Source organism: Pseudalkalibacillus sp. A8 (assembly GCF_045920555.1).
GTDB lineage: Bacteria > Bacillota > Bacilli > Bacillales > Fictibacillaceae > Pseudalkalibacillus.
Map to the genome: position 1 here is coordinate 4,784,891 of NZ_CP174509.1, position 230,686 is coordinate 5,015,576.

Below are 230,686 nucleotides of genomic sequence, written 5' to 3' on the forward strand. Positions count from 1 at the left end.
TAAAAATCGTAATGCATTTTCACCAAGAATCATTTCCTTTTGTACTTCTGTCAGATCGGTCGCTTGATCAATTACTTTTCCAGGCGGGATTTCCCTTAACAAGAATGGATAATCCGAGCCCATCAAGACACGTTCATGACCAAAACGATCGATGAGATATTTTACATTCAAAGGATCATAATTTAATGAATCGAAATAAAAATTCTTCACATAATGGCTCGGTGGATTCGTCGTCAAACGCAGGTGCGGCCATACTTTCCATCCTTGGTCCAACCTTGGCAAGATATACGGGAATGATCCTCCACCATGCGCAAAACAAATCTTCAGCCCTGGGAACTTTTCGATCACGCCACTCCAGACAAGGCTTGCAGCAGCAAGGGCTGTCTCACTCGGCATCCCGACTGTGTACATGAAATTATGCCGCGGTGTACGATCCTTCGCGAGCGTCTCCCACGGGTGGATGAACAATGGAACATTCCATTCCTCTGCCATTCGGAAGAACTCAAGGAATTCTGGAGCATCTAGGTTTTCCCCATTCACGTTCGTCCCGATTTCGATTCCATATAAATTCAAATCCGTCATACAACGCTCCATTTCCTTGATGGCTGCTGCACAGTCCTGCATCGGAACCGTCCCCAGGCCGATGAAACGATCCGGTCTTTCTTTTACCGTTTCTGAAATGAAATCGTTCTGGATCCGTGCCATATCAAGTGCTGCCTCAACCGGTGCCCAATAGGAAAATGTCACCGGAATCGGGGAGAGCACCTGAATGTCGACCCCTTCCCGATCCATGTCCTGAATACGCTTTTCGGCGCTCCACACCTGGTCGGTCACTTCACGGAACATCTTTTCTCCCACCATGATGTTCGCTCCACAAGCACAAGTCTGATGAAGGATCGGCCAACGTTCTTGACCGTATTTTTCAGTAAAATCAGGCAGGTCATGCGGGATGATATGTGTATGGAAATCTACTCTCATTTCCACTCATCTGCTTCTTCAGGCATCATATAGCCGCAATTGTCACACTGCCTCAATTCAGGACTGCTGTTGAACTGTTCAATCGCACCTTTCACTTGAGTTTCGATATTCGTCAACTGGACCGTTACCCGGTGCATCTCATGGTCGCATTTATCGCAGAACCAGACAAAGTCTTCTAGTTCTCCTTCTCCTCGTTTCCGTTCAAGGACGATTCCGTAAGAGTTTGCTGTCCGGTGTGGTGAATGAGGAACCATCGCCGGGAGCATGAATATATCTCCCTCACCGACCGTTACCACTTCACGTTCTCCTTTACCGTTGATACATTCCACATAACAGTTTCCTTTCACCTGATAAAAGAACTCATCAGACGGATCAACATGGAAATCCCGGCGTTTGTTCGGCCCGCCGATCAACATCGCGATGAACTCAGAATCCTCCCAAAGGACTTTGTTATTGACTGGAGGCTTCAAAAGGTCCTTATTATCCTCAATGATTTTCATAAGATTTCCCACTCTATCATTCAACATGCTTGTTCCAGATTTAATAGCCATGGTATTCCTCCTCATATTTTTTTGCGAAATTCACTCCGTTTGTGAGGGCAATCCGCAAGCCTCTCATCGCTCGCTGCGGGATCTCGCCTGGCTTGCTGTTCCTACAGGAGTGTCATGAAATTCCGCTTCATTTCCTCGAAAAATCAACAATACTTATATTGCAAACCCAAGTGTAAGCGCTCTCACAAAACATTGATATAACCCAATTCATTGGAGATTGACTGTGCTGTACGGACGACGCTTTGGATGATCGTCCTGCTTTCGCTGCCCTGCATATAAGAAATCGGACCGACCATATTGAGCGCAGCCACTGTTTGGCCAGTATAAGTCTGTATTGGCGCCGCCACAGCGTACATCCCGTGTTCATTTTCATTATTGGAAATCGAATAACCCTGTTGGCGGATCTGCTTCAATTCCACCATGAGCTTATCAACACACGTGATCGTATTCGGAGCCCGTTGCATCAATCCTTTCGAAATCGTCGGTTGGATGAACGAAGGATTATATGCGAGCAATACCTTCCCCGTACTTGTACAATACGCCGGCTTTTTTGCCCCGACAAAGGTCGGAACCGATATTGAATCTTTGGCAGCGACTTTCAGCACGAACCGTACCTCACCAGCATCGAACATCCCTATATGGACCGTCCCCTGGTATTTTCTTATAAGACTTTCGACGATCGGGATCGCTTCGCTATAAATATCCTGTTGATACATGACATGATTGCTCCACTCTAACAACTTCCATCCGAGGCGGTACTTTTTCCGACTATCCTGAATGAGGATCCCTTCCTGGCACAATGTCCGGATGAGATGATGTGTTGTACTCGGATTCATCTCTAACTTCCGCGCAATTTCCAGATTGCCAAGAGCTGGTTCTTCATTCGTAAAACAATTTAGAATTTTCGTAATTTTATTGATAGACGAAATCACATGCCCACTCTCCTTTTAGCATCAAGCATAGGTATTCGAGCGAATGACCGATAAAATCACTCCAGATAGAATATTAGATAAGTGGAGGGTGTTTCCTTTATTTTTATATTGCTAGTTTTTAATGAGTTGTTTTTTATGCATATCAGATGCGCCGTCCAGTGCATCTTTTACCATCGCAAAATCATGCTTGCGCTTGAATCCGTCATAGAACCAGCCTAATCTTCTCAACGGATCTCCGGAATAATAGCGTTCATATTGAAGCAAGCGTTGGCCGAATGCTTCTCCAGATAGATCCCATGCCAGTTTGAACAAATGGACACGATCTTCAGAAGATACACCTTCACGTCCGACATAATACTTGTCGACGATCGGCTTCAGTTCCGGTGAGTCGAAATCAGCACCCATCGGAGACATCAACAGACCACCCGCGCCAATCGTTTGGATGATTTCGACAGCACGTGGATAAAGCTTCGGCAGCATTCCTCTGATCGTTTCAAGCGGAGCCGCTGCAGGTCGTATTTCTCCTTGTGTTGTCGTTTCATACTCATACTCGGAAACTCTCAAAAGGGCTCTTATCGCTTCGACCGATTGGATCAGCTCTCCCAATTGTGTTTTTACATTGAGATAGCCGTCGACACCGATGGAATCTGCAAGTTTACAAGCGACTTCCATCGCAAATGATAGTTTCACAAGACCTCTGACCCCTGATTGATGCGCTGGCTGGATCCCGATCCCCGTCTTCGGATATAAAAGATTCGCCGCTTCAACATTCTGATTGATGAACACCCGGTTCCACGGAACGAACACATCCTCAAACACAAGAAGTGCATCCATCTCTTCGAATCTCGAAGCAAGCGGATGATCGAACAACGAACGTTTGCCGTCTTGCGCTGGTTCACGGCACATGATTTTAAGACCAGGTGTGTCAATCGGTAACGCGAACGCAATTGCATGCTTTTCGTCTCCAGGCTTGAATCCAGGAAACGAATATATAATGACCTCATCTGTAATCGGTGCGAGCGTCGCAAGCATCTTCGCTCCTCTTACGACCAGTCCGTCCGGCTTCTCTTCCACGACCCCTAAATGAGTGAACGCATCTTCCTGCTCATGGGATGCCTTGCTTCTATCGTTTTGTGGATTGATGATCGCATGGGTCAAAAAGACATCATTGTCCCGGACATGCTTATAATAACTGATCATATTTTCGCCCCATTGAGGGTTATATTGATTCAAGAACCACGTGTTGCTTGCCATCGAGGTTATCGTCACGTTCAAGAAATCCGGTGTACGCCCCATCGTTCCAAACGTAGCTTTAGACCAGACTTCATACAAATCGCTTCTTGCTTTCAAATGCTCGAATGTTTTTGGTACAAGAAACGCATTGTTGACACGCTCGCCGGTTTCCTCACAAATATGGGTGATCCTATTCTGGTATGTAAGGTCATGCTGCATGTCATAAAGCTTCGCAATCTCGTGGATCGGTTGTCTGAATACATCTTCTTCATAGACGTCATCGATTTTACGACCGCCTAACCACACCTCAGGTTTTCTTGACCGCAATCCTTTGATATACTGCTCACCTGTTCTGATCCCCATCGAATCTCCTCCTTGTTTGTAATTACTTTTTTACATAGTTGCCGATTTCTTCATTATGAGAGAATTTCCCCTGATAAAAAGTCAGTGCATCTCCCTCCGTATAAGAGAAATCCTGTACTTTCCCCAAATATAAAACATGATCGCCGCCATCGTATTCTTTCCATGCTGAACATTCAATCGAGGCAAGTGTATCCTTGATTTTAGGTCCAATGAGCGTTTCTTCCCATTCGATCTCCAGTCCCTGCTGCTCCCTGCCTGCGAATTGCCAGGCGATCGCTTCTTGACCAGAACCAAGAATGTTGACGATAAAAGATTGATTCTTCAACCGTTCGCATGCCTTCGCTTTCTTGTCGATTGAGACGAGTACAAGCGGCGGATCCAATGAAACGGATGTAAAGGAATTGACCGTGATGCCGTGTTTCACTTTATCTTCCCCTGACCATGTCACGACTGTAACTCCAGTCGTAAACCTACCGAAACAATTCCGCAACTCACGAATATCCATTCAGTCACCTCCATAAAAAGTAAAATCTGTTATTACTATATTGTGAATGACATAATTGAACAATCGAGTTATTTCACATTATGAAATTCAAACCAGATTTTTTCGAAAAATCTGATTTATTCGTCCCGTAGTCGACAAATTTTGTTTTTCTCCGAAAAAAATAGCGTCTATCTCTTGATGAAATAGGCGCTAGCTCCACTTTTTATCCACTTTATTTCCGACACGGAATGAAAAAAATCCTCCGATCAGTGTCCCGATGATTCCCGTTACGACCGTCCAGTAAGATTCAAAATTCATAAACATGACGATCATGATCACAATACTCAGACCGATGGCTACCCATCGATTGTATGTAACCCGCACAAAAAAAGGTATAAGTATAATAGGCAAAATCAATGCCCCAAAAATTTCAATCATTATATAGAAAGACGCCCCCTCAAAACAGTGACTCAATAAAATTTGGAATTCATGATTGCAAGTCCATTATACGCCTTAAAATACTCCAAATTCAACGTGTAAAATATGGACCACAATCCTCTAATAAGACCCCAGGATTCTACGTCTTTATATAGACCGTTATCCGTTTTTTATCATCCCGATATCTGGATATAACGTATTCTATTAAATGTGAATAAAGAAGAACTTTTAAACGTTGTGTCTTTATATAGGGTATTAATCTTTTTTAAAAAGGAGTTTCACTAAAAAGCCTGAAATTCTGACTAAGTTTTGAATTTAATTGAAAGGAGTGTAATTATGAGATTAGATCATTTTTTCGTAATTCTCTGTTGTTTCCTCTTGTTATTCGCATTTTCTTTACCGAATTCTCCACCCCAGGCACTTGCAGATGAGACTGAAGAATGGAAAGAACTTGAAGTTATTAACGGTGATTTTGAAAAGCCTTACAACAATGGTCAAGTTCCAGAATGGAGTTTTTGGAGCGGGGGGATGCAAGAGGGTATGTCGATATCTGAAACAACCGTTTTTGAGGGCAGCCAGAGTCTTGAAGTGATCAATTCCGGGGTCACGGGATTGACTTCCAGGTCAATAGGTGTAAAGGAAGGAGTCCGCTATAGGGTAAACGCCCGATTATACCCTGAAGAATTGGAAGGGAATCCAGGCATCTGGTTACGGTGGTTAAATGAAAATAATGAAATCATAGGAAACTCCCCTAAATACTTTGAAAATTTAACATTGAATAAATGGAATCACGTTACCGTCGAAGATAATGCACCTGTAGGGGCTACATCTGTGACAATTTTTATATACCAGTCTTCGACTGCGCAGATGAAAGGCTTTTATGATGATATAAAAATTTTTAAGAAATTGGACTCAGATTCTATACAAATTGAGAATTCAAGTTTTGAGAAGCCTCTTCAAGCAGGGGAAATTCCTGACTGGGATACATATCCGACCACACTAAGACCAGATACATCGATCGAAATCGTAGATACAGAGTCAGCCGATGGAGAAAAGAGTGTCCGCATCGTAGATGAGACAAACAAAAGTTCAGTGGGATTATATAGTTCTTCCTTTCAGGTCGATTCAAAGAAAGTTTATGAAGTAAGCGGAAAAGCTAAGATCACTGCTGGAAATGCCAGTCTATATATAAAGTTTTATGATGACGGCGGTAATGAGATTGATAGCTTCAGAAGTGGATATGAAGCCCTTCAAGATCAATGGATTGATATCCTGGTCGAAGGAAAGGCGCCTAAAAACGCAAAGTCGGCGAAAATATTCTTATACTCGGGAGTTACTGGGAAAAGTAATGTCTCTTACGATGCATTCACTGCCGAAATAAAACAACAATTAGACCTTCCATTTGAATTTGGTGATCCAATCAATCTAGGACCTGCAGCATTGGCCTCCAAAGCTCAGGGTGTCGCAATTGGAAATGGTGAAATCTATTTTGCTACAAACGGATCTCCTTCCACGTTCTATGCTGTGGATGCCTTTACGGGCGAGGTAAAGTTTTCCCAATCCATTCCTGGGAATGACGTCGTGTGGGCGGTAGCTGTTGCTGCAGATGGTAATATCTACTTTTCTGGAACATATAATGGCATCCTTTACCGTTACTCTCCCGAACAAAAAGTGATTGAGAGCATGGGTACAAATCCATCAGATAATTGGGTTTGGGAACTTGAATCCTCATCAGATGGGAAGATTTACGGAGCGACCTATCCTAATTCGAAGGTTTTCGAATATGACACTGAATCTGGTCAATTCAGGGACATCGGTCAAATCAAAGAAGGAGAAAAATATGCCCGTGGGCTAGGTGTAACCGATGATGCCGTGTATGTTGGAATCGGGACAACGGCTTACCTCTATCGGATCGATCGGGAAACAGGTGAAAAGACTGAAATCGATCTACCGATTACCGGAGAACAAACCACCATCTCAAATATATGGGAATTCAATGGACAATTGTTTGTCGTTTATGGTACCTCCATGATCATTATGGATCTGGAAACATCAGAAATTTTGAAACAAATCGACTGGCAAGATGAACACACATTTGATGGAATGATATCGCCTCCTTCCCCTTATGATGAGAACATCGTCTATTATCGTGATAAACGTACAAGTGAATTATGGACCTATAATATGGAAACGTTCGAAACGAATCCCGTCGAACCAAGGGTCAAGCTTCCAGGTTCATCTGCAAAAGGATATGAGTGGATTACGAATGAGGATGGTACACAGGTATTGGCCATCTTGCATAACCAGATTGAGTATACTCGTTACAATCCAACAACGAATGAATTGGAAGTACTTTATCCTGAGGTTGATCTGCAAGGCCTAGCCATACAGAGTCTTGAAATCGGTGAAGATCAAAACATCTATATGGGGGGATATCAGGGTTCCTTTGGTATATACGATACATCTGAAGAAAAATACACCCTACATGAACGTGACCCCCATCAAATTGAGGGAATCGGTTTCCTGAATGACGATGTGTTTCTTGGTACCTATGGTGGAGCAAGAATATACAAATATGACCCAGAACAACCTTATCAATTTAATGAGGGTTCTGATGATAATCCTAAAATGGTCTATGACATACCAGATGCCCAGAGCCGCCCATTTACGTTCACATCAGGTGATGATAAATTGTTCACTGGAACGATTTCAGATTACGGAACCCTGGGTGGAGCTTTATCTATTTATGATAAGGCAACAGATGAATGGGGCACGATTCGAAATATCGTAGAAAACCAAAGTATCATAGGGTTAGCATTTAAAAACGGGAAAGTGTTCGGCGGTTCGACCATTGCTGGTGGTCTTGGCATAGATCCTGTGGCAAATGAAGCCAAAATGTTCGAGTATGATGTGGTTACAAAGCAAAGTGAAACTTTCGATTTGAATGTCGAAGGTCTCGAAACACCTGAAATGATTGGAGAATTATCTTTTGGACCAGACGGAAACCTTTGGGGGACAGCATACGGTTATAAGTCAGATGGAATTGGCACCTATGCCATATTTGCAATGGACCCGACTAATCGTGAGATCGCGAAAAGCATGCTGTTGTATGAAGGAGTTTCTAGGGGTAGTCAATGGAGACCGTTTTTCATGAGATGGGACAACAATGGTTACCTATATACAACCGCAGCTAGGAAATTGACGGTGATCGATCCTGAAACCATGCAGTGGAAACAATTACTTGGTGATACGATCAATCTGATGGATATTGACCAGGAAGGAAACATTTACTTTGCGGAAGGTGAAGACCTTATCAAACTTCCATTAACAATTGAATCAGTCAATTTGACCACAGCTCAGTTGACTGTTCTACAAGGAGAAGAAGTGCCGCTTGAACTCAGAATACTTTTAAGCAATGGAAATGAAGCTGATTTACATGGAGCTGAGATTGAATGGTCTGTTTCAGATACACATATTGCAGAAGTGGCCGATGGAAAACTTCAAGCTAAAAATGGTGGTTCGGTCAATATTTCTGCTACGGTGGCCTATAATGGTGAAACTGTCACGACAAACCAATTGACTCTTACAGTTCAAGTTACTCCCGGCTCTTTAGAAGTCCAGATAGAAGGCTTCGAAAGTGAAAGTAAATTTAGCCATGCAACTGCTATGAAATTGAAGAACCATTTAAGACAAGCCCAACATCATTACGACAAAGGGAACATCAAAGAAGCTCAGAAACACATAGAAAAATTCAAATGGAATCTAGAACGCAGTCATGCTTCTGAAGAAGTCAAAGTTACTCTCAAGAGCAATGTGGAACGGTTGTTTCAATAAGTATTATTCCTGCAGTGAGACAAATTGAAGGGAGCATTTGTTGTGGCTACTATAAAAAAAATCAAGAACATTGGTTTATGGTTTTGTCTTTCATTTATGACCTTGGGATTGTTTGTCGGAATACCTAGGCCTGCTTCAGCAGATATTGAAAAAACATTCAGCCAACCAGAAGATTTAGGACCTGTTGTCACTTCAGTGGCAGCTATGGATAGTACGTATGGTGTTGAAAATGGACATGATGTCATGTATACGACGGTGAAAGGAAATCCAGGGGTTTTCCAAGTAGTGGATTTAGACACCTATGAGTTACTTAGAACATACGAATTGGATGGTTTAGGAGGTTCGTGGACACACGCTGTAGATCATGATGGGAATGTGTATATAGGTGGATCAGGTAAACTTTTCAAATACTCCCCCTCTTCACAAACGATGACAGACTTAGGTACCGTCGTACCTGGAGCCCGTGAAGTATATGGACTATCAATTGATGAGGAAGGACATGTGTATGGTGGCACATATCCAGATGCACATGTATTCCGATATGATCCAGAAACCGATGAAATCCACGACTATGGATCAGTAAAACCAGATCAAGATTATGTAAGGTCGATGACTTATGCAAATGGTACTGTTTATGCCGGTATAGGAATTAAAGGGAGCATCGTAACCATTGATACGGCAACTGGTGAAACAGGCACTTTATCTCTACCTGATCGACCAGAATATTATGATGTCGATAATCTAAGCACCATTTGGGCTTTGGACATCGTCGATCACTACCTCTTTGTACATTTATCAGCTGGACCATTTCTCGTCTATGACCTTGAAGAAGGAGTATGGCTTCCTGAAACGATTACAGGGTCAAAAGGCCTTGCAATGACGCCTGAACACGATGGCAAAACCTATTTTGTTGCCAATAACAAAGTAATGTCTTTTGATTTAACAAATGAAACGATTGAAGATACTGGGTTGACCTATGGATCCTACATACGTAATGCAGGATGGGTTACACTAGACGACCCTGAATTCCCAGGTACAAGTTTAGTTACGATAAGTTTTAATGGTAGTGTTGTATTATTCAATTTTCAATCCGGGACAAGAAAAACACTACCACCAATTGTTGAAGGACAACCGACAACGATCCAAACTATGGAAAAAGGTCCAGATGGAAACATCTATTTTAGTGGATATATGGGTACTTTCGGTGCAAGATACAATACATCCAACGATAAGATTAAATTGTTCAACCTTGGACAAGCCGAGGGTATGACTTCATTAGGAGATAAAATGTATATGGGAACTTATCCCGGAGCAAATATCTTCGAGTATGATACCTCTTTGGAACCTGAAAAAGGAAGCAATCCACATGAAATTTTCAGTTTATCATCAGAAGGACAGGATCGGCCATTTGCAATGTCCTCAGGAGACGGGAAACTATTTATCGGTACAATCCCTACCTATGGACAGTTAGGAGGAGCATTAACAATATACGATCCAAATGACATGGGAAATGATCCTCAAACATATCGTCATGTTGTAGAGGACCAAAGTATCATTGGACTTGCTTATCGTGATGGAAAAATTTATGGTTCGACTTCTGTCTGGGGTGGTCTTGGCATCGATCCTACTGCTGAAGAAGCAAAAATGTTTGTTTGGGACGTGAACGCTGGTGAAAAGCTTACTGAGTTTACACCTGACCTCCCTGGTGAGGTAACTCCAAAAGCGATTGGAGGACTTTCCTTCGGTCCTGACGGTCTGCTTTGGGGCGCTTCATACGGAACGATTTTTGCGATGGATCCAGAAACATTGGAAATCGTCAAAAGCAAAGAAATCGTTCCAACCAATTGGAACTTTAACCACTATTGGCGTCCTGTCCATTTACGATGGGCTGATGATGGCTTACTCTATACAACCCTTGCAGGACAAATAACTGTCATTGATCCAGAATCATTGGAGTATGTTCAACTAGAAAGAAGTCCATTAATGACACTCGGTGACGACGGTAACATTTATTATGCCGATGCTGGAAACTTAAAGAAAATAACCGTCAGAGACGGCCTTCCTCCAGAAAAAATCGAAATCGATGTAGATTTGGAGAATGCCGGATTTGAATCCCCGCTTATGGAGGGTGTGATCCCAGGTTGGTCAGAAAATTGGTCATCAGAAAAAGCAATCTTCAATGTATCGGATGAACGAAGTTACTCAGGTGAATACAGTTTAAAGTTACAAGATACATCGACAACAGAAACGGTTGCTGTCCTATCTGATTCCATAGGTGTTATTCCTGGAAAGAAGTATACTGCTAGAAGCCAGGTTTATCTAGATGAAGGACGTACGTTATTCATGATGAGGTTCTTCGATTCAAACGGTAACGAACTTCATTCTGAAGCATCCTATATCACTTCAGGTCATGATCAATGGCAGGAAACAATAGTAAGTGAATATGCTCCTGATAATGCCGCATCAGTCAGAGTTTATGCATTCGTGACCCAGTATTGGATGGCAACTGCATACTACGATGACATCTCCCTTTCCTATGAAATTGATGAAACTGAGTTACCGGGTTTAGAACTGATCAGCCCTGAAAGCGGATGGATTACAAACGATATTACACCAGATGTAATCGTCCATACGAAGAACAATTCAAATGTAAGGATTATGGAAGGTGAACAAGTTATCGGTGAATCCAATGTTATTGCAGACGAGGAAACTACCATTACGTTGGATGGATTGTCTGATGGAACCCATGACCTAGTCGTTATTGCTGAAACTGAACAAGGCGTACCTGGGGACCCTGTTTCATTCACCATTCATGTTGATACCGTTTCGCCTGATACTCCAATCATTGTGTCACCTGAAAAACCGATGTCAACTAATGATCGTACACCTGAAGTGAAAATAAAAGCCGAAGCCGGTGCGACAATCCAGATTTTTGGCAAAGGTGAAATAGTCGGCACAGGCACTGGATCAGGGGATGAAGAGGTTACAATTGAATTGGATAAGCTGGACCAGGGAATCCACAAGTTAAAGGCTATAGCAATTGATGAAGCTGGCAACGAAAGCAATTCAGCTGACCTCCCGCACATTATCATTAACAATGCAAATGGTCACTAAAAAAGTCCATGAAAATGTCAGAGGGCTGATCCGTTATTGGATCAGCCCTCTTTTTTATACTGATGTCAGTTTAAGCCACTGAAGCTCGACTCCTTGTCGAGTAAGAAGTTCTTGAAAGCTTTGTAGGTATCCTTCATTATTTCTTACACTTGTGGGTTTCGTTCTCTTATCAATACAATAGGAAACTAAAAACCCTGCTGCCTCACCAATGCCCCACTCTACAGGGTGGAGTCGGTAGCATCCATTCGATAAATGGGTCGTTCCAATATTTTTGCTTGCTGGAATCAAGTTTTTCATCCTTACAGGGATCAAGCACCCCAATGGAATTTGAAATGGGTATGCATAATGATCAATGTAATTATCTCCACCTGTTGAAGGATGAAGGTCCAAACGATAACACCCTATCCCCACAGTGTCTTTGAAATCAGTCGACCATGATTTCCCTTCTATTTCTGCTGAAATATGCTGTTCTAATATCGTAAACTCTGCCTTAATACGCCTTGACTCTCGGATATAAGGATACATGGCTAATCCATCCGTAGTGCCAACAATATCCTTCCGCAACCGTAATCCGGGATAGCCATTTCCCCCATCTGGTCTAGGGGCTTCTGTCTGCATCCAATATAACAGTGAAAGGCTTAATTGTTTGGCATTCTCCAGATGTTTTCTCTTTTCATTTTCGTTCACGTCGATAATAGGTCCGATCCAGTAATCATTTGCCGGCCAATTGACTAAACTTATGTCACTTTTATAGAAACCTTCTTCAAATTGAGTATGGTCAATAAGCCTACGATACTTCCATAAGGAGAACGTCCCCTCTTGTTCAAATAAAGAGTAGGTTACAGGTTTCATGGTCGGCGGATGAATGCCACTCCAGCTCAATTGACGGTCTGGCCAAAAGTCAGCTTGATAGTTTTTCCAGAAATCGTATCGATCGGGTTTTTCAATGACATGGTTTTCACCTTCTAAATGATCCATCGCAAAACAATATGTAAAGGCTTGCATATTCATCGGCTGTGGAGGACCATCCACTGCATGCGGTTCTTCAGTCTCCATTTTGGATTCTGCTCCCGTTACATATTCAACATTAGCTAATGGCAACACATCACCTAATTCTGTCGCATCAATAAAATAGGAAGCTGTAAGAATCTGTGATTGATCAAGTAACGATTCAACAGTAACTGATATTACCCTATCCCCATCTGTTTCAGCTTCTACAATCTTATGTTTTGTTAATATGACAAGTCGTCTGCTATGAAGGTAAGGAGACAATAGTTCATTTAAGACATGTAATGCGACTTTCGGCTCATGGCTGATCCGACTCACAATGGCATTCCCTGGATTAAATTTATCTCCAAGTGGTTCTCGTAATGGGTAATTCCGGTAATAATAATCTCTTATTCTATTTCGAAGCTCTCGATAAGAAGAAGACGAACCGAATTTTTCAATCCAGGGATGCTCATCTGGCGGAACAGCTTGATTGGTTAGTTGACCTCCAATCCATGCTGTCTCTTCAGTCAAAATCACTTTCTTTCCAGTCTTCAATGCTGCTAAAGCTGCGGAGCATCCCCCTAAACTTCCACCAATAATAACGATATCAGCATGAAGGTTATGTTTGACCATATCTTGTCTAATCCTCCTTAAGAAATACATTTTTTCCGCCAATGAAAGTGGAATGTACGTTAAGATTTCTATCTAACAGGACCACATCCGCATCATATCCAACCCTGATTTCACCTTTATTGGATAGGTTGATTGACAGTGCAGGATTAGTACTTGCGCCATAAATTATGTTTTCCAGTTTGATATGCAGAGTTTTATTAAGAAAACGAACCGCATCCAAAAGGGTTATCGCACTTCCAGCGATTGTCTGCCCCTTTTCAAGTAATACCAAACGGTTCTTTTTGACTAATGATTTTCCACCAAGATAATAGGTACCGTCCTCCAATCCTGTTGCTGCACTTGAATCAGAGACAAGAATCAGTCTTTCTAACGGTTTTTGTTTTATCAACATTCGAATCATGAGGGGATGTACATGTATACCATCTGCGATTATTTCACAATAGATGTTATCATTTAACATGGCGGGGGCCATAATTCCTGGTAAGCGATGGTTTAAGCCTCGCATAGCATTAAAACTGTGGGTTACTCGGGTTATCCCTTGCTCATATGCTAGCTTAAACTCTTCGACTCCAGCATCTGTGTGTCCGGCAGATACTTGGACCCCTTTTTGCCGGAAAAAGCGAATGATTTTCTCCATTCCTTTTACTTCCGGTGCCAATGTAACCACTTTCAGCAGGTCTCCAGTAATCGCATAGATCGCCTTAGCATCCTCGAGTTTAGGAGCTTGTATGTGTTCAATCTTTTGAGCACCCCGATATTCGGGATTTAACCATGGACCTTCCAGATGGATACCGAGCATTTGAGCGGCAAGGTTATCCTCATGATTAACACTATGATATTCTACTAACTTTTTTAATACCGTTTTAATTAGATCCATGGATTCAGCTCTTGTAGTAGCTAAAAATCCGGTTACACCAAATTTGACGAGATTCCGTGCAATATGTTCATAGGAAGATAGATTTGCATCCATGAAATCCTTACCCTTTAATCCATGAATATGAGTATCTATCATTCCCGGAATAATTATATTCGTATCTTTCGCACCTTTTTGTTTACTAATGGATTGTATCCTTCCATGACTACATTGGATGGTAACGTCTCTTAATGATAAAAGATTACCTTGGATTTCCATAGGCTTTCTCACCGCTTAAACCATATTAATTACTGGTTGAATAAAGATTGACAGGCTGATGAGACATCCCGGATTCATACGCTGCAAGTGCCGCTTCCATAGCACGTAAACCATCTAATCCTGAGATAGAGGGCTCTCGATCATGCCTGATACACTCTATAAAATCCTCAATCAATGCTGAATCCATGTCTTTACCGAAAAGGATATGTCGATATGGTTTATTTTTTACCGAATAAAAATGTAAGTTCTCTCCAAAGGCATCAGCGTATGCACGGCCTTTGGAACCGACGATTTCAATTGTAGCATCGCCCCATGTAAGATAGGAAGAATTTCTAGACCAACTAGGATCATGACTTGCTATAATGCCGTTATCAAATTCGATAGATAACAATCCACAGTCATCAATATGGATATCTGTAAATAAGGTATCTACTTCGGCATAAATTTCTTTTATTTCACTTCTAATCATCCATCGCATGATATCAATCATATGCACAGTATGGTCCAGTATCGCTCCGCCACCCGAATCCTTTTCTTCAATAAACCAATTTCCAGGGTTTTGACCACGATTCGTCGTTCTGACCGACAAAATTTCTCCTAAACAGCCTTCTTCCACATAAGATTTCAGTCTTTGAATAGGAGCACTGTACCGAACAGGGAAAGCAGTCATCAATTTGACCCCTTCTTCATTACACGTTCGAATCATCTCCAACGCATCCTCTTTAGTAGTAGCAAGAGGTTTTTCACATAGGATGTGCTTCTTTGCCCTTGCTGCCTGAATGACCATTTCTTTATGACGGACATTCTCACTACATACAATCACAGCGACGATATCCGACTCCAATAATGCCTTATCACTTTGATAATAGATCGCTCCAAATCGGTCAGCAGCTTCTTTCCCACGCTTTTCATTTTTATCGGATATGCCTGTTAGATTGACCCCTCTCAAATTCACGAGGCCCTCTGCATAGCTATATGCATGCATGTGCGCAAAACTCATAATACCGATTTTCATCCGATCACCTCTGTTTGATGTGTCAATATTGAAGCATCTACAGATTTAACAGTATCTAAAGCTTTCTTTAATTCAAGGTAAGAGTAGCTTTTTGGAAATTCATCGAAAGCATCATATACAGGCTTCTTCTTACTCTCGAACTCGAATGTGGATAAACGTTCATTACGATAAAAGACAACACCTTCCTTATCAGCCGCTTCCACCTCGTAAACTTCTGTCAAATCTTCCCCAATCGCAACTTCTATTTGAGCTATGCTATTATTTTCGAACCGAATAGTCGAAAGTATCATTTCATAATATCCACCATGTTTGATCTTCCTGCCATGAACACGTGAAATATTGACAGGTAGACACGTGAGGATACCCAGCTCTTTTGCTAATAATTCTTTTAGAGTTGAAGAATTCGTATGCTTCAATCTGCGTAACAAACGAAACATGAAAGGCCCGCTTCCCATCTGTTCTTTCATCAGTTCAGCTATATGGAATGCTTCTGGACGGGCCTTCCATCCATCTCCCAAACGAAACGTCAACTCTTGTATTGAGGGATCAACAGAAGTGTTTATTATTTGAACAGCTTTTGAAAAAGCACACTCAACCTGTCTATTTGATTTAATGGTTTCAAGTAATTCTTCATAAGTCCAATCTTTTGTCATAAAGAACCCCTTTCTATACCTTTGTAAGGCCTATCAGCTTTTCAATGGATTTCTTGACACATTCTTTCGAATCATCAAACCCTTCATACTCAATAGAGTACCATCCATCGTAATTGACGCTTTTCAGTTCAGAAATAATTTCTTGAAGATGGACCATTCCTTCCCCAGCAACGGTTCCGACATATTTATCGCCATTCAACGCCCGAAAAGCTTGGCCTTGTTGATCATCACTTACTTTCAAGAAATCCTTGAAATGAACATGGACCACATCTTTTTTCAATAGTTTGGTCGACGTAAGAGGGTCTTCTTGGACTAACAGAAAATTCCCTGTATCCAGTGTGCACTTCAAATATAGTGAATCCACCTCATCGATTAACTCTTTGACTTGATGTGCTTTTCCGGCAAACAATCCATGATTTTCAATAGCTAGGTAGATTTGCTCTTTTTCTGCTGTCTTCAGGCATTCCTTGAATCCCTCAATAATCCAATCCCTGCCTTCTTCATAGCTGATCCCTGGTTTTATGCCCCCGCAAAATACCCTTAACACGTTCGTCCCTAGGTTTTTGGCTGTCTGAATTCCCTTCACCACTCGCTCTGTCTCGGTTTTCCTTTCATCAACCGAAGGCTTCACAAAATTATTGGAAACATCGTAAGCAGATACGGGTAATCCTTTCTGTTTCAAGTAATTTATGATTCGATCAATTTCTTCATCCTCATTGCTCCAATAAGCATCCAAGAGTTCGACACCATCTGCACCGATTTCCTTTGCATAATCAATAAAATCGTATATACCCCATCCATGATTGCGAATATATTGACTCAGGCTATACATACTGACACTTGTTTTCATATACTCCTCCTGTTTAAAGAAAGTTTGATAAAAAACTTAATTTCTTTTCTTCAAAATCCGGAATATGTTCATGTCCATGCTGCGGATAGACTTCTAATTGTCGTACTTCTGATTCAAGATGATTGTAGATGGCATAAATGGTAGATGGAGGTGTACAAGAGTCTTCTAACCCTGCCGATAAAAGGACGGGACAAGATATTAAAGGTGCAAAATTCATGACATCAATGTAGGACAACGTTATAAATATCTGATCCTTCAACGTATACTGGGGATCTTGGGTTTTGAAAAAGTTCACGATTTCCATATGTGGGCCACTCATCGCAATTTGAAAAGCTCTTTCAAAGTTAGCCAAAAATGGACATCCAGCAAGGATCACATCCACATGATCACATAAGGCTCCTGCTGCTAGAGCTAATCCTCCACCCTGGGAACTCCCTTCCACAATCATCAAGTCTGCATTAAATGATTCCTTTACCCAATTAAGTGCGACAATAAGATCTCGATATATATTCGTATAGTAATAAGAGTTAGGTTCTTCTATGCCCTTCAACATCCAGCCAGGAATTCGGTGACCGTTTGAATAGAGAGCATAATCAGGTGTAAAACCTTGTCCCCTCACATCAAAGCTGACGACTGTCATGCCTTGAAGAGCATATTTCAAATAGAAATGCGGGTAACCATAATCACCGGTGTAACCATGGAAACAAACCACCACTGTGCAACATCGTTGGTGAGTATTGGGCTCGATCACCATCATCCCGAGCGGCGTGGCATCCCAAGAAAGAAGCTTCCCTTTATAAAGGTTTATCCCTTTCACATCATAAGGCTGCTTCTCCAGGTCTACTTTAACTTTAGGCGACAATTGCTGTTTCATATCCTGCCAATACTGCAGAAAATCAGGTTGACGTGTCAAACAAGGTCGGTATTGAGTCAGCTCTTCCAGTTGATAATCACCGATTTGCCTTCCCATCACCTATCTCCTTCCCGAGGAATGCGATGGTTCTGAAAAGACGATTTCTCTCTTCTTATCAGCAGATTCATAAATACCACGGAGCATTTTCATAACTTCAATGCCGTCTTCAACTGGGCTAACAGGCTTCTCCAGTCCTTGACAGCTTCTAATGAAATGCTCGATTTCACGATGGAAGCCCTTCTCAAAATCAAATGTCAAGGAATCAATCTGGGGAGTTGCGTTCAATATGGTATTATGTTTTTCCGTTATGATATGAAGTTCAGGCTCTAATTCTGCTCCTCCTTTCGTTCCATATAATCTCGCACTTAAATCATTTCTTTTAGTATGAAGCGAAAAGCTCACATCAACAGCCAGCGAAGCCCCATTCTCAAATCGAATGAGTCCATTGGCCATATCCTCTACCGAATTAATATCTGGGTCGAAATCTGCAGCTTTATAGAAATCCAGATTTCTGATATGAGAGCGATTCCCTAACAGGTCATACGTATTGCCGACTACAGATTGCACTTTCGGTTTTCCCATCATGTACCAGCATAAATCTATCATATGAACACCGAGGTCGATCAACGGTCCTCCACCTGATCGTTTCTTATCCGCAAACCAGCCGCCGGGGTTACCAAGCCTGCGAATACAAGAAGTTTTTGCATAATAAATATCTCCGAGTTCCCCTTGATTGATGAACTCTTTGAGTACAGTCGCATTCGCACCATGACGGCGGACAAAGCCAACATGAAGTACTTTGTCGTTCCTTTTTACTGCATGTTGAATGTCCACTGCTTCTTCAACTGTCATGCATAGAGGCTTTTCAACCAAAACATGTTTCCCTGCGTCCAGTGCTTTAATCGCAAGATCTGCATGGGAATTATTCCAAGTGCAGATGCTGACCGCATCAATATCTTGTAATGCAAATAGGTCTTTATGATCGTCAAAAACATGTTTCACTCCAAATTTCACTGCTTTTTCATTCGCTCTTTCTAAGTTCAGGTCACATATTGCTGTTATGTCTACATCAGGAAGCAAATCGTATCCCTGTAAATGAAATTCAGAGATACTGCCTGCACCTATTACACCAACCTTCATAGTCGTCCTCCCCATTCAATTTTTTGATGAGCCAAAGTCGATGAACACCTTAAAAGACAAACGATTAAAACCTGATAAGCTTTGTAAGTGCAGGGGTCCTTTTGTCTTGAATTTCCCGATAAGCATCGGTAACATCAGCCAATTCAATGATATCTTTGGTATATGGACTCATTTGAATTTTACCGGTTCTTAATAATCGTATATATTCCATAATGTTTCTTCCTTCCGTCCACCTTACATAACCGTATGGATAATCTATCCCATCCCTTTCATAGACGGCATCGTAACGGCCAGGACCACCAGCTCTGGAAATGAATACTTCCGCCTCTTTTGCAAACAGTTTACTTCTTGAAAAATGCATTTCCAAATCACCGACAATATTAATTCGACCCCTATCACAAATCAAATCCAAGCTATCGTCAATCAGCGTCGAGTTCTTTCCGTTTGCGCAAAGTACGGCATGATCCACTCCTTTCTTTTGGGTAACCTGTTCGATGTATAAGCTTAATCCGTTCAAATCATGAAAGGAAGAGATATTCGTAAATTGCGCCAACGTTCGGCTTCGCTCTTCCAATAGGTCAAACCCGATAATCTGGTAAGCCGCCGCCTCACCGATTTGTGCGATGATTTGACCGAGGACACCCAATCCAGCGACCAGTACCGTTTCTCCGAACTTTATATCCGACTTACGTAATGCATGAATGGCAATAGCACCTAAACCGCATAATGCAGCTTCTTTACTATCCACACCATCAGGAACAGGTGCACAGAGATTTTTTGGAACCAGCAAATATTTGGCATGCTTGACGTATGGTGCTCCATAACATGCAACACGGTCCTCAAGTTGGAATGTGTCGATTTCATCACTTTTATCAATGATCTTACCAACAGCACTGTACCCTAAATGAAGTGATCGGTTTTCACTGCTCTCAATCGCCAGACACTCTGTCCCAGGGCTGATGGCTGAATATTCTGTTTCGATGAGAACATGCCCTTGGATCATTTTTGGAACTTCCAATTCAATTAATTGAACATGGAAATCCTTAGCTGTAACGACTTGATTCAACATATTCCACCCCCTCTCCTCGGCTAGCTCTCAATCCTTCCTGTATGCTTTGATGAAATTCATCGTCATTGATCAGACCGGACCAATATAGTCTCAATACGTTCTTGAACATACGCATCTCATCAAACGACAAACCTGACTCATTAAACAACCGAAAAGTAGGTATGACTTCCCTGAATAAATGATAGCGGTTCGGTCGTTGATGAGACTCCTCATCACTATCTCTTCGCGCCTCAGCTATCCTCTTCATTACAGGAATACTAAGGGTTTCAACATAGATACGTTTCTGAACTTCATCACTCTTCAGGTAGTCGATGAAAACTCTTGCAGCATGGCGATTCTTAGATTGCTTGTTTATGGCAAGGCCGATTATAAGGAGCATTGTTTTGGCGTTTTCCGAGTAAGGCAATGGAGCTATATCATAGTTCAATTGAGTCTCTTTGAATTGATTCAAACTGAAATACGTAGCCATGATCATAGCTACTTTCTGGTCCTTGAAAAGTTGTTCTGCATCGGAATCATTGTCAGATAACAGATTCATCCCTACTTTTCTTACGTTGAAGATATGTTTACCAACGCTCACTGCTTGTAATAACCTCTTTTTGTCAATGGAATCTGAATTCTTGTCAACTATGTTTTCTTGCATGAGAAAGATCGGCCAACGGTTTGCTGACATAGGATGAAAATAAAAACCGAATATGCGTCCTTCAGAGTTTACTTCCAATTCATCAGAAATGTCTGTTATCCGTTGCCAATTCCAACTACTATCAGGTTCCTCGATATTGTATTGTTCAAAAATATCACGATTGTAACAAAGAACGACAGGTGAAAAGGTTAGGGGCTGAACTAAAAGTTCCCCGTCTATACTGAATGGTTCTTTTAAAAATGAATAAATGCCCCCATCTCTTTCGATAGTCTCGAATTTTCCAGCATGTGGTTCCATCTCTACAAAATGTTGGTGGTTAATGGTAATGACATCAATCATGTTATTATCAAAATAATCCAAAACAATCTCTGAATATTTATCGTAAGGCAAAGCAACCAATTGAACTTCGATTGATGGGAATTTCTTTTTGAATGATTCAACCAAAGCAAATAATTGGACCTCTCTTACTAATGAGGGATAGTATCCCACCCTAAGTGTGGTGATGTCTTCAGTCCTGTTACTTACGACAAGATTACCGACTCGGGATTTCTTTAAGATCAAGCCTTCATCCACTAATAAATCCAACCCTTTACGGACAGAATTTTTACTTAACTGGAAGCGTTTTGCAATTGAAACCTCAGATGGTAAGTAATCACCTACATGATACTTGCCGGTTATGATTTCGCTCCGTAAAGTGACGACCATTTCATCCAGTCGCATTTTGAACGTATCTCTTCTCATTTTCTCTTCCATATCATTACCTCGAATCTTCTTCAAAATCATTTCATCCCTGTCAACGCAATGCCTTTTACAAAATATCGTTGGAAAAACAAGAAAATCAAAAAGGTTGGAATGAACGATACAACAGCTCCTGCCATTTCAATTCCGAAATGTCCTTCCCGATTCAACATGGAAGCTAATCCTACCGTAATTGGATACATTTCTGAGTCCGTCATGAAAATCAGAGGAGTAAAGAAATCATTCCAGTTCGAAATAAATGAAAATGTGCCGACAGTAGCAATAACTGGTTTGCATAAGGGGACCATTATTTTCCAAAAAATCGTAAAATCATTGGCTCCATCAATATATGCAGCTTCTTCCAGATCCTTAGGTAAGGTCATCATATACTGACGTACGAAAAATACACCCATGATTCCCCAAATTTCAGGTACAATCAGCGGCAAATATGTATTGATCCATTGAAACTCGCTGAACATGATATACCGTGGGATAATGAGAAGCTGACCTGGCATCATGACAACCGCCATCATGCCCCAAAACAGCACATTTTTAAATGGAAATTCTTTTTTTGCAAAAATGTAACCCAATACAGCACAAAAGAACATCTGGGAGAATACAGGGATGATTGTAATTACGATCGAATTAAATATCCATCTTGCAAAATCATTGTTTGTAAAAATATAAATGAAGTTTTGGAAGGTGAATTCAGAGTTCAGCCAGTCTGATGGACTGCCGATCGCTTGTTCAATATCTTGGAATGAGCCAAGTACCATTATGATGAAAGGTACAAGAAATATCAGACCTAACGTTACAAGGAACAGGTATAACGGCCATAACCTTAATACCACTAGAATCCCTCCTTTACTTATAACTGACTTCTTTTCCAAAATATTTACGTTGTAACAACGATAAACCGAAGACAATGAAGAATAGGATGTAAGCTAAAACACTTGCATATCCTAACCTTAACGAATTGAATCCTTCCTGATAGAGATAATACACAATTGTGGTCGTAGCGTAGTTTGGACCTCCTCCTGTCAATAGATACGCTGAATCGAATATCTGGAATGAGCCGATAGTGGTTATGATACCGACATAGAAATGGATTGGTAATAACAAAGGAAACGTGATTTTCCAGAACATCTTCCACTTGTTTGCTCCATCAATCTTCGCAGCTTCGTAATATTCATGAGGTATGGATTGCAAACCAGCAAAATAGTAAATCATCGTACTACCACATACTTTAAAGATACTAAGTCCCGCTAAGACCATTAGTGCCTGGCTTGAATTCGCTAAAAATAACTGCGGATCGATACCGATCATCTGCAATATGCCATTAACGAAACCTTCTTTGGTCCCTTTGAACAGCCAAGCCCATATACCAGATATTACGACGAAAGACGTAACCACCGGAAGGAAGAAGATTCCCTTGAATATGCCAGAAGCCTTACGACCACTGTCAATCAACAAAGCCAGGACCAATCCAAGAGCCATAGTCGGCAAAATGTACAGTATTGAAAACTTCACCGTTACCCAAATAGCTTTCCATGCAAGCTTGTCGTGAAAGAACTGCTTCCAATTTTCCAGACCGACAAAAGAGGGGGTCCCGATAACGGGCCAATCCATAAATGTCAAGACGAGACTGAATCCGATCGGAAACAGCTGAAAAATTGCAAAATGAATCAAAATCGGAATCAAGAACAAGTAGACAATTGTATTCTTTCTCATCTCAGTTTTTATTTTGGCAATTAATGTCGGCTTACTAGTTTTTTGGACTGTAGTCTTAATCGACAGATTTGGATTTTCCATAAAAATTCACCACCTTATGTAAACCTAGGATAGGCAAGCAGAAACACTCACCTATCCTTTTGGATCATACTAGTTCAACTTATCGACTTCTGCTTGGATCGCTTCTGCAGCAGCTTTTGCCGCCTCTTCGGGTGATTTGGTACCTTCCATCATAGCTTGAAGTTCTGCTTGAACTTTTGGAATGACGCTTCGGGACGCTGGATGCATGACACCAGGTCTTGCAAATTCAACATATTCTGTCAATTGCTTCATGTTTGAATTGTCATCATACATACTGGATGCAGATTTCCTAGGTGGAAGATATCCTGTCAATTCATTGAATTTAATCGTATTTTCTTTGTTTGTCATGTGTTTGATGAATGCTGCAGCTGTCGGTTTATTCTTGCTGTTTGAAGGCATAGTGAACATGCCGGTAACTCCGAATCCAGCCACCTCTTCCTCCTTCAGGGGTGGACCGACGACGAAATCTTCAAAACCTTCAGCTTTCATGGTTGTTTGCGCAGATTGTGCACTCCACACAGACATTGCTTTATTTTCAAGAAAGAGATTGAAATGAGTCAATGCATTAATAGAATCAGATGGTATATACTCTTCCTTATACCATTGGTTGATTTTTTCAAATGCTTCTATGCCTGCTTCTTCATCAATTTTCACATCACCATCAGGCGTAAGCACCTGACCTCCGGCTTGCCAGATCAATGGGTATAATGTTGCGTTTGGTGTGTTCGCACCTTCAAAATTCCGAGCATAATATCCGGCATCCACTGCTTTTTTCGCCCACTCATCATATTCCGCCCATGTTGTTGGAAGATCATTTTTATCCAGACCCAAGTCATTTAAGACATTCGTATTGTAATAATAGGTTTGTACCTCTCTAAGGATTGGAAGCGCATATAATTTGCCATCATATGTAGCAGCATCTAACGATGAGTCTGTAAAATCTTCTGTATCTCCATCTTCAAGATAGCTGGAGATCGGTTCTAATACTCCCTTGTCAGCAAACTGCGTCATCTGATCGGGAATGATATAAAACACATCAGGACCCGAATTCGCTGCAAGCGCTGTCAATATTTTTTGTTCACGGTTCGCCCAAGGTATTTCTTCAAATTTAACCTTTGTACCTGGATATTCCTTTTCAAATGATTTTTTGATATCATTCCACATCGACTTTTGTTCATTCTTAAGATCTTCCCCTACAAAAGGCATCGTCCATACTGTAATATCGCCTTCCACTTTTCCTTCCGCTTGCTTAGAAGTTTCTTCATCACTACACCCACTGACAATGACTGATACCAATAAGATGAAACTGATTAGAAGTGATACCTTCCGAATTCCTTTCATTACTTCCCCTCCCATTAAAAAATATCGACAAGTGTTCTGGTTCACATCTGGTTCTTAATTCTTAGAATAAGTAACAATATTTTATTCGTCAATTAAAGATTTTGAATTTTGCTACTTTTTAGAATTTTACTCTATTTAAAGACATACTTAAAAAATCCCGCTCTTTCTCTTTACTTATCAGGGATCAACAAATGATCCAGAAGTGAACCAGTAATGAGATGATAACGCAACGTAGCAGTATCCTACCCTATTTAAGGACAGTATAAAGACCTGTATTTCACCTAATCCACAAATTACAATCAATAGTAAAGAAAAAGATTGATCGTAAATAAAGGAGTGGTTGAATGGAAACGATTGAACAGTTGGAAACGGTGATGTCCTCACCGACGCAAGCATTAATTGAGGATTTAGAACAATTAGAAGGAGATATCATGATCTTAGGTGTCGGCGGAAAAATGGGACCCACCTTGGCTAAGTTAGCAAAAAGGGCGGTAGAGAAGGGGAAGGCTTCAAAAACAGTCTATGGCGTATCTCGTTTTTCCTCAGCTGGACTTAGAGAAGAACTAGAAGCAAATGGGATCAAAACGATTTCTGCAGATTTCCTAAACGAGAGTGATTTGGCCAATCTACCAGATGTGAAGAATGTAATCTATATGGCGGGGACCAAATTCGGCACGACTGGCAATGAAGCATTTACATGGGCGATGAATACCTATTTACCAGGTCGAGTGGCAGATCGGTTCAAGAATTCAAGAATGGTCATTTTCTCAACTGGTAACGTTTATCCTTTCTCAGAGGTAATGAAAACATATGCAGATGAACAAACACCTGTAAACCCTTTAGGTGAATATGCTCAGTCCTGTTTGGGAAGGGAACGTATCGCGACTTATTTTTCATTACAAAACCAAACACCTATACTGATCATTCGACTGAACTATGCAATCGACTTACGTTATGGTGTTCTTCATGAAATAGCAAAGCAGGTGAAATCCGGTCTTCCAATCGACTTAACCATGGGTCATGTGAATGTCATATGGCAAGGTGATGCCAATTCATATGCACTCAGATCTTTGCGTCATTGTCAAAGTCCGCCTCAGATTCTGAATGTAACAGGACCAGAGACAGTTTCAATAAGATGGATCGCAGAGGTATTTGGAGAAGAATTCGGCACCTCTCCTGTTTTCATTAACGAGGAAAAGCCTACCGCTCTATTAGCGAACGCATCCCAGTCACATAAACTATTCGGATATCCTAATGTAACACTAAGAGAAATGATTTCTTGGACAGCAAAATGGATCGACTCCGAAGGAGAATCCTTGGATAAACCTACTCATTTCCAAGAACGGAAAGGAGCATTTTGATTATGTTGAATCATGAAACATTGACATTGCTCCACAAAGGAACCGTCATACCAGCCCACCCGCTTGCACTTAATCAGGATCGTACACTAGATGTCGAAGGTCAAAAAGCCCTGACTCGCTATTATGTAGAATCCGGAGCTGGTGGTATTGCTGTCGGAGTCCATACCACACAGTTTGAAATCCGGGAGTTCGGATTATATGAGCGTGTACTTCAATTAGCAATTGGTGAAATCAACCAATACAAAACATCTGTACCGCACATAAAAATAGCTGGTGTGTGTGGCCCTACTGAACAAGCTGTTAAAGAAGCTAAAATCGCACAGGGGCTCGGATACGACCTTGCCTTGTTAAGCATGGGGGGGCTTAACGATCTAGATGAAAAACAATTGTTGGATCGAACCAGACAAGTCGCAGAAATCATACCTGTTTTTGGATTCTATTTACAGACAGCCGTAGGAGGCAGACCACTATCCTATGATTTCTGGCAAGAATTTTGTTTAATTGAAAATTTATATGCGATTAAAATCGCACCATTCAATCGTTATCAAACATTGGATGTCATCCGTGCAGTCTGCAACTCTCCTCGTAATGAAGAAATCGCCATCTATACAGGAAATGACGATAACATCGTGGTGGACCTTTTGACCACTTACAGAATACCTGTAAAAGATAAAATCGTTTCTAAGGAGATTGTGGGCGGACTTCTTGGTCACTGGGCGGTATGGACCAAAGAAGCTGTAGAGCTATTTACACGAATAAAAAATGCAAAAAAGGACGGCCTGATCGACAACCGATTGCTATCTACAGCTGCTGAAGTTACAGATATAAATTCGGCATTATTTGATACAAATAATCAATTTAAAGGGTGTATCGCGGGCATCAACTCCGTACTTTCTCAACAAGGGCTCCTGAAAGGACCCTGGTGCCTATTGGAGGAGGAAACCTTGAGTCCAGGGCAGTCAGATGAAATCGAACGTGTAAAGAAGCTCTATCCTCACCATTGCAACGATCAGTTCATAAAGGACAATGTTTCTAGATGGCGGCAGGAATTGAACGCTTTATAGAGAAAAATTTCTATTACGTTCTTTCTATCATTCAATAAATGAGGTGGAATTCTATGCCTTCTATATCAATCAACATTGGAATCATTGGTCCTGTCAACATTGTAGAGCAATTGAAACAGGCATTAAAGTATTTCCCGAATTTCAAACCAATTTTTAAAGTGTCTGATGATATATTTGATGCACCAAAATTTACAAAAGAACTTGAAGATAAGGTCGAAGTTCTTTTTTACTCCGGATATTTACCATATTCAATATCAAAACATATCATCCCTGGTCATTTACCCGCTCATTACATTCCATTGAAGGGCGCAAGCCTATATAGGGCATTGTATAATTTACAAAAGAAAACACCCCATATGAAGACAGTTTCCATAGATTCATTAACCTCTGATGATTTTAAGAGGGTATTGGATGAACTTGATGAATCGATTGAGCACGTTCCGTTTCAAATGAGAGCCACGCTGGATATATCAGAAAATATCATTGACTTTCATAAGATATTATTTGAGATGAATAAGACCAATGCAGTTCTGACAGGAATGAAAGTCATTTCCGATGCATTGACAGAGTCAAACATACCTAATGTATGGGTCACGCCAACTCAAGAAGATATGATAGTCGCATTAGAAAGAGCTTTACTTTCAACTCAATCAAGAAAAAATCGTGAATCTCAGATTGTAATTGGATCCCTCCATGTCCGACCAATAAATATTCCAAAGAATGAAGCGGGCCAATTACTAATAAGATTTCAACATCAAATTAACAGTTATATAGAACAATTAGATGGGCATTTAACACAAATAAACTTAAATGAATTTTCTTTCGTAACTACCAGAGGAGTATTCGAAAGGATTACAGAAGGGTACAAATTCATACCGATATTCCATGGAACGAAAGACCAACTCGAAATCAACATAGGCGTAGGTTTCGGTTTTTCAGCATTTGAAGCAGGCTCTCACGCCAGAATTGCTTTAATGCAATCTAAGAATTTTGAAGGAAGTACATGCTTCATTGTCAGAGAGGATAAGAGTGTAATTGGTCCACTAGAAATGGGACCACCCCTTACCTATCATCTTTCTGTCACTGATCAGAAATTGTTAGATAAAGCAAAAGAAATCGGTGCGTCACCCTCTTATTTGAACAAACTCATGGCCATAATACAAAGAAAAAAACTAAATGAATTCACGGCACACGAACTAGCGAAGATATTAAATATTACAACTCGTAGCACACATAGAATATTACTTCAATGGTTGGATGCTGAACTTATTGAAATTGTCGGTACTGAAAAAATAACAACTAGAGGAAGACCACGACAAATTTATCGTTTGAAGGAATTGAGTCTTACTTAGATAGGCAGGTGTTTATATGAAAGATGAAATAAATATTACCCTAATCGGATTGGATTCTTCCCATTGTCTTGCCTTCGCCGAATTGTTAAATGGTGAGAATGCAAGGATTTCAGGAGAAGGACCTTTGATTATAGGACTACAAGCTGCTTAACTAATCGTAGCTGTAATCTCTTTATTGAAACATCTTGAACAGCACACTGGTTTTCGTGTGCGATCGAAGCAGCTATACCTGCAGCCTGACCGGTTGCCATTGCACTAGGTGTCAACCTTGTAGTTGAAAAAGCTTCATGTGTTGTTGAAATACAACGACCAGCCACAAGCAAGTTACCGATTTCTCTAGAATACAAGCATCTATAAGGGATGTCGAAAATTCCGTCTCCACTTATAGCTGTTAGTTGGACATTCTTTTTAGTAGGATTATGTATATCAATAGGATATCCGCTTTTTGCTATTACATCTTCAAATTTGCGTGCATGAATGACATCCTCCTGTGTAAGGATATATTCTCCCTTTATCCTCCTTGTTTCACGAACACCCACTTGTGTTGCTATATTCGATACTTCAGATTGTTTAAAACCTGGAATTGATTTTTTAAGGAATTCAGCGACCATCAATGCCTGCTTCCGTCCTTCGTATTCAGCTACTGTTAAATCTTCTTGATTCGTACCGTCCAATCTCTGGATTCTTGTACAATTAATTAGCACTTCATCTTCAGCTGGTCCAGTGAAAAATAAAACGTGGTCCCGGTTAATTGGAAGGTCAGCTTCTTTCCATAGTGAATAAAAACCTTGTACTACTGTCAAGGGGAGCGTTCCTTGCTCCAGCTCTTCCATTTTTGTATTGTGATAAAACTCCTCTTTATGTTCAAACATATACTGTTTAACTTCCTCTAAATCACATCCTCTCATTCTGAATTTCATTGTAATCGGTTGGGTGAGATTATCACTGGTCCTTCCGGTTTGCATCGGTACTCCTGCTATATAAGCTATATCACCATCACCTGTACAATCAACAAATAGATCTGCTTCAATAGTCTTTCTTCCTGATTTACCAGTAACAGAAATACTAGTAATCGATGAACCTTCAGTTTGTACTCCATCAACGAAACTGTGTAACAGGATATCCACACCTGCCTCGTATAACATGTCCATAGCAATCACTTGATAAACCTCAGGACGGTAGGGTGTGACAGAATAAACAAAACCAATGCTATCTCTAAGATGACCAGGTGAACCGCCTGCTGCTATTAAACGATCTACAATCTCTTGGGCGATACCTTTAATAACCTGTGTACCATCCGATGAGTGGAATGTCATCCAAGGGTATACCAACGCTGATGTGGACATACCTCCAAGAAATCCATAACGTTCAATGATTAACGTTTTCATGCCACTCCGTCCTGCAGCAATTGCAGCATTTATACCTGCAGGTCCTCCCCCTATAACGATTAAGTCATATTTTATATGCATAGAATCCTCCGCAATGATTTACTTTTATGTATATTATAAAACGAAATGTAGTATCATTTCTTGTCTTTAACAAGAGAGAAATTCATTCAACTCTGATGGAAAGATTACAGTTGACAGGAAAAATAATAACTTCCTATAAAAATAAAAAGGTAAAATACTATTTTTAAAGAATTTGATTTTATTTTGAAAGAAGTTAAAAAGAGCGAACAGAGCCGCTCAAATTCGAAAAACTGAAAGTTTTGATCCGCCGATTACCTAAATCACACACTAAATATTCTACGGTAGAAAGGTACTGCTTTTGCTCCAAACCACTCTCTAAGAAGGAAAAACCGCCCATCCGGACGGTTTTGTTTCCATTCTCTTATGCGTCACCTATTGCAAGACCGGTAAACGTCACTGGACCGATCACCGACGCCTGGTTCAGGAGAGCATCCGGGTTTGTCAATTCCACTGTAAGGGAATATACTCGTTGCCCAGCCGGCACGTTGAAATCTATAGCATTGAATGCTACAGTCCTACTGGTTTCTACGGTTATATCAATTTGGGATGTTGTCGTAAAAATGATTTGTGTACCACGGAAGATTTTAAATAGAATGATAGGGGATCCTGCGGTCGTTTCCCATCCGACAGTTGCCGTCAATTCGACTTGTTGAGCTGTAGTCGGCAACGATAATCCGAATTCTGCTAGTTTTATAGTTGAAGGGGATGCGGGCACAATGCGGTTCAATGAACCATTACTTGTAGCTGGCGCACTTACGAAATAATCTAGTATTTGTTTAGCCACTTTTTCACCTCCCTTTTATAATTTATGCTTTGGAAGGTAAATAGTTTGGACAGGCGTGTAAATCTTTCGACATAAAGATAGATTACGAGAAGGATATGGAACTATTTTAGAGAAAATAGTTTCTATTATAAAAAGGAGTTGATTCAATGATCAAAAAAGAACGAACCGAGCCTGTGAAAATTCATAAATTGGAAACGCTATTACGCTGATTACCTCCCTCACATCCGGAGTACCCACTAATAGAAAAAGAGCTGGCTATGTGTAAAGCTGGTTATCGAGGTGAGCAAGCACTGGATTTTTATTTAGAGTATCTCCCCGAAAAAGACCACTACATTTTCCACGATTTAAGGCTCTTCGACACACCCTACTATTTTCAAATCGATACGTTGCTCGTCACACCCTATTTCATCCTCATCATTGAAGTGAAAAATATTGCAGGCAAAATCCGATTTGATGAAATCAACCAGATGGTCCGGACGAAGGATGAAATGGAGGAAGGTTTGCCGGATCCGTTTCTTCAACTCCAATGGCACCAGACAAAATTGAGCCATTGGCTTCATCTAAACAATTTCCCCACATACCGATCGATCATATCGTCGTCATCAGCCGACCATCAACCATTATTGAAACATCCGTATATACACCCGTAAAATTGACCCACAGCGCAAACCTCCCTTTTGAAATCGAAGCTCTAGAAAGAATGTTTCCAGAAGCCACCTACAACAAAAAACAACTCCGAAAACTCTCCACACTTTTGCTCAAAAAACATACTCCACATGACCCGAACATAATGAAACAATTCGGTATACAACCTGAAGAATTGTTGCCTGGCGTCTATTGCACAAAATGCAAAACATTGACGATGGAGCGTAAACACGGCCGATGGATATGTACCAACTGTTCATTTTTATCAAGAGATGCCCATTTTGAAGCGTTGAAAGACTATGCGATGTTGGTGAATACAATGATTAGTGTTAGAGAGTTCCAGGAATTCACCAAGTTACCATCGAGTTCTATAGCACATCGTCTGCTTAAGTCTTTTAATTTTGAGCCAGTCGGCCATACAAAAGGAAGAAGATATAAAATAAAAGATACCTACATTTTCGATATGTCAAAAAAATTTAAGATTTGTTAAAATAATTAGAAGTTTTGTCAAAATAATCCGATGTTTTGTTAAGAAAAAACTCATTTTCGTCAATATCACACGGAGTTTTGTCAAAATAGTAATAACCGCTCAAGAGCCAATAAGGTTACTGCTCTGCACCGCTCCATTATCAATCCAACTCCACGTTTTTGCTCCGTCCTCCTTTAACAAAAGAAAAAAACCGCCCACATGGACGGTTTTCATCGATTGTTATTCCCTATTAAAATAGACTTGTTTCGTGTCCATATAAAGGAAAAACGCTGCTTGTTTATCGTTCCTTCTTCTTTTCCTGACCAAGTCACTGCAATCCAACCAATTGATATGTTGCAATTTCAAACTCAACTCTGCATCTATTTCCTTTTCAATCTCTTTCATCAGTTGATCTGTTTCCCTGACAGAACGTCTGAAATACTTTGCTGCTTGACGAAGGGGAGAATGCTTTTTCAGTAAGGTCAAAAACTCATCAGTAGTATCAGACTGTTGAGCCAATGAATCTTCCAGTCCAATTATAAATTTATAGAGATCACGTTTATAACCAGGCAAAGCCTCAATGATATCCCTCGCCAACATTTCAGACAAATAATCGTTCATCTTAATCTCTCCTTGCTCTGATGATTTTTTATTTGCCTGCTTTCATGTTGTATTTTTTCAAGAAACGTTCTGCACGTCCACCGCGGTCTGAGAATTTCTGCCTTCCAGTATAAAAAGGATGGGTATCTGAGCTAACCTCCACCTTAATTAATGGATAGGTGTTCCCATCCTCCCACTCGATTGTTTCAGAGGAGGACATGGTGGAACCGGTCAGAAATTTAAACCCGCTGTTCGTATCCATAAAAACCACTCGTCGATATTCTGGATGTATTCCTTTTTTCATTCTAATCTCTCCTTGATTTTATTAATTAAATAGCTGCTAACCTTTCAGCAATTCTCCTTGCTCCTGAAATGTTTCTGGAGACTGGTCCTATTTCAAGTTCAGCTAAAGCTCCTGTTACATGTATTCCTTTACCCCATTCCAGTTCAGGTGAGACAATCGGGAAGCCGCATTTTGAACATTTGAGGCCATGTTTTTCGATTGTTTTGCCTAGCCACTCTTTACCAGGAAGTGTGCCTTCAACACCAGTGGCAAGAATGATATTGGAGGCTTTCAACTGATCCCCATTTTTAATTTGTAAAAGGAAACGGGAATGATCATCTATAGCACAGTTCATCACTTCTCCCGTGATAGTTTTCAATTGACCTCTACGTTCTAGATGTTTTTGCTTGTGAAATAAATGCTGTGTTATCGATCCTTTATGCCTAGCCTGTGTAATGATTTCTCTACGTTCGTCGAAATCCTTCACCATATAAAATTCCCGCATGTTTTTGGGCCCCATCCAGCCTGGATCACTATCGAATTCATGAACGCGATATGGATGCCGTTTAACCTGTATAACCGGGGCATCTTCACAAATTTTATTAGCTAAGTGAGCAGCAGTAATGCCTCCACCGATGATGACGACAGGTAAGGTTTCGTTTTCCATAGAAGGCAGCGGTTTGTCAAAGATATGAAAGACCTTTTCGGGAAAACGTTTATTCAGTTCTTTGGCCCATTCTGGATAAGAAGGCTGATCATTGACACCCATAGCTAAAACGATTTTCTTTGAGGAAACAGAATCACCATCGCTCGTTCGGACGGTCCAATGGTTATCCTTATATTCCAATCCATTGACATATCCGATCTTCCAGGTTTTACGCAATTGGATTTCATTAAAAACGTGGTGACAATGATGATTGAACAAAGCTAAATTAGGTTTTTGGTAGTATCCATAAAACGCATTGTTAAAGTTGAGACGTTTGGCGTATCGTTCAAGGCTGGATGGATGTGTATCGACATGGTGGACAACAGGTGATCGAAGGTAATCCATTCCGATCCTTGAAGTAAGCTGTCTCCACCTATTCATTGGGACAGGGGATGGATCAATGATCTGAAGTCTGTGAACATCTACCTTCCCGTTTTTCAGCAAAAACGTAGCAATGGTACAACCATGGATGCCCCCTCCGATAATCAGCCATTCCTTCATATATAGCCTCTCCTTAAGGGGTTTACCAGCTTGATTTTTTGACGCCTGGGATTTGGCCTTTATGCGCATACTCTCGAAAAGCAATCCGAGACATCTTGAATTTTCTTAAGTAGCCTTTTGGTCTCCCAGTTACTTCGCATCTATTGTTCAAGCGTGTTGGAGAAGAGTCTCGAGGCAGTTTTCTAAGTGCCTCGTAATCTCCTTCTTCCTTTAACTTTTTGCGGATTTCAGCATATTTCTCAACAAGTTCTTGTCTTTTTCTTTCCTTTGCGACTTTTGATTTTTTAGCCATATCGAATAGCTCCTTTCAAAAAATATCTATAATAGTAATCATTACGATTTAGAATCGATAGGTCTACCCTTCAATGTCGAAATCGTCCCATATGAAATTATTAAATTTAAGCATTAAATCGAAATGGTTACGATTTAATCCGTTCCACAATTATATCTGCTTCTTATTGTTTTGTAAACCTTTAAAGTATAGACTCCTCTCCTAAAACCAAAAAAGACGCCTCTTAGCTTAAGAAGGCGCCTGCTTTTTCATTCAATCACTACTTATCCTACTACTTTTTTCCGTTTGGCTTTTTCAGGTTGTGCGAATAAAAGGCCTAGCTCATGGTGCTCGTTCTGATACAAAGATCGCTGGACGAAACGGACTTCTCCGTTGAAGTTCAGGACTTCCAGTTTTACAAAGGCTGCGCTGCTCTGCACCGCCCCATAAAAATCTTCGACTCGCTCCATCCTTTTTCCGTTCACTTTGATGATACGCTCTCCTATCGAGACGTTCATTTTAGATGCAGGGGAACCTGGGATGATTCCTAACACCCGTAGCCCTTCATTCATTGCACTGAAGTATGGTGCACTCTTGACTTCCAGCTTTCTGTAATACAGGATCAATGCGTTTCGCCCTATTAGCGCAAGGCCGACAATGATAATACTGAGCATCTCCAAATCAAAAGTGATGAGTAGGATGGAACCGGCGAGCAATATGATTCCAAGCCATAAGAAACGGATTCCGATGCTTTTCACCACTGGTTCTGGCATTGATTGGGAGACGACATGGTGGAATCCGATCGCAAACGGGGCAAGCGCGATACCGACACTCGCTTCACCGATCTGCAGCAATGGGAACCAATTTGAAGTCGCAACAACAGACCCTGGGACGAGTATGAATAGAGGAATGAGCCAGATACGGCTGATGACATGGGCACCGATCCCTTTACCTCTTTTACCCCTTAACAGGATCGGGGATGTATTTTTCACGCCGATCGCCATGATAAGAATGCCTTCTGCCACAACCAATGCAGCGATCAACAGGGCAATCATACCGAGAGAGGCTCCTTGCAAATCGGTCAGCCAACTGTCTATAATCCGTACCCCTGTAGTGAATGACGGCATATAAGCAGCTGCAAGGTAAGTCAGCCCACCAGCAAACACCGGATTGAAATAATTTTTTCGCAATGTCAGCCCCAGCAATATGTAGAATACGGACATGACGGCGATGACCCCGAATGGCAGATACAACCCGGCGAACACACTAAATACGGAAAAAATCAATCCGATCAATAGTCCCGGTCCAATGCCCTTCACAAAGTCATCCATCGTATCATAGACCCGGACATGAAAATCACTCCGCTCTCTTTTAACACGGGTAACTGCATGGAATCCGATCAATAATAATATGACGTAAAAAAGAGGATTGAGAAAGAACCAACCCATTCCATCGAGTACACTCCACAATATATCTTGCATTTTCCAGCCTCCAACAATCTATCGTTTGTCTATTTTTTGTATAACGTGGTCAAGCTTTCGTTCAATTTCTTTAAGACGGTTTCGTTTATGCCTTATGTATGTAAAGGTAATAGCAATCAGTGAAATAATCCCCAACACGATAAAAAATGCAACCAATTGGAATAGAACATCACCCATAAACATTCCTATACCTTCCTCCTATATCATTCGAAAACCAACACAAAATAAAATCCGTAGAAGGTTCCCTTCTACGGATATATTCGACAGTCGGATGTTTCATCCTGCTATTACTTTCTGAATAAAACTTCGATTGCCGTCTGAAGCTGTTGGTCATTTTTTCCACTATCAATCTTCTCTAGAAGCTTCTGTTCCATTAATGAAGCGGTCTTTTCATCCACTTTACCAGTTGCCTTCACTTCATTGGCGTTCTGGAATGCCTTCACAGCTGTTTCAGTTTTATTATCGTAGTATCCATCATCTCTGCCAGGATTGAAGCCTAGACCCTTCAAGATTGTCTGGACATTTTTCACCTGTTCTCCTGTCATATCATATGTCAACGGTTTTTCGATCGTAATCGGGTTTGCTCGATAAAAGTCTGGTTGCTGTTGTTTCACTGTCGGCTCGACACCTTTTTTATGAATCCAATTGCCATCTGGTGTTAACCATTTGAACATCGTCAATTTGATGCTGCTGCCATCATCCATTTCGACCGCCTGTTGGACGGTTCCTTTACCGAAGGACTTTTCACCAACGACTTCGTATCCACCTGCTTCTTTTAAAGCTGCGGCCAAAATTTCAGAAGCGGAAGCACTTCCACGGTCGATCAAACCTACAATCGGATAATCCTTTTTCTTACTCGTGTCTGAGAAGAATCGCTGCTTTTCCCCAGCACGTGATTCAATCTGGACGATCGGCTCATCTTTTGTAATGAACAGCTGGGCGATATCTTGAACTGCTGTAAGGAAGCCGCCCGGATTACCACGAACATCGATGACCAGCCCGTCAATTCCTTTATCCTCAAGCTGTTTCAATTGTTCTTCAAAGTCAGGAGCCGTGTCTTCAGAGAAAGAAGTAATCTTCAAATGCCCAATTTTTTTACCTTCATTTTCTATCACATCGGAGTACACTGTCTCGATCGGAATTTCATCACGTTTCACATCGATCTTCAAAGTGTCACTGACACCTGCCCGCTTGATTTCAAGCTTCACTGTCGACCCTTTTTTACCGCGGATCTTCAACACCGCGTCGTATAACTCTAGTCCTTTCGTGCTTTCACCATCAATGGAAACGATCTGGTCATGCGGCTTCAAACCTGCTTTTTCAGCAGGAGAATCCTCAAATGGCGCCACGACTGTCACGTACCCATCCATCATCGTAACCTCTGCACCGATTCCTTCAAAAGAGGACTCAAGTGTGTCATTGAATTGCTCAGCTGTCTTGGCATCCATATAGACTGAATAAGGATCATCCAAAGTATTGATCATCCCCTGGATCGCGCCTTCGAGAAGCTTATCCTTGTCAACATCCTCTACATATTTTTCCGATATGAACTCATATGTCTGTTCGATCTTATCAAAATCTTCACCTGTACTTGAGCTCCCCATTTTGAGATCCGTGCCATTTTCAGCTGCTTTTTCTAAAAGCGATGAACTCTCTTCATCCGAGAAAAAAGTCATCCCGGCATATGTACCGCCGGCTCCGACAGCAAGTGAGCCCGCCACCAATAATGCCACAACTTTACCTTTCACATTCATTTCATCACCCCATCGTGTTTGCAGGAAAAGGCACCACACCTTCAAGATGCGATGCCTCTCACATGAGTAAGGTCCCCCCTAAGTCCGTGCCATTCACTTACTCGATATACTATATGAACAGCTTGTATACTTTATGTGTGGAAAGAACACAACATTGTGTTTGAAAAACGTATAAGCTAGCTTCATACTACTACACAAGTAAAAATCTAACAAGGAAATTGGTTTCATTCATAAAGAAAACCTGGTTGAACCATACCATGCTTAGGCTGAATTTTTATTTCCCCCATCCAACTCCAATTCCTTCTTTAATTGGGTCCGGACTTCACTTAATTGTTGTTCATCAAGCTCCAAGTAATAAGTGGATCCCGGTTGATAATCATGCCCTGACAATTGGAGTTTATTCACCTCTTTGATCTTCGTAATATAAGGAACGTAAGAAAGCACCTCGTTAAATGAAAGATTCAATGAGAAATTCCCTTCAAGGCTGTCCAATAATTCATCATATTTCGATACAGAGGAAAAAGATTTCATTTTACTGATGCTTGACTGGATGATTTCCATTTGCCGCTCGCCCCTCTTGAAATCGGAATCAGCTTTACGTGTACGAGCATAAGCTAAAGCCGCTTCACCATCTAAGGTTTGAGTGCCTGTATTCAATACCACTTTACCCTTTGTATCTTTGGCAATCTGGTCGACTACGTATTGGTCTTCAATGTTGATATCGACTCCACCGAGTTCATTTACCGCCGTTTTAAAGGCCTGGAAGTTTCCACGGACAACATAATCCAAAGGAATATCGAGGAGCTCTTCTGTCGTCTGGACAGTTAAATCCATCCCGCCCAATGCATGAGCGTGGGTAATTTTGTCCATCCCATGGCCTGGAATATTCACATAGGAATCCCTTGGTATGCTTAACAGGTTTAGGGTATCGTCGTTTTTGTTGAAAGTTGCTACGATCAAGGCGTCTGACAGGCCTCCTTCAGCCTCTCCATTCCGGGTGTCAATACCGACGAATAACATTGAAAAATTATCTTTCTCTGGGTCGACCGTTTCTTCCCTTTTATCTGATTTCTTTCCCCGGTCCAAGGAAACCTGGGCATCTTTCGTAATATCCGAGGCTTTCGTATATAAATAACCCGCATAAGAGATCGGTACGATCAGTAAAACAAGTAGGGTGATTAGGCTATATTTCAACCATCTTCGTTTTTTCTTCCTTCTGTCAAATCTAGATTCCATCTAAAACACCTTTCTTGTATTCTATTGAGAATTAAGTGTATAGAATTACTGCATTGATTTATGATCACGGAAAAAACAATCCCTTACCATTGTACATGAGAATGTTCTTTGACTTAAACCCTTTTCGAAATATTGTCACTTGCTGTACTATAACCGTCACGTTATACTGTACGTTTTTTCATTTTAAACAGTATAATAGACTTATGATACAAAAAAGGGGGAATTCCATTGGGAAGTTTTATCGGATAGGAGAATTAGCTAAGAAAACAGGGCTTTCAAAACGAACCATTGACTATTACACAAATTTAGGAATACTCCACCCTTTAAGGTCTGAATCGAATTACAGACTTTACCCTGAAGAAACGATCACACAAATAGAGTTGGTCCAACAATGTAAAGACAATAAAATGACGTTGAACGAAATAAAAACAACAATGGATATAGGTCAAAGTGCCGATATCATCTATCTTACAGAAGATCTTGTCAGTAACTTCAAACAAATTGAAACCGAAATCATAGAAATCAAAAACTACTATAACAATATGACCGCAGAACAACAAGATTGGTTGAAACAAAAAATCAATCATCAAACTGTTTCTTTATTACAGGCAATCACAATCTTACTCTCTTAGGAGGTGGAACCTTACACATATAGTGTAAGGCACATGGAAATATTCAATTTATTCATGGTAGTAATCTTAATAGTATTAACAGCATTTTTTGTCGGAGCGGAATTCGCGATTGTTAAAGTACGGAAAACGAAAATCGATTCGTTGGCAGAGGTAGGAAACAAAAAAGCGAGAGCCGTTCAGAAAGTTCTTGGGAACCTTGATGGCTACCTATCTGCATGCCAGCTTGGTATCACCATCACAGCCCTGGGCCTTGGTTGGTTAGGAGAACCGACTGTTGAATACCTACTTCATCCACTATTTGAAAATATGGAGATATCTAGTGCAATGGCGTCTACTTTATCGTTCGGAATCGCCTTTGCTTCAATTACATTCTTACATGTGGTACTCGGTGAATTGGCACCTAAATCAGTCGCTATCCAAAAAGCTGAAGCGCTTAGCTTGATGCTAGCAAAACCACTCATCTTCTTCAATATCATCATGTACCCATTCATCTGGACATTGAATGGAGCAGCTCGAGTTTTGGTAAGGATGTTCGGACTGCCTCCTGCAAATGAACACGAAACAGCCCATTCCGAGGAAGAATTGCGCCTCATCTTATCGGAAAGCTATAAAAGCGGTGAAATCAACAAAGCTGAGATGGAATTCGTCAACAATGTTTTCGATTTTGATGAAACGATGGCCAAAGAGATCATGGTCCCAAGAACCGAGATGATGTGTCTGTTTTTAGAAGACTCATTCGAGGAAAACTTGGAAATCATGAAATCTGAAAAATATACGAGATACCCAGTTGCTGAAGATGATAAAGATAAAATCATCGGGGTTGTCAATGTTAAAGAAATCTTTAATGATTATATCAGTGCCAAACAAAAAACACTTGAACAATATGTACGACCTGTCGCCCATGTCAGTGAGACAACCCAGATCAAAGAACTGCTGAAGAAAATGCAGAAATCAAGAAGCCACATGGCGATCGTCGTTGATGAGTATGGCGGTACCGCTGGCCTTGTTACAGCAGAGGATATCATTGAAGAGCTCGTGGGTGAAATCCAGGATGAGTTCGATATAGACGAAAAGCCGATGATCCAAAAAGTGGATGCAAATACTTTGATTGTAGATGGCAAGGTCCTTTTATCAGACCTGAACGAAGATCTCGGGACCGACATCGATAACTCCGAAATCGATACAATCGGTGGCTGGTTCCTATCGGAAGAGGTTGATGCTGAAAAAGGGACGACGATTGAAAAAGACGGTTACAAATTCATCGTCATGGAAAATGAGGGGCACCAGATCAAAGAGCTGAAAATCAAAAAAGATGAAACTCAAGAAAACAAAAAAGAATCAGTTAATTAAGGATGAGGTCACTCCTCATCCTTATTTGATATCTCCCAGCTTTGTTTATCATCAGATTCGATGATTCCAAGGGTGACATCATCTACATCTGGATCAGCTACCACTTGATCTCTTACCTGGAACTTGATATCATCAGCTTCTGCCAGAGTAAGACCTTTCTCAAGTTCAATATAGCTTTCAACATGATACTTCCTGCCCTCTTGCAAAATCCGCATCTTATTGATGTCAACCACATGCAGCTGTGACAAGATCAGGCCGGCAATCCGATCCTCAACCGTTTTAGGCGCTGCCACACCGATCAGGCCGATTGTGTTTTCATAACCAATTTTCAAAGCTATTCCGATTAATAATAACCCGATCAACAGTGTCCCGATCCCATCCAGTAAGTAGAAGCCTGTAGAGTGACTAAGCACAACCGTAATCAATGCAAGTAATGCCCCGAACGTGGCGATGATATCTTCGTAAAAAACGAGCCTCGTTGGCGGTGCTGCCAAGGAAACATTCTTCAGCACTGTTGAAACGAGACCGCCAGAGGTTGTCTCAGCCCTCGTCTCTTTAATGATTTCCTTCATCGCTTTAATTAAGACGAAACCGTCGATGATGACAGCAATGGCCAGGATGCTGATATTCAACCATAAATTTGTCGAGGCTTTAGGATGTTGGATCAGTTCCCAGCCCTTCAAAATTGTCTCATATGCCATAATGGAAACGACCACGACAGCGATCAATACGAATAGATTTACCACCCTGCCGAAGCCTGCAGGGAAACGTTTTGTCGGTTCTTTTTCAGCTAATGCACTCCCAAAAAACACAAAAGCTTGGTTGGTTGCATCGGCCACTGAATGAAGCGTCGTTGCCAGCATCGTACCGCTTCCACTGACAAATGCAGCTATTCCTTTGATAACTGCTAGAAAGGCATTTCCAGCAGCAGCAATCCCCGATGATTTGTTGCCCTTTTTTAATAGATCAATAAATGCCATTCATACACCTGCTCACGCTAAAGTTACTTTCATTATCAACCTTGGTGTAAGACTCTATTCAGATGTATTATTATTTTTACTTTACCATAGCTTCCAGTTGCTCCCGGACAATTGTAAGCAAGCGGCTATCGTCATGTAGATCGGCAACCATTTTGAATGTTTCGATGTAGCCATTCTCCCTGATAGAAGCCTGAAGATCCATCGCTTCTCCATCAGCCGGGTGATTGTAACATAAGGCAGCGGCAATGACTTTTCCTAAATGTACAGGATCTTCGCCGACGATATCAAGATAGGCAGAAGCAGGTCCGACCAGACGATCTTTTGCCCCCAACTTTCGTTTCGGAGCTCTAGCGACTCGTGTCACCTCGTCAGAAATATAAGGGTTCAGGAATCTGCTGATGATCTTTTCGATATAATTCTGGTGTTCTTCCACACTGAACGGATATTTTTTGACTAAAACCTCTCCTGATTCCTCGAGAGCGGAACGAACCTCATCTTGGATTGTTTTGTTTTCCATCGCTTCCTTTATCGTTTGATACCCTTTTTGATAACCCAAGTAGGCTGCAGCAGCATGACCCGTATTCACAGTAAACAATTTGCGTTCGATATAAGGAGTCAGGTCATCGACATAGGTAACCCCATTTACATCCGGCTTCGCGCCTTTCATTCCTTTCGTTTCCACTACCCACTCGTAATATGGCTCAACCTTTACACGCAGAGGGTCTTCATTGGATTGGAGAGGAACGATCCGATCGACAGCCGCATCAGGAAAACCGATCATTTCGTCAAATGAATCTTGCCTAGCCGGATCGATATTTTTATAGACATAGTCCTTCAAAAGGGTACTTCCGCCGATTATATTTTCACAGGCGATTACATTAAGCGGTCCACCGCCCTGAGTCAACCGTTTTTGCAATCCTTTTGCAAGCAATTCAGATATGACAGGCAGGATATTCGGCCCTACAGCTGTTGTGACGAGGTCAGCCTCAACGATTGAATCAATGACAGCCTCTGGTTCCTTCAAGCTGTTCAGACCGCTTATTTGGTTCACTTCAATGGTTTCATCACTTCCAACAAGTTCAATTGTGTAAGATCCTCGACGGTTTAATTCATCGGTCAATTGAGCATTTACATCCACAAAAACTGACTGGAAGCCTGATTTTCCTAACAAGGCACCGATGAATCCGCGTCCAATGTTACCTGCACCGAAATGGATCGCTAACATATCAGTTCACCTCATTGAAAATAGAAATGACTTCATCTGGTGTTCCAGCTTGAAGGATGTTATCGATATTCTCTTCTTCCGAGCAGACAATCGCAATTTTTGAGAGGATTTCCAAGTGCTCGTTTCCTTTTCCAGCAATACCGATAAGAAGTTTCACAGTATTCCCGTCACCGAAATCTACTCCATCAGGAACAGTTACAATACTAAGCCCTGTCTCCTTAACAGACTTTTTCGCGGCATCAGTCCCGTGTGGTATTGCCACAAAGTTCCCCATATAAGTAGATGTGATTTCTTCTCTCTTCAACATTTCATCAATATATCCACTTTCTACATATCCTTGTTCATAAAGGATTCCACCGACAAATCGAATGGCTTCTTCTTTGCTCGATAACTTCGTATCCAAAACGATATTATTAGCAGTTAAAATAGTATCAGACATTATTCATTTCCCCTTTTTTATAATTTTTCCTCTAAAAATCGATGCAGCTGATTCGCTACATAACGATCGATTTTTTCAACGTTTTTTGATTGAAGGATCTTAACACTTTCTGAACTCTCTACAATCAATGAACTAAGAAAACTTAATACTTCTAGTCCTTCCCTATGGATATCTACCGGTGCAAGCATGAGTAAAACCGTATGGACCTCCATAGGAATCTGGTCCATACCCTGGATTGTAATAGGCTCCGGCAGTATTTGAACCGTAAAGATCGGTTGTCTGATCTGCTCATGCCTTGCGTGAAATAATGCAAGATTGGTCCCAGTGATACCAAGACCACCTAATTTCTCACGTTTCAATAGAGCTTCCATGACAGAATGACTATCACCGATATATCCTTCCGCTTCAATAAGCTGACACGTCTTTTTCAAGACTTCTTCATAGGTTCCTCGGTTATGATGATCAACCTTCATGGCATTCAACAATTGATCGACCACTTCCGCATATTTATGGATCGCTTCAACAGAACCTCGGATCTCCTTTACTGATCTATCGGAAAACGGTTTCCTTATTTCTTGCTTATTTTTTATGTTGATCGAATCTGTAATCCGCTTCTTCCGCAGTACATGCTCTATTTTATGGACATCTGAAGTGGGAAGCATCGGGTTGACCTGGACATACTGATCGATGTCGGACAAAGCAATCGTGGAAATGATCAGGTCATACTGGGTTATATCCAACTCTTCCAGCTCGAATAAAGATCGATGCTCGATTTCCTCGATTTCTTTGAATTGTCGGATCAATTTTGCAGCTAATATTTTTGAAGTCCCTATCCCGCTTGAACAAACGACTAACACTTTCAGTCCTCGGAATCCTTCCATACTCAATAGAGCAGAGGCGAAATGCATGACAAGGAATGCTATTTCTGTCTTCGGAAAATGATATGGGAATACCTCATGGGCTGCTTCCTCTACAATTTGAAATAGATCTTGATAATCACGTTCCATTTGATCGGTTAACGGATTTTTGATCTCCTTGTTTTCCTGAAGCCGGTATATACTTGGTTTTAAATGACTGACCAGATCATTCAGAAGGTGATCTGACTGATGGAAGTCAACATTGATTCGCTCTGAAACAAGATCGATCAGCTGCTTTACTTTAAAGGCCAGCATCAAATCGGCCTCTTCTGAAAAATCCTCACCATTACGAACTTTCGCTCCTAACAGATGGGTTGTGATATACCCTGTTTCAGCCTCAGGAATCGTGATATCAAAAACATCCTCCAACTGCTCGATCAAATTTTGTGCAACACCGAATTCTTTCGTAGACTTGAGTTTTTCAAGCTGTTCAGCCGGCATACTGATCGTCTCTCCTTGTTTGATCCGTTCCAAGGCCAAGGAAAGATGGATGACTAGGGCAATATACGCACTATCGACTAATTGATTTTGTAAGGAATGACGGATAGTGTCGACACTTTGTTCAATGATCTTCAGCTTTTCTTTACTGATAAGGCCCAAAAGCTGTTCGGACAATGTATTGGCAGTTGACGGGGCCGGCTTTGCTATCTTTTCACGCAAAAGGGATAAAAGGTTCATTTCATCCGTATGCTGTAAGATCAGATGCCCGATCGCTTCCCTGATATGTGTTTCATCCCCTTGTATTTCGACGCCATATCCACGCCTTCGAACCAAAGATAACTGAAAACTCTCCAGGGAACTTTCAATCTTATCCAAATCATTACTGATCGTAGCAACCGTTACACCCAATTCATCAGCCAGAGCGAATAATTTTACAGGTTCATTCGATTCCAATAGCCTCAAAAGGATCAATGCCTGCCTCTCCCCAGGTGTATAATCAGCCTGAACTTGTTGATGGATGATAGATAGAAGCGAATTGCGATCCTTTACAGAAGCCATCAATTTCAACCCGCTTCCAGCCTTTTTATCAAGTAAGATCCCATGAGACTTCAAAACAGGTTCCAACCCTTTCAAGTCCCTGTGAATGGTTCTTGAACTGACACCAACCTGATTTGCAATCTCCTTTATTGGCATTTCATTCTTGGTCCGCAACAAAACATCCAATATTTTTCGTTCCCTTGCTGTAATGTACATCAGTCAATCACCTCCTCAAGTTGACATAATTTGAATTTTAAGACACTAGCTTAAATCAAATTTCACGCGGTAAACCCTTTATATATCAATAAAAACTAAATGTAATATCGTCTGTTCTAATGTTGACAAAATTTAATTATAGTAACCCTCTACGAATTGTTTGCTTAATAACGAAAAAGAGTCCATTCATACAGACCCTCTCCCGTTTTTCATTCAATCCTTTTTCAACTCCTCGACGAGTTCATCATACTTAGGACTGTTCAGGAAATTATCTACTGAGATATGGTGCGCCCCAGGGACTCTCCGGATCGCCCGTTCAGTCAGATCTTTGTGGGTTATGACAATGTCGACATCTAAAGGCAGATCATTAATCGCCATATTGGTGACATCGATCTCGATCGATGCTTTCTTGAATTTATTCTTCAATAATGAAGCCCCCATCGCACTGGAGCCCATCCCAGCATCACAAGCAAAGATGATTTTATCGATTTTGTCACGCTTGACGCTTGGGACTTCTTCGGTATTTCGATCAACAGATTCTTCTGCAGTCACTTCCTCTTCCTTCTGTGACGATAGTGCATTTGAAACTTGACTGTTCTTGCCTTTCATCGTTTCCATTTTCGCGGTCGCTTCCGTCAAGCCATCTTCCTCCTGCTTACCCATCTTCAAAATGATTGCCGTAACGATGAATGAAACTGCTGTTGCCACAAGAACACCTAAAACGACACCTGCGAAGTTTCCTTTCGGCGTCAAAGCAAGCAGAGCGAAAATACTGCCTGGAGAAGGTGTAGAAGTCAGTCCTGCTCCGAAAGCAGCAAATGTTGCTGTACCACTGACCCCTCCAGCCATGACCGCTAAAATAAGAGCGGGCTTTGATAGAATGTAAGGGAAATAGATTTCATGAATTCCTCCAAGGAAGTGGATGACCGCCGCACCAGGGGCAGTTTGCTTGGAAATTCCTTTACCGAATACCATGAAAGCGATAAGAACCCCTAAGCCTGGTCCTGGATTTGTTTCAAGCAAGAAAAGAATCGATTTTCCGACTTGCTGGGCCTGATCGACCGCAATCGGGCTCAAAATACCGTGGTTGATCGCGTTATTCAAGAACAAAATCTTCGCAGGTTCTATGAATAGATTGACCAAAGGCAATAGCCCGGCATTGATCATCGCCTCGACTCCTACTCCCAGTGCTTTCGTGATCCCACTTACGACTGGGCCGATACCAAGATAGGCAATGATTGTCAAAACGGCACCGGTAATACCTGCGGAGAAATTGTTTACGAGCATTTCAAACCCGGAGCGGATTCGGTTTTCAAACAACTTGTCGACTTGTTTGATCAAATATCCGCCAAGCGGTCCCATGATCATTGCACCCAGGAACATTGTTATGTCAGCACCGACAATGACACCCATCGTCGCGGTTGCCCCGACGACTCCTCCTCTCAGATCATAGATAATCCGTCCTCCACTGAATCCGATCAACAGTGGAAGCAAATAAGTGATCATCGGGCCGACCAGTTCTGCAAGATTTTCATTCGGCAGCCAGCCTGTTTCGATGAATAAAGCCGTTATGATACCCCAGGCGATGAACGCTGCAATATTAGGCATGATCATCCCGCTTAAGAAACTGCCGAAGCGTTGTACCCTAGCTCTTATACCTGATTGTTGATTTTTATTTTCAACCATTGTATATCCTCCTCTTTATCAACACGTTACGATTACTTTCATCATAAAGCGTTTACATGAAGGCTATCAATATAATCTAAATACATCTTTGGCAAAGGGGATGTTGACATTATTAAAGAAGATTATGTGAACATTCTTAACGCAAAAGATAAAGAAAACTTGGTACAGCCAAGCCTTTAGCGCAGGCTGAGCCTTAGTTACCCTTATATTGAAGAAAGTTTTTTATGCTTTCTTTAAATACAAAAAATCACACCCCAGTACCGTTCCTGAGGTGTGATTTAAATTCATATTTTAAAAGAATTGACGCGGATTGATGGCATTCGACTTGCTTTGTGTCCATTGTCCTTTGTGGATTTCAAAGTGCAAGTGCTGACCAGTCGATCTTCCTGTGTTCCCCATAATCCCAATCTGCTGTCCTTTCTTGACAGAAGCTCCATTACCGACGTTACGTGAACGTAAGTGAGCATAAACGCTTGTATAGGTTTGTCCATTGAGATAGTGGGCAACAAAGATTACATTACCATAGCTGCTAGAGTAGTATGATTTGATGACTGTACCAGATGCTGACGCTACGACAGGAACCGTTCCTCCCTGTGCGATATCAATACCAGCATGCATTGACCCCCAACGTTGACCGAACCCGGATGTAAATCTTCCTGCTGCCGGTTTCATGAACATCCCGCTAGTTACAGCTGGTGTGGATGCTGTGCTTCCACTGCTGCTTGATTTCTTAGCTGCTGCACGGGCTGCTTCTTCCTGACGACGCTTTTCAGCTTCAAATGCCGCTTGTTGCTTTCTTAAAAGATCCGCTTCATCTTCCAACTTTCCGACTTCTTCATGCATATGTTCTTCTTCCTTTTTCAGGTCGCTTAACAATGCATTCTTACGTTTCACTTGAGCATTTAAATCAGCTTCAAGACTTTGAAGCTCTTTCATTTGTTTTTCGAGATCAGCAAGCTGTTGTTCAATCTCCACTTTCATTTCCTCAAGAGCTTTTTTGTCTGCTTTATGTTCTTCGAGGATTTGTTTATCTTGCTTTGAAATTTCGTTCAAAGCAAAAACACGATCAAGGAAATCTCCAAAGCTTTGAGATCCGAGCAATACTTCTATGTATTGAACAGAACCACCGTTTTCATACATTGCTGTTACACGATCCTTCAGCATTTCGTCACGCTCAGCAATACGCTTTTTTGTTTCTTCGATCTCAGCTTTCAGTTTTTCAATTTCTTCTTTCGTCTTTGCGATTTCTTTTTCTTTTGTATCAATTTTGTTTTGTGTATCAGCGACTTGTTGGTCGAGCTTTTTGATTTCAGCATCTAAAAGATCTTGGTTATGCTTGATTTTCTCAATCTCTTCATTTGCTTTTTGTTGTTTAGACTTGTTTGCTTCACGCTTTTCTTTTACACTGTCGATCTTATCTTTCAGAGACTCGGCATGGGCCTCATTTCCCCCTACGAAATTGAATCCACCGAACAATAAACTGACCGAGGCTACGACGGCTATGAACTTCCTTTTCAATCTCTTATCCCCCATTCAAGTTTTATGTATGTAAGTAGTTGGAGTCCACCTGAGCGGTGGCTCCAACCTGTTTTTAAACTTTTTAATGTTGATTTCTAGAAATCAACATTACTATTCAACAAAGCTTAGACTTTCAAGAACTTACGGACAGAAGTTAAGCTCCCCCATACGCCTATGAATGCGCCAATCACTACAAGCAATCCAGCAAGCTGGAACATTAAAGGATAGACAGGGAGAAGCTGAATGAACACTGTTTTCAAATCCACGCTCACAGCTTCATATATGAACTGATAGGCTAGGATCAGCAATCCGATCGGAACGAGTGCTCCAAGAACCCCTAATAAGAATCCTTCTACAAAGAACGGCCATCGGATGAATCCATTCGTTGCTCCTACGAGTTTCATGATTTCAATCTCTTTTCCTCGTGAGACAATTGTGATTTTAATCGTATTGGCAATTAAGAACATTGCTGTGAAGAGCAACCCGACAATAAGAACCAAGCCAACGTTACGGGCAGTGTCAGTGACCTTGAAAAGTTTTTCGACTGTACCTTTACCGTATTCAACTTTGTCGACGTTTTCGATGCCCTCAATCTTTTTGGCCACAACAGGTGTATCCTGTGGATTTTCGGTTTTGACAGCAAAAGCATCAGGCAGAGGATTTTCATCTTCAAGAGAGGCGAAAACTTCACCCTCATCTCCTAAACTCTCAATCAATTCTTTCAAGCCTTCATCTTTCGGGACGAATCGTACATCATTGACTCGATCGATTCCCGTTAATTCTTTTTCAATTTGTTGCTGTTTTTTTTCATCTGTCGTTTTATCCAGGTAAACCCTGATTTCGACATCGTCTTCTATTTGAGAAGCAATTGCATTGATGTTAAGTAACAAAATTAGAAATACACCGACAAGCAAAAGGGTTACGGTAACTGCACTGATGGATGCAAATGACATCCAGCCGTTCCGTCCAAGGTTTTTAAACCCTTCTTTAACGTGACGAGACAGGGTCCGGAGTTTCCTCATAACCGTAAACACCCCTTTTCTCATCACGTACGATACGACCGCCGTCGATGGCAATTACCCGTTTTTTGATCGTGTTTACGATCTCTTTATTATGGGTAGCCATAACTACAGTGGTCCCTCTATTTGAAATCTCTTCAAATACGTCCATAATACCCCATGCTGTTTCTGGGTCCAAGTTTCCTGTTGGCTCGTCCGCAATCACAACATGCGGCTTATTGACGATGGATCTTGCAATCGACACACGCTGCTGTTCACCGCCAGAAAGCTCATCAGGCAAAAACCGCGCTTTGTTCTTGAGGCCTACGAGTTCAAGTGTTTCCATCACTTGTTTACGTATGACCTTAGGTGATTCCTCGATGACCTCGAGAGCAAACGCAACATTTTCATATACAGTCAATTTAGACAAGAGCTTGAAATCCTGGAACACGATCCCGATCTGACGTCTTAAGTATGGAATATGGCGCTCTTTTACCTTTGTCAAACTTCTCCCGTTGATTATTATATTGCCTTTGGTCGGTTTCTCCTGCCGGTACATTAATTTAATAAATGTTGACTTTCCGGCACCACTCGGACCAACGACGTAAACAAATTCTCCCTTATCTATATGGACATCTATCCCATTCAGTGCCATGACACCATTAGGGTAGGTTTTCCAAACATCGATCATTTCGATCAAATTACATCACACCCTGTTTTTTCTCTTGTTGTCAATTCTAATCGAATTAAATATCCTGTAGTCTTATATCAAGTATATTAATAGATTTAGTTAATCAGCACAATTTATTATAACATCTCAATTCGCCAAAATAACCCAAAATAGTATTACATTTGTGTTTCAATTCGTTTTAAAATGTGACGAAAACTAGGTATTATGCCACTTTTCGCCTTCGATAAGATTCGACAAGTTTTTACTTTTGCAAGTACCTTTTTACATTAACCTATAAATTCCTGCTAAGAAATAGTCTTTTAGTATAAAAATTCTAGTTTTAGGACCTAATTAGAAATTACTAGTGACTTTTATAGTTGACAAAGAAATCCAGTGAATTCACTTAGCTGAAAACCTCTTCTTTTTACTTATCGGTTGCTGTCTAAGAACATTGAATCGATTAGTAGTAATATACTTCGAACCCGATTTTATTCTGTGTCCTTCGAACGACACGAAAGGGGCTTGGTTTTGGACCAAGCCCCTTTATATGTGGTGTTTTAGAGTAGTTTCGTAGTTGTAGGGATTATTTTTCAATTAGAACAAAACACTCCCTACACTGACGCCTTTTACTTTACCTATCACCAACTACGATATATGTAGCTTTGATCGGACCGTGTACACCGACTACCAGATTCATTTCAATATCGGCACTATTGCTCGGTCCTGAAATAAAATTGATACAAGATGGGAACCTTTCCCCTCTTTCAACTTTCTGATGGATAAGACGTGTTGCCTGTGACATTCGTGGCACGATGGTACTCTTAGGAATGATAGCGATGTAGGCAGAGGGCAGAAGACTCACTGACCTTCCTTTTCCTTCATCACTGAATAACACTACTGTACCAGATTCTGCGAGTGTAACATCGCTGAAAGTAATGCCGACATCTGCTTTTTCAGCCAGCTCAATATTCCTGTGACCCCACTTCGAGTTCCATTCATGAAATTCTAATGGTTGATCTTCCCGTTTCAAGAACTCTTCTAACCCAAATTCCTTGAATCGGGGATCATTCCAGGTAATGACCGATCTACTGGCGTATTGCCGGATCACATCTTCTAACGCTACTGATAGATTCATAACATCTGTATCGACGATATCGGTGTGGATCTTTTCACACTGTATTTTCAAGATCTTTAGGAGTTCATCCTGGTCAAGGTTTTTCATGGCCTTCCACTGAGGTTGGTGCTGCCACTCAGGTTTTCGTACTTTTTCTTTGGTCCTTGTTCTTCCAAGATGTTGTGCAACGTTATTGAGAAAGGTCTCTCGATTTTGGATCGATCCCTTGGTCATGTGGCGCACCACCCTTTCCACGTTTTTTATACCAATCACGGAAACGTTCTTTTTTCAGGGCAGGAAAGTCCCTGCTATCCGTCCACCCTTTGATTGCTCCAGGCCCGGATTTGATTTTGCCATCGTTTACAAATGGTGTCATGATCAACGGCGCTGCTTTCGTCCCGATTTTATAGAGTAGAGATGAAGTCGTCCCTTTTTTGAAGAGTTTCATGGCCGCCCTTTCAGACCACGGAACTTCCGATTCCTCCTCTACGATGATCTGCCGATGCTTATTCAAGAGATCATGGAGAGGTATTTTCACAGGACATGCTTCTGTACAGGCAGCACAAAGGGTCGATGCGTAAGGCAATTCCTTGTGATTGTCATAGCCATCCAAAAGCGGTGTCAGGACAGCCCCGATCGGACCGGGATAGATGGAGCCATAAGAATGCCCGCCGATATGTCGGTAAACTGGACACACATTGATACATGCAGCGCAACGGATACAATGCAAAGCTTCCTGGAATTCAGTGCCCAGGATTTTCGAACGGCCGTTGTCGACGATGACAAGATGGAATTCCTCGGGTCCATCGACTTCATTCTCGCCTCTAACCCCCGTCAAACCGGTAACATAACTGGTCAGCTTCTGGCCAACAGCACTACGGCAAAGCAGACTGACGAGCACATCAAGCTCTTCCCATGTCGGCACGATCCTCTCCATCCCCATGACCGTGATCTGCGTTTTCGGAAGCGCAGAAACTAACCGCGCATTTCCTTCATTGGTCACAAGGCTAACTGATCCTGATTCGGCTACCGCAAAATTGCAGCCTGTAATACCGACATCCGCTGTCAGAAATTCCTTTCTTAATTGCTCACGTGCAAATAAAGCAAGCTCTTCTGGTTTTTCTGTATTCATGTAACCTTTACGATCACGGAACACATCTCGTATCTGTTCTTTGTTTTTATGAAGAGCAGGCGCAACGATATGGGACGGTGGATCCCAGTCATCCACCTGCAGGATATATTCACCGAGGTCCGATTCGACGACTTCACAGCCCACTTCCTCCAACGCCTGGTTCATTCCGATCTCTTCTGTGACCATCGATTTGGATTTGATCGCTTTTTTTGCGTCCTTCTTTTTGATCACTTCTTTTATATATCGATTCGCTTCCTCGGCAGTCTCGGCAAAATAGACATGCCCTCCCTTTTCTGCCACATTATCACTCAGTTGCTCTAAATAATAATCGAGGTTTTCGAGGGTATGTTTCCGGATCTCTTCACCTGAATTCCGCCAATCCTCCCAATCACCGAGCTCTTCCGCGGCGTTCAATCGACCATCACGCAGCCTGCCCTGGGCCGATTGGACTGCTCCCCGCATAAAAGCATTACCGAGACCTGTCTTCACACGTTCCGGAAATTTACTTTCACTTATACGGATACCCATCTGATTCACCCCGATCTACAGATTTGCCATTCAACACTTGTGCGATATGTAAAACTTTTACCGGTTTACCCTCTCTCGTCAGTCTTCCGTTGATATTCATCAAACAGCCGCAATCTGACCCGATCAGAAGGTCCGTTCCGCTTTTCATGATGTTTTGTACCTTGTCATCTACCATTTCTTTTGAGATTTCAGGCATTTTTACTGAAAACGTCCCACCGAATCCACAGCAATCATGGCAGTTCGGCAGAGGTTCCATTTCCAGACCTTCAACCTGGCTTAATAGTTTTCCAGGTGCTTCGGAAACCCCTAGCAATCTCGTCATATGACAAGAACGATGATAGGTTGCCCTGACAGGAAGTTTGACACCAATATCCTGCACATCCAGGACATCAACAAGAAATTGTGTCAGTTCATAGGTTTTATCCGCCAATTTCGAGGCTCTTGACGACCATTCGCCATCATCAAATAAATGAACATACTCTTTGAACATTGTGGCACATGAACCAGAAGGCGTTATAACATAGTTGGCATTTTCAAAAATGGTGATCATGTGCTTCGCAGCTTCTTTCGCTTCTTTATGATAACCGCTGTTGAATGCTGGCTGCCCACAGCATGTCTGCTTGTCCGGAAAATACACTTCACATCCGAACTTTTCCAGCAACTCGACGGTGTCCATGCCGACTTCCGGATAAAATAAATCTGCTAGACAGGTGATGAATAAGGAAACTTTCATTTGTGGCTCCCCTCCTCTATGACTCTATTGAATGAGAAAATAAAAGGACAAAAGCTAAGCCTTTAGCATAGGCTGCGGCTTAGTTGTCCTGATATTGACGAAAGTATTTTATACCTTTCTTTTAATGGAACAGAATATCAAATGACTTGGTTGTATTATAGTTGAAGCGCACTCCGACAACAAGCTTATCATTTGAATTTTCTGAAATATCGTTGTTGTACTGAAAAGGAGCTGCCCCAAAAGAAAGCCTCATACACCTCCGACACGACATTTAGTATAAACCGCGATTTTCCCTAAATATTGATAGAAACGGAGAGACTCAGACACTTACGGGACAGCCCCAATATATTTACTTCACAGACTTGATTGGTTTCTGTTTGTTGACCTGGACCAGGTCCATCTTACTCTTATTGGTTGTAATCGTATAGATGGCCAGGGCTGCAATGACGGTGATGATGACAGTACCAAGGTTCACAATCCCTTTTTCAGCCGTCCAGACGATTGAATACCCGAGTGCTCCTGCAGCAGTCGCATAATAGAAGAACGGGATGAGTGTTTTCCGGATGACGTCCCCTTCTTTACCAACCAATCCGACGACAGCGGAAGCCGCAACGACATTATGCACACAGATCATATTCCCGGCAGCCCCTCCGACCGCTTGCAAGGCCACGATCCAGGAAGCATCGACACCGATCTGGGACCCGACATCATACTGGAACAAGGAAAACATCATATTACTGACCGTATTGCTCCCTGCAATGAACGCACCGAGTCCGCCGATGAACGGCGAAAACATCGGCCAGATATCTCCGGTGAGTGAAGCTACACCATCGGCCAGTACAATCGGCATCCGCTCATAACCAGCAGCACCACCGCCGGAATTGAGGAAAACCTGAACCATCGGCACGGTAAAAACGAGTGCGGTCGAGGCTGCGATCATCGTCTTGCCCGAATGGGCCCATGCTCTGCGATAAGCACCAAAGTCCATCTGATGAAGGAAATAGGTGATCAGCGAAACGACCACAAAAATCGTACCCGGCAGATAGAGAGGCTGGAAGCTAGCTGTGATTTCGGTCCCGAACATATTCTCGAACGTAACCGTCCATGCCTGGAGCCACTCTAAAAATGGCAGCGCTTTCAATCTGGTCAATACGAGGAATACACCGATGAGTATGTACGGCATCCATGCACGGACCATCGACATTCTTCCGTTCCGGTGCTCGATGTCTCCTATTTCGATTTTACCGGTCCAGGAAGGATCCCACTTCGACTTTTCTTCAAAATCCCAGTGTTCTTCCTTCGGAGGCATGAGGAAACCTTTTTTAGCTGCAAAAACGACAATCGCAAGGCCGACAAGACCACCGATCAGGGATGGGAATTCAGGACCGAGCACATTGGCGACGATCACATAAGGGACAGTCATCGCAAAAGCGGCGAACAACGCAAATTTCCAAACCTTGATCCCCTCTCTGAACGATTTGTTTTTCCCGAAGAAGCGTGTCATAAGCGCGACGACGAATAATGGTACAAGTGTTCCGACAATCGCATGGACGATCGCCACCTTCCCACCGATCATCGTCACGAGGGCGAGGAAGTTATTCGTGATACTCGCATCTGCGACCAAACCTGATTGCACCCCGACAAGAATTGGAGTTCCCACTGCACCGAAAGAAACAGGGGTACTCTGGATGACCATCCCCGCAACGACCGCAGCCATGGCCGGAAACCCGAGTCCTACGAGGAGTGGAACAGCTACTGCAGCCGGAGTACCGAAACCAGCGGATCCTTCAATGAACGAACCGAAAAGCCAGGCGACGATGATGACCTGGATCCTCCTGTCCGGGGATATATCGATGAAACCTTCGCGGATGGTTTTGATCCCACCGCTTTCCTGTAATGTGTTCAATAATAGAATGGCTCCGAAAATAATGTAAAGTAGTGTGGCAGCAACGACTAATCCGTTGACAGAGGCAGCAGCGACTGTTGCACCGGGAATCTTCCATACGAATAAAGCCAAAACCACCGCCACTATGTAAGAAATGGGCATGGCTTTACTTGCCGGCCATCTGAGCCCTACGAGGAAGATACCAACAGCGGCAATCGGTAATAACGACAATAATGCCAAAGTACCAGTACTCATAATTACCTCCTATAACCCTATTATTTTGCAATCCTCTCCCTGTTCAACGGTCGCAATCAGGAATTGATCGGAACAGGGGCTTTCACGAACGTGTTCTTCAGTGATCCGATTTCATCAATTATACATTCGACGACATCACCATCCTTTACAAAATGGGCGCCTAATGGACTGCCTGTCAAAATGACATCACCCGGTTGGAGTGTCATGACCTTGGACAGATAGGCAATCATTTCTTTTAACGGCACAATCATAAGATTAGTCGGGCTGTTTTGTTTCCCCTCTCCATTCACCTCCGCTTTTACATAGACTTTATTTGGGTCAAGCTCCGTTTCAATGACTGGACCGATCGGCGTAAAGGTATCAAAGGCTTTCCCTAACGTCCAATGGCCGTTTTCATGGAAAAATTGGGGAGCCGTCACATCGTTTCCGATCGTATATCCGAAAATGTAGTCTAGGACCTCTTCTTTCGACACATTTTTCGTTTCTCTTCCGATTACAACCGCCAATTCCGACTCGAATTTGATTTCATCAAGAGTTTCAGGAACGATCACCTCAGTATCAGGACCTGTAACGGATGAATCCGGTTTGAAAAAGAAGACCGGCATTTCCGGCAGCGAGGATGGTAGCTCTTCCTTCTTACCAACAAAATTCGCCCCTATCCCGATGATTTTTTTCGGGACGATCGGTGCAAGGAGGTCAACCTCTCCCCTTGCCACTGTTTCTCCGGTATATTCCCAGCTTCCAAAAAGATCTCCCTCAATCAACTTGATTCTGTCCTCGATTACGACCCCAAAATATTCTTTATCGTTATAAATGAATCTAGCAAACTTCATTTTCTTCACTCCTATGATGTTTATTTTTTTATGGTCACAACTTCAATATAGATGCAGTCCTACATCACCTTTTTGACATCCATACATCGGCTTGGTGTCGGGAACAGCTTGCCTTTGTTCAACAAGCCATCCGGATTGAAGACGTCACGGACATTGGTCTGCGCCTCCAATTCTTCATCGGTGAAAATGAAACGCATCTCCTCGATCTTTTCGATTCCTACACCATGTTCGCCGGTAATGGAGCCCCCTGCATCAGCACATGCTTTCAAACAGTCGGATCCGGCTTTCAACGCTGTTTCCGTCTCTCCAGGTATTCTAGAATCGAATAGGATCAATGGATGGAGATTTCCATCGCCCGCATGGAAGATGTTAGCGATCCTCAGTCCTGATTCCTTGCTGATTTTCGTAATATTTCTTAGGACTTCCGGAAGCTTACTGCGCGGGATCACCCCATCCTGAACAAGATAATCAGGTGAGATCGCACCCATCGCTCCGAAACCTGTCTTCCGATTCGCCCACCATCTTCCTCTTTCCTCTTCACTTTCAGCGACCTTCACTTCTCGCACATTCCATCTCCTGCATACATTCATGATTTCTTCAATCTGTTCAGCGATTCCTGCGATGATGCCATCCACTTCGATAAGCAGCAACGCTTCAATATCATCCGGGTGACCAACTGGATAAGTCCCAGCCTCGACCCCTTCGATTGCAGTCTTATCCATCATTTCAAGTGCTGCCGGCACGATCCCCGCTGAGATGATATCGGACACAGCCTGACTGCCATCCTCGACATCATCAAAGTAAGCAAGTACCGTCTGCTTCCCTTCTGGATTCTTCAATATCCTGACGGTGATCTTAGTGACGATTCCAAGCGTGCCTTCAGAACCGGTAAGAAGCCCGAGCAAGTCGTACCCTGGCACATCCGGCAGGCCGTTTTCACTGATTTTGATTATTTCCCCATCAGGCAGGACCACTTCAAGGCCTAAGATGTGGTTCGTGGTCACACCATATTTCAAACAGTGTGCGCCACCTGCGTTTTCCGCAACATTTCCTCCGATCGTGCAAACATATTGGCTCGATGGATCAGGGGCATAGTAATACCCTTTATCCGCAATCGAATTCGTCAGTTTCAAATTGACGAAACCAGGCTGGACGACCGCTTGCCTGTTTTCAAAGTCGACACTTAACAGATTCTTCATTTTTACTAGACTGATGATGACTTCTCCGTTGAGTGGAATCGATCCCCCGCTTAAGCCAGTCCCTGCTCCCCGTGCGAGGAATGGCAGTTTATTAGCAGAGCAATATTTCACGACGGCAGCAACCTCGGCCGTATCCTTCGGGAACACGACCGCTTTCGGCATAGCCTTATGAATCGTAAATCCATCACAGTCATAGGATAGGAGGTCTTCTTTTTTATAGAGGATGGACTTCTCTCCGACAATGCCTGCGAGATTTTCAATGGCTGGATCTCTTGGTGTTTTCTTTTTCTTTTTAGCAAATAACATATCGATCACCCCTCCCTCGCAGCCACAGGTTGTTTACCATCCGATTGACCGATGCCATTCCTCTGGTCCTGTTGATAAGCCCAGTCGAGCAATTGGACGGTGTGGACGATTTCCGCCCTTCTGCCATATTTTTGTACACCAATCGCCATTTGCAGCATGCAGCCAGGGTTCCCCATTGAAATCATTTCGACATCCCGTGGAACATTCTCCATCTTCCGCTCCAGCACAGCACCAGCCATTTCCGGATTCGTGATGTTATAAATTCCGGCACTGCCACAGCAAGTATCAGCATTCGGCTGTTCGACATATTCTACGCCGTTGATATCATTAAGAAGCTGGCGGGGTTCATACCGGATCCCCTGACCATGAGCGAGATGACAGGCATCGTGATAAGTGATCCGCTTGTTCAATTCACTGTACGGTTTTTCATAGCCGGTATCATACAGATATTTTGAAATGTCCTCGACTTTATCAGCGAATTCTTCTGCCTTCTCTATCCATTCCGGGTCGTTCCGCAACAGCTCTGGGTATTCTTTTAAAGCACAACCGCACCCAGCGGCATTGACAATGACCTTTTCTGCATCCTCGAACGCCTCGATATTCTGCTTGGCGAGTTTCTTTCCGGTCTCGCGGTCCCCTGCATGGACATGAAGCGCTCCACAGCATGTCTGGTTTTTCGGTAAAACCACTTCATTGCCGTTATAGGTCAACACATTGATCGTCGACTGATTGATATCAGCGAACATGACATCCATGATGCACCCGGTTAACATTGCGACCGTTGCTTTCGGTTGACCGTTCGCAGGAATCACATCAACATCCTTGTATTTCTTTTGTACCGATTGTTGGATTGGTGGCATGATCGATTCCATCTCGACAAGATGCTTCGGCATGACCTTCAAGGCTCCTGATTTCCGTACGACCTGCTGAAGGCCGCTCTTTTGATAAAACTTCAATAGACCCCCGACGGCGTTCAAGCGATTTTTATATGGGAAAAGATCCTTTAGAAACAGGTGGCTGACCGCTCCTTTCCAACCTTTCAGCGGCATCGCCTGACGGACTTGCCCCCTCGCTTCTTCAATCAATCCACCGACATCGACATCTGCTGGACAAGCCGTCGTGCATGCACGGCAATCAAGGCACTGGAAAACCGGATCCATGAATTGTTCATTCACTTCAAGTTTTCCTTCAGCAACCGATTTGATCAGATGGACACGCCCGCGAGGAGAATGCTGTTCTTGCCCGGTTTCGAGGTAGGTCGGACAAGATTCGAGGCACATTCCGCAGTGGACACAATCCGCCCACTTCTCTTCATCCGGATGGTCTTCCCATAGGTAATTACTCAAACTATTAGTGCTGCAAGGCGGTTCCACTTTCGTGTTATGCTCCTTCACTTCTACAGCCATTTCATATCCCTCCTATAAAACGCTTATGATTCAAGGTGTTTTCGGGATCCATTTTTCTCTTAATGCCTTCGAACAAGAAAAAGTGCGAAGGCTTATCGTGCCAAGTGTCGATTTTTTTCCGAAGTTCAATCGGCAGATGTTTGACGACCGCATAACCTTGTTTCTTCCTGACGAAGTCACGAAGCTGAGTGATCACGGTTTGGATAGCGTTTTTTGAACCCGTCAGGATCAAAAAACTCAAGCCATGGCCAACTCCTCCATGCGCTTCCAGCTCGACTTCGTTATCCAGCTTCAACCTTCGGGCTTCCTGGAGAATGTCGAACACCTCCATGTTCTTGCTGCTGATTTTGACAGTTGCCCGGACTTGCTCAGCCGGCTCATCATCGTTGAGGGCGTTCGGCTGGATGACGGAAAACCTCTTCCAAAATTCTCTCGCTTCATCGGGAGACAAATTGGACTGGATTGCCGCTTCCGGTTTGTTCACCGCAACCCATTCCACTTGATAACGGACAGCTTTCTCTACATCTTCGAATGCGATCAAAAGGGTATATTCCTCCCGGTCGCTCAGCCTTTTCGATAAGACAGGATCCATCAGTTCAAGTGATACCGGTTCAATCATCGAATCCTGGAGTTTCACTGTAAACGTTTTCAATTCTTCCAACCGATCTTCCTCTACTGATAAAAGGACCAGGCTTTCATACTTCGGGAGCGGCCACAGTTTCATGGTTATTTCAGAAATGACACCTAAAGTCCCCATAGAGCCGATGAACAATTTGTTCATATCGTACCCCGCCACATTTTTAACGACTTTCCCGCCTGTCCGGATGATACTTCCATCAGCATAGACGACTCTTAACCCGATGACCAGATCTCTCGCCGACCCATACTTCAGCCTTTTCGGACCGCTTTCATTCGCCGCAACGACACCACCGATCGTCGCCTCTTCAGGCCAGCTTGGATCAATAGAAACCATCTGATCATGCTGTTTGAGGTATTCCTGAAGTTCAGCTATTGTCGTTCCAGGCCTTACCGTAACTGTCATATCACCGACGGTATGCTCTACAATCCCTTTATAATTCGCGAGTGAGAGAACGAGGTCATAGTCTTCCTTCAGCCCGCCATAGCCGCGCTTCGTCCCTCTCCCCATCACGGAAACTTTTTTCCCTTCCGTATTTACAGTACGGAGGATTTGCTGAATTTCTTCTTCACTTTTCGGAGTGACCATTGATAGCCCTGTATTTCCATATTTTTTCGATAAAACGTACTGGCCGCCGCTGACTTCTTTCAATTCCACAAAATCCACCCCTTTTAGAGTGCTGTCTTGTTTTTGAATTCTTATCCGTGAGTAAAAAGCGCAAATACCTGCTTATCTGCGATGTGATAGGAACATTGAGACCCTCATTTTCTGCTTTTTTAGTTTTCAGGGTCTAGTACACCCTTTTGAGGTCCTCATTTCCCGTTTTTTGCGTTTTCAGGGTCTCAAAACACCTTTTTGAGGTCCCCATTTTCTGTTTTTTGCGTTTTCAGGGTCTCAAAGAACCCTTATGAGTTCTCATTGACGATTGAGCTTGACACTTCACCGATGTTTTAAAGAAAAGACCACTAACTGCACGTGAGTTAATGGTCTTATGCTTTGAGACGCTTATTTCTGAGCCAGCATACGCTGTTTCGCTTCTATACGACAGCGATGGAGGATCGGCTCCGTGTAACCGCTCGGTTGTTCGTACCCTTTGAAGACAAGATCGCATGCTGCCTGGAACCCGACCGAATTGTCATAGTCCTCAGACATCGGCTTATAATCCGGATTACCAGCATTCTGTTTATCCACGACCTTGGCCATACGCTTTAACGTCTCCATTACCTGTTCTTCTGTACAGATGCCATGATGGAGCCAGTTCGCCATATGCTGGCTGGAAATCCGCAATGTCGCACGGTCTTCCATCAAGTCGACGTTGTTGATATCCGGTACCTTTGAACATCCGATGCCATACTCAACCCAGCGGACAACATACCCGAGGATCCCTTGCGCGTTGTTATCCAATTCTTCCTGAATTTCCTTTTCACTCCAATTAGGATTGGCGGCGACAGGGATCTGCAGGATGTCATCTTTATACTCGTCCGTTATTTCTATTAGATTATTTTGTACTTTTTTTACATCGATTTGGTGATAATGAAGCGCATGGAGCGTTGCGGCTGTTGGAGAAGGGACCCAGGCGGTATTCGCGCCAGCTTCGAGCTGACTACCCTTCTGTTCGAGCATATCGGCCATCAAATCAGGCATCGCCCACATTCCTTTACCAATCTGGGCTTTGCCCTGGAACCCGCTTGCCAACCCGACTTGAACGTTTGATTTTTCATAACCCTGCAGCCATTTTGATGATTTCATCTCATGTTTACGAATCATCGGCCCCGCTTCCATCGACGTATGCATTTCATCCCCGGTCCTATCTAGGAAACCTGTGTTGATGAAAACGATCCTCTCTTTCACCTTTTCGATACAAGCCTTCAAGTTCAATGTCGTGCGGCGTTCTTCGTCCATCACGCCGATCTTCAACGTATTTCTTTCAACACCGATCAGATCCTCTGTCCGATCAAAAAGTTCATTGGCAAAAGCCACTTCCTCTGAGCCATGCATTTTCGGCTTAACGATATAGATTGAACCCTTTTTCGAATTCTGATACTGTCCATTCCCTAGGAGATCATGCTTGGCGATGAGCCCGGAAACAACCGTATCGAGAATCCCTTCTGGAACTTCCTGTTCATCCCTATCCAATACCGCCTGGCTGGTCATCAAATGCCCCACATTCCTTGCGAACATTAGAGAGCGACCCGGCAATGTGAATGACTTTCCATCAGGTGACTTATATTCGCGGTCAGGATTAAGCGTCCGGTTGATCGTTTTCAGCCCTTTTGAAAACGAGCTGGATAGATCCCCTTTTATCAATCCCAAGTAATTTTGATAGACGAGAACCTTATCTTCAGCATCCACCGCAGTCACGGAGTCTTCGAAGTCCATGATCGTCGTCAGAGCCGATTCGATGAAAACATCCTTTACACCCGCTCTGTCCGTCTGACCGATTGCGTGATCACGATCGATTTGGATTTCGAAATGGATGCCGTTATTTTTCAATAGGACCGCTTCCGGTTCATTTTCATAGCCCTGGTAGCCGACAAACTGTGATTCGTCCTTCAAACCAGTCGTTTCACCATTGGATAGAGAAGCAGCCAGTTTACCGCCGACGATCGCGTAGCCTGTTACGCCCCTATACTTTCCTTTTGCTAAAGGGACGGTTTTGTCCAGAAAATCCTTCGCGTAAGAAATGACTTTTTCACCACGAACAGGATTGTAGGATCCTTTCTTTTCAGCACCGCCTTCCTCGCTGATCGCATCCGTTCCATACAGCGCGTCATATAGACTGCCCCACCGTGCGTTCGCGGCGTTAATCGCATAGCGGGCATTGTTAACGGGAACGACAAGCTGCGGGCCTGGCTGTATCGCGATTTCATCATCGACATTCTCGGTCGTAACCTTGAATTCCCCAGCTTCCGGCTCTAAATAATTCAACTCCTGCAAAAAGGATTTATAATCCTCAAGATCAAAGTTGGTGTTCGTTTTATGCCATTCATGGATTTTATTTTGCAGTTCATCCCGTTTCTTCAGTAATTCTTTATTTTTAGGAGCAAGCTCATCGACGATTTTTTCTAGGCCCGTCCAGAACGTTTCAGCAGAAACCTCACTGCCTGGTAAAGCTTCAGAATTGATAAAATCATATAAGACTTGGGCAACTTGAAGATTGCCGACTTTTACATAGTCCGACATATGAATTCCTCCCTATCAAGTATTGGTCATGATCTGGCTACGAATAAGCTAGCTATTTCCATCTTTGACCAGTTGTTCACGAACACATGTAAGCCTTTCCTTTTAATGTTCTGAATTTATAAACTATTTATACTACTATTTTATATTAAAATGATTCATATCCATAATATATATTTAGAATGTTGATTATGCGTTTTAGTTATAATAGACTTTCTATAAGGATAGAAGCCTAATAGACTACGTTTTTAAACTTTTAGCTCTGTTAATCTTAATCGTTGCAAAATTCACCACTTTTCCGCGGGCGATCTGTAAGCCTCCTCACTCACTTGCACAGGAGGTGCTGGCTTCGACGTTCACAACAAGACCACTGACTCATATTCCATCCTTGAAGTTTTGCGCCGAGTAACCGCAGGCGCAGGACGTACTTGTACAGGATGTACTGACTTCGACGTTCACCATAGGACGTGGTGGTATTTAGTCTTCATTATTTTAGTCGAAGATCCTTAAATCGCTGTGGGGTCTCGTCTGGCTCGCTTTTCCCGCAGGAGTGTCGTGTCTTCCAAAACCATACTTTTAAAATAGGAAAGGAATGATGTAATGGATATCCGTCATCTGGAATATTTTTCAGAGGTTGCTCGACATTTAAGCTTTACGAAGGCGGCTGCCACGTTACACGTATCACAACCATCCATCAGCAAAGCAATCAAGCATCTTGAAGAAGAATTAGGGGTGTCTTTGTTTTACCGGTCTAAGGAGTTGGAATTGACCGACGCCGGGAAAGCAGTGCTCATCAATGCGAAAAATGTCTTGCAAGCCTTCCATAGCCTGACCTCAGAACTGACAGACATCATGGAACTGAAAAAAGGGGAAATCAGGATCGGAATTCCGCCGATTATCGGTGCTGCCTTTTTTTCAAAACTGATCAGTCGATTTAAAGAAGCCTATCCTCATGTTGAAATATCGTTGGACGAGGTCGGATCGAAAAGCATCAAACAAGGGGTCGAAGAAGGTTCACTGGATATCGGGCTCGTTTGTAATCTGCCGGACAAGAAAGGGAACTTCGAAATGGTGAGGGTGATCAATGACCCGTTGATGCTGATCGTACATAAAGAAAGTCCATTGATCGCGAAAAACGAAGTCGAGCTGACAGCGCTTGAAAATGAGCCCTTCATCTTATACCGACAAGACTTCACCCTTCATGACCGGATTCTGGAGGAATGTTCAAAAAACGGATTCACTCCGAACATCGTATGCCAGAGCTCGCAAAAGGATTTCATGATCGAAATGGTCGAGGCGAAATTGGGGATAGCCTTGTTACCTAGTAAAATCGCAAACTCGATCACCAATCAACATATCAGGGCTCTACCGTTGACGAATTCCAGTATAAGCCTGGAACTAGGGTTGCTCTGGAAGAAAAATAAATACCAACCATTTGCAGTCAGGGAATTCATCGAAATGTCCAAGGGGTTCTTACCTTAGACTCTACTGATTTCATAGTCGATCTTCAAGAACGGTTTATTGAAAAGGCTCATATGATGCGAAGCTTTCAAAAGGTTTGCCTTTTCATCGAACCAGACGTTGAAATGTTCATTGATCGGAAGCTTGATTGTGAACCACCTGGTATGATAATAGATTCCTTCGTCTCCATTTGAACGTTTTGAAAAATTGGAAAGCTTCAAACCGCTTTCATCCTCTTGCATATGATCCATTTTCAATACGCCTGTCATGTTTCCCAATAAAAGAGGTAAAGCAATATTCATATACCTCTCCCCTTTATATTGGTGAGAAGAGTAAGCCGCCGCAAAAATCGACTCCCCATCGGCTGTCGTCCGGATCCAAGCCCGTACATCAGGCCTCCCATCCTCTTCTGAGTTTAGTGAAATGATTTTTGAAGTCATCTGGATATGATCCATTCCATTAAGCGGAAGATTGATCTGCCCGATCCTTTTGCTGATAGACTTATAGATTTTTGAAAAAGCGACGAACCCTGGCTGCCATTGTGTATGAGATTCGAGAGTATACTCAAGTGTATTCTCATAGAACGATACTACTTCAGGATGTAGATTGCGGGTGTTAAAGTCTATGCGATCATAATCTTCCATATTGTCGATCAAGCCATCATCATGCCGATCTTGTGCAACAAGATTTCTCCTATGGAAGAAATCTGATCCCGTAAAAAACCTGCTGAAAATCTTGCTGGCAGGAATTCCGTAATGACTGTATTCTGGTTTCGGATTGATGAGGAGCCAGCCGACAATCCCGCAAAACACCACAACAAACGCATTTCCGATCCCGTGAAAGACAACCATATTCGGAATAGAAATGATCAGCACGTTCAATGCTCTACTGAACCCGTAAGTGAAAGATAGCGCCAGCGTAACAATCAATGCGGAGTTTGATAAGGAAAGAAAGACGCGTGGCAGCCAACTGATTTTCGGCAAGACATTAGTGAAAATTTCAATACAATATAAAATGAGTGCGAGTACAAAAATACCGACTGAAAGAAACTCAAAAATCCGGGAATATGTAATACCAATCGCAATCAGGATCGGACCCGCAAGGATACCGAACGTAGCTAGTCTATAAGTTTTAGAGAACCGGCCGTTTTGGTGTAAAAGGAATCGGCCAATCATGCCGTTGAAAATCGGCAATACAAACGCTGAAAAATGAAAGTGAATCGCCGTCAGCTGGATGATCGCCGTGCTGAACTCCATGACAATCATTCCGAAACGACCAATCACAAACCACGCTCCCCCAAGTAGAAAGTAGATCAAACCGATATCGATCGAGAGCTCCTCTAGCGGTCTGATTCCTCTTGCACTGAATCTCACAAAACCGTAAAAAAAGACGAAAACGGAAAAAGCAAGCCAACCAAAAGAAAGATACCCCGCTAATAATCCAGGGGTTGTGATAAATGATAATCCTGCCATTACCGCCATAGGCAGGTGCAGATAGGACGCAGCTATATAAGTTTTGAAATACACCCCATTGCGTTTCACCGTCTCGCTCATATATAACGTTAAAGGTACCGTTACAAAAATTGCGAATAACAAAAGCTGTTCAATCATATTGAGGTTCACCATGAACAAAAATATGAGCCAAAGAACAAAGCCGATACTTGCATTCATCACAGCTGTCTTTTTCATTTCCTAACACCTACTCTCTTGCATCGAACTTTATCGGGAATGCATACGCTGGAATTTCTTCAGCCGGCATCGGAACAACCTCCATTCGGAAGTGACCTTTATACCGGAATATCGTCCCGAACACGGCATTCTTCACCGTGACATCGATTAAAAACCAATTCTTATTTTCATCAAACTCTTCTCGGACGGTTGCTTGTCCGACCATTTTGGATGGGAGTGACAACCTTCTCTTCCCAAGATGGAAGTGTTGTTGGGATGATTTCATCCGTATCCCACCAGTTTCTGTGACATCCAAATCGATCCCGACCGGTGAAGCCTGGCTATTCCCGAGATAATCCAGGATCCCCTTCCCTTTTTCGCTATAGACCATTGTTGCATCAAAGTGACGGTCCGCATTTTTAAAATGAAATGTACGGATCCAAGAAACGGTTTCCCGGCCAAAGGGATCGATGAATGCGTACTTTTCCAGCTTAAAAGGGATTCCATTGCCTCTTTCCGGGAATGTTACGTTTTTCTTGATCCCCATCTTGATGAATGGACGCATGAACCAACGTCCACCTGAAATCTCATCCATCGTACCCTTACAGATGAGAGCTTGATGATCTGCACTGAAAAGCTGAAATTTCTCTTGAATCATCGGATGAAGCTTTCGGAACTTGTCTCCTAACGCTTTTTCATAGATTGAACTCAAGAGTTTTCACCACGCATTTTCCGGTTGCAATGCCTAGCAGACGGCAATTCCTTGTAATTGATGATTCCCATGATCGATAACCCTGCCATGAGGATAGTCAACGTAATCGGATTGAATGGTTCAACCAATATGGTTGGATTACTGAGAATCGTCCCGACCAATAATCCGAGTAATAAGACAACATTTATGTAAAATAAAGCTTTCTTTTTTATGGGAAGGAAAAAGAAACCCCCGAAGGCAATTTCTAAAATGCCGATCAGAACGAGTACCGTTTCTTCAAATTCGGCCACTAAACCCGATTGTTGAAGGATGGCAAGTTCACCTGAGTCAGGAAAAAGCAGCTTCGGTAAAGACCCTGATAAATCCAGACGAGAGCCAGAAGAGAGCAGATGATCCAATGGATCCCACTCCGTAAAAAGGACATTTTCGGATGGATATTTTCTTCAAGCCAGAGCCTGAGGCAATCAAAACTCCAGGCTGTCGCCCATCCTATCAAGGGCCTGAATAGATAGCGATCCAACAGCTGGCTCGGAAAACCGAACCGAGTCGAGTAATCATACAATGTAACGAACTTTATCCCATCCCTGGTTGGTGTGTACTTCCAGTAGCCGCCGCCCTTTTTTATGAGGGAAATCGGCATGTCTGTCCAAAACTTCAACGATGAAGTCCGCTCTCCGTTTTCATCCTCTTTCGTCCCGATACTTTCTCCCTCACCTGCTATACTGAGTCCAAAGCCGATATTTGTTTTATATTCGAATCGTTGTGGTTCATCTTCATGTTTTTTTGGCAGATAAGTGACATTTGTGAAACGAAGATCCCATAGCTCATGCTGTTGAGGGTCTTGTGTCGCATCCCAGATCCGTTCCATATCCGTCTTTATGATCGACTCCACATAAATCGGTTTATTTTTGCTCAAATGATCACACCCTTACCCCTTGCTGTACTCTTAGTCAAGAAATCGACTTTTGATATCCGGGGTCGGCATCATACACGAGTCCCGCTTACCGAACCATTTGTATCGGTTACGCGCAATGAAATTATATACCACGTCTCTGATCGGTGTAGGAATGATTTTAAAAATCGTAAAAAGGTGCCAGCCTCCATTCAGGTGTCTCGCAACTTTTAGACCAGCGCTGGACTTTTGATAAGCCTTATCGTTTTCAATCAATACGAAACTATCAAACCGAGGCGGCAGATTATATTGTTTTAAAAGCTTTTGGCCTGTTTCACTTTGCAAAGCCGCGAATTTGAATTGAGCACTCGGGTCCCGTTTGATTACAAATTGGACAATTCCGTTGCACAAATTGCACTCGCCATCGAATAAGAGGATCTTGCTCATGAAAATCACCCTCCTTATAGGGTAATTATACCATTCTTTTAGGATTGAACGGATATGTGACATTTCGTTTCCTGATATATAATCCGATTATGAGCCGATTTTTGATTTTATAAGCCGAATTCTGAATTTATAAGCCGATTCGAGCAATAAATGCGTATTTGAGGAAAAAAGAAAGTTTGCCCCGATTAACGGAGCAAACTTTTCCGATTTAAGATTGCGTGAACCCTTCGCCCAGCACTTCATTCGCATTGACAATGATGACGAAGGCGGACGGATCCACTTTTTTCACATGTTGTTTCAATCGAGTCACTTCAAATTGTTGTACCACACACATGAGCATCGGCCGTTCTGAATCTGTGAAACCGCCAGTGGCAGCAATCCGGGTTACACCGCGGTCAATCTCTCTGAATATTTCATCCCGTACTTCATCTTCCTGCTCTGTGATGATGTAAGCCATTTTCGAATAACCGAGGCCCATTTGCACGACATCGATGGTTTTAGCTGTTAAAAACATTCCGATCATCGCATACAACGCTTGCTCAATGGAAAAGACAAGTGCCGACGACAAGACGATAGCCCCATCGATCGATAGTAAACAAAGTCCCAACGACAACCCGGTGTACTTATGGACGATCTGGGCTGCAAGATCGATTCCGCCTGTTGAAGCTTTACCTCGGAAAACGATTCCAAGTCCCAAACCTACACCAAGACCTCCAAAAAGAGCACCGAGTAACGGATCATTTGTAATTGGCTCTGCACCCTCGGACAAGTAAACTACGAACGGTAAAAATAAAGTCCCTACGAGGGTTTTCACACCGAAATTCTTCCCTAAAATAACGACCCCTGCGATAAACAATGGAATGTTCAATGACCACTGGACAATCGAAGGCATCCAGCCGAACAGACTTTTAAAAATCAAACTGATCCCGACCACACCGCCGGAAGCAATGTTATTCGGGGCTAAAAGCAAATTGAATGCTAGTGCCACAAAGGATGATCCAATTAAAACAAAAAGATAATCTAGCGCTATTAAAATTTTCGGATTGATTCGATTACGACGAATTGCCATCATCATTTCTATTCACTCACTTTTATCGATAAGAAGTAATTAGTAAGGTTAATAACCTAAAAAAGTATATCACTACCTTATGTTTTAGTAAATTTTCCGATAATTAAAACTAATGTGAGGAGTGAGGAGTTAGATACGGGTTTTTGGAAAGAATTTTGGGTCCAAAATAAAAAAGTTGATTTAGAGGGAACCGACATAATCTGTAAAGTTCTAAACAAACGTTTGATCGACACTGCAGGAGCACGGTATACCTCCTGCAAATACAATAGGGACGGCATTTTTCAGCCATCCCTGTTTTGATTGATTATTTGATTTTCGAACGCAGGTAAGCGTCGATGAAAGGATCGATTTCACCATCCATGACTGCCTGGATGTTTCCGATTTCTACATTCGTGCGATGATCTTTTGCCATACTATATGGATGGAAGACATACGAACGGATTTGGCTGCCCCATCCGATTTCCTTTTGTTCGCCTCGAATTTCATTGAGCTCCGCTTGCTGTTCTTCGATCCGTCTTTGGTAGAGCTTCGCTTTCAGCATTTTCATTGCACGTTCACGGTTCTTGATCTGGGAACGTTCCGTTTGGCACGAAACAACCGTATTTGTAGGGACGTGCGTGATACGGACAGCTGAATCCGTGGTATTGACGTGCTGACCGCCAGCCCCGCTTGCTCGGTACGTATCTACCTTGATTTCATCCGGTTTGATTTCAATTTCGATGTCATCACTCAGTTCCGGCATCACTTCACAAGAAACGAAGGAAGTATGACGGCGACCTGATGAATCGAACGGAGAGATACGGACTAGACGATGCACGCCTTTTTCCGCTTTTAAATAACCGTAAGCATTGTGTCCCTTGATGTTGAGCGTGACACTTTTCACCCCGGCTTCATCACCTGGAAGGTAATCGACTGTCTCGACCTTGAAGCCTTTGGCCTCGGCCCAACGGGTGTACATTCTGAGAAGCATGGACGCCCAGTCCTGAGATTCTGTTCCACCTGCTCCAGGATGCAATTCCAGTAATGCGTTATTTTTATCATGCGGTTCACTTAGAAGCAACGTCAATTCGAATTCGGAAAGCTGCTTGGAAAGCTCCTTCAGTTCTTGTTCCAACTCAGCACGAAGATCCTCATCCTCTTCTTCCTTCACGAGTTCATAGGAAACTTCTAAATTCTCATAGGTTTCATTAAGCTCATTGAACTCATTGACGACACTTTTCAAGCCGTTCACTTCATTGATGACCGCCTGCGCATTGTTCTGATCATCCCAGAAATCACCGGCTGTCATCTGTTCCTCAAGCTCAGCAATACGTGCCTCTTTCTGATCTAAGTCAAAGAGACCCCCTAAAGTCTTGAATTCGCTTCTCCATTGCTGACAACTCTTGTTTAATTTCAACTAATTCCATAACACATAATCTCCCTTATTCCAATAAGATAATAGACTTTTTTACTATAGCAGTGCCAGGCACCGAATCAGCCCCCCCCTGGCACCACTGCATTCCTGATCGGTTCCTGGCACCATTTTGAAAGCCTTGCTACGGCTGACTTCTTCGAGTGTACCTGGCACCGCCGAATAAGCAAAAGAAAACTTGGCTGTTGCCAAGCCTTCTTTTTGCTTATGGTTACGCACCGTGGCAGTGCTTGTATTTCTTGCCGCTTCCGCATGGACATGGCGCATTGCGGCCCACATCTGAGCTCTTGCGGATCGGCTTTTTCTTCTGTTGTTCTTGCGCTTTCGGGTCGACCGCTTTTCCTTCTGCGACCTTTTCACGTTGAAGGTTCTGCTCGACCTGTGCTTTCATGATATACGTCGATACTTCTTCTTCGATCTCTGCAACCATCGTTTCGAACATTTGGAATCCTTCAAATTGATACTCACGCAACGGATCGTTTTGTCCATATGCGCGTAAATGGATACCTTGACGCAATTGATCCATCGCATCGATGTGATCCATCCACTTACGGTCCACGGAACGCAGCACGATGACTTTTTCAAATTCACGCATTTGATCAGGCTCAAGCTGAGCCTCTTTACGATCGTACTCTTCTTTCACTTTTTCTAAGAACACATCAATGATTTCTTCGCGTTCTTTCCCTTTGATATCTTTTTCGGTTACGACACCTTCATGCATGAACGTACCGTTCGCATAGTCGATGATCGCCTTCAAATCCCAATCTTCAGGGACTTCCTCTTCTGGTGTATGCGCCTCAACAATACGCTCCACTGTCGCCTGGATCATTTTCTCCACGATTTCTCGGAGGTTTTCAGATTCAAGCACTTCTGCACGCTGCGCATAAATGATTTCACGCTGCTGCCTCATGACATCATCATATTGGAGCAATTGCTTACGAGCATCGAAGTTATGGCCTTCCACTCGTTTTTGCGCTGTCTCAACCGCTTTTGTGACCATCTTACTTTCTAAAGGCTGATCCTCTTCCATGCCTAGACGGTCCATCATCGCAAGCATGTTATCAGAAGCGAATCGACGCATCAATTCATCTTCCATTGAAATATAAAATTGAGAAGAACCTGGGTCACCTTGACGACCAGCACGACCACGCAACTGGTTATCGATACGCCGTGATTCATGACGCTCCGTACCGATGATGTGAAGCCCGCCAAGCTCTATGACGCCTTCGCCGAGCTTGATGTCTGTACCACGGCCGGCCATGTTCGTCGCGATCGTGACGGCACCTTTTTGACCAGCATCTTCAATGATCTGCGCCTCACGTCCGTGGTTTTTCGCATTCAACACGTTGTGCGGCACGCCTTTTTTCTTCAACGTTTGAGCGATCAACTCGGACGTTTCAACCGCGACCGTACCGACAAGGACAGGCTGGCCTTTTTTATGACGTTCCGCGATTTCGTTGATAACCGCCCGGAACTTCCCTTCTTGCGTTTTATAAATATAATCAGCGTTATCGATACGAGCAATCGGCCTGTTCGTCGGAATCACGACAACGTTCATATTATAGATGTTACGGAATTCCTCTTCTTCCGTCTTCGCTGTACCAGTCATACCTGCAAGCTTGTTGTACATACGGAAGTAGTTCTGGAACGTGATCGTTGCAAGCGTCATGGATTCACGCTGGATCTGAAGACCTTCCTTCGCTTCGATCGCTTGATGCAATCCATCGCTGTAACGACGGCCAGCCATCAGACGTCCTGTAAAAGGATCGACGATGACGACTTCCCCATCTTGCACGACATAGTCCGTATCGCGGTGCATGATGACATGCGCTTTCAACGCCTGGTTGATATGGTGGTTGATTGATACATTGGAGATATCGAACAAGTTTTCAACCCGGAAGAAGCTCTCTGCCTTGGACATCCCTTCTTCAGTCAGCTGGACGTTCTTCGTTTTGATATCCACCGTGAAATCTTCATCCTGTTTCAATTGATGGATGAATTGGTTAGCTATCCGATAAAGCTCAGTCGATTTCGCCGCATTCCCTGAAATGATCAGCGGTGTACGGGCTTCATCAATCAAAATCGAGTCAACCTCATCGACGATCGCAAAGTTCAATGGACGCTGAACCATTTCTTCCTTATATAAAACCATGTTGTCTCGAAGATAGTCGAATCCAAGTTCATTATTCGTCGCATACGTGATATCCGCGTTATAAGCTTCCTTCTTCTCATCCTTCGATAGGCCAGTAACATTGAGCCCTACGGAAAGACCGAGGTAGTTATAAAGCTGGCCCATTTCCTCCGCGTCACGTGCTGCCAGGTATTCGTTGACCGTGACAACGTGGACACCTTTACCGGTAAGTGCGTTCAGATAAACAGGCATCGTCGCAACGAGTGTTTTACCTTCACCGGTTTTCATCTCTGAAATATTGCCTTCATGCAGAGAAACCGCACCCATGATCTGTACTGGGTATGGGCGCAAACCGAGCACGCGAGTAGCTGCTTCACGAACGACAGCGAACGCTTCAATCAAGACATCATCTAGTGATTCGCCTTTTTCAAGACGAGATTTGAATTCATCGGTTTTTGCTTTCAACTGTTCATGCGATAGTTTTTCCATTTCTGGACCAAGCGTATCAACCTCGTCAGCATATTTTTGAAGACGGGCTATCTGACGCTCGTTTCCAGTAGAAAACATCTTTTTTAACAATCCCATCATGAAGTAAGCACCTCTATTTACACATCTATATTTGAAAAATCTTCTAACTATAGTCCATTCTTTATTTTAACAGTTTGAAGGAGGAAGGACAAGAATGCAAGGTATGTCCCTTGAAGGGTATGACAGGGTTGGCGCTGGTCCATCCGATAAAAAAGTAAGTCTGTCCGCTAGTATAAAGTAGATTAAAGACTTCATCTCCGTTCATCTTCCAACGCACAATTGACATAAACCAGGCGCATATATACTTTAGGCCGCTTTCAAATTCCACAAACCTTCTTGGGGATGTACCAGGCACCATTTTGAAACCCTTGGTACACAAGGATTCTGTTCGAGTGCCAGGCACCTTCTCACTTCCCTTGCGGCAGTTAGGCGAAATTATCGTGCCTGGTACAGCCAGCACTTTAAAAGACGTGGCTGGTTGGCCACGTCTCAGAATTGCAACTTAGTATTTATTCAATATCCGGGGCGATGAGCCCGTATTTTCCATCTTTCCGTTTATACACCACGTTTGTTTCTCCACTTTCAGCGTGTGAGAAGACGAAGAAGTTATGACCTAGCATATCCATTTGAAGAATCGCTTCCTGTGTATCCATCGGTTTCAGATCGAAACGCTTGTTACGGACAACCTGGAATTCGTCTTCATCCTCTTCTTCTTCAAGGAGTGTTGTCGTGGAAGGGGCTGCATTACCATTTCCATTGGCAAAGGCGAATTTGATCGGACCGCCCTGGCGGAATTTACGATTAACTTTTGTTTTATGCTTACGGATTTGCCTTTCCAATTTCTCAACTACTAAATCAATGGCAGCATACATGTCATCATGCGATTCTTCTGCCCGTAATAACAAACCTGGCATAGGAATCGTCACTTCAACAAGCTGCTCGTTATTGAACACCTTCAGGTTGATGTAAACATCTGAGTTTGGAGTTCCATCAAAATAACGCTCGAGCTTACTAACTTTCTTTTCCGAGTAGTTCCTCAATGCTGGTGTTACCTCAATATTATCTCCACGAATATTAAAGTTCATGAGAGACTCCTCCTTTCGGTGTTAATATATATTTCGCTATACCCCTTAACAATTCCTTCATAAACACGAAAAGATACTGAAAAAATATGACAATATTTTTAAAATTCAGTCTTTTGATGAGAAATTACTCAAAATAGCGAAATATAAAGGAGAACACGCGGTTAAATACCAAATCTTTTGGTATTACAGACAGGATTCGACATCCATTCTAAGGAAGTGTAGAGGTCTTTCGAATCAATATGTAAAGAAAATATTAAGAGGGTTAAAAGTTATTTAACCAGACGATCGATGTGATTTCAGCTCCAACAAAAAAATAAAAACCCGCTCCTCGGATTGGGAACGGGGGAATTGCTTTTAATTCAAACCCTAAAAAAGGAATGTGAATTAAAGCTTTGTTACGTTTGAAGCTTGAGGTCCACGGTTACCTTCAACTACTTCAAACTCAACGTCTTGACCTTCTTCAAGAGTTTTGAAGCCGTCAGAGTTGATTGCAGAGTAGTGTACAAATACGTCGTCTTGACCTTCAACTTCGATGAATCCGAAGCCCTTCTCTGCGTTGAACCATTTAACTTTTCCTTGCATGTAATTCACATTCCTTTCGTATTCAAAAAATCATGTGGAATTTCCACAATAAGAGTATACAACGTGACAACCTTTACAGTCAAGATTCCGAAAATGTTTAGTAAAAAATGACCAGTTATCAGACGACTATCCTTAGGACTCCTTTACTGCCATAAGGCTTTTGAAGGTTTCACTCCAGCTCTCCAATTGCAATTTCCACCGCTTTTCGGATCGTCTCCAACGGCCATCCCGGCAACCTGATATTCTCCACCGAAAGTTCGAATGATGCAGGTACATGGATGAAACCTGCAGGTATGGATTTCCCTTGTTTTTCTAAATAATGACGGACCGAATACATCACGTTGTTGCACAAATAGGTACCTGCCGTATTGGAGATCTCTGCCGGAATCCCTCTCTCCTTTAAAGTATTCACCATTTTACGGATCGGTAACGTCGAAAAATAAGCATCTGGACCATCCTCTACAATCGGTTCATCAACAGGGACTTGTCCTTTATTGTCACGTACACCGTCATTGACGTTGATCGCAACCCGTTCAGGTGTAATCTTATCCCTGCCCGCTGCGAGTCCAAGCGAGAATACCGCATCTGGCTCCAACTCCTGAACATATCCAAGCAGCACTTCAGCCGAACGGTCAAACTCAACAGGAAGGACCCGACCTATCACCTGATAACCCCCGATCGTCTTCCCATCAAGTTTCTTGACGATCAATTCCGTCGGATTGACTCCATGATCCAAAAAAGGCTCAAAACCCGTTAACAATAACTTTCTCATTGGTACCCACTTCCTATCCATTCTACTTATTTCTGTATAAAAGGCTTTGTTAAATAGTGATGTTGACTTTTTAGGATTTCTAAAGTGAAATTCACGACACTCCAGCGGTATAAGCAAGCCAGGCGAGACCCCGCAGGGATTTAAGGATCTTCGACTAAAATAATGAACTTTGACTAAATACCACCACGTCCTGCGCCTGCGGTTACTCGGCGCAAAACTATAAGGTTGGAATTTAAGTCTGTGGTCTTGTGGTGAACGTCGAAGCCAGCATAAGGAAAGCTTCTAAGAATTCTCATCGCAGACACGAAAATGATGAGATCCTGTGCAAGTGAGCGAGGAGGCTTGCGGATCGCCCGCGGAAAGTGAGTGATTTTTGCATATATCAATAATTATTTTATAAAAGCTAAATAAAAAAGAGCGCGGTCACTGAAAAGAGCGTCATTCCTGAACCAATCCCTAAGAACAGCATCTTCGCTTTCCTAAAAACGGATTGCTTCCAAGAAATCAATGATGGATCCTTTTTTAATTGCATATCGACTTTCTCTAAGGATCGTGATTTAGGGATCACCACAGCTCCTAACTTTTTAAACCCGTCAAAAAATAAATCAAGAAAACCGGTCTGCATGATATAAAAACAGGCACCCACAGTCAGGCTGACTAATCCCCAGAAAAAAGCAAAATCAACCACAAAGAACTTATCGGCATACGTCACTAGCTGTCCAACTGTCAGTGCCATTATAGATAATAATATAGATAGGATATAGCTAAACATTATTCCTCTTCCTTTCATTAAAGAGGGAAAATGGGAAGACTTGATCCAACACCAACCAAAGCCTCCCCATTATTCAGCCACTCCCTCATTCCCTAAAATTTTCTTCACTAAGCGGAATCGGCACCAAAATAGAATCCCGGAATTCCCTTTTAAAAAGAGCCAGCAAGCCCTCTCTAAATACTTGGATCAGTTCTGCATCTCCTCGATATTTGAATTGTGCCATGAATCCCTGTAAAAAAGGATTATACTGCAGCAACGAACGGTTTTTACTTATCGAACGGCCTTTCCTGCTCCACTCGACACAGTCCAGGCATAAATCTTTTTGACGATATTTCTCGGGAAATAGCGAAAATGGGCGACCGCACTGGAGACAAATCTCTCCTTCAATAAAAACGAACTCCATCCGACAATCTTCACACAACAAAGGCTCATTATCCAAACCTAATAAATCTCTCCAACCAAGCGATGAAACGAACTTACTTTTACAATAAAGGCATTTTATCTGTCGGTCTTTCTTGATGATCGATTGTTATGCTGCTCGATCGTCTTTTTCGCTGATGTCATCGCTTTTGTTTTCCCAAAATGAAAATAGGTGACTTCGCCATAAGGATCTTCAATACTTCGCCCCACTCTCCCACAAATCTGAACTAGTGCATTGGATGTGAATATGTCATGGTCGGTACCGAATACCGCAACATCGATTTCCGGAATAGTAACACCTCGTTCAAGTATAGTTGTTGTAATGAGCATAGTTATCTCTCCTTTTCGAAATCGATTTACTTTCTCTTTTCGCTCCGGATCCTCCGCATGAACATAATCAACGGCATCACTTTCCAAACAATCATATACCTCATTCATAATCTTCCACCGTCGGAACGAACAGAAAACATTGCAGCCGCTATCCAGTCTTCCTTTCACCCACTCCAATAAGACTTTTGGCAGGTATCCTTTCTTCAAGCTTTTCTTCCAGTTTCCACACCACGTAAACCTAGGTACTGGTAAAGGATAGCCATGGAACCTTTTGGATATATGGATGACATCTAAATCTTTCTGTCTGACACGGGTCAACATATCTTCGGAGGGGGTGGCTGATAAGTAAATACGAGCAGCGTCATCTTTACAAGCTTTTTCAACAGTAAACTGGAGCGTGTCATCGTACGAATACGGGAAAGCATCAACTTCATCAACGATCATGACATCAAAGGCTTTTTCAAAACGGAATAATTGGTGAGTTGTTGATAAGACAAGTGGAGAAGCTGCGTCAAAACTCGAGTGTCCGCCATAAAGGGCTTGGACCTTAACACTCGGAAAAGCTTGTTCAAACCTCGGGAAAAGTTCTATAAACACATCGGTCCGTGTTGTAGCTAAACATACGCGTAATCCCTCCCTCAAGGCTTTTTCAATGCCTATAAAAAGAATTTCAGTCTTACCCGCGCCGCAAACTGCCCACATCAAAAGCTCCTTAGAACTTCCGATCAACTCATACATTTTTTCAGAAGCTGACGATTGGAGCTCTGATAACTGCCCCTCCCATTGTAAAATCGGTTCATCCACTTGGAAAGCGGGCTCTGGACCGTTCCATCGTAAAAGGGGTGTACATTGACTGACAAGTCCCATCATGACGCAGTTCCGGCAATAGGTGCACTCCTCTTTACAGCGGTAACAGGGAAAAGCAGCAAATAACTCCTTGTCTTGTGTTGCCGCATCTTTGACAGGAGAACCCATGCTTATCTTTTGTTATTCCTTTTTCATAACGGATGAAACCATGTAAATAGTGATCTTGAATTTCGCGAAGGGGGAAAGGAATTTCATCTAACAGGAACAGCCGACTGGTTAAAAACGCTTGAAGATCATGGTCGAAGACAAAATCAAGTTGAAGTGGCGGATTGTGCATCTAATTTGCTGATTGGGAATAGTGAGGTATTTTGGGTTATTAGAGGCTCAGGACAGAGGATAGTACCTTGTTTGGTAGGAATGGTGGCAAAACGCATCAGTTCCGCCACCTGATTGAAATAGATAAGTGCATTATTCTTTAATCCATGTCAGCCCGATACTGCCTTCACCAAGGTGCGTTCCGATTACCGGACCAAAGTATGAGATGATGACTTCTGCATTCGGAAAATCACGACGTAATTCTTCCGCATAGCCCTTTGCCTCTTCCTCACGATTTGCGTGGATGACAGAGATTTGTGCTGTTTCGTCTTTTTCAAGATCCTCATGAATCAGTTCAAACAAACGCTTGATCGCTTTTTTACGGGTACGGATTTTTTCAAAAGGGACAATCTTTTTATCAACGAATTGCAAGACAGGCTTGACTTGAAGTAAATTCCCGACAAAAAACTGCGCGCTGTTCAAACGACCGCCTCGATGCAAGTGGCTCAGATCATCGACCATGAAGTAAGCTGGAATACCCTTCGCACGAATGACCTTCAGCCGAGAGAGGATGACTTTAGCAGCTTGTCCTTGCTCCGCCATCTTCGCTGCCTCTAGTGCAAAGAACCCTTGCGGCATACAGCTGATCTCTGAATCGAAAACTTCTACACTAATCGAGTCGACCATCGACTTTGCCGATTCTGCACTCTGGTAAGTGCCACTGATTTCACTTGAAAGTGTCACGACAATAGCATCGGTATACCCTTCCCCGGCAAGCTTTTCAAAAAGATCCGCGAACAATCCGACAGCTGGCTGTGAGGTTTTCGGCAGCTTTCCACCCTCTCGCACTTGATGGTAAAAATCTTCTGCTGTCAATTCTGTTTCTTCTTGATAGGATTCATTCTCAAAAATGACATTCAACGGTACCATCTTGATGTTGTATTGATCCCTCAAGTTCTTCGGCAGATAAGAAGTGCTATCTGTAATGATTGCGACTTTGTGCATACATATAATCCTTTCTATTTTTTTACCTACTTTATGTATTTGACTAAAATGTCGAATTACCTTCCTTATTTTAATGGAATAACATTAAAATGAACATGTAAAATCGAAAAACTGCCATAGTGACATACTATGACAGTTCTCCTGATGCTTATTGGACCGTACAGCTATTGACCACATCACCTGATTCAGGATGTTCTACAAACTGGTTTTCTGGCGGTTTTTCCTTACCCTCGACCCATTGTTCCATCAACTCGATCGATTCCCTGTAGCAAGGCAGGATTGGCCGGAGTTTATCTGGATGCTGGTCATAAAGGGAATCAGTATGAGTACCATCTTCTATCGTATAGTAACGATGTTTCTTGTTTCTTTCTCCGTTTTCCTTAATCATTTTCGTATAAACATCCGAGTCTGTTTTGATAGGAAGAAGTGTATCCAAGGTACCGTGAAGGGTGATCATCGGCTTTTTGATTTTTCCTGTCAGTGCAACTTTTGCAATCGCTTCTTGTACGATTTCCTTCCTTTCTTCATAGTTGTAATCAGCGTCACAATTTGGTGTCCCTTGTTGACAGAATGGGATACCTGCTTCTAGCTCACCGTCATAAGTAGGATCGAGCTCTTCCCTGTAAATTCGTTGCGTCAAATCCCAGTAGACACTGTAGTGATAGTCCCATAGGAACTCAGATCCTGGCTCAAAACCGGCTTGGATGATTTCTTTATGTGCTTCCTCACTACCTAGTTTGTATTCTGGAAAATACGTGAGGGCTGTCGGTAAATACTGCAGCAAATTGTGGTCTTCAGAAAAGAGCGTTCCTTCCCAATCTACTCCGCCGTCAAATAAATCTGGCGAATTTTCAATCGCATAACGAGTCAAGTAGCCACCATTGGAAATCCCAGTCATGTATATATATTTTGCCGGCGTTCCATAGTATTGTTTTATTGTTTTCTTTACAGCGACCGTCAACTCTCTTACTCGTTCGTGCCATTCTGCTATTGCATCCCCAGGCTCATCTCCATCCTTGTAAAATTGCAGTCCTGTATTGCCTTTGTCTGTCGAGGCAAAAGCATATCCCTTGGAAAGCACCCAATCGCTGATGATAAAGTCATTTGCATACTGTGCTCGATTTCCCGGCGCCCCTGTGATGATAAGTTTACCATTCCAGTTATCAGGCAAACGGATGACGAACTGGGAGTCATGGTTCCAGTTATTGTTCTTGTTTGTTGTGGATGTATCCGGGAAGTAGCCATCGATTTGGATGCCTGGTATCCCAATTGGGTTAGCCGTGCCTGCCGCGTGAAGTCCTGCCCAATCATTTGGGTTGGTATGTCCTGTCAGTACCAGACCTTCAGTAGATAGGTCATCAAGGCAAGCGATCTTTTGTTTTTCTGCACTTGGAACTGAAAGTCCATCTACATTTTCACATTCCTTTGAAACAGATTGATTTGACGCATTTACACCTTGTTGGAGTAGAAATGGAGTCGAAAATAAACAGATGATGATCATCAAACGTATAAACTTCATTCCAACATTCTCCCTTCACATTATTTACTTGAATCTTTTTACAAATGAGAGCTAGATTCCTGCACATCTTCTGGCCTATCTTTTTGAATATCTACATAAAAAAGAACCTTCTGGCACGCCAGAAGGTCCATCATAATCATTTAGTTCACTTTCACCCAGCCGTTTTTGATCGCTTCAACTACGGCCTGGGTGCGGTCGTTCACGTTCATTTTCTGCAGGATGTTACTCACATGGTTTTTGACAGTCTTTTCACTAATGTAAAGAGCCTCTCCAATCGATCGATTACTCTTCCCATCAGCTAGCATTTGTAAAACCTCACACTCACGCCGTGTCAAAATGTGAAGCGGTTTACGGTACTCGACCTCTTTAAAGCCGACTTCTCCGCCTGAATTCCGGCCGTGTGTTTTTATGCGACGGAATTCGCTTAATAAATTTACGGTTACCTTCGGGTGCAAATAAGCTCCGCCGTCGGCAACAACCTTGACAGCTTCGATCAATGCATCTGCATCCATTTCCTTCAATAAGTATCCGGATGCACCCGTTTGTACCGCATGCGTTACATAAGCTTCGTCATCATGGATGGATAGGATGACGACTTTGATGTCCGGAAACCTTTCAACCAAACGACGTGTCGCTTCCACACCATTGATATTCGGCATGTTGATATCCATCAGCACGACATCTGGAGAATGGGATTCAATTAGATCTACAGCATCCTGTCCATCGTCACCTTCAGCTACTACTTCGAAATTCTCTTCCATGTCTAGAATACGTTTTACACCTTCACGGAAAAGTTTATGATCGTCAATCAATACAATTTTCGTTTTCACGGCGTTTACTTGTGTCATTTCCATGCCTCCTGCTTACTTAGTGGTATTTGTATGAATATCATTGTTCCCTTTCCAGGGTTGCTCTCAATTTTTATCGTTCCATCCAATAGATCGACTCGTTCCTTCATCCCGATGATACCAAATGATTGGTCTTTTCTCTCTGTCTGATCGAATCCCACACCATTATCCCGTACAAGGATCGACAACTGCTCTTGGAATTCGACCTTCACTTGGATCTCATCTGCTTGAGCGTGCTTACAGGCATTTTGTACAGATTCCTGAATCAATCGATAGGTGGCAACCTCCATTTTTGATGGAAGCCGACGCTCATTTCCAAGACTTCTTAAATTGATTTTAACACCGGTAGAGTCTGAAACTGTACGTAAGTATTTTTCTAGTGTCGGGATGAGACCCAAGTCATCAAGTGCCATCGGCCTTAGATCATAAATGATCCTGCGGACTTCAATCAAGGCACTTTTGACCATTCGTCTCAAATCTTTTAATTCTATACGCGCCTCTTCGACACCTTTTTGCATATATGTTTTTTCTATCAATTCAGAACGTAATAGAACGTTCGCTAACATTTGAGCTGGACCGTCATGGATTTCCCTTGAAACTCGCCCTCTCTCTTCCTCCTGAGCATCGATGATCTGTAAGCCGAAGTCTTGCTTTTCCTTTGCATCCCGTACAATATCACCGACTTTTCGCAGGTCGCTGTCAAGGTAACTTAAAACGACGCTGATCTGATTGACCAATCGTTCTGCACGTTCAACTGTTTCTTCCAACGTAAGGAGCCTGCGCTCGATATCGTCTCTACGTTCACGTAAAGCCGCTTCCTTTTGGCGTGTTGAAATCAATTCCACTTGAAACTGGCTAGCCGATTCATAGGCTTGTTTGATTTCTTCTTCACCATACCGCTCGAAATGTTTACTGACTTCCGCAAGTTTCGACCGGGCAAGCCGTGACTTTGTTTCAAGCAAGTCCCCCCGTTGAATCGTTTCTAAAACAGCTTCACGGATGTCTTTCAATTCTTTTGATAAACGTTCGAATTCTTCTCTAGATTGTTCGCCGATTTTAAAGATTTGTTCTTTACTCTCAGTAACGGTGGCGATCGTTTTATCCAGTATTGCGTCGATACTGCTTGGATCAAACGTTTTTGTAGGATTCATATTCATCGGCCTCCAATTGCCTCCATACTTACTGTAACGAACAATCCCCTCTAGGCACTAGGTCCTTCTTACCCATTTAACCAAAAAGTCCTATATCCAAAATTTTCCCTTTGTATTATTACACATTTCGAAATAGTTTTGGAATTTATGACTTTCTTACTCAATTTTTTTCTTATATTTCTAGAATTTGATGGGAGATTAGTCCAGATATATAATTGATAAAGTAATCAACCGATCTGGAGGTTTTGTATGCTCTCATCATATTATACCGTAAAAGGTTACGGAGAACACGAAATAAACATTCAAAAATCAAGATTTATCGCCTATATACAAAGGGCTAAAACCGAACAGGACGCCCAGGATTTCATCCAAACGATCAAAAAGAAACATCATGATGCCACTCATAATTGTTCTGCATACCTTATAGGCGAAAATGACCAAATTCAAAAGGCGAATGATGACGGCGAGCCGAGCGGTACGGCAGGGGTTCCGATGTTAGAAGTCTTAAAAAAGAGAAAATTGAAAAATACAGTGGTAGTAATTACCCGTTACTTTGGGGGAATTAAACTCGGTGCAGGAGGGCTGATCCGAGCTTACGGGACTTCTACATCAGAAGGGCTGAATGCGACAGGAATCGTGGAGCGGAAGTTGATGAATATTGTAGCTTTTCGGGTGAATTATTCCCTATTAGGTAAATTTGAAAATGAAATAAGAAACTCGGACTATCCGCTAAAAGGTATCAACTACCTGGATGATGTGGAATTTCAAGTCTATGTGCCAGTAAATGAGAGGGACACACTAATTGAGTGGATCACTGATTTGTCCAGTGGGAATGTCAAGATTTCCGAGAACATTGAAACGGAATACTTGGAACAAGTGGTTACAACAAAATAATAGAGAAAACTCTTGGAGCGGTTGACTGCCGCTCCTTCATCAATCCCGGAAAATTTCAGGAACAGCTAGTATGAATACATTCAGCATAAGACCTACAATAACGCCGAATACCCCTCTCTTTACAGATCCACCATCAGACGTGTTCACAGACATTTCCTGATGGATTTCCGTTTCTCTCAAATTCAGTAATTCGTCAGTGAGCTTTGGTAAGGATTCTGCACCAGGATTATGTTCTTCCATGTCTTCAACTTGTTTTTTCAGCATTTTTTCCTTTTGTTCATAAACCGCTTCACTTTCACTTAAAAGAGAGTCTATGACCAGATTCAAGCGTTCCTCCGCTCTATTTTTGTCCTCATCAGTTAGTGAAAGTATGAGAATCTTCCCTTCTTTCAACTCGACGGACATGTTCGAAAAATCTTCTTCGGAGGACGTCAATTCCTGCAGATATTTCTCCGTCTTCAGTTTTTCTACCATCAGTTTATCATTTGTCAGAATACTATCCTGGAAGTTCCCCAGCATGATTTCTGCAGTTGCTGTACTGACAACCGGAGCTTGCGCTGCCATGTAGTAGGATATCGCTCCAGTCAACAGCGGGATCAAGATCAGTAGCCACAATAGTTTTTTTATCCTTACTCTAGTCCTATCTATTATTTTACGCATAGTCTTCTAATGCTCCCTCACGCAGTTTTCCCTTCATATACATGTAATTTAAAAAGCCTAAGCCGAATGCGAACAATAACCAGGTGTAACTCAACGTCATGATCGAGCTTGGGCTGACACTTGCGATGGAAAACACGACAAGCCCCAGTATCAGACTTTCACTGATCATCTTCACCTTCCATGAGCCGTAATTTCGATTGATTCTATACAGCTTGAAAATCATCCAGATGTACAACAGTATGTAGCACGTAAAGATGAAGACTCCATAGTTGACCATGATTTCCGCCCACCAGTTATGTAGATTCGTTTGGCCGAACGTCGGATAAATACTTTCATTCTTAATATAGTACTCCGCATTCCCTGCTCCTATACCGAGTCCATACGTATCCTGCAGAAAAGCCATACCGTTTCTCAATAGGTTTTTCCGGATGTCAACCGAACCTTCTTCAACTCCTGGGTCACCCACAACGCTTGAAATTTCGGCAACGATGCTTCCAACTGCAGAAGCAGCCCGTTCAAAAAACAAGAGCGTACCAGTGAAAACAGTCACTAGACTTATAACAACAGTCCTCACCTTTTGTTTAAGATTTGCTAAAAATAAAAACCAGAACCCGAAGCCAAGAAGAATTGCAATGATACTTGCCCTCGAAGTACTGACTAAGATCAGATACAGCCCAGATAAGGTGATGGATATTCCTAAAGCTTTCAACAGGATTCTTTTCGCGTGATTGAAAAGTGCGAATCCAAAAAAGATACCAATAACCATGAAGCTGGCAAAGTCATTTTCATTCGTAAAAACAGCTGACGGCCTTCCTCTGATGTAGTCTGGTGCAGTCGCAAGCCTCGATATAGGCAAATGCTGATGAGAAAGATGATTCCAAAATCCGAGTAAGATGAAAAGAAGGACAGCGCCTACCCAAATCGAAAAAAATACGACGTAATCCCGCTCTCGATAAAAGAAGTACACGACAAAGAAAATCGTCAACACCCCTGAGGCTAAAAAGATGAAATCCCTAAGCCCAAAGGATAATGACTTCACCCAAATTAACGACAAAAGTCCATAACCTAACCAATACATGAAAAAATAGAGAGCAGGCTTAACGTACAATGAGTCAATTGATAATTTATGCTTCTGTTTGACAAATTCGAATAAAAATAACATCCCCATCACCACCAGGAAGATGCGATATGGAAAGATACTGATCGGACCTACTGCTACATTGATGATTCCAGGTCCAATGAAGAAACTTCCAATTAAAAAGCAAAGCATCATTGAAGTGAAAGGGACATGATATTGGAAGATTTTCTTCACTAAATAAAGGAAGACGATAGAAGAAATAACCAGAATCCCCGGTAAAATAAGGTCATTCCATGAGTCCAGGATATACACATTTTGAATGGCCCAGCCGAGTATGAAGGAAAATAGGATCGCCATTATGATTTGGTTTACTTTGGTGTACGCTGCTTCTATATTCCTCATGGTAAACTCCTTCTGATTTTTCTTTCTTTGTAGTGCGAAAAAGGCGTCCACACGCCACCCTTCCCTTTATTGGTTTCGGAGCAATTGATTTTCTGGCACATCCCGTAGTTTCTTTGCAGGCGAACCAACAACCAGCTCTTCCTTTCCGACATCTTTCGTCACCACACTGGCAGCAGCCACTGTCCCATCTTCATGTATCGTTTTTCCAGGCAAGATGGTCGAATTCGCTCCCACCCGGCCACCATCCTTGATCGTAACGCCTTTAAACTTATCGTACCGCTCTTTTGAACGAGCCATATAATTATCATTCGTCGTGACCACATAAGGGGCAATGAAAACATAATCTCCTAATTCCGAATAAGCAGTGATATAGGAGTTGGTTTCGAGCTTGCACTTTGTACCGATCGCACAATCATTCTCTACCGCTACGCCTCTCCCGACAATCGTTTTAGCACCGATTCTCACCCTTTCGCGAATCGTAGCGAGGTCAGCGACAAAGACATCGTCAGCAAGTTCGGCATTGGCATAAATGATGGAGGATGTTCCGATGGTACACCCAGCACCGATTTTTACGGCAGGTAATTTCTTCACATCCGGCAGAATCGAATTTTTGGCACGTGTCGGCTGTTTCCCGATTACGACATTGTCTTGGATAAGGACGTTGTCTCCAATCTCAGATCCTTCATAAATGATGACATTGTTTCCGACTGTCACATTCTCACCGAATGAAACATCTTCTTTGATCACGACGTTTTCGCCTAGTGTTGGAGTGGACATATAATGACCTCACTTCTTTCGTTTCCTTTTTGACTAATTATGATGTTGAGAAATTTAGCGGACATCAGAGCCGTTATTTGTGACAAAAAGTCATTTTTCAGAATTTAACTGACATGAGAGCCCTTATGTGTGAACAATAGAGCCGATTTGCTATGAAATATACCCAAAATAAGGTCTTTAGTATTCATTAGTTTTTAAAAAATAAGGTCATATGGGAAAATTTGGTCTCTGGTGTTCGGTAATGGTTTTTCGTTCCGAGAAAAATCAATAATAACGTTCACTTATAAAATTTCTCTATCGTTTCCACGACATATTCCTGCTGTTCTTTCTTCAATTCCGGGAACATCGGCAGGGATAAAACTTCGTCGCAAGCCTTCTCTGTTTCCGGAAGATCGCCTTCTTTATATCCCAATTCCGAGAATACTGGTTGTAGATGGAGAGCTTTTGGATAATAGATCATGGACGCGACCCCGTTTTCTTTCAAAAACGCCTGAAGCTCATCACGTTTCTCAACCCGGATCGTGTATTGGTGGAAAATATGGTTATTGTGCTCCTCGATGTAAGGTGTAACAACCTTTTCTCCAACTTCCTCCTTCAATAATTTCGTGTACGTTTCTGCATGTTGCTTTCGTAGTGAACTCCATTCATCCAAGTGAGGGAATTTCACGTTGAGAATTGCTGCCTGAAGCTCATCAAGCCTGCTGTTGTAGCCAAGAATATGATGATAATATTTCGGTTTGCTGCCGTGGACACGGATTACCCTCATCGTTTCAGCAATTTCATCGTCACTACTTACAACCATCCCTGCATCCCCATAAGCACCGAGGTTTTTCGTCGGGAAGAAACTATAGCACGCAGTCGTTCCTAGCTCTCCTGGCTTCTTCCCTTTATATTCAGAACCGATCGCTTGAGCAGCATCCTCTACAATAGCTAGATTGTGTTTATCAGCGATTTGAACAATCTGATCCATGTCCGCCATTTGTCCATACAAGTGAACAGGAATGATCGCTTTTGTATTAGACGTTACCGCTTCTTCAATTTTTTCAGGATCGATGTTATACGTTTTTGGATCGATATCCACGAATACAGGTACTGCACCGATCCGAGCAATCGCACCTGCAGTCGCAAAAAACGTGAAGGCTGGACAAATCACTTCATCACCAGCTTCCACGCCACATCCTAATAAAGATATATGAAGTGCATCACTGCCATTAGCTACGCCTACACCATGCTTAACGTTACTATAACTTGCAATATCCGCTTCCAATTTCTTGACATTGTCCCCTAATATGAACCGGGAAGAAGACATCACTTCTTCGAGTGCTGCGTTAATGTCTTGTTTTAAATTGAAATATTGTTCACTCAAATCCAGCATAGGTACATTCATGTGCGAAAACCTCGTTTCCAAAATCAATTTAACTTGTTGTATACCTCAATCAATCTTTCACTTTCTTTATCCCAATTGTATTTGTCAGCAACGGCTTTTCGTCCGTTCTCCCCTAACCGTCTGCATCGTTCAGGATCATCAAGCAACTCAAGGATCGCTCTTGAGGTTTCAGCTTCATCCAATGGATCGACGCATATCCCGCATTCATTGTCTTCGACGATTTCTTTCCAAAGCGGAAAGTTCGAGGAGATTACGGGTAAGCCTGCTGACATATACTCGAACATTTTGATCGGCAAGGAAACGACAAAGCGTGGTTCCGGATGCAGCAGGACTAATCCAACTTGCGATTCACCCAGGGTCTGTTTCACTTCCTCACGTGATAAAAAGCCTCTGTAATCGACATACTTCCATCCTGATAGCTGCTTTACCTCGTCTTCCAGCGCAGGGGGGGCAAAAGTACCGCCTAGGACCAACTTAGCTGGACGGACCTGATTAACCCATTCCATGGAGTTGATCATCTCTACGATTCCCCTCAATCGGTATATACCTCCCAGGTAGACGACCTTGCCACTTGTCATACTAGACATGCCTCGTTCCGATCCGTCCTCATCCATCAATTCACTAAGAATCGGATAGTTATGGATCGTCACCGTGTTGGAGTTATAGGGATGAAACTTCTCCATGATATAGGGAGTGGCGGTTACGACTGCATCAAACTTGCTTGAAGCTTTTTTCTCATATCTTGCAAAAGCTTTCGACATCAGTTTCCGGACTCTTCTCGGAACCCACTGCTTTGATAAAATCTGTTCCGGCACATCCTCATGCACATCATAGATCACTTTCTTCCCTAGCTTCTTCAATTTCAATCCAATTGGGATCAGCTCAGGATCGTGAAAATGATAGATATCCGCATTCTCCGCTTTTGCAGCTTCGAATACCGATCGTGTCGTCTTCAAAATCCGTGCAACCGGATGTCTCGGGCTTGTTGACACGCCGACAATTTTCACACCATATTCGGTTCGGTTTTCCTCATTCGGAACAATGTAACATACGTCATGGCCACCCTTCGCAAGAGACTGGCATTCTTTGATGACAATCCGTGTATCCAGTCCCGAGTGGACAGATGTAATGTGACAAATTTTCATTGGATCAACAACTTTCAAATAGTTCAACTGTTTCTTCTTTAATATTTTCCTCCAGGTCATCGACAATACTTCTCCATGAATATTCCCGTTCTACAAATCGCCTTCCGTTCCAGGATAGTTCTTTATAGTCTTCCTCACTCATCCCGGCACATTCGATCACTCTTTCGGCAAGATCTTCAGGGTTCTCAGGTTCTGAGATGATGCCGCACTTATTATATGTGATGAGGTCCTCACTCTCGCCAACTCCTGAAAAGATCACTGGAACACCAGAGGATAACGCCGGGAATATTTTAGAAGGACGAGCACCCTTGAACAGATCGATATTTTTCAAAGTTACAAGGCTGAAATCGGTAATCGCATAGACATCAGGCATCTCACTGACCGGGACAGGATCATGGAACGTGACATTCCGCAAATCCATCTCTTTCGCCATATCAACAATTTTTTGTTTTTCCGGGCCATCGCCTATGAAAAGAAATCCGATATGATCCAGTTGCCGCTCCTGAATCAATTTTGCTGCCTTCAAAACCGAATCCAACGCCTGTGCATAGCCCATCCTTCCTGCAAAGGTGAAGACTTTTTTCCCAGTCAGATTCAACGACTCAAGCTTTTCAGCATTCTCCTTACCTGGGGTGAATTGGTCTGTATTTACACCATTAGGCAGCAAGAAGACATCCTTTTCGTTTTTCCCTTGCTTGAGCATGTACTCCTTGATCCCTTCTGTTGCAGTCGCGATCTTCCAGGCTTTTTTATATAAAAATTGTTCAAGCTTTTCCGCAAATCGGATACAGGTTCCGTTTTTTAAAATGCCCAGCTCTACAGCTGATTCCGGCCAGATATCCGCCACATTGAAAATGAACTTCGCCCGTTTCAATTTCGAAGCGATATACCCAGTGATCCCTAAAAACAGAGGAGGTGAGGTGCAGATAATGACATCAGCTTGCTTAGCCTTAAAAACAGAATAAAAGGCACTGAATGTAAATGAAAAATAAGATGCAAGCCTGCGTATGAAACTCCCCTTTGGAGAAGGATAGATCCACGTCCTGTGGACGGGAATCCCGTCATAGTGTTCAAATTGATAAAACTTGCCCTTATACTCTTCAGGAATTTCTCCATGCGGGTGATGAGGAAATGCTGTCAGTACTTCTACTTGATGTCCGCGTGCGATCAATTCTTTTCCTACCTCATATAGTCGGATCTGTGGTGCTCCAACTTCGGGTGGAAAGTTCTCACTTAATAGGATGATACGCATCTCAATCCCCTCACTTGTCGAGTGACTTTTAAAATAAATTCATGTCAGTTTTTCAACGATTTTTTTGGCTGCATCAGCTGTACCAAAATAAGGTTTATAGGATGGGGTTACGTCATTTAAAGCCGCTTGTACGATTTCGTCTGTATTCGTTCCTACCAGAATGTTTGCATCATCTTCTAACGTCTCGACCCACTCCGTCTGTTCCCGCATTGTCACACAAGGGACTTCCACGAAATAGGCTTCCTTCTGTACACCACCGGAGTCCGTTAAAATCTTTTTCGCATTCGATTCCAGCTTTAGCATATCCAGATAACCGACCGGCTCGATGATCTTCAAATTCGGGATTGAAGAAAGATCGAGACCGTAGTCTGCGATTTTATTTTTTGTTCGTGGATGGAGCGGCCATACCTTCATTTCTTCTATTTGCGTAAAAGCTTCTAAAATATTAGAAAGCTTGATTGGATCATCTGTATTCTCCGCCCGATGAACAGTGATCAAATGATAGGATCCACGTTCGATCTGTTGGCTTTCCAAAATATCAGACTGTGTTTCCGCAAGATCCCGGTTATACTCGACCGCATCATACATGACATCGCCGACATTGATGATCTTCGCGTTAACATTTTCGTTTTTCAGATTCTTGACTGCCGTCTCAGTCGGACAAAAAAGGTACTCAGAAACATGGTCAGTCATGATCCGGTTGATTTCTTCAGGCATTTCCTTATTGAAACTGCGCAGCCCAGCTTCCACATGTACGACCGGGATGTGCAGTTTACAAGCCGCAAGGGCTCCAGCTAATGTCGAATTCGTATCGCCATAGACCAGCACATATTCCGGTGTCTCTGCAAGGAGGATTTCCTCAATCTTTACCAGCATCCGACCCGTCTGTTTTCCGTGGGAAGAACTGCCGATCTCCAGATTGAAATCCGGCTTCGGGATATTCAATTCCTCAAAGAAAATATCTGACATGTTTTTATCATAGTGCTGGCCTGTATGGACGATGAGTTCAGTGTGATGCTTACGCAACTCTCTGGATACAGGCGCAGCTTTGATGAACTGTGGTCTTGCACCTAAGATCGTAATGAATTTCATGTCAAAACCCCTATTTTTACAACTTGTAGTACTTTTCCGGCTTCGTATATTCCTTCAATGCATTTCTTGTATCAAAAATGACCGGGCTTACCTCTCCAATCATTTCGTAATCGAATTGGCTATGATCCGTCGTCAATAGGACAAGGTCTGCATCCATCAGCACTTCTCTTGATAATGAAACAGGTTCGATGATCTTATCGCCCAGCTTGAACGATTTCACATGAGGATCGACAACGACGTAATCGGCGCCCTGTTCTTCCATTTTCTCTAGGATTTCAAGCACTGGTGATTCGCGTACATCATCGATATCTTTCTTGTACGAGACACCTAAGACGACGACTCTTGACCCGTTCAACGGCTTCTTCTCATGGTTCAGAATCTGCATCGAACGTTCAAGCACGAATTCAGGCATACTGTTGTTGATTTCGCCAGCAATCTCGATCAGACGGGTATGATAGTTATATTCACGTGCTTTCCAGGTCAGGTAGAATGGATCGATCGGGATACAATGACCACCAAGCCCCGGTCCAGGATAAAACGCCATGAAGCCATATGGTTTCGTGGCAGCCGCATTGATGACTTCCCACACATCGATTCCCATCTTATTGCAAAGGATCGCCATTTCATTTGCCAGTGCAATATTCAAGTGTCTGAATGTGTTCTCAAGAATCTTCTCCATTTCCGCTACTGATGGACTGGAAACCTCATGGACATCTCCTTCAAGTACATTACGATAAAGCGCAGCAGCTATTTTCGTACATGATGGTGTGATGCCCCCCACCACTTTCGGCGTATTTTTCGTGTTATAAACTTTGTTTCCAGGGTCGACACGTTCCGGCGAATAGGCGATGAAAATATGCTCCCCACAGACTAAGCCTGTACTTTCTAAAATCGGCTTCAAGACTTCTTCAGTGGTGCCCGGGTACGTCGTACTCTCAAGAACAATGAGCATTTCCGGATGTAAATGCTTCGCAATTTCTTTACCAGAGCTTTCTACATAGGAGGTATCTGGTTGTTGATAGATATCTAAAGGAGTTGGAACACAAATCGCTACTGCATCCACTTCCTTGATCATTGAATAATCTGTCGTCGCTTTGATCATTCCGTTTTGAGTATATTTGACTAATTCTTCATCAACGACATCACCGATATAGTTAACACCAAGGTTCACCATATCTGTACGTTTCTTTTGGATATCAAAACCGATGACGTTATACCCCGCCTTCGCTTTCTCTACCGCTAATGGAAGGCCTACATATCCAAGTCCAACGACGCCTATCGTAGCTTTTTTACTGAGGATTTTATCTAATAGAGAACTTGCGTTTTGATTTAATATTGCTTTTTCTGAAATAGCCATTGGGACAATCCCTCATTTCTTAAAGTTTGATTGGTCTATTGGTGTCAGCAGACGTATCAAGTAATTTGACTGGACGATTACTGTCTGCAGATTCATAAAGAGCAATGACTAATGCTAACGCGTTCTTTCCGTCTTTTCCTGTAACGATCGGTTCTCGTTCATTCTTGATGGCATCCACCATATCCTCAATGATCCATTGATGCCCTGGTTTTCCAAATGGGTCTGATTTGACGCGATCGATAAGCTCATTGGAGATTTGATCATCCATTTCTTCTATATTGATGTGCTCAATAAGATTGGCTGTCATCCCTCCAATTTTCAGTGTTCCGGTCTCCCCGAATATACTTAACGTCTCTTCAAGGTTCCTCGGGTAGATTGTTGTCGCTGCTTCGATGACGCCTAATGCACCATTCTTGAAGCGGACCACGCCGAGGGAAACATCCTCCGATTCTATATCACGGAGCCTTGTTGCTCCCATACTGAACACTTCATCTACTTCACCCATCAGCCATACGAGCAAGTCCAGGTTGTGTATCGCCTGATTCATCAGAACGCCGCCATCCAATGATTTCGTTCCTCGCCATGGCGCTTGGTCGTAATAAGCTTGGTTCCTGTTCCAACGGACTGTAGCGTTGGCATGGCTCAATTTTCCGAATTTGTTTTCATCCATCAGCTTCCTTGTTTCCATGATCGCTGGACGGAAACGGTTCGGATGGACAACGGATAACTTCACTCCATACTCTTTACTGGCGGATATGATCCTGTTTGCATCTTCAAGCGTCAACGCGATCGGTTTTTCAACTACAATGTGCTTTCCGGCTTGAGCTGCTTTTACCGCAATATCAGCATGGAATCCGCTCGGCGTACAAATGTTGATTACGTCAACATCCTCTTGTTCTAACAGCTCATCCAAACTCAGGAACCCCTTTACACCATACTCTTCAAAGAAAGGAACCATCTTTTCCTGGACCGTGTCGCAAACCGCAAGTAATGATGCCTCGTCACTGTTTTTAATAGCATCCGCATGTTTCTTGGCAATATGCCCGCATCCTACAATCGCGAAATTCATGATTCGTTAACTCCTTTACGCTCTAGTTCGTTGATCATGCAGTTGATACCAGCCTCCACGGAATAGGCAGGTACCCATCCTGAAGCTTCTATGAATTTAGAGTTATCGAGACAACTCCGATAAATGTCGCCTTTACGTGCCTCAATGTGTTCTGGCTTTACATCACTACCCATCGCTTCAATCATGTGTCTGCACAGTTCGTTAATCGTGATTTCAGTGTTTGTGCTCAAGTTATATGTTCCGCTTGGTGCGTCTAACGCATATAAATGGGCACGTGCAATATCTTCTACATAGATGAAGTCCCGTGTCTGATTGCCGTCCCCTTCGATTTTCGGAGTCTTCCCTTCAGCAAGAAGATCGTAAAAAATCTTGATTACGCCACCTTCACCTTTCGCAGTCTGTTTCGCACCAAATACGTTGGCATAACGTAAGACGATATATTCGATACCATTCATTTTACAAAGGGCCTCGACGTATTTTTCAGCAGCCATTTTCGATATGCCATAAGGAGACATTGGATCCATAACACTTTCTTCTTTGATTGGAAGCTGTTCATGATCACCGTAAACTGCTGCCGATGAAGCGAAGATCACCTTCTTAACCTTTACTTTTTTCGCGAATTCTACTACTTTAATGGTTCCGGCGATATTCTGCTCCATATCGAACCTTGGGTCTTGAACAGATACAGGGACCTGAATCTGAGCAGCTAGGTGGATGATGACATCGATATCGTCGACACCTTTTAGATCACAAAGGTTATGGATGTCACCTTTATAAAAAGTGTCATCTTGCTCAATGTTGTTCTCGTTGCCAGTAGACAAATTGTCCACAATCAATACCTGATGACCTTTTTCCTTCAAAAGATCTTTCGTGTATGTTCCTATGAAGCCTGCCCCGCCTGTTATTAAGACCTTCATTCAGAAAACCTCCGATTTATCTGTCAGCCATTTTTGTTTTCAATTGCTTGAACAAATTCGAATAAAGATATAGATCATCCCTTTGTATCAAAAGGAAACTTCTATAATTCGAACTTGTCACTTTTTTATATAGATAGATTTTGATAATGAGGCTTAAAATATAAGTTGCTGTTGTCGCAACCGCTGCCCCGACCACTCCATACAGAGGGATCAAATACATGTTCAACCCAACGTTGAACAATACATTGAAAAGGGAAACGTACATGTTCACTTCTGGTTTTCCCCGGCCGGCAATATCATTTGATAAAAGCCTGTCGATTGATAATGCCGCTACTCCAGGTATGAGCCATTTCAATAAGCTCGAACTCTTTTCATATTGAACCCCGAATAATAAATCGATCACCCAATCGGCAAAGAAAAAAACACCGATTGTCAACAGCAACACAAAGACTAAAAAGTTTCTTGTCAAGATCGATGTCACGCGATTACGGTCGACTTCATCATCAACCGAAGCGATTCTAGGAAGTAAGACCGTCGATAGCGATTGCGATAAAATCGATATCCGCTCTCCAATATTGACTGCTGTCACATAAATCCCTACTGCTGCCGGGTTCAGGAAATAACCCAATAAGAGGAGGTCGATTCGATAGTTCAAAAAAGACATCACGTTACTTATATGTGCTTTCAATCCAAACAAGACAGACTTTTTAAAATATGAAAGATTGAAAACTCCTCTTTTATACTTGAATCCGAATTTGGCATAGAGAATATATACAATAGAAATGGTCGTGATCAAGTGCCCTAATATGAAGGCTGCGACAGCTCCGGTGATTCCATATCCCAAAACGATGATGAATAGACAGACAAAGAATAAAGTACCTAATTGCGTAATGATCAGAATAGTGTTGAACACACCGAATTGCTGCAATCCTTGAAACACCGTCTGGAAATATATATTCAGAAACATGAACGGCAATGCAATCAAGCTCAATAACAAGAATGTTGTTGACGCTTCTTCAAAAAAACGATCTGAAAAGAAGAGTGCAATCACAGTTCCGATCAGTATCGCTACAAAACTTAAAAATACGCCAATATACAAATTGTTCTTAACAGCTGAATCAACCTCGATCTCTTCGCGGCTCACATAGTAGATCGTTGACGTATTGACCCCAAGATTCAGAAAAGTCATCAATAGCTGAGGCAATAAGATAACTAGAGTATATTGACCTTGTCCAGAGGGGCCAAGGAATCTTGCGAGTACGATCAGTAACAACATCCCAAGGAGGATACTGGTGAATTGTCGCGTAATCGTGATGAAACTGTTTTTCGCGAAGCTATTCCTAGCCTTCATGTTGTTGGTTTCCTCCTAACAGGACTAAATGCTTGGAAAATTCAGCGTAATTTTGATCTGCATTGAAATGTTCATTCCACATCTCATATGCATGGTTACTTGCTGAATCATATTCCTGGTCAGACATATCAGCAAATGCCTCAATCGCCTCCGAAATTTGGTCTGGCGCTGTATCCTTATCCAACAGTTTGCCGTTCTTTTCATTGACCAGCTCCGATGTGCCCCCGACATCTGTTGCGATAACGGGAATACCACAACTGAAAGCTTCCATAATGGAAACCGGGACTCCCTCGCTGGCACTTATATTCATGAAAAGATCAATCGGCGTCCGTTGGTAATACGCTCGGATTTGATCATTATTCATAAACCCAAGAAACTCCCACTCCACATTTGATGGAAGTTTTTCTGCGAGATCATTAAGTTTATCCCATAAAGGCCCATTTCCAATATGTGTCCACTTTACATTCAACTTGGTTCGAGTCAGGGCTTCTATGAGAAGATTGAGGCGTTTAACCTCGACCATATAAGAGCAAGTCACGATGTGCAGTTGCTCTTCCCTGTTCTGAGGATTGGTTTGCTCCACCCCGACTGTCCCTAGTCTACTAACCGAAAGTTTAGCTGGAATTAACTCAGGATATCTATTTTGTAAATAATTTTTCCCGTCGGACGAAATCGTGTAAAGCTTGTAAAGATTCGTAATAGTCTTTCCTTGTAATGGCAGGAATGGTGGCGTATGGCGATAAGCATATAGATCACCACCATGCGCTCTTGCCACACCTTTAATATCTTCCCCATATTTTTCCTTAAGCATTCCTACAGCAATGGCTGCTGGACTTAACCAATACGAGTAAAAAACATACTCTGAAAGGTTGGTGTTATTTTTCACATAATTCTCTTCAATTTGTTTGCGTATATTCACCGCCATGCTCAGCCAGTTGATCAGCTTCAATACTCCCTTTGAGCCGTATTTGCGAGCTGTTCCGAATTCTTCCTCGAACCATTTCCTAGCCTGCGGATCCTTCAATAATGTAAGCCTACGCATGTATGTAAGCACTTTGAAAGGTGTAAGGTTCCGGTCAAATGGCTTAACAAGGACGTTTTCAGGAACTTCCCTTTGCTCGTTTTTAGGTATGTGAGCCACGGGAGATAATATAATTTTATGAAAGTCTTTCTGCAGGTATTGTAGTTCCGTTTCAAAAAAATGCTCTCCAGGCATGTATGGAAAGTTTTGCGTTAATACGATCAACGTTGAATTCATATTAAATCCCTCATCTCTTCATTAGTTTAATTTTTAGCTTAGCGTTCAAGTTTTTATACCAAAAAGAAAAGCAATAAACTTTTCGCAGAATCAACAAAATGTTAGTCCACAAAATTCAGCGGACATGAGAGCAGTTTTTTGTAACAAAAAGCTATAATTCTTAATGCTAACGGACACCAGGGCCCTTATGTGTGGATAAAACAGCTGATTTTCAATGATATTCACGAAATAAAGTCTCTAGTGTCCGCTATTTTTAAAATAATAGTGATATGGGACAAATAAGGTCTCCTTTGTCCGTTAAGGGTTTCTTGATTGGCAGACCGTGAATTTCGCATAAATAAAAAAGGAGCTGACCCGAAGCCAGCAGCTTCAAAAATTGAAGCGTCTGGCTCTTTCGAGTCAACCCCTTATATAAACGTAATTATTGCCTGCTTTTAATAACTTTACGGTAAAACCTCAGGAACGGTTTGTATCGGTCACTAACAAGACCTACAGTTTCAGCAACTAACTGAAAGGCAACGAATAATGTGAATAAGATCAACAAAGACCCGATCAACGTCGTCTCTGTTACAATCACTGCACAAACACTGAATATGATTCCAAAGGCATAAATGACGAGCACAGTATTCCGATGCGATAGTCCAAGTGCTAAGATCCTGTGGTGCAAGTGAGACTTATCCGGTGCTGAAATCGGTTTTTTATTAACGATTCGTCGAATGATTGCAAATGACGTATCAAAGATCGGCACCCCAAGGATAAGGATCGGAACGATGAAGCTGAACAATGTCACACTTTTATATAATCCTAATAGGGATAGGATCGCAATCGCATACCCTAAGAACAGTGCTCCAGTATCCCCCATGAAAATCTTTGCTGGGTGGAAGTTGTAAAAAAGGAAACCAATTATACTTCCGATCAAGATCAATGCCAAGGTCATAATCAGTCCTTTACCTGCAGCTCCAGCCATAAAGGCAATCGTCGCAATTCCAATCAACGAAATTCCCGCTGCCAGGCCATCTAACCCATCGATCAAATTGATTGCATTCGTGATAGCGACAATCCACAGTACTGAAATCGGATAGGACCAGATGCCAAGTTCATAATTCTCAACAAGGAAAGGTACACTAAGCACATTTATCGTCAAACCGGTCGAAACGACAAGCGTAGCTGCGATTAGTTGACCCAAAAGCTTTACAATAGCTGATAATTCCAAAATATCGTCGAGGATTCCTAATACGATAATTAAAAACGCACCAATTAGTATGCCGGTCATTTGCTCTTTATAGAGTCCACCAGCAAAATACCCAGCAGTACATCCGATGAAAATCGCCAGACCACCTAACCGCGGCATTACTTTTTCATGTACTTTACGCTTATTTGGTTTATCTGTAGCCCCTACTTTGTGGGCAAGTTTTATTACAAGGGGAGTAATGACCAGTACAGTTATAAATGATGTGATCAGTGCAATGATCATGCTATTATCCATAAAGTGGATCTCCTTTGCTTAGACATTCTAGGTAAGCGTATCACATCTTAAACGAAAATCAATTCTTTATTCAGTAAAAATTGTAAAGATTACAATTCAAATTCTTAACACTAAATAAACATTTCGAAACAAATTAATACTTATTGACGATATTCCCTAAATTAACAATCTTATTGTTTGATAATTGAAACCGTTTGATGTGAGGAAATGCTCCATACTTACCAAGTAAAGATTGGTAATGGGTGAAGGCTTAAGAAAAGTGCAGAAAAACATTCTGTCTCCCTGCACTTTGATGATAATAGTAAAGTTAATGAGTGCTTGTTCCAATTTTTTCTTTGAACACTTTGAATAAAAACTTCGGTATTTCCAACATCCGTTTAAATCGCCACGGTTGAGTGACGAGTCTATACAGCCATTCAAGGTTGAGTTTCCTCCACAAACGTGGAGCTCTTTTTACTTCACCGGATAAAATATCAAAACTTCCACCCACTCCCATAAAGATACCCTTTTGGAAGTGCAAAAAGTTTTCGGAAATCCATTTTTCTTGACGAGGAGCTCCTAAACCTACAAAAACCATATCCGGCTGTAGCTGTTTAATTTCGTCACGGATATTTGTACTTTCATCACTCGAGAAATAGCCATCTCGATAACCCACTATACGTAAGCCAGGAAATCTGACATGTACGTTATCTACTACCTTTTTTAGTGTCGTGTCTTTCGCCCCTAAAAAATAAACAGAATGACCATTCTTTTCAGCTTTTTGAAGAAGAGCAATCATCGTTTCAATACCTGTTATCCTTTCAGGAATCGGTTTATTTAACATTTTGGCTGCCATTATAATTCCGATACCATCAGGAGTGACGTAAGAGCTCTTTTGAACAATCCGTTTAAATGATGGATCTTTATAAGTCTGCATCACAATCTCAGGATTGGCTGTAATGATGAACTTCTTTTCTTTCCTTTTGATATGTGTCAAAAGAGTATCGACGAATTGCTCTTTCGGGCTATTAACAAAAGGAACGTTAAGAATATCTACATTATTGCTATTTTCTATATTTGTTTTTCTTAAAGTACTGTCCATATGCGTATCACCACAACTTTTATCACTGAATTACACCCTTATGTAATTATCGACAATTATTGAGTATATGTAAAGGATTTCTAAAAAATTGTTACACAAAAAAATGGGCTGGCTCAAAGTTTCACACACTTAAGAGCCAACCCAGGTATTTTATCATTGTGTAGGTACATATTGGGCTTCAGGAACACGAATCGATTTTTTCCTTCTTTTTGTATTACCGACTATATATGATCCAAAAGGTAAAAGAGATACTGATTTTATAATCAACATTGATAATAGGAGGCTTACAATGAACAATCCGATGACACGTGTACTTGTATGCTCGAAAAAGTTAGCGGTATAAGGACCAATAAATCGTTGGACTTGCCAGTGCAATAAATAAATTCCAAATGAATAGTTACTAATCGTATTTATGATTTTCAAGTTCGGTACGTATTTTCCAAACGTGAGGATCGCCAAACTAGATAAGATTACAAATGGGAATAGATCGAACCTTTTAGAATTGACACTCGTAAAACCGAATTTATAATTCATTGCGACGAAATACAAGGATAGTACTACCCCTAACAACGTATACCATTTATATTTACCTAAGAACTGAATGATTGTTTTATAATGACGTCCAATTAGGTAACCTGTTGTAAAATAACCGAACCAGGCTGTAAACGGTATTTTCAGCAGATGTCTATTGTCTTGCACGAAGGCAAGGTCCGAGTAATTCAATAAATGAAGATGAATGATCATCACAACATAACTGATCGGCAACAGAACTTTCATTGAGATATTGAATTTGAGAACGATATAATGCAGGAGGTAAAACTGAAGGATGACGAGTACGAAGTATCCTTCAAATTCACCGAACAGAACATTATTCTTGATCTTATCGGTTACGCCTGCAAAACCGTTACCGCTCAAATGGAATGTTACCAATGCATCTAAGATGGCGAACGACACGAAGGGAAGATATATCCACTTCAACCGTTTAGTGAAAAAGCCTTCGCCTAAGCGATCCGTATATTTATTTGCTAGAATGATTTCAGATAACACGATAAAAGTCGGGGTCGCATAGCACAATAAAAGACGTGCAAGTTCGTAATATTCAGCTTGCGGAAAGCCTGCCACTAACCCTGTCTGGGTTGTACTATGAAGCAGAACGATGCTAAGGCAAGCTACAAAACGCAATAGATTCCATTCCTTGACCATTTTTATCCCCTGCTTTTAAGATAAATTTTGTCGAATTTTGTCGAATTTGACGACGGGAATACTATACCAAAATTATTCTAATATCGCAACACACTATTCGCTCCACAAAAAAGAACCTTGACTATGACGTCGAAACTAGTCAAGGTTCTCTATATTCAAATTGTAGCTGTCTTCAAGGCAGCGTTCTTTTTGATTGCATCTTCTCTATATTTTTTCTTTTCTTTTTTGGACATTTTTTTATATTTCTTTAAGAATTCTTCATATTTCGGTAAGACCTCATCCACTGTACCGAAGTCTTTGACGACACCGAATTCAAGCCAAAGGATTTTCTCACAGAATTTTTTCATCTGGCCAATTGAGTGGCTGACGAAAATCATCGTTTTCCCTTTAGCTTTGAATTCTTTCATCTTTTCCAGGGATTTTTCAGCAAACGCTTTATCTCCTACAGATAATGCCTCATCAATGATCAGGATGTCAGGGTCTATATTTACAGAAATCGCAAAACCTAAACGTGATTTCATTCCGCTTGAATAGGATTTTACTGGTTGATCAATAAATTTCTCTAATTCTGCAAACTCAATGATATCCTCTTCCATTTCTTGAATTTCTTTTTTTGAAAATCCAAGCATCAGACATTTGAGTTCAATATTTTCCCTGCCAGTTAAATCACCTTTCAAGCCTGAAGCAACCGCAATCAATGCTGCTTGTCCATTCAACGTCACAGAACCGGTTGTTTCCGGGACGATCCCCGCGATAATGTTTGACAATGTAGATTTCCCAGAACCGTTGATCCCGACAAACCCTACAACATCACCTTTATCAGCCTCAAAATCCACATGATTTAATGCGTAAAAATCTTCACCATAGCTTTTAGGTGTAAGCAAATCCAATATTTTCTCTGAAGACTTCTTATATAATTTGTATTTTTTCGAAACGTCTTTGACGCTAATCGCTTTTTCCATATTGATTCCTCTCATCTATAGAAAGTCGATGAAATGCCTTCTGAATTTCACATGTATTGTCGCACCAATGAAAAGGAGCAGACCAGTTATAGCCCAGAAATACAACGTGTATTCCCAGTTTTCAATAAAGTACCAGCCCAATCCGAAAAATCCGGCTCGATACCCTTCAATTAAATAATACAGCGGATTGATCTTCATAACCAACTGTATAAACTCATTGTCGATATTTGAAATCTGCCACAAAATCGGTGATAGATAGAGCAGCATACGTAGTGTTGCTTGTAAAAACATTTGCACATCTCGAATGATGGTTGCAAGTGTTGATGTCACTAATGCTAGTGCAAAGATAAACATGAACGTTGCAAAAATAAAGTAGATGAACTGTAAATAGTAAATATTTATCGGAAAACCTGAAAATTGCATGACTAAGATTGTAATGACACCTAAAGCAGCATGAATATAAAATTGTGAAAAAATAATATAGTTAGGAATGACACTCATTGGAAAGTTCATCTTTGAGAGCATTCTCAGCCTTGTATAAATCGATTTAGAACCTTTAATTGTGGACTGATAGAAAAAGAACCAGATAATGATTCCAGCAAGCATCCACTGTAGAAAAGGAACCTCCAACCCGTTTTCCAATTTAATATCGGCTCTTTGTCTTATACCATATCCAAATACAAACCAATAAATCGCTACTTGGATAAGCGGATTGATGAGTTCCCATGCCATACCTAAATAATTATTGCTATTTGAACTTTTCAATTCATATAAAGATAACCTTCTAACCAAATAGAAGTGTTGAATCTGTTCTTTAATCACAGTGATTACGGATTTCATACTTTAGTCCTTCCTGTGTATCTTTTGAATGATAAATACTTCTCAAATTATACTTTCATACTTTTTAAAACACAACAAATGATACATAATTGTAAATTTGACAACACTGCTTCCCGTGCCAATTAATAGTTCGTACATATTTATAGAAATTTAACCGCACCTTTACAGAAAAAATATAAATCTATGAAGGTTGGTAGTACGACTGACGAATAGTTAAGACTTAGGCACTGTTAAAATTCCAATGTAGACTAACTAGAAGATTGATCTAAGCGTAATTCACGACACTCCTGCGGGAACAGTGAGCCAGGCGAGACCCCACAGCGAGGTACGAGCGAGGAGGCTTGCGGATCGCCCGCGGAAAGGGAGTGAATGTCGCAGAAATCAATATTTAGGGTAATAAAACAGGCCATCGATAAAATTCGACAGCCAGACGAAAGACGTAAGATGTTATGATTTATTTCCCAAATACTTCATCTACAACTCTCTTCGAAGATTCCCCAGATTCTAAATAACAAAACTTCTTGTAAAATTCTTCAGTAGTTTCAGATGGTATGAACCCATTCTCCTCGATAAGTTTTATCTCTTTAATTATTTCTTCAGTGGTTCGTGTCAAAGGTCCGGGAGCTTTTTCTTCGAAGTCGAAATAGAATCCTCTTAAATTATCTCTATAATCATCTATATCATATACAAAGAATAACATCGGTCTTTTTAGGTTCGCATAATCGAAAAAGACAGATGAATAGTCGGTTATCAGAATGTCCGATATCAAGTACAATTCTCTGATGTCTTCATGAAAGGAGAAATCAAAAACAAAACCTTCATAACCGGACAAATCCAGGTTTTCAGCTACAAGATAATGCATCCTTAACAAAACAATGTAGTCTTCCCCAAGTACCTCTCTGATTTTATCCAAATCGAGCTGGAGATCGAACTTGTACTTCCCTTTGGCATAAAACTGATTATCCCGCCATGTAGGAGCATACAATATGATTTTTTTATCCTTAGGAAGGTTCATTCTTTCTTTCAATTGATTCATGTTTTCCAGATCATTGCAGTTTATTAGAAAATCATTCCGAGGATAACCCGATTCAATCATTGTTTTATCAAATGCAAATGCTCTTCTGAATATTTCACTGGAATAAGCGTTAGGCGACACTAAATAATCCCACTTTCTTGCTTCTCTCAAGAAATTTTCTTTATATTTTGTCGTATTAGTTCCTGGCATATGGACCTCATCCATATCAGCAGCAAGCCTTTTCAATGGTGTACCGTGCCATGTCTGCAGATAGATTGTATGCTTTGGTTTAGGAATCCACAGCGGTAATCTACTATTGGAGACCCAGTATTTAGCCCTCGTCATCAGTAATAACCAACTGACCGAAAACCTTCTTACATGTTTCACATCTTTGCCTGCAAAGAATTTCAAATGTCTTCTATCGACACTCCAATACATTTTATACTCAGGATGGTTTTCCAACATATATTCATAAATAGCTCTTGGGCTATCACTATATTGTTTTCCTAGAAAGCTTTCGAACATGACCAACTTCAGATCAGCCGGCATGATTCTTCCAAGAAGATAGAAGACAGTTTTGTACATTTTTTTCAAGTAGTCGCTTCTTCTAATTTTCACCCATTTTTTTTTAATATTAGCCAGTGTCTCTTTGACCATATTATAATCAACAACATTCACTGAAAAATACTTTGATTTCTTTGTAACGCCACAATATATTTTTTTCTTTTTACCATTCAACGTTAGGATAGATTTGTCTGGAAGCACGGTCTCATGTGATAATCGAACTCTTATGCTCCTGATTGTTTCAGTCCTGCCTTCATGTTCATACTCAAGTTCCAAGAAAAACTTGAAGCTTTTTTTATTGTTACCATTGATATATCTTTTGAAATCAAAAGATCCTTCAAAACCGATTTCTTTAAATGCAAGAGTGTTTGTATATTTCGAATAGAGATCTGCGCGGGCTACTCGTTTTACATCAATGAACTTTTCCTCTTCACCATTATTGTTGATTACCACCTTTAATCCTGTGATGTTATATCCTCCAACTAAATGGAGTGGTGGATAGTTGAAAAAGCCTGATACTGAAAGTTCTCCTGAGTTCGTCAATTGGATATCATCAAATATTGCAAATAGAGTATATTGATTAAATCTGAAGGAAAGATTCCCTTCTTTCGTAGTAAATGGGTAAAACATTTTTTTATTTTCCCTAGTGACAATAGCCAATATCCTCACATACTCAAAATTACTTTTAATTCTGCTTTTTTTCAATCCATTCTGGGTTTCGCGTATGATATATAAATCCCAAATATCATCTTCAGATGGTTTAAAAGCATCGAAAGGGATCTCGATTTCATATATGATAAATTCATTTAATGAATCTTTACTTGAAGAAGCCAAAACGATTTCCTCGTCATTTTGCCTATTTGACAGAATAAATTGCATTTGAGCTACATCAACCATGAAAGAATTCTTTACCGGTATGTCGATTTTATAGATTTTATCTTCTAAATCGAGATTCAAGATCTTAATATTTTCCAAATCATGTTGTCCCATATTTTTGCTTGTACCCCTCTCTCTTAACATTATACGATATTATATGCCGTAAACTTTTGATTTTCAAATGGAGATTTTCGCCAGTCATATACTGTTATTTAATGCGAAAACTTTAGGAAGATTAAATTCATCAACTCCGAAAAGGTAATCTTTTCCAATTCGAGTTAAAAATAGTGAAACCAATTCCTATTTAAATCGTCAACATAATACTGAGTCTATTCAGATTGAATTTTTATTGTATGGAGATTTGATTAGGCTCTTTTTTATGCCTTAAGTCCCGTGGAAATTATTCATACCATCAATTGACACATGTGGTAGAATCACATTATAATTGTTAGGTTAATTGGTAAATATTATTAATTGATCAATGTTGGTTGTAAATTTTCTCTAAAATGTTTTAACTATATATTTACGTGGTATAAATAATCCAAAGTATTGTTAATAGAATGTAAACATTATGTTACAGTCTCGCAAATTTGTTATATTAATATATACAATGTGAACGAAACAATAATTTAAGTCTTTATATCTAGTAAAATCTATGGGAGGACACTAAAATGAAAAAAGTTTTAACATACGGTACGTTTGACTTGCTCCATAATGGCCATATAAATTTACTTCGTCGCGCTAAAGAATTAGGGGATCATTTGACAGTAGCTGTCTCTACTGATGAATTCAATGCTCTTAAGGACAAAAAAGCATATCATAATTACGAAAATCGAAAAGTGATTCTTGAATCGATTCGTTATGTAGATAAAGTGATTCCTGAAAACCATTGGGACCAAAAAATTCAGGATGTCATTGACAATGATATTGATGTTTTCGTTATGGGAGATGATTGGGAAGGTAAGTTCGACTTCCTAAAAGAATATACTGAAGTAGTATACCTCCCTCGTACAGTCGGCATCTCAACAAGCAAAATTAAAAACGATCTGCTATTAGTCAATAATGGTTAGAGAACTATTAATCGGAACATATTTGATGATCTTCAAACTATTATTTAATATGTTCCAACTATTTCCCCAAAGGAAAAAGACAACATTTGTTGCTTCTTTTGGGGATAATATTTTTTATGTAGCCGACGAATTATCAAAAACACAAGATCATGAAATTATTATTCTAAAACAACCAAAATGCCCGATTAATTTCGACAATATAAATAACTCTAAAGTTTACTCTTTTGAATGTGTAAACCTATTTCATTGGGTCATTTCTATCTATCATCTAAGTACTTCTAAGATGGTGTTTGTAGATAATTATTACGGATTTTTATCTATTACCAGTTTCAAACCGAATGTAAAATGTGTTCAGCTCTGGCATGCAGCTGGTGCAATAAAGAAGTTTGGCCTTATGGATCCCTCGATGAAAAGCAGACCCGATTCGGCAAAGAAAAGAATCGAAACTGTCTATAAACGTCATACCCAAATAGCTGTTGGGTCTGATAAGATGGCAAATATCATACATCAAAGCTTCGGTGTAGATGATGAAGCTATCATGAGGACTGGTGTTCCTAGAACTGACTTTTTCTATGATAAGGAACAAAAGAATTCTGTAATAGAAAAATTAAAAATTGAATTTCCTATTATCAATTCAAAAAAAGTGATTTTATACGCACCCACTTTCAGAGATGGAGAATTTGATCTCTCAGAAATCCATTTGGACCTTCAATCCATGTATGATGAATTGAAAGATGATTATGTAGTGTTTTTACGTATACATCCTGCTGTGAATTTTAGTCTGGCTAATGATTTTTCGGGCTTTGTATATGATGTTTCCGATTATCATTCAGTCAATCATTTATTATTGATAACCGATTTTCTCATTACTGATTATTCATCCATTCCTTTTGAATTTTCATTACTCGGAAAGCCGATCATCTTTTTTATGTATGACTTAAAGGAATACAAAAGGGATCGAGGAATTTGGAAAGAATTCGAAAAAGATATACCTGGACCAATCGTTGAAGATACAGCTGAAATCATATCCATGATCAAAGAAAATAACTTTGATAGAAAATCCGTAAAAAAATTTGCTGAGGTATGGAATCAATACTCTAAAGGGAATTCAAGCGAATCCTTGATCAAAGAATTGTATCAATAAATTATGTTTAATTTAACAGTCTAATAATTGTTAAAACTATACGGAAAATTGTATTGATATATCATTTTTTATAGGATAAACTTTTTTAAAGTTGGTAGATTTTTTAGAGACCACCATTGAGGTCTCTTTTTATTATTCCACGCTTTCATTTTAATACCTACTGAGGAGCTAAAGCATGTATCGTACAGAATTACGAAAGAAGAAAAAACGCCGTCGCAGACGCCTGATATTAATTCCCATATTTTTAATAATCTTTTGCACGATCGGATATGGGGCCTACTTAACTTTCAAACTAGTTAATGCAACTGATAATTCAGTAGAAGAATTGCAACGAGGCGAAAAATCAGAACTTCGTACGGAAAAAATTGATGTCAACGAAGATAATTTTTCAGTATTATTCATCGGGGTTGATGCTCGTGAAGGTGAAAAGGTGAGCCGTTCTGATGCACTGATATTAGCCACTTTCAACAAAGAGGATAAATCTGTAAAAATGGTCAGTATTCCTCGGGATTCCTATGTAGAAATACCAGAAAGGGGTATGGACAAGATCAATCATGCTCATGCCTATGGCGGTGTAGACCTTGCAGTAAAAAGTGTGGAAAATTTATTTGATGTACCGGTCGATCACTATGTAAGAGTTGATTTTAAGGCATTTATTGATATAGTCGATGCACTCGGTGGTGTTAAGGTAGATGTTCCTAAAACGTTTGCTGTTCAGGATAGTAGAGACCGTCAGGATGCCATCACTCTTCATGAAGGAAACCAATTGTTAGATGGCGAAGAAGCCTTAGCCTTTGTCCGTATGCGAAAACAAGATCCTACAGGTGATATCGGCCGTGGAGAAAGACAGCGACAAGTTATAAAAGCTATTATTGAAAAAGGTTCCAAATTCAGTTCTATCACCAAATATGATGATGTCATCGATGGATTAGATGGAAATATACAGATGGATTTAAACTTCAAAGAAATTGTAGGGCTTCATGGCTATGCTGGTGAAATTAATAAAATAGACGCACTGGAATTGAAAGGCGAAAACTCCAATAACGGAGTCTTCTATTATATGTTGGATCAAACCAGCGTATATGAGATCTCTAACAGCTTGAAGGCACATTTAGACCTTGAAAACCATAACAATGAGGCCAGTTCCGAAGCAATCCAAGTAGACGATACAAGCTATTAAAATTAGTGCTCTGTTAAAGGACTTTATTACTTCTAAACGAAATTCGCGACACTCCTGCGGGAACAGCGAGCCAAGCGAGACTCCACAGTGAGGAACTCGCGAGGAGGCTCGAGGATCGCCGATCGCCCGCGGAAAGGGAGTGAATTTCGTAAAAATTAAAAATAAACACTATCAAAACTAAAACAAAAGAAAGCCCACTTGTAGGGCTTTCTTTTGTTTGTTTCGATCTAATTACTTACAGTATCTCCTCTCGGTGGAACTTGTGGTCAGTTAGCTTTCGATTTCAAAAAGCTTTTATTTGATGAACTAATGATCGAAATCGCTAAGTTCGCTGTCTCCTTAGCTGTCATTTTCATTTCCTCTGTGGTCCCTCTCATCAAATCCAATAGTTCTTCTCTGGATCGATAGTTCTTTAATAATACATTAGATAAATCATTCAAATCATCTTTTTCTACATGTCCTGCTACAGGTTGAAGTGTTAGATTCGAATAAGACTCTATTTTAGGATCATATGATAGAGCCAAAAATGGTGTTCCTACAACCCCAGCAAAAATCAAAGAATGCAATCTCATACCAAATAAGAATTCAGAATAGTTGATGATAGCGATTTTTTCTTCAATTGATGCATCATATGGAGCGATTTTAGAATGTTTTTGCATAAGTTCGGCAACTTGGAGTGAAGTCTCATAATCATGAGAGCCGTGCATCGGAAGAAAGGCGATTTCTACATCCTCTTCATCAACCAAAGTATCTAATGCTGCAGCAACTTTAATTTTAAAATCTTCAAGGCCTTTCCAATCCCTCACTGATACCGTTACGACAGGTTTCTCGAAATCTTGCTCCTTCATCCAATCACTGTTCAAATTTTCTGATGTGAATCCCATTACAGGATCTGGGACTATACTGATATTTTGTTTTATCTTTAATCTTTCTAATAATTGTTTAGATTCTTCATCTCTTACGGTTATCCGATTGATTTTATTCAACACTATTTTTACAATCCATTTATTTAGCAACCGATCTACCGGACCAACACCTTGCGCATACATATAAACTGGTTTCCCAAGTAATTTAGCCAAATACATTATTCCAGAATAATAGGGAACACTTTTCCAACCCGTTTGATCTTGCAACAGACTTCCCCCGCCACTGATCAGGCCATCACTTTCTTTTAAAGCTTTTATAATAGCTTTTAAATTCCAACGGTTTACAGCTTCCACACGGTAAGTGGACTTTGTAAATTCTGGGTTATTGGAAAGAACGACAATCTCTATGTCTGATTGAATTTCTCTTAATGATTGAATCATAGAGGCCAATATTGCTTCGTCCCCAATATTATTAAAGCCATAATAGCCTGAAATAACAAGCTTCATCTTACCACCTTGCTCTCAATTTTAAATAATATTTACGCCCTGCTTTATAGATAATGATGAAAACAACCCCCACAAGCAATCCAAATGACAAACTGTAGGCACTTCTTAAAACAGAAACGTATATAGGGATATGCAAGTGAGTAAATGTATTGACTAGAGAAAGCCAACCTATTATAGCAGGGATCAAACAAACATATGCTGTCTTCTTCATTTTTTTCATGAAGAAATACAAGGAAAGAATGTAGAATGGAAATCCAATCAGGAATTCTTTTGTTCTTGGCCTTACATACAGCAAGTCTTCCAACTTCTGTCTCATCATCAATTCATAAGATGACACCGAAGCGAAGTTCCCTGTACGATCTATATAATAAAAAACGATACCCGCCAAAATAAATAACAAAATAAGATGTCCATATTTGATTGGCATGGCTAACATTCTCTTTAACTGTTGAAAATCGAATTTCATATTATTATAAATATGGTATACAGCAAATAGTAGTGTGTATACGATTGGGAACACATAAAGTACTTTCACACCTCTAAAGCCTTGTCCGATGTGTAATGAATATTCTGTTCCATATAAGAGACTAATCCCAATCAAGATTCCAAGAAAACTGATGAATATAGCCCGACCATATTGAAATAATATGTCTCTATACCGTTCAATTGGTCTCATTTTTAAAGCAGCATATACAGGCGTTATAATTGCAACTGCCAATGCCATCAATTTCACCAATAAACCTGATCCTGAAACAATGTACCCTATTGCAATGAGTGACAGGGCTATACCTGAAACTACTGCTAACTTACGCTTTAAAAGACTTTCCACCGCCAAGGTTACAAACGTAATTCCACCTAATAAGGCTATCGCTACCATCCAAAGTGGCCTTGACAATTCACTGAATGCATCCGGCTTACCTAACTTGAATAGCTGGGGCATAGAACTATTCAAGCTTTTGAAGAACTTCATATTCTCCTTTAAATTCTCTTCTGGATCTCCCTCAGTTTTTATGTGAAAGTATAAAACCCGGATATTTCGTTCTTTTACAGCTCTAATCGCCTTATCCTGATTTACCATTGGAGAACCGATTTCCAAATCCAAACTTATCAACCGTTTCACATTAAACTCATTAGCTCTTGCAAGATTTTCAAAACCTTTTTGATCAAATTGTTCAATAGACAGCGTTGATATGCCCTTTTCTTTCAATCTATTTGCCCATTCCCGATGATTTGTCGGATATCCCAGGGCCTCATCACCTATAATTAACATCTGATCTGCATTTTCATCGATTGTCATCGCTTGTTCCCAAATGAACTCATTTTCTTCCGTAATATCTGAAACTGGAACATGCAAGATTCTTGAAAAGCCATAGCTTTCTACTAGCTTAAAAGTATCATCTGAATAGCCTAAATAGGTATTTTTAATCTTTTTCGGTTCACCTTCTATGTAAAGGAATTTTCTTTCGTTTATCTCAATATTCTTTACTTGATCTCCAAATACGTTTTCCAGCGACTCCACAACTGGAAAATTGCTTTTCAAAATACTGATGTACAAACCTTTTTTATCGGGAAACTCATCCAGTGGATAGCCCGAAAGTAAAGCAAAGCGAGTGAACTCATTTTGATCAAGAGATAGAATGTCGCCTTTATTCTCCAGTGATTTAATGGATTCTGGAGGAATACCCATAGCGCTTACTCCGGAAGATTTCAATCCATCAAAAACATCCTCTTCATTTGCACCTTGTCGAATTAAACTTTCCACTTCTTTAAAAGGGACAGCAACTTCATATATATTGTAGTTCCATTCTGCTTTCGCACGTTCATATAGACCGATAGATGTAACTGCTATTGATAATATGAGAACGCTCCACAGCCATTTCTTCAACAAAAACAACCCTTTCTGAGTAATTCATGATTGTACGGATTAACAAGAACAAGGGGCTGACCCATAAGTGTATGACACTTTTACTATTGGGTCATCCCCTTTGCGTATTCACCATTAGTGCTCATCTGTTAATATTACGAATGCTTCTTACATTACGGGTATTGGCTACTCTTTGGAAGAAGTTTAAGATCGGCCTGTAATTGGTATCAATCAATCCGACCACTTCCACAATCAACTCAATGAACACCAGTAATACCGTTACGATAAGAAAAGAACCCCATAATGTGGTTTGTTCGATAAGGACAGCAGCAATCCCAAAGATCGCACTCATCGCATATATGATCAGAACGGTTGTAGGATGGGAGAATCCCAATCTTTGTAGACAATGATGTAAATGTGATTTATCTGGTGAAGATAAAGGTTTTTTATTTACAAATCGACGAATGATCGCAAAGATTGTATCTGAAATTGGGACTCCAAGAATGATGATCGGGACTAATAAAGAGAACAACGTGATGTTTTTAAAACCTAATAAAGATGTTACAGCTATGATAAACCCTAAGTATAGGGATCCCGTGTCCCCCATGAATATTTTCGCAGGATGAAAATTATATACAAGGAACCCAAGTGTACTTCCTAATACTGCAAAACCAATAGCAACCACAAACATGTTACCATTGACAATCGCCATTGTAGATATCGTGATCAATACGATGGATGAAACTCCTGCAGCCAATCCATCTAGTCCATCAATCAGGTTTATTGCATTTGTGATACCGATTATCCATATTAAGGTAAGTGGAATGCTCCATATACCTAAATCCAAACGTACATCAAACGGCAGGTTGATAAAATTGACGACTATACCACCGTGTATGACGATACCAGCAGCAATGATTTGACCCAACAGTTTGACTTTTGGCGATATCTCAAAAATATCATCAAAAAAACCAGTTGCTATTATGATCAAGCTGGCTGCAAATAAAGGAATCATGTATTGTTTATCAGGAGAAAGTAAATAAAACCCAATAAGGGAACTTAAGTAGATAGCTAGACCACCAAGTCGCGGCATGACTTTGGTGTGTACCTTTCGTTTATCGGGTTGGTCCGTTGCTCCAATTTTTATCGCGAAATTCTTAACTATTGGTGTTAATAATACTGACGATAAGAAGCATATGAATAACGTTAGAAACAGCATATTTTAAAAACACTCTCCCTAAAAACTCTTACCTCTATACATGATGAACCCTGATTCTTCTAATAGAAGCATGAATTACATCATAATGAAAATTATATCATAATTTTTTCAATAAAATGAAAAACTTTATAGAAATCGTCGAAAAAACGTCTTATGTGTTACTTGTTAGGATGGTTCTGATTAAAACCAGCCTTTTTGATCAGTTTATTTACTCCAGGAATCCGGTTTAATTCTTCAGTTGAAACCCCTTTAAGTACAATAACTGCAAACAAATATACAACAGTCCCTATAATTACTCCTCCGAAACCATAAATAATTGCCTCGAGTCTTCCCCACGTTTGCAACCCTAGGAATAAGGTGGGCACACCAATAAGCGCTCCCATTAATATTGACGATCCAAACTGAACAAAAGTTTCTCTTGTAACAAATTTCACTTTTGTTTTTTTCCAAATAAAATAAGAATTTACAAACCAAAGCAGAATATAAATAAGCAAAGTCGCAATCGCAGCACCAACAAGCCCATAAAATTGAATGAAAACAAAATTGAATACAACCTTTATAAGTGCACCGAAAACAATGATCCATGCAGCCATCTTGGACTCTTCAAGCCCCTGTAAAATTCCCGTTCCAAGTACAGTCAATGATGTAAACACAGCGCTGAGTCCAATCAATGCAAGGACGAGACTTCCATTTAAATCAGTAAATAAACCTAGATTAAGGGGTAATGCCAATGCTAGAAGACCTATTGCTGCCGGCCACGAAAAAAGATGCGCCAAATTTTGTGATTTCACAATAACCTTGTTAGCATTCCTAAAATCATTTTGAGCTAAGTTCCGACTTATCAAAGGAATAAGAGGAAGTACAATGGAGGTGGAGAACACTGTAGCAATCTGCACCAATGATAGCCCACGGCCATATAAACCATATTGATAATTTATTTCCGCACTTTCCCCTCCGGCCATCTTCAAACTGAAAGGAATCGATAAGGAATCAACTACATTCAAGAGGGCCATTGTCAATGCACCCACACAAATCGGTAGGGAGACTTTTAAAATCCTTCGACTGGTTTTTTTAAAGTCTTTCAAACTATATTTTTCTTTCGAAATTGGTTTAAATGAAGACTTTATAAACAGATAACGAAGATATGCGAGAGATAGCAGGGTACCTATAGATGAGCCAATCATCACACCACCAGCTACAACCTCATTGCTGTAATCCATACTGACAGTGTAATAGGCAATTCCAATTATTAATGCTACACGAATGAATTGTTCGATTACTTGTGAATACGCTGTCGGTTTCATATTTTCATAGCCTTGAAAAAAGCCTCTGTAGACAGCCATATAAGGTGCAATCAACAACGTAATCGAGACAATGATAATGGACAATCTCGTCTTTTGTCCCCCTAATACTTGAGCTAATTGTTCAGATAACCCTGTGAGTAAACTGAAACTTACTAACCCAAATAGAACAGCTAAAATACTTGATGTAACGAAAATATTCTTGATTTCTCGTTGATCGTTTTCCACTCTAGCCTTTGAGATAAGCTGTGAAATAGCTAAAGGAATTCCTGCAACAGACAATATCAGTGCTGTCATATAAACTGGATAGACAAGGGTGAAAATCCCTAACACTTCATCTCCGGCAATGTTTTGCAATGGAATTCTGAAGACGCTTCCGAGTATCTTAGAAATCAATGTAGCAATCGTTAAAATCAGTGTGCTTTTTACAAATGTTCCGCTCATTTTCTTCCCTTTACTTTCTGTCCAATCACTTTGATCATGAATTTTGGCAATGCTAACATCCTTCTAGCCCTTGATGGTTGCTTCACCAATCTATAAAACCACTCTAAGTTTAAGTTTTGGTAGATTACAGGCGCTCGCTTCACAATTCCAGCAAACACATCAAAACTACCTCCCACTCCCATAAAAATACCTTTATCAAAATGATGGATATTCTCTGCAATCCAATTTTCTTGTCTTGGTAGACCAAGAGCCACAAAAACCATATCTGGTTTAAGCTGTTGGATTTCATTCACAATATTATTATCTTCCCAATCAAAATAGCCATTGTGCGAACCAACAATGTCTACGTTTGGATAAGTTGCTTGAATATTGGCCTCAGCAGATTGTAAAACCTCTTCTTTTGCACCTAGTAAATAAACTGAAAATCGATTCTCATTTGCAATCTGCAAGAGATTACACATTATATCAAATCCCGAAACCCTTTCTTTAATTGGGGTTCCAAGAATTCTTGCTGCTTTTACAATCCCGATCCCATCTGGGGTGACATAATCCGCATCATTCAAGACATTCTTATAACTAACATCTTCACTCGCATACATGACAATTTCAGGATTTGCCGTGATGACAAACGCTTTACTATCATTTACGATATGTGATTCATAAAGGTGTTTAATGAATGAATCCATTGAGGTATCGATAAACGGTACACCCATCACATCTATTTTGTTTAACTTCATAAATACTTCCCCTTAAAATCTATAATGTTACAAAACTAACATTACCATAACATAAGGGAATGCAACTAGAAATAGTCACATTCCCTAATTTTGATTATTATTTTGCTACATTGATCTTTTTCGCTAAAGTACCGTAATTCCCGTTTCCAAAAATATATGCTTTTAAATAAGACCTTTTTGGAACAATCTGATACCAGGTGCCGTCTGATTGTTTGGACTCGCCGAGGATAGCGACACTGGTCCCCGCTTTAGGGAATTTATAAATATCGTTACCGGAAACGACCTTAGGTTCACTACGTACATTCAAGGACGTAGTAATCGTCATACCTAATTGATAATTTCCTAAGTCTCCACCCTTCAGATATTGATCAGCTTTATACATATAGGCTGCTATTTTTTCACCCCAGTATGGGTCTGATGCATATTTAACATTCATCCCCATCGTCTTATTCCCTAAAAACGTACCATGATAGATATAATGTGTCTCGATAAAGTATTTTGGAATGATATGCTTTTCAGCAGCTTCTTCAATCCCCTCTTCTAAGGACTCGAAAGTGAAGGCATTTTCATAAGGATTGCTGTCAACCGCACCTAAGCCGAACAAATTGTTCTTATCCACTGCGATCTTACTTGTTCCCCATGCACTTTCATGGATTGCATGAGATAAGAAGTATAACGCGTTTACACCATATTTCTTTTCTACCATTTTGAATATTTCACCAGTACCTTCTAATGTTGACTTAGGATATTTACTTTTATAGGTATCTGGATAAGCATCTCTTATGAAAGAGTCTAGCTGCTCAGCTGTATACTTGGTTTTTGTATACGAAGGCAAGTACTGGTAATATTGGTACGCTTGCCCAACTTTATTGCCAGCAGAATTAAAGAACTCATTCCCATCCCAGCTATAATATTTAGTTCCTGTAGTCATGAATGAAGGAGCTTTTCCTATAACAATTCCGCTGTAACTGTCCAACGTAGAACTATAGATATAATGATAAAGATTTCCAGAGTATATAGAGTAATAGGATCTCCCGCTTGATAATTGAAAAGGTGTCAATGTGACATTATCCAATTTCACATAGCCCCGCGTATCCGCAACAGTAACTTCCACCCAATTTTCCCCTGCAGAATGATATTGCATTTCTGTTCCTGTCGTTACATATGTGTAGTTGGAAGAGAATTTCGTACTATCATAGATGATTGTGTAACCATTTGAAATTGTATAGCCGCTTTTCATCCATACAATCTTTTTCCCCTTCATGACAACTTGTGAAGCCGGGGTTTTCACTGCACTTTTTGCATCGCTGTATGTTTCATATTTTTTCACTTCTTCTAATTCTCCAGAAGAACTGATATTTGCAACACTGTACTCAAGGACTGGCGGCGGGGTGATTATGTTCAGCATTCGATAGATAACTAGCGCCGCATCAGCTCGTTTTGTATTGTCTTTTGGACGGTATGTATTATCCGGATAACCGGCGATCAGTTTAACAGAGGCAACCATAGAAACTTCATCCACAAAGTCCTTATGGATCGTGTCTTCATCTTTGAACGTTAAAGGAATTTCTTCCATCTCAATCCCCTTGTAGTGCAAGGCACGGTACATAATTACAGCCATTTCTTCCCTAGTGATTTTTTGATTTGGTTTGAAATCTCTATCAGGATATCCAGTAATGATGTTTGCTGCGACTGTTTGGTTTACGGCGTCGTAAAACCAATCATCAGGTTCGACATCATTAAAAGATTCTGTACTTGGATCAATCGGAAGGTCCAATTCTAACGCCCTTTTCACGAATGCTGAAAATTCTGCACGAGTTACAGCACGATCAGGTGAAAATGTCCCAGGACTATCTCCTTTCATGATTCCTTTTTCGTTTAGAGCCCTCATTTCTTTCTCAGCATAATGTCCTGTTATGTCATCCGCTGCCTTTACACCAGGCATAGCAACAAAAGACACCAACAAAACCAAGATTAATGCTGCTACAATTCTCTTCATATGCGATTGCATACTTCATCCCCCTTCTAAAGTACTATTCTATAACATTATCAAAGTGTCCGTGTAAATTCTATCAATTTTTTATCTATTTCTACATACTTTTCCTATTTATCACAATAATTCCGTCTATGATCAGCTAACGAATGACATTTGAATCCTCGATAATTGGTTAAATTTGTAGAAGTTTCTATGATATACTAGTTTCACGATTAAATAGGGAGAGACAAATATTATGCTTACTTACATAAAAAAATAGTAGATTCAGATAACAGAGCATTAAAAAAGTATTTCAAAATAGTGGATCGGATAAATGAAATTGAGCCTGAAATTGAAAAACTGACCGATGGCCAATTAAAAGACAAAACTGTCTACTTCAAAAGTGCGCTAATTAATGGCGGTACAATAATAACCCGTTCCGAAAAGAAAACAGCTTATCATGCTGATATTACATATGGTGTAGGAAATGAATTCGGTTTTGACTTCTTACGGGATAACCTGGTTTATAATCCACACTGAAAATCCAGCTTTTCCAATGATCTCAGTACTCAGCCACAATGGAATCCTCCAAGGATATAAGGATGGTACTTTCAAGCCTGAAAATTCACGAGATGGCAATCATCTTAGTAAATGCTCTTGGATTAAAAGGGGTCAAGTAATATGTCATTCACTGATGTACCAGAGGACCATTGGGCATATGACGCCATCAATACCCTTGCTGAACACGGAATCACCATAGGTGTCGGGAATAATAAATATGCTCCAAATAAACCGGTTGAACGAGAAGAATTTTCTACTTTCCTTGAAAGAGCTTTACATCAATAAAAATCATTAAACTGTTAGATGAGATGGTTCAAATCTTATCTAACAGTTTTTTAGTAGTGAAGAAAAGGCGTAACCAAATACCTAGGGATAAAGAACTGAGTTTACAGTCATTCCCCCTTTTCATTTTCCAATTTGGTAAAATAATGTTAGTTCACAACATTGGGGGAATCAAAATGAAAGAATGGAAAAAAATAATTGGAGTGATGTTGTTGGCTATCGCCCTGATCACAGGCTGCGGCACAACAACAGAAGAGACTGGGGATCAAACTTCTGGTGACAGTACAGAACAAACAACAAACGAAGATTCGACTGAACAAAATAATGAAGATACTAATGAAGAACCTGCAGAAGAGGATGATGCCACTACAGAACAAAAAACAGGCGAAGGTACCTATAACGGTCAAGCAGATGGCCATACAATCGAAATCATGATGGAAGATGGACCGCAAGCCTTTCAATTTGGTGAAGAACTGAAAGAAAAGGTAGAATCTCTTGAAGTTGATTCTAAAGTCAGTTTTACATATGAAGAAAAAGACGGTGCATTATACCTTACAGATATACAGAAAAAATAAGAATACACTATGAGGCTGACTCTGTATCGAAATAATGATATCTAGTCAGCCTCGTTTACTTTATAACCTATTTAACTGGACAGAGAGGTTGAAGTATTTCTGTGTGCGTCAGCTTTGTATTTACTCCTCGTTTCCATTGGAGGCATCTTACCGAATATGATCCAATATTGAGGAATGAGCTTATAAGTGACCCGTACAATTGCCCAGCTTAAAACAAAGATCACAATAAAGGTTATTAGTTGCCAACCGTGGAATACCAGCGGGGATCCACCTTGTACGAAATACCTCATGATCATAAGAAGCATAGGGTGAATCAAGTATATCCCAAAAGAGGTGGCTCCAATTTCCATAAACAATCTTTTTCTGCTTGGCTGAAAACTCTTCTCTGCCCAATGAGCGAGCAGGAATAATCCCAATCCAGCAAACAATGCATGTGTAGCCCACGTAAATTCAGCAAGATATTGGTTGACCAGATCAGGGAGATTATTTGCCAAGGTACCAGATGTCCCGATTCTTACCAAATACATATATCCAGTGTACAGAACCACTAGTGCACCATATGAGAAAAAGATGAACGATAAGGTTTTAAACCGAATGAGATGATCCTTCATTTTTTCACGTAAATCATGATAATAGATACCTAGATACGCTCCTACGAAATAAAAGGACATATAAGATAATGAAATGGATCCCTTCAACGTGATATGGAAATATTCCTTGTTTAGATATACCCATATCCATTGAATGGCTATACCCAGCCAGAAGGCGTGCTTTCTTAAAAGCTTGAACCTTTTAAACAACAACATAAAGAACGGGAATAATAAATACAATTGAACACTGATAAAGACAAAATATAAATGCGGATGTGCCTTACCTAGAGCAACTAGGTATAAAAATTTATTTACGGCAAACCCAAAACTCGGATAGTCATAATAAGCGAACCATTTGACCCCGAAATAAAGTGCGGAAAAAAGCAGATAAGGAATCAAAATATATTTTAATCGTTTAATATAAAAATTCTTAATCAAAGTTGCATCGGTTTTTCGAGGATAATAGTTATAAAAAAGGACAAAAGCACTCAACATGATAAATGTCGGTGTACCAAGTTTTCCAGCAACATTAAAAAAATTGTAGATTGGAAATAATAAAGAATCCGTCGGTACACTCGTAACACCAGTAGATGAGGAATGCACCAGCAATACTGCAATAATAGCAAACGCTCTTGCCAATTGGATTTCATCCAAGTTCAATCTCCGTTTTTCCACTCCCATAACTTCACCAACTCTACTAAACTATTGTTATATTCTTACAAAATACGACATGTTATTAATACTACCATGCCTTACCCATGAGTCAACAGGGATAAAACATTTTCACAAAACATTTAAAAAACTATGAAAGTATAGGCTTTGTTATACTTTATTGTTAATTTCCGCAAAATTCACTCCCTTTCCGCGGGCGATCCGCAAGCCCCCTCGCGAGTTACTCGCTGCAGGGTCTTGCCTGCATCGCTTATCCCGCAGGAGTGTCGCGAATTTAGGTAAAATCAAACTTAGTTAGAAATCAACAGTATTATTTAACAAAGCCAAAGTTAAAAAAGAGCAGCCCATAAGGACTGCCCTTCTGTACCTACATATTAATTCTTGAAACGATCGTCTTTCATTCTAATTAATAATGTAGCAAACTCTGCTCTTGTCAGCTTATTATTCGGTTTGAATGTGTTATCTGCATAACCAGCAACATAACCATTTGCGACCATTGTATTAATGTAGTCGACACTCCAGTGATCAACCGGGATGTCAGTAAATTTGTGCTCTGCAGACCCCTTCAAGTCATAAGCTTCCACTAGGATTTTCGTCATTTCTGCACGTGTAACCTTAGCGTTAGGGTTGAACTTGCCATTAAAGCCAATCATAATTCCCTCATCAGCAATAGCAGCAATCTCAGCATAACCATAGTCACCAGATTTTACATCCTTAAATCCAGGGTCTGGACGATCATCTGTGCTAAGACCAAGTTCACGTACAATCATTTGAGCTGCATGCACTCTAGAAACTTCATCGTTAACACCAAAGTTTCCATCTGTATAGCCATTGATAACCCCCATGACATTCAGTGTTTGAATAGCATCCTTAGCCCAGTGATTATCTTTTACATCTTTAAAATCTTTTGCTTTCTTATCTGTCTTGTAGATCATGATATTCTTCGTAGTTGTATTTCCAGCAAGATCAACTAATTTCAGTTCGATGCGATTTTCGCCATCTTTTAATGAAACTTCTTCCGTCAATTCTTTGGTGAAAGATCTCATTTCATATGGCTCTTTGAATTCTTTGTAATAAACCTCACTACCATCGATATAGAATCGTAGTTGATCATAGTTATCCGAGAGTTTGAAATCGAGCTCGACTTTATCTTTGTTTGTAAAATGTGGACCTTCGACGTCAAGTTTCGGTTTTGTCGAATCGATGACGACTGTGCGTTTGAATGAAATTTCATTTCCGCTAGCGTCGACACCAACAAAATGAATATCCTTGATTCCGTCGGTTTTGAATTCTACATTCGTATCAAAGGTATATCGCTTATTCGAGTCATCCCATGTCAACTTAGCTTGTTTACCATTGATAAGAAGCTTTTCAATATCGGAATCATCGTTTACATAACCTTGAACTTTAACTACTTTGTCAGCATACACACCAAGAGCTTCAGGAGTTACTGCTGTAACGAATGGAATTGTTTCATCAGCTTCGCCAGCTGTATCCATACCAGTGTTTCCTGCCCAGTCGTGAGCAACGACTTTCACAGTTTTCACATCACTTGTTTTTTCAAGAGTATATTCTGTTGCATTACCTGCTAGAGGTGTTTCAAGGACGCTCTTATTGTTGACCAATACATCAATGTAGGAAACGCCTACACCTTCATCATTAGCAGTCCAAGTGATCTTTCCAGACTCAGCATCGTATGATACATCAACGGATGGATCTTTAGTATCGATGTATACTGGGATTGTTGTCGATTGCCACTCAGCATCTGCATAATCCACTACAGATTCAATTTGATAATGGTATAATCCGTCTTTCAATACCTCACCTTTATGTTTTCCATTCCATGCTGCTGCATCAAAAATGGTGTACATTTCTCCTGCTCCACCATCGAAGTAATGCTTTCTGACATCATTTTCCGTACGTAGCGTTAACAATTCATTTTCATCTTCATCTAATACGGAAAACTTCACTTTCTTTGCATTTCTTAGGAATGATAGAACTGGTAACACAGTATCTTGTACACCATCACCATTTGGTGAGAAAGCCACTTTGTCACCATGTGCTTCATCAGATACAGCATTTGTACCCAAGAAACCATAATCGTTTCCAGCCGGGGAAACCAACCCAGTGATATCATAGAATGACCCATCTTCATAAATGGTCTTGTCTACGATAGGAGCTTGATCCCAATCACCATTAAATCCTACATAAGGGACATTCAATTCAGGGTTCGTATCATTAACATCTGTGAAAGATACAAATCCTTCTACAAAATGACCATTTTCAAATACTTCTGATAGCGGCCAGTTATTACCCCAATCAACTGCATCTGTTAAGTCGATTGACACTTCAACCTCGATTGAATCATTTGCAGGGACGAGTACATGATATTCATCATCAACTTCACTACCGTTAGCTGAAGTGATCTCGATCGGGAATTCACCAGTATATGGAGCATCCTCACTGATTGTCCCATCTTTGAAGATCCCTTGAGTTTCAACATAATTATATCCGTCGAAAACCAAATCAGTTTGTACAGTTCCTTTTGTCTTATAAACTGCACTTTGATCACTGAAGTTTTCCAGCTTGAGTGTAAATGAAGCTTGACCATCCATTTCTTTCAATGCTGCTTTACCTATCCCAGATTCAACTTCAGTAACTACTACAGGCGTACTCATCGCAGCATGAAGATCCATCAAACCAGAACCTTGTCTGCGAGGTGAGTAATTCAATCCTGGTTTGTAAAAATCGTTGTATAGACCTTTATCTATTTGTGGTTTTGACGTGTTCATTAATATGTTCTTCGCCATTTCCACACGATCTGAATTAGAAAGATCGAATTCTTCATCCACTCTTTGCATAACTAATGCAGATCCTCCAGCCACATGAGGTGCAGCCATAGACGTTCCACTCATCAATCCGTACTTGTTATCATTAAGAGTTGAAAGGATATTTCCACCTGGTGCAGTGATTTCAGGCTTGAAATCCAAGTTAGGTGTGGTACCCCAAGAAGTGAAGCTTGATAGCTTACCATTTTCAGGGTTTAATGCTGTAACTTTTTCACCCTTGAATGCTATTTCGACAGTCTTATCTGCATTCAATTCATCTCTCAGCTGGTCTCCCGGTTGCTTCAAGACGAATAATTGTGGAATAGTGATACTAGGATCAGTCGCCATACTTACATAGCCTGATGTATTGTTAAAGATGATGACACCGGCTGCACCATGCTCTTGCGCATTCAATGTTTTTGCAACGAATGTCGCTTCACCACGCTGGATAAGCGCAATCTTACCTTCGACGTCTACACCTTCGAAATCGTTTGCATCTGGATCAACTTCTGAATCACCAGGCATTCTTCCAAGACCTGCATATACGACTTCATAGTTTCCTTCTCCTAATGAAGATGGATCCACACTGCTAGCAGAAAGATAAGCTACAGGATCACGCTCTTCTCCATCAACTGTTACGTTGAATCCTGCTAAATCAAGATATTGGTTTTCAAAAGAAGCGACTTGTAAAGAATCAGTAGACAATCCTGGAGATCCAACTACCCCGATATCAGGGTTGCTAGCATATGGATTGTCGAAACCTTCTCCGAATCTAGCAGAGTTACCACCTGAAATTGCCATCATGACTCCGTTGTCAACTGCTCTTTCAATCGCTTTTTGTTCTGGGTCTTCTGGTCGCACAAATGCAGCAGTTGAACCCAAACTCATATTGATGACATCTGCTCCTAACATGATCGCATCATCAATCGCTTTTACATAAATGTCACTATAGGTGAACGGCATTCCAGGGTCATTTCCAAATACCTTCATTCCCAGGATTTGTGCTTCAGGTGCAACCCCTTTGATTCCACCGTTTTCTTCATCACCATTTGCCCCCACTGTACCGGACACGTGCATACCATGCATACTAGCACCAGGTCCTAGATCAAGGACTTCTTGATTTTCATCTGCATAGTTATATCCATAAGGAACTTTTTCAGTAAAGTACTTTCCGGCTAAACCTTCTTCAGCAATCATGTCTTTAACGGATTGTTCAGAAAGCTCAGGGTCTGTTTCTTCGCTCAAAACCATATCTCTATGGTCTGGATCGATACCAGTGTCGATGACTGCTACTGTCATTCCTTCACCCTTATAACCGAAATCTTCCCATGTTTGTTGAGCCTTTACCAGTTCCTTACTATAAATCATATCTGGTTCTTCGAGCTCAGGTCTCTCATACTTGTGGGCAATATGTACATTCTCTACATTAGCTTGTTTTTCAATCATCTCAATGAATTTGTATTGTACTTTACCACTGAATCCATTGACAATTGTTGTGAAATTTTGGTTGTATTCCATTGGAATTGAAGCTTTTTTGATACTGTCTTTCACTTTCTTTTGAGCATCAAGAGCATCATTTCTCAGCTTCTTTTTATCTGAAGCGGATAGTTTTTGGTAGCTCTTACCAGAACTCTGTGCCGAAAACATCGCCGGTTCGTCTTTCAACTCTACGATGATTCTTACTTCATCACTTGGCTTGTACTTCTGTTCAGAGTTTTGTTTCTCAATGGTCTTGACCAATTGACGATCTTGCTTTTGCACTTTTTCTAGTGAACTCTTAGATACTGGACTTGTTGCACCAAAAGCAACATTAGAGAATGCCAGTAAGAAGATTACTAGAAATAGAAAAGGCTTGCGCATTTTCATCCCTTACAATTCCCCCTTATAAGTTTTGGTGTAATCATCGAAAAAAAGAGAATTTTTCCGAAAATTACATAAATTTATTGTAATACAAAAGTCTTATATAAGTCAATTTCTGTTTATTGTGGAATGTTCTTCAAAATATAGCAAATTACCACTTATTATCTTAGATTTCGACATAAAAAGAGAAAACCCTGATTCATCAGAGTTTTCTAATATAAATTGTTATATTCTTTAAAAACTGTTCCATCAAGAGTTGTTCCAACAACACCTTTTTCCTTAATTAAATCTGTAAATGTATTCACCAATTGATATATTTGGGTCAAAGTTGAAACAGTTTTTCTCTTATCACTGTTTACCCATAAATCAGCAACAGCACTAGAAATTTGAGGAGTGCCAATTTGAATATTTAATTCCATTAGAAGGTTAAAAGTATGTTCTTTTTCTTCACACACTTTTAACTCGTTAATTTTATCTATAAGAAGCTGAAGTTGTTAAGATGACCTTCCCCTACTAGAAAATTCACATACTCTGCGTACCATGTGTCTGCTAGTACATCTGAAAAGCTTTCAGAAGCAGATCCAATAGTTGGAGCTACCACAGAAGCAGCCATAGCCGCTGTTAATGAAGTGGCCATGAATTTGCGGTAAGACTTAGGTTGGTAAGCCATAATTTGTATTTCCTCCCTTTGATATGTAAAAAATATATTTATTTGACTAGCCTCCAACACAACTATGTTATTTTTTGACGAAAAGCACCGTAATTCTCGTAACATTATCATGTTAGAAAACTAGTAAATAACACCTGTAAAAAACATAGATATTTAGCAACACACTCAACAGTGTATTATCCAATAATTACCTAGTCAACTACTTTTATATAATTTAGTAATTTATAGGATATAATGGATAATTTTGTTTATATTCAACTAATTACATAGAGTGATATCAAAATTTCGTGGTTTTTTCACAAAAATTACTATATCTATATCCTTCTTGTTTTCAACCACATTATTAATATCGGATTAACCCCTATAATGTTTATAGTGATATTTGAACTATTACAAACAAATTACTTTGAAACTATATTATTTGAAAATAACCCCTATTATTTTTATAAAAATATTGTAGAACTTTGTTAAACAACTGTAATCTTTTAGGTTATTTTTGTATGCTAAACTTTATTTTGTAAGAATAAATAGAAAATTGTATGAATAAGGGGGAGGTTTTCAGTGTTTCGTAAAATACTGAGTATACTTGCAGTGGTTTTGGTTGCAGCTACCCTAGTGACACCATCAGCCTATGCGAGCAGTAAAGGGGATCAAGTTGCCTCGATTGCAACAAAGTACATAGGAACACCTTACAAATACGGAGGAACGACACCGAGCGGATTCGATTGTTCCGGATTTCTCGTATACATATTCAATCAGATTGGAGTTTCAATTCCTCGAACTACCCTGTACCAATCCAAGACTGGTACAGCAGTTTCCAAGTCCAATCTTCAGCCAGGAGATATTGTTTACTTTTCGAATACCTATAAAGCAGGAGTTTCCCATACGGGTGTCTATGCCGGGAACGGAATGTTCATACACGCATCTTCTAGTGGGGTAACCAAAACATCCATCAACGATCCGTATTATTGGGGACCTAAATACACAGGGGCAAGAAGAGTCATAAAAGAGGAAGTAAAAGAAACAAAGCCTGAACCACTTCCGACACTCCCTAAAGGGGAATATCATGACGTTCCAAATGATTATTGGGCTTACGATTCTATTACATACTTATCTAAAAAAGATATCATAACAGGCTATGATCAGAGTCTATTCAAACCTACTAACTCGATTACGAGAGCCGAAGTTGCAACCATGCTCGCCAAAGCATTTGATCTTACAATAAAGGACGGAAAATCAAAAGCACCTGACGTTCCAGAAAATCATTGGGCAAAAGGAGCAATTAACGCTTCGTTGGAGGCTGGATACTTCAAGGGCTATCCAGATAACACATTCCGGCCTAATGAGGAAATTACACGAAGTGAAATTGCTTCACTCTTCACAGATGCTTTTAATCTAGCAAAAGTAGGTTCAGCAACTAACTTTAAGGATGTACCGGAATCGCATTGGGCTTACAACCCGATTCAAAACGTCTCTACCAACGGTATAGCCGCTGGATATACAGATAACACATATCGTCCTAAAAATAATGCAACAAGAGCTGAGTTTTCAGTATTTTTACATCGCGCAATGAATAAATAACAAAAAAGGTTTGACCCGAATTAAATCGGACCAAACCTTTTTCATTGTTTAAGTATGCGGCTGACAAATACGGCGAATTCTGCTCTACTGATCTCCTTAGTAGGTTTAAAGGTTCCATCAGGATAACCTATGGTCACTCCATTCGAATAGAGACCTTGAATAGGTTCATAAGTATAATGACCTTTATTCACATCAGTGATTTCCCTATAAGTATCAACCTTTAGATTGAACGCTCTTTTCAATAATACGGCAGCGTCACCGCGCGTCAATGAGTCATTAGGATAAAATCTACCATCTGGATAGCCCTTTGTAATGCTTCTTTCAGTTAGAATCTGAATGACACCAGATGCAAAATAAGACTTACTCACATCTTTATAAATTGTACCTGTCCTTGTTGTATCAAGCCCGAAATTATTTTTATATCTAATAATATGTCTTTACGACTTCCACAAAATTGAATATCCGGCACCAATCTAGTATTATAATTAAATTGGTTATAATTCTTTACTAAATTTATGAAATTGGTCCTTTATGGATTTTCACTCTTTAATAGTGGACGTGGAGTGTGAATGAATAAATGAAAAAAACTATTGTTACTTTTACTATCGTCATCTTATTACTGGAAGTTTACTTTTTAATAGTCTTCAATTCTAAACCACAGGTAATTGATGCCCTTGTAATCTATGAGGAAAAGTCAGAAAACTATATAGATACATACCAACACTTACGACAAACACTGGTAGCAAACACAAACGTCGAAACAATGCCAATCAGTGTCCTTAATTCTGTTGATCTTACAAATTATGAAGTCATTTATTTAGATCCAAGTATTATAGGAAATAAATTCTTCAACCGAAGCAAGGAATCGATACAGTATTTTGTCAAGGAAGGTGGCTATTTATTTCTTGAAAATGAGTTTTATAAAGAATTCCCCAAAGAATTTATTGGAGCTCAAGATTTCAAAAAAATAAAAGAGTTTCCGAAAAACCTTGCCTACCCAACTGATGACCGTGATGTCAGTGGAATTCAAAAATTAGTTGAGCAATTCAATCAGGATTGGGATTGGGGATCAACGAAGGACTTTATGGATTTAGAACTAGGAGTAGGAGTCATACCATCTACAGCCCGTTCCATTGTTTCTGATGGTGAGGTCTCCCTATATACATTGAATGATATCGGAGATGGAACTGTATTTTTTGCAAGTGAATTATTACCTAACGACCACTATGTGACAAGATACGATTTTCAAAAACAATATAAAGATCAGGAAGACTTTCATTATACTTTTACAACCGGAAACTTTTTATTTCGCAATGAATACATATCTTATGTAGCCAAAGACATGTACGGTTACGCTGTCTCAAAGGTTCTTGGTACACACGGACGTCCTGGTGTAGCAATTCAACATACGCTAAAGGAAAACAATGCTTTTTCAGAAGCTAAGATGGAGCCATTTTTAACAAAAATCGAAAAAGAAAACTTGATTCCTTCTCTTTCTCTTCCGCAATTCACATATTCACCAAATAAATGGAAGGAGGATATTTCTTATTTCTCTAATATCGGGAGTAAAGAACAGCCATCATTTAATAATAAGGCAGCACAAATGAACATAGCATCAGATACAGATTTAGCTTTACCTACATACCCTGAACCACTACCCCTGGACGCTGAAATCAAGCTTCCATATCGTGCTTATATCGACATCAAGGATATGATTGACGATGATATTCAGGATCTTATCGCAGGAAGTGCTGACGGAAAGATTTATTACTATGAAGGAACATTAGAGGATGAAGAATGGATCCTACAACCAAAAGGTCCATTGGAACTTGAGACTGGACAAACAATCGATCTTGGAAATTATTCAAGCCCACGTTTAGTTGACTATAACCAAGATGGGAATATTGATATCATTTCTGGAAATCAAAACGGACAAATTGTCGTATTACTCAGGAATGAAGATGATCAATATGCGGCACCAGAGGAACTCTTCAACAACAAAAAGAACTATGAATACGTAACGCCTGAAATAGGTGATATTGACGAGGATGGTATCGATGATCTTATATATGGCACAGGGTCAGGGGACGTCTATTTCCGTTCAGGTGAAAAAGTTGAAGACGGCGATAATAAATCTGAGAAAAGACCCTCTCTCCTTTTTTCAGATAAAGAACAACAATTAGTAAGCAATGAGGGGAATATCAGAGTAAGTAGTTTTGCTGCCCCAAAACTCATTGACTATGACAATAATGAACAACTCGATCTTCTCCTCGGTTCTGGAAGCGGGTTTGTTAAACGCTATGAAATGAACAAAGGGCAATTTATAGATAAGGGCTATGTCCTATCTTCAAAACTAAATCCTTTTGGTGATAACAGGTTATGGAACGGTAAGAACTCTGTTCCTGCAATGGCTGATGCAGATGATGATCAAAACATGGATTTGATCCTCGGACTGCTCACATACGGTAATAAATATTCTATTGATTCCTCTGATTATCCATATAAAGATGAACTTTCAAAAGTAGCAAGTAAAGTAATGCAAAACAAAGTGCGAGTTTACCCTCATCTGTTCATGAATTCATTGAAAGATAAAGAAACATATTTAAACGATTTCGAAAGATTAAAAGAATCATTTGAAATGCATAAACTTGATTGGAAGCCAAGTGGATTTACTTTTACATCAGATCCTTTCCGCTTTAGTGACGATCAGAATGCATCAAAGGTTCCAGAGATTGATGAGGTTTGGTGGTCTGCAAGGCTTGAAGGCACAAATTATGATAAAAACGACACCTGGACATTGCCTTTTGCAATAATGAGTGGTAAAACAATGGTTGATGAAGTTTATCACGAGCCAAATATCGGCAAGGAAAGTACTTTATCGAACTTTGACTTACCTTTTATAAAGGAAATTAAAAATATTGAGAAACTGGATTATTTAAGTAATCTTAAAAATTTAGTAACTGGGACGGATTATAATGTTATGACTACAGAACAACTTTATAAAAGCGTTTTAGCAACTCATCAAACGACTAGTTCATTAAACTACAACCCTATTGAAAAAGTCATCTCAGATTTTCAAAACCTGATACGAAGAAAATTACATCATACCGTTTACATTGAAGGTAACGATCAAGATATGAACCATGAATTGATAAACCCTTATGAGCAATCGATAGGCTACAAAGTTGAAATGGGTGAAAAATATAAGGGATTTGTATTTAACACTGATGCTCCAATTCATATGAATACCGGATCGACGTTATATTTTTCTGGCAAAGATAAAGTCAAACTAAAACTGATGACAAAATACGTAAATGAGCCTCACATAATGCGAAGTAATGTACCAATCAAGGTCAACCAACAAAATAAAAGTGTTACCGTCAACTTTCTAGAATCAGGAATGCAACAAATTAAAGTCTTTGCACCTGAAGGAATAAAAATGACAAGTAAAGAATGGGATATGCAGGAAAACGGAAGTACTTATATCTTAACCAGATACGGGGAAGAAACGTCCCTTAACTATTCTTATAAAGATTAAATCGGGAAATAGAAGCCTCTATTAAAGGGGGTTCTATTTCTTTTTACGGTATAAAAGTCACCACTCTAAAATGATAGATAGGTATTTCCTCACGCTGACACATAATTAGATAAATCTCACAATAGTTACGTAGTTTATTTTAAGGGGGTACAAATATGAGAAATTTTTCAGAAAGAAAAACTTACCATCATCAGTAAAATCGAGATAAAAGAACCGGTCACAAAACAGACCATTTAACAAAATCCGGACATACTAATATCCCCTATCAATTCCATTTTGTCACTTTTTAGTAAGTAGATTATATCATTAATCTTTATGTTCACAATATATATTTTGGTAATTAATGAGAGGAATTGTCTAATTAAAAAGAACCTTATCTATATATGTAAGCTCTTCAAGTATACTTTTTCCTATTTTTGATAGAAACCGTTGTATACATCATATATAATGAATTGGTATTCATTTCTAAAATTATATCAAGCTCAAACAAAACGGGCGTATTGCTTAACGTAATCTTGCAAACCAGACCATTTTGGGGAAATCTTCCGTGGTGGGGTTACCGGGACTCATTACTGGTTCACTACTCATTTTTCGTAGCAAGTTATAATGAGTGGCACAAACAAAAAACGTCTAAAGGCAAATCAACAATTTTAACGTTATTCAAGAGAAGGTCATCAAAAAAGATCGCACGTTGGGATTAATCAATTGTTAAAAGAAGGGCTCACACATTCAAATTGTGTCAGCCCTTTATTATTAATATTTTTTTATACTTGAAACTCATTTGGTCGTTCATTTCTTTTTTGGAAATGATACAGGATCGCTTCAACAATTCGACGCGATGCTTCTCCATCTCCATATGGATTCGAGGCTTTTGACATTTTTTCATAAGCCTCTGTTTCAGTTAAAAGTTCATTGGCAAGCTGATAAATATGGTCTTCTTCTATCCCTGCCAACTTGAGTGTACCAGCTTCAATTCCCTCAGGTCTTTCTGTTGTATCCCTCAATACAAGTACTGGAACCCCTAAAGAAGGTGCTTCCTCTTGTATTCCACCAGAATCTGTAAGAATGATGTGTGCTCTGGAAGCTAAATTATGAAAATCGATTACACCTAATGGTTCGATCAGATGAATCCGCTCGTGCCCGCCCAATTTATCCTGGGCGACCTCACGAACTGCCGGGTTAAGATGGACGGGATAAACCACCTGAGTATCCTTATGCTCATCCACTAATCGACGGATGGCTGAGAACATCTGGCGCATAGGCTCACCGAGATTTTCTCGACGATGAGCAGTCATCAATACAAGGCGATCGTCATTCAATTTTTCCAGCACGGAATGTTGATAATCCTCTTGTACAGTTGTTTTTAAAGCATCAATCGCTGTGTTACCTGTAATGTAAATATTCTCTTGTTTTTTGTTTTCCTTAAGAAGGTTGGCTGCTGAATTGTTTGTAGGTGCGAAGTGCAAGTCTGCAAGAACACCTGTCAATAACCGATTCATTTCTTCTGGGTAAGGGGAATATTTGTTACCCGTTCTTAATCCTGCCTCTACATGTCCAACAGTGATTTGATTGTAAAATGCAGCCAGGCTTGCCACAAAGGAGGTTGTCGTGTCTCCATGTACCAATACAATATCCGGCTGAGCTTCTTTTAGTACCCCATCAAGGCCTTCTAATGCGCGATTTGTTACTTCCATCAAATTTTGACGTTGTTTCATGATATTCAAATCATAATCCGGAGTTACTTCAAAGATCTCCAATACTTGATCGAGCATTTCTCTATGTTGTGCTGTCACCGTTACGATCGATTCAATTTCATCAGGATATTTTTCCAATTCAAGGACAAGCGGACACATCTTAATCGCTTCGGGTCTTGTCCCGAAGATCGTCATGACTTTAATCTTTCTATCCATACGATTTCCCCCTAACTTTATCTATGTTCAATGGTACTTTTTCACAATACCCAGGTCAATTTTTTTCTGAAGTGAGTTGTGTTTGATTCTGTTTTCGGACTTTCTTATATATAAGGTGGTGTGCTAGTAATACTCCTAAGATTGCTCCGAAACTATCCAAAATAACATCCTCGACATGAGGCGATCTTTGCACGGTGAACCCCTGGTGGATTTCATCTGAAGCAGCATAAATACTTGTCAGGAGCCATGAATAAAAAATGATTGGCTTTCTTGTTTTAATGGTGATTCTTAATGCCCTGTAGATGAGGAAGGCCAGAATCAAATACACTGTCACATGAGCCCCTTTTCGTATGAAAAACTCTATGTATCCCGCTTCACCTAACAATTTGACACTTACTTCTTCTCCAGCATAATTAAAAGCCAGTTCAGAAAAATAAGTTGTAACCCATCCTAGTTCCAAAGTATCAAGGAATAATGGTTTGATATCTTGATCACTGTATGGTTGGGAGGAAGAATAAAAGATCATTCCCATCCATATTAGTACTGGCCCCCAATAAAGTAATAGTTTCTTCATTTCCATCCCTCTGGATCTCATTCTAAAGCAATGTCGCTTTCTTCATCTTATCATAGTACCCGACCGTATTCATTTGACATTCATAATTTTCATAACAAATCTTTTTTTGCTATTTTAAAGAAAAAAGGAAAACCTTTTGATAAGTGAACCGTATATAGTTATGTAGAGGTTAATTTGTTAGAAAAAGGAGCGTAAAATATAATGAAAACATATAAAGTTCTTCAGTGGGTGACCGGAGGGTGTGAAGCTTTCCTTGCGATCCCGTTCATTGGGGGTACATTCGTCTTAGCGAATTGGTACATCCCTCTGTTTGTAATGTTAGGGCTTCATATTGTTACACTTGTATATGTTAATAAGGAAGCAAAAATTGGTTTTCAACGAGTTGGAAGCATTTTCGGGATCATTACTTCATGTATAGCCTGGTTCCCTGTTGTAGGCTGGTTGATGCACAGTATCACAGCCATCATCCTATTAATCAGCGCCGCACGAAAAGACAAAGATGAAGACGAAGTAGAAGTGATCGGATAACCGGTACCAGGCTCCTTTTAAGAACGCAGTCATATCAAGGGGTTTGAAACGGTGCCTGGCACCCATCAAGAACTCAGATATACCAAGGGTTGCAAATCGGTGCCTGGTACAACTGTTGACTATTTATAAAAAGGAGCGATTATTTTGGATTATAATAATGAATTATCCAAAGATGAGAAAAATTGGGGTATGTATGTCCATCTAGCTGCTTTTGCAGGTTATTTGACAGCAGCGCTCGGTTTCATAATAGGACCGCTTCTGCTCTGGTTACTTAAAAAAGATGAATACGCCTATGTGGATTATCACGGCAAAGAGGCATTGAACTTTCAGATCAGTTTCTTCATTTATGGACTTGTGGCTGGAGCGTTAATGATTATTCTCATAGGATTCGCGTTACTTCCGATTGTGGTGATCTTACATCTTGTTTTCATGATCATTGGAACAATCCGAGCAAGCGAAGGTAACTACTACCGCTTTCCATTAACGATTCGTTTCATTAAATAGTAATGTCAAAAAGCATGCGTTCAACTATGAGCGCATGCTTCTTTAATCTGGATAATTGTTAGATGTCCTTTATTCTTTTTTATAAACTCTTTCCCCATCAAACCATGTTTCCATCACTTGAATATCCTTTAATTTGTGCGGTTCGACTTCTGCTGGATCATCTGATAATAGGATGAGGTCTGCTACATAGCCCTCTTCCAGCTTCCCTTTCTTATCTTCTTGAAAATCGAGATAAGCTCCTGTTTCGGTGTATGATTTGTACATCTTGTCGAGTGGTAATTTCTCGTCTGGAATCCAACCACCTTCAGGATTTCCGTCTTTGTCAGTCCGGTTTACTCCAGCAAAAATGTTAACAAGAGGCGAAAGGTCACCGATCGGGCTGTCAGAACTGCCGGTATACGGAATTCCCAATTGATCAACAGTATCCCAGGGGTTGCAGTACTTTTCCCGCTCCCTTCCGACCCAATCACCTGTTTTATCATATTCATCCATCATAAAGCCAGGTTGGATTTCAAGAAAAGGTTTGATTTTCTGCAGCCTCTCCAATAGATCAGGCGCTAAAACTTGAGCATGAATGATTCGGTGGCGCATTTTCTCCGCCCCAACTTGCTCGATTGCATTAAGGGCTTGTTCAACGGCTCGATCTCCAATAGCATGCATGGCGACTTGCATGTTGTTTTCATCCGCAGCCTTAACCATTTCATTCAATTCTTCTTGAGTGTAAATCAACTCGCCTTCTGTTTCCGGTTGATCATGATAGGGTTCTCTTAACGCTGCTGTATGGAGTCTTTGTGTCCCATCTAAAAAGATCTTAAAAGCACCGACTGTCACCCGGTCTGTCCCATCACCGGTGCGTTTTTTATCGTTTACGATGAAGTTTTTCAAATCATCTACATGGTAAACATAATGATGAAGCTGGGCTTTGATTGGCAGTTTCCCATCTTTTTCAAGATCGGTATACGTCCGCCACACTTGATCATAGGATCCTGCAAAGTTGACATCATCCGTTTGAACAGAAGTAATTCCGTTCTCAAGTAAATGCGGAATGGCGTCTTCTATGGCTTCATATGTCTCCTCTTCAGTTTTATTGCGGAAATGGAACTTGATGAAATGGACTGCTGTATCTTTGAATCGACCGTTCCAATTACCTTCTTCATCTTTTTCAATGAACCGATCATGATTTTTTCCAAGCTCCGGCTCTTTCCTTAATATTTTCAGCGCTTCTTCATTCACGATGCATTCATGACCATCATCATGTAGAAAGAACATCGGTTTCTCGTACTCGAGCTCTTCTAACTCTTTCGCTGTCAGAGGATGATCGATGTCTTCGAATTGGTCGTCAATCACTCCCCGACCGATGACCCAATCGTGCTCTTCCATCATTTTTTCATTGTATTCATCGTGTACGATTTCTTTCATTTCACGCCAAGATCTCACCTTCCGAAGGTCGAGTTCCTTCTTCATTAAGCCATAGCGAAGCAGGTGCATATGTGTATCATTGAAGGATGCTGTTACTGTCGCACCATTCCCGTCGATAACATTCTCAGAACTTGTATCCGCCCTTCCCTTGTTGATCGCTTTGATTTTCCCATTTTCAATTTCTATATGATGGATTTGCTTGTCCTCTTTTATACCTGGTCGATAAATATATACATTGTTTATAATTGTCATGATCATTGCCTCCTAAACGATAAAATTACGGATAATCCCTTAACTCTTATTAATTCGACTACCCGTAATTTCTTAAAAATAATCTTCAAGAGGTCTACTTGGGAATTATTACCTGTTGACCTGGATAGGTCAAAGATGAACTCAATCCATTTTCTTTCATTAATTTCTCTACAGAAACACCATATTTTTGTCCAATGTCCCATAATGTATCGCCTTTTTGGATCGTGTACATGCTGTAGGAATGGACCACAACATCTTTCGACTTTTCCTCACTAGGTAAAAGGATCGTTTGGCCTGGATAGATCCAATGTGACCTGATATCATTTAATTTTTTCAAAGTCTGGACATTCGTCCCGTATCGTCGGCCAATATCCCATAGCGTATCGCCTTTTACAACGGTATGGAGGCGGACCGATTTAACGACTACTTTAACATCTTCAGTTTTCTCAGCCTTCCCTTTCCCCTTTACGACGGTTAACTTCGGTTCTTTATCAACCTTTACACTGTCTGATAATACTCTTCTTGCTGTCACATACCGGTCGCTCCAATAGTAGGGAGAAAACGGGTTGGCATATCCGACACCCTTGCTTTGGGCACCGATCATTCTCCCATTTCCTGCATATATCGCAACATGATTGATTTTCCCATTAAAATTCGTATCGAAAAACACAAGGTCACCCGGTTGCAAATCTCCGCTAAGTACAGGCTTTCCAACTCCTGCCTGAGCCATGCTCGTTCTTGGCAGCTTAACCCCATGTTGACGAAAAACCGTCGCTGCAAAAGATGAACAATCGAAACTGGAGGTATTCCCCACTGCCGAGCCGTACCTATACGGTGTTCCTAAGTACTTCTTCGCGCTTTCGATCACCTCTTCTCCGGAATGTGCATACGCCTCTGTCCCGACTGTCATCACAAAGCCAGCCGCTAGTGCCCCAGGCAAAACCTTTTTCATCCGAATCCCTCCCGTATTTTTTTAGCGATAGTTCGACTTGGACCCGGTTCCTTCATGCCTGTCTGTGTCGGAAAAGCCCTCTATTGCTCGGTCTAACTCACTTTATGCGAGGGACAAAACCGATATGCCCTGTAAAAAATCCTTTGTATTGGTAAAATTCAAGGTGTTTGTTATTATTAGTTAAATGATGGAAACAGGAACATATAGGGGGAGATATGTTGAAGAAAACCACTAAGAAAATTCTCATCCGCTTTTTAATTGGTTGTATAATCATCATTGCTGGTATTACTTGGTTTTTCCCATTTTCACAGTTTAGTATCTATAAATCTTTTTCTTATAATCCTGACCCTGTCGTTGTGGAACAGTATAACGATGATTTGGATCGCTTTAAGAAGGTCTACAATAAAGAGTCGCGGAACCAGCGGAACCAAAGGGACCTCACCAATAACAGGATCCAATACATAATCGAGATGTATGAAGAAGATAGCTTTTTAAGCGATAAACCGTCAAAAATTACGATACATAGTCTGCATAGCTTGTTGTATAACGTTGTAGAAACGAGAGAAACGTTGATTGAACTTTCATTCGAGGAGACTTATGAAAAAGACGCGAAAGACTTCCTTAGACTACATTTAGAAGGTGTACTTGCCTTAGAAGAGGATATAGAAAATATCATACAATCAACTAATAACTCAAGATTCACACTCCAACTGCAATACAGTAACCTTTATATGAGCTTTATAGGAAATTTGAATTTCTTAGAATCCTTTTATGATGAATACTCAAAAAACAGATAATGCAATAGACCTCCTTTCAAGAGGTCTATTTTATTGCATCCGTACCAGGCACCGTTTCAAACCCCTTGATACCACTGCCTTCCTAAACGGTGCCTGGTACAGAGATACAGTTTTACTACTTTTTATCTAGTATTCTACCTTGTAGGATTGGATAAGATGATAATGTTTAAGGGAGATTATTAGTAAAATATTCCTTTCCTTATTATTTCAAAAAAATATGGTTGAAACAGGCTATTGGACGGTGTAGGATTAGAAAGGTACGTAAATTCTTCAAATAATTTCCTTGAATATGTCAAATGTTACAGAAACTATTTTGGAGCTTATCCGTATTTTATGAATGGCAGATTCATAGCTTTATAATACATAGCTAACAGGAGGACAAAAATGGAATACAATCAAGGAAAAAATGAAACAGCTGCTTCAATCGAACCTTCACAGCAGACAAGCAGGAGCAAGAAACCGATCTTGATTTCGCTTGCAGTCATCGTTTTACTTGGAATCGGCACAACGGTCTATGCTATGTTTTTCAACCTATCTCCGAAAGAGACGTACTTTTTAGCTGAGAAGAACTCGATGGAACAAACGCAGGAATCATTCAATAAGACGTTTGCGGTCAATGAAGATGTAAACGAAAAAATGATGAAAGATCCTTCAAAATCAACACTTACATTAGGCCTTAAAAGCATTGAAGGACTCGGAGCGATCGACCCGAACATGGCGATGTTCGCATCTATGCTTAATGACGTGAAATTAAGTATGGCAGCACAACTCAACCCTGAGAAAAACGAAGGGCTTGCTGAATTGAAAGCCGGGATGGGCGGGACAGAATTCATCAAAGCAGAAGCTTATCAATCTGAGGATCTCACAGCCTTGAATGTTCCCCTTCTCTATAACAACTATCTTTATTTGAACAATGATCAATTTGGTGAAGTGATGAAGAAGATCGAACCAGCATACCAGGGACCCGAGCAAATCGATAACTTTGTAGAAATGCAGCTTGAAGCAATGAAGAATCAAGGAAAATATGAGGAACATGCTGAGGAGTACGGTAAATTCCTCCATGAAAAAATCAAGGACGAAAACGTTACAGAAAAAAGCGGTGTGGAATTCCAAGGTAACAAATACAATCAGCTTACACTCCAATTGTCTGAACAAGAAACGAAAGAAATCCTGAAAGCTTTAATCGATAAAGTTCAAAAAGACGATGAATTAATTGATCTCTTGATTGACACTAATGTAAATACTGCACTCAATACTCAAGGGATGGAAACAGCGGATCTGAAGGAAACATTCCAGACTGAATTGAAAAACGCTTCGGAGAACATCGACCAGATAAAAATTCCAGACGGATTCAAGAGCGTCATCCTCGTTGATAACAAAGATGTGATCGTAAAGCGGGATGTTGATTTCAAAATTGGTGCCGAATCAGAGCTTGTCGTCGTTGATTATTCCAGCCACGCCTTACGTTCAGACGATATCATCACGGACGGTAAATGGGAAATCAATATCTTCCCTGAAAACGGTGAAAAGCAAGATTATGTAAAAGTACTGCTCGAAATCAAAGGTAAAAAAGGAGAAGGTGAAAATGCAACACGTGATATCACTGGAGCATTCGCCTTTGCTGAAGCAGGTGAAGTCACAGGTGCGAACCTTAATGCTAAAATCACTGGGGCTCCTGAAGATATGAAAGCAGATTTTGAAGCATCCATCGAAGATCCGAACAATTCAGGCATTCCTCCACTGAAAGGGCATTTCACACGTAAAGTGACAGATGACCTGGACAATGGAACATATGCATCGAATGGTGAATTTGGCTTAGAAGTTGATGCTGGGCTTGGCGCTCCAATCAATGTAACGTTTGATTATGAGAATAAAACCGAATTTACGGATAACCTCAAATTCCCGAATGTTGCTGAGGACGGGGAAAATGTAGCCGAAATGAGCCCTGAAGAAATGCAAAACATCATGATGGACATTCAAACACGTATTCAAGGAATGATGAAGAACGGTCCACAAATGTTCAAGTAGAAATAAAGAAAACTTGGCAAAGCCAAGCCTTTGGTGCAGGCTGAGTCATAGTTGTACTTATATTGAAGAAAGTTATACTTTAAATGCGATGAAAGGCAAGTGTCTGAGACTACTCCACACTTGCCTTCTTTATACACTGATAATTAGGAGAGTAAGATGAGAGCATTCACACTTGCACAAACACAACTGAAAGAGATCTTCCGTAAGCCAATCGCGTGGGTGGTCCTTTTTTTAATGCCCTTCGCTCTCATCGGCTTTTTACTTTATGGTCTTGAAAATGTAATCAAGTCAGAGTCCTTGCTTCCGCCTTTTGAGGTGGCAGTTGTCGACAAAGATGACAGCCCTGAAACACGATTGTTGATTCAGCAATTCCAGGATGATGATGAATTACAAGCATTGATCACCTTTCGTAAAGTTAATGAAGAAAAAGCTCAAAGCTTATTGGCTGAGAATAAAATCGCCGCGATTTTGATAGTTCCCGAAGGTTTTACAAACGGGCTTCAATTTGGTGAAAACAAACCCGTCACCGTCATCGGAAATGAACAACGACCTTTCCAAACAGCCCTTTTTGTTGAAATGATGAATAGTGCAGCCAATCTGGTCAGCGCTGCCCAGAGCGGCGTCAATACGATCTATGATTATTTGAAAGATCAAAATCTTAGCCACTCTTATGTGATGGATGTTTCAGATCAAATGATTTTCGACTTCACGACCTTCGCATTCGGCCGTAAACAGATGTTCGAAAAAGAAAGCGTACAGTCGTTCCAGGGGGTTACACCGCTCAAGTATTACAGTGTGTCAGGCTTTATATTCCTTTTGCTGTTGACCGGCCTGCTGACGATGGGCTTGACTTCCTCAACGAATACCAGGATCGAAGAACGCTTGCGAACCTTTGGTGTGTCTTCGAGTGCTCACATTTTTAGTGGATTCGCTACTCAATTCGTGATTTTACTTATGCAGGCGGTTCTGATCATAGCCGCTTTATGGACTTTGACAGATCTGGAGGTTACTGGCCATTGGGGGTGGAGTTTACTAGTATTTGCGGCAACTATTTTGGTGATCAGTGCCTGGTACACATTTTTATCGAACCTGCCTTTAGCTGAAGGGATCCGATTTTTCCTCGGATTCATTGCAATCGTGCTTTTTTCCGCTGGGGGCAGCTTGATTTTCCCAGAATCCTACTATACTGGTTTCCTTGAATGGCTTAACCTTTCTACTTTGACTCATTGGCTTCATATAAGCCTCGTCCACTCCATTTTTATCCAAAACGAAGATGTACTTTTCCCTAGCCTTGGTGTGTTAAGCGGTATAACAGGGATCCTCCTCTTCTCTTCCTATGTATTAAGGCAGGTGAAACAATCATGAGAATGTTGCGTTTTATCCGGACAAGATGGAAGATCGCTTTAAGCAACGGCGGGCAATTCGTTTTGATGCTTCTCTTGCCTCTTCTAATCTTTTGGGGAGCCGAGCAACTGATGTCCAAGGGATCTGGACAGTTGAAAATCCCTGTCATCATCGTAAAAGAGGAAGAAAACGAAACGGTCAACACCATTATCAAACGTGTCAAAGATAACAGGACACTTCATATCATAGAAGAATCTAAGGATGAAGCGAGACGACTTTTAGAAACGAATCAAGCGGAAGCAACCGTTGTCTTCACAGAAGGTATGGAAGAAAAATTAAATCAAGGTGAAATCGATGACGTCATCCAACTGTGGGAAGCGCCCAATGCCATCTCAACAGGACTTATCGAGGAGTATTTCGCAAGTGAGGTCATCCGGTTTGCGAGTAATGGGAAAGCAGCGACATACCTGGCAAACGAATTTGATGGAGCTGAGGTGTATGAATACGCATGGCAATACAGCGATGATCAATGGGAACCTGAGCCGTTGATGACGGTTGAACTTGAAAATGCAGGTGATCCATCCCAGGCCCAGAATCCAGAAAAGAACGTCAAACCTTTGTTATTCGGGATGCTGAGCATCTATATCCTGCTCATCAGCTTTTATATGCAAACCTGGGTGATGACTGAGCGCTCTAATGGCCTTGCCTCAAGAATGAGTATGTTCGGTGTCAGCCGGCTAAACCGGTACCTTTCAAATCTGATCGGATCGATTACTGTGGTCAGTGTAACCCTTTTGCCTGTTTCCATTTATCTCTTATATGGAAACGGAGCTACGTTACAAAATGGCCTTATGTTAATTGCCTATATTTCAGCGTGTGCTGGCATCAGTTTTTTACTGGCGAACCTGATGAACAGTACCTTGATTTATCATTTAATAGCCTTAGCGATAACGATTGTAACCGGGATATTAGGCGGAAGCTTCTTTAAGTTAGAAGAGTTTTCTAAACGGCTTTCCACTACATCTCAATACACACCGCAACACTGGTTTTTAAATGGCATATCACATTCGAATACTACCACTGAACTAACAATCTTATTCGGTATCGGAGCCGGAACGATCATAATAGGGTTAGGGATAGGAGCTATGCGACATGATCGAGCTTAGAAATGTATACAAACGGTATAAAGGAACGGATGTTGTAAAAGGTGTCGATCTCTTGATTCCTCAAGGGGCTAGAGTTGGCCTTGTCGGCCCCAACGGAGCTGGAAAATCGACCTTGATGAAAATGGTTGCAACATTAGTCTCCCCGTCACAAGGCAAAATCATTGTCGGCGGGCAGTCTGTTAGGAGAAAGAAAAAGCAGCTCCGTCGCAGAATCGGTTACGTACCACAAGAAATAGCACTCCATACCAGCATATCTGTAAGAGAAAATCTGAAATTTTGGGCTGGTATGGCACCAGAAAACGTATCAGAGGCTTGGATGGTACAGCTCTTGGATATGGTAGGCTTGAGGGACAAAATTGACGAACGGGTCGATAAGCTATCGGGCGGAATGCAACGCAAACTCAACATCATTGTTGCCCTACTCCATAATCCTGAATTGCTGATCATGGATGAACCAACAGTCGGAATCGATATCCCTTCGAAAACCGACATCGTCGCCTTTTTAAAAGCCCTAGGCCCGGACAAGACGATCCTGTTTTCATCCCATGATTTACAGGAAATCGAGATGCTCTGCCATTATGTATTGGTACTGGAAGACGGCGTATTACGACACTTTAGCGCAATAAGTGACCTGCCACGTAAGCAAAACCCGACACAAGAGCTTCTCAAACACCTGCAGATCATCCGTACTTGAGCATTTAAATCTAACGTTTTAGCGTAAGGAAAGGTTGCTCATAGTATAAAAAATTCCTTTTAAGCAGTAGCTTGCTTAAAAGGAATTTCTCCTGAATTTAATTTGGAATTTTGAATGTTTGCCCTGGATAGATCCAATCTGATGATAAATTGTTTGCTTTCTTTAACTCACTAACAGTAGTACCATACTTCACACTGATTCCCCATAAAGTATCTCCGGATTTTACGGTATGATTTGTACTGCTTGAAGATGTTGATGCGCTAGCAGTACCAGAAACCTTTATTTTTTGACCAACATAAATGATATGTGACGAAATATTATTCAATGCTTTTAAATTGGATACTGAAGTATTGTATTTCAAACTAATACCCCAAAGAGTGTCTCCGCTTCTCACTGTATGCACAGAAGTATTTGATGAGCTAGATGAAGTATTTTTTGTTGTTTCAGTAGCAACCTTAGTATCAGATGATACAGAATTCAATACTCTTTGTGCCTTAACAAATCGAGATCCCCAGTAGTAAGGTGAAAATGCATCTGTAAAAGCTACGCCTGTTGAAGATTGTGCACCAAGCATTTTCCCATTACCAGCATAGATTGCTACATGGTTTATAGTGCCATTGAAATCAGTATCATAGAAAAGTAAATCTCCAATTTGAAGATTTGATTTTGAAACAGTTTTCCCCTCATTTGCTTGAGCACTGCTAGATCTTGGTAAAGTAATCCCATGCTTTTTAAACACTGTGACTGTAAAAGATGAACAATCAAACGAACTTGTCGTTCCTACTGGTGAGCCATAACGATAGGAAGCTCCTAAGTAATCGTCTCCAGTATCAATAATCTGACTCCCTGTAGCCCCAAATACTTGACCAGCTCCTGAGAACACAATCCCTGTTGCTAGTGCGATTGGTAATAACTTTTTCTTCATTACTTCTCCTCCAATTGGATTTTTTGTATTCTGGTTGTTAAACCAATTGGGAGTAAGTTAAAAAGTAGAGCTTCAAAAATATATGCTAAATATGAAATATATGTATTTTATTAATAAGTTTCTATTTATGTTTCTATGTATTTTTCTACTTTACTACTTATCCCCTAACCCATAGATATCTTATCATAATAATAGAGTTGGTAACTTTACAGGATTATTACAAATGAAGTAGAATTTCCTAATTTTTTGTATATTTTTGTAACTACTTTACCTCCATAGATATAATTAAGGAAGGCGATTACGGTTTTTAGCATAATGCAGCGAAATATGAAAAAAGCCTCTATTATTTAGAGACTAATAAAATCTATTTTCCTGTAAAATAGTTTATAAGATACTCTGCCCAAATCTTATTTCCACGATCATTAGGGCCTGAAAGATCTTCTTGTATAAAATCTTTTACATCTTCATCAGATACATCCGGCCAATCATCCCAATGATGGAGGTAAGTAATCCCTTCATCTTCTGCAAATTCCTTAATACCGTTTACTTGAATGGCATATACCTGAGGTTCAAATATAGGATGGGAGGGTTGCAACATGAATATTATATCTTCATTACTTTCGGTGAATCTACGTTCTAATATTTTAATAGCATCAATTGTATCGTTAACTCCTACTTCACCATTATCGTTCATAATGAATGGTTCAAGAAGGACAATATCAGGTTGAGATTCGATAATTTCTGTCATTTTTTCTAGTTTAATAACATTGATTGATGTCTCATCTCCAAAGTCATAAGAGTTTATATTAAATAAACCTTCACCATAGGCCTCATCCAGCCCTGATTGCAATAATACAGGCCATGGAGTCTCGCCCATTCCTTGAGCCTCAGAACCGACTACCGCTATATCGATGGCTTCACCTGATTCGATCGCATCACTAATTAGATCTTTAGTTTCTTCAGAAAGATTTTTGGTCAACTCCTTTATATCTGGTTTTGACTCATTGCTGCCTTTAACATCATTTGCTGGTTGATCCTTCTCAGATACCTGCTCTGCATTTTCTTTAGCATTTGCGATTGTATTATTAATTTTAGAGTTCCAGTGAAAATGTCCAAAAATGATTGTTGTTATCGATAAAATGATTGTCGTTATGTATAGTGATTTTTTCATATTTTGCCCCTTTCCTTCGACACCCAAAATTACATTTATCTATAAATAATAATGCTATATTTAGCATATCTTGTCAAAATATGATACGAGAATTGAAAGAATAAGATTCCGGAACAATTCACTTAGTAAAATAGTTTCATAATGCTGTTTATCAAAAATTCTAGTAAGGTCTAATTACCTGTGATTTTCGACATTACTTTCTTAAGATAGCATTTTACATGGGATTAGTTGTCTAGTATAATGGGTTTAATTATATATTTCATAGAAAAGGCGGGTCTTAGGTTGGATGAAAATAAAGTAATGGTTGTACTTGTAAAACCTGGACAACAACCGCAATCCACTTACATTCCGAATAACTTGGAATACTTCGAAGAACTCGTAGACGGGCCTGTAAGTGTAGAAAAATTCTGTATAAGTGGTTATAGATTGGTTTGCAGTGTTGATGAAGGTTACGGTTATGAAAACAGTTCGTTGCCAATAGGTACATACTTCATCGTTCGCTATCACACCTCATTTGACACAATGTCTACCGAGGAAGCAGAAGAAATCAAGAGACTTCTTAACGTACGATCCAAAAAGCGTAAAAAAAAGAAAAAAGGTTTATTATCTATATTCTCAAAGTAAAGCATATCTTTTAAACGACATAGTATAGGTCTTTTTAACTAGTTAGATAGTGGGGAAATTTTTAAAAGAAAATATTTCTTCTCTGTTGGTTATCCAAAGAAACCCCATGCTTCAGATGCATGGGGTTTTTGTTTTTATTCTTATTTCGGATAGCTGATCAAATTTGTAAAGATACGATATCCTCCAGGGACTTGGTTTTGGATTTGGCGGTACCAAACTAAATTGGTATATACGTAGCTTCCATCACCATAATCCGTATACAGGATCCCCCCATCAAAGGTATCTCCGTCCAAATCTGTCATGTTGACGAGTGTTTCGTAATGGTCGTCCCATTCCATCGGATAATATAATCCTCTTTCTTGTACCCAGCCTTCCCAATCTTCTTCTGTAATTTCGTTTGGATAGTTCAACAATGTGTGTTCCGGCTGTAAAATTTGATATTCTGAATTTTCATCGGTTACACGCCATTCAATCGAGGGTTCCCCAATCGTCAGCGGATATGGGGCAGTAGTATCAGGATTCCAATTATCCCATGGTTTATTGTATTGGACAACAAGATGACCACCCTCCTCCACATACTTCAATAACCGTTCATTGTTATTCAACAGATCTTCACGTGATAAATAGGCTCTAATCCCGGTAATAATGGTATCATATTGGGATAAATCTCCGTTTACCAGTTCATCCTCAGAGATTTTTGTGATGTCCATACCGGCATTGATCAGATGATCGGCTACCACATCAAAGCCTGATTCTATATAACCTATCTTCAAATCCTCTGGAAAATTCAATTCAAAGGCAACGCCATCAACTGCTGCTTCACTTAAATTATAAAACGTTCCGATATGATCATAAGCAATTTTTTGGACAGTAGTATTGAGTTGCTTACCTTCAACAGTCGCTACTGGATTGATTTCAAATTTTCCTTTTTCTATTCCCTCAGGAGGGGTAATTATGAAGGAAACTCTTTTCACTTTTTCATTTTCACCAAATTCAACCGATTGACTATCTAATGGTTCCCAACCCTCTGGGAGTGCCAATGCCACATCAGCAGTTACGGGTTCATTTGAATAATTCGTAACTGTCACTTCAATGGTTTCTTCCCTCATCTCTTTTGCTGTATTAACGATCAAGCTATCAGGATCAGCTTTCAGTCCAACCTCTGGAAGGACAGCGATCGTTTCTTCAGGTTCATATTGAAGTTGGACAGACTGGTTTCCAACTTTATAGCTTACTTCAGATGAAAGGACGCTATCTTCATAAGGTTGATAATACTCAGCATCTTCTGGAACTTGTACAGTTACTTCGAGATCCTTTTCTTCACCTGGACCTAGATTTTCAACCTCCATCCTTCCATCTGCTTCCCACTCTTCAGGTACCTTCAACTGAGCTTTGACGTTCTTTAGCTTTTCATCACCATTATTCTTTAGAGTAATTTTTACTGAAGAGCTTTCGCCTTGTGTTAAATTCGGTGCTTCGACACTTGTCGATACGTCTAATTGTGACGCTGCTTTACTGGCGTTTTCCAGCTGTTCTTCCTTCACATTCAATTTGTGTAATAAATCTTTTTTATCTACATTTTTAAAATTAAAGTGTGTCGCTAATCGTTTCGTTCTGCGTAATTGTTCTAAAGCATCATGGGTTTCTTTCAATACAACACTATGACTAGGATAAGCTTCTATCACTTCTTCAAGATCCTCTTGGAGCGCTTCCAAATGATGTTTTATTTTTCGATCACTTCTCTTTAATTCAGCAGCATATTCATTAAAATCATAGTGTAGGCCTTCGAATATTGTCTCTTCTTGTTCAGGAATTTCTCCAATTGCAGATTTGACCAAATCTAAATAAACCATTTCCGATCCAGGTTCGACCTCTCTACCCATTCCTTGGCTTTTATGAAGATATCGTGATTCTTCTCCAATTTGAGGATACGTTTGATCATACACGGGATCATAGTCTCCGACTTCGATGCCTACCGTTGCTGTTTCTTCTGATTCAGCTGGCAGGTATAACTTTTTGATTTGCCATGTATCCATGCCTTCTTTTTCAATTTGCTCTGGGAAAACAGAAGGGTCAGCTGCGTCCTCAAATGCTTTAAGGGATAAAATTGTGATTGCTCTGTGGTGGCCGTGCTGGGACTCAACATTGAGGAAGGATGGCATTAAGATGTCTGGTTTGTATGTGCGGATCAATCGAATAAAACGTTCGTATGTTTCCTCTTCTCCCCATTTTTGCAGTGTTTCTTCAGGGGATTTTGAGAAACCAAAATCATAGATTTCATCATCAGTGGTTTGGCTTAGATGGAAAACTTCTACTCCAGTAACCTTTGAGGCTTCGATCAATTCACGTGATCGAATGATACCAAGGCCATTTCCCAGTTCTTCACCAATCTCATTTTGACCGCCTTCACCCCGGTTGGCGATCAAGCTAGCAGTATGTACCCCTAGCCCTCGGGATAGATATGCTAAGAGATGGCTCCGTTCGTCATCTGGGTGTGCTCCTGTATTCAAGAAGCTGGTTATCGTATCAAGAGGCTTTACAGCACTCCAAAGATCTTCATCATGTTGCTCTTGGGGTGTTTGTCCGTTCGAAACAGCAGGGACTATTAGGGTCAATACCATTAGCAAACTTAAGGCAATCATCCATTTCCTTTGAAACATTCGTATTTCTCCTTTCGAAAAAGTATATTTCCAAAAAGACACATAACGTTTCCATTACTACTGTGCCCCACTACAAGCTTGTATGCTCACCTCCTTAATGTTTTTGTTATTTCAATATTTGGTTAGTTAACCTTACTAATCAACTAACTGGTAAGTGACAATTTATTTGGGTATTCCTCAATAACTCTAAATGACCTCCATTTTTTGACTAATCGCAACTATCGTCATCATATGATTGATAGACACAGGTAGAAAATAATAGTGAAAAAGAACGGGGGGAGCAAAATCGCTGATCCGCCCCTATTTAGATCACCAGAAAGATTTTCTTCTTTCAATCATATCCTTGACGATCATAGCATTCGTTCCGCCAGTAACTTTACGCCGAGCCACAAAATGTTTCGGACAAACGATTTCTTCCCAGTCTTCTTGTGTAATCTTTACATCGTCCATCCACTGATTGACTTCTTCAATCGCAATTTCATATAACTCTTTCTTTAAGCTATCAGCTTTCCTGGCAATTTGACTTGCAGTATGATGAGCTTCCCTGAATGGGATCTCATACTTTCGTGCCAATACATCTGCCAATTCCGTAATCGTGATCATGTTTTCTCTTGCTTGTTGAAAAGCTCGGTTTTGGTTAAAACTCATCGTTGAGACGACTGCTCTCATCAGCCTGAGCACCCGTAAGCATTTTTGAAATCCATTATATAAATGAGGCTGTAAATCGTCCTCCGTATCCACGATATCTCCATAAGGGGTGTTGTGGATCATTTGTATGGCTGTCATCCCTTCTCCTACAGCACTGCTTGCTAAAGCACGGCAATGTTCGATGGATACAGGATTCCTTTTTTGCGGCATGATACTGCTGATCTGTACATAGGCATCTGAAACCCTCAAAAGGCCGACCTCTTTGGAAGCCAATCTCAAGAACTCCTGGATCCAGCGTCCCATATTCGTCATTAAACTGATGATCACTTGACTGGCTTCGATCAGATAATCACCTGTTGCGATTGCATCGTATGAGTTCTCCACAATTCCGTCAAAATAGAGAAGTTCAGCTACACGTTCACGATTGATATTGAAGCCAGTCGTGGTGATCGCACAAGCCCCCATCGGTGATTGATTGACCACAGCGAAGGCGCTTTTCAACCGGTCATAATCCCTTGATAAGTTATCATAGATTCCCACCAGGTAATGCCCGAAAGTAGTTGGTTGGGCAGGTTGTGTATGGGTATGGGCAGGCATGATTGTGTCAATATGTTCCTCTGCCTGGGTCAGCAATGCTCGGCCGAGCTTCTTCACTTCATCCATTACCTCTCCCAAGTAGTCCCGGATCACCATCCGATACATCGTTTCTCCCATATCATTACGGCTCTTTGCGATATGCATTTTTCCAGCAAGTTCTGCCCCGATGATTTCAGAAATCTTGGACTCTATTAAAAAGAACAAGTCTTCATACTGCGCTGAATATTCGATGGTTTTCGTGTCCATGATCGAAACTTGATCAACAGCATATATAATTTTTTCAGCTTCTTGTTTAGAGATGATTTGTTGTTCTTGAAGCATGATCGTATGCGCTCGATGAACCCGCATCATACTCTCAAATAAATGAGCTCGCTGATCCTGGAATATAGGCATCAGTAAATCGTTCGCAAAGGTCTTTCCAGGAAAAGAAGCACCATCCTGTTCTTCAAACTTTTCCTTGTGTGTCTTCACGCTGCTCCCACCTCTTTTTTACATTGTATTTTCAGATTTCACACCCAGAAACTTATACGAGATGAACAATACGATCGCGATCAATCCTACCTGGATCATGCCATATGCTGCCGCCTGTCCAAGGTTGAACATCCGTAACTGGTTCATGATTTCAATCGAGATCGGACGATTACTCAGTGTATATAAAAGCACAGATGTCGGAAATTCCCCGACTGCCTGGACAAATGCAAGCAATGTCCCGCTTAATACACCAGGCATGATGATCGGAAGGACGATTTTACGGAATGTATAAAACCACTTTGCGCCAAGATTTTGTGCGGCTTCTTCAATGGAATCATCCAATTGTTCCAATACAGCCGTAGTCGACCTTACCACTAAAGGAATGAACCGGACAAAGTACGCTAAAGGTAATATCCAAAAGGTACCTACCAATGTCTGGCCAAAAGAAAAAGGTGTCGGTTTATTGAAGGCTAAAATCAGATTCATCCCCACAACAGTTGCAGGTAAAGCCCACGGTATCATGACAAGGATGTCCAATAAATTCTTTCCTATGAACTTCCTTTTGACGAGCGCATAAGAAGTGATGATTCCGAATGCAAAACACCCCAGGGATGCAAAAAACGCCATAAACAAACTATTCCGGACAGGATCCCATATCGACGTATCTTTAAACAAGAGAATGTAGTTTTCTAGATTGAAAGTCGTCGGATAGATCTGCCACGTCCAGGTTCCTTCTGGTACCAGCGATAAAATCAATAGGGTTGCATGCGGCAACAGTAATATAATCATTGCAACTATTCCAAGGAACACCATGATCCACTTCAAGAAAGGATTACTTACTTCACTTCTATGAGCGCCGATGCCTTTACTGGCCATCCTGTAATCACGGCGGTTCTGGAACCATCTCATAAATAATAGGAACGAGATCGAAACAACCGATAGAATGACTGACTGGGTCGCCGCCATTTCCAAATTGCCATTTATCTTGGAAAAATAGATTTGCAAGCTGAGCACCCTGAAGCCTCCCGCTAACAGGAACGGGGCACTGAAGGATGCCATCGAAACCATGAATACGAGTAACGACGCCGCTACCAGAGCTGGTGTCAGCAATGGAAAAGTAACCTTCCAGAAAACAGTCCAACGGTTAGAACCAAGATTATAGGCTGCATCTTCAAGGGAAGGGTCGATATTGTTTATTGCTGAAGAACAAGTCATATAAAAATAGGGATACATCGTATAGGCATGTACCAATAGAATTCCAGAGACGCCCCCGATACTGAATGGCACCTTCGAGAGATTGAACAAGTCTTTGATCGCATTTGGCACAAGACCAGCTTCTCCATAAAGGAACATGAATGACATGACTCCAACTAAAGATGGCAGGACAATCGGCATGATCGCTGCCCCAGAAAAGAACTTCCGACCCGGAAAATCATAGCGGTTGAATATGAACGCCAGCGGGACACCAATCAGGGCACTGAACAATACAGATAAGATTGAGATGTAGACAGAATTCCAGAGTGCTTCAAGATTTGAAGATGCCTTGGAACCGAAAAAGTCAGCATAATTTTTAAGGGTCGCAGCACCTTCCTGCTTGAAACTCTCAATTGTGGTTTCGATCGATGGATACAAGACGTACCCAGCCAAAACTAATATGATCGGGATCAACAATAATGCAGTCTTCCGTTTTTCCGCATTTAACATTATGCTCTCTCCCTCATTGATGGAACCACTCTGATTTTTTCAGGCGGCAGTTGAAGAACAACCTCAACACCCTCCTGTAAATATGTAAAGGAACCCTCGTTTAAAGTGGTGACTTTCAGTTGCACCCCTTCTGACAATTCAATCAACGTGTGGACTGCAGCACCCGTAAATTGAACAATTTTCACTTTTCCTTTCAAAACATTCGGCCCTGTGATCTCTTCATTACTCACTTTTATCGCTTCTGGTCTTATTGAAATTTTAAGTTCCCTGCCCTCAAGGCGTTCATCCAATGGTTTTTCAACTTGAATCTCCATCCCAAGGTCATCGCAATGAAATTTATTGTTATCATAAACGACATTGTAAAGATTCGTTTCTCCAATGAATTCCGCCACAAAGTCATTGACCGGATCATTGTAGATTTCGGTCGGTGTGCCAATTTGCTGACAAACACCTTCACTAAAAACAGCAATTCGATCACTCATGGATAATGCTTCTACCTGGTCATGAGTGACATAGATGGTGGTGATGCCATAGTCCCTTTGCAATCGTAAAATTTCTGTCCTCATTTCATCTCTCAATCTAGCATCGAGGTTACTCAAAGGCTCGTCCAGCAATAGAATATCAGGCTCGATCACCAAAGCTCTCGCCAAAGCCACTCGTTGTTGTTGACCGCCACTCAATTGACTGACTTGACGTTCGATGAATTTTTCCAACCGGACTTTCCCCAGAACTTCTTTTACTTTTTCTCTGATTTTCGAGTGCTCCATCTTACGTACTTTCAAACCAAATGCAACATTTTCAGCTACGGTCATATGTGGGAAAAGGGCATAATTTTGAAAAACCATGCCCGTATTCCGCTTCTCAGGTGGAACTGTCGTCATATCACGATCATTGAACTTCACTTTTCCTTCAGTAGGATAATAGAAACCCGCAATCATCCTGAGAGTTGTTGTTTTACCGCAACCACTGGGACCGAGGAATGTAAAGAACTCCCCTTCTTCAATTTTCAAATCAAGTTCTTTAACGGCTGTCACATCTCCGAACTTTTTCGTGATGTTGGATAGATTCACTGCTGACATTGACAACAACTCCCCTTTTCACTTTCTGTAAGGTGGACAAAGAAAGGTTATTCGCTCTTGTCCTTATCTGTACTTTTGATATTTTCATCCCAATGATCCATCCACTCTGCTTCCTTCTCCTGGAACACTGTCCAATCGATGTCCATCGGTTTGATTTCCGTGTTTTCAATCCAATCCGGAAGATCGTCTATATCATTTCGTGTCGGAATCCGGTAGTATTTTTCTGCCAAAAGCTTAGCCGCTTCCTTCGTATTTACGAACTCATAAAATGCTTTCGCTGCTTCTAAATGAGGCGCATCCTTCACAATTGCTATACCTTCTGTCAAGACAGGGGTGCCGCTTTCTGGGATCACATAACTGAACGGATAGCCTTTTTCTTCAGCAAGCATGACTGTGTCAGGCATATTCCATACAGAAATCGTACCGACACCCTTTGCTACCTGGTTATACATGACTTCTGGATTAGCACTGTACTCTTTCGTATTTTGGTCTAGTTTTTGAAGCCACTCAAAACCTTCTTGAGGATCCTGGCTATCTTTATACGACCGGTAAATCATCGCTGAATAGATCGTACGCATCGTCCCTGAAGCCAATGGGTAACGGATGATGATTTCATCCTCCCATTTAGGGTCGAGAAGGTCGTCCCAATCTTTAGGTGCCTCTTCTTCAGAAACCTCTTTATTGTTGTACAGAATGACTTCTGGTGTTTGTGAAGTACCTGTCCAAGACCAATCTTCATCATGGTACATGTCGTCTAGTGAGTCAGCATATGTAGGTTTATATTCCATCAGCAGATCTTCAGACTTTGCTTCATCAAACATGACTTGAGGGGCTCCCCACCATATGTCGGCTTGTGGGTTGTTCTTCTCAGAGCGAACTCGGTCGAGAACCTCTTGTGAACCCATATCAAGAAATTCCATATCTACGTCGTACTCAGCTTCGAATTGTTTTTCGAATTCGCTTAATATATCTTTACCATGGGGAGAATAAACGACAACTTTATCTTCTAGATTTCCGCTATCTTTATCCTCTGAAGAACCTTCTTCCGAGCCATTATCACCTGCCATACAACCAGCCAAAATCAAACTAAACACTAATAAAGAAAGAAATGACCGATAGGTGTTTTTATTAACAAATTTCAATTCGAAAACCTCCCTCTCATATTTTAAAAATAGAATCATATTCTTTGAGGAACAATGCACTTGCTCCAATCACCCCCGCTTCTTTACCAAAGCGGGTAGGAATGACCTCACACTTTCCAGGGGTGAATTTCTGAATGATTTCATGAAGCTGTTCTTTGAAACTTTCATACGATCCGCTAATACCACCTCCTAATATGATAATTTCAGGGTCTAATAAGGAGATATAATTCGATATTCCGATGCCTAGATTTTCTATCGCAAAGTCAATTACTTCCTTTGCATCTTCATCTCCCTTATCTGCCAATTCAAAAGCTTCTTTTGCAGTGACTTTTTTATTTAATCTTCCTGATAGCTGTTCTCCTATCGAAAATCCGCCTGCCATACTTTCAAGGAAACCGAATCCTTTAAGCAAAGGGTTGAAATCCCGCGCCATTTGCCTGTCGGTTACTTGATAACCGATTTCACCAGCACTATAGTTGCTTCCACGATACAAATTCCCATTCAGTATGATTCCGCTTCCGATTCCAGTCCCTATCGAGATATATATGATGTTTGATTTATCTACGCCTGCTCCAATCCAATGTTCACCTAACACACTTATATTTACATCATTGTCCACAAAAATCGGTAAATCATAGTAGTCTTCCAGCTTTTCTCTGATAGAGAATTGCTTCCACTCCAAAGCAGGAGCTTCCATGACCATGCCTTTTTTTACGTCTGTTACACCAGCTACACCGACCCCGATTCCAAGGACGTCACTAGTAGTCAATTCAAGTTCATTCAGCATGCCTTGGACATCTTCTTGTAAGCGTCTAAACAAATCCTTATGTAAAAATTCTTGGGTAGGAAATTCACGATAGGATTGTACTTTACCCTTGAGGTCTGTTATACCTGAAGCAACCTTCGACCCCCCGATATCAATCCCGATAATATAAGCATTTTGTGCGTTGAAACAGAGTTGAACAGGTTTTCTCCCTCCTGTAGCTGTAGAATTTCCCATACCAACCTCATAAACAAAACCTTCCTCCACCAAATGATTGACAAGTTGCGACACAGTCGGTTTACTGATCTTTACTCTCTTCGATATTTCGGCTCTTGAGATCGGTTCATGCTCGATGATGCAATCCAATACGATTTTTGTATTCATATTTTTGATGTAGGCCGCATTCCCCTTTTGCATTCCTTTAACTCCTTACGGTCACCATTTAGTTTGTTAAGTTAACTTATTAACCTAGTGTAAAGAAATAAATGGTTTATTGTAAAACCTTGTATTTAACCTTTATCGCTTAATAGCAGGTGATTTCCTCTTATTAATTCGTTATAACTCATTATTTCTAATTTTTAAAATATTTTATCAATTATTTACGATCGGCTTATATATTTCAGATCCAGCTTATAAATTTGTGAATCCGCTCATAATCTGAAATTTGGCTTAAAAAAAACACCCTCGAATCAACGAGAGTGTTTCATGATCAATCAAACTCCTGAATATGCCATGAAACCGCCGTCGACTGGCACGGTGATTCCTGTTACAAAGCTGGAATAGGATTCATCTGCAAGCCATAACATCGTCCCAAGCAGATCTTCGGGTTTTCCGAACCGTTTCATCGGTGTACTTGTGATGATTTTTTCTGACCTTGCCGTATGACTGCCATCTTCATTCAGCAGCAGATTTTTGTTTTGAGTCGTCAGGAAAAAGCCTGGTGCGATCGCGTTTACTCGTAACCCCGCTTCCGCAAAATGCACGGCCATCCACATGGTAAAGTTGTTGATGGAAGCTTTTGCTGCGCTGTAAGCAGGAACTTTCGTCATTGGGGAGTAGGCGCTCATCGAAGAGATGTTCAGAATTGCAGGAGCTTCTGCCTTCAAAAGTGCCTTGCCGAATATCTGGCTTGCTAGGAACGATCCAGTGAAATTGCTGTCAAAAACACTTTTGAATCCGTTCTCGTCCAGATCGAAAAATGATTTTTCCTCTTCATCATTCTCGTATTTTTCTGAATCTGTGATGGCGTCCGGATGGTTACCGCCTGCCCCATTGATCAATAGATCGATCCGGCCGAAGGTCTTGATGATTTCCTCTCTTGCGCTCTCCAGCGACGACCGATCCAATACATCTGTTGCGATTGAAATGGCAGTCCCTCCAGACTGACGGATTTCATCTGCTACCTTTTGCCCTTTTTCAGCTGTCCGATTCAGGATGGCTACTTTTACACCGTGGCGAGAAAGTTCTTTAGCCATTCTGGAGCAAAGGACACCACTTCCACCAGTGATGACAGCTACCCTATCTTGCAAGTTTTGATGTTTGGGAATCAATCTTCTCACCCTTTCTTTCTGATTCGTAAGCGTCCCACAATCCGAGCAAATACATGATCCCTAAAGCGCGGTCATAGAGCCCGTAACCTGGCCTGCATTTCTCTCCCCATATATGGCGGCCGTGATCCGGTCTGACGTAGCCATCATAATTTTGCTTGCTTAATTCTTCTACGACGCCTCTGATGTCAATCGAGCCGTCCTGAGTGTAATGGGAAGTTTCTGTGAAATCCCCGTTTTCAAAGATTTTCACATTGCGAATGTGTGAAAAAGGTGCACGTTCGGCATATTTTTTCGCCACTTGAACCATGTCATTTGAAGGATTCGCACCCATTGAACCCGTACACATGGTAAACCCGTTGGAAGGTGAATCTGAGATTTCCAAGAGTCTTTCATAGCTCGCTTCACCTGTGATGATCCGAGGCAATCCGAAAATGGACCAGGGCGGATCATCCGGATGAATCGCCATTTTTATGCCATTCGCCTCTGCTACAGGCAAGATTTCCTTGAGAAAATGCTCCAGGTTCCTCCAAAGCTGTTCTTCATCCACACCTTTATAAGCATCGAACAATTCAGAAATACGTTCCATTTTTTCAGGTTCCCATCCAGGCAAAGTCAAGTCGGATGCTTCAGAGACGGTTTTTAATAGATCATTCGGATCCAGATCCTCTACTTTCGCCTTTTCATAAAATAACGCTGTCGAACCGTCTTCCAATGGATGGAACATTTCTGTACGTGTCCAATCAAAGATCGGCATAAAATTGTAGCAGATGACTTTTACCCCCGCTTCAGCAAGATTGCGGATCGTTTCTTTATAATTTTCAATGTACCTGGTACGGTCCTTGTCACCTAGTTTGATCGATTCATGGACGTTTACACTTTCCACGACCTCAGCATGAAATCCGAATGACTGGATATATTCCGTTTCAGCAAGGATATCTTCCTTTTTCCATACTTCCCCTGCAGGAGTTTTATGCAATGCCCAAACGATTCCTTTCACTCCTGGAATCTGTTTGACCTGTTCCAGTGTGACAGTATCATTGTCCCGGCCATACCAGCGAAATGTGATGTTCATGACAAGCCTCCTCCGTCTTTAGCATTTGTTTCCGTATTGTTTACTTAGCTTCACGACAGCTTCAAAGCCGCCTTGTTGATAAGCTTTATTCAAATCACTGCCAATCCCACATGCGACAGCTCCCGCTTCGAGCCAATCCTCCATATTATCCAGATTGATTCCTCCTGTAGGCATCAGACGTACATGAGGCAGCGGCCCGTTGACCGACCGGATGAATGAAGGATCGAATTGGTTCGCAGGGAAGAGTTTGAGTACATCACAACCCGCTTCTAACGCTTCGATCATTTCGCGGATAGTCATACATCCTGGCATGTACGGTATACCATGTCTGTTGCATAAGGTGGCAATTTGTTTATTGAAATGCGGACTGACGATAAACTGGGCACCCAATAAAATAGCATTGAGGGCTGTTTCAGGATCTAGAACCGATCCAGCTCCTAAAAGGACATCTTCATTGTGCAGTTGGCGGAAGACATCGTCAACCTGAGGTGTGGTATATGTCAACTCGATCGTCCGGATTCCGCCTTCTATTGCCCCTTTCGATAATTGAACCGCTTCCTCCGGATTTCGACCACGAATGACAGCGACAACTTTCGAATCCGTAATCTTGGCCAAAGTAGAATGTTTCATAGACAAAGCAAAACCTCCTTAAATGATCCTTTACAATTAAATCCGTGCCAGGTACCGTTTGAGAACCGTTGCAGCTCTAAGGTTGGCGTTTGATGCCAGGCACCATTTTGAATCCCTTCTCCTGCAAGGCTTCCTGAATGGTGCCTGGCACCGAAGCTCGGCACCGAAGCTTCCTAAAGCTGGATGACGACTTTTCGGACTGAGGATGGTGGGGATTCCATCAATTTGAATGCTTTTTGGGTATCTTCTATTGGGAATTCATGACTGACTAGATCTTTAACATCAAACTTCATAGTATTGAAGAGATCGACGACGATAGGGAAGCGATCCGTCTGTAAACGTGAACCGCAAATCGTCAATTCTTTTTTCGTGATGTCCACTTGTGAAATCTGTGACGGTGAGCTATGAAATCCAAGTAATACCACTCTTGCAGCTACAGAAGTTACATCGATCGCCTGTTCAACCGTTTGTGGAAGCCCGACGGCATCGATGACGACATTGGCTCCCATGCCTTCTGTCCATTCCATGATTTGCTCTTTAACATCGCCGTCACTTGGATTGACGGTGAAATCTGCTCCCCACTTTTCAGCAAAGGCCAATCTTTCTTCATTGAAATCAGAGATCGCTACCTTCGCCCCAGCTTCCTTTGCGACTTTCAAGCAGCATAAACCGATCGGTCCGGCCCCTATGATAAAGACCATATCGCCTTCTTTGACATCGCCACGGTAAACCGACTGTGCTCCTATCGTAAAAGGCTCAATCAGCGCGATTTCGGACCAATCCAGTCTGTCATCGACCTTATGGACAAGGTTCTCAGAGATGACCATGACTTCCCTACCGCCGCCTTCCCGATGGACACCGTAAACTTCCACATTTTCGCATACATTCGGTCTGCCTTGTCTGCAGGCATAACATGCCCCGCATGAGGTCATCGGTTCGACCACGACTTTATCGCCGACCGCAACTCTCGATACAGAATCACCAACCTCCATCACTTCTCCGGCTACTTCATGCCCGATAATACGAGGATAAGTGGCAAATGGATTTTCGCCATGTAGGATATGCATATCTGAACCACAAATACCCATTGCCCTCATCCGTATTTTCACCTGATTTGAATCTTCCAGTTTAGATTCTTCGACTTCTACTACACTGATATCTCCTGGTTCTGAAACCTGGATAGCTTTCATGATCTCTCCCCCTGTTTTTTCTAATCAAATAGACTTGGTAGATACATCGTTAATTGAGGAACGAAACTGACGAGCAATAGGACCACAAGGCTTACACCTAAAAAAGGTAACAAGGCGACGGATGCCCTTCCGATCGATACTTTTCCGATGCTGGATGCGACAAACAAGCAGACCCCGACTGGCGGTGTTGATAGACCGATCATCAAATTCAATACCATCATGACACCGAAATGGACTGGATCCATACCGACCTGGGCAGCAACCGGCATCAATACAGGGAATAAAATCACCAGCGCAGCAATCGTCTCCATGAACGTGCCTACGAACAGAAGCAGTAGGTTCAACAGTAAAATGACCACGATTGGATTTTCAGAGATTGATAGAATCGTATCCGCAACCAATTGAGGAATCTGTTCACTGACAAGCACCCACCCGAAAAGATTGGCGAATCCGACAAGGACCATGATCCCCGCCGTACTTACCATCGAATCAAGGAGGATTTTAGGCAGCTGATGGACCTTCAAATCCCTATAAATGAACATTCCGACAAGCAAAGCGTAAACAACAGCGACAATGGAAGCCTCCGTAGGTGTAAAATAACCACTCAGGATCCCGAAAAGAATGACCACCGTCATCATCAAGGCCCAGAATGCGCCCCAGAACGACTTTACGATCGTAGGCAGTTTTTGACGCTCTCCTTTTGGATATTTTCGTTTTACCGAAATGATATAAGTGACGATCATCAGCCCGATTCCTAATAGAATGCCAGGAATGGTCCCCGCCAAAAACAGATCTCCGATTGAAACGGTAGCTAAAGTACCGACGATGATCATCGGCAAGGAAGGCGGGATGATCGGCCCTATAGTCGAAGAGGATGACGTTACTGCAACCGAGAATGGAGCATCATATCCCTCTTTTTTCATTGCAGGAATAAGGACGGACCCTATACTAGCCGTATCCGCTAGTGCAGTTCCGGAAATTCCGGCAAATCCCATCGAAGAACCGACATTCGCTAGTCCAAGTCCGCCACGGATATGTCCGATAAGATTATTGGTAAAGGCGATGATCCTTTCGGTAATCCCTCCAGCATTCATCAAGTTACCTGCCAAAATGAAGCCTGGAATACATAACAAGACGAATGAATTGATGCCCTCGAACATCTTCTGAGGGATGATGTTAAGCGGGATATCGACCATCAGGATATAGATCAGCGATGAGATCCCCAGACTGAATGCGATGGGTACACCAAGGAATATAAGGATTAAAAAAGATATAAAAAGGATCAGTGCCATCATTGTTCTACACCCTCTTCGTTATTCTGAGTAATGACATGATAGATGTTCAAGAGACTGTACAAAGCTAAAAACGCAAATGTAATCGTCATGCTTGAATAAATGTAAAACATCTTGACTGTCAATGTTGCAGATGATTGGTTCTGCCCGATCAATGAAAATTGATACGCATAATTGATCAGTGATGCCGAAAAGATTCCTAGCACCAGATAGATCAAGGCGTCATAATACTTCCTGATTTTTTCCGGTAAAATGCTTATTAGCAGGTCGACCCTCACGTACTCGCGTTTTTCCATTGCGACTGGTGCTGCAAATGCAATCGAATAGATAAATAGAAAACGAGAGAGCTCTTCTGTCCAGACGAAAGTTACTGGGGTATACCTCCCAATCACTTGCATCAACACAACCACGATAAGGGCAGAAAATGAAAGTATAGTCAATAGTTTCAGGATTCGACTCATAATCTTAACGCCTAGCATACAGCTCTCTCCTTTTCTAATTATTGAATATGGCTGGCTCATTGCCTCACGTCCAGCCCCTGCTTCTTATTTTTGGCTGTTTTCATATAGAATGTTGTTTTTTACAAATTGGAAATATACTCGCTATCCGCGGACAATCTGCAAGCCTCCTCAGCTCGTTCCTCGCTTGCGGGGTCTCGCTTAGCTTGCTTTCCCGCAGGAGTCTCGCATATTTCCACTGCTATAGGTTTTCAATCCTCTTCTATCAGCATTCAATTAGCAACAAACTTTTAGAAAACAGCCTATTTATTAAAAAACAGGGACAAGACACAGATGAGCCAACCTTATGATGATCATTCAGCCGATTCTAAGATTTTTTCGTATAGTTCGAGCTGTTCTTCAGACAAACTCTTTTCGACGGCAGGTTTCATTGCATCAGCAAACGCTTCCTTGTCTACTTCTACAAATTCCATGCCTTCGTCTTGCAATGCTTTTTCATATTCAGTAGTTTCTTTTTCAAACAATTCCTGTCCGTAAGCTTGAGCTTCCTCAGCCGCTTCTTTCACCGCATTTTGTGTCTCTTCATCCAATGCTTCAAACTGTTTGTTTCCTACTACGACATAGATCCAAGAATAAACGTGCTCCGTTTTGTTCACGTATTTTTGAACTTCATTAAATCCTGCACTATGGATCAGATCGACCGGGTTTTCTTGTCCATCGATTACATTTTGCTGTAAAGCTGTAAACACTTCACTGAAGTCCATCACTTGAGGTCGTGCACCTGCTTCTTTCCATGCATCCATGAATAATGGAACGTTCGGTACACGCATTTTGAATCCATTCAGATCCTCAGGTGTTTCGATTGGCTTGTTAGACGTCAAGTTTCGAGGTGCACGCATGTGATAATAAAGCGGTGTAACGCCCACTTTCTCTGTGATTGCACTTTCAATCTCGCCACCAATCTCACCTTCAACCACTTTTTTCATATGATCTTGACCTTGGAATGCATACGGTACTGCCATCAGTGCGGCTTCTGGAGCCCAGTTCTGCATCGTTTCACCAGAAATCGTCATATCGACTGTCCCAGCTTCAATACTGTTCAAAACTTCAGTTTCCCCGCCTAATTGTTCATTAGGGAAGATTTTGATTTCCAATTTACCGTCTGTCTTTTCAGCAACCAGCTCAGCGAATTTTTCGGCCGTTTTATGCCAAACGTGATCTTCATTACCGAGATGCGCTAATTTCCAAGTCGTCGTATCTCCTGAACCCCCGGACTCATTCGCTCCGCTGCAGGCAGCCAAAGCGAAAACCATCATTGAAGCTAACATTAAACTAAACCACTTTTTCATTTTGTAAATCCCCCTGACATTATTTTTTAGGATTTTAAATAATCGTAAATACTGCGAGATAGCGGTATACCCTCGGTAGACCTCAGTTCTTCTTTCAATTGTTCTGGCTCACCTGGAACCAGGACAGATGAGAAACCCTCAGCATGCTGTACTTCGTGGAGCTCATTGATCATTTGATCGATATTGGATAAGAATTGGTCCTTTCCTATGAAAAGCCCCGGATCAATCGTGATGATGACATGTGCGAGATGACGGTTTTTCCCATAGTCCCCATACATCGTGGTGATGCTCGGACCGAAAGCGGAACCTGTCAAAACCCCTGTCATCACATCTACTGTCAATGCGAGGCCATACCCTTTCGGACCTCCTACCGGAAGTAAGTGTTTGACGAGATTCGGGTCAGTGACCGGATTCCCATTGCCATCGACTCCCCAGTTATCTGGAATCGATGTTCCTTGTTCCCTGGCATGGAGGATCTTTCCTAATGCGACATTGCTCGTCGCCATATCGAGAATAATCGGTTTTTGTTCTTTTGCAGGAAAACCGTAGGCGATCGGATTCGTTCCGAAATAGGGTTCCGAACCGCCGAACGGGACGACCGCGCTGTCTGTATGTGTCATGATCATGCTGATCGTCTCTTCTGCTGCCGCTTGCTCGGCAAAATAAGATAAAGCGCCGCAATGGCTGCTGTTCACGATACCAACGATTCCGATCCCGTTTTCCTTTGATAGTTTTATAGCATGATCCATCGCTTCCTTCGCGATGACATGGCCCATTCCGTTGTCGCCATCGAAAAGCGCTGCTGACCTGCCTTTTTGTTCAACGGCGAACTTGGGATTCGGGTTCATGCCGCCTTCCTTCAAGCGTTTTACATAGTGTTCAGTCCGTAATACACCATGTGAGTGGACACCTCTAAGATCTGCGTGGACCAGGACGTCCGCTACTACTCTTGCATGGTCCTCACTGACATCAGCTTCCGTTAACTTTTGAACGACTAGAGTTTTCAATTCTTCCTTTTTTACAATGACTTCAGACATAAGAACATTCCTCTCACTCAAGGTTGGCATGTTGTTGTTTCATCACTTCATTCAGGTTTTCTGTTTCCTTGGTCAGTGCAATGACGATTGCATCAAGCAACAAATGTACACTTTGATCAAACTGATTCCCCATTGGTTGAATGGTGGAAAAGGCTCTAGAATGATCATGTTTAGTTGCCGCTTTTATGATGATATTTCGATCTGCGAATCTTCCAATCTCTGAATCTTGGTTGGTTGAAACCAGTAAAACCAAAGCGCCGGTGCTTTTTGCTTGTTCGGCAACCATTTTCACAGATTTCGTATTCCCTGATCCGCTGATCGAGACAAGCACGTCCCCTTCCTTGATGCTCGGTGTGATCGTTTCACCTGTTACGAAGACAGTGTAGCCAGCATGCATCAGCCGCATCGCAAAAGCCTTTCCCATCAAACCGGAACGGCCTTCACCGCTTACGAAAATACGATCAGCTTTACGCAATTCCTCTATAAAAGGCTTGATCTGTTCATCATCCAACCCCTCTGCGACTTGTTGCAACTCATTAAGAATTTGAAGGTGTATTTCTTTCAATAGATTGGATCACCTCCTTAATGGTCTTGGCTGCACTCGATGGACTTTCTGCAGCCGTAATGTAGCTTCCAAAGATATAAACAGCAGGATTCAGTTGATGGAATTTTTCAATTCGATCAGGATCGATCCCCCCGGCGACAAAAACATCGAAATCGTTCGATAGATCCATAAAAGGTTCAAGTGAATCCACGGTGCTAGCCTGCTGCATGTCTTTTCCGATATGGACGGAGACCAGTTCGACCCCTAAAGCTTTCAACTCTTGCAATCGTTTTCTAGAATTGACTCCAAGCAGATCGACCAATACTTTTTTTCCAAGTTCTCTTGCAACTTCCAGCGAGTCTACTATCGTCTGATCCGCTGAAAAGCCCATCACCGTCGTGATATCTGCACCTGATTCCAAAGCTTGTCTCGTTTCGTGTTTTCCAGCATCACACGTTTTCATGTCTGCTACGATGATCTTATCGGGGTTGCGCTCCTTCATTTCACAGACAAAGTCCATTCCGTATTCCTTGATCACACCCGTTCCGATTTCTACATAATCGACATAGGGTGATGCTTGGTCAGCGATTTGTCGGCATTCACTCTTCGTCAATCGATCGAGTGCAAGTTGTATCATGGACCCTCACCTTTCAATGAGTTTCTCCCCTTCTAATTTCATCAGGACATCTTCCAAATATGGCAAGCCTTCGTTATCCCCCTTCACACTGACCACCATTGAACCGATGATGTTTGCAAACTTCAGTATCTTCGGCAGTTCCCAGTCATTCAGGAGACCATAAAGCACACCTGCGTCAAATCCATCCCCTGCCCCTACCGTATCCACTACTTTTGGGACGATTTGGGGAGGTTCTTCAATAAAACCTTTTTGCGTCCAAACAGCCGACCCTTTATCACCAAGCTTAAGAAACAGGTGTGAAATGCTGTATTGTTTGGCGTGTTCGATTATTTCTGGAATTTGATCTGTTCCGAAGAGGATTTCCGCTTCGTCTATTCCTGTCAAAAGATAATCGACATCCGGCAACCATTGAAGCAATGTTTTGCGGGCTTCTTCTTTGCTCCAAAGCTTCAGTCTGATGTTTGGATCCATCGAAATTTTCAAATCATACTTTTTCGCCAAATCGACGGCACGATCGATTATAGCCCTGTTCTGTTCATGTACTGCAGGAAAAACCCCTGTAATATGAAGAAGTTTCGCTTTTTTAAAATAAGATTCATCTAGTGATTCCGGTTTCAAAGTAAGGGTCGGCGATTGTTGCCGATAATAGAATGTTTTACCTGAACCATCTTCGAGAATTTCCTTGAAGTTCAATGATGTCGGATATCCTTCCATCAAGTGGACTTCAGAAACATCAATCCCTTCACCTCTCGTGAAATTGTAAATGTATCGGCCGAATTCATCGTTCCCCAATCGGCTGATCCAACCGGTCTTCAAGCCAAGCCTTGCACACCCGATTGCGACGTTAAGCTCCGCTCCTCCGACTTTGCGTTTATACGTATCTACAAATCGGAGTGGACCAGTTGTCGCTGGGTCCATCGTTATCATCGCATCCCCGATTGTAATCACATCATTCATTTTGTATCCCCCTCCTTCTCAGCTGATTTCCTGACGATTAATAATGGCGTATACCGGAATACATCTGGTTCTGTTTCATCGGTTTTCTTTATTTTTTTGAGTAATAGATTGACTGCCTTCGTCCCCATTTCAAATGTCGGTTGCGCAACTGTTGTCAATGGTGGGGAGTGGATCGTTGAGAATGAAACTTCATCGATCGTAACCAAGCCGACATCCCTTCCAATTTTAATCTCTTTTTCAGTCACATAGCTCAAGAACTCCATCAAGGTCAAATCGTTTCCGGTTATGATCGCTTGCGGCGGTTCCTCTAATGAAAACAGTTCCTCAATCCCCTGTTTCAATTCTTGAATTTCCATTGCTTGGATGTATTCTTTCCGATTAGGTAATCCATGGGACTCGAGTGCTTTCCTGTAGCCTTTGATCCGTTCGATACGCGGTGTGATATTCTCGATTATTGACGCTGTAATGATTGCGATACGTTCGTATCCGTTTTGAACGAGATGATCTACAGCCATCCGGGAAGCCTTTTCATTGTCGAGCATTACTGTATCCACCGTTATGCCTTCAACGAGGCGGTCCATGAATACGATCGGAAATTTCGCATCGATCAGACGCTGGTAAATTTCCATATTCCCACTCGTCGGAAATACGATCAAACCGTCCACTTGCTTAGCGAGTAACGTCTCGATGTACTTCTTTTCTTTCTGCGGATCATCATCTGCGTTACACACAATTGTGGAGACATCCTCATCACTGCAGACATCTTCTATCGACCGGATCACTTGTGTAGAAAAAGTGTGAAGGATGTTTGCCACAATGACTCCGATCGTGGACGTATTCTTCTTCTTCAAACTCCTTGCAACTACATTCGGTTGATAATTCAGTTCTGAAATCGCTTTCTTTATTCTCGAACGTGTATCCTCACCCATGTAGTCAAAACGCTCATTAAGATACTGGGAGACAGTACTTTTGGAAACACCCGCTCGTTTGGCGACATCGCCTATCGTAACCTTATTGATTGGCATAATAATCTTCATTCCCTAAATGATTCATTGTTTTTGATAACTAAACCGGTTTAGTAAATCGGTTTAGTGGAAGTATAAAACAAATGAAAGCGCTTTTCAATAGAAATTTCAGAATTTTTTTAGTTAAAACAAAAAACACCCTCGAATCAATCAACGAGAGTGTTTCTTTATGATTTTCTACTTTACCTTTGCTTCAGTTTTAAACTGGTAATCAAAACATATTTGGTAGAGTTCTTCTAGTTCATTTTGGGTTGGGACTCGAGGATTGTTGACTGGGCTGCCGCTGTCGATCGCATCAGTTGCCATTTTTTGAATCACTTGATCAAAGGCTCCTTTATCAATCCCCCAGTTCCTAAGGTTCGGGATATTCAGCTGCGAGCAAAGCTCCTTCACAGATTCGACTGCAATGTCAGCAGCTTCTTCATTTGATAGCAATTGGCCAGGCTTGAAGATCCGGCCTAACTCCGCCAACCTATCAGTACACATCTCCTTGCTGAATTCCAGAGCTGCAGGCAGCAACATTGCATTTGAATAGCCGTGCGGAACATGGAAGAGCGCTCCGATCGGTCTAGACATTCCATGTACAAGACAGACAGAAGCATTGGTAAAAGCGATCCCTGCTTGCAGGGCACCGAGAGACATCGCTTCCCTGGCGTCGATGTTGCCCCCATCCTTGTAAGCGGTCATAAGATTTTCGACGATCAGTTTCATGGCTGATAACGCGAATGTATCGGTCATTGGATGAGAAAGCTTGGAAAGATACGCCTCGATGGCATGGCTGAGCGCATCGACACCAGTAGCTGCCGTAATAGATTGCGGAGAAGATACCGTCAACAATGGGTCGACGATCGCTACCTCTGGCATGAACGCAGGCTGTTTGATCATCATTTTGATATCGTCTCTCGTATTCGTAATCACCGTCACATCGGTTGCTTCCGAACCTGTCCCGCCAGTCGTCGGGATCGCGATATGCGGTAGCGGTTTGTTCTTCACTTTTTCACACCCGGGTCTATAATCGCCTATGTAACCTTCATTTTTCGCCAGGACAGCAATCGCTTTCGCCGTGTCGATACAGCTTCCTCCGCCGATAGAGACGACAAGATCACATTGCTCAATTTTTAAAAGTTCTAATCCCTTGCTTACATACCGATCTGTCGGCTCAGATTCAATACCTTGGTAAACCCTGCTTTCGACTCCTTCAATTTTCAAGTGATCCTGACAAAGCGAGACATAGCCAAGTCCATCCATCACCTTATCGCTGACGATGAGTGCCTTCTTCCCTCTTGCCACAGCTTCCAATCCAACATTATCAAGAGCTCCACGCCCATAATAAATCTCATGAGGGGTACGGAGTATTGCAAACTTCTCCACTTGATCCTCTCCTTTTTATATTTTATCAAAGTACCAAATAAGCGATCGGTGTCACGATGATGAGTGTCAAAATTGTACGCTCAATCCAAATGAGGAGCATTTTCCATATGCTGATCGGAATTTCAGTCGAAAGAATACAAGGTATCAATGCTGAGAAAAACATGATGGCAGATACGGATAAAACCCCGATGACAAAGCGAGTGATCAAAGGTGCGTCAACGACCAGCAATGCTGGCAAGAACATCTCGGCAATTTCGATGGCTGCTGCTTTTGCAGCAAGCAATGGCTCTGGGATTTGCAATAAAGCTGTAAATGGATAAAAAATATAGCCTAGAATATCGAAAAACGGAGTGAATTCAGCAAGTATGAGACTGAGTAATCCAACCGACATGATCGAAGGCAGAATCGCCATCGTCATGATGAATCCGTCCTTCAGATTATCCCAGGCATTTTTCCCAAAAGTAGGCGCACCCTTTGCTGCATCCATTGCCTGGTTCCACGCACCTTGCACCCTGTTCCCGGTAGGTTTCGTTTCCGGCGTACCTTCTCTTCCTTGAAAATAGTCATCACTCATACTTTTTAATGGGTAGATGCGGACGGTAATCGCCGTAACCAGAAACGTCACAAGCAAGGTAACCCAGAAGTATGTGTTCCAGATCTCCATCAATCCAAGGGTATTCGCCACGACAATCATGAACGTCGCCGAAACGGTCGAGAATCCAGTTGCGATGATTGCCGCTTCCTTTATGGTGTACTTCCCTTCTTTAAAAACACGGTTCGTGATCAGCAGGCCGATCGAATAGCTTCCGACGAATGAAGCAACAGCATCAATCGCTGAACGTCCTGGCGTCTTCCAGATAGGACGCATGATTGGTTGAACCATTACACCGATGAACTCAAGCAATCCATAACCGACAAGCAATGCTAAAAATACTGCCCCGATAGGGACAAGCAGTCCGACGGGAATGACAAGCTTTTCAAAAAGGAACGGTCCCATGTTCGGCGCCATTATCCACGCTGGTCCAATCTTGAACATGATGAGTATCGAAGCGAAAAGACCGAGTACTTTGAGAACGGAAAAGACAAGCGTTACGATGTCCTTCCTCCACGTTTTTGAATAAAAAGGAAAAGCAGCCCCGAGCATGATGACGAGCAATGCATAATAAGGGATCATAGAAGGAAAAGTCGTTTGAAACCAAGTGACAAGATGATCGAGCGGTATTGAGGATTTCTCATTGATGGTAATCGGGATGAAAAACATGAAAATCCCGATTGCACTGAAAAAAATGAACTTCCCAACCGCCGTACCATGTGACTGAGTTGGTACATTTGGATTCAAGCCAGGATTAGATTGCGCCATCTGAAAACCTCCTCGTTTACACAATATTCAGTTAATTATATGTATTGATATCTTCCCTATCTCTTCTGAATCTCCTTCATTAATTTATAAATACATCAGGCTTGGAAACGTGGATCGGCGCATAAAATTATAATTTGGCGCATAAATCTAAAATCGGCTCATTTAAAAGTTCCCAATAGAAAACCTTCTAAGAAACTTTCACTTAGAAGGGTCTTTTAAGTATTTTTCACTTCAACGCTACCAGCAAATCGGTTTCAACAGCTGCATTTCCTGGCAGGGCGGAAACGCCAACTGCACATCTGGCATGCTTTCCATTTTCACCGAACACTTGCATCAAAAGTTCAGATGAGCCGTTGATCACGCCCGGCACCTCTGCAAACCCTTGTCCACAGTTGACGTATCCCGTTACTTTCACGATACGATCCACTAGACGAAAACATCCGACGACTTCCTTTATGATGGCGAGATGGTTCAATGTCGTAATTTTTGCTGCTTCATATCCCTCTTCAATGGAGAGATCCGTTCCTACCTGACCTTTGTATGGAAGCTCGCCATTCCATTTACAGGTCACTCCACTTATGAATAGAAACTGGCCGCTTCTAACTGATCCGAGATAATGTCCGGAAGGTTTTGGCGCCTCAGGTAATTCTAAACCAAGAGATTGAAGCTGTTCATCCACTTTTTCACAATTCATTTTCAGCTTCCCTTCTGTATCTTTTTTAAATCAAAAGGTCCCAGTCATGAAGCTTTTTTCATCTGGCTCTCCAAACTGTTCCCTGATTTTAAATTTACAAGTGTTATGTGTATAGTAGATTTTCAAGCTTGCGTTCCGATTGCATAATAAACATTTGGTTCCGTCTGGTGCTTTACAAATATGAGGAACATTCAACAGGTTGATCGCTTTTTTGAAGTGATGTTTGCAGAGCCACATATTTTCCACCTCGTTACCTTCTATCAATTGAAACTGAAGCCAGTTTTACGTTTTATTTTTCAACTGCTACTTTCTCTTTCTTGATTTTATCCGGCTTTCTCTTTTTGACTGTTTTCGTTACTTCTTCATCCCACGACACTGTCACATCGCCATTTGTTACGAACGACTGGCATCCAAGCCGGTACCCTTTGTCCAACCATTCATCACCTAACTTCCGGCGTTCCTGGACTTTCACCTTATCAAGAAATTCAGCGCCTTCTTCTATTTTACAAACGCATGTCCCACAAATTCCGCCACCACATTTATTGGGGAGATCACCATCATATCTTAGAGACATCCTTAGAATATTCGAGTTTTCCGGAACTTCAATCACTTTACCGCTCGTCAAGTAATTAATATTCGGCATAGTTTAGTCCTCCCTGTTATGTTCTTGGTATACAATATACCATATTAAAAATATTCTGACAACTGAATTTTCGAAAAACTTCACTTTTTGTCTAGGAATGTGGGGAATTCATTTTGATAGAGTTAACGAATGGTATACCGAGGTGGTGTCCTTGAGGGATGAGTCGTATTAATGAAAATAAAAAAGCCGGGCCATTGATCGCCCGTGCCTTCTTATTGGCTTGTTTTCCGCTTTTCTTTTTGTTGTTCGAGGAAATTGATATAAGCTTTTTTAGAGTTTTCAATATGGATCTTAGTCTGGTATTCAGCCATTTCGACTTCTTTATCGCGAAGAGCCTTCATGATCTGAATGTGCTCTCTTAACGATTCCTTTCGTCGTCCAGGTGTTTCATATCCCATGTTTGCGGACATTTGGATATAATCCGTCAGACCTGAAAGAATTTCGTACAGCTTTGGACTTTTAGAAGCTTTATAAAGAAGAAGGTTCATATTGATATGCTCATTATCGAAGTCTTCGTGGTCATTTTTCTCGAGCTCTTCTAATTCTTTGATCTTCTTATCAAATTCTTTTTGGGTTGCTTCATCCATCTTTTGTGCAGCAAGTTTTGCAGCAAGCACCTCAAGTGAAGAAAGAATCGTAAATACTTCGATGACTTCCTCTTCAGAAATGTTGGAAACAATGACTCCCTTTCGAGGAACCGTTTTAACGAAGCCCTGGGATTCAAGGCGGAATAACGCTTCTCGGATCGGAGTCCGGCTTATGTTCAATTTCGTTGCCAGTTCGCGCTCGATCAGACGGTCTCCAGGCTTGAATTCGCCTTCTAAAATCAGATCCTTCAAATATCTGTATGCACGTTCACGAATGGATAACAGTTCATCTTCTGCCCATCTCATATTAAAAGTCACCTACTTAGCTTTTCCCTATAAATCGTTACCCCGGCTCGATAATGATTTATAGTAATATTTGACTGCGACGGTTACATCCTTTTTTCCCTATTTTAGCAGATTCTTTACTATAATTTCATTTTTCATTCATTTTATTTGCGAAATCTCATGATTTGATCGTGCAACTTTAAAGGGGAATCGAGCCTTTCAGAGTTAGTCGAGCAACTTTAGGAATTCATCGAGCAACTTTTAGGAGTCGTTGCGCAACTTAGTAAGATGGTACCACTTTAAATGCCCTGGTGGAACTTCTTATGTAAAATGGAAATAGAGATGACCCGTAAAACCATGAGCCATCTCCTTTAATGAGATTTTCCATTTAGGAAAGAAATATGCCACCGTAACCTAGTGCGCAAAGAATGATGAGTGCTGGATGGATCTTGATTTTGTACAACAAAAGCCAGCCAGCTGCCGTCAAAATCAACAAATGTACCATCCCGCTCGTTTCAAACGCAGTGATGAAAAACTGGTATGCCAAAACTCCGAGTAAAATTGCAATCACTGGCTGGACGGATCCAGTCAACAACTTCACATGTGGAGAATCTTTAAATAAATTCACAAACTTGAACAAGATGATGACTGCTATTGCAGATGGCAATATCGTAGCTGCAAGCGCAATCAACATACCTGGAATTCCGCCCACTTGGTAACCGATAAAGCCGCCCATTTTGGTCGCAATCGGGCCTGGCAGAACATTTGCGATCGCTAAAAGATCTCCGAATTCACGTATAGTCATCCATTCATAACGGTTCACGACCTCATTTTGAACCAGGGGTATTGTAGAAGGTCCTCCCCCATAACCGAGCAAATTGGAAATGAAGAATGCCCAGAAAATATCCCAATAGATCATACGCTCTCTTCCTTTCGCTCGACAGGGATTTCCTCAGAGTCAGAAGAAGCCTTCAGTCTATTCCTGTAGGTGGCAACAGTGAAAGCCCCCACCAAACAGGCCCCGATCATGACTCCAGGATGGACGTTCAATAATTGGAGGACGACAAGCGATATACCAGACAATGCGAGCATGATCGGAAACCCTAGACCTTTACGAGCTTTGTCCGCAAATTTATACGCCATTTCGAGCAGCATGATCCCGATGATCGGGGTAACGCCTGCCACCATCCCACTTACGAATGGGGAACTTCGATATTTGTATAAAATACCAAGCATGCCGATCATTCCGATCAGCGACGGTAAAATATGTGCAAGAATCGCAATCACTGCCCCTAAGCTTCCTTTGACCTTATAGCCGATATAGGCTGCCATTTTCGTAGCGATCGGCCCCGGAAGTGTATTCGCAAGGGCTAAAGTCTGCCCGAATTCATCTTCTGTCATCCATTTATATTTCTTCACTGTTTCATATTCGATCAGTGGAATCGTCGAAGGGCCGCCCCCATAACCAGTCACACCGGTCCTTGCGAAACCGATCGTAAGGTCCAAGAATGGTTTCAATTCAATCTCCTTCTTTCTTTAACACCGCGATTATTTCTTAATATCTGCTTCCGTCACAACTTCATGTCCTGCAGACTTCAGATGCTCCTGTAATGCTCTGAGTGCAGCCGTTCCGACAGCCGTATCCTGTTCACCATTCCCGCCGCTTACACCGATTCCGCCGATCACTTCTCCATCAACCACGATCGGAAACCCACCGACGAATACAGCGAATTTACCCGGTAGCATCTGTTGGATGCCAAATGCTTCATTTCCTGGCAGTACCGGCCCATTGGGTTCTTTATTGAATAGATGGGTGGATCGTTTATGCCCTGCTGCTGTGAAAGCTTTCGCAATCGCAATCTCTGGTCCCGTAATACGTGCGCCGTTCATTCGCTCGAGGGCAATCAAGTTCCCACCGTCATCGACGACGGCGATCGTTTCCAGGACGTTGATTTCTTCTGATTTATTCTTTGCTTCTTCTATGATCAACTTCGCTTCTTCCAATTCGAGTTTCAACATTGTTTTCATGGTCTGTTTCCTCCTAATTAATAGCCGACATACACGGTTTTGATCTGTGTGAAAAACTCCAGTCCTGCTCTTCCTGACTCCCTGAAAGTGGATGTACTTGATTTTTTCAGGCCGCCAAATGGCGCATTGATCAAGTTACCGGTCGTCGTACGATTCACTTTTACAGTTCCTGCTTTGATTTCCTTTGTGAATCGCTGGGCCGTTTTCAAGTTGTTTGTGACGATTGAGGCTGCAAGTCCGTATTTCACGTCATTTGCAACCGATATCGCTTCCTCATAATTTTCAACTTCAATGACGGAAATGACCGGTCCAAAGATTTCTTCCTGTGCGATCGTCATTTCAGGTGTCACATCTGTAAATATGGTCGGTTGTACGTAAAACCCTTTTGCAAGGTCACCGTCGGTCAGATGTTCACCACCATAAACAAGCTTTGCGCCTTCTTCTTTTCCGATTCCGATATATTTCAAGACATTTTTCAATTGTTTTTCACTCGCAAGCGGGCAAATCGTAACCCCTTGTTCAAACCCATTGCCGATTTTCAATGCCTCGGTTTTTTCAACCAGGGCGTCCAAGTACTTTTCTTTCACTTCCTTCATGACGATGACACGGCTTGTCCCTGTGCATGCTTGGCCAGTCAATGAATAGCCGCCATTTACCGTCAACTGTGCCGCCAGTTCAACATCTGCGTCATCCATGACAATGATCGGGTTTTTTCCGCCAAGTTCCATTTGCGTACGGGTTTCAAGCGAGACATTGCGGTGAATGTGTTCTCCAGCTCCCGTAGAGCCAGTGAACGTGACTGCTTTGACCTCTGGATGGGCCACTAGACTGTCCCCGATATCCTTTGAGCTTCCGGTTATAAAATTGAGGACTCCATCCGGTAAGCCTGCCTTGTGAAGAGCTTCGACAAGACGGTAAGCGATCAAAGGTGTCTCCGAAGACGGCTTAAACACCACCGTATTCCCTGTAATCAAAGCCGGGGCGATTTTCCGTGCTGGAATCGAAATCGGAAAGTTCCATGGTGTGATCACTGTCACGACGCCAAGTGGCTCCAATTCAGTCGAAACTTTCATATTCGGGTCATCTTGCGGGAACGTTTCACCCGTGAAGCTCTGCCCCTCAACCGCATAATAGCGCAATGTTTGGGCTGATCTGAGCACTTCTTTTCGGGATGCCCCGAGCGGTTTCCCTTCTTCCCAAGTCAGTTCATCAGCAAGCTTTTCAACTTGTTCTTCCAATAGGTCTGCCGCTTTATTTAAAATTGCCGCTTTTTTCGAGGGAGCAGTGTTTGCCCACTCTGGAAACGCGTCGGCTGCAGATTGGATCGCTTTATTTACATCTTCCTCTGTAGAGGCCTGGAATTCCCCTACTACCTCTTCTTTATTTGCAGGATTGGTACTTTGGAAGGTCTTCTCACTCGTTGCAGACGTCCATTCTCCAGCAATCAAGTTTTTATATCGTTCCGCTTTAGCTATCAGCACATTACTCATCCTTTCTAGTAATCCTATGAATTAAAGTGGCAGCTCCCCTCTTCAGGAAACTGCCAAAGTATTATATTTTGCTAGTTTTTAAGTATTTTAAGCTTCGACAAGAGCACCCAGATCTTGTTCGAGGTATTCTCTCCAGAGGCCGTCCATGTACATGCGGCGCATCTTAGCACCAACTCGGACGATCTCCAGACACTTCTGCTGTAACTCAGGTGTATCCGCATGTTCGAGGACGATTTTATATCCGCGCTCTCCATGGATTTCATCCGATACGATGTGTAAGTCGAAGAATTCGATTTCTTCATCATCGAAACCATATTTCTCACGGAGGATCGGTGTTTGTTTACGGTAAATATCCGGGACTTGAGATTCCAATCCAACAACTAACGCCGCTGTGGCAACGACGAAGTTTTCTCTAGCCGCCACCGAATAGCACCAGCTTTGCAAACCTAGAGTCGTAGGCGCCATGTTCTTAGGGTCCTGGACACGATCTCTTGTTGTACCGCAAGATTCTGCAAAACGGATCAGCAAGTCTGTATGACGGTCTGCCGCAATTTCTTCTTCATACATGTTTTGAAGTGTAAAGTCTTTCGCATCTTCATATTCAGGTAGATCCGGAGTGTTATGGTAAATGTAAGAAAGGTAGTTAGCAAAAGGGCCTACGTAATGGTAATGGTTTTCAGCCCATCTCGCAAAATGGTGTCTTTCAAGTTTTCCTTCAGCCCACGCAACAGTGAAAGGAGCTTTCTGACTATGGTTTCCTTTGATCGCCTCTTCTAATTCTTTACGAAACTCATCTTTTGACAATAGTTTTGCCATTTCCATTCTCCTCCTTGAAGGTCATACACTTTAATTTAGTGTACAGTATTTTGTATACCAACTAACGTAAATAATATAACTATACTTCATGAACCCTTGACAACAACTGGATAAGTTAGAAATATAGTTTCGAGTGATAGATTATGATGGATCCATTTGGTATACCATTGATTAAATGGTACCTTATCTTTTTTTATTTGTAAACGGTATTTTCAGAATTTTTTATATTTTTGTTCTTTTAGGTCGATTATCACATGAATAGGACGGCGCATAGCGTGGCGACAAACAACCCTGCAATGACCGGAATGAAGTTTTTCCTGGCTAATTCCAGTACAGAGACCCCGCAAAAACCGGCAACAGCAACGAGCGAAGACCAGGCGATCAATGTTCCGCCGCCAGTCCAGATCGAGCCCATTTGCCCGATAGCAGCTAAAGTGCTTGGATCCAAACCAGTTGTGCTTTCCATCGCACCCGATAGTGCACCGACGAGCGGCAATCCGGAGAATCCAGAACCATCAAGACCTGTTATGATTCCGACAATCAAGATTCCGAACGCAGAGAAAAAGGTGTTTTCAGGGATCGCTGATTGTGCGGATTGGACAAGATCAAAGAGAAAGGCTGGCTTAGTCGCATCTTCCCCTAAAGAGAGGATCGATCCTGTAAAATCCGAGCTACCCATGAAGAAAAATCCTGCAATCGGGATGACTGGCCCCATTGCCCTGAAGGCGAAAACAAACCCATCCGTAATGTGATCACTGATTTTATCAAGGGCTTGGATGCGACGAAATGCAACAGAGGCAAGAATGAGTAGAACCGCGGCCACTCCACCGATGAAGGCTGCACCATCACCGCCTTCAAATCCTCCAGCTTTGGCATCACCTATTTTCGTCGAAAACATGAAAACCATGACACCTAGCAAAGAGAGCGGAACGAGGACCGCAAAAAGCTTCCCCCATAATTCACGTCTATTTTCATAAATCTCATCTTCTGTCGTAGCTGACATTTCAGCTTCCACTTGAGGTGTTGTTGTTAATGCCTTGAGAGCTTCAAGTGAAGATTCGGACTCTTCACTATTCGGTTTTGCAATTGATTTGCGTACACTAAGATAAGCCAACGGGACAGCCACCCCTCCTGTGACGAGTGAGAGGATTATCGCTTTATCAGCAACCTGGGCTGTACTGATTCCAGCCGCACTCGCACTCAGCATAGGAGCGATCTGCATGATGTAATCGGATGACAACGCCATACCTTGACCGGCAATCGCTACAGTGACAGCAGCTCCCATCGCTGGAAGTCCTGCACGGATCGCTGCGGGAACCAGTAACGTACAGATCAGCGGTACAGCAGGTGTCGGCCAGAAAAATAAGGAAATCACATATGTTACCCCGATCAAGACGAAGAATGCAATGTGTCCATTGACCATCACCTTTTGAATCGGAGCGATCATTTTTTCATCCGCACCGATATCTTTCAATGAATTCAGCAAGGCGACCATAAGCGTAATGATCAGGAAAATACTGAATAACTCTTGCGCAGCAACCAAGTTGGCATTAAATACTGCCTGAAAGCCGCCCACGAACGATCCCTTATAAATCCATGCTACTAAAAAGGTCCCAACAATCGTCGGCAGAACAACTCCCCGGCGGAACAGCATAGTAAGGATGACAAGCAACGTGACAATAGCGTACAACCAATGAGCAGCAGACAACTCCAAAATTCCTTCACCCCTTTAGATTCTTTAAAACTTAAAGGCTTTCAATGAACTGACTCTGGCTTGAGCTCCAACAGCTCCCTTAATGCAGCCGATAGGTTTTCCAGTGCTTCCTCTACGATTTGTTCACCTATATCCCTGGATGCTTTTGTGGCATCACCAATGCATCCATTTCGAGTCATATCTTCATAGAAATAAAACCCTTGGATCGGCTTGCCAGGTCTTAATTGTTTGTATCTCCCCCCTTCGTTGAGGTCTCCTTTATTCAGTTTTTCAGTCCGGATAAGCTGGGGAGCCAGGTAGAGGGCTTCTGAAACTTCCCGTTCGCAGCTATGACCGAAAATAGGGGATTTTACATTATCAGAGATTGCTTGTTTTGCTGATGCAGTCGTTTTGGCGAAGTAGATTTCGACATTTTCTTCTGTTCCGAGGGTCGTACTGGCTACACTCAGCGTCGATTGATTTCCACCATGTGCATTCAAAAAAAGGAATTTTTCTACACCATGCCGCTTCAAAGATCGAACCATATCACGTAAAATAGCGATAAGCGTATCTGGATTGAGTGAAATTGTCCCTGGGAAGTTAAGATGATGCGGGGAAACCCCCATGTTGACCGTCGGAGTCACCATTACATACGGAAACATCTTTTCAGCCAGACGATTCGCCATCTCAGTTGCAAGCACCGCATCACAGCTTTCTACCATATGCGGTCCGTGCTGTTCATGAGCCCCAATGGGGATTATTGCCATTTTTACTGTTTCAAGAGCCTCACTGACCTCTTCCCAAGTCATTTCTGTTAACTTATAAGCTTTCAAAACGATATCACTTCCCATTTAATGGAATTTTGTATACCTTTTAAGATAAAAATTAAATCAACCCGTTGTGCTTTCCTGAATCAGCTTCTTTTTCTTCTTAAGCTTGATATCCTCTTGTGTGATCTCTAGATCGTCCTTTACAGTCAACTGGCATGTAAGCCTGTAACCCTCGTCCAAATTTTCACCCAACATTTTCTGTTCCTTCCAATTCGGGGGATCCAATTGATCTGCACCTTCTATTACCCTGCAAGTGCATTTCGTACATTTTCCCATCCCGCATCCGTACTTCAGTTTGGGGAATTGCTTGATCCCAGCAAGAACAACTAGATTTGCATGGTCTTTAACATCTTGTTGCACCACTTCACCGTCGATATGTAATGTCACCTTTGGCATACCAAAACACCCCTTCACAGTAAAATTTTATCGAAATTTTTTGAATTTTAAAATAAGTATACCTGTATTTAACACATCATGTAAACCCTATCCCCCACATTTCTTAATCCCTATTTCAGTTAAAACCTTGATATAACTAGGTTATTCGTTTTTAAAATAAAATTAATAAAAAATTCTGAAAATATTATTGAACTCCATCGACTCTTGTTATAGACTAATAGATAAATGAGTTTGGTATACAAAATACTATAATTGTTTAGTGGATGGCGTATCGATCAAGTAAAGTAGAGAGTTAAAAGAAAACTGAGGAGGAATGTTGTGATGAAGAAGTATATTGTTTTGACCAACAAAGATACATTTCAAACGATTTTGGAGAATGATGGGCTGGAACCTGTGGAGTCTTACAAGTTTTATTTTTTTGATAAGCTGAAATCAACCTACACGATCGCTAAAGTTCTTGATGACAACGCCAAGATCCAATTATATGAAAACTATGAAGGTAAAGAATATGTCAATCATATCAGGGTGAAGTTTTTTGAGACCTTTGAAAACATCGAGGATGCAAGAGAGGAATTATACGAAATCGTAAAAGCTTCTGGCAACAGCGATGATTCCAAATACTCCAGGCTTGTGAAGTCAGAAACTGCCCAAGTTGACTGATAATTAAGCCCATATAAAAAACCTTGCCGTTTAGGTAAGGTTTTTAGTCGTGTATGAAAAAAATGAGGGGCTTACCTATAAAAAAGGGAACCTCCTCACTATACGATGAACTCCAAGAGGATGAGATACACCATACTGCAGCATAAAAATAGTGCGGTGAACGAGATGTTCCAGTTGGATACTTTGAAGGAATTCGTATTGACGATGCTGGACATCAACCCTATCGTAGCGTTGTAAGGTCCCATTAGAAATGCTGAAACTGCTCCTGCCAGCATAGAAACCGTCAGAATGTACGGTGAGACTCCTATGTTTTGCGGATCGAGTGCTTCTGCAAGAAGCGCTAAACCAACTGCGGGATGCAGTCCGGTAAACGCAAGAGCCAACGGTATGAAAGGCAATAGAATGATGAATACCTCAATTCCAATCATATCTTTGACTGCACCGATACCAGTATTCAGCAATATATTCGTATCAGAAAACTGGATAGCTGAAATAAAGAATCCTGCAGCGAGAAAAATGAAAAATTGTTCTTTCATTTTAATCAGGTGTGTTTGGAAATGCTCCCTCAATCCACTTTTGAATTCCTTCGTTTTCTTTAAAAGTATGGACCACCCCATAGCAAACGGAATCACCAATAACGAAACGAGTATGATGAATGAAAAGGTCAATGTCTGCTCCAAAACGGATATCAGCAAGTTGAAGATAATGATCGCAATGAAAATATTTGAGATTTTACCGGAATTACGATGATCTTCCCCTTCTATTTCAATAGAGGCTGCGGTTTCATTCACTCCAAATTCAGCCTTTAAATGCTTCTTCTTCCTTGCAGTGACTCTTCCCATATACCAATCCAGAAGAAGTCCTATCACGCTTAAAGGTAATACATAAGGAAGCATCGATGCCCAGCTCACCCCCGTCATTTCAACGACAATTCCTACAATCGGTGTCACTGGTGCCCACATGAGGGGCATCGCAAATCCGTGTGTGATGGCCCGGCTCATGAATCGTTCCTTATTTTGCAAAGGATACATGTTGGCTGCCGGCCGCATCGAATAATAGGTCATTGGCAATGTAGCGAGATTCATGAATATGCTAAAAAAATAGGAAATCCCTGAAGTCATCGAGTACAGTTGTCCTGATGTTTTGACATTCCTCTTAATGAATTTCTGGATCCCCTTCGCATAGTTTCCCAGTTTGATAGGCAATGCCAGGATCGGAACCATAGCGAACAAAGTAAGCAAATTCAACATCGTACCGAATGATAACAGTACATCTTTCCATCCTGCCCCACTCTTTATCAACATGAACAAACCAGTTGTGAGGAAGATCCCACCAAGTATTTTTACAAATCGAGGGACGATGAAAAGAGTCATCACCACAATCAATAAGCTGACTGAAGAAATCAGAAATGTCACATCAACCTTTGGAAAAACTTCTGATAGAATATATAAGAAGATTGCAATTGCATATAAAAATTTAAGCATACCATCACCTGATTCCTGAAGTACCTATCATTTTATACTATTGGATAAGTAAAATCTATCAAATGGTATACATTTTTAGCAAAATCAATACTATTTTCTCAGAGTTGATAACAAAAAGAATATATGGAGATATGTAGCTTTTATCCCTTTAAACCTTGATATATAAAGGTCTTACAGATATATACCTAATTAGAGCGATACATTTTGGTATACCAAAATGTATTTAATAGACCGATATCCCGCTATCAAATAAGTTTAATTTGGTATTTGGTATACAATTTTATTGACAGTATTAATGCACCCGCCTATCATATAAGTAAGAAAACTTCATATTCATTTGCAGGAGGGAAAAAACATGTTCAATTTTTTCTTTGGTTCAAAGAAAGCTCTAGACAAAGCAAACCGTAAGCTTGCGAGATTAAAAAAAACGTTGAGGTTTTAATAGAAAACCCCGTTTGTTGAAAAACAAGCGGGGCTTTTGTCATATACTTTCCTTTGTTCTATTTATTTTGAAATTGGCTTAATATATTTCAATGGAAAACATTTCAGATGAGTTTCTTCTGTAGATGAACGGGACGATATCCCCTCTTTTTTAAATTATGCCCTGTATTCTAAGGATTACTTCTGCAATGATAGCTGAACCAATGAACGTTCCAAAAAGGACAAAACATGCAACAACGATGCTTCTCCAACCTAGTTTCACAAAATCTGTCCAGGATCTGCCTATTGCGATACCTGCATATGCTAATATGGGTGTGGCTAATGCCAGAAGATTAACTTCATTTGTCCATTGTACTATTTTTTCCGAGCCAGGCATCCACGGCATTGATAGAAGAACACCGATAAGAGCGATATAAGCAACACTCGGTATATTGACAGGTAATAGTTTTTGGATGATCAAACCAGCAAGACATATTAGAATCAGAACTACCATCCCCGGGATAGCACCTACCGGCAAAACATCAAATCCAATCCAATTTCCGAGGAGTGCTACGATACCAAAGATAATCAACAATAACGTCCATTCTTGAATGTTTTTCAGCATAATTACGCCCCCATCTTTGTATTCGGATCTATCTTTTTATTTTTTCGTTTATTTAAGACTTCATAAAATTTCTCCGTTAATGGGAGACCAATGAAGATACTCATATATAAACCGGTTGATAAAGATAACAAATTACTTGCACCAGCAAATGCTAATATATTGTTTTCCATTTCAGGAAATGCTGCAACGAGTGACCCGCTTGCTGCTGCCATCATACTTCCACTTCCGATTCCTGAAGCCATGGCGAAAGAATACGGATGCAAGGGAGTCAAAGTTGCTAAAAAGCCTGATATGAGCCCCATGAACACAGCACCAAACACTGTCCCAAAGATATATATAGCCATTACGCCTCGACCTTCTGGTGAATTGAATCCGAATTTATCCATGATCAGTCCAACGTTTGGTTCACGTGCAACCGAATGTGTCATCCCAATGCTTTCCCTTTTAATCCCGAGGGCAACAGCGAGAGGAAGAGCCAAAATGATCGTCCCTAAATTCCCGAACTCTTGAAGCAGTAGAGCAGGTCCTGCTTCTATAATTTGAGGGAGTGACGGACCAATGATAACCCCGATCTTCGCAATCAACAAAGTTACCCCGAGAACAATCAATGGTTCTGCATTTTTTGATTGTTTTTCTTTAATAATGGGAGTGAAATACAAAGCTAATCCTATAAGAATGGCATACAGCATCGGCAATAATAAAATGACTCCTGGTCCAACAGAAAATTGGTGAATTCCAATCCATTCAGTCAACAAAACAATGACAAAAACGATGGCATGAAGGCGCCAATCTTTCCAAATGTTTTTTTGTACATCAGTCATAAAGCTCTCCCCCTAATTTTCAACAGATTTCAATGCGATTCCAGGTTCGATAATTCTTCTAAAACTTGACTAACAGCAGAAGAATCCAGTTGTCCTTTTCCTTTATGATCGGCTATTTCATACAACTGGTTAATCGTAGAACCTAAAAAGGTAGGTATCTGCCCATCGGATGCAAGTTCCATATACAAATGAATATCTTTCAACATATGGCTTAGCAGAAACTTGACGTTTTCATGAGTTCCATCGATTAAATTAGGACCAAAAACGGATAGAACCCGATTTTGAGCTGATCCTTCCTGCATCACTTCTGCTATTTTACTAGCTGGTACACCTGCTTTGACACCTGTTAAGAAAGCTTCACTCAACAAAACAATGAGTCCTGAAACGACAATGTTATGACATAATTTAACAACTTGACCCGATCCAATTTTTCCAATATATTTAACTTCTTTCCCAATAGCTTGTAAAACTGGTTCAACCTGATGAAACTCCCCTTGGTCACCGCCGACCATAACTGTCAAAATCCCATTTTCAGCTCCTTCTGGTCCACCACTTACGGGACAATCAAAAAAGGAAACACCTTTTTGATAAGCTCTTTCATGGATTTTTCTTGTACTATTTACATCCGTTGTGCTCATGTCCAGAATAAAGGACCCTTCTTTCATGACCTTAAGAGCCCCTTCTTCACCAATAATCGCATCTTCTACTAATATCGTCGTTGGGAGAGACAACAAGAGATAGGTAGATTCCTCGGCGACAGCCTGTACAGAAGACATTGGAATCGCACCAAGCTTCTCAACTGAAGCAACTGCTTCAGGATTTACATCGAAGACAAGTACTTGATGACCATCCAAGATTAAATTCTTAATCATCCCTCGTCCCATCGCACCACATCCAATTACGCCCACAACATTCATATCACCCAACCCCTTTATTTTTATGGATTCATATAAACCGTTTTTATATCAGTCCAAAATTCAAGTGATGTACTTCCTTGTTCACGGGGGCCAATACTTGATGTTTTCTTCCCGCCAAAAGGATACTGGTTTTCAAAATAAGTTGATGGAAGGTTTACATGTGTGACACCTGATTGGATATTCCTAACAAAGTGAAATGCTTTCTTCAGATCATTCGTGTAAATGGTTGAGGATAAACCGAACTCTATATTATTTGCAATTTCAATGGCTTCCTCATACGATTCCACCTCAATGATTCCAATGACAGGTGCGAATATTTCTTCCTGTGCAATTGACATGTCTGATGTAACGTTGCTGAATACGGTTGGCGATACAAAATAACCTTTTGCTTTGTATCCTTCTGTGAGCCGCTTACCTCCGAATTCTAATATAGCCCCTTCTTTGATCGCCTTCTGACAGGAATCCAAATAGAGATTTAATTGAGATTTATCAATTACCGGACCATTATCCACGCCACGTTGAAAACCATCTCCGATAACGAATTTCTTAGCACGTTCTACGAGTTTTTCTTTCACTAGATTTGCAATCGACTTTGGAACAATTACTCGGCTTGTCCCTGTACACCGTTGACCATTATCCAGAAATCCGCTTACTACAATACTGTCAACTGCCTTATCAATATCTGCATCCTCTAGAATGATGGCAGGGTTTTTACCACCCATTTCTGCCTGCATTCGTCCTCCTCTTGCTGTAACGAGGTTTCCTAGCTGAACCCCTACATCAGTCGAACCAGTAAAAGAAACCGCCTTTATGTCAGGATTTGTTCCAAATTCTTTACCGATCACAGATCCCGGACCAGTAACCATATTTACGACACCTTTGGGCACTCCAGAACTTTCAAGCAACTCCAACACTTTAACACTAATCAGAGAAGTGTTACTTGCAGGTTTGAAAACTACCGTATTTCCTGCAACAATGGCCGGTATGATCTTCCAGAGTCCAATTCCTAATGGGAAATTATAAGGGGCGATTACACCAACTACACCTAAAGGCTCCCGAACTGTGTATCCAAAAATATTCGAATCATAGGAAGGAACAGTTTCTCCTTTCAACCTTGTTGCTTCCCCACTAAATTGCTTCATTGCTTGAATAGTTTTGGCAACTTCCCCTTTCGCTTCTCGTAATGATTTTCCAACTTCCTTTGTGATCAGCTCAGCTAATTCTTCCTTTCCATTCTCAAGGTGAGTGATTAATTGGAATACAACTTCTCCCCGTTCTGGTGCTTGTAACATTGACCACGTCGGAAATGCTTGCCTGGCAGCGTCGATTGCGTTCTTCACATCACCAACAGTGGATTTTTGAAAGTATCCCAATACCTCATCTGTGTTAGCAGGATTAAGACTTGGATAGGTCTCCCCGGATTCTGAAGGTTTCCATTCCCCATTTAAATAGTTATTATAAGTGGTTACCATTATGAACCTCCTGATTGTTGTATTATCGAATATAAAAATCGATAGCTTTTAGTAAAGTTCTTGCTCCTCCTTTCTAGAAACTTTTATATTGATAATTATAATATTCTGAAAAATAAAAATAAATGTGGCAAGCCACACAATATTCAATCATACAGTGTGTCTCGCCACATGGATTTGATATGCAATGACTACATTAATCCAATCATTTTCCTGATCAAGTGAAATATTCATAGTCCGTTCAATTTTTTTGATTCTTCGGTATAACGTGTTCGGATGGATATACAATTGTTCCGCTGTCAGTTTATGATTTTTATTAGTTTCAATAAGCTTTCCAAGCGTATCAACATATTCCTGTTCCATTGAAAGCAAAGGTCCAAGTTTATCAGATACATAGTATTCCAATGTTGTCTCATCAATCTTTTGCAATAGCCGTTCGATTCCCAGTTTAGAGTAATCGATGAACTTTTCATTTTGGTTGATCTTTCCATAACGCACAGCATCCAAAGCTTCACGGTAAGAATCTTGAATATATTGGATCGGGACCTCACGCCCTATTCCATATACTATTTCTTTTGTTTCCGAACATATCTCTTCAATCTTATTCACTATTTTTTCTACATTTTCTTTTATATCAACCGGAATGATAAGGATTGTCTGGAAAGCCTTTGTAAAAACGAAATTGGATTTGCAGACATTGTAGCAGATTTTTTCTACTAATCTTATAAACCGTTCCTTTTCAAGAGTTACACTTGGTTTCCAAAGTAGATCATGCTTCCCTTCCAATATCATGCAAACAAATTCACCTTGGGAATTATACTGTAAAGCGTTTGTAAAACGTTTTACTTCCGAAACAGGAGTTCCATCCATCAATTGTTGAAATAGTTCCTCTCGGAAATGCAATTCTTTTTCGTACTGTGCGTTTTGTCTTACTAATTCCAAAGTTAGGGCTGTTGCAGCATGTTCAACTGCTACTAGATTAATTGATGATAATGACGAGAGCTTTTTATCTAATAGGAAGTATCCTAACACTTCTTTTCCATGAACAATTGAATATAAATTTGAATCGTCATCAATACTTTTTTGTTCAACGTATGTTACCTTTGTTGAAATAATACGTGACAATAAAGACAAAATCGTTTCAATTCCTCCCCCATCTAAAATAACCTTAGTGAACTTTTCATGTATATCCAATGAATGTTCAAGTTGTTCATTCTTACTTTTTATATCCTGAAATAAATTAGAATTAACAATGGCAATAGCACTCTGGTCAGCGATAACTTTAATCACTTCCATATCCTCTTCCGTGAAAACTCCATCATTTTCAAAATTGTCCACTACTAGGACACCAAGACATTGATCTTGGTGAATGAGTGGAACACAAAATGCACTTTTTATCTTCCGTTCATATACACCTTTATAATAATAATGATAATTATTTTCCGTCATAGAGGTCATGTGTTCTTCAATCTCGTCTTTGTACGCAAACAAATGGGATTGGCGTGATGTAAAGGTCATCCCAGTCAGAGATTCTCCTGGTGAAAAAGATATATTCTTCATCACTTTAATATCAATTCCAACACCTTCTGCCACTTTTAAAACATTTTCATCTGGCTCATATAAATAAAGTATAATCGTATCCGATACTTCAATTAATTCCTTAGCAGCTTCCACTAATGTTCTTAGTATGGTATTTATATCCAGCGATTTTGTAAGAATCTTATTAATTGAAAAGAGTTTAGAGACTTTTTTATTGTTATTAAACAAGTTAGAAGCCATTACTCTCCCACCCACTTTGTTACTGATAAACTTAGATTTCTATTTACACCTGCCATTACCTTTTTGAAAATATTACCAAAAACAGCGCACCGTCAATTAAAAGGCGCGCTGCATTGGTTGTATAAGCTTCTACATCTTCACTTCCATCTTCTCATCCGGCTGTGCTTTTACCGCGTATGTCCCTTTGTTCATTTGATAGAAGTAATAGGCACCGATCAAGAACCATACAGCTACCATGATCCATTCGGAAGGCCATACGAGAGCTGCTGGCATTCCCGGCATGTAAAGACTGATGAACCCGATACTTAACACGAGCGCAATCCATCCAACAGCGGCCCCATTTCCTGCTCTGAATGGTCTTGCCATTGTTGGTTCTTTTTTACGTAAAACAAGGAATGCCAGTGCAACCATGAAGTAGGCGATCACGATGCCAAGCCCGCCTGCATCGACGATCCAAACAAGCGCAGGCCGACCAAGTAAAGGAGCGAGAACAGCTAGTCCTCCGATTGCAACAATTGCATTGGATGGTGTCTTGTATTTCGGATGTAAGTAGCCGAACCATTTTGGCAGCATTCCGGATTTCGCCATCGCAAATACCACACGGCTTCCACCGATAATAAAGGCATTCCAGCTTGTAATGATCCCCGCTACTCCACCTAAAATGAGAATGTTTCCGAAAGTTTGCGAACCGAAAGCCGCAGCCATCGCATCGGCTGTTGCAAGCTCAGTGTTCGCTAGTGCTGTTTTGTCAAGCGCCAATCCAACACCTAAGGCGATCAGCATGTAAAATACGACTGCACATACAACTGAAAAGATGAGTACTTTTCCGATCTGCTTGAATGGAAGGTTCACTTCCTCAGCAACTTGAGGAATGACATCGAATCCGACAAATAAAAAAGGAACCATGATGAGGACAGTCATGACGCCACCTGCTCCTCCAAGAAAATATGGATCCAGGTTTGCGGAACTACCGCCGACTGCTGAACCGAAAATCAACATGACACCAATCAAAACGATAAGGATTGTCAGGACCATTTGCACAAGAACAGCCGGTTTTACACCGAAATAGTTGATGAGTGTGATGAAGATCGATCCGCCCATTCCGATCAGCACCCATGTCAAGTAGACATCCCAGCCCGCAATCGTCCATAAATAGACAGCCTGGTAATCTGGCAGAATGTAATCCACAACCGTCGGGAGAGCTACAGCTTCGAATGTGACGACAGAGACATAGCCTAATGTGATAGCCCAGGAGGCAATAAACGACGCTTTCTTACCCAACGCCCTGTACACATAAGCATGCTCTCCACCGACTTCCGGCATGGCAGATGCTAATTCTGAATAGGTGAGTCCGACAAAAATGACCAACAGGCCGCCGATAGCGAAAGCAAGTACTGCGCCAATCGATCCTGCTGATGTGATCCAAGTCCCTGATAGAACTACCCAGCCCCATCCAAGCATCGCACCGATTGCAAGCACAAGAACATCAAACTGGGAAAGCACCCTCTTCATGCTGTTTTTTCCATCCATTCCAATCTCACTCCTTCGAATAGGTTCCGGATTTTGTCCCACATTTAAAAAGCCCAAAATTATTGTTTTCAATTATATCAAAATATTATAAAAATTCGGAGTTTTTAAACCAAAAAAAGTAGAAGAATGGCTAATTTGTATAAGAATGCGCGGAAATGAGGCAAAAACCATAGCCATCAAGGAACAAACTTCGGGTGGAAAGCGACTATAGTGCGCTTTCTTTTTTCGACAGCATGCCCTTATTATTGATCGGCGCATAAATATGGAGATTCGGCTTATAAAATTGGAATTCGGCTTATAAATCTCAAAATCGGCTTAATTTCTTCTCCTTAAAAAACAGAATTGGTCGCCTTATTCTAGTTTTCCATATTTTTTTAATCGCCTTGACCATACAGTGGTCAACAAGATATAAGCTTATCAGATTAATGGTTATCGATATCCTAGTATCAATGGTGTTGATATCATGATTAACAGCTAAGTAGAACACTTATCAAAACATGGAGCATTGGTAAATCCTGAAAAACAAGCAGAAGTATAAATAACGTTTTCAATCATTGCTGCCGAAATTTTTGGCAGCTTTTTTTATAAAATTTTCTGATTGTCTCCCCTTTCATCTACTTCATTTAGCCCCTCTGCCTGATTTTGTAGTTAGTTACTGTCATTACAAAAAGTGATCGCAAAAATTTACATTGTTGAAAATATTTTGACAATTAAACTTTCTATATGTTATTCTAAACCAAATAAACGATTAGTTATTAGTGTTAACTTGTTGTTTATGGTTATCTTACAACTTGCATAAACTTACTTAACAGGAGGTTTTTTAAAGTGGCTACATACCCTGTAACAATTATCGGAGCTGGACCAGTCGGCCTGACTGCAGCGGAAATCTTGTCTTATCATAAGATCCCTGTAAGGGTTCTTGAAAAAAATGATAGTCCCAGCAAAGAGTGGAGAGCATCTACTTTTCATGCAGGTACGTTAGAATTACTGGAGGAAACAGGGATAACGGATGCCCTGATCTCGATGGGGATTACTGCTGATAAAGTCCAATATCGAGACCGAAAAAAAGGGCTTTATGCAGAATTTGATTTCAATCTGTTGAAGGACGAAACTAAGTATCCATTCCGATTGCAATGTCCTCAATCTACATATGTCGAATTACTACATAAACGTCTGAAAGACAATAAGTATGTAGATATACAATTTAATACTGAATTAGTAGAAATTCAGTACAACGATGAGATGGTAACCATTGTTACCAATACACCTGACGGTCAAAATGAATACAATTGCTCTTATGTTCTGGGGGCAGATGGTGCCCGGAGCAGAGTCAGAAAATCGCTCGGGCTTGATTTTGATGGTTATACATTGGAACAAAGGTTCCTTCTTGTCGGCACACCAAAGCCATTCAATGAATACCTGCCGGATATCTCTTATGTCAATTATATCTCAGATCCTGAAGAATTTTTATTCATACTGAAGGTTCCAGAGGCGTGGAGGCTCTTATACCCTATCAATCCAGATATACCAGATGAAGTAGCACTTGATAAAGATAATATCCAAAAAAGCCTGCAACGAGCATTAAAAACAAAAGATATTTTCCCAATTGTAGAAAGGATGATCTACCGGGTCCATCAGAGGGTAGCAAATATTTTCTATAAAAACAGAGTTGTTTTGTTAGGAGATGCTGCTCATGTTAACAGTCCGATGGGGGGACTCGGCTTAAACAACGGGATTCATGACGCTGTTGATCTAAGTATACGTTTAGTCAGAATCATCAATGAAGATTCTGATAGAGAAAGAGAGTTAGAGACTTATAATGCTGCAAGACGGAAAGTAGCGATCGATTATATCCGGCAAATCAGTGAAAGAAACACGAAAGTAATGAGTGAACAAGATGAAGAGTTGCGGATACAGCTTCAGCAAGAGTTAGCTAAAGAAGCTAATGACAAAGCGAAAGCCAAAGAGTGGCTGTTACGTTCTTCTATGATTGCCAGTATTAGAGATCAGGGAATCGGCAAGCTACCCGAATCGATAGTCTAGATTCTTTCTTTTTTCCATTTATCAGACTAAGGAGTTGATACATGTCAAGATTCCTTCATTTCCTACGAGTATTTTGTAAGCGCTTAGATTCGATCACAATACCAATAAAGGAGCGATAATAAATGGGGGTAATAAAAAATATGAAAAAAGCATTCAGTTTATTGACTATCATAATGATAATGATCTTCGTCACAGCATGCAGCGGAGCTGGAACCGAAGGGACGTCAAGTGCTGATGGTGGCGACTCATCTAAGGAAGGTGTAATCAGTATAGGGACTACTCCAGTAGGAGTATCTTACAATGCTATCGGTAACGGGTTGGCTAAAGTAATCAGTACCAATTCATCATTGAAGATATCTGTTAAGCCCACAAATGGGATCAGTGCATGGGGACCACAGTTAGACAAAGGTGAAATACAATTGGGGGTTGGTTCAGGTCCAGACCTAGCATGGGCATTCAATGGAGAAAATGGATATAAGGCAGTGAAAAACATGCGTTTGCTCGTACGCGGTAACTACCTAAGTGTAACTGGAGCAGCTGTACCCAAAGACTCTGATATTAATAGTATTGCAGATTTAAAAGGTAAAAGGGTGTCAGCAGACTATCCAGGATCAGCTATCGCGAAAATGATCTTGACCGCTGCTCTGAACGCTAATGACTTGACATGGGATGATGTGAAAAAAGTACCGATTCCTAATACAGCTGCAGGAATCGAAGCACTACAGGACAATCGAGTCGACGCTGCTTTCGCTTTGACTCCAACAACTCCGATCATGCAGGAAGCTCATAATTCAGTCGGATTGAAATCACTCAACTTCCTTGATGACGTATCTCCGGATGAAATAGATGAAGTTCCTCAAGATGTCATCGATGAAATTACATCCATAGTGCCTGGAGTCCAATTAACAAAGATCCCGGCGAATGGTTACATTGCTGAAGAAGCAGTTGGAGTCAAATATCCGGCACAAATGGTCGCCTCCACTCACCTATCAGAAGATGCCGTATATGAGATCATGGAAACCCTTTGGGAAAATTATGAAGATTTAGCACCTATCCATGCATGGTTGAAAACTTGGACTCCTGAAAGCTTCTTTGATCCGGACCCTACACTTCCGTATCATCCAGGAGCTGTCAAGTTTTATAGGGATAAAGGCCTTTGGAATGATGAGGTAGAAAAAGTACATCAAGATTTATTGAAGCAAGCAGAATAAACATGAATGACTTTCTGTTAAGCATTCTTCAAAGATAGAAAAAACTATTGATTGTCGACCTTTCCGAAGGTCGACAATTGGTAGTTACCCCAAGGTGAAGGAGTTGTTAATTGTGGATGACAACAAAAGGAAAGATCTATTAGAAGAATCACAGAATCCTGATATCGACTTTCAAAAATATCGTAATTTCAAGAGTTTTCCTGTCAAAGTATTGTGGTCTATCATTTTAGGCACGATCACGGTCGTCGGTCTATTGTATATATTAGGTATCCACCAAAAAATCGGTATCAGTCTCTACGCAGAACAGTACATTGGTTTATTCCTTGGATTATTCCTGAGCGCGATCTATATCAGTGTACCAGCTTTCAAAAGATCACCTAGACATCGGGTGCCATGGTATGATTGGATATTGGCTGCTCTTGGTTTAAGTGCAGGATTATATTTACTAATTTTCTACCCCCAAATTGTAATCAACATGGGGACTGTAACAAACGAACGTCTCACAATGAGTGTTATTGCGATCCTATTGATCCTAGAAGGAATTAGAAGGGTGCTTGGGAAAGGCTTGCTTATCGTAGTCCTAGTCTTCCTGGCATATGGGTTCTTCGCTCCATATTTTCCTGGGATTTTCAGAGGGACAGCCACTCCTGTTGACCAGTTGTTTAATTATATGTATCTAGATTCCAATAGTCTGCTTAGTTTGTTAAATATTGCAGCAACCATCGCCTTAAGTTTCATCTTTTTCGGCCAAATCCTATTATTATTCGGTGGAGCGGAAATCCTCAATAATTTAGCAATCTCTGCATTCGGCAGATATCGGGGTGGACCTGCGAAAGCCTCCATACTAGGCTCTAGTCTAGTTGGAACGATTACAGGAGGACCAGTAGCTAATGTAATTTTAACAGGTAACGTTACGATTCCTTTGATGAAGAAAAATGGGTATAGCTCTTCAGAGGCTGGAGCAGTGGAGTCCGTATCCTCCACTGGTGGACAAATCATGCCACCTGTCATGGGTATTGCAGCATTCATCATTGCAGAAACCCTTGGAGTTCCTTATGCGGATATAGCTTTGGCGGCACTTGTACCTGCCTTGATGTTTTATATCTGTCTTTTCTTCCAGGTTGATTTTATCGCAGGTAGAAAAGGTGTTAAACGTTTGAGGAAAGAAAATCTCCCGGTATTCAAGGAAGTGATGAAAAAAGGATGGATGATCATCCCCATTATGGGCTCTTTGATCTATTTCCTTTTCTTCGTTGGGTTTTCACCAGCCATTTCCGGTCTATATGCTTCTGTTGTTGCCGTCTTTTTCTTATCGTTGGACAGACTTGTCCGGAAGAAAATATTCAAACTGATCCCTCGTATCCTTGTTGATACTGGAAAAGTAATGCTGGAGATCGGAATTGTCCTTGCTGCGGCAGGTTTGGTTGTTGGTATTACTGGGATTACGGGGCTTGGATTTAACTTAGGAATTATGTTGACAAGCTTAGCTGAATATGGCTTATTCGTCTTGCTAGTGATAAGTGCGATCGTTTCAATCATTTTAGGAATGGGAATGCCTTCAGTCGCAGCCTATGCATTGGTGTCAGTATTGGTAGCACCAACGATTGTGGATCTGGGTGTTGACCCGATTTCGGCCCACTTATTCGTCTTTTATTTTTCAATTGTATCTAACTTTACTCCTCCTGTAGCTATGGCATGCTTTACAGCGGCACCGATCGCAAAGGAAAATCCGAATAAAATCGCTTCACAAGCGATTCGGCTGGGAATCATCGGCTACTTGGTACCGTTCCTGTTCGTTTATGCTCCAGAATTATTGATTCGAACCGAACCGATTGTCCCATGGACTGAAACACTGATGACGATCCTGACGACTATTTTTGCATGTTACTTGCTGGCAATGGCACTGGAAGGGTTCTTGTTCCAACGGTTAAGTTCAATCAAAAGAGTCATCGTCACTGCATTAGCAATTGGTTTGTTCCTTCCTTATTCCATTTGGGAATATAGTTGGATCATCAACAACCTTTCATTACTGGTTTCAGTACTCTTTTTGTTTTTTGAATGGCGAAATCGTAACAAAAAGGATGACTCGATCCCGATCCAAAATGTCGTATAACTACTACTAGAAGAGTTTGATGATGACATAGTTAAGCCACAATAAAATTATATCTGGGAAGGATGTATTGGCTTGAGGATAAATTTGTTCATTGATAACACGGATGTTGAAACCGATGAATACACGGAAGTCCGGGATCCTGGACGTTTAGATGTTGTAGTAGGGCATGTTGCCAAAGGTACAGTTCAAGATGTTGACAGGGCTGTCAAAGCCGCCCATCAAGCCTTCCAATCATGGAGGAAGACCCCTTTGGACAAACGTATTTCCATTCTATTAAAAGTTGCTGACCGATTGGAGTCAGAAGCGTCATCAATAGCGGAGGTAGTTTCAAAGGAGAACGGAATGCTATTGAACGCCACGAAAGCTGAACTTTCCATGGCCATCACAGCAATCAGGAATCTGGCAGATCTTGCAGGTGATTCTTTCGAACCGAGGGTGCTGGAAGACGAAACCGGCTGGATCAGTGTTGAGAAGAAGCCGATGGGAGTGATCGCAGCCATCGTCCCATGGAATGCCCCTATGGTATTGACGATGCAAAAGCTGGCTCCTGCGGTTGTGACGGGTAATACATTAGTCTTCAAACCCTCCCCTTTTGCCCCTATGGGAGTTACAGTAGCTTTGAAAAAAGTCGCCGAATATTTTCCATCTGGGGTAGTCAATGTCATTCATGGAGATGGAGAGGTCGGGGCTGCATTGACGACACATCCACTTGTACGGAAAATATCGTTTACAGGTGGAGGGGCTACTGCAAAACACGTTATGAAAGCCGCAGCTGATTCACTTAAGGGCATTCATTTCGAATTAGGAGGCAACGACCCAGCAGTCATTCTGGATGATGCAAATCTAAATGTCGTCTTACCGAAAATCGTTACCGGCGCATTCCGCCGAACAGGCCAATTCTGTTATGCAATAAAGAGAGTCTACATTCCACAAAGGATGTATGAGGATGCTTTTGAAAAAGTGTGTGAACTTGTCAATAATTATAAAATCGGACACCAGCTGGATGAAAACGCGACAATGGGCCCTTTGAACAATCGGCAACAATACGAAAACATCAAAGAATTGAAAGAAAGAATCAGAAACAGTTCTGCAAAAATGGTTGAGTTAGGAGAAAAGCTTGATCCTGCAGGCTGGGAGGATGGGTACTACCTTCAACCTGCTGTTGTCCGGGATGTCGAGCCTGATCATGAAATTGTAACCTGTGAACAATTCGGTCCAGTGCTTCCTTTAATTCCATATAGGACAGAAGAAGAAGTGATCCAAATGGTCAATGATAGTGAATATGGATTAGGCTCCTCTATTTGGTCATCTGATTTTGATAGAGCTGTACAGCTTGCCAGACAGGTTGAATCAGGTATGACCTTCATCAATGGTGCTGGCCAAACACCATTAGGGTATAAATATATACCGTTCGGTGGTGTGAAGCAAAGTGGGATCGGCAGGGAAAATTCCGAGATGATTTTTGATGAATACACTGAAACCCACGGAATCAATTATCATAAAACTACAGAATAGGAGAGGAAGAAATGGATCAAAAACTAACACGCTATACAACTGCGGATGCAATGTTAGAAGCGCTTCAAGAGACAGGAATCTCCTATCTTTTCAGCAACCTGGGGAGCGACCATCCAAGTGTGATAGAAGGATTAGCAAAAGCAAAGGCTCAAGATCAACCGCTTCCTAAAGTAATTATTTGTCCGCATGAATATGTTGCCTTAAGCGCCGCAATCGGTCATTACCTTTTAAGCGGAGAAGCTCAAGGGGTATTTGTCCATACGGATGTCGGCACACAAAATTTAGGTGGAAGTCTCCATAATGCCACGCGCTCACGTGCACCGGTCTTCATTTTTTCAGGAGAAACCCCTTCTACTATGGAGGGAGAGTTGCCGGGAAGCCGCAATTCTCATATAAACTACTTGCAAAATGTCTATGATCAACGAGGGATTGTAAGATCCTATGTAAAATGGGAGTATGACATCCGCACAGGAAGAAATGTAAAACAATTAGTCTACCGTGCTATGCAGCTTGCAAACAGTGAACCGAAAGGACCTGTTTATTTAACTGGAGCTAGAGAGGTATTAGAAGAAGAAGTGACACCATCTGAAAATAAGGCGGATAAATGGAACCCTACAAAACCTCTACCTCTATCTTCGGACGGTGTAGAACAGATCGCTTCTGCTTTAGCGAACGCGGATAATCCTGTAATCATTACATCCTATCTCGGCAGAAGATATGAAAGTGTCGATTTACTCGTTCAATTATGTGAAAAACTTGCCGTACCAGTTGTTGAATCAAATGCAAGTCACATGAACTTCCCTACGGACCACCCTTTACATATGGGCTTTCAGGCAGGAGAACTTTTGGCAGATGCAGACGTTGTTCTTGTGATCGATTCCGATGTGCCGTGGATCCCATCGATGAGCAGACCAGAGGAAGATTGTAGATTATTTTACGTCGATACTGACCCGCTTAAGGAAGACATACCTCTCGCGTATACGCCTGCTGAAGCGTTGTACCAAGCTGACTCTCATGAAGCCCTGGTACAACTGAACGAGTATATGGAACGAGTTGACTTGGATGAGGGCCGTCTCACTGAGCGATTTGGACGAATAGAAAAAATGCATGAAAAGCAGCGTAATGAATGGAAACACAATGAAAAATGCCCGGATGATAAGGTCATTACACCAGAGTGGCTCTCTGTCTGTCTAAGGAATACCATAGATGATGATACCATAATCCTTGATGAAACGATCACCAACTCGATGTCGGTTTCTAAACATATACCTCGTAGTAAACCAGGCACCAGATTTGTCAATGGAGGCTCATCTCTTGGTTGGAACGGTGGTGCAGCCCTAGGTGCCAAGCTGGCAAAGCCCGAAAAAACGATTGTTAGTCTTACAGGAGATGGTTCTTATTTATTCAGTGTTCCATCATCCGTACATTGGATGTCCAGGAGGTATCAAGCTCCATTTTTGACGGTCATCTATAATAATCAGGGTTGGAACGCAACTAAAAATAACCTTTTGAAGCTATACCCGGATGGAATCGCTCAACAAAACGATAGCTATTGGGTCAACTTCGATCAGCCTGCAGACTTGTCGAAGGTTGCCGAGGCTGCCGGAGGCGCACTGGCCGTATCGGTATCTGACCCTGAGAAGCTGGAGGATACTTTAAGACGATGCCTTGATGCAGTGAATTCAGGTCAATCAGCTGTCATTGATGTCAAAATCGCGCAAATTTCCAACCAGAAGGATTAGCCACAGATAACGAAGGTATGCACTATGAGTGAAAATAACCCTAGAGAAACAAGTCTATGGACAAATGATTTCATTCTGACTTCGTTGTCCAACCTATTTTTGTTCTTCAGCTACCATATGTTGACTCCAACGTTACCTGTATATGTTGTCAAAATGGGCGGTGACAAATTTGAGGCTGGATTGGTCATCGGTCTTTTCACTATCACTGCTTTGCTCATCCGACCATTTGCGGGGCAAGCACTGAATGTATTGGACTGAAAAAAAATCCTTCTGCTCGGGCTTTTCATATTTACTATTTCAGCAATAAGCTATGATTGGATGGATTCGGTGCTCTACTATTAGGATTTGTTGCGATGTGGATAGGTTATGCAGATTTACAAGTTTTCCGTGATTTTTGTAATCATCAACTGCATTTCATACACTACATTCCTGCTCAAAAAAAGAAAGCATAATTCCTCACCACCTCATCATACTGATAAGGTGGTCTAAAAATACAAGGATCACCTAAGAAGCCGGTCCTCTAATACAAATGGAACCGTACTGTCAGAGGGTATGGTATCACTGAATATTATTTGAATAAATGGGGCTGACAAATTAGAATGTCAGCCCCATCTTTACTTCTATTCAAAGATTATCGTAAACCCATCTTTTTAGAAATGTTTGTTGAGGTTTCTAAGATTAACTTTTTGACAGATTCCATTTGATTTTCCATTTGAAACAAAGGACCAATGACCCCAATTGCTGCAACTACTTGTTTATTCGCCCCAAAGATAGGGACACCGACACCTGTTACCCCTAAGTTCGTTTCGTTTGACTCAATATACATTCCTTCCTTTTTGATCTTCTTAAGACGTTCATATATGTTGGAAATTGAAATAGAACTATTATGGACATCTGAATGTCGGATGATCTGTTCACTTCTTTTATCAGGAAGGTATGCCAACAGGACAGGTCCCAGCACTCCATAAAGATATGGCCTTCTTTGTCCGACTACTGAAGAGAATTTCAAGCCTTCATAATTTTCTTTTTTATAGACGTATATGATTCGATCGCCATCCTCAAGAGCCATAAGTACTGTTTGATTTGTTTTTGAATGGAGCTCAATGAGATATTCTTCAGCTTCTTGTGTCACATCCGTTACGGAAGATAAATGGTAGCTGAACTCCATCAATCGGACACCTAACCTATATGTAGATGTTTTTTCCGAAAATCGCACATACCCCCGCCTTTCCAAGGTATAAAGGATACGATAGACAGTGGAATGAGGGATGTTTGTTTTCTCTGATATCTCCTCAACCGTCAGTGTAGGCTCCTCTATTGAAAATGATTGTAGAACATCAATCGACCGATCCACAGAACGAATCGATTGCATATTTACGTTACGCATGCTTGTCCCCCTTAAAATAAATCTCCTAATTCACTGCATGAAGTGAATATATCATAAAATAAATTATCTGAACATTGACAATAATTTATTTTTTTGTTAGTTTATATTTATAAAATGAATTAATCAACTCATTGTATGAGTAAGGATGGTGTTAACAAAATGAAAATTGCAATGTTTAATGATTTCAATCCTGGAATAGTAAGAGACGATCGTATATATGACATCGTTGAGTCTGTACCTTGGAATTCAGAAAAACCACAAGAATCCTTATTACATATCATTGAAAACTTCGATGAATTGAAACCGAAAATCGAAGAGTCTTTATCCTATTCGAAATCGTATTCTCTGAGTGAAGTAAGGTTGGACCCGCCTGTACCTCAACCAGGAAAAATCGTCGCTGCTCCAGTGAATTATTATTTACATCAGGATGAGATGAATGAACAATTCAATAATGCAGAATACACCATTGAAAACCTGGGGTTCTTCTTGAAAGCCCCTTCGTCAATCATTGGTCCGAGCGATACGATTGAGCTTCCGTTTAAAAATAGACGAACGGATCATGAAGCTGAACTAGCATTCGTGGTCGGAAAAAAAGCGAAAGATGTCCCTGCCTCTGAGGCTTCCGACTATATTTTCGGGTACTTTGCTCTCATGGATATAACAGTGAGAGGAAAAGAAGACCGTCCATGGCGAAAATCCTTCGATACATTTACACCTATTGGTCCTTGGATCGTAACTTCAGATGAAATTGGAAATCCTAACGAGCTCGGTTTCAAATTATGGGTGAACGAAGAATTACGCCAATCAGCCAATACAAAGGACTTGATTTATGATTGCTATGAATTCTTCGAGGCCGCTTCCAAGGTGATGACTCTTGAGCCTGGTGACATCGTTACAACTGGTACTCCAGAGGGCGTCGGCCCAATTACAAAGGATGACCAGGTTCGAATCCAAATTGATAGAGTAGGAGAATTCTCAGTATCTGTAGATTATAAAAAGGAGGCGATCAAGGCATGAAAATTTCAAGTGGTCTTCAAGAATTCCATGAGAAACTGGAAAGTGAAAACCTTGGTCCTTTATGGTCATCCATCCATAAACTGAATACAATCGAGCCCGAAGCCAAGCCTGTTCCATATTTGTGGAAAAAAGAACTGATCGAACGGAATCTGGAGGAAGCTGAAGAATTGCTTGAAGTAGGAAATGGCGCAGACCGCCGCGCCCTCTTCTTGATCAATCCGGGAATGAAGGACCTCAAACCAGTCGGCTGGGGAGGCGCAACACAAACGCTTTATGCTGCAGTCCAAGCAGTAAAACCAGGTGAAGTTGCTCCAGCTCATCGTCACACAACAACTGCCCTACGATTTATTATGAAAGGAAAAGGTGCTGTAGGACGGGTTAATGGGGAAAAGATAACATTTGAGCCAGGAGACTACCTGACAACTCCTACCTGGGCATGGCATGATCATGCGAATGAAGGAGATGAGACAGTTTACTGGATGGACTGTCTGGATGCACCATTCACAAAATATATGAACGTATGCTTTACAGAATTTTATCCAGAAAAGCAACAGGAATTATCAGTCCCGGACGATTATAGCTCCAAACGCTATCAGGGTGGGATGGTACGTCCTATATCTGACAGAAAACCTAGCATTGCTCCATTAGGACGTTATAAATGGGAACAGACAAAACAAGGAATTGAGGGATTACGTGAATTTGACCCGGATCCATTTGATGGGCTTGCTGTTGAATACATTAATCCTTCAAATGGAAAAGATGCAAACAATCGAATCGGAGCAAGAATGCAGATGCTCCCTGCTGGATTCAAGGGAAAAGCCCATCGTCACGTTCACAGCAATGTATATCATGTTTTTAAAGGGAAAGGTCACACTGTCATGAACGGAATAAAATTTGAATGGTCTGAAGGCGATTTTTTTGTAATTCCGTCCTGGGTATGGCACGAGCATGTGAATGAATCAGAAACAGAAGATGCCTGCCTATTCTCCACCAATGATTTGCCGATAATGGAGGCTTTTGATTTTGAAAGGGTTGAAGAATTGAAAAGTAATGACGGCCATCAGGATGTAAAAGAGATATTCCAGCCAGTATATTGAGATCAATCCATCTACGCTTCTGGAAAATAAAAACCGCCGCTGTCCAGCGGCAGTTTCCGTATTCCTGAAAAATCCGATCAAAATATGCCAGGCGTAGACTCCACATAGCCAAGATTTTCAGATATGTTACGAGCAGCTTGTTTCAATTCTTTCACCACAAGAGAATCATCAGAAACATCAAGAGTTCCTTGTACCCCTATTACACTGATTGCACCTGCAAGCCGTTTATTGGCAAAAAAAACTGGTGCACTGATGGCAGTGATCCCTTGAAGTAAGCTGCTTTCTGTGATTGATAAATGCTTCCTTTGGACTTTTTCGACTTCAGAAGCATATTTCTTTTGATCGACGTTCCATTTCTCTACCTCTTTCTCATAGAGAGGATCTGTGACATCATTAGGTAAGAAAGCCCGAAAAACCTTACCGGTAGCAGTGAACAACGGTACATAGGAACCTGTATCCAATCCAATATTTATAAGTCTGTTACTCTTTTCCCACTTAACAAAGAATGGTCCATTTTCTCTCCAGATGCTGAATGCGACGGTTTCATTCAGTTTGGTACGCAGGCTTGTAATGTATGGTCTTGCTGCCTTGGTGACATCAATCGATTCAAACGCAGCTTCACCTAATACGATCAGTTCAGGTCCTAGTGCCCATTTAGGGAATGCTCCCTCATCAATACGATTTAATGCCCCGAGCTCGACGAAAGTATTCAAATAACGGAATAATTGACTCTTATGTAATCCTGTCTCTTTTGATATTGCACTCAGGGTCATCGGTTCCTTCTCTTTCACAAATGACTTCAGGATTTGAAAACCGTATTCAACACTTTTGATTTTTGCCGAATTATTAGTTGCCATCATATTCTTCCTTTTCATTGAGTACTTTTGCTAACCCATTTGTTATCGTCAGCAAATTGAAACGGTACTTTTATCATAGCCTCTCTTAGCTAGTAAATAATATTTTCTGACAAAACTATTCAATCAACTATATAATAAATTGTTTACCTGTTATATTTACGTATATCCAACACAGTTCACTAACATAACGTTAACAATATTCACTATAAGTTCATTCAGATTAACATAACCATTTTATACCGTCAATCTCCATTTTAAATAAATGTAACCCTCATTAGATGAATTTAAATTACGATAATAGAGATATTTTGCATATATTATTAATGAAGAAACTCGGTTTGAATATTCTACCCATTAATTGAAGTAAACTTTACAAGCAGAAAAAATGATGACGTTTACTGAAAGAAACCGTCATCATCTGTGGCAATAATTTATTTCAGTTGATAATAAATTTGATGTCTGTCTTCGAATGCATCTATTTTAGATGTATATTCAAGAGTTGCCTCAATTTCATCCATACCTTCCATAAGCATCCTGCATCGATAATCATCAATTTCAAATCCATCCTGAAAACCATAAGAATCTTTTATCCTTTTGTTTGGAAGATCAATAAAAAGCTTGTATCGATTGTAGGATCCAATGTTTTTTAATAGCTTTTTGACAATTGATTCTGTTAATGAAATTGGTAAAATACCATACTTAAAACAGTTATTGTAGAAAATATCAGCAAAGGAACGTGCAATGATCACTCTGAAGCCATAGTCGGAAAGTGCCCTGTTGCTATCGTACGGTCTGGTCTTCCAACTTTTCTCCCGGCGTTACGTAATCCTTCAAATGCCTGAGGTGAGGTCACTTCATGGATCAGATGAAGGTCGATATACATTATGCTCGGTTCACCCTTTGCTTCATGTACAATGTGGTTGTGCCAAATCTTTTCATAAAGTGTGTATCCATTCCAATCAACCTGTTTATATATTGAATCATGTCATAAATAGTTTAGTAATTCGAAAAAAGCAAATACCGCTTCGCCTTAGAAAGGTAGCTAAGATAAAAGCAGTATGTATTCCATGCAGTTTTCACACCAGGATAGGTTCGAATTCACTTACAATTTCTTGTTTCCCATCATTGGTCGCCAGTTGTTCTTCACGTTGTAAGCCTAACCTTTCCATTATTGGAAGATCACTTGTTGAGAACAGATATGCATCCCCGGATGAGGTACAGACATGTTCATGCCATGCCCAGTTTGGAACGACAAAGTAGTCCCCTTTGGACCATCCAAACTTTTCGCCATTGATCACCGTATATCCTGTACCTTTGTGTACATGGTATATCACTGCATTTGTGTGCCGATGTGCTTTTCCATTAAAGCCTGTTGGCAGTTTTTGAAGCCATGCTGCAATATTAGGGTTTGCCGTTTCCCCATTTGAAGGATTAATGTATTCGACAGCATATCCATCATAAGGATCAGGGTCATACTTGCTTAACCCATCGATTGTCGTCTTTGTTTTATCCCATTTAAAAGAACTTAGCGGGGCAACTTTTGGCTTTCGATCTGAAACAGGGCGTACCATCCCACCACCATAACGGTCACTCTTCACATTATCAGGTTCAGTAGGTTCTTGGATTTTCTCAGGATAAGGTTCAAAAAATGTCCCACCCGTACTATAGATGAACGGTATATCAAGACAGTCCATCCAGAACATAGGCTCATCACCTTCATGACCATGTCCATGCCATAATCCTTTAGGAGTGACCAAGAAGTCCCCTTCTTCCATGAAGACACGCTCACCATCGACAATGCTGTACGCACCCTCACCTTCCATCACGAACCGAAGCGCGCTTTGAGTATGTCTGTGTGATGGCGCCGTTTCACCAGGAAGTATGAGTTGAACAGCAGCATACAAGGTTTGTGTTGTAGAGCCCCAACCCCAAGGCTGTCGGTTTTTTAAACCTGGGTTTTGCAGATAGATGGCCCTCCGTTCACCTCCACGATCCGGAGTGAAAATTTCTCTGGCCTCCATAAGCTTCTTATAGATCGTTTCCCACTTCCACAAATAAGGAACCGCTTGTGGCTGTGGTTCTTTATGCATTAATTCCGGAATCGCATTCCATAATGGACCCAGGTTATACTGCTCGATTTCTCGATTGAATTCTTTGACTTCCTGACTTTCAAAAAATGAGTTTTTTTCTCCCATTGGTTTCACATCCTTTACTGGTAGGTCGGTTCTTTTTGATATTTTTTGAGATTGCGATTCACTTGTTCGATATGCTTTTCTAAATGTTCTACCATAAAATGGTCAAGCAAAAAGGATAGCTTTCGGATACCGAACTTTGGATTTCGATGTTCTGCTTCAATCATCAGCTCACGATCATCAAGATTAAGCAATCTTTCATGTATGACTGTTTTAAATTCGTTGATTTCATCTATGACTTTCTTTCTATCACGGTGACCAGCTGTAGATACAGCATTCAATCGCTCTGGGTCATTCAGTCCTCTTCCCCATTTCATTTCGGGGTTTCTTACAATTCGCTCTAATTCTTGCAGCCAGTATCGATTCACTTCTTCAACGTGGCATAAGACTTCCTTGATCGACCACTCCTCATCTGATGGCTTCCAGTTGATTGTTTTCTCGTCTTGCTTTTGAATGAGAGACAAGAATTCATCAATACGTGAACTGATAATATGGACATACTTTTTGACTTCCTCTTTTTTCACTTCTTTGACGGTGTTTTCAAGTGTTCCAATACCATCAATTGTTATTTGTACGATATCGCCATCTTTCAGGAAGACCTGGGGATCCCTTGCAAAGCCTACTCCGCCAGGGGTACCTGTACATATGACGTCCCCTGGTTCAAGCGTCATGATACTTGATAGATATTCGACAAGGAATTCAACATTGAAAACGAGTTGGTTTGTATTTGAGCGTTGACGTTCTTCACCGTTTACTTTTAATATCACTTCTAGTTCACCTGCAGAAGTAAGTTCATCCTTTGTTACTAGCCATGGACCCATTGGTGCACTTCCATCAAGACTCTTACCTTGAAGCCATTGCAACGTTCTTTTTTGCAGATCTCGTGCAGAAACATCATTCACGATCGTATAGCCTGCAACATATTCCAATGCTTGTTCTTTTGGCACATCCTTTGCTTTTTTCCCGATCACAACAGCAAACTCTGCTTCATAATCCAATTTTTCTGTGACAGGTGATAGAGGAATCATATCCTCTGGACCTACAACAGTATTACCGAATTTCGCAAACAATACAGGGTGTGTTGGGATTTCCCTTCCCATTTCAAGAATATGTTCCCTATAGTTATGGCCAACACATATGATTTTCCCTGGATTCGGAACAGGAGCACCTACATAAACATCATCCTTTTTCATAACAATGGCTGCATTTGGTCTAGTATTAATAAAATCTATGGCTTCCCTTGCTGCTATTAAACTCTTTCTCCCACCTTGTAAAAAGGCTTTCGGATCATTTGGAATCAATACCGAAGCGAGAGCCGAAGCTTGAGTTGCACCCTCTGTCTCCAGCTTTTGTTGATATGCCTTATTCAAATCAACAACCTTTTCCTCTTTAATTACAGCACCTAACCGTAATCCTTCTCCTGCATCAAACGTGACAAGTTTCATTTTTAGAGAACTCCTTTCTGAAAAGAAATTTATCGTTATAAAAAACTATAACCAATATATATCAGGCCGATTTCCGCCTAAAACACAGCCATATGTAAGCTGTTAAACTTTATTAAGAGCTTTGTTTATTTCCTCAGGAGGCTTTCCGATGCCTTGCTCGCGAACACTTGATAATAATGAAGAACGTCTTAACCACTTGCGAGCAAGTTCATCGTCGTTTGCCTCTGCTGCTAAATCCTTTTGCATTTGTAATCGGAATTCAGGATCCTTTTCTTTCATGATCCGTGTATTTTTCTCACTGATCAATCGTACATAGTCCAAGGCCACCTTTTGACGAACTTGAGAATACGTCTTCAATTCTTCCTCCATATTTTTCTCCTCATTGTTCATGATTCTGATCAGACGCCTGCTCAAATCAACCGAATCATGGACTCCGCTATTCAAACCAAGTCCACCCATTGGACTATTTATATGAGCAGCATCGCCCATCAATATGACACGACCCTTATAGAATGTATCCGCTACCCTTTGATGCACTCGGTAGATCATTCGTTCGATAATCGGGAAGTGCTGATCCGTTTTGAAAACAGATTGAAGCTGCCTTTGGACATTTTCATCATTCATTGCTTCTTCATCTGAAGTCCCAGGTGAAACCGGATACAATAATCTCCATGCTTCTGGAACCCTTAGGATGAATAGGAATTGATCGGGGTCTGAGATATAGTTTACGTAAGCAATGTCTGGGATGAATTGATCGAATGCGATCGGGGTTCCAACAAGTAAAAATCGTTCTTCGAGAGTATAACCTTCAAATGGAATATCAAGAAGTTTTCTAGTTGTACTTCTTGCTCCATCTGCTCCGAGTAAGAATGGAGTTCGAACAACTTCTTCCCCATCAGGTGTTTGAAATGTAACGTTAACACCATCAGCATCCTGCTTAAAATCAGTTACTTCTGTATTAAAGTGAATATCCGCAAGAGAATCCCGTTTCAAATTATCATAAAGTACCTTTACGTACGTGGATTGTGGACATTGAAGTCTAAATGGATATTTCGTTTCATCTTTCAATAAATTGAAATCGAATTCTGCAAATAGACCTTTGTTCCGATCTCGATATTGAACTTTATCAGCAATCAGTCCTTTTGACATAAGTTCACCAGTCAGACCGGTTTCTTCAAGCAATTCAAGCGTACCAGCATGAAATGTCGATGCCCTCCACTCTTTACTAGGTCCATCACTTTTTTCAATTACTTTGACCGGGATGCCTTGTCCTGTTAATAATTTTGCTGCAGTTAACCCTACGGGTCCTGCACCAACAATGATAATTGGTTGTTGTCCCATTTGATTCACCTCTGAATTTGTTTATTTGTTCTTTGGTATCCAAGCTTCTCTGAAATAAAATAGGTGATTTCTTTTAATGCTCGTGCATTGGTAGAATCAGGTGAAACATCCAATACACCTTGAACACCTACGATACTTAATGCTCCAGCTAATTCATTTGAAGAAGAGAAGATCGGAGCACTTATTGCTGAAATTCCACTGAGTAAACTGCTTTCTGTAATGGATATACCATTTTGTTTTATTTGTTTAATATCTTGTAGATAAGTATCAGGCTCTATATTTCCATCATTCACCTCCTGTTTATATAGGTGGGCTGTCTTTTCTTCTGGAAGGAACGCGCGAAATATTTTCCCTGTCGCACTATATAGAGAAATATAAGAACCTGTATCAAGACCGATATTGACCAATTTGTTGCTTTTTTCCCATCTCAGAAAGAATGGCCCTTTATCTCTCCAAATACTTAAAGCCACTGTTTCATTCAACCTATTTCTTAGTTTGATCAATTCTGGCTTTGCCTCAATGGCTACGTTTAAAGAAGTGAAGGCAGCCTCTCCCAATGCGATCAACTCTGGACCTAATGACCATCTTGGAATGTCCCCATCATTTCTGACAATGACTCCAAGTTTTTTTACAAAGGAATTAAGATATCGATAGAGTTGACTTTTGTATAAACCCGTGGCCTGTGAAAGGTGGCTCAAACTCAAAGGTTCTCTTTCATTTACAAAAGCCCTCAGGATCAAAAATCCAATTTCTATGCTTTTAATCGAACTCTTAGGGTTTCTTATATCTATTACCCCCTTTCCTACCAATATGCAACATAACGTTAATATCATTAACCATAAGTTTATGATGGTATAAATGCTACCATAAAAAATTGGAAATAGTCAATGTTTTCTGTAAATTTAAGCGAAAAAAATTAAATTCTCCTATTAAATCAATCTCTAATTTGAGCTTTATAATTGACGGATAGTTGTTGTAATGATAAGCTTTCAAAAAAATACCTCGTTAATGCGATTAACCAATTGTTAACGTGTTGCTTTTTTTATAGTATCTCAACTTTGGCAAGAGTAATTTTATTGAAAAGGGTGGTTGGAAAATGGCTGTTAAACCATTGATGGAAAAGGTTGATGGAATATTTATTGAGGGTCAGGAAATAGAAGCTTCCGAAACGAAAAGCTTATATAATCCTGCTAAGGTAGATGAACAAGTTGGTGAAATCACGGTTGGAGATGCTTCTCATGTCAAACAGGCTGTTGAAGCAGCAGAACGGAGTTGGAAGGATTGGCGTAATAAACCTATAGAAGACCGGGCTCGTCATCTAGTTGAAATTTCAGATTACATAGAAGCTAATTTGAATGAACTTTGTCATCTTCTCGTGCTGGAGCATGGAAAGACTCTGGAAGAAGCAGCTATCGATTTAAAGGCCGCAGTTGGAACATTACGATATTATGCAGGGTTAACGAATGTCATGGATGAGAAAACGGTGGAAAATCATCAGGGAACGATGGTATTGACCCGTCACTCATTAGGGGTTGTGTCCATCATCGTTCCCTGGAATTTTCCAATCATACTTGCCTTTTTGATGTTGGCTCCTTCATTACTGGCAGGAAACACCGTAGTGATCAAGCCACCTTCTTTTGTACCTTTGACACTTACAAAAATTTTAAAACATTTCGCTAGACAACTTCCAGAAGGTGTATTGAATATCGTCACTGGATCTGGTTCAACAGTCGGTAAGGAAATGGTTGAACATCCGAAGGTCCGTAAGGTTGCGTTCACAGGAAGCACAGATACTGGACGTACGATCATGGCAGGGGCTTCTAAAACCATCAAGAAGCTCAGCATGGAGCTTGGTGGAAACGATGCAGCAATCTTTTTGAAGGATAAGCCGATCACGGAGGATCTTATTCAAAACGCTATCCTATCTACCTTTACTGCTTGCGGACAAATTTGTTATTCGATTAAGCGGATCTATGTTCATCGTGATAACTATGAGACCTTTGTTAAGAAGTATACAGAGGCCGCCAGCAAACTTGTCGTCGGATCTGGCTTGGATAGTAAAGTAGATATGGGACCGATCAATAATAAACCGCAATACGAAAGTGTGCAGGACCTGATCGAAAGAACAAAACAGACAGAAGCTGTGATCAAAGAGGTCGGTACATTTGCAGAAGGAGTAGGAAAGGCTGATGGGTATTTCATTTTGCCGACCATAGTTACAAATGTAAATAATTCTGATCCAATCGTACAGGAGGAACAGTTTGGACCCGTGATCCCTATTATGCCTTTTGATTCGGAAGAGGAAGTAGTCGAGTTGGTGAATGATTCCGAATTTGGGTTAGCTAATTCAGTATGGACTTCAGACGAGGACCATGGCTTCGAATTGGGAAGAAAGCTGGAGTCTGGCAGTGTATTCATCAATACCCATCGTTTAGGTGCTTCAGCTGCGAACATGCCTTTTGGTGGTTTCAAGCAAAGTGGAATCGGAAGAGGACATGGAGTCGAAGCCGTCCATGAACATACTGAATTACAGGCTCGTATTCTCAGAAAAGATATGTAACCCTCATCATTTAACTAAGGGGCTGACTCTGTCCGGACTGAATAATGTTAAGAACAATCGTGATTTTCAACATAATATTCCCTTTGAGTCAACCCCGTCTGTTTGTTTCTCATTACGATAGAAGGTTACAGTAACATGTAAGTTCTTTATAACTTATATGTATGCTATTATTTGTTCCAAGCTTTTACAATGGGGTTATAACCTATAAATATTAAAAAAATAATAAAGCACATTCCCAAAACTGAAATGTGCTTTTTTGCTGATGATCAACCTATCAAAATACCGATACGACTTGACGTTATTCCAATAATTCCTGCTGAATCTTTTCTACCTTATCATTCCAGAGACCCTTATCCTTATAGAATTGAATTGCTCCAGGGTGATAAGGAATCGTCGGTTCTGGATCGAACATCGCCTCTGGAGTCCATTGTTTGAACCATACATGAATCGGATGTAATTCTTCGTATTTTTCCCATAATGTTTCCATTATTTCATACACTGTCTCTTCTGATAAGTGAGTGGTTCCCACCAATTGTAGCGCATACTGGACTCCGGTCGTTTCTTTACTGATGTAACCGCTAGGTTCGATTACGGTCACTTTTGCTCCTGGAAGGTGGGAAGAAAGCTGCTCCTTCACATCTTCCGAAACCTGATCGATTTGGTCAGGAGATACACCTTCTAGAAAGTTTAATGGTTTCAGCCCAACTGCATTGTGAACTTCTGCAATTACTGGGGTTGAAGGCACCAATGCATAAGCCGCATCTAGATTATTATCCTGTAACGCTTTGATTGCATCGACAGTAGATGCTGCCGGAACCTTTTTCACATCTTCCCATGATAGACCATTAATAGCCAACCCTGCATCTAATAGAGCAACTACCGATGCCGATCCAGGATACTCTGCTGCAACCCTTTTTCCCTTCAAGTCAGAAATGGTTTCAATTTCCGATTCTTTTCGAACTACAAATCCAGGCGTTTTCAAATTGTTACCTGACACAAGAAGCCGTATATTCTTCATTTCTTCAAAACCTTTGTCCCCTCTATACCCCCATGCCAATTCTGGTTGTGTCGCAATACCTAATTGAATTTCCCCTCTATTCAGCATTGGACCCCATGCAGATAATCCATTGAAAGGTTTGACAGATGCTTTGACATCAGAATTTGAACTGATCACTTTGGCCAGACCATTCCCGACAGCATTTATCGAGCCCCCAACTGGTGTAGTACCAAACGTAATCACACCGTCATCCTTCGAAGAACTGCCTTCACCTTTGCTATTATCGCCATTTGCTGAATTACAAGCTGTTAAGAGTACAATCAGTAATAGGACTATGAGAACCTGTGAGATCTTCCTTTCAGATAGCTTATACATTCGTTGGATTCCCCCTTATAAATTTGTATTGACGGAAAACAATCAAAGCAATGTTCCTCCTGCAACTCCTTGTCACCATGTTTCCGCTTTTGGTATAAGTAATAAACGATCGTATTCAATGAGCATTTTTTCAACTAACCGGTCCTCCATCCATTCACTAGACCTGCCTATCATTGACTAATCGATATAAAAGCGTTCTGTGATTTTGAATTTTAACTAGACTTTCCGACTTTAACGTGTCCCTTCAACAGGTTATAGGCAATCGTCCGACGTAAAATTTCATCCGTCCCTTCAAAAACCCGAAATTTCCTTATCGTACGGTACCAGCGTTCGATTGGGAATTCTTTCGTAATTCCCATGCCTCCATGAATCTGTAAGACACGGTCCACTACCCTTTGGACCATGTTCGTACTGTATAGCTTGGAAATGGAAGCATGATGTCTTCTTGCGTCACGTTCAATCTCAGCAAGATATGCCGAGTGGAGCACTAAACCTTTTGCAGCTTCAATTTCTACGGCTGAATCCGCGATCATCCATTGTATAGCTTGATAATCTGCTATCGGCTTACCGAATGTCATCCTTGAATTGGCCTGTTCGACTCCCATCTGAAGGAGCCTTTCCGCAATACCTATGGACCAGGCCCCAATTTTTACGCGGCCTAAAGTAATCCATTTCATGGCTAATTCGAATCCCTTTCCTAATTCACCAAGGATATTCTCTTCAGGAACTTTTACCTTGTCAAATATGAGAGAATTCACCTGCCAATCATCCATTGTCGGTATAGGCTCATGACGCCATCCCATTTCCCGATCCACTAAAAAACACGTTACACCGCCGCGTCCGCCCTTTTCCTTATCTGTTACGGCAAAAACCATTGCAAAGTCTGCTTTATGTGCCCGGGTAATGAATATTTTCTCACCATTGAGAATCCAATGATTCCCTTCTTTGACAGCACTCATTTTTATATTCCTCGCATCTGACCCTGCCCCAGGTTCCGTCAGTGCAAAACAGCAATTCCGCTCTCCATTGATTACAGGGAACAGGTATTTTTCCTTCTGTTTTTCATCACAGTTGAATAGTATATTGTCGGCATCACCGGCAAATGTAAAAGGAATGAATGTTTTTCCTAACTCCATGTTGATCAAAGTCGTCATAAAAGGACCGAGATCGCTTCCTCCATACTCTTCAGGTGTATTGATCCCCCAAAAACCGTGATCCTTCGCTTTCATTTGTAGTTCCATAATTTTATCGTCGGAAATTCCCGGGCGACCTTCCCGTTCATTTCTCATAAAATCCTGTTCAAGTGGAAAAAGTTCCTTCTGCACAAATTCTCTGACGGTCTCCTGCACCATCTTTTGTTCTTCCGTTAAATTGAAATCCAAACCTTCTCCTCCTCTATGACAATTGATTGGACTTGAATAATCACTATCGTATACTTAATTCCTTAGTAGAATCCCCACTTGTTATGATTAATGCATCAAAAGCCATAACACCTTGTCCTTCCGGATACACAACTAACGGGTTAATATCGATCTCTTCAATAGCTGGTGATGACAACATGATTTCTCCGACAAGCTTAATAACCTTTGCTAGTGCCTTAACATCAGCCGGCTTGGTTCCTCGAAAACCACGTACAAGTGGACCTGCCTTCAATTGAAGGATTTCTTCGACAATCTCTTCCTCTGTGAGTTTTGGAGAAATAAAACGGGCATCCTTGAATAACTCAATCCAGACACCGCCAGATCCAACCATGACAACCGGCCCCCAATCAGGATCCCTTTTAGCCCCGACTACCATTTCAATCCCTTGTTCGCCCATTTTCTCTACTAAAACACCCTCCAAAGCAAGATCCGGCAAAGATAAATATAAATTGTTCGATAGGCGGTCCCATGCGTCGTCTAGCTCTTTTTCATTATTGATACCGATAATGACGCCGCCAATATCGCTTTTATGCTTCAATTTGCTTGATATCGCCTTGATGACGACTGGATAACCTAACCGTTCAGCAAGTATGAATGCCTCATCTTTATTTTGTACCAGATCTCCCTTAGGAGTAATGACTCCAGCTTTTTCAAAAAAGAGTTTCGCTGTGTATTCATTAAAGGGGTCCTTAAACAATCCAGTGTCGGGAATGCTGTAGTTCTGCGGCTTTCTATCTTTGATCCTTCTCAACATCTGTCCATGTTCAGTGATACGAGCAAGTGCTCTTATTGCACGTTCTGGTGAACGGAATAGCGGGATGTTATGTCCCTTCATTTCTTGTACCAATTCCTCGGCCAATTCTGATCCTTCCCCCATCAGGACAAGGGCAGTTGGTTTATCAGAATTCCTAACTGCTTTTAGTACTGATCTGCCTTTAACAAGACCAATTTCTGGAGTACCAGGAAGTACGGATATGATCAAACTGCCTATTTCCTGATCATTCAAAAATGCATTTGCATTATTCGAGTAAAGAGAACTGTCCATAAGAGCTTGAGCTGTAACATCGAGAGGATTTGTAATTGAAGCGAATTCCGGAAACTTTTCACTTACTGTTTGATATGTAGACTCCGACATTTCAGGCAAATCTAAACCAACTTCTTCACAAAAGTCGAGTGCGAAGCCCTTGAAAGCACCTGAGTCTGTCAATATTGCAGCACCCTTTTCCGGGGCTTTGTCAAATGAAGTTAATAGCCATGCACAGTCAACCAGCTCTTCCATAGTGTCTACCAATAACACACCCTCAGTTTGAGCAAAGTCTCTATCACTGTATAATCACCAGCTAAAGAGCCAGTATGTGATTGTGCTGCTTCTCGTGAAGCATTGCTTTTTCCTGGATGGAGGAGTATGATCGGTTTGTTTTCTTTTCTTGCCTTTTTTGCAAGACTAAGAAATAATTGAGGCCGTCTGATATGTTCAACATACATAGCTATGGATTTCGTGTTTTGGTCTTCGATTAGATAGTCCAGGTAATCCTCTACCCCGACCACGACTTCTTTTCCTGTAGAAATTGCATAAGTTAAAGGAATGCCTCGTGCCTGACTTGTTTCTCTTATACTCGACATCATCCCGCCGCTTTGGGTTAAAATACCTAAGCCCGGGGCACTTACTGGAGGCATTTTAAGACCAGGAGCAAAAGTGAGGGGCACTGGGGACACAAAATTCGTCAGTCCCATACAGTTTGGACCTCCCACGAACACTCCGGTTTCATGGTATATTTCTCTAAGTTTTTGTTGGGCTAAGATGCCCTCATCACCTGCTTCAGCAAATCCCGCTGCAAAAACCATTACAGACTTAGCGTCTCTACGAGCACAAGCTTCAACAGATTCTACTACAGCTGATTGAGGAACACACAGTACAACAGTGTCAATACCCTTGGGCAATTCATCAATTGACTTCAGACAGGATATTCCTTCAATATCATCCTGACTTCTGCTTACTATGTGGACATTTCCCTCGTATTGGAAGTTTTTCAAATAATTCAATACCCTTAATCCTGCGGATCCTTTCTTCGTTGAAACGCCTACAATCCCTATTGATTTTGGTTTAAGCAGATACTCGACGGGAACAATATATCCGTTGTTGGACTGATTTGTGAATTTATGACTCACGCTTATATCCCTCCAGCCCTGGGCGATATGTCTTATCATCCAGAAATTGCTTCAACCCTTTTTGACGTCCTCCTTCAGGGTCAAGAGATATTTGTTGTTCCTGCTTAGCGAATAAGTATTCTTCAGCAGTTTCCCAATCCAAATCCCTTGAGTATTTATAAGCATTTTTTGCGGCTTGGAGGACAGTCGGATTTTTACTTAACAACACCTTTGCAAGCTGCCTGGTACGTTCTCTCAATTGATCCCTTGGAACGGATTCATTAACGAGTCCTGTCTCCGCAGCTTTTTTACCATCGAAGGGCTCTCCCGTCATTATGTAATATAGTGCGTCCCTTTGATTCATCACTGCAGCAACAGCACGTGTCACATTTCCAGCAGGAATGATACCCCAGTTTATTTCTGACAAGCCGAATTTGGCCTCATCTGCTGCAATTGCTAAATCGCATGAAATCATCGGTGTAAAGCCACCGCCAAAACACCATCCATTAACCATCGCAATGGTTGGTTTGGAGTAATTTTTCAGTTTTCTCCACTGCCAATTCGTTGCAGTCTTTCGTACTTTCGCAATTTCAACAGGGGTCATATCCGTGTTTTCAACATCTCTGAAATATTCCTTCAAATCCATTCCTGCTGTAAATGAGTCCCCTGCACCTGTCAAGACAATGACCCCGCAGCGCTTATCTATTTCCAGTTGATCTAATACTTCATTCATTTCTGTATTCAATTCAGGATTCATTGCATTCCGTTTTTCTGGACGGTTTAAAGTCACCCAGGCGATACCTTCTTCAAATTCAACCAATACATTCTTTCCACCAGGTATCGGTTTTTCATTCACTTGTTGACTTCTAAGTTCATTAGCCATCTCTCATTCCCCATTTCCTATTTTTAGTATGAAAAACTACGCCTTCTTAAAAATGAGTTGTTCAACTCACTATTGTCCTTGCGTAAAAATTTATCAAATATTCGGACTATTGTTAATATTGTTTTTTATTTTCAGTCCTGCTTGTATTATTAATGGAGAATCCATATAATCAATTAATGAAGCCACTATTAATTGATTTTCAGAATAAAAGATAGCCCGTTATTAAAGAGAGATTCATGTTTTTAGGGGGAAGTATATGAGAAAAGTAAATATGAAACCGATCCTTTCGGTAGAACGAGCAGTTGATATTTTATTTGCATTTTCATCTCAAAAAAAAGAAATGACTGTTGAAGAGATTTCTAACATAACCCAGATACCGAACTCGACCGTTTATCGGATATTATGCACACTAGAAAGCAAAAAAATGGTTCAATTTGATGAAAAAACATTGGGATACAAACCGGGGTTGAAACTTTTCGAGCTAGGTTCTTTTCTACCTAATGTACTGGATGTAAGGGAAGAAGCAAAGGAACTATTGGACAAGCTTCATTATGAAACAGGACAAACTGTCGTTATGGCTGTACGTGACGATGATCAAATTCTATATATTTATAAAAAGGAAAAAGAAGGTGAAGGTCTAAAATATGTGTCGGTTGTCGGTCAGCGCCGACATTTTCTATATGGAGTCGTCGGTCCTGCAATACTTGCCTTCATGCCGGAAAAGACTGTGGAACAAGTTATGAATAGACCCATACCCCAAAACTCTCCTTATCCTCTTAATGAGAAAGAGAACGTTTTGAAGCAGCTGCAACAAATAAGAGAACAAAAACTCTATGTGGACCATAATAAACATTCTAAAGGTGTAACAGGTATCAGTGCTCCCATCTTCAATATGTACGGTGAGGCAATTGCCGCCTTTGCAGTGATTGGACCCACGATTCAATTTGATCATGTACTGCAAAGATTCGAAAAACTAGTCTATGAAACATCCAAAAAAATTTCATCTAAGATGGGTTATCGATATTGAAAGATTGCATCCTTCCTATCGCCCCAATGATGCAGAATAATACTTGAACCAATAACAAGGACTGACTCATGCTCTTTGAGTCAGTCCATTATATTTAATCATACGTTATCTATTTTTCTTTCATAATAGGCTATTTGACTACTAGAACTGTACAGGTTGCCTTCGATACAACCTTTCGACTGACACTGCTTGAAAATAGCCTTTTCCAGCCACCAAGCCCACGGCTTCCCATGACGATCATATCTATTTCATTTTTCTTCGCATATCGGCAGATTGTTGCAGCTGGATCTCCCGCTAATAATTCCATTCTGGGGAGCGGATCATAGCCTTGTTCAGAGGCTCCTTCTCTGCTTTCCAAGAAGGGCATCGCTTGAAATGAACCTGTGCTAAATAGGTCCTCCTCCATCCGATATGGAAGGACTGCAGTCTCCTCCATAACATATACAAGGGTCAATTCTCCATTATGTTTTTTTGCCAACTCAACACCAAATTCTATAGCTTGCTTACTTGAATTGGATTCATTGGTGGCGACTAGAATGTTTTTATATATCATGGTTCCCCCCTTTTCTTATGCTGACTTATGGTTGAAAGCTCCTATTTGCATTGTCTCTTTTTTTACGATTAATTGATTTATTATCATTATAAATCTTCACTTACCTATTCACAATATTCCAAATTTTCAAGTTAAATCACATTAGAAACGGTAAATAGAAAGGAATTTCCAAAAAGCCGGGGAGATGACTCCCATGACATTCATATAAATCCATTTCATGTTACATAGTTGGATAGTAAATCTGCTGATCCCTCAAACGTAATCATCTGAAAGATGCCTTCTCGACCTAGAATTTTTTAAATATGAACTTTTTCTTCAAGTATCCTTCTGGAATGGAGAACAGGGTCATTTATTCCAAATAACTTCAAGGCATTCTCACCAAGTATCTTACGTTTGGCCTTTTCAGATAAAAATGGTATATCATAAATTGAACTCGGTGTATCAAAATCCTGATGTGGGTAATCAGAGGCATATAACAGTTGATTCTCTGCATCAAATATATTAAATAACATTTCCATTTCTTTCATATCTTCATAATGTTCCAACGGCTGACTGGTAAAGTAGAAGTTTTTAATGTAGTCACTTGGTTTTTTCTTTAATAAAGGAGCCTCAGAAGATCTTAACAAATAATCCGCATCCAAACGTCTCATTATGAACGGGATCCAGGAAACACCCGCCTCTATCATAATGAACTTCAAATCAGGAAATCGTTCAGGAATTCCGTTGATTACTAGATTTGTCAATTGAATCATATTATATAAAGGGAAACCTAAAGCATGGGCAGAAAGAAAATTATTGAACTGCCTAAACGGACCCTCTTGCCAGTGGGAGGCAGTATGAAATCCTAAAGGCAACCCTTTTTCTTCCAATAATTTATACATAGGCATATAGGCATTATGATGAACGGGGTTATATCGGACACTTGTGACCAGGAAACCTACCACTCCTGGTTTATCTCCAAATTGTTTAACTAGATCTATACAAGCCTCCGGAGATGAAAATGGCAGGTATAACATCGTTTTCAGAGAGTCATCATATGGAAGGATTTTTTCAGTCATCCACCGGGCATATCCATATGCAATAGCGACTTCCATCTCTGACTGTGGATGTAGCCCAAAATTCAATAAATCTGTAGGGAAAACTATACTGTAATCGATCCCCATCTGCTGCTGGCTTTTAAGTAATGGATAAATGACACTTGGTAGGGGTTCTCCCTCTGGCTTTATAGCCGACTTTCGATAAAATTCACGAACCTTTGTCCTTCCCCCGGAGGTACGGTCGCCAAGATCAGTTGGCATAGTTGTTAAATTCGCCCCCATTGAAGCGTATTGAAACCGATGGCGCCACGGTTCCTCTACAAGCTCAGCAATTTCATCTAAAGGCGTAGAAATATAATGACAGTCGGCATCAAAGATCGGGAAATCATAAAATCCTTTCTTCACAGCTTGCTGTTGAGCATTATCCAAAAAATTATCTTCCAACGTTAATTTTGTCAATGTCAATTCCTCCTTATCCTATCTTTTTATCCAATGCTGCGAAACATTTGGACTTCGAAAAGTTCAATGTCTTTTTGCTTTAAAAGTTGATCCACAAAAATTACCGTATCTGTTTGTGACAATTTATTATCATTTGTTAAGGGCTTTACTATTCCTTCTCCCTCATGATTGACTAAATTCTGATCGGAAACCTGAACCTTCTGAGCATATATCTTTAACAATAGCTCAATTAGAGACTGCAATTTTCCATCCTCGATTTGTTCCAAGGCGAGATAATCCATTGAATCTCGTATACTAGTCAACTTATCGATCGTTTCAGCCAACTCTACATTTACATCTACTTTCATTTCGTTATTTATAAACATCTTTCTCACCTCTTATAATTAGATTTTCACAAACACATGTTCATCTTTAATATAGGCATCATATTTTTGAAGTTTCAGTTTACTATCCACTACACATTCACCTGTCCGAAGATCATATTCGAATGCATGCCACGGACACACTAATCGTAGATCTTCGTCGGATACAGTTTCTCTTAATGCCATCTTAGTTTCATCCAACTCAAGATTGATCTTTCCGAAAACACCTCCGAGACATACTGGACCACCAAAATGCGGGCAATTATTTTCATACGCATACACATAATTGTGATCACGAATAATCCCAATGGTTTTCCCTTCCAACTCAAGGGTCAGTGATTTCCTCTGCTCAAGCTCTGATTGATGACATGCTTTGATTTCCATTTTTTAAAACCTCCATTTCTATTATTTGTCAATCAAATGAATATTGAATGACGTTGTGTTTGAATTATTACTTTTATTGTAGTCAAGTACTTTGGGTTGCAAAATTAGATGTCCCGCTATGCGATACAAATGCTCAATAATAATAAAAATAGTGCAAATGTTTTAAATATTTTTGTTACAATTGTATAAAACTATTAGTTTGTTTGTTGTTAATGGGGGACAACGATTATGAAAAGAAGTACAGATACTTTGTCATCAGTTCGAAATACAGTCAAGATATTAAAAGAATATACAAAAGATGATGCTGAATTGGGGATCACTGAATTAAGCAAAAGGACAGGTCTGACTAAAAGCTCTGTAAACCGCATCATTCAAACCTTATATGACGAAGATGTATTATACAAAAATCCGCGTACGCACAAATACAGACTAGGAATAACCATATTTGAATTAGGTTCTGTCGTATATAATGAATTATCCATCGGACAAATAGCGATCCCAATTTTTGAAAAAATAAAAGATAAGGTGAGAGGAGACATTCATGTAGTCACATACGACAAAGGTGATATCGTTTATTTGCAAAGGATACCTGAAAGGTTAAGGGCATTGATTCATATTGGTGGCAGAATACGGTCACATGGAACTGCAGCTGGCAAGCTACTTTTAGCCTATCAGGAGGCTGAAGAAATAGACAGAGTACTACAAAACGAATTGGTAGCCTATACCAACCGAACTATTACTTCATCCAAAGAGCTGAAAAGTGAACTTGATCGAATTAAGTCAAATGGTTATTCGGTTTCTATAGGAGAATTTATTGAGGGAATTTGTTCGATAGCAGTACCAATTTATAATGATTCAAAAAAAGTTATCGCTGCAATCAGTCTAACTCGAGAAAATATGACACCTACAAATGCCAAAATAACTGAATTAGTGAATCAATTAAAAATGTGTAGTAGATTGATTACTGAAAATATGGTCATTAATGACTATAATAATTCAATTGATCTTTAATTCTAGAAATCCATTAATAGAGAACCTATGGATAGGGTTATGACACCAACTAAGGAACAAGGAAATCCCACTAACTTAAAAGTGTTCCATTTTGGCGGATTCTATGATAAAGACCTGGAAAATCTTCATATATCGCACAATATCAATAAGAAACGGATAAAACCAATATCCTTGAATTGACACTTTTCGGGTGGAAAGCGACTATAGGACGCTTTCTTTTTTCGACAGCATGCCTTTATGATGATCGGCGCATAAATATGGTGATTCAGCTTATAAATCTCAAAAAAGACGCATAAATCTCAAAAAAGACGCATAAAATCGGAATTCGGCGCATATCTTTCCTCAAAAAACAGAATGGATCGGCTCCATTCTGTTTTTCCCCCATATATCCATTTCTTAAATCGCTTTGACCATGCCTCCGTCGACAAGTAAAGAGCTTCCGGTTACATACGTATTTGCCCCGGATACGAGGAAAGTGACTACTTTCGCGAATTCTTCAGGGTCACCATATCTTCCTAAAGGAATGTTTTTCTTGGATGCTTCCTCTATGTCCTCCCGAGTGACGCCTTTTTGTTCCGCTTTCATATTATCAAGGAATGCGGTCCGATCTGTTGCAATTCGACCTGGTGCTACTGTATTGACAAGAATATTATAAGGTGCCAGCTCTTCTGCTAAACTTTTAGACAATCCGACGATTCCCAAACGGAACGTATTCGAGAGGATCAGACCGGGGATTGGCTGTTTAATAGAGGATGAGGCGACATTGATGATCCTGCCGCCTTCCTTTTTCAGATCTGGAAGTACTTCTCTTATGATACGTATATAGCTTAATAGATTCAGCTCAAATGCTTTTTCCCAATCCGTGTCCTCAAACTTTTCGAAGTTACCTCCTGGTGGTCCGCCGGCATTGTTGATCAAAATATCGATCTTTCCGAATTCATCTCTCGTTTTTTGAACAAGAGAGTTGATCTCTTCCCGATTTGTGATATCACATGGAAAATAGGAAACTTTTCCTTTTCCCGACTGTTCCATTTCATCTTTTGCGGTTTGGAGCTTCACTTCACTCCGGCTTGTAAGCATGACATTGGCGCCTTCTTCTACAAGCTTGGTAGCAATCACTTTACCGAGACCCTGACTTGAAGCCACGACCAGTGCTGTTTTACCATTCAAATCCATTTCCATTAAAATTCTCTCCTTTAAAGAACGCTTTCTAGTAGTCTTGTACTGTCAAGAGAAGGATTGTCTAGATGACGGTGGACTCATCGAATCTAGCTTTTTTGATCGTATTCATGACGAACTGAGGGGGCTCGCCTTCATCAACCCTTTTTATATTTTGAAACGCCATATGCAATACCCGGTTTAACGTATCCCTTGTCCCAGCGCCGATATGCGGGGAAGCAATAAGGTTCTCCAAGGCCAGCAGGGGATTTTCGGGATTGATCGGTTCATTTTCCCATACATCCAATGCCGCTCCTGCAATCCGGCGCTCAACCAGTGCCGCGTAAAGCGCATCCTCCTGCACGATCCCCCCCCTTGCTACATTGATCAAAACCGCATTGTCCTTCATCATCTTCAATTCCGTTTCACCGATCAACCCTTTTGTTTCCGGAAGAAAGGGTATGTGCAGGCTGATGATATCCGATTGTTTCAGCACTTCCTCTACAGATGCGTATGTTGCCCCCAATTGTTGTTCTTGTTCCAGGGTTGCACGGAATTTGTCATAATAAAGGATGTTCGTCCCAAAAGCTTTCGACCTTTTCGCAGCTTCCCGTCCTATATTTCCAAAGCCGATGAATCCATGTGTCTTTCCTTCCATTTCATAAGAAGATGGACGAAGCTCCCACATCAGCCAGTTACCATTCTTGGTCTCCTTATTGATGAGTGGGAGTTTCCTATATAAAGCTAAGATGAGTAAGATCGTCAATTCTGCTACCCCGGTAGCATTCGCCCCAGGGGTATTGCATGCAGGGAGTTTGTGTTGATCTGCTACAAGCAAGTCTATATTATCCATCCCTACACCTGTCTTTTGGATGAATTTCGCTTTCTTCGCTTTTACAAGAAGCTCTTCTCCGATTTTCTTCGTAGCGACAAGCAGATAATCTGACTGCTGGAGTTGTTCCTCACGTTCCTGTCCAGTCAACTCTTCCCAAAAGATCAGATCGAAACCAGGCGGCGTGTGGGCAAGCAATATATCTTTGAACTCATCAAACGTATCATCAAAATAAAGGATCTTTTTCATTTGAATTCCCCCGATTTTTTATAAACATGTTTACATCCTGGCCTAATATGGATCTACATTTTTTCTTCCTTTGTATGGTCCGCCATTGCTGGTTTACCTGCTTCCTTTTTCTCCCACCATTTCATGAATAAAGGTGTGAACAGGGAGATGATCGTAAGAATGATCAAGACGACACAGATCGGACGACCGAGGTAATAACTTAATAAATCTCCTTTTGCCATCAGCATGGATTGTCTCATCCCATTTTCAGCAATCGGGCCGAGGATCATCCCTAAAATGACTGGTGCTGGATGAAAACCTGTTTTCCGCATAAAATATCCGATAACGCCGAAAATCACCATGATCCATACATCAAACAGATTATTGTTTATAGCATACGAACCGACCACACATAAACCGATAATGATCGGTGCAAGGAGGCTTTCTGAGACTCCCGAGATCTTGACGAACCACCTGGCTCCTGCAAGTCCAATTACACCTAAAAGGATACTTGCAATAATGAACCCGATGATGACCGAATAGGTGATATTCGCATTCGTCGTAAATAGTTCATGACCAGGAACCAGTCCTTGAATCATCAATCCGCCAAGAAGGACCGCTGTCGTCGAACTGCCTGGAATCCCCAGCGTCAATAGCGGAATAAGTGCCCCACCGGTTACAGCGTTATTGGCCGATTCAGGTGCTGCAACCCCTTCAATGCATCCTGTTCCAAATTTCTCTTTATTTTTGGAGAAACGTTTTGCCTCATTATAGCCGACCCAGGAACCGATATCCCCACCGGCTCCAGGGAGCATTCCGACGAAAGTTCCGATTCCGGAGGATCGTAATATGGTCACCCAGATACTCTTGAATTCTTTCATTGTCGGCAATACTTTACCAGACATTTTATCCTTTGATATCTTTTGTTGTTTTGGTTTTCCTCGGTTTTCGGCTTGGATCATGACTTGGGATAAAGAAAACAGGCCGATCATCGCTGGTACGAGTGACACCCCTGATTCCAGGGAGATGCTTCCGAACGTAAAACGCGGGTAGCCTGTAAGGATATCGACACCCACAGCTCCGATCAAGAGGCCGACAACACCTGCCGTCAGCCCTTTTGCCACTGACTTGGAAGCAAGGCTTCCGATGATGGTCAACCCGAAAACAGCAATCAAAAAATACTCTGGCGCACTGAAGGCCAGTGAGATTTTTGAAAGGGGAGGTGCAAGAAATAACAATGCAAGGGCACTGATGGTTCCTCCGATCATCGAGGAAACAGTTGCGACCCCGATCGCTTTTGCACCCTGGCCTTTCAACGTCATCTGATAGCCATCCAGACTTGTTGCAGCAGAAGCAGGCGTACCAGGAGTATGGATCAATATCGCAGAAATCGATCCACCATATAAGGCAGAAGTATAGATCGCTGTAAGCATCGTCAACCCAGCGACGGGCTCCATTCCGAATGTGACTGGAATCAATAAAGCAACTGCCATGGTAGCACTAAGACCAGGCAAAGAACCAACAATGATCCCACCTATGACTCCAAGGAAAATTGCAACGATTGTTTGTAAGGATAGTAAATTATGTATGACCTCATTAAATAGATCCGCACTCATATTTTTCGCACCTCCTATTCAAAGAAAATCCCTTTCGGTAGTTGGACATTCAATTGCAATACAAAAACGAGATAAATAAATAGATTCAGGCCACCGATGGTAAAAAGATAAGCCTTCCAATCTCTGACTTTCATGAATCCTAAAAAGACTGCCATAAATAAGATCGTTGCAGGGAAAAATCCGATTATACTTAATAAAAGGACATAGACCACGACAATCCCGAGCGTGACCAATGGGGATTTCAACATATTGAAATTCAATGGCTGTTCATCTCCGCTGTACTCGATAGGCTCTTCATTCCTAAGTGTCCTAGTCTTCTTCAAGCCTCCTAACAAGATGACGATCCCAAAACCAATGAACAAACCGAGTAAGATGCGAGGATAATTGGCAGCTGCTTCAATTAGATTGAATGTTTTGATGTAAAGAAAGATAGAAATGGCAATAATAATCAAACCGACATATATATCCTGATGAATTTTTCTGGTCACAGCAACTTTCCCCTTTCTTTGTGATTGGAGCTGACTTCGAGGTGTCAAGCTCCATCCTGCATTTATCCGTAAATACGGGAAGCCTGACACCCAACCTTAAGCCAGCTCTTTGTATTACCAACCCATCAGGTCGCTCAAGTCTTTTACAGCTTTCTCATCATCTTTCAACAGTTGCTTGTATTCCTCACCATCCAAATAGTCAACCTGTAATCCCATATCGCCCATCTTTTTCTTTTGTTCTTCATTTTTGATCCCTTTTTCAAAGGCAGCGCGAAGGATTTCAAGTTTTTCCGGATCGATGCCTGCTGGAGCTGCCAATCCCCGTGCTGACCATGAATAGACATCTTCAAATCCGCTCTCTTCCAATGTAGGAACGTCTTCCAAGAAAGGCGATCTCTCTTTGCTCATCACTGCGATGATCTTGATGTCACCTTCCTTTTGAAGGGATGCCAATTCCCCGACATTTGCAAACAAGACATCGACGTGTCCGCCAAGGACAGATGCTTTACTATCTGCAGCCCCTTTGTTATGGACAGGTTTGAATTTGGTTCCGAACTTATCATTTAACTTCAAGGATGCATAATGATCGTCGCTGCCAACCCCTGTAGAAGTTGCGGTCAATTCATTTTCTTTTGCATATTCCATCAATTCTTCAATATTGGTGAAACGATCTTCATCGGCACGGATCGCAATCGCCCCTGGATCGGTGACATGATTGGCGATCGGTTCAAAGCTCTCAAGGTTCTGTTTACGGTTGAATTTAGGATCAAGATATCCTGTCATCAAGTTCGGTGTATTGATGTAACCGATCGTATACCCATCCGGATCCGCATTGGCAAGTTCTGTCCAGCCGACCCAACCGCCACCGCCAGGTTTGTTGATCACATTCACAGTCACACCTAACTCTTCCTCTACATATGGCAATAAAATACGAGCTCCAGTGTCTGTCCCTCCGCCAGCTTCATAGGAAACAATCACGTTGATCGGTTTATCCGGGAAATCACCGGCACCTTCCCCGCCAGCAGATCCACTTGTCTCTTGACCACAAGCAGCCATTGTAAAAGTAAGCAATACTGTGATAACAAGCATAAATACCTTCTTCATTCTACTTCCCCCTTGATTTAATGATTTTTAATAAACGAGCAGCTTGAAATCCTGCTCTGAAAACCAACGATTCAGATGGTCTACTGATAAAAATCGTTCGTAACTCTATGGAAGTCGAGTTATACAAAATTGTTCATCATGGCCCAATATTTCTGCTTTTACCTGCTTTCCTGACGCCACCTCCAAGATCTCCTGGTAGATTTCTTCTCCCATTTGTTCCAACGTTTTCTTACCTTCCAATACTTCGCCAGCGTTAAGATCGATGTTCTCCCTCATTTTTTGATACGTATTGTTGTTGCCTGTGATTTTTATGACCGGAACACCTGGAAAACCGGTCGGAGTCCCTCTTCCAGTCGGGAACAAGATCATTTGAGCTCCGGCAGCCACCTGGCCAGTGGAGACTTCACCGTCATGTCCAGGTGAATCCAAAAGATACAACCCTTTACGCTCCGGCTGATGGCCATATCGGATGACACCGCTGAATGGTGCATTTCCGGATTTTTTCATGCTCCCAAGTGATTTTTCTACAACACTGGAGAGACCGCCATCATAGTTCCCTTTTGATATAAGGTGTGTCCGCTCTTTGTTGCTGGAATTTCGAGTCTGCCTTTGCAGCTTCTCCTCCGTCAGATGGATCGTTTCCCGAATTGAATCAGCCACTTTCTCATCAATCGCTCTTCTTGCCAGAATTTCTTCTGTACCGATCAACTCAGTTATTTCACTCAAGATCGATGAACCATCTTGTCCTACAAGCTTATCGGAGGCATATCCGAGTGCAGGATTTGCGATCAGTCCCGAGGTCATATCAGATCCCCCACAGTTCAAGCCGATCATCAGCTCGCTGACAGGAAATTCTTCCCTCCCTTGTCTGGAAGCGATCTGCTGCATTTCACGCGCGATTTTGCTTCCTTTTTGGATGGCTGCCAAAGAATCTCCTTCTTTCTGGATCACCACGGTTTCAAGCATCTTTTGGGAAGGAGCGATACCTTCCGCCAGTTCGTATGGTGAAAATCGTTCACAGCCAAGTCCTACAACCACCACACCAGCAAAGTTGGGGTTATTTCCAATCGCGATCAATGTTTTTGCTGTGACTTCCAGGTCCTCCCCTACCTGACTGCATCCAACCGGGTGCCTGAAATAGACGCTCCCAGGAACTTGATAGGCGATTCGTTCAGCTACTTTCGCTGAACAGAATACAGAAGGAATAATCGCAATTTGGTTCCGGACCCCGACCTGTCCGTCTTTCCGTGAATAACCCATAAATGTGTCAACCATTACTTCTTCCCCCTTTCGCAGTACATGTTATGAGTGTGAACCCACCCCCCTTTCTGAACAGGGCTGCTCATTTTTCCGATTTCTTCTCCATATTTTAAAACGCTTTCATTTTCTCCAATGATTGATAAAGCGAATTTATGGCCAAAGTTGATGTCTTCAAGGATTGTGATGATGTATTCATCCTCCCCTGATCGGACGGCGCATGGATCGCTTTTTTTCAAATCTGTAAGAGCCACAGCTACATTATCAGAAGGATGGATCACTAGTGCTGATTTCACCTTTTGCGTAGTCGCTTCCACGTCGAGTTCCTCCTTTCCTTAAGAAAAAACAGTAAGTTTTCTTGTCATTCCTTCCATCTCGTCATAAGTGAGCGCATACTTGCCTACCACCTTGATCTCTTTCCCTTGTGCCTGCAGTTCTTCCAGCACTGGTTTTGAAACGGAGACCCGTTTTAAATGAAGTGTATTTGCGATCTGGACCATTTTCAGCTTGTCTCGTTCAAAATCGGGACCCAGGCTTTGAATTGCGGTTTCAATCGCCTTTTTCTCGGACGGATAAATCAAAGGAATCATGGCCCGTTGAAGGTATGTACTTGTCAATGCATTCGTATAAGTCGATTTCCGGTCAATCTTGTCGACCAGGCGCTGGGTTGTGAAATCCGCCAATCCAATCCCTTGTGCATTCCCAAATGACTTATCAGCAAGATCTAGAACGACAATCTTACTGATGTTGGGACTTTTCGGCTCTGGTACACCTTCGATCCTCCACCTTCCGATGATATTCGGATCCATCCCTGTGCCACTGAAACACTTGCCGATTTCCTCGATGACCAATAGATCGATATCCTCGATCGGAAGGCTTGGCATCATGCTTTTCGACCAATCAAGCAACTCAGCTTCCCTCTCGTGCCAGCCCGCTTTGTCAACGCCGACGATATCTGCTGTCTCGTCATAACCATTTTCAATGATCGCCAGCCCCATCAGGATCGGGCTATTATCGATCGCACACCTGGAAACGCTTTCAATATTTTCAGCCATTTGCAACGCACCATTGCTATGGACGAATGTAGCTCCTCTGATTTTCCCTAGGCCGATGGTCACCATTTTACTTAAGCCACTCTCTACTTTTCCTCGAAAAGCAGTATGGGCTTTGACACGATTGACGACGATGATGCCATCTGCATGGTAGGCGTTTTCATCCATGTAAACTGGTGTTCCGTTCGGTGTGTGACTGATTAATTCTACATCCATCGAAGAGCGGATCGGTACCCCCATCGATTCCTCTGTTATCCCTAAATGCCTGAGAACTTCCAGTTGCCCCTCAGCAGTCGCGCCTCCATGACTCCCCATGGCTGGCACCAAAAATGGTTTGAATCCCATTTCTTTTACGGTTATCACAACTGACTGGAGAATTTTCACGATATTCGTAATCCCTCTGCTTCCAGCTGTTATGGCAATTTCAGCATTTGGCGGCAAACGATCTGAGGACACGTATCTTATAATTTCTGTACGGATTTTTTTATGTAATTCATGAAGTTGAGCATCCGGAAAACATTGTTCGATTTCGATCATTTCAATCATATTTTCAACTCCATATAAAAGTAAGTCCCAAGACGGGGAAGTTTAGTTATTATATTATTATGGTCTGACCAATAATAATATAATAAGCAGTATTTATCTTTGAATTTATTGTTATTTTATTATATTTCTGAAAATTTTGTCAACCTTGTTTTTAAATTTAAACAAATTCACCTATTTTGTGCTTGTTAACTACAGATCGAGAGCAAAACATTTATAATTTTCTGCAAATTAATGTGGTCTGTGCTATGATAATCGTAAGATCGGTCCTTTTAGTGTATTAATGGTCATACCATATTATTAAGTTAACAATACGAAAGGGGTTTTTTCATTGACAAGCCAAAAAGATTCAAAGAAGCTTACATCTTATGGTGATTCTGGATTCAGTAAATTCATCCGACAAGCCTTCAATCGTCACCTCGGTTTTGAACCTGAAGATTACGATAAACCTGTGATCGGAATCTGTAACACGAAGAGCGAAATCAATAGATGTCATACACATGTTGGGCCTATTGTTGACGCGGTTAAGAAAGGTGTTTTAATGGCTGGCGGCATACCTCTTGAATTTCCGACTATTTCATTAGGAGAGATAAACACGAGCCCCACTACTATGCTCTATCGAAACCTTGCCGCGATGGATACAGAAGAAATGATACGGGCACAACCGATTGACGGGGTAGTGCTGATCGGTGGTTGTGACAAGGTCACTCCTTCCCAATTGATGGGTGCTGCAAGCGCTGATATCCCTTCGATCCTCATTACAGGCGGTCCGATGAATAACGGCGAATATCAAGGCAGGACATTAGGTGCATGCTCAGATTGTCGTTTCTTTTGGCAGGAATATCGCGGTGGACAGATTGACGAAAAGAGCCTCGGCGAAATCAATGCTTCATTAGCACCGACAGCAGGCCATTGCATGGTGATGGGCAGTGCAAGTACGATGGCCGTTTGTGCTGAAGCTTTGGGAATGATGCTTCCGGAAGGTGCTGCGATTCCAGCCACCGACAACCGTCGGATGAAACATGCAGTCGATACAGGGAAAAAAATCGTAGAATTGGTAGAGAAGGAAATCACCCCTTCGAAAATCATGACAGAAAAAGCCTTTGAAAATGCCATTCGAGCCCTTATGGCTGTCGGGGGCTCGACCAATGCTGTGATCCATCTCATTGCGATAGCAGGTCGGCTTGGTATTAAGCTGCCTCTCGGGCGTTTTGATGAACTAAGCAGGACGACGCCATTGATCGCCAATCTGAGACCTGCGGGAGAATACCAGATGGAAGACTTCTTCAAAGCTGGAGGAACCCCTGCCGTTTTGAAAGAAGTAAAGTCTTCCCTCCACATTGATGAGCTTACCGTAACTGGCAATACACTCCGGGAAACGATTGATGCAGTTGAATTTTCTGAAGTGTACCGGCCGATCATATCATCTTTCGACCAACCATTACATAAAGAAGGCGGTATTGCAGTATTAAAAGGAAACCTTGCTCCTAACGGGGCTGTCATCAAGCCGAAGGCAGCTTCGCCCGAACTATTGAAACACCGCGGGAGAGCTGTCGTTTTCAGTTCGACAGTTGATCTCGAAAAACGAATTGATGATCCTGATCTAGATATACAACCTGATGACATCATGGTCCTGCAAAATACTGGACCAGTCGGCGCTCCCGGGATGCCTGAAGCAGGGATGCTGCCGATCCCGCCAAAACTGCTAAAACAAGGGGTCCGTGATATGGTGAGGATTTCCGATGCGAGGATGAGCGGGACAGCTTTTGGTACTGTCATCCTTCACGTAGCGCCTGAAGCGGCGGCAGGTGGTGCGATTGGATTGGTCAAAACGGGAGATATCATTGAATTGGATGTTGAAAGCAGGAAATTAGAGCTTCTCGTGTCAGATGAAGAATTGGACAGACGAAGAGATGAATGGGTGGCTCCGGTTCTTG

The 230,686-nt window shown here is 41.2% G+C and carries 196 protein-coding genes and 5 pseudogenes (2 of these 201 cut by a window edge); 40 read left to right on the forward strand and 161 right to left on the reverse strand.

Annotation, left to right across the window (positions count from 1 at the left end; all coding sequences use genetic code 11):
- The 6 genes from ACJROX_RS24345 to ACJROX_RS24370 form a co-directional block, all read right to left on the reverse strand.
- On the reverse strand, window positions 1-978 hold the 5' portion of the coding sequence (locus tag ACJROX_RS24345) for an amidohydrolase family protein (RefSeq protein WP_408007801.1). It extends 84 nt beyond the left edge of the window; only the first 978 of its 1,062 coding nucleotides appear in the window; it begins with the start codon at window positions 976-978; its stop codon lies beyond the left edge, outside the window.
- Complete coding sequence (locus ACJROX_RS24350) at window positions 975-1,505, reverse strand: 3-hydroxyanthranilate 3,4-dioxygenase (protein WP_408011760.1); 531 nt, start codon at window positions 1,503-1,505, stop codon at window positions 975-977. Before ACJROX_RS24350 ends, ACJROX_RS24345 begins: the two co-directional genes overlap by 4 nt.
- A 206-nt stretch (window positions 1,506-1,711) precedes the next feature.
- Window positions 1,712-2,461 (reverse strand): IclR family transcriptional regulator, encoded by a 750-nt coding sequence (locus tag ACJROX_RS24355; RefSeq protein WP_408007802.1) that lies wholly within the window; start codon window positions 2,459-2,461, stop codon window positions 1,712-1,714.
- Window positions 2,462-2,572: 111 nt separating this feature from the next.
- Window positions 2,573-4,057: a 4-hydroxyphenylacetate 3-hydroxylase family protein gene (locus ACJROX_RS24360; RefSeq protein ID WP_408007803.1), complete on the reverse strand. Its 1,485-nt coding sequence runs from the start codon at window positions 4,055-4,057 to the stop codon at window positions 2,573-2,575.
- Between the two features lie 22 nt (window positions 4,058-4,079).
- Entirely contained in the window at window positions 4,080-4,562 is a 483-nt protein-coding gene (locus ACJROX_RS24365; protein WP_408007804.1) for a flavin reductase family protein, read from the reverse strand.
- Between the two features lie 189 nt (window positions 4,563-4,751).
- A complete protein-coding gene (locus tag ACJROX_RS24370; protein ID WP_408007805.1) occupies window positions 4,752-4,979 on the reverse strand; it encodes a DUF2198 family protein in 228 nt (75 codons plus the stop codon).
- A gap of 336 nt (window positions 4,980-5,315) precedes the next feature.
- Between ACJROX_RS24370 and ACJROX_RS24375 the strand changes: the two genes are divergently transcribed.
- A complete protein-coding gene (locus tag ACJROX_RS24375) occupies window positions 5,316-8,813 on the forward strand; it encodes an FIMAH domain-containing protein (RefSeq protein WP_408007806.1) in 3,498 nt (1,165 codons plus the stop codon).
- Window positions 8,814-8,855: 42 nt separating this feature from the next.
- Window positions 8,856-11,927, forward strand: a complete 3,072-nt coding sequence (locus ACJROX_RS24380) for an Ig-like domain-containing protein (protein WP_408007807.1) — start codon at window positions 8,856-8,858, stop codon at window positions 11,925-11,927.
- A 54-nt stretch (window positions 11,928-11,981) separates the two neighbouring features.
- Here ACJROX_RS24380 and ACJROX_RS24385 read toward each other — a convergent pair whose 3' ends face one another.
- The 12 genes from ACJROX_RS24385 to ACJROX_RS24440 form a co-directional block, all read right to left on the reverse strand.
- Window positions 11,982-13,550 carry an FAD-dependent oxidoreductase gene (locus ACJROX_RS24385; RefSeq protein WP_408007808.1) on the reverse strand — a complete coding sequence of 523 codons (1,569 nt, stop codon included), beginning with the start codon at window positions 13,548-13,550 and terminating at the stop codon, window positions 11,982-11,984.
- A gap of 7 nt (window positions 13,551-13,557) precedes the next feature.
- Window positions 13,558-14,682 (reverse strand): N-acetylglucosamine-6-phosphate deacetylase, encoded by a 1,125-nt coding sequence (nagA, locus tag ACJROX_RS24390; RefSeq protein WP_408007809.1) that lies wholly within the window; start codon window positions 14,680-14,682, stop codon window positions 13,558-13,560.
- 25 nt (window positions 14,683-14,707) lie between these two features.
- Entirely contained in the window at window positions 14,708-15,697 is a 990-nt protein-coding gene (locus ACJROX_RS24395) for a Gfo/Idh/MocA family protein (protein WP_408007811.1), read from the reverse strand.
- The gene (locus ACJROX_RS24400) at window positions 15,694-16,350 is read right to left on the reverse strand and encodes a hypothetical protein (RefSeq protein ID WP_408007812.1); all 657 of its coding nucleotides are present in this window, start codon (window positions 16,348-16,350) and stop codon (window positions 15,694-15,696) included. Before ACJROX_RS24400 ends, ACJROX_RS24395 begins: the two co-directional genes overlap by 4 nt.
- 13 nt (window positions 16,351-16,363) lie before the next feature.
- The gene (locus ACJROX_RS24405; protein ID WP_408007813.1) at window positions 16,364-17,200 is read right to left on the reverse strand and encodes a sugar phosphate isomerase/epimerase family protein; all 837 of its coding nucleotides are present in this window, start codon (window positions 17,198-17,200) and stop codon (window positions 16,364-16,366) included.
- Between the two features lie 13 nt (window positions 17,201-17,213).
- Window positions 17,214-18,170, reverse strand: coding sequence for an acetylxylan esterase (locus ACJROX_RS24410; RefSeq protein WP_408007814.1), 957 nt, complete (start codon window positions 18,168-18,170; stop codon window positions 17,214-17,216).
- Between the two features lie 3 nt (window positions 18,171-18,173).
- Window positions 18,174-19,253 (reverse strand): Gfo/Idh/MocA family protein, encoded by a 1,080-nt coding sequence (locus tag ACJROX_RS24415; RefSeq protein WP_408007815.1) that lies wholly within the window; start codon window positions 19,251-19,253, stop codon window positions 18,174-18,176.
- Between the two features lie 64 nt (window positions 19,254-19,317).
- Complete coding sequence (locus tag ACJROX_RS24420; RefSeq protein ID WP_408007816.1) at window positions 19,318-20,322, reverse strand: zinc-dependent alcohol dehydrogenase; 1,005 nt, start codon at window positions 20,320-20,322, stop codon at window positions 19,318-19,320.
- The gene (locus tag ACJROX_RS24425; RefSeq protein ID WP_408007817.1) at window positions 20,297-21,742 is read right to left on the reverse strand and encodes an extracellular solute-binding protein; all 1,446 of its coding nucleotides are present in this window, start codon (window positions 21,740-21,742) and stop codon (window positions 20,297-20,299) included. Before ACJROX_RS24425 ends, ACJROX_RS24420 begins: the two co-directional genes overlap by 26 nt.
- A 2-nt stretch (window positions 21,743-21,744) precedes the next feature.
- Complete coding sequence (locus ACJROX_RS24430) at window positions 21,745-22,560, reverse strand: carbohydrate ABC transporter permease (protein WP_408011761.1); 816 nt, start codon at window positions 22,558-22,560, stop codon at window positions 21,745-21,747.
- Window positions 22,561-22,567: 7 nt separating this feature from the next.
- Complete coding sequence (locus ACJROX_RS24435; RefSeq protein ID WP_408011762.1) at window positions 22,568-23,434, reverse strand: carbohydrate ABC transporter permease; 867 nt, start codon at window positions 23,432-23,434, stop codon at window positions 22,568-22,570.
- A gap of 150 nt (window positions 23,435-23,584) precedes the next feature.
- The gene (locus tag ACJROX_RS24440) at window positions 23,585-24,856 is read right to left on the reverse strand and encodes an extracellular solute-binding protein (protein ID WP_408007818.1); all 1,272 of its coding nucleotides are present in this window, start codon (window positions 24,854-24,856) and stop codon (window positions 23,585-23,587) included.
- A 344-nt stretch (window positions 24,857-25,200) separates the two neighbouring features.
- On the opposite strand from ACJROX_RS24440, the gene ACJROX_RS24445 reads away from it, so the two are divergent.
- The 3 genes from ACJROX_RS24445 to ACJROX_RS24455 are packed head-to-tail and all read left to right on the forward strand — an operon-like array spanning window position 25,201 to window position 28,633.
- Window positions 25,201-26,217: an NAD-dependent epimerase/dehydratase family protein gene (locus tag ACJROX_RS24445; protein ID WP_408007819.1), complete on the forward strand. Its 1,017-nt coding sequence runs from the start codon at window positions 25,201-25,203 to the stop codon at window positions 26,215-26,217.
- A 2-nt stretch (window positions 26,218-26,219) separates the two neighbouring features.
- Window positions 26,220-27,281, forward strand: coding sequence for a dihydrodipicolinate synthase family protein (locus ACJROX_RS24450; protein ID WP_408007820.1), 1,062 nt, complete (start codon window positions 26,220-26,222; stop codon window positions 27,279-27,281).
- A gap of 53 nt (window positions 27,282-27,334) precedes the next feature.
- Entirely contained in the window at window positions 27,335-28,633 is a 1,299-nt protein-coding gene (locus tag ACJROX_RS24455) for a hypothetical protein (protein ID WP_408007821.1), read from the forward strand.
- A gap of 128 nt (window positions 28,634-28,761) precedes the next feature.
- On the opposite strand, the gene ACJROX_RS24460 is transcribed toward ACJROX_RS24455, so the two are convergent.
- Complete coding sequence (locus ACJROX_RS24460) at window positions 28,762-30,102, reverse strand: FAD-dependent oxidoreductase (RefSeq protein ID WP_408007822.1); 1,341 nt, start codon at window positions 30,100-30,102, stop codon at window positions 28,762-28,764.
- Window positions 30,103-30,463: 361 nt separating this feature from the next.
- On the reverse strand, window positions 30,464-30,886 hold the full coding sequence (locus ACJROX_RS24465) for an exosporium protein C (protein ID WP_408007823.1): 423 nt from the start codon (window positions 30,884-30,886) through the stop codon (window positions 30,464-30,466).
- A gap of 257 nt (window positions 30,887-31,143) precedes the next feature.
- Between ACJROX_RS24465 and ACJROX_RS24470 the strand changes: the two are divergent.
- Window positions 31,144-31,398: pseudogene (locus ACJROX_RS24470) on the forward strand (nuclease-related domain-containing protein); the annotation flags it as partial.
- A gap of 14 nt (window positions 31,399-31,412) precedes the next feature.
- On the forward strand, window positions 31,413-32,021 hold the full coding sequence (locus ACJROX_RS24475; protein ID WP_408007824.1) for a hypothetical protein: 609 nt from the start codon (window positions 31,413-31,415) through the stop codon (window positions 32,019-32,021).
- Between the two features lie 219 nt (window positions 32,022-32,240).
- Here the strand turns inward: ACJROX_RS24475 and ACJROX_RS24480 are convergent, their stop codons facing one another.
- From ACJROX_RS24480 to ACJROX_RS24510, 7 genes are all read right to left on the reverse strand, one after another.
- Window positions 32,241-32,621, reverse strand: a complete 381-nt coding sequence (locus tag ACJROX_RS24480) for a hypothetical protein (RefSeq protein WP_408007825.1) — start codon at window positions 32,619-32,621, stop codon at window positions 32,241-32,243.
- Between the two features lie 28 nt (window positions 32,622-32,649).
- On the reverse strand, window positions 32,650-32,904 hold the full coding sequence (locus ACJROX_RS24485) for a type B 50S ribosomal protein L31 (protein ID WP_408007826.1): 255 nt from the start codon (window positions 32,902-32,904) through the stop codon (window positions 32,650-32,652).
- A gap of 25 nt (window positions 32,905-32,929) precedes the next feature.
- Entirely contained in the window at window positions 32,930-34,090 is a 1,161-nt protein-coding gene (locus ACJROX_RS24490; protein WP_408007827.1) for an FAD/NAD(P)-binding protein, read from the reverse strand.
- Window positions 34,091-34,112: 22 nt separating this feature from the next.
- Complete coding sequence (rpsN, locus tag ACJROX_RS24495) at window positions 34,113-34,382, reverse strand: 30S ribosomal protein S14 (protein WP_408007828.1); 270 nt, start codon at window positions 34,380-34,382, stop codon at window positions 34,113-34,115.
- A gap of 263 nt (window positions 34,383-34,645) precedes the next feature.
- A complete protein-coding gene (locus ACJROX_RS24500) occupies window positions 34,646-35,842 on the reverse strand; it encodes a PDZ domain-containing protein (RefSeq protein ID WP_408007829.1) in 1,197 nt (398 codons plus the stop codon).
- Window positions 35,843-36,129: 287 nt separating this feature from the next.
- Window positions 36,130-37,590, reverse strand: coding sequence for a S41 family peptidase (locus ACJROX_RS24505; protein ID WP_408011763.1), 1,461 nt, complete (start codon window positions 37,588-37,590; stop codon window positions 36,130-36,132).
- Window positions 37,591-37,857: 267 nt separating this feature from the next.
- Window positions 37,858-38,832, reverse strand: a complete 975-nt coding sequence (locus ACJROX_RS24510; RefSeq protein ID WP_408007830.1) for an LCP family protein — start codon at window positions 38,830-38,832, stop codon at window positions 37,858-37,860.
- A gap of 203 nt (window positions 38,833-39,035) precedes the next feature.
- Between ACJROX_RS24510 and ACJROX_RS24515 the strand changes: the two genes are divergently transcribed.
- On the forward strand, window positions 39,036-39,464 hold the full coding sequence (locus tag ACJROX_RS24515; RefSeq protein WP_408007831.1) for a MerR family transcriptional regulator: 429 nt from the start codon (window positions 39,036-39,038) through the stop codon (window positions 39,462-39,464).
- A 33-nt stretch (window positions 39,465-39,497) separates the two neighbouring features.
- Complete coding sequence (locus ACJROX_RS24520) at window positions 39,498-40,814, forward strand: hemolysin family protein (protein WP_408007832.1); 1,317 nt, start codon at window positions 39,498-39,500, stop codon at window positions 40,812-40,814.
- A gap of 8 nt (window positions 40,815-40,822) precedes the next feature.
- On the opposite strand, the gene ACJROX_RS24525 is transcribed toward ACJROX_RS24520, so the two are convergent.
- The 17 genes from ACJROX_RS24525 to ACJROX_RS24605 form a co-directional block, all read right to left on the reverse strand.
- A complete protein-coding gene (locus tag ACJROX_RS24525; protein WP_408007833.1) occupies window positions 40,823-41,794 on the reverse strand; it encodes a cation diffusion facilitator family transporter in 972 nt (323 codons plus the stop codon).
- 76 nt (window positions 41,795-41,870) lie between these two features.
- On the reverse strand, window positions 41,871-43,019 hold the full coding sequence (locus ACJROX_RS24530) for a mannitol-1-phosphate 5-dehydrogenase (RefSeq protein WP_408007834.1): 1,149 nt from the start codon (window positions 43,017-43,019) through the stop codon (window positions 41,871-41,873).
- 1 nt (window position 43,020) lies between these two features.
- Window positions 43,021-43,458 (reverse strand): PTS sugar transporter subunit IIA, encoded by a 438-nt coding sequence (locus tag ACJROX_RS24535; protein WP_408007835.1) that lies wholly within the window; start codon window positions 43,456-43,458, stop codon window positions 43,021-43,023.
- 17 nt (window positions 43,459-43,475) lie between these two features.
- Window positions 43,476-45,569 carry a BglG family transcription antiterminator gene (locus ACJROX_RS24540; RefSeq protein ID WP_408007836.1) on the reverse strand — a complete coding sequence of 698 codons (2,094 nt, stop codon included), beginning with the start codon at window positions 45,567-45,569 and terminating at the stop codon, window positions 43,476-43,478.
- A gap of 213 nt (window positions 45,570-45,782) precedes the next feature.
- Entirely contained in the window at window positions 45,783-47,255 is a 1,473-nt protein-coding gene (locus ACJROX_RS24545; RefSeq protein ID WP_408007837.1) for a PTS mannitol transporter subunit IICB, read from the reverse strand.
- A 291-nt stretch (window positions 47,256-47,546) separates the two neighbouring features.
- Complete coding sequence (locus ACJROX_RS24550; protein ID WP_408007838.1) at window positions 47,547-48,773, reverse strand: murein hydrolase activator EnvC family protein; 1,227 nt, start codon at window positions 48,771-48,773, stop codon at window positions 47,547-47,549.
- Window positions 48,774-48,898: 125 nt separating this feature from the next.
- Window positions 48,899-49,795 carry a permease-like cell division protein FtsX gene (gene ftsX / locus ACJROX_RS24555; RefSeq protein WP_408007839.1) on the reverse strand — a complete coding sequence of 299 codons (897 nt, stop codon included), beginning with the start codon at window positions 49,793-49,795 and terminating at the stop codon, window positions 48,899-48,901.
- Window positions 49,761-50,471: a cell division ATP-binding protein FtsE gene (gene ftsE / locus ACJROX_RS24560; RefSeq protein WP_408007840.1), complete on the reverse strand. Its 711-nt coding sequence runs from the start codon at window positions 50,469-50,471 to the stop codon at window positions 49,761-49,763. Before ftsE ends, ftsX begins: the two co-directional genes overlap by 35 nt.
- 601 nt (window positions 50,472-51,072) lie before the next feature.
- The gene (locus ACJROX_RS24565) at window positions 51,073-51,789 is read right to left on the reverse strand and encodes a lactate utilization protein C (RefSeq protein ID WP_408007841.1); all 717 of its coding nucleotides are present in this window, start codon (window positions 51,787-51,789) and stop codon (window positions 51,073-51,075) included.
- The gene (locus ACJROX_RS24570) at window positions 51,746-53,215 is read right to left on the reverse strand and encodes a LutB/LldF family L-lactate oxidation iron-sulfur protein (RefSeq protein ID WP_408007842.1); all 1,470 of its coding nucleotides are present in this window, start codon (window positions 53,213-53,215) and stop codon (window positions 51,746-51,748) included. The genes ACJROX_RS24565 and ACJROX_RS24570 overlap by 44 nt, the downstream gene beginning before the upstream one ends.
- The gene (locus ACJROX_RS24575; RefSeq protein ID WP_408007843.1) at window positions 53,196-53,948 is read right to left on the reverse strand and encodes a (Fe-S)-binding protein; all 753 of its coding nucleotides are present in this window, start codon (window positions 53,946-53,948) and stop codon (window positions 53,196-53,198) included. The genes ACJROX_RS24570 and ACJROX_RS24575 overlap by 20 nt, the downstream gene beginning before the upstream one ends.
- 349 nt (window positions 53,949-54,297) lie before the next feature.
- Complete coding sequence (locus tag ACJROX_RS24580; protein ID WP_408007844.1) at window positions 54,298-56,088, reverse strand: L-lactate permease; 1,791 nt, start codon at window positions 56,086-56,088, stop codon at window positions 54,298-54,300.
- Window positions 56,089-56,144: 56 nt separating this feature from the next.
- Window positions 56,145-56,921, reverse strand: coding sequence for a fumarylacetoacetate hydrolase family protein (locus tag ACJROX_RS24585; protein ID WP_408007845.1), 777 nt, complete (start codon window positions 56,919-56,921; stop codon window positions 56,145-56,147).
- Between the two features lie 59 nt (window positions 56,922-56,980).
- Window positions 56,981-58,426, reverse strand: coding sequence for an FAD-binding oxidoreductase (locus ACJROX_RS24590; protein WP_408007846.1), 1,446 nt, complete (start codon window positions 58,424-58,426; stop codon window positions 56,981-56,983).
- A gap of 5 nt (window positions 58,427-58,431) precedes the next feature.
- Window positions 58,432-59,832 (reverse strand): (Fe-S)-binding protein, encoded by a 1,401-nt coding sequence (locus ACJROX_RS24595; protein WP_408007847.1) that lies wholly within the window; start codon window positions 59,830-59,832, stop codon window positions 58,432-58,434.
- Between the two features lies 1 nt (window position 59,833).
- Entirely contained in the window at window positions 59,834-61,126 is a 1,293-nt protein-coding gene (locus tag ACJROX_RS24600; RefSeq protein ID WP_408007848.1) for an FAD-binding oxidoreductase, read from the reverse strand.
- A 348-nt stretch (window positions 61,127-61,474) separates the two neighbouring features.
- On the reverse strand, window positions 61,475-63,652 hold the full coding sequence (locus tag ACJROX_RS24605; protein WP_408007849.1) for a malate synthase G: 2,178 nt from the start codon (window positions 63,650-63,652) through the stop codon (window positions 61,475-61,477).
- 597 nt (window positions 63,653-64,249) lie between these two features.
- Between ACJROX_RS24605 and ACJROX_RS24610 the strand changes: the two genes are divergently transcribed.
- Window positions 64,250-65,131, forward strand: coding sequence for a LysR family transcriptional regulator (locus ACJROX_RS24610; protein WP_408007850.1), 882 nt, complete (start codon window positions 64,250-64,252; stop codon window positions 65,129-65,131).
- Here the strand turns inward: ACJROX_RS24610 and ACJROX_RS24615 are convergent.
- The 17 genes and pseudogenes from ACJROX_RS24615 to ACJROX_RS24695 form a co-directional block, all read right to left on the reverse strand.
- Complete coding sequence (locus ACJROX_RS24615) at window positions 65,128-66,798, reverse strand: YndJ family protein (RefSeq protein WP_408007851.1); 1,671 nt, start codon at window positions 66,796-66,798, stop codon at window positions 65,128-65,130. The genes ACJROX_RS24610 and ACJROX_RS24615 overlap by 4 nt on opposite strands.
- Window positions 66,799-66,808: 10 nt before the next feature.
- A complete protein-coding gene (locus tag ACJROX_RS24620) occupies window positions 66,809-67,489 on the reverse strand; it encodes a DUF4166 domain-containing protein (protein WP_408007852.1) in 681 nt (226 codons plus the stop codon).
- A pseudogene (locus ACJROX_RS24625) lies at window positions 67,486-68,405 on the reverse strand (DoxX-like family protein). The gene ACJROX_RS24620 and the pseudogene ACJROX_RS24625 overlap by 4 nt, the downstream one beginning before the upstream one ends.
- 30 nt (window positions 68,406-68,435) lie before the next feature.
- Window positions 68,436-68,828: a thiol-disulfide oxidoreductase DCC family protein gene (locus ACJROX_RS24630; protein WP_408007853.1), complete on the reverse strand. Its 393-nt coding sequence runs from the start codon at window positions 68,826-68,828 to the stop codon at window positions 68,436-68,438.
- Window positions 68,829-69,036: 208 nt separating this feature from the next.
- On the reverse strand, window positions 69,037-69,897 hold the full coding sequence (locus ACJROX_RS24635; protein ID WP_408011764.1) for a YitT family protein: 861 nt from the start codon (window positions 69,895-69,897) through the stop codon (window positions 69,037-69,039).
- A 304-nt stretch (window positions 69,898-70,201) separates the two neighbouring features.
- A protein-coding gene (gene prfB, locus ACJROX_RS24640) for a peptide chain release factor 2 (protein WP_408007854.1) occupies window positions 70,202-71,303 on the reverse strand; the annotation gives its coding sequence in 2 pieces (ribosomal slippage) (window positions 70,202-71,230 and window positions 71,232-71,303; 1,101 coding nt in all).
- A 216-nt stretch (window positions 71,304-71,519) separates the two neighbouring features.
- A complete protein-coding gene (gene secA / locus ACJROX_RS24645; RefSeq protein ID WP_408007855.1) occupies window positions 71,520-74,027 on the reverse strand; it encodes a preprotein translocase subunit SecA in 2,508 nt (835 codons plus the stop codon).
- 449 nt (window positions 74,028-74,476) lie between these two features.
- Window positions 74,477-75,052, reverse strand: a complete 576-nt coding sequence (gene hpf, locus ACJROX_RS24650) for a ribosome hibernation-promoting factor, HPF/YfiA family (protein WP_408007856.1) — start codon at window positions 75,050-75,052, stop codon at window positions 74,477-74,479.
- A 384-nt stretch (window positions 75,053-75,436) separates the two neighbouring features.
- Window positions 75,437-75,634 carry a cold-shock protein CspD gene (gene cspD / locus ACJROX_RS24655; RefSeq protein ID WP_221566951.1) on the reverse strand — a complete coding sequence of 66 codons (198 nt, stop codon included), beginning with the start codon at window positions 75,632-75,634 and terminating at the stop codon, window positions 75,437-75,439.
- 169 nt (window positions 75,635-75,803) lie between these two features.
- Window positions 75,804-76,406, reverse strand: coding sequence for a pyroglutamyl-peptidase I (gene pcp / locus ACJROX_RS24660; RefSeq protein WP_408007857.1), 603 nt, complete (start codon window positions 76,404-76,406; stop codon window positions 75,804-75,806).
- A 403-nt stretch (window positions 76,407-76,809) separates the two neighbouring features.
- Entirely contained in the window at window positions 76,810-77,142 is a 333-nt protein-coding gene (locus ACJROX_RS24665; RefSeq protein ID WP_408007858.1) for a DUF3899 domain-containing protein, read from the reverse strand.
- Between the two features lie 121 nt (window positions 77,143-77,263).
- Complete coding sequence (locus ACJROX_RS24670; protein ID WP_408011765.1) at window positions 77,264-77,701, reverse strand: double zinc ribbon domain-containing protein; 438 nt, start codon at window positions 77,699-77,701, stop codon at window positions 77,264-77,266.
- Window positions 77,677-78,903, reverse strand: coding sequence for a DEAD/DEAH box helicase (locus tag ACJROX_RS24675; RefSeq protein WP_408007859.1), 1,227 nt, complete (start codon window positions 78,901-78,903; stop codon window positions 77,677-77,679). Before ACJROX_RS24675 ends, ACJROX_RS24670 begins: the two co-directional genes overlap by 25 nt.
- 300 nt (window positions 78,904-79,203) lie before the next feature.
- Window positions 79,204-80,055: a DegV family protein gene (locus ACJROX_RS24680; RefSeq protein ID WP_408007860.1), complete on the reverse strand. Its 852-nt coding sequence runs from the start codon at window positions 80,053-80,055 to the stop codon at window positions 79,204-79,206.
- Between the two features lie 148 nt (window positions 80,056-80,203).
- Window positions 80,204-81,574 (reverse strand): tannase/feruloyl esterase family alpha/beta hydrolase, encoded by a 1,371-nt coding sequence (locus ACJROX_RS24685; protein ID WP_408007861.1) that lies wholly within the window; start codon window positions 81,572-81,574, stop codon window positions 80,204-80,206.
- A gap of 140 nt (window positions 81,575-81,714) precedes the next feature.
- Entirely contained in the window at window positions 81,715-82,422 is a 708-nt protein-coding gene (locus ACJROX_RS24690; RefSeq protein ID WP_408007862.1) for a response regulator, read from the reverse strand.
- Window positions 82,419-83,573 carry a sensor histidine kinase gene (locus ACJROX_RS24695; RefSeq protein ID WP_408007863.1) on the reverse strand — a complete coding sequence of 385 codons (1,155 nt, stop codon included), beginning with the start codon at window positions 83,571-83,573 and terminating at the stop codon, window positions 82,419-82,421. Before ACJROX_RS24695 ends, ACJROX_RS24690 begins: the two co-directional genes overlap by 4 nt.
- A 249-nt stretch (window positions 83,574-83,822) precedes the next feature.
- Between ACJROX_RS24695 and ACJROX_RS24700 the strand changes: the two genes are divergently transcribed.
- Complete coding sequence (locus ACJROX_RS24700; RefSeq protein ID WP_408007864.1) at window positions 83,823-84,467, forward strand: YigZ family protein; 645 nt, start codon at window positions 83,823-83,825, stop codon at window positions 84,465-84,467.
- 39 nt (window positions 84,468-84,506) lie between these two features.
- Here ACJROX_RS24700 and ACJROX_RS24705 read toward each other — a convergent pair whose 3' ends face one another.
- The 18 genes from ACJROX_RS24705 to ACJROX_RS24790 form a co-directional block, all read right to left on the reverse strand.
- On the reverse strand, window positions 84,507-85,082 hold the full coding sequence (locus tag ACJROX_RS24705; RefSeq protein WP_408007865.1) for a hypothetical protein: 576 nt from the start codon (window positions 85,080-85,082) through the stop codon (window positions 84,507-84,509).
- A gap of 37 nt (window positions 85,083-85,119) precedes the next feature.
- Entirely contained in the window at window positions 85,120-86,607 is a 1,488-nt protein-coding gene (locus ACJROX_RS24710) for an O-antigen ligase family protein (RefSeq protein WP_408007866.1), read from the reverse strand.
- A 66-nt stretch (window positions 86,608-86,673) separates the two neighbouring features.
- Complete coding sequence (locus ACJROX_RS24715; protein WP_408007867.1) at window positions 86,674-87,384, reverse strand: DapH/DapD/GlmU-related protein; 711 nt, start codon at window positions 87,382-87,384, stop codon at window positions 86,674-86,676.
- Between the two features lie 277 nt (window positions 87,385-87,661).
- Window positions 87,662-88,771: a DegT/DnrJ/EryC1/StrS family aminotransferase gene (locus ACJROX_RS24720; protein ID WP_408007868.1), complete on the reverse strand. Its 1,110-nt coding sequence runs from the start codon at window positions 88,769-88,771 to the stop codon at window positions 87,662-87,664.
- Window positions 88,772-88,794: 23 nt separating this feature from the next.
- Window positions 88,795-89,976 (reverse strand): glycosyltransferase family 4 protein, encoded by a 1,182-nt coding sequence (locus ACJROX_RS24725; protein WP_408007869.1) that lies wholly within the window; start codon window positions 89,974-89,976, stop codon window positions 88,795-88,797.
- On the reverse strand, window positions 89,921-91,168 hold the full coding sequence (locus ACJROX_RS24730) for a glycosyltransferase family 4 protein (protein WP_408007870.1): 1,248 nt from the start codon (window positions 91,166-91,168) through the stop codon (window positions 89,921-89,923). Before ACJROX_RS24730 ends, ACJROX_RS24725 begins: the two co-directional genes overlap by 56 nt.
- Window positions 91,169-91,207: 39 nt before the next feature.
- Window positions 91,208-92,260 (reverse strand): non-hydrolyzing UDP-N-acetylglucosamine 2-epimerase, encoded by a 1,053-nt coding sequence (gene wecB / locus ACJROX_RS24735; protein WP_408007871.1) that lies wholly within the window; start codon window positions 92,258-92,260, stop codon window positions 91,208-91,210.
- Between the two features lie 16 nt (window positions 92,261-92,276).
- Window positions 92,277-93,617, reverse strand: a complete 1,341-nt coding sequence (locus ACJROX_RS24740; protein WP_408007872.1) for a nucleotide sugar dehydrogenase — start codon at window positions 93,615-93,617, stop codon at window positions 92,277-92,279.
- Window positions 93,618-93,636: 19 nt separating this feature from the next.
- Window positions 93,637-94,689: a Gfo/Idh/MocA family protein gene (locus tag ACJROX_RS24745; protein ID WP_408011766.1), complete on the reverse strand. Its 1,053-nt coding sequence runs from the start codon at window positions 94,687-94,689 to the stop codon at window positions 93,637-93,639.
- Complete coding sequence (locus ACJROX_RS24750) at window positions 94,683-95,603, reverse strand: NAD-dependent epimerase/dehydratase family protein (protein WP_408007873.1); 921 nt, start codon at window positions 95,601-95,603, stop codon at window positions 94,683-94,685. Before ACJROX_RS24750 ends, ACJROX_RS24745 begins: the two co-directional genes overlap by 7 nt.
- Before the next feature lie 16 nt (window positions 95,604-95,619).
- On the reverse strand, window positions 95,620-96,954 hold the full coding sequence (locus ACJROX_RS24755; RefSeq protein ID WP_408007874.1) for a flippase: 1,335 nt from the start codon (window positions 96,952-96,954) through the stop codon (window positions 95,620-95,622).
- Window positions 96,944-98,212 (reverse strand): glycosyltransferase, encoded by a 1,269-nt coding sequence (locus ACJROX_RS24760; RefSeq protein WP_408007875.1) that lies wholly within the window; start codon window positions 98,210-98,212, stop codon window positions 96,944-96,946. The genes ACJROX_RS24755 and ACJROX_RS24760 overlap by 11 nt, the downstream gene beginning before the upstream one ends.
- A 421-nt stretch (window positions 98,213-98,633) precedes the next feature.
- Complete coding sequence (locus ACJROX_RS24765) at window positions 98,634-99,698, reverse strand: glycosyltransferase family 4 protein (RefSeq protein WP_408007876.1); 1,065 nt, start codon at window positions 99,696-99,698, stop codon at window positions 98,634-98,636.
- Window positions 99,699-100,005: 307 nt separating this feature from the next.
- Window positions 100,006-100,779, reverse strand: a complete 774-nt coding sequence (locus tag ACJROX_RS24770; RefSeq protein ID WP_408007877.1) for a WecB/TagA/CpsF family glycosyltransferase — start codon at window positions 100,777-100,779, stop codon at window positions 100,006-100,008.
- 153 nt (window positions 100,780-100,932) lie between these two features.
- A complete protein-coding gene (locus ACJROX_RS24775; protein WP_408007878.1) occupies window positions 100,933-101,982 on the reverse strand; it encodes an acyltransferase family protein in 1,050 nt (349 codons plus the stop codon).
- Between the two features lie 155 nt (window positions 101,983-102,137).
- Window positions 102,138-102,944, reverse strand: coding sequence for a teichoic acids export ABC transporter ATP-binding subunit TagH (gene tagH / locus ACJROX_RS24780; RefSeq protein WP_408007879.1), 807 nt, complete (start codon window positions 102,942-102,944; stop codon window positions 102,138-102,140).
- A 15-nt stretch (window positions 102,945-102,959) separates the two neighbouring features.
- On the reverse strand, window positions 102,960-103,784 hold the full coding sequence (locus tag ACJROX_RS24785; protein ID WP_408007880.1) for an ABC transporter permease: 825 nt from the start codon (window positions 103,782-103,784) through the stop codon (window positions 102,960-102,962).
- 454 nt (window positions 103,785-104,238) lie between these two features.
- The gene (locus ACJROX_RS24790) at window positions 104,239-106,353 is read right to left on the reverse strand and encodes a CDP-glycerol glycerophosphotransferase family protein (RefSeq protein WP_408007881.1); all 2,115 of its coding nucleotides are present in this window, start codon (window positions 106,351-106,353) and stop codon (window positions 104,239-104,241) included.
- A gap of 557 nt (window positions 106,354-106,910) precedes the next feature.
- On the opposite strand from ACJROX_RS24790, the gene tagD reads away from it, so the two are divergent.
- The 3 genes from tagD (at window position 106,911) to ACJROX_RS24805 (ending at window position 109,633) form a co-directional block, all read left to right on the forward strand.
- A complete protein-coding gene (gene tagD, locus ACJROX_RS24795) occupies window positions 106,911-107,309 on the forward strand; it encodes a glycerol-3-phosphate cytidylyltransferase (RefSeq protein WP_408007882.1) in 399 nt (132 codons plus the stop codon).
- A complete protein-coding gene (locus tag ACJROX_RS24800) occupies window positions 107,302-108,453 on the forward strand; it encodes a CDP-glycerol glycerophosphotransferase family protein (RefSeq protein ID WP_408007883.1) in 1,152 nt (383 codons plus the stop codon). Before tagD ends, ACJROX_RS24800 begins: the two co-directional genes overlap by 8 nt.
- 175 nt (window positions 108,454-108,628) lie before the next feature.
- Window positions 108,629-109,633 (forward strand): LCP family protein, encoded by a 1,005-nt coding sequence (locus tag ACJROX_RS24805; RefSeq protein ID WP_408007884.1) that lies wholly within the window; start codon window positions 108,629-108,631, stop codon window positions 109,631-109,633.
- Window positions 109,634-109,899: 266 nt separating this feature from the next.
- On the opposite strand, the gene csaB is transcribed toward ACJROX_RS24805, so the two are convergent.
- The 6 genes from csaB to ACJROX_RS24835 form a co-directional block, all read right to left on the reverse strand.
- On the reverse strand, window positions 109,900-111,006 hold the full coding sequence (gene csaB, locus ACJROX_RS24810) for a polysaccharide pyruvyl transferase CsaB (protein WP_408007885.1): 1,107 nt from the start codon (window positions 111,004-111,006) through the stop codon (window positions 109,900-109,902).
- 1 nt (window position 111,007) lies between these two features.
- Entirely contained in the window at window positions 111,008-112,891 is a 1,884-nt protein-coding gene (locus ACJROX_RS24815; protein ID WP_408007886.1) for a DUF5693 family protein, read from the reverse strand.
- A 121-nt stretch (window positions 112,892-113,012) separates the two neighbouring features.
- A complete protein-coding gene (locus ACJROX_RS24820; RefSeq protein ID WP_408007888.1) occupies window positions 113,013-114,089 on the reverse strand; it encodes a glycosyltransferase family 4 protein in 1,077 nt (358 codons plus the stop codon).
- Window positions 114,090-114,247: 158 nt separating this feature from the next.
- Window positions 114,248-115,834 (reverse strand): oligosaccharide flippase family protein, encoded by a 1,587-nt coding sequence (locus tag ACJROX_RS24825; RefSeq protein WP_408007889.1) that lies wholly within the window; start codon window positions 115,832-115,834, stop codon window positions 114,248-114,250.
- Complete coding sequence (locus tag ACJROX_RS24830; protein ID WP_408007890.1) at window positions 115,831-116,571, reverse strand: WecB/TagA/CpsF family glycosyltransferase; 741 nt, start codon at window positions 116,569-116,571, stop codon at window positions 115,831-115,833. Before ACJROX_RS24830 ends, ACJROX_RS24825 begins: the two co-directional genes overlap by 4 nt.
- A 97-nt stretch (window positions 116,572-116,668) precedes the next feature.
- Complete coding sequence (locus ACJROX_RS24835) at window positions 116,669-118,582, reverse strand: S-layer homology domain-containing protein (protein ID WP_408007891.1); 1,914 nt, start codon at window positions 118,580-118,582, stop codon at window positions 116,669-116,671.
- Window positions 118,583-118,783: 201 nt separating this feature from the next.
- On the opposite strand from ACJROX_RS24835, the pseudogene ACJROX_RS24840 reads away from it, so the two are divergent.
- The 3 genes and pseudogenes from ACJROX_RS24840 to ACJROX_RS24850 all read left to right on the forward strand — a co-directional run.
- Window positions 118,784-119,074 (forward strand): annotated as a pseudogene (locus ACJROX_RS24840) (hypothetical protein); the annotation flags it as partial.
- Window positions 119,075-119,227: 153 nt separating this feature from the next.
- Window positions 119,228-119,392: an S-layer homology domain-containing protein gene (locus ACJROX_RS24845; RefSeq protein WP_408007892.1), complete on the forward strand. Its 165-nt coding sequence runs from the start codon at window positions 119,228-119,230 to the stop codon at window positions 119,390-119,392.
- Window positions 119,393-119,565: 173 nt separating this feature from the next.
- Window positions 119,566-119,964 carry a hypothetical protein gene (locus ACJROX_RS24850; protein WP_408007893.1) on the forward strand — a complete coding sequence of 133 codons (399 nt, stop codon included), beginning with the start codon at window positions 119,566-119,568 and terminating at the stop codon, window positions 119,962-119,964.
- Window positions 119,965-120,035: 71 nt separating this feature from the next.
- Here ACJROX_RS24850 and ACJROX_RS24855 read toward each other — a convergent pair whose 3' ends face one another.
- The 4 genes from ACJROX_RS24855 to ACJROX_RS24870 form a co-directional block, all read right to left on the reverse strand.
- The gene (locus ACJROX_RS24855) at window positions 120,036-121,229 is read right to left on the reverse strand and encodes an acyltransferase (protein WP_408007894.1); all 1,194 of its coding nucleotides are present in this window, start codon (window positions 121,227-121,229) and stop codon (window positions 120,036-120,038) included.
- A 371-nt stretch (window positions 121,230-121,600) separates the two neighbouring features.
- Window positions 121,601-125,920 carry a S8 family serine peptidase gene (locus ACJROX_RS24860; RefSeq protein WP_408007895.1) on the reverse strand — a complete coding sequence of 1,440 codons (4,320 nt, stop codon included), beginning with the start codon at window positions 125,918-125,920 and terminating at the stop codon, window positions 121,601-121,603.
- A gap of 206 nt (window positions 125,921-126,126) precedes the next feature.
- Window positions 126,127-126,333: a hypothetical protein gene (locus ACJROX_RS24865; RefSeq protein WP_408007896.1), complete on the reverse strand. Its 207-nt coding sequence runs from the start codon at window positions 126,331-126,333 to the stop codon at window positions 126,127-126,129.
- Window positions 126,334-126,389: 56 nt separating this feature from the next.
- Window positions 126,390-126,584 carry a hypothetical protein gene (locus tag ACJROX_RS24870; protein ID WP_408007897.1) on the reverse strand — a complete coding sequence of 65 codons (195 nt, stop codon included), beginning with the start codon at window positions 126,582-126,584 and terminating at the stop codon, window positions 126,390-126,392.
- 561 nt (window positions 126,585-127,145) lie between these two features.
- Here ACJROX_RS24870 and ACJROX_RS24875 point away from each other — a divergent pair.
- Window positions 127,146-128,165 (forward strand): S-layer homology domain-containing protein, encoded by a 1,020-nt coding sequence (locus ACJROX_RS24875; RefSeq protein ID WP_408007898.1) that lies wholly within the window; start codon window positions 127,146-127,148, stop codon window positions 128,163-128,165.
- Between the two features lie 41 nt (window positions 128,166-128,206).
- On the opposite strand, the gene ACJROX_RS24880 is transcribed toward ACJROX_RS24875, so the two are convergent.
- Window positions 128,207-128,533, reverse strand: coding sequence for an S-layer homology domain-containing protein (locus ACJROX_RS24880; protein ID WP_408007899.1), 327 nt, complete (start codon window positions 128,531-128,533; stop codon window positions 128,207-128,209).
- Window positions 128,534-128,742: 209 nt separating this feature from the next.
- Here ACJROX_RS24880 and ACJROX_RS24885 point away from each other — a divergent pair, with 209 nt between their 5' ends.
- Entirely contained in the window at window positions 128,743-131,703 is a 2,961-nt protein-coding gene (locus tag ACJROX_RS24885; protein ID WP_408007900.1) for an FG-GAP-like repeat-containing protein, read from the forward strand.
- A gap of 764 nt (window positions 131,704-132,467) precedes the next feature.
- Here ACJROX_RS24885 and wecB (ACJROX_RS24890) read toward each other — a convergent pair.
- Window positions 132,468-133,613 (reverse strand): non-hydrolyzing UDP-N-acetylglucosamine 2-epimerase, encoded by a 1,146-nt coding sequence (gene wecB, locus ACJROX_RS24890; protein ID WP_408007901.1) that lies wholly within the window; start codon window positions 133,611-133,613, stop codon window positions 132,468-132,470.
- A gap of 55 nt (window positions 133,614-133,668) precedes the next feature.
- On the reverse strand, window positions 133,669-134,187 hold the full coding sequence (locus ACJROX_RS24895; protein ID WP_408007902.1) for a VanZ family protein: 519 nt from the start codon (window positions 134,185-134,187) through the stop codon (window positions 133,669-133,671).
- A 201-nt stretch (window positions 134,188-134,388) separates the two neighbouring features.
- Between ACJROX_RS24895 and ACJROX_RS24900 the strand changes: the two genes are divergently transcribed.
- Both ACJROX_RS24900 and ACJROX_RS24905 read left to right on the forward strand, forming a co-directional pair.
- Entirely contained in the window at window positions 134,389-134,715 is a 327-nt protein-coding gene (locus ACJROX_RS24900; RefSeq protein ID WP_408007903.1) for a hypothetical protein, read from the forward strand.
- 144 nt (window positions 134,716-134,859) lie between these two features.
- A complete protein-coding gene (locus ACJROX_RS24905) occupies window positions 134,860-135,219 on the forward strand; it encodes a DUF4870 domain-containing protein (RefSeq protein WP_408007904.1) in 360 nt (119 codons plus the stop codon).
- Window positions 135,220-135,288: 69 nt separating this feature from the next.
- Here the strand turns inward: ACJROX_RS24905 and ACJROX_RS24910 are convergent, their stop codons facing one another.
- A complete protein-coding gene (locus ACJROX_RS24910; protein WP_408007905.1) occupies window positions 135,289-136,890 on the reverse strand; it encodes an amidohydrolase in 1,602 nt (533 codons plus the stop codon).
- A gap of 94 nt (window positions 136,891-136,984) precedes the next feature.
- Entirely contained in the window at window positions 136,985-137,842 is an 858-nt protein-coding gene (locus ACJROX_RS24915) for a LysM peptidoglycan-binding domain-containing protein (RefSeq protein WP_408007906.1), read from the reverse strand.
- A gap of 218 nt (window positions 137,843-138,060) precedes the next feature.
- Between ACJROX_RS24915 and ACJROX_RS24920 the strand changes: the two genes are divergently transcribed.
- The 5 genes from ACJROX_RS24920 (at window position 138,061) to ACJROX_RS24940 (ending at window position 143,871) form a co-directional block, all read left to right on the forward strand.
- Window positions 138,061-138,639 carry a hypothetical protein gene (locus ACJROX_RS24920; RefSeq protein ID WP_408007907.1) on the forward strand — a complete coding sequence of 193 codons (579 nt, stop codon included), beginning with the start codon at window positions 138,061-138,063 and terminating at the stop codon, window positions 138,637-138,639.
- A 384-nt stretch (window positions 138,640-139,023) separates the two neighbouring features.
- The gene (locus ACJROX_RS24925; RefSeq protein WP_408007908.1) at window positions 139,024-140,667 is read left to right on the forward strand and encodes a hypothetical protein; all 1,644 of its coding nucleotides are present in this window, start codon (window positions 139,024-139,026) and stop codon (window positions 140,665-140,667) included.
- A 156-nt stretch (window positions 140,668-140,823) separates the two neighbouring features.
- Entirely contained in the window at window positions 140,824-142,032 is a 1,209-nt protein-coding gene (locus ACJROX_RS24930; RefSeq protein ID WP_408007909.1) for an ABC transporter permease, read from the forward strand.
- Complete coding sequence (locus ACJROX_RS24935; protein WP_408007910.1) at window positions 142,029-143,177, forward strand: ABC transporter permease; 1,149 nt, start codon at window positions 142,029-142,031, stop codon at window positions 143,175-143,177. Before ACJROX_RS24930 ends, ACJROX_RS24935 begins: the two co-directional genes overlap by 4 nt.
- Window positions 143,164-143,871: an ABC transporter ATP-binding protein gene (locus tag ACJROX_RS24940; RefSeq protein WP_408007911.1), complete on the forward strand. Its 708-nt coding sequence runs from the start codon at window positions 143,164-143,166 to the stop codon at window positions 143,869-143,871. Before ACJROX_RS24935 ends, ACJROX_RS24940 begins: the two co-directional genes overlap by 14 nt.
- A 97-nt stretch (window positions 143,872-143,968) precedes the next feature.
- Here ACJROX_RS24940 and ACJROX_RS24945 read toward each other — a convergent pair whose 3' ends face one another.
- Window positions 143,969-144,796 (reverse strand): LysM peptidoglycan-binding domain-containing protein, encoded by an 828-nt coding sequence (locus tag ACJROX_RS24945; protein WP_408007912.1) that lies wholly within the window; start codon window positions 144,794-144,796, stop codon window positions 143,969-143,971.
- A gap of 364 nt (window positions 144,797-145,160) precedes the next feature.
- A complete protein-coding gene (locus tag ACJROX_RS24950) occupies window positions 145,161-145,967 on the reverse strand; it encodes an SGNH/GDSL hydrolase family protein (protein ID WP_408007913.1) in 807 nt (268 codons plus the stop codon).
- A gap of 282 nt (window positions 145,968-146,249) precedes the next feature.
- Here ACJROX_RS24950 and ACJROX_RS24955 point away from each other — a divergent pair, with 282 nt between their 5' ends.
- Window positions 146,250-146,591, forward strand: a complete 342-nt coding sequence (locus tag ACJROX_RS24955; protein WP_408007914.1) for a hypothetical protein — start codon at window positions 146,250-146,252, stop codon at window positions 146,589-146,591.
- A gap of 140 nt (window positions 146,592-146,731) precedes the next feature.
- Here ACJROX_RS24955 and ACJROX_RS24960 read toward each other — a convergent pair whose 3' ends face one another.
- The 32 genes from ACJROX_RS24960 to ACJROX_RS25115 all read right to left on the reverse strand — a co-directional run bounded on the left by ACJROX_RS24960 (window position 146,732) and on the right by ACJROX_RS25115 (window position 179,589).
- Entirely contained in the window at window positions 146,732-149,251 is a 2,520-nt protein-coding gene (locus ACJROX_RS24960; protein ID WP_408007915.1) for an NEW3 domain-containing protein, read from the reverse strand.
- A 309-nt stretch (window positions 149,252-149,560) separates the two neighbouring features.
- Complete coding sequence (argH, locus tag ACJROX_RS24965) at window positions 149,561-150,967, reverse strand: argininosuccinate lyase (protein WP_408007916.1); 1,407 nt, start codon at window positions 150,965-150,967, stop codon at window positions 149,561-149,563.
- 18 nt (window positions 150,968-150,985) lie between these two features.
- Window positions 150,986-152,671, reverse strand: coding sequence for an ABC transporter permease (locus ACJROX_RS24970; RefSeq protein WP_408007917.1), 1,686 nt, complete (start codon window positions 152,669-152,671; stop codon window positions 150,986-150,988).
- Window positions 152,671-153,750 carry an ABC transporter ATP-binding protein gene (locus tag ACJROX_RS24975; protein WP_408007918.1) on the reverse strand — a complete coding sequence of 360 codons (1,080 nt, stop codon included), beginning with the start codon at window positions 153,748-153,750 and terminating at the stop codon, window positions 152,671-152,673. The genes ACJROX_RS24970 and ACJROX_RS24975 overlap by 1 nt, the downstream gene beginning before the upstream one ends.
- Window positions 153,751-153,797: 47 nt before the next feature.
- The gene (locus ACJROX_RS24980; protein WP_408007919.1) at window positions 153,798-154,892 is read right to left on the reverse strand and encodes an extracellular solute-binding protein; all 1,095 of its coding nucleotides are present in this window, start codon (window positions 154,890-154,892) and stop codon (window positions 153,798-153,800) included.
- 16 nt (window positions 154,893-154,908) lie between these two features.
- A complete protein-coding gene (locus ACJROX_RS24985; protein ID WP_408007920.1) occupies window positions 154,909-156,072 on the reverse strand; it encodes an ROK family protein in 1,164 nt (387 codons plus the stop codon).
- Window positions 156,073-156,368: 296 nt separating this feature from the next.
- A complete protein-coding gene (locus ACJROX_RS24990) occupies window positions 156,369-157,205 on the reverse strand; it encodes an SDR family oxidoreductase (RefSeq protein ID WP_408007921.1) in 837 nt (278 codons plus the stop codon).
- Window positions 157,174-158,277, reverse strand: a complete 1,104-nt coding sequence (gene uxuA / locus ACJROX_RS24995) for a mannonate dehydratase (protein WP_408007922.1) — start codon at window positions 158,275-158,277, stop codon at window positions 157,174-157,176. The genes ACJROX_RS24990 and uxuA overlap by 32 nt, the downstream gene beginning before the upstream one ends.
- 18 nt (window positions 158,278-158,295) lie before the next feature.
- Window positions 158,296-158,907: a bifunctional 2-keto-4-hydroxyglutarate aldolase/2-keto-3-deoxy-6-phosphogluconate aldolase gene (locus ACJROX_RS25000; RefSeq protein ID WP_408011767.1), complete on the reverse strand. Its 612-nt coding sequence runs from the start codon at window positions 158,905-158,907 to the stop codon at window positions 158,296-158,298.
- A gap of 173 nt (window positions 158,908-159,080) precedes the next feature.
- Window positions 159,081-160,097, reverse strand: a complete 1,017-nt coding sequence (locus ACJROX_RS25005) for a zinc-binding alcohol dehydrogenase family protein (protein ID WP_408007923.1) — start codon at window positions 160,095-160,097, stop codon at window positions 159,081-159,083.
- A gap of 20 nt (window positions 160,098-160,117) precedes the next feature.
- Window positions 160,118-161,392, reverse strand: a complete 1,275-nt coding sequence (locus tag ACJROX_RS25010; RefSeq protein WP_408007924.1) for a TRAP transporter large permease — start codon at window positions 161,390-161,392, stop codon at window positions 160,118-160,120.
- A complete protein-coding gene (locus ACJROX_RS25015) occupies window positions 161,389-161,868 on the reverse strand; it encodes a TRAP transporter small permease (protein ID WP_408007925.1) in 480 nt (159 codons plus the stop codon). Before ACJROX_RS25015 ends, ACJROX_RS25010 begins: the two co-directional genes overlap by 4 nt.
- Before the next feature lie 332 nt (window positions 161,869-162,200).
- On the reverse strand, window positions 162,201-163,196 hold the full coding sequence (locus tag ACJROX_RS25020; RefSeq protein ID WP_408007926.1) for a TRAP transporter substrate-binding protein: 996 nt from the start codon (window positions 163,194-163,196) through the stop codon (window positions 162,201-162,203).
- A gap of 26 nt (window positions 163,197-163,222) precedes the next feature.
- The gene (gene allD, locus ACJROX_RS25025; RefSeq protein WP_408007927.1) at window positions 163,223-164,233 is read right to left on the reverse strand and encodes an ureidoglycolate dehydrogenase; all 1,011 of its coding nucleotides are present in this window, start codon (window positions 164,231-164,233) and stop codon (window positions 163,223-163,225) included.
- 13 nt (window positions 164,234-164,246) lie between these two features.
- On the reverse strand, window positions 164,247-164,798 hold the full coding sequence (hxlB, locus tag ACJROX_RS25030) for a 6-phospho-3-hexuloisomerase (protein WP_408007928.1): 552 nt from the start codon (window positions 164,796-164,798) through the stop codon (window positions 164,247-164,249).
- Window positions 164,770-165,414, reverse strand: coding sequence for a 3-hexulose-6-phosphate synthase (gene hxlA, locus ACJROX_RS25035; RefSeq protein WP_408007929.1), 645 nt, complete (start codon window positions 165,412-165,414; stop codon window positions 164,770-164,772). The genes hxlB and hxlA overlap by 29 nt, the downstream gene beginning before the upstream one ends.
- 6 nt (window positions 165,415-165,420) lie before the next feature.
- Window positions 165,421-166,371 (reverse strand): sugar kinase, encoded by a 951-nt coding sequence (locus tag ACJROX_RS25040; protein WP_408007930.1) that lies wholly within the window; start codon window positions 166,369-166,371, stop codon window positions 165,421-165,423.
- Window positions 166,368-167,390, reverse strand: a complete 1,023-nt coding sequence (locus ACJROX_RS25045; RefSeq protein ID WP_408011768.1) for a LacI family DNA-binding transcriptional regulator — start codon at window positions 167,388-167,390, stop codon at window positions 166,368-166,370. Before ACJROX_RS25045 ends, ACJROX_RS25040 begins: the two co-directional genes overlap by 4 nt.
- Before the next feature lie 183 nt (window positions 167,391-167,573).
- Window positions 167,574-168,767: an iron-containing alcohol dehydrogenase gene (locus ACJROX_RS25050; protein ID WP_408007931.1), complete on the reverse strand. Its 1,194-nt coding sequence runs from the start codon at window positions 168,765-168,767 to the stop codon at window positions 167,574-167,576.
- A gap of 25 nt (window positions 168,768-168,792) precedes the next feature.
- Window positions 168,793-170,127, reverse strand: coding sequence for a YjiH family protein (locus ACJROX_RS25055; RefSeq protein ID WP_408007932.1), 1,335 nt, complete (start codon window positions 170,125-170,127; stop codon window positions 168,793-168,795).
- A 226-nt stretch (window positions 170,128-170,353) separates the two neighbouring features.
- Window positions 170,354-170,821, reverse strand: a complete 468-nt coding sequence (locus ACJROX_RS25060) for a RidA family protein (RefSeq protein ID WP_408007933.1) — start codon at window positions 170,819-170,821, stop codon at window positions 170,354-170,356.
- 30 nt (window positions 170,822-170,851) lie between these two features.
- Window positions 170,852-171,067, reverse strand: coding sequence for a hypothetical protein (locus tag ACJROX_RS25065; protein WP_408007934.1), 216 nt, complete (start codon window positions 171,065-171,067; stop codon window positions 170,852-170,854).
- A gap of 43 nt (window positions 171,068-171,110) precedes the next feature.
- On the reverse strand, window positions 171,111-171,464 hold the full coding sequence (locus ACJROX_RS25070; protein WP_408007935.1) for a 2Fe-2S iron-sulfur cluster-binding protein: 354 nt from the start codon (window positions 171,462-171,464) through the stop codon (window positions 171,111-171,113).
- 212 nt (window positions 171,465-171,676) lie between these two features.
- Complete coding sequence (locus ACJROX_RS25075) at window positions 171,677-172,357, reverse strand: GntR family transcriptional regulator (protein WP_408007936.1); 681 nt, start codon at window positions 172,355-172,357, stop codon at window positions 171,677-171,679.
- A 367-nt stretch (window positions 172,358-172,724) separates the two neighbouring features.
- Entirely contained in the window at window positions 172,725-173,255 is a 531-nt protein-coding gene (locus ACJROX_RS25080) for a chromate transporter (protein WP_408007937.1), read from the reverse strand.
- Window positions 173,252-173,854 carry a chromate transporter gene (locus ACJROX_RS25085; RefSeq protein ID WP_408007938.1) on the reverse strand — a complete coding sequence of 201 codons (603 nt, stop codon included), beginning with the start codon at window positions 173,852-173,854 and terminating at the stop codon, window positions 173,252-173,254. The genes ACJROX_RS25080 and ACJROX_RS25085 overlap by 4 nt, the downstream gene beginning before the upstream one ends.
- 30 nt (window positions 173,855-173,884) lie before the next feature.
- A complete protein-coding gene (locus ACJROX_RS25090) occupies window positions 173,885-174,364 on the reverse strand; it encodes a GlcG/HbpS family heme-binding protein (protein ID WP_408007939.1) in 480 nt (159 codons plus the stop codon).
- Between the two features lie 17 nt (window positions 174,365-174,381).
- Complete coding sequence (locus ACJROX_RS25095; protein ID WP_408007940.1) at window positions 174,382-175,854, reverse strand: aldehyde dehydrogenase family protein; 1,473 nt, start codon at window positions 175,852-175,854, stop codon at window positions 174,382-174,384.
- Between the two features lie 87 nt (window positions 175,855-175,941).
- Complete coding sequence (locus ACJROX_RS25100; RefSeq protein WP_408007941.1) at window positions 175,942-176,670, reverse strand: TenA family transcriptional regulator; 729 nt, start codon at window positions 176,668-176,670, stop codon at window positions 175,942-175,944.
- A gap of 250 nt (window positions 176,671-176,920) precedes the next feature.
- Complete coding sequence (locus tag ACJROX_RS25105) at window positions 176,921-178,384, reverse strand: hypothetical protein (RefSeq protein WP_408007942.1); 1,464 nt, start codon at window positions 178,382-178,384, stop codon at window positions 176,921-176,923.
- Between the two features lie 41 nt (window positions 178,385-178,425).
- The gene (locus tag ACJROX_RS25110; RefSeq protein ID WP_408007943.1) at window positions 178,426-179,214 is read right to left on the reverse strand and encodes a creatininase family protein; all 789 of its coding nucleotides are present in this window, start codon (window positions 179,212-179,214) and stop codon (window positions 178,426-178,428) included.
- A 39-nt stretch (window positions 179,215-179,253) separates the two neighbouring features.
- Window positions 179,254-179,589 (reverse strand): 2Fe-2S iron-sulfur cluster-binding protein, encoded by a 336-nt coding sequence (locus ACJROX_RS25115; RefSeq protein WP_408007944.1) that lies wholly within the window; start codon window positions 179,587-179,589, stop codon window positions 179,254-179,256.
- 321 nt (window positions 179,590-179,910) lie between these two features.
- Here ACJROX_RS25115 and ACJROX_RS25120 point away from each other — a divergent pair, with 321 nt between their 5' ends.
- On the forward strand, window positions 179,911-180,249 hold the full coding sequence (locus tag ACJROX_RS25120; protein ID WP_408007945.1) for a hypothetical protein: 339 nt from the start codon (window positions 179,911-179,913) through the stop codon (window positions 180,247-180,249).
- A gap of 98 nt (window positions 180,250-180,347) precedes the next feature.
- Here the strand turns inward: ACJROX_RS25120 and ACJROX_RS25125 are convergent, their stop codons facing one another.
- From ACJROX_RS25125 to ACJROX_RS25155, 7 genes are all read right to left on the reverse strand, one after another.
- Window positions 180,348-181,733, reverse strand: a complete 1,386-nt coding sequence (locus ACJROX_RS25125) for a hypothetical protein (RefSeq protein ID WP_408007946.1) — start codon at window positions 181,731-181,733, stop codon at window positions 180,348-180,350.
- Window positions 181,734-182,325: 592 nt separating this feature from the next.
- Window positions 182,326-182,778, reverse strand: a complete 453-nt coding sequence (locus tag ACJROX_RS25130; protein ID WP_408007947.1) for a hypothetical protein — start codon at window positions 182,776-182,778, stop codon at window positions 182,326-182,328.
- A 2-nt stretch (window positions 182,779-182,780) separates the two neighbouring features.
- On the reverse strand, window positions 182,781-183,599 hold the full coding sequence (locus tag ACJROX_RS25135; protein ID WP_408007949.1) for a DUF3100 domain-containing protein: 819 nt from the start codon (window positions 183,597-183,599) through the stop codon (window positions 182,781-182,783).
- 29 nt (window positions 183,600-183,628) lie between these two features.
- Window positions 183,629-184,516 (reverse strand): NAD(P)-dependent oxidoreductase, encoded by an 888-nt coding sequence (locus ACJROX_RS25140; protein WP_408007950.1) that lies wholly within the window; start codon window positions 184,514-184,516, stop codon window positions 183,629-183,631.
- Between the two features lie 20 nt (window positions 184,517-184,536).
- Window positions 184,537-185,988 (reverse strand): aldehyde dehydrogenase family protein, encoded by a 1,452-nt coding sequence (locus ACJROX_RS25145; RefSeq protein WP_408007951.1) that lies wholly within the window; start codon window positions 185,986-185,988, stop codon window positions 184,537-184,539.
- Window positions 185,989-186,135: 147 nt separating this feature from the next.
- Window positions 186,136-187,764: a helix-turn-helix domain-containing protein gene (locus tag ACJROX_RS25150; RefSeq protein ID WP_408007952.1), complete on the reverse strand. Its 1,629-nt coding sequence runs from the start codon at window positions 187,762-187,764 to the stop codon at window positions 186,136-186,138.
- Between the two features lie 129 nt (window positions 187,765-187,893).
- A complete protein-coding gene (locus ACJROX_RS25155) occupies window positions 187,894-189,294 on the reverse strand; it encodes an APC family permease (protein WP_408007953.1) in 1,401 nt (466 codons plus the stop codon).
- A gap of 825 nt (window positions 189,295-190,119) precedes the next feature.
- Between ACJROX_RS25155 and ACJROX_RS25160 the strand changes: the two genes are divergently transcribed.
- The 6 genes from ACJROX_RS25160 to ACJROX_RS25185 all read left to right on the forward strand — a co-directional run bounded on the left by ACJROX_RS25160 (window position 190,120) and on the right by ACJROX_RS25185 (window position 198,176).
- A complete protein-coding gene (locus tag ACJROX_RS25160) occupies window positions 190,120-191,337 on the forward strand; it encodes an FAD-dependent oxidoreductase (protein ID WP_408007955.1) in 1,218 nt (405 codons plus the stop codon).
- A 122-nt stretch (window positions 191,338-191,459) separates the two neighbouring features.
- A complete protein-coding gene (locus ACJROX_RS25165; RefSeq protein ID WP_408007956.1) occupies window positions 191,460-192,548 on the forward strand; it encodes a TAXI family TRAP transporter solute-binding subunit in 1,089 nt (362 codons plus the stop codon).
- A 112-nt stretch (window positions 192,549-192,660) separates the two neighbouring features.
- Complete coding sequence (locus tag ACJROX_RS25170) at window positions 192,661-194,661, forward strand: TRAP transporter permease (protein WP_408007957.1); 2,001 nt, start codon at window positions 192,661-192,663, stop codon at window positions 194,659-194,661.
- Window positions 194,662-194,733: 72 nt separating this feature from the next.
- A complete protein-coding gene (locus tag ACJROX_RS25175; protein WP_408007958.1) occupies window positions 194,734-196,176 on the forward strand; it encodes an aldehyde dehydrogenase family protein in 1,443 nt (480 codons plus the stop codon).
- 11 nt (window positions 196,177-196,187) lie between these two features.
- Window positions 196,188-197,918 (forward strand): thiamine pyrophosphate-requiring protein, encoded by a 1,731-nt coding sequence (locus ACJROX_RS25180; RefSeq protein ID WP_408007959.1) that lies wholly within the window; start codon window positions 196,188-196,190, stop codon window positions 197,916-197,918.
- A 24-nt stretch (window positions 197,919-197,942) separates the two neighbouring features.
- Complete coding sequence (locus ACJROX_RS25185; RefSeq protein WP_408007960.1) at window positions 197,943-198,176, forward strand: hypothetical protein; 234 nt, start codon at window positions 197,943-197,945, stop codon at window positions 198,174-198,176.
- 373 nt (window positions 198,177-198,549) lie between these two features.
- Here the strand turns inward: ACJROX_RS25185 and ACJROX_RS25190 are convergent, their stop codons facing one another.
- Entirely contained in the window at window positions 198,550-199,305 is a 756-nt protein-coding gene (locus tag ACJROX_RS25190; protein WP_408007961.1) for an IclR family transcriptional regulator, read from the reverse strand.
- A 159-nt stretch (window positions 199,306-199,464) separates the two neighbouring features.
- Here ACJROX_RS25190 and ACJROX_RS25195 point away from each other — a divergent pair, with 159 nt between their 5' ends.
- Together ACJROX_RS25195 and ACJROX_RS25200 are read left to right on the forward strand one after the other, a co-directional pair.
- A complete protein-coding gene (locus tag ACJROX_RS25195) occupies window positions 199,465-200,322 on the forward strand; it encodes a fumarylacetoacetate hydrolase family protein (protein WP_408007962.1) in 858 nt (285 codons plus the stop codon).
- Window positions 200,319-201,419, forward strand: a complete 1,101-nt coding sequence (locus ACJROX_RS25200) for a cupin domain-containing protein (protein ID WP_408007963.1) — start codon at window positions 200,319-200,321, stop codon at window positions 201,417-201,419. Before ACJROX_RS25195 ends, ACJROX_RS25200 begins: the two co-directional genes overlap by 4 nt.
- 77 nt (window positions 201,420-201,496) lie before the next feature.
- Here the strand turns inward: ACJROX_RS25200 and ACJROX_RS25205 are convergent, their stop codons facing one another.
- The 8 genes and pseudogenes from ACJROX_RS25205 to ACJROX_RS25240 all read right to left on the reverse strand — a co-directional run bounded on the left by ACJROX_RS25205 (window position 201,497) and on the right by ACJROX_RS25240 (window position 208,087).
- Window positions 201,497-202,276 (reverse strand): IclR family transcriptional regulator, encoded by a 780-nt coding sequence (locus tag ACJROX_RS25205; protein ID WP_408007964.1) that lies wholly within the window; start codon window positions 202,274-202,276, stop codon window positions 201,497-201,499.
- 431 nt (window positions 202,277-202,707) lie between these two features.
- Window positions 202,708-203,025, reverse strand: coding sequence for a 3-isopropylmalate dehydratase small subunit (locus ACJROX_RS25210; RefSeq protein WP_408007965.1), 318 nt, complete (start codon window positions 203,023-203,025; stop codon window positions 202,708-202,710).
- Between the two features lie 26 nt (window positions 203,026-203,051).
- Window positions 203,052-203,252, reverse strand: a pseudogene (locus ACJROX_RS25215) (aconitase family protein); the annotation flags it as partial.
- Between the two features lie 100 nt (window positions 203,253-203,352).
- A complete protein-coding gene (locus tag ACJROX_RS25220; RefSeq protein ID WP_408007966.1) occupies window positions 203,353-204,471 on the reverse strand; it encodes a cupin domain-containing protein in 1,119 nt (372 codons plus the stop codon).
- Window positions 204,472-204,485: 14 nt separating this feature from the next.
- A complete protein-coding gene (locus ACJROX_RS25225) occupies window positions 204,486-204,992 on the reverse strand; it encodes a DinB family protein (protein WP_408011769.1) in 507 nt (168 codons plus the stop codon).
- Window positions 204,981-205,913 (reverse strand): annotated as a pseudogene (locus ACJROX_RS25230) (fumarylacetoacetate hydrolase family protein); the annotation flags it as partial. The gene ACJROX_RS25225 and the pseudogene ACJROX_RS25230, both read right to left, overlap by 12 nt.
- 102 nt (window positions 205,914-206,015) lie before the next feature.
- Window positions 206,016-207,254 carry an FAD-dependent oxidoreductase gene (locus tag ACJROX_RS25235; RefSeq protein ID WP_408007967.1) on the reverse strand — a complete coding sequence of 413 codons (1,239 nt, stop codon included), beginning with the start codon at window positions 207,252-207,254 and terminating at the stop codon, window positions 206,016-206,018.
- Window positions 207,255-207,259: 5 nt separating this feature from the next.
- Window positions 207,260-208,087 carry an IclR family transcriptional regulator gene (locus tag ACJROX_RS25240; protein ID WP_408007968.1) on the reverse strand — a complete coding sequence of 276 codons (828 nt, stop codon included), beginning with the start codon at window positions 208,085-208,087 and terminating at the stop codon, window positions 207,260-207,262.
- Between the two features lie 263 nt (window positions 208,088-208,350).
- Here ACJROX_RS25240 and ACJROX_RS25245 point away from each other — a divergent pair, with 263 nt between their 5' ends.
- On the forward strand, window positions 208,351-209,814 hold the full coding sequence (locus tag ACJROX_RS25245) for an aldehyde dehydrogenase family protein (protein WP_408007969.1): 1,464 nt from the start codon (window positions 208,351-208,353) through the stop codon (window positions 209,812-209,814).
- Window positions 209,815-210,112: 298 nt separating this feature from the next.
- Here the strand turns inward: ACJROX_RS25245 and ACJROX_RS25250 are convergent, their stop codons facing one another.
- From ACJROX_RS25250 to ACJROX_RS25270, 5 genes are all read right to left on the reverse strand, one after another.
- Window positions 210,113-211,186 (reverse strand): TAXI family TRAP transporter solute-binding subunit, encoded by a 1,074-nt coding sequence (locus ACJROX_RS25250; protein ID WP_408007970.1) that lies wholly within the window; start codon window positions 211,184-211,186, stop codon window positions 210,113-210,115.
- A 212-nt stretch (window positions 211,187-211,398) separates the two neighbouring features.
- Window positions 211,399-212,568, reverse strand: a complete 1,170-nt coding sequence (locus tag ACJROX_RS25255) for an acyl-CoA dehydrogenase family protein (RefSeq protein WP_408007971.1) — start codon at window positions 212,566-212,568, stop codon at window positions 211,399-211,401.
- 43 nt (window positions 212,569-212,611) lie between these two features.
- Entirely contained in the window at window positions 212,612-213,898 is a 1,287-nt protein-coding gene (locus tag ACJROX_RS25260) for an acetate--CoA ligase family protein (protein ID WP_408007972.1), read from the reverse strand.
- Window positions 213,892-214,815, reverse strand: coding sequence for a CoA-binding protein (locus ACJROX_RS25265; RefSeq protein WP_408007973.1), 924 nt, complete (start codon window positions 214,813-214,815; stop codon window positions 213,892-213,894). The genes ACJROX_RS25260 and ACJROX_RS25265 overlap by 7 nt, the downstream gene beginning before the upstream one ends.
- A complete protein-coding gene (locus tag ACJROX_RS25270; protein WP_408007974.1) occupies window positions 214,766-215,638 on the reverse strand; it encodes a p-hydroxycinnamoyl CoA hydratase/lyase in 873 nt (290 codons plus the stop codon). The genes ACJROX_RS25265 and ACJROX_RS25270 overlap by 50 nt, the downstream gene beginning before the upstream one ends.
- Before the next feature lie 256 nt (window positions 215,639-215,894).
- Between ACJROX_RS25270 and ACJROX_RS25275 the strand changes: the two genes are divergently transcribed.
- On the forward strand, window positions 215,895-216,665 hold the full coding sequence (locus ACJROX_RS25275; RefSeq protein WP_408007975.1) for an IclR family transcriptional regulator: 771 nt from the start codon (window positions 215,895-215,897) through the stop codon (window positions 216,663-216,665).
- Window positions 216,666-216,795: 130 nt separating this feature from the next.
- Here ACJROX_RS25275 and ACJROX_RS25280 read toward each other — a convergent pair whose 3' ends face one another.
- The 4 genes from ACJROX_RS25280 to ACJROX_RS25295 all read right to left on the reverse strand — a co-directional run bounded on the left by ACJROX_RS25280 (window position 216,796) and on the right by ACJROX_RS25295 (window position 219,460).
- The gene (locus ACJROX_RS25280; protein ID WP_408007976.1) at window positions 216,796-217,218 is read right to left on the reverse strand and encodes a universal stress protein; all 423 of its coding nucleotides are present in this window, start codon (window positions 217,216-217,218) and stop codon (window positions 216,796-216,798) included.
- 296 nt (window positions 217,219-217,514) lie between these two features.
- Complete coding sequence (locus ACJROX_RS25285; protein WP_408007977.1) at window positions 217,515-218,714, reverse strand: amidohydrolase family protein; 1,200 nt, start codon at window positions 218,712-218,714, stop codon at window positions 217,515-217,517.
- Between the two features lie 26 nt (window positions 218,715-218,740).
- Window positions 218,741-219,079 (reverse strand): hypothetical protein, encoded by a 339-nt coding sequence (locus ACJROX_RS25290; protein ID WP_408007978.1) that lies wholly within the window; start codon window positions 219,077-219,079, stop codon window positions 218,741-218,743.
- Between the two features lie 18 nt (window positions 219,080-219,097).
- Complete coding sequence (locus ACJROX_RS25295; RefSeq protein ID WP_408007979.1) at window positions 219,098-219,460, reverse strand: Rieske (2Fe-2S) protein; 363 nt, start codon at window positions 219,458-219,460, stop codon at window positions 219,098-219,100.
- 228 nt (window positions 219,461-219,688) lie between these two features.
- Here ACJROX_RS25295 and ACJROX_RS25300 point away from each other — a divergent pair, with 228 nt between their 5' ends.
- On the forward strand, window positions 219,689-220,471 hold the full coding sequence (locus ACJROX_RS25300) for an IclR family transcriptional regulator (RefSeq protein ID WP_408007980.1): 783 nt from the start codon (window positions 219,689-219,691) through the stop codon (window positions 220,469-220,471).
- Between the two features lie 396 nt (window positions 220,472-220,867).
- Here ACJROX_RS25300 and ACJROX_RS25305 read toward each other — a convergent pair whose 3' ends face one another.
- From ACJROX_RS25305 to ACJROX_RS25340, 8 genes are all read right to left on the reverse strand, one after another.
- Window positions 220,868-221,653: an SDR family oxidoreductase gene (locus ACJROX_RS25305; protein ID WP_408007981.1), complete on the reverse strand. Its 786-nt coding sequence runs from the start codon at window positions 221,651-221,653 to the stop codon at window positions 220,868-220,870.
- A 61-nt stretch (window positions 221,654-221,714) separates the two neighbouring features.
- Window positions 221,715-222,710: a 2-hydroxyacid dehydrogenase gene (locus ACJROX_RS25310; RefSeq protein WP_408007982.1), complete on the reverse strand. Its 996-nt coding sequence runs from the start codon at window positions 222,708-222,710 to the stop codon at window positions 221,715-221,717.
- Window positions 222,711-222,763: 53 nt separating this feature from the next.
- Entirely contained in the window at window positions 222,764-224,305 is a 1,542-nt protein-coding gene (locus tag ACJROX_RS25315) for a tripartite tricarboxylate transporter permease (RefSeq protein ID WP_408007983.1), read from the reverse strand.
- A gap of 14 nt (window positions 224,306-224,319) precedes the next feature.
- Window positions 224,320-224,793, reverse strand: coding sequence for a tripartite tricarboxylate transporter TctB family protein (locus ACJROX_RS25320; protein ID WP_408007984.1), 474 nt, complete (start codon window positions 224,791-224,793; stop codon window positions 224,320-224,322).
- A gap of 114 nt (window positions 224,794-224,907) precedes the next feature.
- Window positions 224,908-225,897, reverse strand: coding sequence for a tripartite tricarboxylate transporter substrate binding protein (locus ACJROX_RS25325; RefSeq protein WP_408007985.1), 990 nt, complete (start codon window positions 225,895-225,897; stop codon window positions 224,908-224,910).
- A 105-nt stretch (window positions 225,898-226,002) separates the two neighbouring features.
- Complete coding sequence (locus ACJROX_RS25330; protein WP_408007986.1) at window positions 226,003-227,172, reverse strand: UxaA family hydrolase; 1,170 nt, start codon at window positions 227,170-227,172, stop codon at window positions 226,003-226,005.
- Window positions 227,172-227,471, reverse strand: coding sequence for a UxaA family hydrolase (locus tag ACJROX_RS25335; protein ID WP_408007987.1), 300 nt, complete (start codon window positions 227,469-227,471; stop codon window positions 227,172-227,174). The genes ACJROX_RS25330 and ACJROX_RS25335 overlap by 1 nt, the downstream gene beginning before the upstream one ends.
- 18 nt (window positions 227,472-227,489) lie before the next feature.
- A complete protein-coding gene (locus ACJROX_RS25340; protein WP_408007988.1) occupies window positions 227,490-228,752 on the reverse strand; it encodes a DUF2088 domain-containing protein in 1,263 nt (420 codons plus the stop codon).
- A gap of 328 nt (window positions 228,753-229,080) precedes the next feature.
- Between ACJROX_RS25340 and ACJROX_RS25345 the strand changes: the two genes are divergently transcribed.
- On the forward strand, window positions 229,081-230,686 hold the 5' portion of the coding sequence (locus ACJROX_RS25345; RefSeq protein WP_408007989.1) for an IlvD/Edd family dehydratase. The gene runs 125 nt beyond the window's last position; only the first 1,606 of its 1,731 coding nucleotides appear in the window; its start codon is at window positions 229,081-229,083; its stop codon lies off the right edge, out of view.

Coding starts and splice junctions, on each gene's coding strand:
- ACJROX_RS24535 (WP_408007835.1), bottom strand. CDS start 43,458: ATGTCTGATACTATTTTAACTGCTAATAATATCGTTTTGGATACGAAG.
- ACJROX_RS25015 (WP_408007925.1), bottom strand. CDS start 161,868: ATGCTAGGCGTTAAGATTATGAGTCGAATCCTGAAACTATTGACTATA.
- ACJROX_RS24770 (WP_408007877.1), bottom strand. CDS start 100,779: ATGGACAGTACTTTAAGAAAAACAAATATAGAAAATAGCAATAATGTA.
- ACJROX_RS24865 (WP_408007896.1), bottom strand. CDS start 126,333: ATGGAATTAAATATTCAAATTGGCACTCCTCAAATTTCTAGTGCTGTT.
- wecB (WP_408007871.1), bottom strand. CDS start 92,260: ATGAAATTCATTACGATCTTAGGTGCAAGACCACAGTTCATCAAAGCT.
- ACJROX_RS24540 (WP_408007836.1), bottom strand. CDS start 45,569: ATGTACATTACAGCAAGGGAACGAAAAATATTGGATGTTTTGTTGCGG.
- ACJROX_RS24845 (WP_408007892.1), top strand. CDS start 119,228: ATGTCATTCACTGATGTACCAGAGGACCATTGGGCATATGACGCCATC.
- ACJROX_RS24930 (WP_408007909.1), top strand. CDS start 140,824: ATGAGAGCATTCACACTTGCACAAACACAACTGAAAGAGATCTTCCGT.
- ACJROX_RS24910 (WP_408007905.1), bottom strand. CDS start 136,890: ATGACAATTATAAACAATGTATATATTTATCGACCAGGTATAAAAGAG.
- ACJROX_RS25250 (WP_408007970.1), bottom strand. CDS start 211,186: ATGTATAAGCTATCTGAAAGGAAGATCTCACAGGTTCTCATAGTCCTA.
- ACJROX_RS24800 (WP_408007883.1), top strand. CDS start 107,302: ATGGTTAGAGAACTATTAATCGGAACATATTTGATGATCTTCAAACTA.
- ACJROX_RS25310 (WP_408007982.1), bottom strand. CDS start 222,710: ATGAAAAAGATCCTTTATTTTGATGATACGTTTGATGAGTTCAAAGAT.
- ACJROX_RS25235 (WP_408007967.1), bottom strand. CDS start 207,254: ATGGGACAACAACCAATTATCATTGTTGGTGCAGGACCCGTAGGGTTA.
- ACJROX_RS25290 (WP_408007978.1), bottom strand. CDS start 219,079: ATGTTTATAAATAACGAAATGAAAGTAGATGTAAATGTAGAGTTGGCT.
- ACJROX_RS25060 (WP_408007933.1), bottom strand. CDS start 170,821: ATGAATTGTGAAAAAGTGGATGAACAGCTTCAATCTCTTGGTTTAGAA.
- ACJROX_RS24935 (WP_408007910.1), top strand. CDS start 142,029: ATGAGAATGTTGCGTTTTATCCGGACAAGATGGAAGATCGCTTTAAGC.
- ACJROX_RS24720 (WP_408007868.1), bottom strand. CDS start 88,771: ATGAATGTACCTATGCTGGATTTGAGTGAACAATATTTCAATTTAAAA.
- ACJROX_RS24885 (WP_408007900.1), top strand. CDS start 128,743: ATGAAAAAAACTATTGTTACTTTTACTATCGTCATCTTATTACTGGAA.
- ACJROX_RS24835 (WP_408007891.1), bottom strand. CDS start 118,582: ATGCAATCGCATATGAAGAGAATTGTAGCAGCATTAATCTTGGTTTTG.
- ACJROX_RS24400 (WP_408007812.1), bottom strand. CDS start 16,350: ATGACAAAAGATTGGACTTATGAAGAATTACTTGAAACCATTAAATCA.
- ACJROX_RS25095 (WP_408007940.1), bottom strand. CDS start 175,854: ATGAGTAATGTGCTGATAGCTAAAGCGGAACGATATAAAAACTTGATT.
- ACJROX_RS25145 (WP_408007951.1), bottom strand. CDS start 185,988: ATGGTAACCACTTATAATAACTATTTAAATGGGGAATGGAAACCTTCA.
- nagA (WP_408007809.1), bottom strand. CDS start 14,682: ATGGAAATCCAAGGTAATCTTTTATCATTAAGAGACGTTACCATCCAA.
- csaB (WP_408007885.1), bottom strand. CDS start 111,006: ATGAAGCTTGTTATTTCAGGCTATTATGGCTTTAATAATATTGGGGAC.
- ACJROX_RS24605 (WP_408007849.1), bottom strand. CDS start 63,652: ATGTCGGACTATGTAAAAGTCGGCAATCTTCAAGTTGCCCAAGTCTTA.
- ACJROX_RS24960 (WP_408007915.1), bottom strand. CDS start 149,251: ATGTTTCAAAGGAAATGGATGATTGCCTTAAGTTTGCTAATGGTATTG.
- allD (WP_408007927.1), bottom strand. CDS start 164,233: ATGTCTGAAGTCATTGTAAAAAAGGAAGAATTGAAAACTCTAGTCGTT.
- ACJROX_RS25010 (WP_408007924.1), bottom strand. CDS start 161,392: ATGATGGCACTGATCCTTTTTATATCTTTTTTAATCCTTATATTCCTT.
- ACJROX_RS24545 (WP_408007837.1), bottom strand. CDS start 47,255: ATGGTTGAAAATAAAAATCAACAATCAGGTATAAGAGCTAGGGTACAA.
- ACJROX_RS24635 (WP_408011764.1), bottom strand. CDS start 69,897: ATGGCAATTCGTCGTAATCGAATCAATCCGAAAATTTTAATAGCGCTA.
- ACJROX_RS24410 (WP_408007814.1), bottom strand. CDS start 18,170: ATGGGAAGGCAAATCGGTGATTATCAACTGGAAGAGCTGACTCAATAC.
- ACJROX_RS24700 (WP_408007864.1), top strand. CDS start 83,823: ATGCTCTCATCATATTATACCGTAAAAGGTTACGGAGAACACGAAATA.
- ACJROX_RS24510 (WP_408007830.1), bottom strand. CDS start 38,832: ATGGAATCTAGATTTGACAGAAGGAAGAAAAAACGAAGATGGTTGAAA.
- ACJROX_RS24860 (WP_408007895.1), bottom strand. CDS start 125,920: ATGAAAATGCGCAAGCCTTTTCTATTTCTAGTAATCTTCTTACTGGCA.
- ACJROX_RS25315 (WP_408007983.1), bottom strand. CDS start 224,305: ATGAGTGCGGATCTATTTAATGAGGTCATACATAATTTACTATCCTTA.
- ACJROX_RS25155 (WP_408007953.1), bottom strand. CDS start 189,294: ATGGATGGAAAAAACAGCATGAAGAGGGTGCTTTCCCAGTTTGATGTT.
- ACJROX_RS24975 (WP_408007918.1), bottom strand. CDS start 153,750: ATGTCAGCAGTGAATCTATCCAACATCACGAAAAAGTTCGGAGATGTG.
- ACJROX_RS25220 (WP_408007966.1), bottom strand. CDS start 204,471: ATGGGAGAAAAAAACTCATTTTTTGAAAGTCAGGAAGTCAAAGAATTC.
- ACJROX_RS24850 (WP_408007893.1), top strand. CDS start 119,566: ATGAAAGAATGGAAAAAAATAATTGGAGTGATGTTGTTGGCTATCGCC.
- ACJROX_RS24715 (WP_408007867.1), bottom strand. CDS start 87,384: ATGTCCACTCCAACACTAGGCGAAAACGTCGTGATCAAAGAAGATGTT.
- tagH (WP_408007879.1), bottom strand. CDS start 102,944: ATGGAAAAAGCGATTAGCGTCAAAGACGTTTCGAAAAAATACAAATTA.
- ACJROX_RS24610 (WP_408007850.1), top strand. CDS start 64,250: ATGGATATCCGTCATCTGGAATATTTTTCAGAGGTTGCTCGACATTTA.
- ACJROX_RS24895 (WP_408007902.1), bottom strand. CDS start 134,187: ATGAAGAAACTATTACTTTATTGGGGGCCAGTACTAATATGGATGGGA.
- ftsX (WP_408007839.1), bottom strand. CDS start 49,795: ATGAGGAAACTCCGGACCCTGTCTCGTCACGTTAAAGAAGGGTTTAAA.
- ACJROX_RS24475 (WP_408007824.1), top strand. CDS start 31,413: ATGGCACCAGACAAAATTGAGCCATTGGCTTCATCTAAACAATTTCCC.
- ACJROX_RS24725 (WP_408007869.1), bottom strand. CDS start 89,976: ATGACCTGGAGGAAAATATTAAAGAAGAAACAGTTGAACTATTTGAAA.
- ACJROX_RS25190 (WP_408007961.1), bottom strand. CDS start 199,305: ATGCGTAACGTAAATATGCAATCGATTCGTTCTGTGGATCGGTCGATT.
- ACJROX_RS24790 (WP_408007881.1), bottom strand. CDS start 106,353: ATGGGACAACATGATTTGGAAAATATTAAGATCTTGAATCTCGATTTA.
- ACJROX_RS25100 (WP_408007941.1), bottom strand. CDS start 176,670: ATGGCAAAACTATTGTCAAAAGATGAGTTTCGTAAAGAATTAGAAGAG.
- ACJROX_RS24950 (WP_408007913.1), bottom strand. CDS start 145,967: ATGAAAAAATCACTATACATAACGACAATCATTTTATCGATAACAACA.
- secA (WP_408007855.1), bottom strand. CDS start 74,027: ATGATGGGATTGTTAAAAAAGATGTTTTCTACTGGAAACGAGCGTCAG.
- ACJROX_RS24370 (WP_408007805.1), bottom strand. CDS start 4,979: ATGATTGAAATTTTTGGGGCATTGATTTTGCCTATTATACTTATACCT.
- ACJROX_RS25040 (WP_408007930.1), bottom strand. CDS start 166,371: ATGAATGATGTGATTACAATCGGGGATGCGATGATAACGATGGACCCA.
- ACJROX_RS24695 (WP_408007863.1), bottom strand. CDS start 83,573: ATGAATCCTACAAAAACGTTTGATCCAAGCAGTATCGACGCAATACTG.
- ACJROX_RS25195 (WP_408007962.1), top strand. CDS start 199,465: ATGAAAATTGCAATGTTTAATGATTTCAATCCTGGAATAGTAAGAGAC.
- ACJROX_RS24570 (WP_408007842.1), bottom strand. CDS start 53,215: ATGGGTATCCGTATAAGTGAAAGTAAATTTCCGGAACGTGTGAAGACA.
- ACJROX_RS24450 (WP_408007820.1), top strand. CDS start 26,220: ATGTTGAATCATGAAACATTGACATTGCTCCACAAAGGAACCGTCATA.
- ACJROX_RS25130 (WP_408007947.1), bottom strand. CDS start 182,778: ATGCTGAAAAACATTCAAGAATGGACGTTATTGTTGATTATCTTTGGT.
- ACJROX_RS24435 (WP_408011762.1), bottom strand. CDS start 23,434: ATGAGAAAGAATACAATTGTCTACTTGTTCTTGATTCCGATTTTGATT.
- ACJROX_RS24805 (WP_408007884.1), top strand. CDS start 108,629: ATGTATCGTACAGAATTACGAAAGAAGAAAAAACGCCGTCGCAGACGC.
- ACJROX_RS24480 (WP_408007825.1), bottom strand. CDS start 32,621: ATGAACGATTATTTGTCTGAAATGTTGGCGAGGGATATCATTGAGGCT.
- ACJROX_RS24415 (WP_408007815.1), bottom strand. CDS start 19,253: ATGAAGGTTGGTGTAATAGGTGCAGGCAGTATCTCTGAATTTCATTTA.
- ACJROX_RS25280 (WP_408007976.1), bottom strand. CDS start 217,218: ATGATATATAAAAACATTCTAGTCGCCACCAATGAATCCAATTCAAGT.
- ACJROX_RS24740 (WP_408007872.1), bottom strand. CDS start 93,617: ATGGCTATTTCAGAAAAAGCAATATTAAATCAAAACGCAAGTTCTCTA.
- ACJROX_RS24900 (WP_408007903.1), top strand. CDS start 134,389: ATGAAAACATATAAAGTTCTTCAGTGGGTGACCGGAGGGTGTGAAGCT.
- ACJROX_RS24585 (WP_408007845.1), bottom strand. CDS start 56,921: ATGAAGTTTGCTAGATTCATTTATAACGATAAAGAATATTTTGGGGTC.
- ACJROX_RS24565 (WP_408007841.1), bottom strand. CDS start 51,789: ATGACCAAGGGATCGATCCAAAATCGAGAGACCTTTCTCAATAACGTT.
- ACJROX_RS25265 (WP_408007973.1), bottom strand. CDS start 214,815: ATGATAAGACATATCGCCCAGGGCTGGAGGGATATAAGCGTGAGTCAT.
- ACJROX_RS24590 (WP_408007846.1), bottom strand. CDS start 58,426: ATGTTATTTGCTAAAAAGAAAAAGAAAACACCAAGAGATCCAGCCATT.
- ACJROX_RS25165 (WP_408007956.1), top strand. CDS start 191,460: ATGGGGGTAATAAAAAATATGAAAAAAGCATTCAGTTTATTGACTATC.
- ACJROX_RS25140 (WP_408007950.1), bottom strand. CDS start 184,516: ATGAATGTTGTGGGCGTAATTGGATGTGGTGCGATGGGACGAGGGATG.
- ACJROX_RS25125 (WP_408007946.1), bottom strand. CDS start 181,733: ATGCTTAAATTTTTATATGCAATTGCAATCTTCTTATATATTCTATCA.
- ACJROX_RS24940 (WP_408007911.1), top strand. CDS start 143,164: ATGATCGAGCTTAGAAATGTATACAAACGGTATAAAGGAACGGATGTT.
- ACJROX_RS24690 (WP_408007862.1), bottom strand. CDS start 82,422: ATGACACAAGTAAACGCCGTGAAAACGAAAATTGTATTGATTGACGAT.
- ACJROX_RS24460 (WP_408007822.1), bottom strand. CDS start 30,102: ATGCATATAAAATATGACTTAATCGTTATAGGGGGAGGACCTGCAGGT.
- ACJROX_RS24760 (WP_408007875.1), bottom strand. CDS start 98,212: ATGAATTCAACGTTGATCGTATTAACGCAAAACTTTCCATACATGCCT.
- ACJROX_RS24490 (WP_408007827.1), bottom strand. CDS start 34,090: ATGAAGGAATGGCTGATTATCGGAGGGGGCATCCATGGTTGTACCATT.
- ACJROX_RS24710 (WP_408007866.1), bottom strand. CDS start 86,607: ATGAGGAATATAGAAGCAGCGTACACCAAAGTAAACCAAATCATAATG.
- ACJROX_RS24870 (WP_408007897.1), bottom strand. CDS start 126,584: ATGGCTTACCAACCTAAGTCTTACCGCAAATTCATGGCCACTTCATTA.
- cspD (WP_221566951.1), bottom strand. CDS start 75,634: ATGCAAGGAAAAGTTAAATGGTTCAACGCAGAGAAGGGCTTCGGATTC.
- ACJROX_RS24730 (WP_408007870.1), bottom strand. CDS start 91,168: ATGCGTATCATCCTATTAAGTGAGAACTTTCCACCCGAAGTTGGAGCA.
- ACJROX_RS24360 (WP_408007803.1), bottom strand. CDS start 4,057: ATGGGGATCAGAACAGGTGAGCAGTATATCAAAGGATTGCGGTCAAGA.
- ACJROX_RS25330 (WP_408007986.1), bottom strand. CDS start 227,172: ATGGTTGACACATTTATGGGTTATTCACGGAAAGACGGACAGGTCGGG.
- ACJROX_RS25200 (WP_408007963.1), top strand. CDS start 200,319: ATGAAAATTTCAAGTGGTCTTCAAGAATTCCATGAGAAACTGGAAAGT.
- uxuA (WP_408007922.1), bottom strand. CDS start 158,277: ATGAACATCACATTTCGCTGGTATGGCCGGGACAATGATACTGTCACA.
- ACJROX_RS24485 (WP_408007826.1), bottom strand. CDS start 32,904: ATGAAAAAAGGAATACATCCAGAATATCGACGAGTGGTTTTTATGGAT.
- ACJROX_RS24350 (WP_408011760.1), bottom strand. CDS start 1,505: ATGTTGAATGATAGAGTGGGAAATCTTATGAAAATCATTGAGGATAAT.
- ACJROX_RS24915 (WP_408007906.1), bottom strand. CDS start 137,842: ATGAAAAAGGTTTTGCCTGGGGCACTAGCGGCTGGCTTTGTGATGACA.
- ACJROX_RS24825 (WP_408007889.1), bottom strand. CDS start 115,834: ATGAGCGGAACATTTGTAAAAAGCACACTGATTTTAACGATTGCTACA.
- ACJROX_RS25305 (WP_408007981.1), bottom strand. CDS start 221,653: ATGGAAATGGATTTGAATGGTAAAACAGCACTGGTCGTGGCTTCAAGT.
- hpf (WP_408007856.1), bottom strand. CDS start 75,052: ATGAACTTTAATATTCGTGGAGATAATATTGAGGTAACACCAGCATTG.
- ACJROX_RS24765 (WP_408007876.1), bottom strand. CDS start 99,698: ATGGATAATAGCATGATCATTGCACTGATCACATCATTTATAACTGTA.
- ACJROX_RS24375 (WP_408007806.1), top strand. CDS start 5,316: ATGAGATTAGATCATTTTTTCGTAATTCTCTGTTGTTTCCTCTTGTTA.
- ACJROX_RS24970 (WP_408007917.1), bottom strand. CDS start 152,671: ATGTTAAATGCGGAAAAACGGAAGACTGCATTATTGTTGATCCCGATC.
- ACJROX_RS24395 (WP_408007811.1), bottom strand. CDS start 15,697: ATGAAAATCGGTATTATGAGTTTTGCGCACATGCATGCATATAGCTAT.
- ACJROX_RS25180 (WP_408007959.1), top strand. CDS start 196,188: ATGGATCAAAAACTAACACGCTATACAACTGCGGATGCAATGTTAGAA.
- ACJROX_RS25205 (WP_408007964.1), bottom strand. CDS start 202,276: ATGGCAACTAATAATTCGGCAAAAATCAAAAGTGTTGAATACGGTTTT.
- ACJROX_RS25150 (WP_408007952.1), bottom strand. CDS start 187,764: ATGGCTTCTAACTTGTTTAATAACAATAAAAAAGTCTCTAAACTCTTT.
- ACJROX_RS24420 (WP_408007816.1), bottom strand. CDS start 20,322: ATGTTGAATCAAGTCGTTACAGCTAAGGATTTCCATGTTCAATTAATT.
- tagD (WP_408007882.1), top strand. CDS start 106,911: ATGAAAAAAGTTTTAACATACGGTACGTTTGACTTGCTCCATAATGGC.
- ACJROX_RS25135 (WP_408007949.1), bottom strand. CDS start 183,599: ATGACTGATGTACAAAAAAACATTTGGAAAGATTGGCGCCTTCATGCC.
- ACJROX_RS25070 (WP_408007935.1), bottom strand. CDS start 171,464: ATGCCGAATATTAATTACTTGACGAGCGGTAAAGTGATTGAAGTTCCG.
- ACJROX_RS25020 (WP_408007926.1), bottom strand. CDS start 163,196: ATGAAAAAGTGGTTTAGTTTAATGTTAGCTTCAATGATGGTTTTCGCT.
- ACJROX_RS24580 (WP_408007844.1), bottom strand. CDS start 56,088: ATGAGTACTGGTACTTTGGCATTATTGTCGTTATTACCGATTGCCGCT.
- ACJROX_RS24775 (WP_408007878.1), bottom strand. CDS start 101,982: ATGGTCAAGGAATGGAATCTATTGCGTTTTGTAGCTTGCCTTAGCATC.
- ACJROX_RS25000 (WP_408011767.1), bottom strand. CDS start 158,907: ATGAAACATTCTACTTTGGCCAAGATTACGGATTCGAAAGTTGTCGCT.
- ACJROX_RS24515 (WP_408007831.1), top strand. CDS start 39,036: ATGATACAAAAAAGGGGGAATTCCATTGGGAAGTTTTATCGGATAGGA.
- ACJROX_RS24440 (WP_408007818.1), bottom strand. CDS start 24,856: ATGAAAGGAATTCGGAAGGTATCACTTCTAATCAGTTTCATCTTATTG.
- ACJROX_RS24820 (WP_408007888.1), bottom strand. CDS start 114,089: ATGCTGTTTCTAACGTTATTCATATGCTTCTTATCGTCAGTATTATTA.
- ACJROX_RS24525 (WP_408007833.1), bottom strand. CDS start 41,794: ATGGCATTTATTGATCTATTAAAAAAGGGCAACAAATCATCGGGGATT.
- ACJROX_RS25055 (WP_408007932.1), bottom strand. CDS start 170,127: ATGGCGCAATCTAATCCTGGCTTGAATCCAAATGTACCAACTCAGTCA.
- ACJROX_RS25340 (WP_408007988.1), bottom strand. CDS start 228,752: ATGATTGAAATGATCGAAATCGAACAATGTTTTCCGGATGCTCAACTT.
- ACJROX_RS24755 (WP_408007874.1), bottom strand. CDS start 96,954: ATGAAGGCTAGGAATAGCTTCGCGAAAAACAGTTTCATCACGATTACG.
- ACJROX_RS25075 (WP_408007936.1), bottom strand. CDS start 172,357: ATGAGATGGGCAGAAGATGAACTGTTATCCATTCGTGAACGTGCATAC.
- ACJROX_RS24630 (WP_408007853.1), bottom strand. CDS start 68,828: ATGAGCAAGATCCTCTTATTCGATGGCGAGTGCAATTTGTGCAACGGA.
- ACJROX_RS25005 (WP_408007923.1), bottom strand. CDS start 160,097: ATGAAAGCTATCCAGGTTTCAGAACCAGGAGATATCAGTGTAGTAGAA.
- ACJROX_RS24520 (WP_408007832.1), top strand. CDS start 39,498: ATGGAAATATTCAATTTATTCATGGTAGTAATCTTAATAGTATTAACA.
- ACJROX_RS24575 (WP_408007843.1), bottom strand. CDS start 53,948: ATGAAAGTTTCCTTATTCATCACCTGTCTAGCAGATTTATTTTATCCG.
- ACJROX_RS25325 (WP_408007985.1), bottom strand. CDS start 225,897: ATGAAGAAGGTATTTATGCTTGTTATCACAGTATTGCTTACTTTTACA.
- ACJROX_RS25080 (WP_408007937.1), bottom strand. CDS start 173,255: ATGATCTATTGGGATATTTTCTGGGCATTCTTCATTTCCAATTTGCTC.
- ACJROX_RS24985 (WP_408007920.1), bottom strand. CDS start 156,072: ATGCAAAAGGGGAATGCGGCCTACATCAAAAATATGAATACAAAAATC.
- ACJROX_RS25270 (WP_408007974.1), bottom strand. CDS start 215,638: ATGGCTAATGAACTTAGAAGTCAACAAGTGAATGAAAAACCGATACCT.
- hxlA (WP_408007929.1), bottom strand. CDS start 165,414: ATGATACAACTTGCACTCGATCGATTGACGAAGAGTGAATGCCGACAA.
- ACJROX_RS24675 (WP_408007859.1), bottom strand. CDS start 78,903: ATGGGTTCTCCTGTCAAAGATGCGGCAACACAAGACAAGGAGTTATTT.
- ACJROX_RS24615 (WP_408007851.1), bottom strand. CDS start 66,798: ATGAAAAAGACAGCTGTGATGAATGCAAGTATCGGCTTTGTTCTTTGG.
- ACJROX_RS25110 (WP_408007943.1), bottom strand. CDS start 179,214: ATGGGAAGTGATATCGTTTTGAAAGCTTATAAGTTAACAGAAATGACT.
- ACJROX_RS25120 (WP_408007945.1), top strand. CDS start 179,911: ATGAAGAAGTATATTGTTTTGACCAACAAAGATACATTTCAAACGATT.
- rpsN (WP_408007828.1), bottom strand. CDS start 34,382: ATGGCTAAAAAATCAAAAGTCGCAAAGGAAAGAAAAAGACAAGAACTT.
- ACJROX_RS25240 (WP_408007968.1), bottom strand. CDS start 208,087: ATGATATTAACGTTATGTTGCATATTGGTAGGAAAGGGGGTAATAGAT.
- ACJROX_RS25090 (WP_408007939.1), bottom strand. CDS start 174,364: ATGAAAACAATGTTGAAACTCGAATTGGAAGAAGCGAAGTTGATCATA.
- wecB (WP_408007901.1), bottom strand. CDS start 133,613: ATGGATAGAAAGATTAAAGTCATGACGATCTTCGGGACAAGACCCGAA.
- ACJROX_RS24445 (WP_408007819.1), top strand. CDS start 25,201: ATGGAAACGATTGAACAGTTGGAAACGGTGATGTCCTCACCGACGCAA.
- ACJROX_RS24785 (WP_408007880.1), bottom strand. CDS start 103,784: ATGAAATCCGTAATCACTGTGATTAAAGAACAGATTCAACACTTCTAT.
- ACJROX_RS24685 (WP_408007861.1), bottom strand. CDS start 81,574: ATGAAGTTTATACGTTTGATGATCATCATCTGTTTATTTTCGACTCCA.
- ACJROX_RS24680 (WP_408007860.1), bottom strand. CDS start 80,055: ATGCACAAAGTCGCAATCATTACAGATAGCACTTCTTATCTGCCGAAG.
- ACJROX_RS24530 (WP_408007834.1), bottom strand. CDS start 43,019: ATGTTAGCGATCCATTTCGGTGCAGGTAACATTGGACGCGGATTCATC.
- ACJROX_RS24500 (WP_408007829.1), bottom strand. CDS start 35,842: ATGCAAGATATATTGTGGAGTGTACTCGATGGAATGGGTTGGTTCTTT.
- ACJROX_RS24595 (WP_408007847.1), bottom strand. CDS start 59,832: ATGGCTGTAGAAGTGAAGGAGCATAACACGAAAGTGGAACCGCCTTGC.
- ACJROX_RS25185 (WP_408007960.1), top strand. CDS start 197,943: ATGAGTGAAAATAACCCTAGAGAAACAAGTCTATGGACAAATGATTTC.
- ACJROX_RS25295 (WP_408007979.1), bottom strand. CDS start 219,460: ATGGAAATCAAAGCATGTCATCAATCAGAGCTTGAGCAGAGGAAATCA.
- ACJROX_RS24365 (WP_408007804.1), bottom strand. CDS start 4,562: ATGGATATTCGTGAGTTGCGGAATTGTTTCGGTAGGTTTACGACTGGA.
- ACJROX_RS25275 (WP_408007975.1), top strand. CDS start 215,895: ATGAGAAAAGTAAATATGAAACCGATCCTTTCGGTAGAACGAGCAGTT.
- ACJROX_RS24455 (WP_408007821.1), top strand. CDS start 27,335: ATGCCTTCTATATCAATCAACATTGGAATCATTGGTCCTGTCAACATT.
- ACJROX_RS24405 (WP_408007813.1), bottom strand. CDS start 17,200: ATGAAAACAAGTGTCAGTATGTATAGCCTGAGTCAATATATTCGCAAT.
- ACJROX_RS24830 (WP_408007890.1), bottom strand. CDS start 116,571: ATGAAGTTAAACAAAATAGATGTGATGGGTGTACCGTTTATCGATACC.
- ACJROX_RS24945 (WP_408007912.1), bottom strand. CDS start 144,796: ATGAAGAAAAAGTTATTACCAATCGCACTAGCAACAGGGATTGTGTTC.
- ACJROX_RS25300 (WP_408007980.1), top strand. CDS start 219,689: ATGAAAAGAAGTACAGATACTTTGTCATCAGTTCGAAATACAGTCAAG.
- ACJROX_RS25245 (WP_408007969.1), top strand. CDS start 208,351: ATGGCTGTTAAACCATTGATGGAAAAGGTTGATGGAATATTTATTGAG.
- ACJROX_RS24750 (WP_408007873.1), bottom strand. CDS start 95,603: ATGAAGGTCTTAATAACAGGCGGGGCAGGCTTCATAGGAACATACACG.
- ACJROX_RS25115 (WP_408007944.1), bottom strand. CDS start 179,589: ATGCCAAAGGTGACATTACATATCGACGGTGAAGTGGTGCAACAAGAT.
- ACJROX_RS24925 (WP_408007908.1), top strand. CDS start 139,024: ATGGAATACAATCAAGGAAAAAATGAAACAGCTGCTTCAATCGAACCT.
- ACJROX_RS24665 (WP_408007858.1), bottom strand. CDS start 77,142: ATGGCACTGACAGTTGGACAGCTAGTGACGTATGCCGATAAGTTCTTT.
- pcp (WP_408007857.1), bottom strand. CDS start 76,406: ATGAGAAAGTTATTGTTAACGGGTTTTGAGCCTTTTTTGGATCATGGA.
- ACJROX_RS24385 (WP_408007808.1), bottom strand. CDS start 13,550: ATGGTCAAACATAACCTTCATGCTGATATCGTTATTATTGGTGGAAGT.